Raw genomic sequence first — 230,686 nt, 5'->3', positions numbered from 1 at the left:
TCAAAATGTAGTTTATTAAAGTAGTAAAAAATATTTCAGGCGCGGGATGGAGCAGCTTGGTAGCTCGTCGGGCTCATAACCCGAAGGTCGTTGGTTCAAATCCAGCTCCCGCAACCAATTTCCTGGTATATTTTAACCTTTCAGTCGCGGGGTGGAGCAGCTTGGTAGCTCGTCGGGCTCATAACCCGAAGGTCGTTGGTTCAAATCCAGCCCCCGCAACCAATTCTTAGTTGTATTCTTTCTTACCTATTCCTTTAAAGCTTCAATTCGTTTTCTACTCTTTCAATTTCCAACAAATTACTTTTTATCAATACGTTACTTTTTTGCTAATAAAAAAGGCGGCGCACATTGCTGCTCACCACCTTCTTTAATTTATTAATTATTTATTACGGATTGCTAACTCGCCACCATTGCGGAAATAGGCTTTAATTCCTTGGAAAATTGACTCTGCCATTTGCTGTTGGAATTTAGCAGTCTTTAACTTACGCTCTTCTTCCAAGTTACTAATAAAGGCAGTCTCCACCAAAATAGACGGAATTTCAGGGGCTTTTAATACTGCGAACCCAGCCTGATCAACCCGATTCTTATGCAGTCTATTTACTTTCCCCATACGTTTAAGGACTTCATCCCCAAACTTCAAACTGTCATTGATTGTCGCTGTTTGCACCAGATCTAACATGGTATGGTCGAGATAAACATCGCCGCTTTTACTCACCCCACCGATTAAGTCAGCTTCGTTCTGGGTTTGTGCAAGATAACGTGCCGTATTACTGGTGGCACCTTTTGTCGACAACGCAAACACCGATGAACCATTTGCTGAGCGGTTAGTAAAAGCATCCGCATGAATCGATACAAAAAGGTCTGCCTGCATTTTTCTGGCTTTTGCTACCCGCACTTTCAATGGAATAAATACATCCTCATTACGTGTCATATAAGCACGCATTTTTGGATCTTTATCAATCAATGCTTTCAATCGACGGGCAATTTGTAAGACTACGTCTTTTTCGCGTGTCTTATATTTACCAATTGCACCGGGATCTTCACCGCCATGACCAGGGTCAATCATGATAATGATCGGTCGGTCAGTCCCTGCTTTACCCGGTTTTTTCGCCTGAGCAGGCATACTCTCTTCTAAATCCCCTTTATTGTAATCCTCAAGCAATGCCAATAAAGGATCATCGTTGGTTTCTACCCCTTTACCCGGATAAAAATCAATGACCAAACGATGTTTAAATTCTGAGACGGGAGCAATAGTAAAGAATCGAGGGCTAACCTTATTCTTTACTTCAAAAACTAAACGTACTGTTTTCGGATCAAATTGCCCAACCCGAACTAATTTTAAGTAAGGGTCACGAGACTGAATCTGGCTTCCCATATTTTTTAGTACGTTATTTAACTGTACGCCTTCCAAGTCAACGACAATGCGCTCAGGATTATTCAGCACGAATTGGCGATACTTTAAAGGGACGCTCGATTCGAGTGTAATACGGGTATAACTCGAGGCTGGCCAAATGCGCACGGCAATAATGCTGCTACTCGCAGCAAAACCGAATGGGCTGACACTCAGCAGCATAACCGCAGCCGCACCTTGTAATAGGCGGCGTTTTGATGGGCTGTGATCTTGATGACTCATCAATAATTCCGAATCTAAACCTGAAAAGTTAAATATAAATTAAGACAAGAGATAATATCTTAGCGATTAATTCGCACTCTATCTAGTTCTTCATGCTTTGTCATTACCAAACTATTATTTATATGTCGGAATGCTGATCTTATTTCAGCAATATAAATGACGTCATACTGCAATCCAAATAGACTAATTATGCTCACTAATTGAATAGCATTGATTGGCAACCATCTGATATACAGATTGAATTGTTTTTATTATAGACATTTATATATAGAGATATGTAAATATTAAAAATAAATTTGTTACTTTTCTTGTCTCATCTTTTACTTGATATTTACCGCCAAAAAGAATAAAAATACAGTAATAGCGAATAAAAATTCAATTAAGAGGGTAATTATGAAAGAGCGCAGCACCGAGTTGGTTGATGAATTTCGCCATTCGGTACCCTATATAAACGCCCACCGCGGTAAAACATTTATTATTATGTTGGGTGGTGAAGCAATCGAACATGAGAATTTTCCAAGTATTGTCAATGACATAGGCTTATTACATAGCTTAGGAATTCGTATTGTCGTTGTTTATGGTGCTCGACCTCAAATAGAAGGTATTCTCGCAGAACATAATTATGAAGCTATTTATCATAAACATACGCGCGTTACCGATGCGAATACCCTTGAATATGTGAAACAAGCCTCTGGCGCCTTACAACTGGACATCACCGCTCGTTTATCGATGAGTTTAGGAAATACACCGCTGCAAGGTGCCCATATTAATGTGGTCAGTGGTAACTTTGTAATTGCCCAGCCTCTAGGTGTCGATGATGGAATTGATTATTGCCATAGTGGCCGTATCCGCCGCATTAATGAAGATGCGATTAACGCGCAATTGGATAATGGCTCAATCGTCCTAATTGGTCCTGTTGCAGTATCAGTGACTGGTGAGAGTTTCAATCTGACATCCGAAGAAATTGCCACACAGCTAGCCGTAAAAATCAAAGCTGAAAAACTTATCGGGTTTTGTTCTTCTCAGGGAGTCGCTGATAAAAACGGCAATATTTTATCTGAATTATTCCCAAATGAAGCCGAAGCTCGTATCCAAGAGTTAGAGTCTGAAGGGGATTATTATTCTGGTACTGTACGTTTTTTACGTGGCGCAGCAACAGCCTGCCGCCGTGGTGTACGCCGCAGCCATCTATTGAGTTATCAAGAAAATGGCTCATTAATCCAAGAACTGTTTTCTCGTGATGGTATCGGAACACAAATCGTCATGGAAAGTTCAGAGAAAACCCGTCGTGCCAATATTAATGATATTGGGGGGATTTTGGAGCTTATCAGGCCATTAGAACAGCAAGGTATTTTAGTCCGCCGCTCTCGCGAACAACTCGAAATGGAGATTGATAAATTTACCATTATTGAGCGAGATAACTTAGTGATAGCCTGCGCAGCACTTTACCCTTATCCTGACGAAAAATTAGGAGAGATGGCATGTGTAGCCGTGCACCCAGACTACCGAAGCTCTTCCCGTGGTGAGGAACTACTTAACCGAGTAGCGGCACAAGCCAAACAATTAGATCTGGATAAATTATTTGTCCTAACGACTCGCAGTATTCATTGGTTCCAAGAGCGTGGTTTTATGCCTGCCGAAATTGAAATGCTACCAATGAAAAAACAGGCTCTGTATAACTATCAACGTAAGTCTAAGATTTTGATGTTAAATATTAAAACTCACGTCGCTTAAGCTACAGATAAAAACCCATGAATGAGATTAAAAACCTTACCGATAATTTCATATCTGGGTTTTATCGTTGTTCAGCAAATTATGCGATTTGTACAACTCGGCATTTTTGACTCAGTGGATTAGCCTCTAATAGTGGTCTTAGAATTTCTTCCATTTCACTAAAAGAGGTTCCGTAGAAATAAAATGCCGTTTCTGTTGGGCCATCCCAAACCCCATGAATACTGCCAATATCTTCTACTGCTTCATCCAATTGGTCGAAAAGATCATTGATATCATTGTTTTCGTACACCTCTGCCGGTAATTCAGTCCCATTAAAGTAAACTGCTAAACCTTCATCAGTACCAAAATCAATTCGTACATCTTCCCCATGAATGGTTAAACGAGACCCTTTTGGCGCTAACATGCCAGAAAACATCTGAATAATTAAGCTGATATTTTCATCACTTGCCTCAGTAACCGATAATTCGATGTCGCACTCGGAAACTTCGCCAGTGTCACCTAATAGAGTACCACCACCACTAATTTGGATTTCTTTCTCTTTACCAAGTTTTTCCATCGCTTCATCAAAAGCATCTTCTAGATCAGCACGCCTTGCTGGCTCAAGCTTGGCGTTCAATGTCACAGTGATAGCGGTCATAGGCTGTTGGTTTTCCATAATATTACCTTAAATCAGTAGGGTTAATTCAATTGCATCAGTTGTAGGGTTAGGCCGCTACGACGCTTTGTTGGGGTCTCAATTGCACGGCGTAATACTTTTTTACTACCATACAGTGATAATTCTTTTTTAGCTCTAGTGATCGCGGTATAAACCAGCTCCCGCGTGATCACGGGGGAATATATATAAGGCAGTACTAAAGCGGTATGAGTAAATTCCGAACCTTGTGATTTATGTACCGTCATCACATATGCAGTTTCATGCAGTGGCAGGCGGTTGGGTTGAACGCCTCTAATCTCCCCATCTGGAAACTGAAAATAAGCTCTAAATTGGCCATCCTCATCCGGTAAGATTATCCCAATATCCCCATTAAATAATCCTAATGGACTATCATTGCGGCTGATCATAATAGGTCTGCCCGCATAATGTTTATGCTGCTGATTGTAAGGCTTATAAATTAAGCCCTGTCGATGAAGTAGTTTTTCAAGTTTGTCATTTAACCCAGAAACGCCATAAGGGCCGTCACGTAATGCAGTTAATAAACGGTACTGATTGAAAATATGCAGAATTTTTTCAGGTTTCTCTTTCGCTTTAACCGCCAATAGATACTCTTGATAAAAGCCTGCAGCATCCAACAGCATATTCACGTAGCTTTCCCCGCTTTCAACTTCAGAGCTATTATCATCAAAAATATAACTGTGAATATCGGTAAGTTGCTCATTTAAAATGATATCAGCACGCTTCGCATTACCTGTATTTACAGCAAAAGCTAACTTCCCAATCCCTGAGTCTGCGGAAAAACGGTAACTTTTTCTCAATAGACAAAGGCTATCGCGGATCACTGGGCCTTCGTTATTTGTAAAGTCGCTCAATACATAGCCGGTGAGTTGTTCCAATTGAGCAGCCCGATTTACACTGTAGCCCACATCCGCAAAACGGCAGATATCACCAAGTACAGCTCCCGCCTCCACAGAAGCTAGCTGGTCTTTATCTCCTAAGAAAATCAATTTAGCCTGTTCCGGAAGTGCTTCAATTAATTTAGCCATCATGGGTAAATCCACCATTGACGCTTCATCAACAATTAAAATATCTAACGCAAGGGGATTGTCACGATGATAACGGAACTGCTGACTCTCAGGTTGAGCACCGAGTAAGCGATGCAATGTTTTAGCTTGGCTTGGTAGTAATTTTTCTTCATTCGAGCTAAGAGACAGTTTTTTGATTGCTTCACCTAATGATTCGGTTAAACGTGCAGCTGCTTTTCCTGTCGGTGCCGCAAGCTCAATTCTTAAGCGATGAGATTGCCGATGCCCAAGTTTTATTAATGCCGCTAAAATACGGGCTACTGTTGTCGTTTTTCCCGTTCCCGGCCCACCTGAAATCACCGATACCCGGCTAGTTACAGCAACTGCTGCAGCAATTTTTTGCCAATTAATATCAGCTGGCTCAGGGAATAGTTGGTCTAAAATCGGTTGAATACTATGCTCATCATGGCTATCCAACTGCGTTTTCGAGAAAAAACTCGCAACACACTGCTCATACTGCCACATTCGCTGGAAATAGAGATAATCACCCGATAGGATTAATGGTGCAATGCGCTCATCACCCGCCAAACAAACTGACTCTGAGGCTAACAAAGCAGCTTTGATTAATTCTGGACTTGGTGCGCCGATCGCTTCCCATAATTGAGCAGAAAACTCAGGATGTCGTCCTGCAAATAACGTTTCAAAACTAATATCATTCAGTGCTAAGCAAACATGTCCTGACATCGTTTCTGCACTCAATAGCGCTGCAGTCATCAGCATAATAGGATTATTTTCATCCGCAATACTGTATGCAAACTGCACATCAAGGGGACTTAATAAACGCGCTTCAATACCTTGATTTAACAGTTGTTTCATTATGACTAACCCTCAAATTGTGCATTAAGAAACAGCTGATTAAATTCGGTAATAAACGCCAATGTTGGGCGATAGAAGAAAATACCATTCTTTGAATTTGCACTATCTATCCCTCTTAAGAAGAGGTAATACACCCCACCAAAATGTGTTTCATAATCATAGTTAGGCATTCGGTGTTGAAGAAAACGGTGTAAAGCTAGTGAATACAGCTGATATTGCAAGTCATAACGATGGTCAATCATCGCTTCAGCCATTGCCTCTTGAGTATAAAATGAAGCATCCTCTCCCAGATAATTCGATTTATAATCCAATAGGTAAAACTTACCTTTCCAACAAAAAGTTAAATCAATGAAGCCTTTTAAAATCCCTTGCACTTGCTCAAAATTGAGCGGTGGGCAACGCTTAGAGAGCGGGTCATGCTGATGAGTGACCGCATCCACATCTTTAGCACTTAATAGACTATCAATAGGCAAATAAAATTGCATTTCATCCAATCTATCTTGTGGCAATAATGCCGATAGGCATAACTCGTCATCCGCTAATGGCACCGTTAAAATCGCATTTAGCCACGCTTGAAGCATTTCAACCCACTGGATATCAAACCCTGCGGCTTGGAGCTGTTCTTCTAACCACTCTGACGAGATATCACCCGAGAAATCAACTTCTTCCATTAAGCCGTGCAAAAAGGTTCCTGGCGCAGCGCCTTTAGGGAATCGATGTGGCGTGAATAAATTATCCTCTGATTCAATAAGCGCCAAATCTGAACTGGCTTCAATATCCATTTTGGGCGCTAATGAATTAGCAAACTGCAATGCTGATAATGTCTGCTCTTCCTCACTATAGGAGCCGTGATAACTCAGCCCCGAATAGCTCGTCACTCGCCAATGGTCATCAAAGTGGCGTGAGATCTCTTTAGCAGATAAATCATCAGTGCTTGTTATTGTTAAATTTAGTCGTTCAGCATCAAAGGATTCAATACGTTGAACATCGATAGTCTCATTACTGAGTTCTGTGAGCATATTGGTTAACAATACAGAATCACCCTCTTGCCCTTTTTGCAGCAAATAACCTAATGCAGATAAATGTAAATCACTATTCCCAGCTTTTTTACGATTACCTTTAATTAATGGTGCAATTCCCACACTGCAATGATAGATTCCACGGGTTAATGCCACATACAGTAAGCGAAGATCTTCAGCCAAACGCTCTTCATCAGCTAAATCGACATACTCTTTCGCATCATCTAAATCTAATTTAGTGATGAAATCCTCGCGATCGTGGAATAGCCCTTGAGACTGTGGTAAGAAATTACTCGCAAAGGGTAACCAGACAATTTTATATTCCAACCCTTTGGATTTGTGGATAGTACTGATCTGCACTAAATGTCGGTCACTCTCTAAACGCATTTGTTGAGCATCAGATTGATGGTCCGGATGTGCAATCTGTTGAGCCAACCAACGAGTTAGTGTGTGCTCACCTTCAAGTTGAAGGGACATCGCTTGTAATAACTCACCGATGTGCATGATATCCATCAAACGGCGTTCACCATCCACGCCAGAGAGTAGCGTTTCGGCAATATGTCGCTGGGACATCACAACTCGTAACATAGGCAAAACACCACGTTTATGCCAAATTACTGCATAACGAGCGAACTCATCAACAACGTTTTCCCACACTTTCTCATCGTAATTTAAATTATCAATATCTTGAGCGGTTAAGCCAAATAATCCTGTGGCTAAGGCGCTACGTAACACCCTTTCTTTTTCCGGAGTCAGCACTGCTTGTAATAACCAAAGCAACTCTTTAGCTTCTTGGGTTGCGAATACACTCTCACGATTCGATTGGAAAACTGAAGGTATATTAAGTTGGTTTAGTGCATCACGGATCAAAATTGCTTCACGACGACTACGAACTAAAACTGTAATATCGGATGCTTCTACCGGAGTCTGTTTTTGTTGATTAACAAAGTAGGTAGTTCCTTGTAATCCACCAGAAAGATACTGAGCTATTTGCGCCGCGCACTGCTGAGAGATAGCTTGCTCATACTCAGCGACCGAAACGGCTTCCGAGTTTTGCAGCCAAAAGGTTAACGCTTTTACTTCTGAACCCTGATGGAACAGTGTCTTATTGATATTATGTGGCGCATAATTAACTTTCTGAAATGGTATCTGCTCAAAGATAAATGGATTATTGCAATGACTAAAAATACGGTTTACTGCTTCAACCATATTCTGTGATGAACGGTAGTTTGTTTCCAATGTATAGTGAGCACTAACTTGTTTTTTAGCGGCTATATAGGTGAAAATATCCGCACCACGAAATGCATAAATCGCTTGCTTAGGATCCCCGATAAACAGTAATGCGCTATCTCCAGTATTTTGATAGATTCTCTGAAAAATGCGGTATTGCTGAGGGTCTGTATCCTGAAATTCATCGATCATGGCAACAGGAAAACGCTTAGCAATAGCTTCTGCTAATAATGTGCCACCATCTTGTTGCAAAGCTTTATCTAATCGAGTTAATAAATCATCAAAGCCAAGCTCTCCACGACTCTGCTTCTCACGAGCAATAGTTTGCCTAACTTCGCTAATAGCTTGTGGAATGATTAAGTCACGGAGAGTTAATGTCTGAGCCAGTAATTCATCAATTTGACGAAATACTTCATGAGCTGGCCCTGAACCACTTTTTGATTTTTCATCTAACCGAGATTGAGTAAAACGCTCAAGTATCTCTTGTGGTAGTTGGTAATCTTCAGTTTCTTGGTGTGCCCAGTCCGTAATTTTTGCCAGCCAGCTTGGTAAAAAACGCGAACTGTAGCTGCGCTTATCAACATCTGAATCAGTAATTAACTTTTCGAAATCCCCATGATGAGCTTTCCACGCCTCTTTTACATTTTGAATTAACTCAATCAAGCGTTGATGGCGTTCTTCAAGTGTTTCAAGCTGTTCTGGCTGATTGATAATTAATGGAATATCACCTTGTAAAAAAGGTTTAATCTCCGTCAAGAGAGCTTCTGGCCCACTCCATTGTGACTGCACTACTTTAGTCATGGAATAATCTAAAGGGTAAAAATGGCGCCGCCAAAAATCGGCACAAGCCTGTTTCTGGATGGGGAATTCATCTTGGATCATGGTTTGTTCAAACAAAATCCCAGACTCAAACGCATTATGAGCCAACATTCTTTGGCAAAAACCATGAATGGTATAAATGGCAGCTTCATCCATTTGACGCTCAGCTGCCAATAACCAGTTTGCCGCAAACTCACGCTGTTCTTGGTGGGGTAGCTCGTCTAATAATGTCAGATACTCAGGCTCAGAGTCGAACCCTAAACCATTTCTCAAACAAGCTAAGCGCATTTTATGAATCCGCTCACGAATACGCCCACGTAATTCATTGGTTGCAGCCTCAGTAAAGGTTACAACCAAAATCTCTTCAACACTGAGTGGTCTAGGGAACGCATTTTCGCCCCCTAGCCCCAGCAATAGACGCAGATAGAGGATCCCTATCGTATAGGTTTTACCTGTACCCGCCGATGCTTCAATTAACCGTTGTCCTTGCAACGGTAATTTATAAGCATCTAACAATTGGGAACTCATCTGCATCTTATTCACTCAGCATTTTCCTTGATAGGTAATCTTTTTTGTAGCTCAGAAGCGGTTTGGTATAACACCCAATTTTTAAGTTGAGCATAACCCGATTTCTCAGCTACATCTTGACCTATCACTTGGGAAGCTAAGGCTAAACCGCGCTGCTTTAAAACCGCGTTCTCGTAGTATGAAATAACTTCAGCTTGAGTTGCTGTTCCCAATCTAGCTAAAACTTTATCTCGCGTATCGAAACTAAAAATATTACGAGAAAAATCAGATGAGTAACGCCCTACTTCCTCATAGAAAGTTTGTGGCGGTTGATTCATCTCCGTTATCATGGATTGTTTGTATTGTTCGAACTCGGTAGCCGGTAATTTCTTCAGCTTATCTAATGCTATACGGTAAAAATCCTGATAACGAGTATTGAGATAATCTGGTGTTTTTGCATTACTTTGCAGTAAGAAACCGATACCCCATTGGTCACCTAAACCCACCTTGAAGGCAAATACGGCATACCCTAGCTGCTCATTCGTTCTCAATTGATCATAGAACCAAGGCTGAACAATTTTAGCTAGGATCCCAGAAAGTACAGCCCCGTCAATACGCTCATAGCCAGCAGGAATAAAGATTTCTGCTAACGCATTATCGCTACTGTTACCTTTCTTATGGAAATCGGCTAAATACGGTTTATCAACAACGACAATGTCACCACGCCACCACTCTTTACCCTGACTTTTCAATAATGCACTCGCATCTTTGATAGTCTGAATACTTTGCTGCTGGGTGATGTTACCAAAGACTAAGGCTTGTAGTGCGGCACTTTCCACTAATGTACGACGATAATCCGTAATATCCTTAAGAGAAATTGTCTCCAATGCAGAAAGTCTCTGCTCTTGTTCGAAATAAGGAACATTATTTAGTCGTTGTAATGGCTGCATCGCTAATTCATAAGCTTTAGCGTTGTTTGATACATCAATTTGCTCTTTGTACCACGATTTTGCTTGAGCCAATTCTCTTTCTGTCGGCTCAAAACTTAAATATAGCTTGGTCATTGATAAAAATAGTTCAGATAAATGCTGAGTGTAGCCACTGGCATTTAACTGTAAACCAATCCCTGGGGAGACAGAAACTGACATTCCTGCCACAGAGGCTTGGTACTGCAACTCATCCATTTTTAATGAAGAAATATATTGCAGTAATGACCCAGTGACTTGAGATTTTGCATCTTTACTATCTTGGTTTGAACGTAAATCTAGCGTAATACTCGCTTTTGGCTCATCAGCAAAATATTGACTTGGCATATACAGCACCCGAGTATTGCCTTGCTGATAAATAAACTCAGGGCGTTTATATGGTTTCTCTGTTTTAATCAGCGATAAGTTATCAGGAATATATGGATTCAATTTTGGCAGCTTAAATGCCATTTTTGATTCCAATTTAGCCCAATGAGTAAATTGCTTATCCGTGATTTTGTCGACTTGATAAGGTGCATCGACAAAGTACGCTTTCTTATTGCTCGGTTCATTCGGGCTAATAAACCAAATACGTGAATTTTGGGCAGTTAGCTCAGATAAACGTTGTTTGATTGCCGAAGGATTATATTTATCCGCAACATAGTCAGAATCCAGAACATGACTAATCGGCATATCTATCATTTGGTCTGATAACCATTCGATATAATTCATATCCCTGACAATTGAGCCATAACGGAATGAAAGGTTTAGAACCTTGGCAATTTCATCGAAATAATCTTGGTTTATCCCTTGGTTTTTAATCAGGTCAATATAAGCAAAAATAGCAGCAATAATCTGGTCACGCTCAGCTAAGCCTTTATCTGTTAGCGTCACATAAATAGAGAATGAACCATAATTACGGTCTAGGTTTGGTGATGCAGAAGCACTAATACCTTCCGCTAAGCCTTGAGAAATCAGCCAGTCAGCTAATGTTCCTGGGCTACGATTACCAATTAAATAGCCGATGTACTCGTCACTTTTGCTGCGAAAATCCGCCATATTGTTCTTGATACTGAACTCGATTTGAATCGCTTTTTGTGGCTGTGCAGGCACATAATGAATCAAAACGCCTTTTTCTTTGTCTGTCATCGCCTCTACTTTAATTTCAGGGACAGTGGCATTAAAGTTAGGGATACGACCAAAAGTTTCATTGGCTATTTTAGCTAATTGTTCGATAGATTGGTCACCATACAGCACCCCATTCATCAGGTTTGCAGAATAATAACGCTTATAGAAGCTCACTAGCTCATCTTGTAATTTACTATTTGGTTTATCTTTTAAAGTTTCTAAGTTTCCACCAGCAAACCGAGCATTCGGATGAGCAGGATTTAACGTTTCAGAACGGATCTGCCAAATACGCATACCATCACGAGCTCGCGCCATAGTTAACTCGGCATTAACCGCATTTCGCTCTTTATCCGCATTGATAGGATTTAACAATGGTTCAGCTAATGCATCAGCAAGTCTATCCGTCGCTTCTGCTAATGCCCCATTTTCGACTTCAAAATAATAAGCAGTACGATGAGAGGCCGTACTCGCATTGTGGCTCCCTCCGTGCTTTTGTAGAAACTCAGAGAAACTACTTGGTTCAGGGTATTTTTTTGATCCCATTAACACCATGTGTTCTAGGTAGTGAGCAAGCCCTAACTGGCTATCTGGGTTCTCAATACTCCCAACGGGTAGAGAAACTGCCGCTAATGATTTAGTGGCTTTTGGATCAGAAACCAGTAAAACCGTCATGTCGTTGTTCAGCTTTATAGCTTTATATTCCCGAGTGTCACTCACGCTTTTGTTGATTGAATCTGGCAATACCTGCCAAAGCGGTTGTGCAGCCATCGCACTACCAACAAATAGTAGTGACCATAGCAAGAATAAATGAGCGATCTGTTTGGATAAACGTAGCATCCTTTAAGGCTCCCCTTATTTTAAGTATTCTGCCATCGGCAGTAAGAAGCGCCGAGTATTCCTCAGCAGCGAGTCGATCATTGTACTATTGATATTTCTACAAGCCCTCAATACATAGTCATCTTCCATTTCACCTTTCTTCATTTGGCTTCCTTGCAGGCTTTGTAGTAACGCCGATAATGCCTTTTGCTGTACATCCTCTGACGTAAAATCATATTCCGTGGTTTTCTTATCGAAACAGGCATTCAGCCAATTCCAACCACTTTGATTTAACAGAATTAATGGTGTGTTTTGCCCCTCACAAAAACCTTCAACTAAATTTTGTAAGTGCTTCATTGCAACTTGCTGAGAAACCGAAGAAAAATGCCAAACACTATTTTCTCGCCCTAAAGCTATACTTTCACCCTCGCGAACAAAAGCATTATAAAATAAGTGTTCGACCCACAATTGTACGCCGTCATTTGCCGTGAGATACGCCGGACGATAACGTAGTATCCCTGATTCATGAGCATTTCTTAGCGACCCTGTTATTTTGATCCCATTAATTTCACATTCAATAGGATAATCAAAACGTTGCTCACCGTACTCTTTCACTTTTTCCGCTAAGGGTACGATATCATTCAGTTGTTGTTCCCAAAATAGTTGACCAAATTGCTTAGCAGGTAATTGGCCTGACGCTTTTAACGCTTGATAAAATGGCATGGGATTTTCATCTTTTACCAGTAAATCTAAAACCTGATCATTAATTTTATAGCGCTGTAAACGACCTAAAATAAAAGGCTCTTCTTCCGGTAATTCGGTTTCTTCAATAGAGAAGTGGACTTTCAAGCGTTGCTGGAAAAAGCCCCGTATTGGGTGGCGATAAAAACGCAATAATTGCTCAATAGATAATTCAGAGATTAGCTCACGGCTTTCTAGTAAGGAGCAAAATGGCTTTTCTTGTTGGTCAGTTGTCTTCGCGGCAGGCAGCCACTCTTTCGCAAAACTTTGATATGCAGAGCTAGGGATAAAATTCTCTTTGGCAAATGGCACACGGTTATGCTGAATAACCAAATGCTGTTTAAGCCGTTGAGCGCTCTGATCAATATTTAATTGATTATCACCCTGTAAGCAAAAACTCTGGCAAATATAGTCAAGTAATTCCGTGACTAATACCGAAGGGTTGCAAGGTTGGTTATCACGAATTGAAAGACCAATATAGCTGATATACAGCTGCTGAGCTGCAGAGTTTAAAGCCTCTAGAAATAAGTAGCGGTCATCATCACGGCGTTTTCTATCCCCTCGCTGTGTTTTTTCAGCCATTAAATCAAACCCTAAAGGGGGAATACTGCGCGGATATGCGCCATCATTCATTCCTAGTAGGCAAACGACTTTAAAAGGCACCGAGCGCATTGGCATTAAGGTACAAAAATTTACAGCTCCAGCAAGGAAACGTTGGCTAATTTTTTCATCATCAAAACAGACTGAAAGCTCATCACGAATTAAACGTAACGGAATCGTTTCTTGGTATTCGGAGGTCAGCGCATTTTCAATAATTTTATGCCATTGCTCGGTTAGTAGTGCTAAAACAAGTTCGGTTTCACTATCCACTTTAAAGCAACTGTCTATCAGCTGCTGGCAGATATCTTTCCACTCTTCTAACGTCCTTTCTTGCTCCAGTAAAGTACGCCACTGCCTCAGAGTATCCACCAATAATGCTAATTTCCCAGCTAACTGAGCTGCTAACCCGCTACATTCATCATAAGGTAAAATCCCATTCCATGGCCCATTACGGCTATCCATCGCGTATCCCAGCAACATGCGGCTTAAACCAAATTGCCACGTATTTTGCCCAATCACTGGCAGTGATAACGCTCGAACATTATCGTCATCCAATCCCCAACGAATACCTGATTCATTGACCCAGCGTCTTAGTAAACTCAGCTCACTTTCATCGATATCAAAGCGAGCAGCAAATGCGGAAACTTCGAGTAAAGTGAGAACTTGCTCAGTAGAAAAACGACTCTGAGGAAGATCCAACAACATAATAAATGCCTGTAGGATAGGATGCGCCTGTAACGCTTTTCTGTCAGAAATAGAAAATGGAATATAGTGTGTTGACGAGGTATTACCAAAAACTGCCTGTATATACGGTGCGTAGCTATCAATATCCGCTACCATTACGATGACATCTCGTGGCGTTAATGTAGGGTCTTGTTCAAATAGTGCCAGTAATCTGTCTTGTAACACTTCAACTTCCCGTTGAGCGCTATGGCATGAATGAAACGTCACAGAGGAATCTAGTTCACTAATTGGACGCTTATTTTGGCTTGTTTCGTAGTTTTCTAGCGTAATTCCCAACTGAGCATGGTTTTCAAGATCTAAAATATCTTGCTGTAAATTTTCGAGTAAATTCGCTCGGCGAGTATCTACAAATGCAGATATTTCATTGGCAGCTTCAATTTGCGAAATAAAGTACAAATTGTCTCGCCCTAATTTTCCCCATGAGGCTAATAGTGGGTTAGCAATATTTTGCTCTCCGAGATCATTAAATAAGCCCCCGGCATGGTCTTCGATTTTAAAACGAGAAATTTCATGTTTATCAATATAATGCCGCAATTTTCTTTGCTGTAGGCGCGCTAAAAATGCGCTGCTTTGGATATCCCCCCAATAATACCGGCATGGGTTGGTAAACATCAGATGGATATCGGTATGTTCTGCAATGGCATTTAATGCCTGTAAATACACAGGAGGTAGTGACGAAATTCCACAGATAAAAATTCGCTTAGGTAAATTCTGCCCTAAAGATGGATTACTGGTTAATTGTTCAATAAAGCTTTGGTATAAATTCGCCCGATGCCATGGTGATTGTTGTAATTTATCAGTGTGTTCCACTAAGCAGAGCCATAATCTTCTTTGCCATAGTTGATTCGAGCTTAATCCATCAACAAATTCATTTCGCTGCCATTTTTCAATCCATTCAGGACGATAAACCAAATACTGATCAAATAGATCCGCAATTCGTCCAGCTAATTGGTGAAGTTTTCGTTTATCCGAGTCTTCTTGGAGATAATGGCGTAAAGGCTCAAATTCAGGCTCATTAATGACGTCAGGTAAAATAGTCATTAATTTCCATGTCATCGCAGATTTGGTATAGGCACTCTCTTTGGGAATGTCGGGTAATACTCGACGAAACATATCCCAAATAAATGTAGCGGGTAAGGGATAGTTAATATTCGCAGCAATACCAAAGCGTTTCGCCAACTCAATTTGCAACCATTGAGACATTCCGGGACTTTGCACTAAAACAATTTCTTGTTCAAATGGATGAGAGAGAGGCTCATTCTCCATTAAATGGGCAATTAGCTCCTTAAGAAGGTCTAATTGGTTAGAATGATATACCTGAAACATGGCTCTCTCCTTTGGCACAATACCAGCGACTGATTGAATACTGTTTCTGACCCACTGATAAGGACACCACGGATTCGGTACAGTTCCCTGTTCGTGGAAAATGGGCGATTGTTGTCTGTGGAACGAAAGGCTGTTGGTTTATATTTATGCTTCCCAAATCTATTGAGGCATTTTTTGTTTCTAATGCTCCCTGCATTGCCCTAAGACCCATTGAACCTTGATATATTTGATTAAAATTCAAAGTGATATATTGACTATAGTTTAACAGAGCTATCAGTAAGATAGCAAAAACAACTACTGCCACCATTGACTCTACCAGTGCAAATCCTTGCTGTGAATGGTTCATTCGCAAAATCCTTTAAAGGTCACAGGGCAATAATCTATCCAACCATTTTTTCGCGCCTTGATGTTCTTTTCATTCCCAAGAGGCTCGACCCATCGATAAATTTTCATTGATTGGGATGGCTTAAATTCACTCTTGCCTAATAAGACAAACTGATTATTTTTATAATGTTTTAAGCAACTTTCCCATTTTTGCATTGCTGCTTTCTTACATTCCCATTCTGAATTCTTCGATGTCGTTAAATTCCACGGCTGAGTCAACCCCCATGCCAATGCAGACTCTGCTAAGTTAAAAGCCGAAAAATATTTGGTTTCATTATTCAATTCATAACTAGCGCGGACTTGGTAATAACTTAAGGCTTTCAGTAAGAGTAGCCCAATTGTCATCAGAATCATGACCATCAATAACGCAACATTTCCTTGCTGGTTAAGCTTAGACTTCATAGTGAATTTCTCACATTAACCCATATTTGGTACTGAAATTTTTTATCTGGAAGGCGCTGACTTTCTATATTCATATGCACTTCCAGCAACTGTTTCGCGCTAGACCAATTAAATGTCAATTGATTAACTTTCACTAGCGTTGCATCAAACAAGGATTGCCAGCGAGTTCCGTCGCAATCCACCACATTTCGGTTGGATTCTAATTTATGACCATTTAGCCGATAACCAAAAAAATCTGATTCCAACTTTTTTCCTTGGCCATTAACCCAACTTCCTGATAAATCTTGGTCATAGGCAAAAATAATGCAGGAATTCATTTTACGGCTTAAGAATTTTTCAGAAACTAACAGCGCACGCCCTTCACAATGAACCTGACTGCAATAACCAATACGTCTAAAATCCTTTTCCATATTAATTAAGACCTGTCGCACTTCCCTGTCCAGTTGGTATTGAAAATAAGCTTGATAAAGCTGCTTAAATAAAGCTGGGATCGTGTTCATCACTGCAATACAGACCAAACAGCTAATGACCATCGCTATCAACGTTTCTAGTAGTGAAAAACCCAATTCGTCTCGACGATATCGCACTGGCTTCAGCACGGAGGAACCCCTGCAATCTTTTGATAACTACAGCTACGAACTCGCCCCGCAGCAGACATAAATACCGTTATGTGTTCAGTTTGATTGCCTAATTCAATCCTAAACGCTCGGCTGGTTCCTTGCCTGCCATATAAGTTGACCGACTGCCGTGAAGATCTTTTTAGTTTAATATCGGGGAATCTATCCCCACTAAATTGGCTAATATTCTGTTCTGTCTCAGCATTTTTAATCTGTAAGCGCCAATGTTTAGTCTCAGAATTAATCACTAAAATACGTTGCTGATTGAGGTAGATTCCTTCCATCAAACTACTATAAATAAATTCGACTGTTTGCCTTGCTGCATCAATTAAACGCAAGCGCTGCAATTGTTGTTGCCAGTGAGATAATGCAGGCAACACAACCAGCGAACAAATGAATAGAACCACTAATATTTCAACTAAGGTGAACCCTTGTTCATGAGAAATATGTCGATATTTATTACCCGTAATTATCGCCATCATTACCCTTCCGTTCTTTTTATTATCCTTAGAAAGATATTGGCAAAAATAGCGCCTAACTCCAGAAGTAACGATTCATTTCTCGTCACGCTTCCCAGCACAATGTAACCATTACATCCAAAGTTAAATGTGTTTGGGAACGGCTTCGCAAAACAGATTAAGAAAGAAAACTCTTGGTTCGTACAAACCTAAATTATGAATAAGAATAGTCAGCAGTCAGTGAGGGTATGGGAAAAGAATCACAGTGGATAAGAGACCAAAAATATTGAAGGTAAAAATAATGCACCTAGCAAAAATAAAGGCGCAGATGATCGTCTACGCCAGTATATTTATGGCATGGTTAATTAAACTGTAAATGGGTATTTAATCGCTTCATGGCATTGATAGCCATCTAGCATAAAGTCATCTGTAGTTACCCAAGTTTCAAGATCTTCCAGTGTTTTAATCTCTGGGTTAATTGTCAGACGAGGAGATGGGTAAGGTTCGCGTTTTAATTGAACATCGCGCATTAACGGTAGTTGGTTTTCATAAATATGTGCGTTCACAATTTTATGATACGCCTTACCCGCTTTGTGACCCGTAATTCGGGCTATCAATGCCAATAAAACAAAACACTGGACCTGATTGAAATTAAGCCCTAAAGGAACATCGCAGCTACGTTGGTATGAAGTCAGGTGCAGAGTATCCCCTAATAAGGAGAAAGTATGGGTGTGCATACAAGGACGTAAGCAACCCATTTCGAACTCGCCGGGATTATAAAAAGTGATAATTTCAGCACGATCGTCAATACCGTTTTTTAGGTTATTAACCACTTTTTTAAGCTGGTCAAGATGGGTACCATCTGGACGTTGCCATGTTCGACCTTGAACACCGTATACGCGTCCCATATCATCTTCACCTTTACGATGAGGGTTAGCTAACCATGCTGGGTTTTCATTCGCATTAGCGTTCCATGTATTACAGCCGATTTCACGAAACTGAGCTGCATTATCATAGCCACGTAAATAACCTAGCAATTCAGCAATTGCCGCTTTATAAAAACTTTTACGTGTCGTGATCAGAGGGAATTGGTTATTACCTACATCATATTCAAGATCGGCATTGATAACAGTTAAGCAACGAACTCCGGTACGTTTATTTTCAACCCATTGCCCTTCATCAATAATACGTTGGCATAGTTCAAGATACGGCTTCATAGTGGCTCTCTTACTCTGAAAATCTAAGGGCCGATATTACCTAAAAATAGTAATACCAGCCTAATAACAAACTCATTTATTTACTGTCTATGGGCTTATTATCGGTTTTATGGGCAGGTATATTTTTCCCATATTTATAAGCCCAAATAATCATCAATACACCGATAATAATCATTGGGATTGATAAAATTTGCCCCATACTGATGCCACCGAATAATCCAAGCTGTGAATCCGGTTGTCTAAAGAATTCAACAATAATACGGAAAGCACCATAACCAATTAGGAATAAGCCCGAAACACTCCCCATTGGGCGTGGTTTACGTACAAATAAATTCAGGATCAGGAATAAAACTATCCCTTCTAAAAACATCTCATACAGTTGGGATGGATGTCTCGGTAACACACCATACTGCTCAAGAATAGGCATCAATGATGGGTCTTGAATTGCTAATTGAATATCTTCGCTTCTGGAGTGTGGGAATAAGAATGCCCATGGAGTATCGAGAGTCACGCGCCCCCATAGCTCACCATTAATAAAGTTACCGATACGCCCCATACCTAAACCAAAAGGAATTAACGGCGCAACAAAATCAGAAACTTGTAAAAAACGGCGTTTAGTACGATGGGCAAACCACATCATCGCACAGATAACCCCAATCAAACCGCCGTGGAATGACATCCCGCCATCCCATACCTTAAATAGATATAGAGGGTCATCAAGGAATACAGGCAGATTATAGAAGAATACATAGCCAAGTCGCCCACCGACAAACACACCGACAAACCCAATATACAGAAGGTTTTCTACCTCGTTTTTTGTCCAACCACTGTTAGGTTTGGCAGCACGACGTCCCGCTAACCAGAGCGCAAAAACAAAGCCTACAAGGTACATAAAACCGTACCAATGCAGCGCTACCGGTCCAATTGAGAACATTACGGGATCAATTTCCGGAAATGCTAAGTAGCTGTTACTCATCGTTCCCCACTTTAGAATTGTTTAGTCAAAATTATGCCGCATAATAACACGAGGTTATTGTCTGCATAGAGTTACCTATTAATAACATAGAAGATCAAACTAGATCCCGCCACGAACAAAGCCACCGAGCCCGTTTATTTCCATAAACTCGCTAATTTTATTTCTGACACTTTCGCTGGTTTCTGCCGTAAGTAATTCGGGCACTAATTCAGACATCAGCTTAGGGTCCAGTTGGCGGATTAGATATTTCATTCGAGGAACACTGCGCCCACTCATACTTAAGCTACGATAGCCAAGGGCGATTAAAACCATTGCACTCAACGGTTGTCCCGCCATTTCCCCGCAGACACTAATGGGTAAATCTATGCGCTGACATTCTTCATATGCCATAGCTAAAAAGCGTACAACCGCTGGATGCAGGTTATCATATAGCGCAGCAACATGGGTGTTGTTACGGTCAACAGCGAGTAAATATTGTGTAAAGTCATTGGTACCAATCGAGATAAAATCGACGCGTCTTTTTAGCTCCGGTAATAAAAAAAGTAACGATGGAACTTCCAGCATGACCCCAATAGGGGGTAAATCAATGGATTTACCCAACTGCTGGCCAACTTCACTTCTTGCTCGAGCTATCAGCCCAATGGCCTCATCGACCTCATTAATACTGGTTACCATCGGTAATAAGATCCGCAAATTACCCGATTCTTCATTTGCTCGCAGCATCGCACGCAGTTGGATGAGGAAAATTTCGGGCTGATCCAGCATAATGCGGATCCCTCGCCAACCTAAACACGGATTTTCCTCACTGATCGGCATATAAGGAAGCTGCTTATCAGCGCCAATATCTAGCGTTCTCAGCACGACGGGTTTCGAGGCAAAGAGCTGTAAAACTTCGCGATAAAGCTGCTTTTGTTCATCTTCGGAAGGAAAACCATTGTGCAGCATAAATGGCAACTCAGTACGATAAAGACCTACACCGTCGACACCATCTTGAATTTGCTGTTCATAACGAGGGCTTAATCCAGCATTCAGGCAAATATTCATTGATTCGCCATTTTTGAATACTGCGTCTTGCTTTAATGTCCCCTCTGCTAATCGGCTAAGGACATTTTCCTCTTCAATAATCTGTTGATATTCCTGCGTAATTAATTTTTCAGGCTCAATAAATACTTCACCACGGTAGCCATCCAGAATTAAATGGCGATTGTGCAATAGCGATGGTTCAATATCGGCCCCCATGATTGCAGGGATCCCCATAGCTCGGATCAAAATGGCTGAGTGAGAATGGGTTGCTCCATCTCGCACAATCACGCCAGCCAATTGCTCAATAGGCAGTTCAGCAAGTACGCTCGCACTCAACTCATCGGCAACCAAAATAAAACGTTCAGGCCACTGGTTGGTTGGTGTTAAGGAATCATCCAGATGAAAAAGTAAACGCTGCCCCAAGGCACGCAGGTCAGAACCACGTTCCCTTAAATACAAATCACGTAGACGAGAAAATTGCTGAGCATAATCCTCTATAACCGTTTTTACTGCCCATTCAGCAACCGCTCCCTGCTTTATGGCAACAAATAGCCGTTTTTTTAATTGAGGATCATTAAGTAAATGATTATACAGATCGAAAATTGCCGCACTTTCTTTGGAGGAACTCGCCGTAAAACGTTTACTGATCCGCCGAAATTCCGCGGTTGCACTCTCTAGCGCCAACACTAAACGCTGCTGTTCGCCTTCAACATTTAACGTGGTCGCTTGGCAGACACTGTCGAGAGATGGCTGAGAGGTATCCTGCCAACCATAAGCCATTGATACCCCTTGAGATACAGGGATAGCTTTTATCCTATTTTGCCGATATTGCCCGAAGATACCTTTAGTCTGTGCTTGAGAAAGGATCACAGCCAATTGCATTGACAGAGTCACCATAAAGGACTCTTCAGTTTCGTTAAATAGCCGTTTTTCTTTGTGTTGCACCACCAGCACGCCTAGTAATTGGCGGCGATAGACAATGGGAACACCAAGGAATGCCTTGAGTTGCTCTTCTTTTAACTGAGGGAGATATTTAAATTGAGGATGTTCGCGGATATCAGCGAGATTGAGCATTTCAGATTGTCGACCGACGACGCCAACAACCCCTTCGTCAAACCCAAGACGAATAGCAATCCCGCTAGGCTTTTTCAGCCCGCGAGTTGCCATTAAGTAATAACATTGCCGAGGGTGATCTGCTAAATAGATGGAGCACACATCAGTGCGCATCGCTTTGCAGGTTTCATTCACCAAGACTTCTAATGCTTGAGTTAAGCTGGTCGCCATCGCGACCTTCTCGACAATGTCACGTAAACGCGTCAACATAGGCTTACTTTGCTCCGCGCCTACGATTATTAAATACGGGTCGTTGTGGTAATTTTTGTTCCTGCAAAGGCATAACAACCGGAGCGAATTCTTTCATAACACGGCGATAAACTTCTCGTTTAAAAGAAACCACTTGCCTAACAGGATACCAATAACTCACCCATCGCCAGCCATCAAATTCTGGCGAGTTACTGCGCTGCACGTTTATATCAGCTTCATTACATTGGAGTTGAAGTAAAAACCAACGCTGTTTCTGCCCAATACAAACAGGTTTTGTATCCCAACGCACCAAACGCTTAGGTAATTTGTAACGTAACCAATTACGGGTAGATGCCAGTAACCTGACGTCTTTACGCTGTAGCCCGACTTCTTCGTATAATTCACGATACATCGCTTGTTCTGGTGATTCCCCTGGGTTGATGCCCCCTTGAGGAAACTGCCAAGAATGCTGACCATAGCGGCGAGCCCATAAAACCTGCCCTTGCCGATTACAAATTACAATTCCTACATTCGGGCGGTAGCCATCATCATCGATCACTAGACTACCTCAATAACCAAATTTGAAAGATGCCTAATTGTTTCACACATACCCAAACTGGTAAACCTATATCAATACAGTTTGCAGATATGGATGAAGTAATTACAATAGTCTACGTCTCAACGGGGTGCCAGATTTTGGGCTGAGAAATAACCCGTAGAACCTGATCCGGCTAATACCGGCGTAGGGATTTGAGCTACCGCCAGTAAATGACTGTTTCGGTGCCCTCTCAAATCCTGTGTGTTTTTATGATTTACGCAGGAAAAACAATGGCTAAAAATACATTTTTCACGTCTCTAATTGCTCTTAGCGCTTTAAGCTTCGCCGCTTTTTCGTGGGCAGAAAAACCAACGCTAACGGTCTATACCTATGATTCATTTGCTGCCGAGTGGGGTCCTGGCCCTCAAATTAAAAAGAATTTTGAAGCCCAATGTGACTGTGAGTTGAAGTTAGTCTCCCTTGGGGATGGCGTGGCGCTACTGAACCGACTTCGAATGGAAGGCAATAAAAGTAAAGCCGACGTGATTTTAGGTTTAGATAACAACCTGATGGATTCAGCAGAAAAAACCGGTTTATTTGCACCTGCTGATATCAAAACTGACGCACTCAAACTCCCTATCGAGTGGAATAGCGAAACATTTATTCCTTATGATTATGGCTATTTCGCTTTCATCTACGATACCAATAAAATTAAGCAGCCACCAAAGAGTATGAATGAGCTGCTGGATGAAAAAAATAATTGGAAAATTATCTATCAAGATCCTCGAACTAGCACTCCGGGCTTAGGCTTAATGCTGTGGATTGAAAAACTGTATGGAGATAAATCTGCTGATGCATGGAAAAAAATGGCAGGTAAAACTCTGACGGTCACAAAAGGATGGAGCGAAGCTTACGGGCTATTCCTAAAAGGTGAAGGTGACTTTGTTCTTAGTTATACCGCATCACCGGGCTATCAAATTCTTAATGATAAAAAAGATAATTATGCGGCAGCATTGTTCGCTGAAGGGCATTATATGCAAGTGGAAGTAGCGGCAAGATTAAAAAATGCCCCGCAACCTGAATTAGCGAAACAGTTCTTACAGTTTATGCTAACCCCTGAATTTCAAGGTACATTACCGACAACTAACTGGATGTACCCGGTTATCGATATGCCGCTCCCTGAAGTGTATAACGTGCTACCACTGCCGACTAAATCTCTACAATTTAGTGCACAAGAAGTTGCCAAAGACCGCCAAGCTTGGACTCGTTTATGGCAAACCGCCGTCAGTCGTTAATTAATGTCACCTTATTGCCGGGGGCATTCGCCTCCGCTTTATTGATCACTGTTGCGCTACTGGCTTTTGGCGCACTGTGGTTTTTTGCGCCTGAAATTTCGCTCAGTGAAATCATCCACGATGAATATCTCTGGCACGTTATCGGTTTCACTTTTTGGCAAGCTTTACTGTCAGCGGTATTTTCCGTTCTTCCCGCAATTTTGTTAGCGAGAGCCTTGTACCGCCGACGATTTTTAGGTCGCACACTGTTACTTCGGCTGTGTGCAATGACCTTAGTGCTTCCCGTATTAGTGGCTGTATTTGGCATTTTATCGGTCTATGGGCAAACCGGTTGGTTAGCAAAACTATGCCTATGGATTGGCCTGGAATATGACTTCTCGCCTTATGGTTTACGCGGAATTTTATTGGCTCATATTTTTTTCAACATGCCACTCGCAACACGCATGCTTTTGCAATCATTAGAAAATATTGCAATTGAACAACGTCAAAGTGCTGCTCAGTTAGGCTTTAATGAGTGGCAGCAATTTACTATTTTGGAATGGCCTTATTTACGTCGACAAATGTTACCCACTGGTGCGCTCATTTTTATGTTGTGCTTTGCCAGCTTTGCTACCGTGCTAGCGCTCGGAGGCGGTCCCGCAGCAACCACTATTGAGTTAGCGATTTATCAAGCCTTGAGTTATGACTTTGATTTGGGTCGAGCTACTCTCCTTGCCTTAATTCAGCTCATATTGTGTGTCGGCTTAATGTTAATTTGTCAAAAAATAAACCACTCTTTTTCTGTTGGCTTTAGCCATCAAACTCAATGGGTTGACCCCGCTGATACTCTTTTTCGACGTATTCGCGATACCTTACTGATCATTTGTGCCATTTTATTGCTGATCCCACCGCTACTGGCGGTTGTCGTTGATGGGTTAAACAGTCAATTATTGAATGTGCTACAGCAGCCTGCATTATGGCAAGCAACCTTAACATCCGTATTTATTGCTATATGTGCTGGCGTATTGTGCGTCACATTAACGTTAATGTTACTGTGGAGCAGCCGTGAATTACGTCTGAGAAATGCCCTACGCTTAGGGCAAGCGATTGAGCTCAGTGGGCTAATTATTTTAGCCATGCCGGGTATTGTTTTGGCAACCGGATTTTTTATCTTTTTTAATGAAACCGTGGGAATTCCTGAAACTCCCTATCCTTTAGTGATTATGGCCAATGCGTTGCTCGCTATTCCTTATGCCTTAAAAGTATTAGATAACCCAATGAAAGATCTGGCTCAGCGCTATAATCCCTTATGCCAATCATTGGAAATCAGCGGATTTAACCGATTTAGGATCATTGAATTTAAAGCACTACGCAAACCTATTGCCCAAGCTTTAGCCTTTGCTTGCGTCATTTCTATTGGGGATTTTGGGGTTGTGGCGCTATTTGGTAATGAGGATTTCCGTACGCTACCTTATTATCTCTACCAACAAATCGGGGCTTATCGCACCAATGATGGTGCAGTCACCGCAATGTTATTATTGCTACTGTGTTTCTGCTTATTTAGCCTACTTGAACGCATATCGGGGAAAACCAATGATTGAGTTAACAAATTTGGATTATCAATATGATGACCTGAATATGCGCTTTAATTTTGCTATTGAAGCGGGAGAACGTGTCGCCGTCATGGGTCCCAGTGGCGCAGGAAAAAGTACCCTACTCAGCTTAATCAGTGGTTTCCAGTTTTCTCGTAGCGGCAACATAATATTAAATGGGGTAGATCATACTTTTACGCCTCCCGCTAAGCGCCCTGTCTCAATGTTATTTCAAGAAAATAATCTGTTTGCGCATTTAACAGTGAGACAGAATATTGGTCTTGGGTTACAACCCAGTTTGCGTCTCAATCAATCGCAAATGATGGAAGTCGAGAAAATGGCGCAGCAAGTTAGCCTTAGTGAATGTCTTGACCGTACCCCAGCGCAGCTTTCTGGTGGTCAAAGACAACGTGCCGCTCTTGCCCGCTGCCTAATACGTAATCAACCTATTTTATTGTTAGACGAGCCTTTTTCAGCCCTCGATCCTGCATTACGCAACGAAATGCTGCAATTACTCAATGATGTTTGTTCAAGCAAAGCTATCACATTGCTGATGGTATCCCACAATATTGAGGATGCATTACAGATAGCACCACGGTGCATCGTGGTTGCCAACGGTGAGATTGTCTATGACGGAGGGACACTGTCATTGATTCAAGAAAAAAGCGTTGCTGCCGAATTGTTAGGGATTTTCAATTAACCCAATAAATAATACTGTATAAATTCACACTATCCGCGTATATTAATCGTAGATTATTTACGCGAGTTTCCTTATGTCCTTATCCAACTTTCCTACTGAAAAAGGTTTTATCCTCAGTCGACATTGGAGAGACACCCGTTATGGTGTCGAGGTTACCTATTGGTTACTCACCGATACTCAGCCGCAGAAAGTGACCGTCCCTTATCAACAGGCCATCGGTTTTTTGCCTGAACCAAAGCTTCCTCTTGTTCGCCACCTTATTGAAGGGCAAGCAGACATCAGCTATCGCGCCGTTGAACTTAACGATTTTAATCGTGAAAAAGTCTACGCTATTTATTGCCAGCAATATCGCCAATTGCAGAATCTAGATAGAAACTGTAAAGAGCTGGGCGTGGAATTACTTGAAACCGATATTCGCCCTTGTGAACGCTACCTTATGGAGCGTTTTATTACGGCCCCAGTCTGGTTTTCCCGTAATCAACAAGGAAAGTACCAATTAAAACCCTGCGAAGAGTATCGCCCAACCATCCAAGCAGTTTCTCTGGATATCGAAACTAGCCAACATGGGGAGCTTTACTCCATCGGGTTATCGGGTTGCAATGATAATGTGGTGTTTATGCTGGGCCCTGACCAAGGTCCTGCGTTAAATACAGACCATCGATTGGTGTATGTCACCAGCCGTCCTCAGCTCCTCGAAAAATTGAATGAATGGATACAACACTATGACCCCGATGCCATTATTGGCTGGAATTTAATTCAGTTCGATTTGCAGGTGTTGCAAAAACACGCGGAGCGCTACGGCATTCCGCTACTACTTGGTCGCCAAGGGCGAAAACTTGAATGGCGAGAGCATGGCTTTAAACCGGGGGTCTTTTTTGCCGCTGCGGAAGGTCGGTTAATTATCGATGGCATCGATGCGCTAAAATCCGCCACATGGAGCTTTAGCTCGTTCAGTCTGGAATCTGTTGCTCAACAGCTACTGGGAGAAGGTAAAGCCATCGATACCCCTTATGATCGAATGGATGAAATTAACCGCCGATTTGCTCATGATAAACCCGCGTTGGCTCACTACAATATTCAAGACTGTATCTTAGTTCACCGTATCTTTGAGAAAACAGACTTAATGGCGTTCTTACAAGAACGCTCGAGTGTCACCGGGTTAGCCGCAGATCGCATGGGGGGGTCGGTGGCCGCTTTTTCTCATCTCTATATCCCTCGATTACACCGTTTGGGTTTTGTTGCGCCCAACCTGACTGAGCAAAAATTTCAACTCAATCCCGGTGGATTTGTGATGGACTCCCAGCCAGGTTTGTACGATTCGGTACTGGTTTTAGACTACAAAAGTCTGTATCCCTCGATTATTCGTACCTTTTTAATCGATCCCGCAGGGATGATTGAAGGGCTGGCACACCCTGAACCAGAACACTCCGTCCAAGGGTTTCGTGGTGCTTGGTTTTCTCGCACGACGCACTGTTTACCGGATATTGTTAGCCGTATTTGGCAAGAACGTGATAAAGCCAAGCAACAAAAAAATGCCCCACTATCTCAAGCATTGAAAATTATTATGAACGCCTTTGCTGGTGTTTTAGGCGCTGAGGGCTGCCGGTTTTTTGATCCTCGCCTAACCGCATCGATCACCATGCGTGGTCATGAAATTATGCGGGTCACTAAACAGCTTATTGAAGCGCAAGGTTATCAGGTAATTTATGGGGATACAGATTCTACATTTGTTTGGCTACGAGAAGCTCATACGGATGAACAAGCTCTGAAAATTGGTTATATGCTGCGTGATCATGTCAACCAATGGTGGAAACAACATTTAAAACAAGAATGGCAACTTGATGGGGTTCTCGAACTGGAATATGAGACCCACTATCGCCGCTTTTTAATGCCAACCATTCGTGGAACTGACCAAGGAAGTAAAAAGCGCTATGCAGGCCTAAGCCAAGATACGATGGTATTTAAAGGATTGGAAACCATTCGCTCCGATTGGACACCTCTTGCTCAATATTTTCAAAAAGAGCTATATAGCCGTATTTTTCATCGGCAGCCCTATAAAGAATTTATTCGTAGCTACATTCAATCAATTCGTTCTGGCGAATATGACGATCGATTGATTTACCGCAAACGCCTGCGCCGTAAATTGTCAGATTATCAACGCAATGTACCACCCCATGTCAGAGCCGCACGCCAAGCTGACGAATATAATTTGAAATTACAGCGTCCTTTACAGTATCAAAATGGTGGCTGGATCAGCTATCTAATGACTCAAGCAGGACCAGAGCAGCTGGAAATTTTAACGGCTCCCCCAGACTATGAGCACTATATTCTCAAACAAATCAAACCCATCGCCGATGGTATTTTACCGTTCCTGCATGATGACTTTGATACTATTTTAACTGGGCAAATCAACCTACTGTTTTAAAATGCATATAAAAGAGCAAATTGTATAATTCTTATTATAGGTGGCGCATTTTTAACAGGTGACGATAAGCGAATGTTGAATTAATATAACGCCCCTTTGATATATCGACCTTCAATGTACGCAGTTTGGTGGGATAATCGGTTATACTCATCATAAATTGAGTGGCCCAACGCGTATTATTAAAGGGCTATAACTGCCTTAGCAGCAAAAATAATAAAAATTCGTATCACCCTTGTTTATATCAACACTGGGCAAAGACACTAATTAGCTGTCTTAAAAATCTAAAAACAAACAATCAAAATTATGGAATTAAATTAAACCTATGCCATTTACTCTTGGTCAACGCTGGATCAGCGACACAGAAAGCGAACTTGGATTAGGCGCCGTTGTGGCAGTTGATGCCCGCATGGTGACGTTACTTTTCCCTGCAACAGGTGAAAACAGACTTTACTCACGCAATGATGCCCCAATTACCCGAGTTATGTTTAACGAAGGTGACACCATTACCAGCCATGAAGGCTGGCAACTTCAAGTTGAACATGTTCAAGAAGATGAAGGGTTACTAACTTATATCGGTACTCGCTTAGATACCCAAGAAGCGGATGTCAGCCTAAGAGAAGTTTTTCTTGATAGCAAACTGACCTTTAATAAACCGCAAGACCGACTATTTGCTGGTCAAATTGATCGCATGGATCGCTTTGCGTTACGTTTCCGTGCACGTAAGTTCCAAAGTGAGCAAGTCAAACACCAAGCCACAGGGCTACGTGGTATTCGTGCTAGCCTTATTCCACACCAGCTCCATATTGCCAATGAAGTGGGTAAACGCCACCATCCTCGCGTTCTCCTTGCGGATGAAGTTGGTTTAGGTAAAACCATCGAAGCGGGTATGATTATCCATCAACAACTGATGGCCGGTCGTGCTGAGCGCGTGTTAGTTATCGTTCCTGATAGCTTGCAACACCAATGGCTGGTGGAAATGCTACGCCGCTTTAATCTCCGTTTTTCTCTGTTTGATGATAGCCGTTATAGTGAAGCGCAACACGACAGCGATAACCCATTTGAGACCGAGCAATTAGTTCTATGTTCACTGGATTTTGTGCGCCGCAATAAACAACGTTTCGACCAATTAGTCGAAGCTGGCTGGGATATGATGGTCGTTGATGAAGCCCACCATTTACAGTGGAGTGAAAATGCACCAAGCCGTGAATATCAAGTCATTGAAACTCTTGCGGAACATATTCCATCAGTATTGTTATTAACCGCGACCCCTGAGCAACTGGGACAAGAGAGCCACTTTGCTCGCTTACGTCTGCTCGACCCAAGTCGTTTTCACGATTATCAAGAATTCATCGCTGAACAAGAAAATTATCGCCCTGTTGCTGATGCTGTTTCACTTCTATTATCTGGCGATAAATTAACAAATGATCAGCAAAATCTGCTGAGTGAATTGATCAAAGAGCAAGATATTGAACCTCTTTTAAAAGCTGCGAATCTCGATGGCGACGATAGCCAAGTTGCACGCCAAGAGCTGATTCACATGCTGATGGATAGACATGGAACGAGCCGTCTATTATTCAGAAACACCCGTAATGGTGTGAAAGGCTTTCCACGCCGTGAACTTCACTCTTTAAAAATGCCACTGCCAACCCAGTACCAAACAGCGATTAAAGTTGCGGGTATTATGGGTTCGAAAAAGGATTTGGAAACTCGCGCGAAAGAGATGCTATATCCAGAGCAGATTTACCAAGAGTTTGAAGGTGAAAATGCGACTTGGTGGAACTTTGATCCACGCGTTGAATGGCTAATGGGTTTTTTAACTGCAAATCGTCAAGAAAAAGTTCTGGTAATTTGTGCTAAAGCCGCCACTGCATTGCAACTTGAACAAGTTCTTCGCGAACGTGAAGGTATCCGTGCAGCAGTATTCCATGAAGGTTTATCCTTACTGGAACGTGACCGTGCAGCAGCTTATTTCGCTTCTCAAGAAGAAGGCGCGCAAGTTTTATTGTGTTCTGAAATTGGATCTGAAGGTCGTAACTTCCAGTTTGCTAACCAGTTAGTGATGTTTGATTTACCATTCAACCCAGACTTACTGGAACAGCGTATTGGGCGCTTGGATCGTATTGGTCAAACTCGAGACATCGTTATCAACGTCCCTTATTTAGAACATACAGCGCAATCTGTATTGCTCCGTTGGTATCACGAAGGTCTCGATGCCTTTGAGCACACTTGCCCAACGGGTCGCGCCATCTATGATAAATATTATCAACAACTGTTGCAGTTTATGGCAGAGCCAACCATGACTGAAGGGTTTGATGAGTTTATTAAAGCTTGCCGTGAAGAGCACGATGCATTGAAATCGCAATTGGAGCAAGGCCGTGACCGTCTGCTCGAAATGCACTCCAATGGCGGAGATGCAGGTAATAAATTAGCCGAAGAAATTGGCGAAGGTGATAACGAAACCGAGCTGGTAAACTTTGCACTTAACCTGTTTGATATCGTTGGGATCAACCAAGAAGATAAGAGTGATAATTTAATTATCCTGACCCCATCGGATCATATGCTAGTTCCTGATTTCCCGGGGCTACCACAAGATGGTTGCACCATCACGTTTGACCGTGAACAAGCATTGTCGCGTGAAGATACTCAATTTATCAGTTGGGAGCATCCGATAATCCGTAATGGTTTAGATTTGGTCTTATCAAGTGATACCGGAAGCTGCGCCGTTTCTTTATTGAAAAATAAAGCGCTGCCAGTCGGAACATTACTGACTGAGCTCATCTACGTTGTTGAAGCTCAAGCACCAAAACAACTGCAAATTAGTCGCTTCTTACCAGCAACACCGGTACGTTTGCTAGTTGACTTAAAAGGCAATAACTTGTCATCTCAAGTCGAGTTTGAAAGCTTTAACCGTCAGCTAAATGCCATTAACCGCCATATGGCGAGTAAACTGGTTAATGCGGTACAAAGCGAAGTCCATTCAGTGCTACGCCTGTCCGAACCGATGGTGGAAAAAGAAGCTAAAGTCATTATTGAGAATGCTAAGGAAGCGGCTGATAAAGCGTTAACGCTGGAGCTTTCTCGCTTAGAAGCACTAAAAGCGGTTAACCCAAATATTCGAGATGAAGAACTCGATATTATCGAAGAAGAGCGCCAGCAGCTGATGACGAATATCGACCAAGCCACATGGCGCCTCGACGCTATCCGCTTAGTTGTCGTTACCCATCAGTAACTAGCTGACAATACTGGGTATTTTTTACTAATACCCAGTATCCCCTAAAGGATAATTATCATGCTGCCCTACAATCCACCCACGGATCCTTGGCTACACATACTCTACCAAGATGAACACATCATCGTAGTCAACAAACCCAGTGAATTGCTGTCCGTTCCGGGAAAAGCTCCCGAGCACCATGACAGTATTATCAGCCGAATTCAGCGAGATCATCCAGCGGCGGAATCTGTCCATCGCTTAGACATGGCAACCAGTGGTGTCATGGTTGTGGCTTTAAATAAAGCAGCTGAACGGGAGCTAAAACGTCAGTTTAGAGAGCGTGAGCCTAAAAAACATTATGTTGCACGGGTTTGGGGGCATTTGGAAAATAAAGAGGGTTTAATCGATTTACCGCTGATTTGTGACTGGCCAAATCGACCAAAGCAAAAAGTGTGTTTTGAAACCGGAAAATCGGCACAAACCGAATACCAAGTTTTAGAATATGAAGAGCAAGCCACTCGGGTAAAGCTGTCCCCCATTACAGGTCGCTCCCATCAATTACGTGTGCACATGTTAGCGTTAGGACACCCTATTTTAGGGGATAGATTTTATGCCCATGAAGAAGCATTAGCACTGGCACCACGTTTGCAATTACATGCTCAGGAGCTCTATATCACACACCCGGCCTATGGCACACCGATGCATTTTACCTGCCAGCCTGATTTCTAATGCAATTTAAGTCGCTTAGCTTTTAACTGCCGTACCGATATTTTCAGACTACTGCAAGGCATCTATTAAGCGAATCCCTAGGGCCTAGATAGTGACGAAACTAGGGTTCATGAATAACGATAACAACGCAGTAGTGCAAAATATGCTGGAAAACTATTTAAAGCCAAGCTCTTTTTTGACTAGGTCATAAGCCGCTTGAATTGACTGCGCCTTTTGTTTAGCAATTTCCATCATCTCTGGTGGCAACCCTTTTGCCACCAGTTTATCTGGATGGTGCTCACTCATTAATTTACGGTAAGCCCGCTTAATTTTAGTCGGTTCATCATCCGCAGAGACACCTAGCACCTTGCAAGCATCTTCAAGGGTCGGTCCACTAGACTGCTGATAATACCCACCGGATTGCTGTTGAGAATACCCCTGACCAAATTGTCGACCACTTTGGATCATATCCAAATATTGTTCGAACTGAACTTTCGATATCCCCAATTCTTCCGCAATAATAAACAGCACCTTTCTTTCATTCGGATGCAATGTTCCATCCGCAAAAGCCGCCTGTAATTGAATTTCCAGAAACATCTGAATCAGATCGAAACGACCATAGCAAGCCATACGCAATTGCTTTAGCACATTGCGCAGTGGAAAGTCTGGCGATTTGCCTTCCCTAAAAGCTTGCTGAGCCGCTTTACGTGTTTCACCAAGGAGCTGCATTCTATCCATCAAATTTGACGCTAACTGAATATCAGTCTCTGTTACACGCCCTTTTGACTTGGTTAAATGCCCTAAAATTTGGAAGGTGCTCGCAAAGAAAATAATTTGGCGGTCTCGTTTATTTATTGCGCCAGCAAACTTACGCTGTGCCGATGCTTTATCAAAACCGTGACCAATAAGTAAACCAGCTAACGCTCCCCAGAACCCTAACCCAGAGACGATCGCGAGTATCACCCCAATAATTTTACCCCAATAGTGCATATATCCCTCAATTCTTCAATGCTCAGAATTCAATTTTGCATTATCATACTATTCATTCTGCTCTTGTGCATAACGACTCTGTTCATAAATATCGATAACTCATTAAGTATGAGCTCAGTATTTTATGTGCATAACGATAAGGTACCTAACTACGAGCGCAATAGTTTTTATATTATACTGGCGCAAACGGGTTGGCTAAGTTAGTCTTTGAGCGTTTGCCGACTGTGCCAATTTGACGGACTACATATTTAATGATGAAAAAAAGCTATCCAACAATAATCGCCACCATGGTATGGGCGGCTATTTATAGTCAGCAGGCGCATGCTGACCTCGCAGAACAATGTATGCTTGGTGTTCCTGTTTATGACAAACCTATTGTCACTGGCGATCCAAATAGCTTACCTATTGAGATCCACGCTAATGATATGTTCGGTGAGTATCCAAGCTTCGTGGAATATACTGGCAACGTCGACATTCAGCAGGGCAACCAAACCCTGACTGCGGATAACGTCAAATTAACGCAAACTCAAAAAGCAGGCGAACTCCCTGTTCGTGAAGTTACTGCCACCGGAAATGTCCATTATGACGATCCGCAAATTATCCTAAAAGGTCCTTCCGCTTGGTCTAACTTAGATAATAAAAATACCGATGTGGATGACGGCAACTATATGATGGTTGGTCGTCAAGGTCGCGGTGAAGCGAAAAAAATGAAAATGCGTGGTGAAAATCGCTATTCCATTATGGAAAACGGAACTTTCACCAGCTGCTTACCGGGTAATAGCAGTTGGAGCGTCGCGGGCTCAGAAGTGATTATTGATCGCGAAGAGGAAGTCGCTGAGATTTGGCATGCACGCTTTAAGATAGCGGATATCCCGGTATTTTATAGCCCATATATGCAGTTACCAATTGGTAGCAAGCGCCGCTCTGGTTTCTTGATTCCAATGGGTAGTTATTCCAGCAATGACGGTTTAGAGTTTACTCTCCCTTATTATTGGAACATCGCCCCGAATTATGATGCAACCATCACACCACAGTTTATGACCCACCGAGGCGTTAAGTTAAATAATGAATTCCGTTACTTAATTACGCCGGGTACGGGTACTGTCGCATTTGATTTTTTAAATCATGACCGCGCCTATATTAAAGATAAAGAGAGTGGTAAACGTGATGCTCGTGAGAGCGATGACCGTTGGTTATTCTATTGGCGCCATTCGGGTACCTATGCCCAACATTGGAATTTTGGAGCGGACTATACTAAAGTTAGCGACCGCCAATATTTTACTGACTTTAGCTCTCAGTATGGTAGTACTACGGATGGTTATGCCACGCAGAAATTTAATGTCGGCTATTCCGATACTAATTGGAATATGAAAGTAACGCATAAACAATTCCAATTGTTTGTTGAGGATCCAAAAGCTCGGGCATATAAAGCAGAACCACAGATCGACTTTAACTATTACCAAAATAACGTTGGCATAGTTGATTTCCACACTTATGCTCAAGCGGCACGCTTTACCAGCGTCGGCGAAAATAACCCAGATGCAACCCGTTTACATATTGAACCTGAAGTTAGCATGCCGCTCTCCAATGGTTGGGCGCAAATGAACAACAGCTTTAAGCTGATGGCAACTCATTACGACCAAGATATTCCTAAGTCAAACTCTAATGCAAGTTTAGAAAAAAATGTCACCCGCGTATTACCGATATTTAAAAGTGATGCCAAAGTGGTGTTTGAACGAGACCTATTCCAAGGCAGTGATTTTGTTCAAACTTTAGAGCCTAGAGTCCAATATTTGTATATTCCTTATAAAGATCAAGACAATATCAATAACTATGATTCAGCATTACTCCAATCTGACTATTCAGGGCTATTTCGTGATCGCATCTACAGTGGTCTAGACCGTGTAGCTTCAGCAAACCAGTTCACCACCGGTGTGACTACCCGCATTTATGATGAGTCCCTTGCGGAACGTTTTAACTTCTCTGTGGGTCAAATTTATTATTTAGAGCGTCCTCGGGCAGGTAATTCCACGCTAAGAATCGATGATAAAAGTGATACTGGCTCATTAATGTGGGCAACCGATGCTACATGGCACATTGATGAGAACTGGGGGATTCGTGGCGGATTACAATATGACCGTCGCCTCGGTAGTGTCACGATGGGTAATGCAGTCACAGAATACCGCTTCGATGCTGATAGGCTAATTCAATTAAATTACCGTTTTGTTGATCGCGATTATATTCAGGCAACATATCGGGATGATGATAGAGAGAGCGGATATAAATACACTTTACCTGAATACCAACAAGGTATTTCCCAAATTGGTACTGTTTTAAGTTGGCCATTAAGCGAGCGTTGGGGCTTTGTGGGCTCATACTACTATGATACCAAACAGCAACAACCAGCCAGCCAATTGGTGGGATTACAGTACAATACTTGCTGTTGGGCGGTGAATTTAGGCTACGAACGTAAGATTGTTGGCTGGCAAAAAGAGAAATTCAGCAGTGAATATGATAATAAATGGTCAATTAATGTGGAACTTAGAGGCCTAAATAACAATCATAGTTTAGGTAGTCAGGAGATGTTGAAACAAGGTATTATGCCTTATCAACGTGCTTTCTGATAACCCGCAACATAAAGATCACGATTAGCCCGCAACATGCGGAATCAAAGTTAATTTTATAGGACCATTATGAAGAATTGGAGAACGCTTATTCTGGGACTGGTGTTCGCAAGCTCTGCTAGCTTAGCTGCGCCACAGCAAATGGATAAAGTGGCTGCGGTTGTCAATAACGGAGTTGTGCTGGAAAGTGACGTCCAGAATATGATCAATACCGTTAAGTTAAATGCGCGTAACTCAGGTCAGCAAGTTCCTGACGACCAAACTCTGCGTAGCCAGATCATCGAGCGTTTGGTGATGGATAACATCATGCTACAGATGGCTAACCAAATGCAGCTGAATATTCCTGAAGAAGCAGTTAATGCTACGATTGAAGATATCGCCCGTCAAAATGGCTTGACCCTCGCACAGATGGAAAAACGTCTAGTTGCTGACGGTATCAACATGGCTAAATATCGCAGCGAAATTCGCAAAGAAATGTTATTGGCCGAGGTTCGCAATAACGAAGTTCGCCGTCGTATTACCATTCTTCCTCAAGAAGTGGATGCGTTATCTAATCAGATGGATTCTCAAGCAAATGCTGAAATGGGCGTTAATTTAAGCCATATATTAATCCCTCTGCCAGAAAACCCAACGCCAGAGCAACTTGCAACAGCCGAAGCATTAGTTAGCAAAGTGTTGTCTGAACTGAAAAAAGGTTCTGACTTTGGTAAGTTAGCAATTGCATACTCTGCTGATCCTCAAGCCTTAAAAGGCGGGAATATGGGTTGGTCACGTCTGCAAGAACTGCCGGTTGTTTTCTCTGATCAGCTAAAAAGCTCGAAGAAAGGCGATATTGTTGGTCCAATTCGTTCAGGTGTCGGTTTCCACATTCTACGTGTTAATGAAATCAGTGGTGGTAGCCAACAGCCAATCTCAGTTACCGAAGTTAAAGCTCGTCATATCTTGCTGAAATCATCCCCAATCATGGATGATACAATGGCAAGACAGAAATTGACTCAGCTTTCTCAAGAAATCCGTAACGGTAAAATTTCTTTCGAAGAAGCGGCTAAAGAAAACTCAGAAGATCCAGGAAGTGCATTAAAAGGCGGTGAATTAGGTTGGAATATACCTGATGTTTACGACCCTGCATTCCGTGATGCACTGATGAAACTGAAAAAAGGTGAAATTAGCCAACCTGTTCCTTCAAGTTTTGGCTGGCATTTAATTCAGTTAGAAGACACTCGCAATGTTGATAAAACCGACGCAGCGAAGAAAGATCAAGCATACCGTTTGCTGTTTAACCGCAAGTTTAATGAAGAAGCACAAACTTGGATGCAAGAACAACGAGCTGCAGCTTATGTGAATATCGTCGATGGTCGTCAAAACCAATCAAATGATGAAAACGCAAAATAAGCCTATTGTAATAACCCCCGGCGAGCCTGCCGGGGTTGGTCCGGATTTGCTCATTCAGTTGGCTCAACAAGCATGGCCTGTTGAGCTGGTTGCTTGTGCAGATCCGGAGTTGCTTGTACAACGAGCAAAAATACTGAACCTGCCATTAACGCTACAAGAATACTCACCAAATCAACCGCAATCAGCCTCTGTTTCTGGTCATCTCACTATTCTTCCCGTTACCCTTGATGCGCCAGTGAAAGCTGGAGTTCTCAATGTTAAAAACGGTGAATATGTTACCCAAACATTAGCTAAAGCTTGCGATGGATGCTTATCCGGGGAGTTTTCGGCACTTGTAACAGGTCCTGTACATAAAGGGATTATTAACGACGCAGGGATCCCGTTTAGTGGGCATACCGAATTTTTTGCAGACAGAAGCCACTGTGAAAGAGTCGTGATGATGCTGGCTACTGAAGAGCTGCGCGTGGCACTCGCCACTACACATCTTCCGCTAAAAGATGTTTCTGCCGCCATTACCCAGCAAAGTTTGCATGAAGTCATCACCATTTTGCACCACGATTTGCAAACCAAGTTTGGCATTGAAGATCCACATATTTATGTTTGTGGGCTAAATCCTCATGCCGGTGAAAGCGGACATATGGGAATGGAAGAGATCGATACCATCATTCCAGCCCTTGAAACACTGCGTCAGCAGGGGATCACATTAGTGGGTCCATTACCTGCAGACACTCTTTTTCAACCTAAGTATTTAAATGATGCAGATGCAGTACTTGCTATGTATCACGATCAGGGACTTCCTGTGCTAAAATACCAAGGTTTCGGCAGAGCGGTAAATATTACCCTCGGTCTGCCATTCATCCGTACCTCTGTCGATCACGGCACAGCGCTAGAATTAGCCGGTACGGGTCAAGCCGATGCTGGTAGCTTTATTACCGCATTAAAGTTAGCTATCCAAATGACACAAAAGAATTCATGAATAATAGAGTCCATCAGGGGCACTTCGCCCGCAAACGTTTCGGGCAGAACTTTTTAACTGACCAATTTGTTATCGACAGTATCGTCGATGCCATGCATCCACAACCAGGGCAAGCCATTGTTGAAATTGGCCCCGGTCTCGGCGCATTAACCGAACCTGTCGGTAGCCGAATGGATAAAATGACGGTAGTAGAATTGGACCGCGATCTGGCGGCACGTCTGCACGTCCATCCACAACTCAAAGATAAACTGACGATTATCCAGCAAGATGCCATGACCGTTGATTTTGGCGAACTCGCAAAACAAGCTGGGCAACCTATTCGCGTATTTGGTAACTTGCCATATAACATTTCAACGCCATTAATGTTCCATCTGTTTACATTTACCAATTCAATTTCAGACATGAATTTCATGCTACAAAAAGAAGTGGTAAACCGTTTAGTAGCTGGGCCTGGTAGTAAAGCGTTTGGACGTTTAAGCGTCATGGCTCAATATTACTGTAATGTTGTTCCTGTACTTGAAGTTCCACCGACATCATTCACGCCAGCACCGAAAGTGGATTCTGCGGTGGTAAGATTGATCCCTCATCGCGAAAATCCATATCCGGTGAAGGACATTAAAATGTTGAGCCGTATTACGACTCAAGCATTTAACCAACGTCGTAAAACTATCCGCAATAGTCTTGGGGATTTGCTGAGTGTTGAGCAGCTAATTGAGCTGGGTATCGATCCCGGTACTCGTGCTGAAAATATCTCTGTAGCGCACTATTGTAAGATGGCAAACTATCTGTCTAACTTGTCGGAATAGAAAATCTGAGGAGGCACAATGCTGAATGATCCCAATGTGAGCATCCAAGTTCAAAGTGTCTACATAGAAAGCCAGTCACAACCTGAAATCGCCCGCTATGTATTTGCTTATACCATTTGCATCCGTAATTTAGGGCGAATTCCCATACAATTAATGAGCCGTTATTGGCTCATTACCAACAGTGATGGTCATAAAACTGAAGTTCAAGGTGAAGGTGTTGTAGGTGAAAAACCTGTCATTTTACCGGGAACTGAATATCGATATACCAGTGGGGCAATTTTAGAAACGCCAATGGGTACGATGGAAGGCTATTACGTTATGCTTAGCGATCAAGGGGTCAACTTTCATGTTGATATCCCCGCTTTTCGACTCGCTATACCAACGCTGATTAATTAATTATGTCCACATATATTGTAGGTGATATACACGGTTGTTACCGTGAGCTACGTGAACTTCTAGAGAGCGTTAATTTCGATCCTCAGCAGGATACCTTATGGCTAACTGGCGATTTGGTCGCTCGGGGGCCTGACTCTCTACATGTTTTACGCTACGTAAAAAGCCTCGGTTCTGCCGCTCGTCTGGTTCTTGGCAACCATGATCTGCACTTGATTGGCATCTACTGTAAAATCAGTCGTAACAAGCCAAAAGATAATTTAGATGAATTACTCAACGCTCCGGATATTGATGAGTTAATCAATTGGTTACGCCGCCAGCCATTACTTCAAATTGATGAAGATAAAAAAATCGTGATGACCCATGCCGGTATCACACCTCAGTGGGATATTGAAACCGCGAAAATGTGCGCGCGTGAAGTTGAAGCCGTTCTTTCTAGCGATGCCTACCCACTCTTCATCGATTCCATGTATGGTGATATGCCAAACAATTGGTCTGATAGCTTGATGGGACTGGGTCGATTACGCTTTAGTACCAATGCACTCACTCGCCTACGTTATTGCTTCCCTAATGGGCAGTTAGATATGATCTGCAAAGAAAGTCCAGCTAAAGCACCTCCACCATTAAAACCGTGGTTTGCGTTGCCGAGTAAATTCCCGAAAGATTACGCCATTTTCTTCGGTCACTGGGCTTCTTTAGAAGGTAAATTTACGCCTGAAGGGGTTTATGCAATAGATACGGGTTGCTGCTGGGGAGGTGATTTAACACTTTTCCATTGGGAAACAAAAACGTTTCATCGGCAAAAATCCCACCAAAAGCGCCGTAAAGAGTAATTCCATACCCGCAAAATAGCAAAATGGCACCCACGCGGTGCCATTCTTAACTTTATAAAAAACTAAAGTCAGGCTTAAACTCTTCTCGTCAACACTTCAAAACAAAAACCATGGGAGTTATTTTCATCAGCTTCATGGTATTCAGTGAAAATAGAATCCCACTCATCGGGTTCATACGCAGGGAAATGGGTATCCCCGATCACTTCTGCATCCACATGTGTTAAATACAGCTTGTTCGCCATTGGTAAAAATTGTTGATAGACTTTACCACCGCCGATCACCATGATTTCATCACATCCTTCAACGGCTTTCGCTGCTTCTAATGCTTCTTCTACGGATTTCACCCAGATCACACCTGCATCGGTGCCTGCTTGGCTACTTAAAACAATATTTACTCTTTGTGGCAATGGACGACCAAGCGCTTCATAGGTTACACGCCCCATAATAACGGGTTTATTCAATGTTTGGCGCTTAAACCATGCCAAATCTCCCGGTAAATTCCAAGGCATCGCATTTTCCATGCCGATAACCTGATCGAACGCCATTGCTGCGATTAAGCTAATATTCATCTAACCACCTTAGAAACTAAATATAAAAAATTGAGCACACTATACGGAAAGAGGCATACTTCGTCGACTAAATTTAATCTTCCTTAAATAGGATGCAATCCCTTATACTCAAACAGCTAACTTCAATACATAAAACAACATTTATACCGCTTTTAGTCCCTTATTACTCAGTTTAGTTCAACGCAAAATAAAGAGATTATATTATGTATCAGACCAGTATCATGGTCGCGACCATTGCAGCCCTGGGCATGCTATCTCCCGGTCCTGATTTTTTCCTTATCATAAAAAATTCCGCACGCTACCAACGGTCCGCTGCCATGATGACAGCATTAGGCATTATCGTCGCGATAGCGTTACATATGTCTTATTGTGTTGCTGGGTTAGCGGTGTTAATTACCACCACGCCTTGGCTATTTAATGTATTAAAATATGCCGGAGCGGCTTATTTAATTTGGATAGGTATTAAAAGTTTGATGCCTCAGTCGGCACAACAAGTGGACTTGAATTTAACGCAACATGAGCGTGTTTCATTCAAGAAAGCCTTTATGCAAGGTTTTCTATGTAATCTATTGAACCCTAAAGCGACACTATTCTTCTTGGCTATTTTTACCCAAGTTTTAAGTGTGGACTCAACATTTTCTGAAAAACTGTGGTTTGCATTTATTATCTGGGGATTAGCCGTAATTTACTGGCCAATTTTAGTCTTACTGATTCAAAGTGCACCCGTCAGGAAATGGCTATCAAAAGTGCAGAAATATGTCGATAAGGTACTTGGTGTGGTGCTTGTCGCATTTGGTATCCGTGTGGCACTTAGCTAGTCCAATCACACTAAAAAATAAAAGCCCCAATATTATTTGGGGCTATAAATATCAGTTAATTCACTTCATCTTGTGGCGTGATAACCAGCTGCCCAGCAGAGCCTAAATCAGCCTTTTCTAAATTTTGGCTATAAAATAAGAATGGAAAATGGTTATAAGAAGGTTGCAGCATTTGTACCAATAACTCACAGCGCCCATCAATCCATACCGTATCTTTCCAACCAAAGTTTTCTGGTTGAGCAGGTTGCCCATTACAGCTAATCAGTTTAAAGCGCACCCCCTCGATATGGAAAGATTGAGGCTGTTGGCTCGTGACGCTCCAGCGTTCCCAATTACCTTGGCGGCTCGTAATATCCACGCGGTTAGTATCAAGTGTCGCACCATTAATACCAACCGGATCATTGAGCTGTATATCGCGATTGGTGATCGTCGAGGTAATCTGGGTTTTATCTTCCACTAACTGAGCAGGGACATCATCAGTAACTAACGACATTAATCCGGTTGCTTTGATGGTCAGCACATTCGTTGAAATCAGGTTATTTGATGGCTCAAATAGTCCTTTAACACGATCCATAAAGGATGCTGACTCACCTGCTGTGATAGTTAACTCTTGGGTTTTTGCCATATCAATTAAGACTTCTCGGCGCTCCCCCGGAGCCATAGATAACTCTTGTGCACTTACAGGTACAGTCAATATTCCCTGATCTGATGCAATCATCACAAATGGTCGACCATCACTGATTTTCATGACATAACGTCTTGAATTTGAAGCATTCAATAATCTTAGGCGTACCCAACCACGAGAGACTTCAATATAAGGGTCTTGCACACCATTCACGAGCAGAGTATCCCCAAGGAAACCCTCGTCATTCGCGTGATAATCTGGAGCACCAAAATTATCTAAACGCTTATCTTGGATAATAATAGGAAAATCATCAACACCATAGTGCTTTGGAAGCCGTAAGTTTTTCGTAAATTCATCATCAATGATCCACATACCAAACAGACCATCATGGATCTGTTGCCCCATTTTTCCTTGGGTGTTGGCATGGTACCAAAGTGTCGCCGCATTTTGGCGAATAGGCATAACCGGTGACCAATCCGCATTTGGCGAAATTAGCCTAGCCGCACCACCAATTTGAGTGCCTGGTATTTGCAACCCACTGATTGTCATCGAAACTGCTTCAGGTAACCTATTGCTATAAATCAGTTTTAAATCATCGCCATTTTTTACTCGTACCGTCGGACCGGGTGATGAACCATTAATCCCCAAGATCTCGGCGGAATATTTTCCATCAAAAGACCAATGAATCTTTTGTAATGTGAGAAAAAGTGGCTGCCCCGAACGAGATTCTAATAATGGAGGAACTGGGAGTGCTGTAGTCCCCTCCGCGCTCACATTACCTGAAATATGGAATAGGCATACAGCCAATCCACTCACCAGCAAGGATCGGCAACGACTGAATGACATAAATTCTCCGCTAAATAAAATACCAGCAAATTATTTTAATAAATCATAAAAATAGAGTTATTTATATGAGTAGTTTTAGGTTGGCGCTGGTAATCCTACTACTTAGATACAATAATTTTATCCTGAGATAATTTTGCGAGCCATGATATCGCGAAAGAGAATTAAATTCTAAAAATATATCTATTAATAATTAAAATTTAACTAATTTGAAATGAAATAATTTAACTGAAAAGTAGGCGACAGAGTGCTAGAAATAAATGCTCTATCGCCTGATATAGCCTAGATATTAACGCTTATTCAACGCTTCAACTTCTTTATCTAACTCTTTGATTTTAGCTTCCATCAGGTCATGGCAATATTCAGATAATTCTCTGACCTGCTCTTTGGTATAACCGGATGTATCGATAGGCTCCAACATTTCGATAATCACATGGCCATTATTCCAACGATTGAGCTTTATTTTTCCTTGAGTGGTCGAAACACACACGGGAACAATCGGAACTCCAGCGGCAATCGCGGCATGAAATGCCCCCGTCTTAAATGGCAGCAACCCACGCCCACGGCTACGAGTACCTTCAGGGAACATCCATACCGAAATTTTGCGAGATTTGATTTGGTCTGCAACTTGAGAAATTGTGTTATGGGCTTTTGAACGGTTACCACGGTCAATTAAAATATTTCCCGTAATCCAATATAAGAACCCAAAGAAAGGGATCAGAACGAGGCTTTTTTTACCCACTGTCACGGTTCTTGGTTGAACACCATTCGACATCGTCACCATATCGTAGTTATTTTGGTGATTTCCAATATAGATACTTGGACCATAGTTCTTAGCTTTAGCTGGAACACGGTCAATCATTTTGATACCTAATACCGATGATAAACGACCAAATGCATGTCCGAACGTCATCACGTGTTTTGGGTTACGCGGGCTAAATAAGCAATAAATACTGCCGCCAACACACACCAAAATGGTAAATATAATAACAATGATAGCTCTAATTAGCGCTAGCATAAGATTCCTTAACTTATTCAAAGGGCTTGAAACAAGCCCATACATTCTTGTTATTTTTACTCTGCATTCACTGTATCAACATCGATACGTTCAATATTATGCAAACCACGAGGTAGGGTTGTCCCCTTACGACCACGCTCAGCACGATATTTTTGCAAGTCTTCAGATTTAAATTTCAGTTTACGCTTACCAAAATAGAGGGTAATCGCCGATTGAGGTGGTACCACCATCAGCCAAACCAGCAGGTCTTCACCACTGGCGGCTTGCGCACCGGTGATATTAATGATTTTATTCCCTTTCCCTTTCGATAACTGAGGGAGATCTGATACTGGGAATAACAACATTCTTCCCGCTTTAGTAATTGCTAATAACAAATCTTCTTTTTCGTTATTCAGCTCAATTGGCGATAGAACTTTGGCATTTTCAGGCAATGAAATTAGAGCCTTACCGGTTTTATTCTTGGTAACCAAATCATTAAAGGTACAAATGAAACCGTAACCTGCATCAGACGCCATCAAGTATTTTTGCTCTTCTGGCGCCATTAACACATGCTCAATCGTCGCACCTGGCGGTAACGTTAATTTACCCGTAAGTGGCTCGCCTTGGCTACGAGCAGAAGGCAATTCCAGAGGATCTACGGAATAGCTGCGTCCGGTTGAATCAAGGAAGACCGCAGCTTGATTAGATTTACCTCTGGCGGCTTCTTTAAAGCTATCCCCCGCTTTATAGCTCAGGTTACTTGGCTCAATATCATGCCCTTTCGCACTGCGCACCCATCCCATATCAGATAACACAACGGTGATCGGCTCTGACGGTAAAATTTCGTGTTCACTCAGTGCTTTTGCTTCTTCACGCTCTTGCAATGGTGAACGACGATCATCCCCATACGCTTTTGCATCAGCCTGAATTTCTTTTTTAATCAAGGTATTCAAGCGAGCTTCAGAGCCTAAAATAGCCTGTAATTCATCACGCTCTTTGGCTAATTCATCTTGCTCACCGCGAATTTTCATCTCTTCGAGTTTCGCTAAGTGACGTAATTTTAACTCTAAAATAGCTTCAGCTTGTGTCTCGCTAATATTAAAACGGGACATTAACACAGGCTTAGGTTCTTCTTCTGCGCGGATGATCTCAATCACTTCATCAATATTTAAATATGCGATTAATAAACCATCTAAAATATGCAGGCGTCTTAATACTTTTTCTAAACGATGATTTAAGCGATTACGCACCGTTTGACGACGGTATGTAATCCACTCATTCAGAATTTCAACCAGACCTTTGACTGATGGGCGGTTGTCTAATCCAATCATGTTTAAGTTAACACGATAGCTTCGCTCTAAGTCTGTGGTTGCAAACAAGTGGGTCATGACTTGTTCAAGATCTACACGGTTACTGCGAGGAACAATCACTAATCGCGTTGGATTCTCATGGTCAGATTCATCACGTAAATCTTCCACCATTGGGAGCTTCTTCGCACGCATTTGGTTAGCAATTTGCTCAAGCACTTTCGCACCAGAAACTTGGTGAGGAAGTGCAGTGATCACCGCATTGCCATCTTCTTTTTCCCATACAGCACGCATGCGAACTGAACCACGACCATTTTGATAAATCTTACGAATATCTTCCGGCGACGAAATAATTTCCGCCTCAGTCGGGTAATCAGGCCCCGGAATATATTGCATAATGTCGTCGAGATTTAGCTTTGGTTTCTCAAGTAATGCCACTAATGCACTTGCCACTTCACGGGCATTATGAGGCGGGATATCTGTTGCCATCCCGACTGCGATCCCCGTCGTCCCATTCAATAAAATATTGGGTAGACGAGCGGGTAACATTTTCGGTTCGTTTAAGGTACCGTCAAAGTTAGGAACCCAATCAACCGTGCCATGGGCTAATTCGCTAAGTAATACTTCAGCATATTTAGATAAACGAGATTCTGTATAACGCATCGCGGCGAATGATTTAGGATCATCCGGTGCCCCCCAGTTCCCCTGCCCATCCACCAATGGATAGCGATATGAGAATGGCTGCGCCATTAACACCATGGCTTCATAACAGGCACTATCTCCATGAGGATGATATTTACCTAATACATCACCGACGGTTCTAGCGGATTTTTTATACTTCGCTGCGTTGCTCAGTCCCAATTCAGACATGGCATACACAATGCGGCGCTGGACTGGCTTGAGCCCATCACCGATAAACGGCAACGCTCTATCCATGATGACGTACATGGAGTAGTTCAGATAGGCGTTTTCAGTAAAGGTTTGAAGCGGAATACGCTCCACACCATCATGAGTAATTTCACTCATTCAATACGTTCCTTACTCTAATTTATCTGCTTGAGATCAGACTTCAATTTCTGCCGTATCACCCTTTTCTTGCAGCCAATTACGGCGGTCTTCAGAGCGTTTTTTTGCAAGAAGCATATCCATCATCGACATGGTTTCAGTGTAATTATCATCATCGATAGTTAACTGAACAAGGCGGCGAGTATTCGGATCTAACGTTGTTTCACGCAGTTGTGGTGGGTTCATTTCACCCAAACCTTTAAAGCGTTGAACGTTGGGTTTACCTTTCTTACGGCTTAATCTGTCTAGCACCGCATTTTTTTCGCTTTCATCTAAGGCGTAGTGTGTCTCTTTCCCTAAGTCGATACGGTACAAAGGCGGCATCGCCATATACACATGCCCTTCTCTCACTAGTTTAGGGAAATGGCGAACAAACAGGGCGCACAATAATGTCGCGATATGCAATCCATCGGAGTCCGCATCCGCGAGAATGCACACTTTACCGTAACGGAGCTGGGACATATCTTCACTATCGGGGTCCATACCAATCGCGACAGAAATATCATGGACTTCTTGAGAGGCTAAAACCTCATCAGAAGAAACTTCCCATGTATTCAAAATCTTACCGCGCAAAGGCATAATCGCTTGGAATTCACGGTCACGGGCTTGTTTTGCCGAGCCCCCTGCGGAATCCCCTTCAACCAAGAATAATTCGGTCATTGAAAGATCTTGAGAGCTACAATCCGCCAATTTTCCGGGTAAAGCAGGGCCACTAGTGAGTTTCTTACGCACCACTTTTTTGGAAGCGCGTAAGCGACGTTGAGCACTAGAAATCGCCATTTCGGCCAGCTGCTCTGCAACTTGAACGTTTTGGTTTAGCCACAAGCTGAAAGCATCTTTAACAACACCAGAAACAAACGCTGCACATTGACGAGAGGATAGACGTTCTTTCGTTTGCCCTGCAAATTGCGGATCTTGCATCTTAACGGATAAGACATACGCACAGCGATCCCAGATATCTTCCGCGGATAATTTCACGCCACGAGGCAAGATATTACGGAATTCACAGAATTCACGCATGGCATCTAATAAACCTTGGCGCAAACCATTAACGTGGGTTCCACCCTGTGCTGTTGGGATCAGGTTAACGTAGCTTTCAGTGAGAAGTTCACCACCTTCTGGTAACCAAAGTAATGCCCATTGAGCCGCTTCTACTTCACCAGATAATTCGCCTGTGAATGGTTTGACGGGTAATGTTTCATACCCGTCCACCGACTCCATTAAATAGTCTGTTAAACCATCGCTATAGCACCAGCTTTGCTCAGTTTCATTGAGCAGATCCTTAAACGTAATTTGTACGCCAGGGCATAAAACTGCTTTTGCTTTTAGGTTATGCGTTAAACGAGAAACTGAAAATCTTGGGCTATCAAAGTAGCTAACATCAGGCCAGAAATGGACACTGGTTCCTGTGTTTCGTTTGCCACAAGTGCCGATGACATGTAAGTCTTCAACTTTATCGCCATTTTCAAACGCGATTTGGTAGACCTGACCATCACGGCGCACTGTGACTTCAATACGTTTTGATAACGCATTTACTACGGAAATCCCAACACCATGTAGACCACCAGAGAATTGGTAGTTCTTGTTGGAGAATTTTCCACCCGCATGGAGTTGCCCTAAGATCAATTCCACCGCGGACACTTTCATTTCAGGGTGGATATCAACAGGCATACCACGCCCGTTATCAATCACTTCTAAGGATTGATCGGGATATAAAATCACTTCAATGTGCCCAGCGTGACCTGCTAAGGCTTCATCGACACTGTTATCAATTACTTCTTGTGCCAGATGGTTCGGTCGACTGGTGTCAGTGTACATGCCAGGACGACGGCGAACAGGCTCCAAACCACTGAGGACTTCAATGTCCTCTGCGTTATAACTAGATTGAGTCATGTTGTCATTCTGCGGTAATAGGTGATTAATCGAACTATATCCTAAATAATTCAAATATATCGGGTATATTCAATCAGAGAGTTACTGTTGATAATAACAGTGTCTTCGTGTTTTCGCACTATTTCTATAAATTCTCTACTTCTGAGCGTCTTCTATCAGCCCCAGAAAGCGAATTATTTGAGGGAAATAACTGTCAAACCCAATAAAGGAATGATTTCCGTTTGGTTCCACCGTTTGTTTACACTCTGAAAGATAGGCAACGGCTTGGCGATAATCAAGTACCTCATCCCCCATTTGCTGTAATAACCAAAGTAGATTGGGTGACGTTATCTTTTCTAGATGAAGCGCCTTTAACTCATGTATATGTTGAGGCTCTAATACATAAGTTTCATGGGTATAGGGATTGGTATTTTCACCCAAATAATCGCTCAATAAATCAAAAGGGCGCACCGCTGGATTCACAAGTACCGCAGGAATTTGATAACGTTCAGAAAAGTAAATTGAAAAGTAACCACCTAATGAAGAACCCACCAAACCGATATTTTGATGCTGATGGTCAGCAATAATTTTGTCGAGCATCTCTGCGGCTTGCTGGGGATAATTAGGTAATTGAGGCACGATCATTTTGATGTGTGGATAGTTGATCGACAGCCATGTTTTCAGGCTGCTCGCCTTCTCGGATAATGGCGAGCTATTAAATCCGTGGATATATAATAAGGTCGCCATCAGTAACCATCAGACTCAAGGTCAGGGCTAAATTCCCGCGTATTTAAACGGTGGACATGGGTCGTGATTTCTCGATGACCATTTTCATCGATACACAGCTCCAAATAACGCCAACCTGGAGCCATACAATCCAAAGCAAAATTCGTGCAGTGAGGTTTAAACTGAACACAAGTTGATGGTGTCGCCAGTAACCGAATACCGTGCCAATCCTCATCCATTTCTTGATGAATGTGCCCACATAGCATGGCTTTTACATTGGGATAATTCTTGAGATAGTCAGCTAAAATATGTGAGTTTCTCAGGCTATGTTGATCCAGCCAAGTACAACCTGAAGGCAACGGATGATGATGCAACATGATTAGCGTTGTTCGCGTTGGCTCCGCATCCAAACACGCTTTCATCCATTCCAATTGTTGTTCAGATAATTCACCATGTGCCACATCTTGCAGTTGGCTATCAAGCATCAAAATTTGCCATTCATCACCGATAAATACCTGCTTTGCACTGGAAATACCGGCTATTTTTAAGGTACCGACCATCGCCGGTGGATAATCATGGTTCCCCGGTAGCCAAACACAAGGCGCAGGAATATGTTCAATTCCTGTAGCAAAATGCTGGTAAGCTTTTGGTGATTGATCTTGAACCAGATCCCCTGTCGCCACGATTAAGTCGATAGGTAAATTCTGTTCTGCAATAGCATCAAGTACCGCATGATAGCTTCGGTAAGTATTGATCCCTAAAAGGGTATTTTCCGTATCAGCAAAAAGATGCGTATCAGTAACTTGTAAAATTCTAACAACATTAGGGTTATTAGCAGTCACTTTAAGCTGGCTGTCCAAAAGTATTCCTTTTCCTCAAAAATAGACTTAAACCAATTTATCCAAGTAGTGGAGTCAATAACGGTATGATTCTAACCTGACTACTTACTCAATATCTGCTAATTAGCACACACTTCATTAGATTAATGGTTAATTAAATCTGTTTCACCCATTTTTCATGCAATTTTTGATAATTTAGTTGCAGCCATTGAATGGCGATTACCGTCGCCGCATTATCAACTTTACCACTTTCAACCCATTGATATGCTTGGTCACGGCTCACCACATGCACCCGAATATCTTCATTTTCGGTCGCTAACCCATGGATACCTTTCGCTTGAGCACTATCGACTTCACCGACAAAAACATGAATGCGTTCCGAGGTCCCTCCTGGACTAGAAAGATAGCTAATCACTTTTTCAGTTCGCCCAAGCGTTAATCCAGCCTCTTCGACGGATTCACGTCGGACCACTTCTTCAGGAGATTCATTTTGTTCAATCATTCCAGCCACAATTTCTAACAACCACGGCGTTTCGCTAGACTCAATGGCAGGAAAGCGAATTTGCTCAATCAGTACCACCTTATCCTCTTGAGGATCATAGGGTAATACTGCTCCTGCATGTCCCCTTTCAAAGACTTCTCGGACAATTTCTTTACTCCAGCCACCCGCAAATAATCGGTGCTTAAATCGATATTCAATAATTTGAAAAAAACCGTTAAATAATTTACGCTTAGATATAATTTCAATATCATTTTTACTGAATTTAACTGGCGGTTCGATGTTGTTGGTCATGACTATCTCCTAATCTATGGGTTTTTATACTAATAAAAAACGGGTAATTAAAACTGTTTTTAAGGTTTTTTAGCCTTAGATGAGGTAATGTTTAGGTTAATTGAGACTAAATGGCACAAAAGGCTACCGTTATCGGTGGCTATCCTCTGCTACAATATGCGCCATTATTCAAATTTATGAGCAACAATAGGGTCTGTTTTGAGAGCGGTATTGACTCTTCATAGTGCAGGCACATGATACATTGTAGATAACAGGCTCAACATAATTTGCTGTTTAATCAAGGAATCCAAATGAAGAAACTGCTTCCCCTTTTTATTGCTATGAGTTTTGTGGGTCTCAGTGCTAACAGTTACGCAGAAGATTTACTTCAGGTTTATCAAAAATCGAAAGACAGTAACCCTGAACTCAGAAAATCGTTCGCAGAACGTAATCAAGCTTTTGAGAAAATCAATGAAGCGCGTAGCCCACTGTTACCTCAATTAGGTTTAGGGGCTGGTGCAACTTATGGCAGTGGTTACCGTGATGCAAGGGACACAGAAAGTACAGGTCTTAATGCTTCTCTGAAATTAACCCAAACTGTGTTTGATATGTCCAAATGGCGTCTACTGGATCTGCAAGAAAAAACAGCAGGAATTTCAGACGTTACCTATCAAACAAGCCAACAACAACTGATTTTAGATACCTCAACCGCCTACTTCAACGTATTAAAAGCTATTGATGCGTTATCTTATATTCAAGCGAATAAAGAAGCGGTTTATCGCCAATTAGACCAAACTACTCAGCGTTTTAATGTTGGCTTAGTAGCGATCACTGACGTACAAAACGCCCGTGCCAACTACGATAGCGTTATTGCACAAGAAGTTGCAGGCCGAAATGCGTTAGAAAATGCGGTTGAAAAACTGCGTCAAGTAAGTGGCGTCTATTACGGTCAATTAGCATCGTTAAATATCGACCGCTTCAAAACAGCCAATCCAGATGATGTTGATACCATCCTGAAAGAAGCTGAACAACGTAACCTCAGCCTGTTAAGTGCGCGTTTAGCCCAAGATGTTTCTCGTGAAAACATTCGTTTAGCAGAAACTGGCCATATGCCAACAGTAGGTTTAGATGCCTCCACGAGTGTAGCAAACACCTATAATCATGGTAGCGGCTACGACAGAACGACGGGTGGCGCATCCAACAGCTACAATGGTCAAAATAGTATTGGTTTAACGCTAAGTGTGCCACTTTATACTGGCGGAGCAACTAGCTCTCAAGTTGAACAAGCACAATATGGTTTCCAAAGTGCCAGTGAGCAACTCGAAAGCGTTTACCGTAATGTGATTCAATTAGTGCGTTCTTCTTATAACAACGTGACGTCTTCAATCAGCAGCATCAACGCTTACAAACAAGTGGTTGTTTCTGCACAGAGCTCATTAGATGCGATGGAAGCCGGTTACCAAGTTGGGACACGTACAATTGTTGATGTGTTAACGGCAACGACAGCGCTATACCAAGCCAAACAAAACCTGTCGAATGCACGTTATGACTATATGATTAACCAGTTGAACATCGAATTTGCTCGCGGCACATTAAACGAAGACGATATTGCACGTTTAAATGCTAGCTTAGGCAAAGAAATCTCAACTGCACCTGATAGCATCATTCGTAATTCTACCGCACCAACAATTAAATAATCATTTGATTGTTAGGTAAAAATAGCTCGCAAATATCGCGAGCTATTTTTTTATCTGCTATTCCTTCATACCGAATTTAGTGGCTTTTGAGCAATAAGTCTCAGAAATCTAATCAATATCCTAAAATTACTAATTTCATTCAATTTGTTCAGCATTTGTACTTTAACTTTCTGCGCATATCCCCTATTCTAAGGGCAACAAAAAAACATCTTACTTATTATTAATTCAAGGTAATTACCATGACCATGAAGCGTACCAAAGATATAAATCAAAGCGCCTTCCGTAAATCTTGGCGTTCATACCGTTTGGCACCTGTGGCAGTGGCAGTTAGTGCAGTATTTATGCTGTCTGCTTGCGAAGAAAGCGATGAAACCGTTTCTCTGTACACCAATGCGCAAGATTGTAGCCAAGCTAATCCATCCCAAGCTGAGCAGTGTACTATTGCCTATAATAACGCACTGAATGAAGCCGCTAAAACGGCACCAAAGTATGCAACCCAAGAAGACTGTATTGCTGAATTTGGTGAGTCAATGTGTACTCAAGCTCCAGCTCAAGCAGGAATTGCAGGAACCAGCAGCACTCCAGCGGCAGGTGAACAAACGGCACAAGCACAAAGTGGCGGCGGCAGCATGTGGATGCCATTAATGATGGGCTATATGATGGGGAGAATGATGGGCGGTAGCGCAGCCTCTCAACCGCTGTTCAGCTCAAAAAATCCGGCTAGCCCAGCGAATGGTAAATTTGTCGATGCAACGGGCAAAAACTATGGCCCAGCAGTAGCTGGCGGTCGTTCTATGAGCGTACCAAAAACAGCCATGGCACCTAAACCAGCAACAACATCAACCGTCACCCGTGGTGGGTTCGGTGATACCGTTAATAAACAAGCTATGGCGCAAAAATCTTCTTCGTCAGCTAAATCAAGTTCATCTTCCCGCTCTATGGGTGGTTGATAAGTAATGAAACGTGTTCCTATTGTAGAGCGCCCTAACTGGCGTGAAAAAGCGGCGGAATTTGGTTTTGAATTTCACACCATGTATGGTGAGCCATACTGGTCTGAAGATGCCTACTACCAATTTACGCTGGCTCAAATTGAAGAAATCGAAGAAGCTACGGCTGAAATTCATCAAATGTGCCTGAAAGTCGTCGACAAAGTGGTACAAAGTGATGAGCTTCTCGCTCGTTTCCAAATTCCTAAACATTGTTGGGAATTTGTTCGTAGCTCATGGAAAAGTGAACAGCCGTCATTATATTCCAGACTTGATTTGGCATACGATGGGGTTAACCCACCAAAGTTACTGGAAAATAATGCAGATACCCCTACATCGTTGTATGAGTCTGCCTTCTTCCAATGGATTTGGTTGGAAGATCAAATTGCTGCGGGTAACTTGCCAGAAAATGCCGATCAATTTAATAGTATTCAAGAGCAACTGATCGAACGTTTTGGTCAATTAAAAGATCAATATGGTTTCCGTCTGCTGCACATGACTTGCTGTCGTGATACTGAAGAAGATCGCGGTACAGTCCAATATCTACAAGATTGTGCAAATGAAGCCGGAGTTGCGACTGAATTCCTGTATATCGATGATATCGGTCTCGGTGAAAAAGGCGAATTTACCGATACGCAAGATCAGGTGATTAGTAACCTGTTCAAGCTGTATCCGTGGGAGTTTATGCTGAGAGAAATTTTCTCCACTAAACTGCAAGATGCCGGTGTACGTTGGTTAGAGCCAGCTTGGAAGAGTATTATTTCCAATAAAGCGTTACTACCAATGTTATGGGAAATGTTCCCTGACCATCCAAACTTATTGCCAGCATATTTTGCTGATGGTAATAAACCAGAACTTGATAGCTACGTGATCAAGCCACTGTTTTCTCGTGAGGGTGCAAACATCCGCGTGATTGAAAATGGCAAAGAGATTGCTTCTGCTGATGGTCCTTATGGTGAAGAAGGTATGATCATCCAGCAATTCCATCCACTTCCACAATTTGAAGGTAGCTATACCTTAGTGGGTAGCTGGTTAGTGAATGATCAACCTGCTGGGATCTGTATTCGTGAAGATAAAGAATTAATTACTCAAGATTTATCACGTTTCTATCCGCATACGATCATCGATTAAAAAATATTAGCAAACGTATCCAGCCCAAAGCATTTTATGCTTTGGGCTTTTTTATTCATTAAAAAGAAAAAGTTAACCCACTATCACCGACATCATACTCAATGATGCAGAAACAATTCCCTCAATTGGAACCGAAATATCTTCTTCACCATCCCAAGTTCCAAGAATGGGTAAAATGGGTAAAAAATGTTCCGCTGATGGATTCGATTGTTTACCATCTTCACGCTCTAATGCCTTGGTTAACGGGTGAGGTGATTCGTGGCTATGCAAATTATCAGATACAAACTGTTCAAATGAAGTTGCCCAAGGATAAGGCTCAGCTTGTGCATTTTGCCAATTCATCGCCCGCAAATTATGCACCACATTACCGCTACCCATGATCAGAACCCCCTCATCACGCAGTGACGATAACTTTTTACCGAGCTCGTGATGCCAAGATGCTGGTTTTGTGCCGTCAATACTAAGTTGGATCACTGGAATATCTGCTTGTGGATACATACGAACTAAAATTTCCCATGTTCCGTGATCAAGCCCCCACTCCTCTTTATCCTGATAAATAGGCTCTGGAGCCAACAGCTTGGCAACTCGATTAGCTAATTCAGGAGAACCCGGTGCTGGATATTGGATTTGATAAAGCTCATCAGGAAAGCCACCAAAATCATGAATTGTTTTCGGTTTAAGCATGGCTGTAATCGCAGTACCACGGGTATACCAGTGTGCCGAGATCACCAAAATGGCTTTTGGACGAGGCAATGTCTGACCTAAAATTTCCCACGCTTGAGTATATGGGTTGTCATTAATGGCATTCATTGGACTACCATGACCAATAAAAATGGCAGGCATCCGGCTGGCTGTATTTTGGCTATTTGTCGACATGATGATCTAAGCTCCACTAAAAAGTTACTGTCACCAGCATACCCTTTTTTAAATAAAACACAGTGGGGGAATTATGAGAATGATCATCAAAAAATTTGACTATGGGATAATTTGAGGGCAATAAAATAAAGGCCACAAAGGTGTGCAACTTTGTGGCCGACTCAATATGCAAACAAACTAATTGATTAACGAATTAGCTGGCTTTTTTTTCCATCTGAAGACGGTAGTTAGCTAAATCATCAATGGTAACAACCGTTAAGCCGTGCTCACGGGCAAAGACTACCACATCTGGTGCGCGCGCCATCGTACCATCGTCATTGGTTAATTCACACAGCACACCCGCTGGCTTAAAGCCCGCCAACACCGCTAAATCTATTGAAGCTTCAGTGTGACCACGACGCGCTAAAACACCACCTTCACGACCGCGTAATGGGAATACGTGACCAGGGCGGTTAATGTCTGCTGGAACCGCATTATCTGCAATCGCTGTTTTGATGGTAGTGATACGGTCAGCGGCAGAAACCCCTGTAGTTACCCCTTTAGCGGCTTCGATAGTCACGGTAAAACCGGTTTGGTTTTGGCTGGTATTTCGCTCAACCATCATAGGAATATCGAGCTGTTTACGGCGTTCTTCCGTGATACACAAGCAAACGATGCCGCTGCTATAACGGATAGTAAAAGCCATTTGCTCGGTTGTCATGGTTTCTGCTGCAAAGACTAAATCCCCTTCATTCTCACGATCTTCATCATCAAGAACGAGGATACCTTTGCCTTGGCGCAGTGCTTCGATTGCATTTTCGACACGTTCGGTTGGATTACCGAATTCGGAAAGTAGCGTCTGATTCATGGTAAAAACCTTCTAAAGTTACAATATTTAAGTTACCAGAACCAGGGCAGTCTTAGGAATACGAGAAATGAATAGATACAACAACTTACAGCTGTTTAGCCATTCAATATGTAGAACAACGTTGCACCCAAAGGTACAAGTATGCAGATACAGTGATTCTCTCCCATCCGGACTATGACCGTCGGCTCCAGATTCACACTGGATCTGCTGACCTTTATTATCTACGCGAATAAATAATAAAGCGCTCGCGGGCTTCATGCGCGATGCATGTTACCGCCGGTGGGGACTTTCACCCCGCCCTGAGATTACGTAATTAATATAACTCCAATAATTCAATGGTGCAACGAACAAACGATAAACTGGTGGGTTACTCACACTTTTCATCAATAAAAACAAAGCGAAAAGTGTACTTTTCATAATAATGTCATAAGGAGGTTTATTCATAGCGCTGCAGGTATTACACTATCAACAATTATCTATTCTGAATTGAAGGACCCGCGAATGCTCGATCCGAAAAAAATTGAACAAGTTGCACGCCAAATCCAAGGTGCATTACCGAAAGGCGTCCGTGACTTAGGTGAAGACGTCGATAAAAAAATCCGTTCACTATTACAGTCGCAACTTGGCAAGTTAGATTTAGTCAGCCGTGAAGAGTTTGATATTCAAACCCAAGTTTTATTACGCACTCGCGAAAAACTGATGAAAATGGAGCAGCGTGTTAGCGCCCTTGAAGCTCGTTTTTCTGATGAAAAAGTGATTGAAGAGAAACAAGCTGATTGAGGTGAACGAGCTCACTCATTCAAAAACTAAAGTGCCCTGTAAAAATCGTAAGGGCACTTTTATCGATGTTTATTTTAATGCTTACCGTGGAATTAGCTCACGCTCAAGCAATTGAACTATATATTGATTTTTAGATAAATTATTAGCTGTTGCCACTGCATCTAAACGAGATTCTAAGCGACTAGGGTAACGTAGCGTAAACGATTTTATGACTTCATCATCTTTGAACGGTTTAATACCCTCTTCTTTACAACTCTCAATATACTCAGCCAGTGAAATTTTCGCCTCTTTTTTCAGCCCTTCAATGCTATCCGATACAAAATCGCAATAACCACTGACATCCAAAAATTTACCTCTAAATGCTTTGATTTCAGCTTCATAGGCTACTGATGCAGGATGCCCATCGATTGTCATGACATTGCTGCCTTTAATCATATTTCACCCCTATTACATTTTCGAACCATTCACGTAAACCGCTGACAGCGCCTTTATCCATAACATTACCAGGATGTGGCTGGTGAGTTTGAAACAAAGAACCTAATAAAATAAATTTTCGTCTCGAACCATTACCACTTTTAACGATTCCTCCTAGATTATGGATTAAGCTAATGACATCATCCCACTTAATACTTGATTTAGGTGGAATAGTCAGCACATCAATCATTGTTTTACGGTGTCTGGACGTTAATTCCATAATTTTTATCATCGTTAATCTCATGACATCAAGTCTTGATGCCAGTTTAATTCGATGTAAAAAATGACGTCAATACATGACGTCATACAAACATTAGCATTTAAGACAAACTATCACAAATAAAAAAGCCCAACCCCAGTACTTATCTCATACCAGAATTAGGCTTTTTTAAAATACCAAATTATTTTCTAATTATTTGGTTTTCATAATATTTTTAATGATATTTGTGGTTGAAATACCATCTTCAAAATTCAACACCATCACTTCACCACCAGCTGCCCAAACTTCTTTGCTACCTGCAATTTCGTCTGGCTGATAATCGCCACCTTTTACTAAAATATCAGGCAGAATTTCGGAAATTAAACGCTGTGGTGTATCTTCCTCAAAAGGTACGACCCAATCCACTGCTCCCAATGCACCAAGGACAATCATGCGTTGGTCTAATGGGTTTACTGGGCGAGTTTCACCTTTCAAACGACGAGTCGATGCATCGCTATTTACCGCCACAATTAGACGGTCACCTAATTTACGGGCGTTTGCGAGATAAGAAACATGCCCCGCATGCAGGATATCAAAACAGCCGTTAGTCATCACAACGCGCTCACCACGTTTCCTAGCATCCGCAACCGCTTGTTTGAGTTGACTTTCCGTCATCACACCAAAACCATTTTCGGCACGACCACGAATGGCATTTTCTAATTCGATAGGGGAAACAGTGGACGTTCCCAGTTTACCCACGACAACCCCCGCCGCGGCATTCGCTAATGCGCAAGCTTCATGTAATGGGCGACCGGAAGCAATAGAAGCGGCCAACACACCAATCACCGTATCGCCAGCCCCCGTGACATCAAACACTTCTTGGGCTTCAGTCGGTAAATGTAACGGTGGCTCATTACGGCGAATCAAGCTCATTCCCTGTTCAGAACGGGTAATCAACAATGCAGATAACTCTAAAGACTCAAGGAGTTTCATCCCTTTTTCTTCAACATCTTGATTGTCTTTGCAGCGCCCAACAATGGCTTCAAATTCAGACATATTTGGCGTTAACAACGTCGCACCACGGTAACGTTCGAAATTGCTGCCTTTCGGGTCAATCAGTACTGGAACACCCGCTTTATTGGCTAACGCAATCATTTTCTCGACTTCGTTTAGTGCGCCTTTGGCATAATCAGAAAGTACCAACGCTCCAATATGAGGTAATGCTTGTTCGATACGCTCCAACATCGGCTGCGCATCAACATTTTCGAAACCTTCTTCAAAATCAAGGCGAATTAATTGCTGGTTACGGGATAAAACACGTAATTTCGTGATAGTTGGATGGGTGGGAATAGCGACGAAATCACAACGGACATTAACGCCATTTAGATTTTCAGTTAAGGCTTTCGCGGCATCATCGATACCCGTTAACCCAACCAGACGGGAATTAGCACCTAAAGATGCAATATTCATAGCAACGTTCGCTGCCCCGCCAGGGCGCTCTTCCACCATGGTAACTTTAACAACCGGAACCGGTGCTTCTGGTGAAATCCGATTAGTCGGACCATGCCAATAACGGTCTAACATGACATCACCAACAACGAGTACACCTGCTTGTTTATAATCAGGAAGTGTTACTTTCATCCCGTACTCCAGTCTTTTAAATGGGAAATCCGATAATTATTGGCGCCAATACTACCATATTGCGCTATAGACAAAAATAATTTGCAGCTCTATCAATTACTCAAGCCATTTTTTCCAACTTGCTAATACTAACTCACGCTGTGCTGAAAATTGTTCGCTACTGACGCGACTGGGCAACGATTGCAGTGCAAGATGGTGCAGCTCATTTCGCATAGTGACATAAGCCAGTGTTAATCCGTGCGCTTCGTCTTCCGACATAAAATCATACTGAGCCATCAGCTCAAAAATTCGCACATTATCAGACCACCGTGTCAACGCTGGATTTTCGGCAGCAAAGCGCAACACTAAATATTGCGCAATAAATTCAATATCAGTAATCCCACCGGGATCGGCCTTCAAATCAAATTCGTTGGTTTGGTGGCTACCTAAATGCTGGTGCATTTTCACCCGCATATCTCGGACCTGCTGGCGCAATACGTCAGGTTCACGCGGTAAGCATAATGTTTCATGACGAATTTGAGTGAATTTCTGTTGTAACTGGCTATCACCGAATACCATTCTTGCGCGGATCAAGGCTTGGTGTTCCCATGTCCATGCATCATTTTTTTGGTAATCATCAAACGACTGGATTGTACTAACTAGCATGCCTGACTCCCCTGAAGGCCTAAGTCTAGCATCTACTTCATACAAAACTCCCGACGTCGTTCGGGTACTAAATAGGTGAATGATCCGCTGGGCGACGCGCAGATAAAATTGTCTCGCATCAATGGATCGCTCTCCATTTGTCACCACATTTATCGGGCAATCAAACAGGAAAACTAAATCTAAATCAGAGCTATACCCCAACTCCCAGCCGCCCAGCTTGCCATAGCCTAATACAGCGAAACCATACTTTTTTTCATCCTGTTGAGCGAGATGAGCGGGTTCACCGTAGCGTTTGACCATCATTTGCCATGCTTGATGTACGACAGCATCAATAATCGCTTCTGCGAGATACGTCAAATGGTCACTGACCTTCATAACAGGGAGAACCCCAGAAATATCCTCTGCGGCAATACGTAATAACTGAGCCTGCTTAAATTGGCGTAAGGCTTCGAGTTGCTGCTCTTCATCGTCCTCTGGCACCCGCATTAAATATTGGCGTAATTCGTCTCGATAAGCCGTAAGAGGTAGCGGTTGATATAGAGATTGCGGGTCGAGTAATTCATCAAGTAGTAGAGGATGACGCGCTAATTGCTCTGCAATCATTGGAGAAGCCGCACACAAGCGAATAACGTGCGTGAGAACTTCATCGAATTCGAGCATTAATTCTAAATAGGTGGTTCGGCTAACAATACTGAGCAACAACGGCGTAATGCGTTCGATAACGCGACCTGCATCTTCGCGCTCCCCCACTTTGGCTAGCAATTTTGGCATCAGCTCGTCAAGAACATCACGCCCACGAGGACCAATTGTGCGCTTATTAAGATCATGGCGGAACATATTAATGCCATGGATCACTTTTTCCGCTACCTGCTCATCTTTTGAGGGTAAATAGCTCGCAAGTTCCTCTTTCGATAATTCGCTTTGCCACAGTGTAATATAAATCTCATCACACTCTTCAGCAGTTTCTTCTTCATCATCACTGCCAATTTGCTCGGCAAAAATGTGGTGAACCGTGGCCATTTTATCGCTAAGTTGACGATAAAAATCATCCCAACTTGAGCAGCCCATACTCCACATTAATCGAGTCTGATTTAACGCATCATCCGGTAGCGTTTGGGTTTGTTGGTCATCAATACTTTGCAGCAAGTTTTCGACACGGCGCAGAAAAATGTAGCACTCCAGCAATTGTTCAACTTGCTCACTCGGTAATAACGCTAATTCTTGAATACCTTGTAAGGCCGTAAATAATGATTGGGATTGTAAAACAGGCTCGCGTCCACCACGAATAAGCTGAAAAACTTGGGAAATAAACTCAATTTCACGAATTCCTCCAGCACCCAATTTAATGTTATTCACTAAACCTCGGCGACGAACTTCCCGTTCAATCATATTTTTCATGTTTCTCAGCGATTGGATCACACTGAAATCAATGTAACGGCGATAAACAAATGGACGTAAAAGCTTACGTAGCGTGTCGGCATAATGAACGCTGTCAGGCCCCATGATACGGGCTTTGACCATGGCGTAGCGTTCCCAATCACGGCCTTGCTCTTGGTAATAATCTTCTAATGCTGAAAAACTAAACACTAACGGGCCGCTATCGCCAAATGGACGTAACCGCATATCAACCCGATAAACAAACCCATGCACAGTGACTTGGTCAAGTACTCGGATTAACTTCTGCCCCAAACGGGTAAAAAATTGCGCGTTATCCAGCTCTTTGCGACCGCCACGGGTCACCCCATTTTCTGGATAAGCAAAAATCAAATCGATATCGGATGAAAAATTAAGCTCTCTCCCCCCTAATTTTCCCATCCCTAAAACGAGTAACGGCTGAGGATTTCCATCTCTATCACAAGGTGTTCCCCAAGATTGGCAATATTCTTTATAAAGCCAATCTCGAGCTGCAACGATTAAGCATTCTGCTAATTCACTCAGTTGTAAAATGGTTTCTCGTTGAGAACATAACTCAGTGGTTTGCATCCAAGCAATCCGCACCATCATGTGGTTTCTGAAAGTGCGTAATACCTGCATTAAATGATCTTCATGGGTAACTAATGCAAGCTCCTCCTCCAACCATTTTCCGTATTGCTGCCATTCATCTCCCTGCGGAAATTGAGTGCGTAGATGCTGCAAAAAACGGGAATGAGCCAAAATCTGTTTCAGCGCAAAATCACTGAATGCCAAAAAATTTAATTCAGTATCACTCAGGGGCAGCAATTCACTAGCGTGCTCTGTTAACTGATTGATAATTTTTAGATGTTGGCGTTGTAGAAGTTCAGGAGAAAGATGCATATCATCAATACCTATTCGACATTAGGGTACGTTAACGCGGTCAACCATTGAATAAAGGCCAATTTACATTTTAACCATGGGCTGCTGTAGCAAAAATCTTCCGCACTGATATTTTCATCCGCAGCATTCAAACGTAATTGTTCAAGAGGGAGATCATGCACAAACTGAGGCGCTGAATTTTGATAATGTATTAAAAATGCCTGAACAAAACGTAAAAACTCACCAAATCCCTGTTTCGCATGTTCACCATCTGCCAACCAATATAATTCGTGCTGCTGGCAAAGTTGCTGCATGTGCAACAAAGACGCTTCAATTGGTTGCTCTTCATAATCAAACAAAGAAGCAGGACGTTGTAACGGAGCGGGTGTTGAAGATAATAATGAATAACCGCGAGCGGCTTTACTCAAGGAAGAGAGATGCAGCCCATCAATATCCGCAAATTTTTTCGCCAGATTCAGGACATCCGCCACAAACCCTTTTTTTAATTCCAACTCAAATTCTTGAATGGGTAAATCTTTTGCCCCAGCAGAAATAATGCCTTGGTCGAATACAATCTCAATTTCGCTGTCTTCAAATTTTACTAACCATTTTTCACGAGTGAAATTGGTGCTAAATAACACCTGTAATTCGGATTGTAATTCTTGAAGATCTATCCCTTCAGGCCAAATTTCTTCTGGAAATGCTGCAAGATTAATTTCAGGGGATTCGATATCTACATTGTACTCAGGGCGTTGATGTAACCCACCGATGACTTGTCCCGCCGTTTTGATGGTCATTTCATAACGCCCGTCACAACCACGAATACGTAACCCCATATCCCATTGACGTAACTGTCTTTCTACCGTATCAAAATAGATATTTGTCAGCTTGCAAGGCTCGGAATGTTGTGGAGAGAGGGTTGAAATACTCTGGCGAACAGCGTCTATAGCAGAACTCTGAGCCGATAATTTGAGTTCAACTTCTATGTGGTTCATAGACTTCCTTATTTAATAATTTCACTGTGCCCATATTACCCCAATCAATCAACGCAGAGAAAAGAAACCGCACAGAAACCAAAAATTCCAGATATTGATCCTCTTATAGAGAGTTACTTCAATGAAACCCATAATAATTGTATTATTTAGTGATTTAGGATAGTTCTCATTATCGTTCAACATTTACATAACTCTAAGTTTAAACGTTTGCACCCGTAGACTTTACTTATTAGTATTTAATTAATACGACATTCATTCACAGTAAAAAGATAAAAACACTATGCGAAAAATTCCACTCTTATTGATTTCCGCTATGGGGTTAGGCCTGTCCTTCACAGCAAATGCAGAAACACGTTATGTTTCCGAAGATTTATCGACCTATGTGCGTAGTGGTCCTGGAACAAATTATCGGATTGTTGGCTCCTTAAATGCTGGCGAATCCGTTGAACTCATCTCTATTGATAACAAGTTTGCTCAAATTAAAGATGGCAAAGGTCGCACCGTTTGGATCCCAACGGATCAACTCAGTGACATTCCAAGCATGAAAAGCCGTATTCCGCAACTCGAAGCGGAAAACCAAAAACTACGCCAGCAATTAGATAATATTGATAATACGTGGAATGCTCGCACCGCGGAAATGCAGCAAAAAGTTGCAGATAACGACAATATTGTGCGCCAGTTAAAAGCGGAAAATGAAAAACTGAATAATGAATTAATCAAAGCAGGCAAAAAATTAGATATTGCTGAGGTGAATTTAGATGATCGTCGCCGTGAACTGATTCTACAGTGGTTTATGTATGGCGGTGGTGTTGCCGGTGTAGGGCTAATTTTAGGGCTTCTGTTACCTCACATTATTCCACGTCGTAAAAAACGTAATGATGGTTGGATGTAAAACATACATGAAAATCTATCTTGTTGGCGGCGCTGTACGCGATAAATTACTGGGATTACCTATTTCTGATAGGGATTATGTGGTTGTCGGTACGACGCCAGAAGCCATGCTCGCTAAAGGCTTCCAACAAGTAGGTAAGGATTTTCCCGTTTTTTTGCACCCGAAGACCCACGAAGAATATGCCTTAGCCAGAACAGAACGTAAGATTGGTGCAGGCTATACCGGCTTTAGCTGCTACAGTGCGCCTGATGTTACGATTGAAGATGACTTGTTACGCCGAGATTTGACAATCAACGCAATTGCACAAAGTGATACAGGTGAATTAATCGATCCCTATCACGGTGTAAAAGATCTTAAAAATCGTGTTCTGCGCCACGTCTCAGATGCCTTTTTGGAAGACCCTTTGCGTGTTTTGCGTGTTGCTCGTTTTGCAGCACGCTATTACCAACAGGGGTTCCGAGTTGCGCCAGAAACGATGACTCTAATGCAATCCATGGTAGAGACAGGCGAACTTTCTCATCTCACCCCCGAACGAGTTTGGGTGGAGACCCATAAAGCAATAATGTCTCACTCTCCTCAAGTCTATTTTGAGGTATTACGTGATTGCGGTGCCCTCGTCGTGCTATTCCCTGAAATCGACCATTTATTCGGGGTTCCCGCACCAGAAAAATGGCATCCAGAGATTGATACTGGTATTCATATTCTCATGGTCATGGGTGTGATAGCGACACTGTCGAATGATATCGATGTCCGTTTTGCGGCTTTATGCCATGACCTTGGCAAAGCACTCACACCAAAAGAACTTTGGCCCAGTCACCCAAATCATGGTGAAGCGGGTATTCCATTAATTGAAGCGCTGTGTGAGCGATTGAAAATCCCAACAAGTGCACGAGATCTAGCCAGACTTGCTGCCAGATATCACGATAAGATCCATGTCATTGGAAAGCTTAATGCCCAAGAGATCGTGCAGATATTTGATGGATTAGACAGTTGGCGTAAACCAGAGCGGATTGCTCAACTGAGCTTAGTCAGTGAAGCAGATGCCCGTGGACGAGGGGGATTAGAGTGCCAGAATTATCGTCAAGGGGAATACTTACGCCAAGCTTATGCCATTGCTCAGCAAGTCAGCGTAAAACCGATTATTGAACAAGGATTTCAAGGCCCTCAAATTCGTGAAGAGTTAACTCATCAACGTATTCAAGCTGTAGAGAGTTGGCAAAAAACGCAGAAAATAATGGATTAAGAATACACTGGCGATAATAACCGCCAGCGATTGATTAAGCGCTTTTAGTCCCACGCTCAATAAGCACACCAATATTTTTGGCACGCACAACGGCTCCAGGTTTAGACACTTTCACTCTGACCCAAGGCGATTTGAATTCATTAAGCAATAATTGAGCAACTTCTTCGGCAACGCGCTCAACCAAGGCAAATTTATTATTTTCCAGATGATCAATAATCCGCTGACTTACAAGGGCATAATTTAAGCAATCATCAACATTATCGCTCATTGCCGCGGGTTTATTGTTCCATCCCATTTCGATATCGAGCACTAATTTTTGCTCGATCTTTTGTTCCCAGTCATATACACCAATGGTGGTAATGACTGATAATTGTTCAATAAATACGATATCCATCACGTCATTTTCTCGTTTATGTGCTGAATTGATACCACTTCAGGAAAAATATGCGTATTATCCATGTTGAAGTGAATTACATATAAAATAGCTTAAACCGTTTTGGAGTTAGTTATGAGTGCAATCGCGCTTGGCATGATAATCTTCGCCTACCTTTGCGGATCAATTTCCAGCGCTATATTGATCTGCCGTTTGGCGAGACTCCCCGATCCTCGTCAGCATGGCTCTGGTAACCCGGGTGCAACTAACGTCCTGCGTGTCGGTGGTAAAGCCGCTGCCGCAGCGGTACTGCTCTGCGACGTCCTCAAAGGGATGATCCCAGTTTGGATTGCTTATTATTTAAATGTGCAACCATTCTATCTTGGCTTGGTCGCGATTGCAGCCTGTCTTGGGCATATTTATCCAGTTTTCTTCCATTTTAAAGGCGGAAAAGGCGTTGCCACCGCATTTGGCTCCATCGCAGCCATTGGTTGGGATCTTTCTGGACTTGTCGCAGGAACATGGCTATTAACGGTATTACTCAGCGGCTATTCATCCTTGGGGGCTATTGTAAGTGCATTATTAGCCCCTTTTTATGTCTGGTGGTTTAAGCCTGAATTCACATTCCCTGTCGCCATGTTGTCCTGCTTAGTACTCATACGCCATCACGGAAATATCCAACGGCTATGGCGAGGGCAAGAAAGTCGAATTTGGCAAAAACTAAAAAATAAGAAACAAAAAACCGCTAAAGAAGTCGCTCAAGAACAACGCAAAGAAGATGACTAATCATAAGGGCTGAATTTCAGCCCTTTTTTATGCTCATCATTCGCCAATCCACCTCATTTTCCTCACAAAATCATCACGTCTGTACTAGGTATTTTCACTTATTCGTTTTCCAGCGCACACTTTTAATAAAAAGTTAATAATTTGAAAAATTATTACTAATGAATAATTAAAAACTGTCGACTATATAAAGGAAAACTTAACTATAAAAGTGACTATAAAATGAGCAGAACTCCCTATATTACTCAGAATGAACATATCTTAGATGAAGATATAACCCTCATGACAACCAGCAACCTACATGGGAACATTATCCACGCTAATGATTTCTTTGTGCAGGTTAGTGGATATCAACTTGATGAACTAATGGGTCAACCACACCGAATTATTCGTCATCCTGATATGCCGAAGGAAGCCTTTGCAGATATGTGGCGAACCTTAAAAATGGGGGAACCTTGGACTGGGATCGTTAAAAATCGGCGTAAAAATGGCGACCATTATTGGGTTCGTGCCAATATCATTCCAATGCAGAGGAATGGTGTGATCACGGGTTATATGTCGATTCGTATACGAGCCACTCGAGAAGAGATCGCCACGGTCGAACCGTTATATCAATCGATGGTAGAAAATCGAAGTAACCGCAAGATCTACAAAGGGATCGTTCTTCCTAAACGCCGCCAGTTTACCCTTTCCACTCTCAGCGTACGCTGGCGTATTCGCTTAATTTCCATCAGCTTATTTGCGATATGGCTGTTAATGGCTGTGGTATCCGGTTTATCTTCCAGCGCATTAATTATCCCCAGTTTATGTACCTTCGCCACCCTATTACTGGGTAACTTTATGCTCGAACGCAGTTTTGCAAAACCTATCGAAAATATCATGTCCCAAGCCTTAAATGTGGCAAGAGGAAATCGTAATAGCATTGACCATATGAGCCGTGTTGATGAAATTGGGCAAATTCTTCGCTCCATTGGTCAGCTTGGTTTAGTCTGTCGCTGGCTAATTAATGATGTGTCAGAACAAGTAGACAATGTCCGAAAAGATAGCGAATCTCTGGTCAATGATTGTGGTGAGTTAGACAGCCATACACAACGAACTGTCGGCTATATGCAGCAAACGGTCGCCACCATGAACCAAATGTCGGTTTCCGTCAAAATGAATGCGGACAACACCCTCAAGGTCGATATGCTATCTAATGAAACCAGCGAAACGGCGGTGAACGGTGGTGCCATTATGGATGCAGTTGTCACGACCATGGATGAAATTGTACGCAGTACCAGTAAGATAAACTCCATTACCGACGTCATTAAAACCATCGCTTTTCAAACCAATATTTTAGCGCTTAATGCCGCGGTTGAAGCCGCAAGAGCTGGAGAGCAAGGTAAAGGATTTGCCGTTGTCGCTAATGAGGTTCGTAGCCTTGCCAGCCGTAGTGCTAGCGCTGTTAACGACATTCGAGAGCTTATCAATGACTGCGAAAAGAAAGTGAGTTCCGGTAAGGATCAAGTTTATAACGCGGGGAACACCATGAAAGATATTGTTGATCAAGTACAAAATGTCACGCAATTGATTACACATATTAGTCATGCGACCACGGAACAAGCGGCGGGAATTTCTGATATTACTCAAGCTGTTAGTGAACTGGAATCCATCACTCAGCAAAGCAGTTTATTAGTAGAGCAAAGTACAGAGACATCAAATCAAGTGAGAAGTCGCTCGATTCGCCTTGAAGATGCAGTGACAATTTTACATTAAAATGGATGGGTGGCATCGTGAGCCACCCATATCTCAATCCACGTTTGACCTAGGTTTACTTATCCAACGGCGGTAATTCCGCTAATGGCCAACGAGGACGCACAGTCACACCCAACCCTGCGTTTGCACCACCTTTTAGGCGAATGAGACCTGCCAAGGCGATCATCGCCCCGTTATCAGTACAAAATTCAGGCCGAGCATAAAAGACTTCACCGCCACGCTGCTTGAGAACCTCTTCCATTTTTGCTCGCAAAGCACGGTTAGCACTCACGCCACCGGCCATCACCAAACGTTTAAAACCCGTTTGCTCAAGGGCGCGTTTACATTTGATTGCGAGTGTATCAACCACTGCATCCTCAAATGCTCTAGCGATATCAGCACGAGTCTGGTCGTCACTGTCATTATCACGAATAGTATTTGCAGCGAAAGTTTTTAAGCCTGAGAAACTAAAATCCAGTCCCGGCCTGTCAGTCATTGGACGAGGAAAAACAAAGCGCCCAGCGACGCCTTGTTGCGCCATTTTAGATAATACCGGACCGCCGGGATAATCGAGACCGAGCAGCTTTGCGGTTTTATCGAAAGCTTCCCCTGCGGCATCATCGATAGATTCGCCTAGCAGTTCATATTCACCAATGCCAGTCACACTAATCAATTGGGTATGTCCACCCGATACTAACAGCGCTACAAATGGGAATTCAGGGCTTTTCTCTTCCAACATCGGCGCTAATAAATGCCCTTCCATGTGGTGTACGGCCACCGCGGGAACATTCCACGCAAAAGCTAATGCCCGACCAACGGTTGCACCGACCATCAAGGCACCGACTAAACCAGGGCCCGCAGTATACGCCACCGCATCAATATCAGAGCGGGTTAAGTTAGCTTCTTTGAGCGCGGCTTGAATCAGAGGAACGGTTTTACGGATATGATCACGGGATGCTAATTCGGGAACAACGCCACCGTAATCCGCATGAACTTTGATTTGACTGTATAATTGATTGGCTAATAGGCCAAGCTTATCATCATAGATTGCGATTCCGGTTTCATCGCAAGAGGTTTCGATACCTAAAACACGCATTGCACTACCCTTGTTTATTGCATGCGCGCAAGTTTACCACTAAATTCGCATTATCGCGCAATATAATAAATAAATGACACTAAAACTGACAATTAATGACAGCAAAAGGCTGACTTTCTCGGTTGTATAGTCTATAATCAGAGTCCTGTAATAAAAATTTCGTGTGGCTAATTCTCATTATTATCTGGTTTTGCTGGCTTTATTTATGAAGTTAGTAACAAAACAGATAATCTTGCGTGATTCAATTTTATACGGCACTTTACAAACCCGTACTCATTGAAGTAAAATTCCGCACCATTTTAAATGATGGCTGGTGAACCAAAACCAGCGACAAACCGATTTCTATTGAGGTGAGAGGCACATGCCGGTAATTAAAGTACGTGAAAACGAGCCATTCGACGTTGCACTGCGTCGTTTCAAACGTTCCTGTGAAAAAGCAGGAGTTTTAGCTGAAGTTCGTCGTCGTGAATTCTATGAAAAACCAACGACTGAACGTAAACGCGCTAAAGCATCTGCTGTAAAACGTCACGCTAAAAAACTTGCTCGTGAAAACGCACGCCGTACTCGTCTGTATTAATTGATTGCGATCCTAATCGCAACCAACACAGACAGTACTAGTAAGCAGTTAAAGGCCGTGCTTTCCTAAAGGAAGCGCGGCTTATTATCGTTCATCAACAGGCGAAAAAAGAGGCTTATGGCTGGACGAATTCCGCGTTCATTTATCAATGATTTATTAGCAAGAACCGACATCATTGATTTAGTCGATGCAAAAGTCCCGTTAAAAAAACAGGGTAAAAACCATCACGCTTGCTGTCCTTTTCATAACGAAAAAACACCTTCATTTACGGTGAATGGTGACCGACAGTTTTATTATTGTTTTGGTTGTGGTGCCCATGGTAATGCCATCGATTTTTTGATGAATTACGACAAACTCGATTTTGTTGAAGCAATAGAAGAGCTGTCTGCACTACACGGTCTTGATGTTCCTTACGAAAAAGGAACTGGAACAAGCCAAATTGAACTCCATCAACGTCAAAATCTCTACCAATTGATGGAAAAAATTAATCAGTTTTACTGCGCTGCCTTAAATCATTCATCGGCAAATAAAGCCAAGGATTATTTAAGCCAACGTGGTTTGAGCCCGGAAATTATTGCTCATTTTTCTATTGGTTTCGCCCCAGCAGGTTGGGATAACCTCTTAAAGAAATTTGCGGTAAACCCAGAAAGCCGTCAGCAACTTGATGAAGCGGGCATGCTGGTGACCAACGATAATGGGCGCGTTTATGATCGCTTTAGAGATCGCGTCATGTTCCCTATCCGGGATCGCCGAGGTCGCGTTATTGCATTTGGTGGACGAGTATTAGGCGATGGTGTCCCTAAATACTTAAACTCCCCAGAAACCGATATATTTCATAAGGGTCGCCAACTTTTTGGTCTTTATGAAGCGACACAAAATAGTAGTGAGCTGGCAAAATTACTTGTTGTTGAAGGCTATATGGACGTTGTAGCACTCGCACAGTATGACATCCGCTATGCGGTTGCATCACTTGGCACCTCTACAACTGCAGAGCATATTCAGTTGCTCTATCGTTCAACAGATACGGTGATTTGCTGTTATGACGGAGATAGAGCAGGAAGAGAAGCCGCATGGCGTGCTCTCGAAAATGCCCTTCCCTATCTCACCGATGGCCGCCAAATTCGTTTTATGTTTTTGCCTGATGGCGAAGATCCAGATTCATTGGTACGCAAAGAAGGAAAAGACGCTTTTGAGCAACGCATGGAAAATGCGCTAAGTCTTTCCACATTTTTATTTGACTCTTTAGTCCCACAGGTGGACTTAAAAACCCAAGAGGGTCGAGCAAAAATTAGTAAACTTGCTATCCCATTGATAAAGCAGATACCGGGTGAAACTCTGCGCCTGTATATGGCCCAAGAATTAGGAAATTTTATTGGTATACCGGATATTTCTCAGGTTCTTGCTATGATTGATAGAGAGAACACCGAGCAAATTAATTATCAGGCACCAAAGCTAAAACCGACAACAATGCGTATCCTTATCGCCTTGTTGGTACAGAATCCGAATTTTTCGGAGTTCGTTCCCTCGTTAGAGGGAATTGCCCACATCCAGATGCCGGGGCTTTCTCTATTTCAGGAATTGGTTGAAGTTTGCCGTTCCACCCCCGGAATGACCACAGGGCAGCTGCTAGAGCGTTATCGCGATAATAAATTTGCGAAACAGCTTGAAAAACTAGCAACGTGGAACGATATAGAAATAGAGGAAATAGCGGAAAATACCTTTATAGATGCTCTAAATCATCTATTTAATAGCGCCCTCGATGAGCGTTTCGACTATCTAATAGCGAAAGAACGAACACAAAGGCTGACACCTGAAGAGCGCGAGGAAGTCCGTCTAATCACTCTTTCACGAGTGAAAACATAAAGCATCCAAAATAGTACATAAAACGGCTTAAGTGCCGCAAATAACAAGGCAATTGCCTGTAAAATGCTACGAAACATAAAGGGCGTAGCACAGAGAAAAATGTCCCTTTGAATGTTCTTGTTGGCCGTTAGTTTCGCCGACCGACACCAATTTAAATACTCAGAAGTGTGGATACCGTCTTATGGAGCAAAACCCGCAGTCACAGCTTAAGCTACTCGTCACCAAGGGTAAAGAGCAAGGTTATTTAACCTATGCTGAGGTAAACGACCATCTGCCGGAAGATATCGTCGATTCAGATCAGATCGAAGATATCATCCAGATGATTAATGACATGGGCATCCAGGTCATGGAAGAAGCACCTGATGCCGATGATTTAATTTTGGCTGAAAATACTTCCGACACCGATGAAGATGCGGCAGAAGCTGCTGCACAAGTACTGTCCAGTGTTGAAAGTGAAATCGGCCGTACTACCGACCCTGTGCGCATGTATATGCGTGAAATGGGGACTGTCGAGCTTCTCACCCGTGAAGGTGAAATCGACATTGCTAAACGTATCGAAGATGGTATTAATCAGGTTCAGTGCTCTGTTGCTGAATACCCTGAGGCTATCACCTACCTGTTAGAGCAGTATGACCGCGTTGAAGCGGGCGAAAGCCGTTTATCTGACTTAATTACCGGATTCGTTGACCCGAATGCGGAAGAAGATTTAGCCCCAACAGCAACCCACGTTGGCTCTGAACTTCCACAAGAAGAGTTAAATAACGACGAAGAAGAAGAGGAAGATGAAGACAGCGAAGACAGCGATACCGATGACGATAACAGCATCGATCCTGAATTAGCTCGTCAAAAATTCTCCGATCTTCGTGAACAGTATGAAAAAACACGTTCACATATCAAACAATATGGACGTAGCGATGCGAAAACTGTTGCAGCAATTAATCAATTGTCTGACGTTTTCAAAGAGTTCCGTTTAGTACCAAAACAGTTTGACTATCTGGTCAACAACATGCGTGAAATGATGGAGCGCGTTCGTCAACAAGAACGTACCATTATGAAGCTGTGTGTTGAGCAGTGCAAAATGCCTAAGAAAAACTTCATCACCTTATTCGGTGGTAATGAAACCAGCGAGACTTGGTTAACCGCAGCAAAAGCGATGAACAAGCCATGGTCTGAAAAACTGCTGGATGTTGAAGAAGACGTTTTACGTTGCCTGCAAAGACTGCGTCAAATTGAAGAAGAAACTGGCCTGACAATTGAACAGGTTAAAGATATCAACCGTCGTATGTCTATCGGTGAAGCGAAAGCTCGTCGTGCTAAGAAAGAGATGGTTGAAGCAAACTTACGTCTGGTTATCTCTATCGCGAAGAAATATACCAACCGTGGTTTACAGTTCCTCGACTTGATTCAAGAAGGTAACATCGGCTTGATGAAAGCGGTTGATAAGTTTGAATACCGCCGTGGTTATAAGTTCTCAACTTATGCAACTTGGTGGATCCGTCAGGCTATTACCCGTTCTATCGCCGACCAAGCACGTACAATTCGTATTCCGGTTCACATGATCGAAACGATCAACAAACTGAACCGTATCTCTCGTCAAATGCTGCAAGAGATGGGTCGTGAACCATCGCCAGAAGAACTGGCAGAACGCATGCTGATGCCGGAAGATAAAATTCGTAAAGTACTGAAGATTGCCAAAGAGCCAATCTCAATGGAAACGCCAATTGGTGACGATGAAGATTCACATTTAGGTGACTTTATTGAAGATACCACATTAGAGCTGCCATTAGATTCTGCAACTTCAGAGAGCTTACGTTCGGCAACTCATGAAGTGCTGGCTGGCTTAACCGCTCGTGAAGCGAAAGTTCTGCGTATGCGTTTCGGTATCGACATGAACACTGACCACACCTTAGAGGAAGTGGGTAAACAGTTTGATGTAACCCGTGAACGTATCCGTCAGATTGAAGCGAAAGCGCTGCGTAAATTACGCCACCCAAGTCGCTCAGAAGTTCTGCGTAGCTTCCTTGACGAATAATGCATTAAAATAAATAAAACACCTGCAAATGCAGGTGTTTTTTTATCCGCTACTTTCCCCTGACAATCTGGCTTGTTTTCATCATCAACGCGAGACAAAGCATAATTGATATCGCTCCCCCCAGCATCGCCAAATTAAAACCAGAAACAAATGCGGATTGTGTCGCTTGCTCGATAAAATGAGATGATGCCGCCACAGATCCTTTAATCAACCCGTCAACTTCTCCCACTGATAACAGCCTACTGATTTGCGGGTCTTCCATTAATTGGTCAATAGCCCGATGGGTCATTAATGTTCCTAGCAAAGCGATCCCCAGAGTCATTCCCGTTTGCCTCAAAGCATTCATCACCGCGGAAGCTATCCCTGAATACGCTTTTTCAACACTCGCCATCACCAATGCACCAATTGCTGGTGTTGCCATACCCATTCCAGCACCAAGAATAAATAAGATAGCGGCAATTGGTAAATATTCGGTATCTGAATTAACGCGCGTCAGTAGCATCGATGCCGTCGCGATCAATAAGAATCCGATGACCATAATATTGCGCACACTTAACGTACGTGAAAGCCGTCCAAAGCTAAAGGAAAACAGCGCCATGGCAATAAATTCGGGTGCCATGCGTAGCCCTGCCTCAAAGGCTCCCCACCCTTGTCCTTTTTGCAAAAATAGCGCAATAAAAAACACGTTGCTATACGTGGCAAATCCCAAGGCAAAAGAAGCTAAATTGTATTGCAAGAAATAGGGATTTTGCTTGAAGAGAAAAATAGGCAACAAAGGGCGTGGGACGTTTAATTCCACAATCACAAAACCGAACGCGGCAATACCGCCAATCATCAATCCAGCTATTGTGGGTAAACTCATCCAGCCCATATCCCCCGCTTCTATCAATCCATAAGTGAGCCCTGCCAGCGCAACGACGCTAAGTAGCTGACCAAGAGGATCTAACGCCGCCTTATCCGGATCAGCACTTTCTTTGATTCCTAACCCCCCAAGTAATAACGTTAATAGCCCAATGGGAAGATTGATCATAAAAATAAAGCTCCACTCGAAGGTATCGACTAAGAACCCCCCTAAAATAGGCCCGATAATCAAAGAGAGAGCGCTGACTGCCGACCAAATGCCGATCACTTTAATCCTTTCGATATCATTACTAAAAGCTTGTGTAATGATGGATAGCGCCCCAGGAATCAATGCTGCAGCGGCAATACCTTGGATCACCCTGCCAAATAACAGCATTTGTGCACTCAGCGAAAAAGCGCAAATCAATGATCCCACCGTGAAGATCACGATACCCGTTAACCAAACTTTTTTGCGTCCATAACGGTCACTGATTGGGCCAACCGATAGGATCAATGCTGATAAACAGAGTGCGTAAGAATCAATGATCCACTGCAACATCGACAGATTAGCATTCAGCTCCTGACCTATCGCCGGTAGTGCAACATTAACAATGCTGATGTCGAGCGTTGCCATAAAAGTGCCGAGGCACACCGCTACGATCAAAAAAATTCGTTTCATTCTCTTTAACCTTATTATCGATCTTTACTGCATGTTAAATCACGACCGACCGACGGTCAATTAAAATGAGAATAGAAATCATTTATAATTATTCTTATTGATATTGTTATAGAACTAAATATAAAAAACGGTCTATTGACCGTTTGCATGTTTCACTAAGTAACTATTTAACTGGAGTTTCATGAAGATATTGCCAATAACATTTTCCAGCTTCAATTTTTAGACCTACGGTTGAAGTGCGTAAGGTTCTCAGTCCCTCGACCGTTTGGTATTCTTGGTAGCGTAGCCAATATTGGTTATCTGCACACTCAAATAACGGCTCAATATTTTGAACCGTAATATCCAGCGAAGGCTTAGCGCCAACATTATGACTAAATAATTCAGTCACTTGCTCCAAGCCAATACAAGCGCCTTGAATGGTCACCATTTTAAAATCTTTATCAAAGCTGGCTAATAGTGGCTGAAGGCTCTTCCCCTGATGACGCCCCGTAAATACATCCTCAATAAGCACATGAACATCAATGATGCTCTGTACGGCCAAAGCCATTTGCTGGTCCATCTTATTTTCCTTTAATCACTGAAATTAACGATAACAGCCCCAGAAGTGCTGCAATAAAAAAAGTATATTGATAACGAACTAGATCGCTTGAAGAGGTCATCAAGTTAAAAATTGAAATTAATACCACGGTCCCCACACTGAATGCCACCTGCCGATTAATATTCCACAGCACGCTACCTTGTAATAAATCGCGATCTTTAAAATCAATCAGTGCACTAATTTGCGCCGTATTTGCGCTCATTCCACCGCCCATTCCCATTAATAAATAGGCAATAACCAGTAATCCTAGTTGGCTTTGGTTATCAATCCAGAATAGAGAAAATATCCCTAAACTGTGCAGCGTAATTCCTGCAATAAATAAACTACGCTTACCAAGACGATGATAAAAATAGCCACCGGATATCATGGAAAATAACGCACCCGCAGCGTACAACAACATAAATAACCCGGTCTGTTGAGCATTAAAGCCAATATTGGTTTGTAGGTTAAAAATATTAAGTAAGTTAACCCCCGTAAAAATTCCCGGCACCGCGTAATAGACAATAAATCCATTCCGTAAATTGTAATTTTTAAGTAGCTGTAAATTTAAAATAGGCGCTCGGCATTTTTGGGCATACCGTAAATATACCGCCAATAGCAATGCTGAGGCCCCAAAACTCAATAGTGCCAATATAAGATTTTGATAATCGTTATACAGGGAAAAAGACATTAATAAGCCCAGTAAACTAAGGCTGACTAATAGTAGGCCGAAAATATCCGGTTTTTCACGAGCCTGTTTTTCACCATTTTTTACCCATCCCCAGGCTAATAATGCCGCTAAGAGAGAAAATGGAATATTGGCAAAAAATACCCAACGCCATGAGAAAGAATCAATGATCATGCCGCCAATCGCTGGAGAAAATGCAGGGGCAATCAACGCTACCGTCATAATCATGGTCGATATTTTTTGGCGTTCTTGATTAGGAAATAAGCTAAAAACTAACGCTTGCCCAACTGGGATTAATAGCCCACCAGAAACCCCTTGAATAAAGCGCCAAAAAATTAAGCTATAAATAGAATCACTGATACCACACATTCCCACTGCAAGAGTAAATAGCAGCATGGAATAAGCGAGTAGCTTGCGCTCGCCGAGCCGCCCTGAAAGCCATAAGCTGATTGGCATAATCAGCACCAACCCTAAAATATAGGCATTCGCGACCCAAGCCACCATCGATTGGCTGGTTGAAAAATGCGTTGCGATATTGGGTAACGCAATGGCGGACATAAAAATATTAATACAATCAATGAAGAAACCGAGAAGAAATACTGTAGCAATTTGATAACGATAGGACATAACTACCTCCGGTCGCAAAGAGTAAGGCTGAGGGCTTTCTTTGTCGATGCAAGGGAAGTAAAATCATTGTTTAATACAATCAAACAATCGAGCTAATTATGCAAAAAAATCTCAAGCAAATTACCAGTTTTCTTCAGGTGGTCGATTCCGGATCTTTCACGAAAGCTGCTGAAATTTTGGGATTAAGCCGCTCGATGGTGAGTATTGATATTAAGCAATTGGAACAGCACCTGAACGTCAGTTTATTAACGCGAAATACCCGCAATATTGCCCTGACAGAAGTGGGAAAACATTTCTACGATGACTTTAAACGCATTCAGTTGCAAATTGAGGAGGCGTTTGAAAAGAGCCAAAATCTCGGATTGAATATCACAGGAACATTGCGTTTTTCTTCAACCAATGAATTTGGTCAGCGCTATATTTTGCCTTTATTACCTGAATTTTGTCGCCTATACCCCAAGCTACATCTGCAATATACCTTCAATTCTTCTCTCGATGATTTGATCTCAGAAAAATTAGATATTGCCATTCGCTTAGGTAATTTGAAGAGTTCGTCATTAAAAGTACGTAAGCTGGGAGAATATGCTATTCATTTGGTAGCAACACCGCAATTTGCTCGCCAATACCCTATTGTACAAATCAGCGATTTGGCCGAGATTCCGTGGATCACTCATTCATTATTAAATTGGCAGGATACCGAATATTTTTTGCAAAATAATTCCGGTGAAAAATTCGAATTACCGCTGATCAATAGCCAATATTCATCCAATTCAGCGGAGGTTATCCATCAAATGGCTTTAGCTTCTTTAGGCGTTGCAATTTGCCCAGATTGGTTGGTAGAAGAGGATATTAAACATAACCGATTAATTCGTTTATTGCCTGAGTTCAGTCTTCCAAAAAGAAACATTCAATTGCTTTACCCCAATACCAGTAACCTCCCCGCTAAAACACGGGCATTTATTGAGTTTTTGGTGGGTAATATTTCAGTAAAGTAATCCCTATTTAAAATAAAATTAAGTTATCTATATTAATATTATTCGATAATTTATTATTTTTATTCCATGTAAACATAAATAGAGTCAAATCATCTTTAATCAGAAATGAATGCCCAGCTAAAATTAATTGCTGTTGCTCATGAGAACATTCAGCCCAGAAACCATCGGTAGCAATGACTATATTCCCCTCGAATAACTCAATCTCATCCAGAAAATCCAATATCAAATCTCTTTGTAAATTAAAATTTCTAGTAACAATTTTTCTTTTTTCATCTTTAAGCATTTGGATATTAAAAAATCCCCCTAGTGGATTTGCTCCTGTATGAACATTTGTAACCCAATGAATAGGCGTATTTCCATTATATATTCCCAGCCTGACATCCCCTGCATGAAAACAAAAAAAAGATTGTTCAAGTTTACCAAATATTAAAATACTCGCTTTACCAATCTGATACTGTTTTTTCGTTTTTTCAAACGCTAATTGAATACAAAAATGAATAATTTCATCACTATATTCGGTTAAGGAATCTACTGTATTTGAAAGTATTTTAGAGAAAAAAACTGCCATTTCAGGCTGGGCTGGTGATGAAGTTGATATATCAAAAGCAATAATAAGGGTTATTTTTTCTCTGAGAATAAGCGCAAAAACATCTTTATTACACGCTCTATCCTGACCAATAACAGAATAAAATTCCCATGAAAAATCATTATCCTGTATTAATTTATGCATGCATTTAACCTATCATAGATAATATCTTCTCGCCGACGATCACCTTGAGTCGCACTCTGTACAACCATTTCAAAATCATATTCATTGATTATTTTTAATAATTTTTTTGAAATATATGTTTTTAACTCAATATCAGCATGTGCAATATCATCTACAATACTTTCTCTTCCATCAAAGAGATTCAAAATATCTTCAATATCATGGCTACTCAGTAAGTCGCCATTTCCTCTACCAAGATAAGCTTCTAATTTAGTTGCAATAAAATACTCAGGGCGAATAAGTTTGATGATAATGCCACTTTCTATTGTGTAATCTAATGCTGTTTCTGCTGCTCTCTTATACCAAGAATTACTAAATCCTAATGCTTGCTCATCTATTGGCATAAAATCGACTTTTAATTCCCCCAATAACATTCGGCATATCACATCATCGGTTGGGTCTTCTTTGAATCCTTTACATCTCAGCTGCTCTTGCAACTTAGCAAATTTTGCATATCCAGTAATATTAACGATTAAATCGACATCATCAGTATATCGAACCTGCTCGCGAGTAAATTCATCTGTTACAAATAATCCCGTTGTACACCCACCGACAAATATAACTTGCTGTAGTAGCTCATTTCCTAATGCTTTAGCTACCGTTAAAAGCATCTCTTTCTGTAAATTAATTGTATTCACTTAACTCCCTCAAAAATAACTTTTAGCTTTTCTAAAGCTAAGTTATGTTCCCTTGGTCGACCAATTCTGATGGCGTCAACTAATGCTAACATCGCGTATAAGCGATTATCGTTTTGTATAGCTTGAAATATATTAGGGTGAAGTGGTGTAATCATCACTCCCTTAGTTTTTCCTCTAGGATCTGGCCATACAGGAGGAATTTCTCCTGATGACATTAGCTCCCCTTTTAATACAGGGGCGGCAATAGAGGTTGCGATTCCCCTAGATAAAATACCTTCTTTTGCTGGAAATACATATTTAATACCATATGCAATAAACTCTAATAGCCCTTTTATATTCACTTTTGGAATACCTAGGGTTCGATCTGGTTTTGCCAACCCTACTTCGTACATACGATTTAAGCTTAAACTCACTTGTGACTTACTAATCCCTGTGTATAGTTCAAGATTTCTAACCGTAAAATGGCTCTGGATATCATTTTCCCAGTCAATCCTACTCCCATGTAAATTGATAATCTCACTATCAGTATTACGATCATTCATCTCAATATACATAGACATAATTTTGAGAAGAAGCAAAATATCTTGGCTTTTCATCTTTCCTCCAATTTATCGTCCCGCATCCTAGGACTAAGGACAATTATCATAGCAAAAAAATTTATGTCAAGGAGGGAAGCTTTACGGGTATAACACAAATAAAATTTTAAACGTTTAAAACAGAGTCACACACTTTTTCCAGCAGTGCTTTGTTATGGCTAAAAATAATCATAGCGAGGGGACGTTGTTGAGAGAGGCGGATCAAATGTTGCCAAACCTCTTTTTGCAAATGAGCATCGAGCTGGGCGGTGATTTCATCCGCGATCAGCACTTTTGTTCGAGGATCTAACGCTCTTAATAACGCAATGCGGGCAAGCTCTCCACCGGAAAGCTCACTAGGGCGGCGAGTTAACCATTCAGATTTAATAGAGAGCATCTCCAAATATTCAGCACCAGGCTCCCACGCATCACGGACACTGGCACCCACCGTACGATAAGGATTAAAACTTTTTTCAGGGTGTTGAGGAACTAACTGAATGGGGCAATATCCATGACGAGGGAGTGGTTTGCCATTAAACAAAATTTGCCCTTCGGTGGGCAATTGCCATTGACCGAGCACACGTCCAAGCGTGGTTTTGCCAAATCCACTGGGTGCAGAAATACCTAAACGTTCATTATCAGCGAGTGATAAGCAAAGGTCGTCCCACAATACGCGCCCCGCTTGCTCGATACGCAAATTTTGAACTTCTAGCATCCCATTATCTCCACTCATCCATCATCATAAACTGGTGCTCAGGCAACGCATTCCAGAGGGATTGGATCCACTTTCCTCCGCCACCTTGTTTAAGCTTTTGGCTACTGAGTACTTCTTCCAAAGTCCCATTACGCAACAGTGCAACTCGGTCAGCAAACCGTACCGCCATGGACAAATCGTGAGTCACCCACAGTACGCCCCGCCCATCACGGCATAAGGATTTGATATTTTCAAGTAACTGCAAAGCATGCTCATCATCCAACCACGAGGAAATTTCATCTGCTAAAATATATTCCGCACGGGATAGCGTGGCGCTGCTTGCCAGTACCCTTTTTGCCATGCCCCCAGAAAGTTGGCTGGGGTAGCTATTCACCAAACTGGACTGTAAGTTGTATTCCTGTAAATGCCGAGCCACATCATGCATTTTAAGATGCTGGCCACTCAATACTGCGGCACGTTCTAGCTGAGGACCAATCTGGATAAGTGGGTTTAATGCGCTCACCCCTTGAGGCACATAGCACAAAGAATTGCCTCGATGCTGTGGCTTAGTTTTCTCCGTCAGCGCTTGACCATTTAGCTCAATACTTCCTTGGCAGCGCATATTCTCCGGCAGCAATCCAAGAACGCTTTGTAGCAATAAACTTTTGCCTTCACCGCTGCCTCCAATCAGTGCAACCATTTCCCCCGGTTGCACATCCAGAGAAATATCTTGCAGTAGCGGAGACCAACTTTTCTTACCGAGCCAACGATATTGCGCGACGTCGATCGTCAAATTATCAAACCTCAGCATGTTGCTCCCCTTAGCCACAATTGTTGGGTGGATTTTGCAAACTGATCAAATAACAGAACCAGCCCCATCAGAGCAAGCCCCGGAAATACCACCATCCACCATGCACCGGTGCTTAAATAGCGTAAGGCCTCAGAGAGCAAAATACCTAACGAAGGCTCGTGTGGCGCTAATCCAAATCCCAAAAAACTGAGTGCGGCACTATGTAAAACAGAGTGAGGGAACATTAATAGCGTTCCGACCATCCATTGTGGCAACAGCATCGGTAAATAGTGATAGCGCAGGCGCTGGAAGGCACTGTTACCGATACGGCGAGATAACATAATATAATCGGCTTGCTGAACTCTCAGCAATTCAGAGCGTAGGATTAATGTAAGCTTAGGCCAGTGCGTTAACGCAACCGCCCAAATTACGCCCATCTTCCCCCCCCCTAGCGTGAAACAAATCAAAACTAATAGCAGTAAATGCGGCAATGCGAGCAGCGAATCAATCACCCCACGCACCATATAATCCATACTTTTATTAAGAGAAGATAATCCAGCCATAATCAAGGCAATCGCCCCGCTAGTCACGGCGGCGGTTAAACCAATTTGTAGACTGGTTGCCAATCCTTGAAACGTGCGGTCAAACAAATCACGACCCAGATTATCAGTACCAAATAGGTGCGCTAGCGAAGGCGCTTGTCGCCTATCCATCAAGTTCATTTCAACATCGGCGGATAGCAACCAAAAAGCATACACACCGAGCAGCGTTAAGCAGGTCAGTGAGATAATTAATTTTATTAAGGCGCGGTTCGGATTATAGGTCATGCTCCTCTCATTACTCCCTTATTTACCTTTCTGAGCAGCAGATCCGCAATGGTGTTACTGAAGAAAATCAGTACCGCACACAACATCACAATCCCCATAAGTAACGGAACATCCCCGCGTAGCCCAGCATCAATAGTCGCCTGCCCTAACCCTGGATAAGCGAACACTTTTTCTGCCAATAATGCCCCACTCAATAACTCCCCAACGGAAGCAAACTGCAAGCAGATGGCTGGAGTAATAGCATGCTTTAGAACGTGAAACCGCATCATTGACCAGCCTTGATCCCCCTGCGCTTTCGCATAATGGATAAATTCGCTGTTCATCACTTCCACGACTTTAGAACGCGTGTGCAGTGCAATAGTGCCGACACCCAGCATTCCCAGCGCAATAACTGGAAGAACTAAATGATGGAGTTTTTGTGAGAAAGTGGCGGTTTGCTCATCTAGGCCAATCGGCCATGCACAGCAGATAGGCGCCCATTTTAAAGACACCGCAAATAGGGATAGCAACAATAGTCCAATCCAGAACACCGGAATGGAGGCTAGAAGATAGCAAAAAGCAGAGATAATTTTGTCAGGCCAGCGATTAAGGTAGCGCCCAGCAACTAACCCAAGTCCAAAACCCATGACCCCAGAAAAGATCCACGCGCTGCCCAGTAATGCCAGCGAGGGAACTAAACGGTCGGAAATCACTTGCAGAACTGGGGTATTGTATAGCATCGAATACCCCAAATCCCCCTGAATCATTTGCGAGAACCAGCGCCAAAACTGCATCCATAGCGGCTGGTCAAGCCCCCAGCGCGCCGCAATCAGCGGATACTGCTCTGGGGGAACATGCATCAGGTCATTACCAATATAGGCTTTAATCGGATCAATTGGCGAGTAACTCAGTAGGATAAAAATCCCCACTGCCGTTACGGTTAGCAGACAAATAAATCGCAATAAAAGCCCAAGAGTGCTACGCATTACTTACACGTCCACTTCCATTCGTCGACATTATTAAGCACTGACCAAGAACCGTGAATTTCTGGCGCGCTCTTACCTAAATCAACACACTGGTTAGAGAGATAGACATGCTGAACATTCATTAGCCAAGCCCATGCCGCATCACCTTTGATGCCAACACCCACTTTGCCGTTCCAATCCACTTGTTGCCATAATGGAATTGCCGCATCTTGGTCTGGCTGACGTAACGCTTCTTCGATAATTTCATCAACAGCGGGGTTTTTATAGTAACCCGCATTATAAAAACCGACACCCGCCGCTTTACTGCTGTAGTTGTGGACTAATTCCATTGGGTCAAGGCTTCCCCAACCAAATAGGGTTGGATTCGCATGCATATGTAACTCAACGGTTTCCCAGCTACCTGATTTTAAATCCATTTCAATACCAAGAGGTTTCAGGCTTGAACGAATCGCTTGCGCTAAGTCACGGCGAGTCGTGTCACCGCTGGCGTACCATAACGTCAACTTAGCCACTTTACCCTCTTTCTCTCTTAAACCGTCTTTATTCAATTTCCAGCCAGCTTCTTCCAGAATGGTTTTAGCTTTCTCTAGGTCACCATCTTTAAATGCTGACTCAGGATTATTCCACGGAAGCCCAGCAACCCCGGTGTAAGCCGGAACCGCAAAACCTTCTAATACAGACTCTGCCAGTAATTTACGGTCTAACGCGTAGTTAATCGCTTTGCGGATAGCCACATCGGAGGTGATATCGTTACCGATCGGATTACCTTGCGCATCTTTTTCACCCGCTGGTGGAATCGGGAATGATATCCCACGGTTTTCCACGCTGTAGCGCTCAATCAGCTTCATGTTTTTCACATCCCCTGCATGGCTTGCCACTGCAGGTGGAATTCGAACGACTTCAAGTTGAGCACTTTGCGCTGCGGCAAAAGCGGCATCTTCATCAAGGAACACAAACACCATTTTGCCATAGTCATTTTTTGGACCGGCGTAGTAAGGGTTTTGTTCTACAATCAGTTGTTGGCCCGGTTGGAATGCCACCAAACGGTATGGTCCTGCACCAATCGGATTATGGGCATAGGTTTTCGCGTCATATTTATCGGCAGAAACAATTCCTAAAGAGCCCAGCACATTGATAAAGGTACTTTGTGGGGAAGATAAGGTAATTTTAACGGTTTGCGGGTTAATTTCTTCGGCTTTGGCAAAGTTACCCATATCCACTTTACCGCCACTGGCTGCGGCATTGTTGTAGCTAAATACCACATCTTTTGCCGTTAATGGGGAGCCATCCGAAAATTTCAGCCCTTTTTTCAGGGTTAGCGTCCACTCTTTACCATCATCATTATGTTTATAGCTTTCCAGCATATAACTGTGCCAAGAGAGGTCGGCTTTTTGCTTCAACAATGGGCTGTGCAGGAGTAAATAACTTCCGTGACTCCAACCCAACATTGGGTCAAAACCTTCCGTGGGTTCTGCACCAATGGCAAGTCGTAGTGTATGTGAAGATGAAGCCGGTTCCGCCGCTTGTGCTTGGAGCGTTAAGCCCATTAAGCACATAGCAACTGCTAATTTTTTAATCATATCACCCTCTAATCCGTGGTTTTTATTTTCAAAAATTGCCAATCACTAACAAATTCTTGGTAGTGGCTCGCTGTGAGGTAAGTCTAATAATCTTGATGCGCCAAAAATACCCACCAATTTGACTTGTTTATGTTCAGTCACCGTACCGATGGTTGCTGCATTTTCACCTAATGGATGTTGACGTAATGCCGCCAAAACTTGTTGCTCAACATCAGGTTTCACCACAATCACCAATTTGCCTTCATTAGCGAAATTCAGTGGCTCTAAACCTAGTAATTCACACACTCCACGTACGGCAGAAGAAACGGGTAAATCCCCTTCATTGATCGAAATCCCGCAGCCGCTTGCTTGTGCAAACTCATGCAAAATGGCATTAACCCCACCGCGAGTGGCATCACGCAATGCACGCACGCCGTCAATGTTACGCAGAGGTTCAATCAGTGGCGTTAAGACCGCACAATCGCTGCTAAGCTGGCCTTCCAGCCCCATCTGCTCACGCAGATTTAAGATTGTCGCGCCGTGATCACCCAATGTTCCGCTGACGATCACTTTATCGCCCGCTTGAATTTGTTGAGCGCCCCAATGAATATCTGTTGGGATCACACCGATCCCCGCCGTATTGATAAAGATTTTATCTGCGGCGCCGCGCTGCACGACTTTGGTATCCCCAGTGACAATTTGTACCCCTGCCGCTTTGGCCGTGGCCGCCATCGATTCGACAATCGTGGTTAATTCAGCAAGAGAAAATCCCTCTTCGAGGATAAACCCGCAAGACAGATATTTAGGTACAGCACCGCTGACGGCAACATCATTCACCGTGCCACAGACTGCTAATTTACCGATATTACCGCTGGGAAAGAAAATCGGATCAATCACATAGCTATCGGTACTGAAAGCTAGACGATCCCCTAACGCGGTGAGTTCCGCTAACGATAAGCGGGCTTGGTCTTCACGTTCATCCAGCGCTTGGTTAGCAAAAGCCTGCAAAAACAGTTGTTCAATTAGCTGCTGCATCGCCTGCCCGCCACTACCATGAGCCATGGTGACGACATCGTTATGATTCATGCTCATTTTACGCCTCCCGACGATACTGATAATACGCGGCGCAAGCTCCTTCGGAGGAGACCATCAATGCACCAAATGCCGTTTGTGGTGTACAACGTTGACCAAATAATGGGCACTCATTCGGCTTACAACGACCGGTTAATACATCCCCACAACGGGCTTGAGGATCATCAGAAACCTGATGCGGTTGAATGTGGAAACGCAGTTCGGCATCAAACGATTGGTAATCCAATGTCAGTTGAACACCGGAACCCGCTATTTCACCTAATCCACGCCATTCGCTCGTGGCTTTCAACTCAAACACATCGTCCAGCGCTTTCAGGGCCAGCAAGTTACCTTTATCCGCGACAATACGTTTATATTGGTTTTCCACTTCACAGCGTCCATCTGCAATTTGATCCACCAGCATGGCGAGAGCTTGCAAAATATCCAGTGGCTCAAACCCTGTCACCACCAACGGTTTATGGAATTCTTGTGTAATAAATTGGTAGGGATGAGCACCAATCACCATACTGACGTGACCCGGCGCAAGGAAACCATCAATGCGCACATCAGGCTGCTCCAGTAGGCTACGCAGTGTAGGAATGATGGTGATATGTTGGCAAAATATACTGAAGTTTTTCACCTGACGCAGACGGGCTTGTTGCAAGGTAAGCGCCGTGCTCGGCATGGTGGTTTCGAAACCCAAGGCAAAAAATACCACTTCGCGGTCGGGATTTTGCTGAGCAAGGTTTAACGCATCCAGTGGCGAATAGACGATCCGCACATCCGCACCACGGCGTTTGGCATCTAATAAAGAACCATTTTTACCCGGCACTCGCATGGCATCCCCATAAGTGCAGAAGATCACTTCAGGGCGTTCAGCAATTTCAATACAGCCGTCAATTCGCCCCATTGGCAAGACACAGACCGGGCAACCCGGTCCATGGACAAACTCAATTTCAGGGGGAAGCAGCTGGTCAATGCCAAACTTAAAAATCGCGTGGGTATGTCCCCCACACACTTCCATTAATTGCAATGGGCGCTGCTTCGCTTGAGGAATTTGGGCTACCCGTTTACGGATATGCTCCAACAAAACTTTCGCTAAAGCAGGGTCGCGAAACTCATCGACGTACTGCATCTGTTGCTCCCGAATTCAACCCACTAAAATCCCCCACTTCATGGTCTAATTGGCTCATAGCCATTAGCGCATCAAGGGTGGCTTGAGCCTCTTCTTCGTTAATGATACTCATCGCGAAGCCAACGTGTACCAAGACCCATTGACCTAATAGTTCCGCGGTGTCACCCTCGCAAATCAGCCCAATATTGACATCGCGTTTTACACCACAAACGTCGACTTGAGCCAGTTGGTGAATATCTTCACCGACCGCGACAATTTTTCCGGGAATTCCTAAGCACATAACTGGGTCTCCAGCCACGCTAACCAAGCATCCATCCCCTCGCCACTTGTCGCGGAGACTTTGATCACTTGAATATTTGGATTAACGCGTTTGGCATTGGCAATACACGCTTCAACATCGAAATGTAGATAAGGCAGTAAGTCAATTTTGTTGAGGATCATAATATCTGACGCCGCAAACATGTGCGGGTATTTCAAGGGTTTGTCTTCACCTTCCGTCACAGACAATACCGCAACTTTATGACGTTCGCCGAGGTCAAAGCTTGCTGGACAAACGAGGTTACCCACGTTTTCAATAAACAGTAAGCTGTTGTCGTCCAAACCTAAACGGTCTACAGCATCATGCACCATTTGTGCATCTAAATGGCAGCCTTTACCGGTATTCACTTGAATCGCAGGTACACCCGTTTCACGAATACGCTGAGCGTCGTTGGTGGTTTGCTGATCCCCTTCGATCACGGCGCAGTTCAGTTTGTCGCGCAGACGTAACAAGGTTTCAGTCAATAAGGTGGTTTTGCCTGAGCCGGGGCTAGAAACTAGGTTCAATGCCAGAATATTTTTTGCCGCAAAATCTTCACGGTTATGTTCGGCTAGATGGTTGTTTTTATCGAGAACATCCATCTCAATTTGTAGCATGCGTTTTTGGCTAATGCCTGGGGCATGGGTGCCCGCTTCACCGTGACCATAATCAAGGTCGTGGTGCTCACCCGCAGGTTCAAAAGTCGTTTCAACCTCACCATGAAGATGCTGATGTTCGTGTTTATGTTTATGCTTATGTTTTTCTACTTTAACGCCGCTCGTTGCAGCTTCAGCTTGGTAGTAATGGTTAACATCACCTTGGTGATAATAGTGATGATGAATAATTACTGTTTTACCACTTTGTTGAGGAGCATGGTCATGGTCGTGATGGTGGTCATGATCGTGATGATGGTCGTGATCATGGCTATGACCATGATGATCATGATCGTGATGATGGTCATGAGAATGAGGATGCTGATGGTCATGTCCATGGTGATGCTCATGATTATGGTCATCACCTTCAATTCTGCGCTCTCCCGATGCACAGCCACAAGTACTACACATGGTATTACTCCTTAGTCGAGTGTTATCACGTCAGCTTAGTTCAAGCCCCAAAAAAAAGGTTGATTCACCGCAAGGTCAATCAACAAATTTCACGCTAAATCACACAAAAGGTTACTAGATCAAAATTCTACTCAATTTCAAGTTCTTTGATTCGAAGGCTATCCCCGTTTTCAACTTTCAGGTTGAAACCGTGACATTTTGGGCAAGGAGTCTCGTGGGTATGGATTTCAACACTTTCACTACAATCCCAACACCAAGCTTGAGCAGGACGATACACAATATGTAATTGGCTACCGTGTGCCACGGTGTCGCGGCACGCGATATCAAAACAAAAACGTAGCGCACTCTCTTCTACGCAAGAGAGCGCACCAATTTCTAACCAAACTCCCGTCACTTTATTCACGTTATGCTGCCGCGCCTGCTGCTCAATAATGTCAACGGCACTTTGGCACAAAGAGACTTCATGCATTATTTATCTCCCAAGTAACGGGCAAACACGGCTCTACGCTCTGGTGATTTCGGTACATTTGGATCTGTCACTGGCAAGGATAGCAACATCCGAGCACAGTCATCCGCCAGATGCACACCTTGTTCCGCCGTCAGTTTTCTGTCTAACGGCGACATCAATGAGCATGCTAAATACTGAGTTAACCCTTCAAGTTCCCCTACCGTGTAGGTCATTTCGCCATACGGTAGGATCAACCCAAGTTTTTCGCCAACCGTACGATGTTCCCAATACTGATCGGGTCCCGGCAGAATAATGGCACTCAGCATCCATGGGGTGATAACCACCCCAACCCACTGATTTTCAAACACGCTAAACGGACTGGCATAAATGCCCATCGTTGGGTGCAAGAAAGATAAATCATGCATCGACTGTTCAGAAACCCGTTCAAACGCAGCCTGAACTAACGGCTGCGGATTGTTTGAGTAACCTTGAATATCACTAGGCATAGTTTCATCAGGCATGGAGACTCTCTTCTTTTTCGATAATCTCTAACCCCTCACTGCGTAATACTTCAATGACTTTTTGCAGTGCGGGTTCTAATGCGGCTTTACCTGTTTCTGTTAAACCAATACGTGGCTCCAAAGATTCAGGCACAATACCGACCAACGTTAAGCGCTTAGGGAATTCATCGGTAAGATGCAATGCGGACAACACGTCAGATAGCCCTAACTGATGAGGCGAGATTTTACGCGTAAACAGCGCAGGAACTTCCTCATCTCGTAACACCAAAATGTTACCAGGTTGCTGGCTCGACAAGACCACATCCGCAATAATCAAATGATCGCGATCCGCCATGGCGCCAATCAGCTCCATGCCTGCGGTTCCCCCATCCAATACTTCGACACATTCTGGCAAGTGATAACGTTGCTCGAGTGCCTCGACAATACGGACACCGATCCCTTCATCACTGAGCAAAATGTTGCCTACACCTAAGACTAAAATTCGCATTAAAGCACCTTCACCTTAGTCACTTCGGAGCCTTCCGTATCAACGATATGCACCGCACAGGACATACATGGGTCAAATGAGTGGATAGTACGCACCACTTCCAATGGTTTAGATGGATCAGCCACTGGCGTTCCCACCAATGCTTGTTCGTAAGGACCCGGTTCGTCATTGAAGTTACGTGGACCCGAGTTCCATGTTGATGGCACTACCGCTTGATAGTTTTCAATTTTGCCATCTTTAACCACGACCCAGTGAGATAACAGACCACGAGGAACTTCACCAAAACCGACCCCTTTGATTGCCACATCTTGCGGGAAGTTTGGTTTGATAAAGGTGGTGTGGTCACCTTTCGCAATGTTATCCACCAGCGCTTGCCATTGGATGGATAAGGTTTCATTCAACACGCAGCAACGTACTGAACGACCAATAATACGGCCAAAGGTAGACTCTAATTGGTTTTTGGTAATTGTGTTGCCGGTTAGGGCTTGGTACAGACCCACAATTTGGTTGAAGTGTTTTTCTGTCGGCTCATGTTTTGCCGCCAGTTTACACAGCAAATCAGCTAATGGACCCACTTCCACAGTTTTGTCGTAGAAGGTTGGCGCTTTAACCCACGAATATTTACCGTCATCATCCCAGCCAGTGTAGTCAGGAATTGTGGTTCCTTCCCATGGGGCTTGTGGCTCATTATCTTTGTACCACGCGTGTTTACTGCTCTCTTTGATACCATTGATCAGGTATTCGTCAGTGTGGCTAGTAATTGGACGATAAGTACTAAAATCTGCATTTTCCAGATAACCACCCGGCAGTAAGAAGCTGCCATTTTTGTTATCCATTGGCATTTCTGGAACGCACATATAATGTTGCGCACCTTTACCAACTTCTAGCCATTCTGGGTAACCTGCTGCAATCACTGCGGCATCAACTTTATAAACTTGCTCGATAAAGTCACCTAAGCGGTCAATGAAGGATTTCACATACATTAAGCGCTCAAGGTTCAACACGCCCAGACCGTCTAGATTGATTGGGTTTGCTACCCCACCCACCGCTAAGTTTTGAATATGCGGCGTTTTACCACCCAGCAGTGCCACGATACGGTTAGCATCACGTTGGCATTCTAGCGCTTGCAGGTAGTGAGCAACCGCAATCAGGTTCACTTCTGGCGATAATTTCATCGCTGGGTGACCCCAATAGCCGTTGGCAAAAATACCCAACTGCCCACTGGCAACTAAATCTTTAATTTTGTTCTGAACGCGAGTGAACTCTTCTGGGCTATTTAAAGACCATGTCGAAACGCCTTTTAGCATGTCTGCGGCTTTGGTTGGATCCGCTTGCAATGCCGAGGTGATATCAACCCAGTCCAGTGCTGACAACTGATAAAAGTGCACAATATGGTCTTGGATAGTATGCGCAGCCAAAATCATGTTACGGATGTATTGCGCATTGACCGGCACTTCAAGATTTAAAGCACTTTCAATGGTGCGCACGGAAATAATGCCGTGCACCGTGGTACATACCCCACAAATACGCTGCATGATCATCCATGCATCGCGAGCATCTTTTCCTTTTACAATCTCTTCCATACCGCGCCACATGGTGCCGGATGCCCAAGCTTTTGTGACTTTTCCATCTTCGATTTCACAATCAATGCGTAAGTGACCTTCGATACGAGTTACCGGGTCAATTGTTATACGTTGGCTCATGCTTTACCTCGGGCCTGAGAAGGACTCAAATTAGATTTTTTTAGTGCTGGAATAATTGGCAGTAAGCGGATCAGTAAGATGTAAGCACACACTTCGATCGCGACGAAACCAATTGAAATTAGTATCTCTTCAGTGGTTGGGAAATAGTCATACCCACCACCTGGATTGAATGCGATTAGCGAGTAGTTCATACGCCACAGCGCCGCACCAATCAGCATGCTTAGACCGCTGAAATATAACCATCTTGAATCCATACGTAATGATGGTTTACGGAAAATCACTAATGGGATGACCATTAACGCCGTTTCGATCCAGAACATGATGGCGTAGAAATCAAAGCCCATCACGTAATGCATCTTGCCGCGATAAATCAGCTCACCAAAGCGACAAACCAAGAACAGCACTAAGAAGACTTGGAGAATATTGGTTATCTTGATAAACAGGGGTCGCTCATCAGCCCCTTGCCCTTTTAACGCTGCTTGCAGTAATGAGCCTTCAAATATGACAATGGAGAAGCCCATAATAAATGCGGTCAATAGCGATAAGAGCGGCAACATTTCATAGCTTTGCCAAATCGGATGGACTTTATAACCTGCCGCAATCATTAATGAACCCATTGATGATTGGTGCATCATTGGCAGTAATGCTCCTAACGCAATGATAAAGAACATCACTTTATTCAAGCGTTTTAAGGAAACTTTCCAACCAAATTTTTCACAAATTGCAGGGGCAAATTCCAATGCCATCACACCGATGTAGATAGTCATACAGACGGCAGTTTCAAACAGTACGGAGTTGGTATTAAAGTAACCTGGAATATAGAAATATGGCAGGTTCCAGTAACGACCAACGTCGATAGTGATGGATAAACCACCGAGGGAATAACCAAATAAGCTGGCGAGTAACGCGGGGCGTACTAGCGGATGGTATTCACCACGATTAAATACATAAACCGCCCATGCCAATGCCCAACCACCACAGGCAAAACCTGTACCAATTAGCAAGTCAAAGGCAATCCAGATACCCCATGGATAGCCGCCGTTTAAGTCAGAAACTGACCCCAATCCAAACACTAAACGTTTAACAATCAGAATCAGGCACAGGAAGACGAATGGGCCAAAGACAATCACTGGCCAACTGACTAAACGCCCGCCTAGCGGCTGTTCTTTATCATGCGTCGCCATTAGAGTCGTCTCCTTTGTTGTCATGAGATTTACCATCATGAGGTTTGCCATCATGAGATTGGTCGTCATGGGAATCATGATGATCCTGTTTCTTGGTGTTGCGATACACTAAGAAACTTAACCCCGCCAATGCGGCTAAAGGCAGAACCATACCTTTGTACAGTGTGTGCTGAACGTTTTCAGAACGCGCACCTGTTGCTAACTCATCCAGTTCAGGTAAGCCAAGGTTTTGGTACGGTACACCAGAGAGCACCATGACCTGCGTTCCACCGGCTTCTAATTCACCATAAACATGTTGCTGATATTTTGGCGCTGGCATGACGTTCGGGTCGTTGTGGTGCAGCGTTTGGCGAGGAAAACCATACTCTTCACCCACTTTCAGTGATAAACGTTTTTTGGCTTCCGCCAGAAGCTCTTCGCGAGTACCAAAAATAACTGCCCCCGTAGGACAAACTTCAACACAACCCGGTAAACCGCCTTTATCCAGACGTTCAACACCTTTCTGGTTACACAGTTCACATTTATGGATCGCACCAAATTTGTCATCGTATGCATATTTAGGGATGTTAAATGGACAACCCACCATGCAGTAACGGCAACCCGTACAGATATCTGGATCGTAATGCACAATCCCCGTTTTCGGGTCTTTAGTCAGCGCAGAAACTGGGCAAACAGAAACACAGTTCGGGTCAACGCAATGCATACACTGTTTTTTAATGTAGGCGTAACCGTCTTTTTCCTGATCCTTATGTAAGCCAGTACCGTCACTCCAGACTTGAATGATGTTATTGGTGTATGGCGTTAACTTATCGTTGTTTGACCATGTTTGTGGCCCCACAGGATTACGCTCAGGATGGTTGATATCCTGACATTTGGTTACGCACGCCTGACAACCTACACATAACGTTGAGTCGTAGAGCATCCCAAGTGAATTCGGAATTGGCGGTCTGTTTTCCGCTCCCGCCAAGCTAGGTGTTGAAGTGCTGGCTAACAGCGCTCCCCCAGCTGAGAGCTTAAGAAAATTTCGTCTATCCACGGTTATTCTCCCCGTGAGTCGTTATCATTTTGACGTTTTTGACGTCCCAACTCACGTACCGCCATCACACTGACACCTGCAACCAGACCAACCACACCACCGATTAGACCGACTGCTGTGGCAGAAACTTGACCACCTTCTTTGTTATTCAAATCCGGTTTTTCTGAGCGTGGCGTTTGGTTTTCAACGTTTGCAAGTTGGTGTATCGCTTTATGGAAGCCGACATTTTCTTCGTTACAGCCATAGCATGGGTGACCAATCGCTACAGGCCAAACTCCGCCCACATCACAGAATTGCAAGGTTGAACAGTTACCGTAAGTTTCAGGACCTTTGCATCCTAAATGGTATAAACACCAACCTTCACGGTGACCAGCATCGCCAAACTCTTTTGCGAAGCGTCCCGCATCAAAATGTGGTCGACGTTCACAATGTTCATGAATTAATCGACCGTACGCGAACATTGGACGGTTTTTGCTATCCAATGCTGGTGGGCGATTAAAAGTAATAATATGTGCGACTGTCGCTAAAAAATTGTGTGGGTTAGGTGGGCAGCCAGGAATATTAATAATGGTTTTATCTTTGATGACTTCACTCAGACCCACTGCACCTGTTGGGTTACTTCCCGCTGCGGCAACACCGCCCCAAGAAGCACAAGAACCGATAGCAATAATCGCCGCTGCATGCTCTGCCGCCATACGAATATGCTCAACAATAGGTTTACCCGCCACCATGCAATAGATCCCATCGTCTTTCAGTGGAATCGAGCCATCAACGACTAAAACATATCGACCTTTGTATCTTTCAATCGCATTGTGTTTATTTTCTTCAACTTGTTCACCAAATGCGGCTGACAGTACTTCGTGATATTCGAGAGAAATGGTATCGAGAATTAAGTTTTCGAGGGTCGGGTGAGTTGCACACAACAAAGATTCTGTACAACCCGTACACTCTTGCGCACCAATCCAAATGACCGGTGGGCGTTCTGGATCACTGACCGCATCTGCCATTTGAGCAGCGGCTTTTCCACTTAACCCCATTGTCGCAGCGAGTGCTGTACATAACTTCATAAAGTCACGGCGATTAATGCCATGGGGAGAAATAATAGAGTTATCTCCTGCCATTTCTATTTCCTATTATGAGTGGCTTAAAGCCTATTTATTAGGCTATTTTTCTTTACGATTTTGTATTCAAAAAATACATAAATCCCTCCGCACATTTAAAATATGCTTCAGTTTTGATGTATTATTTGTATTCAAAATTGCTTCAACAATTACATCTAATAAACAATATTCTTATTAGACGTTACCTGATGTGTAAATATGAATGAGATCCTAGTCCTACCACCTTTTAATCACTTGATCTTCATCAAGAGGCAATAAGAAATTTGGTCTTTTTTAAATTTATGATAGAAAAATCGATTCAGCCAAGGGTTAGCAGATGATTTGACTTTTTATTGAAAATTTTAATATTCCAAAAAACAAAGATTATAATCAATTGAAAATAAAGAAAAAAACCAAAACAGCATCATTCCGTTAATATATTTAACAGAACTGAAAAGATTAATTAAACGAATTCCGAGTAGCTTTTTTTGATGTTCATTCAATTCTATTTAAAAACAAATAAGAATTAATCTCAAAAAAGATAAATAAGAATAAATATCAAAAAGAATAAAGCTAAATTTAAATAAGTTTATATATTCGGTTATTTTAAATAAAGTCTGACTATTATTGTCAGTTATTCATCTTTAATTTGAGCAGTAGCTATCGCCGCCTGTCCTAACGCTAATCCTCCATCTCCCATCGGCAATTGGTGCGCATATAGCACGTCCAAAGGCTGCAATTTTTCAACCAGTAGCTGACGCAATAATAGGTTATGCATCACGCCACCAGATAAAACTACCTTATTAATTTCATACCGGTGAGCAGCTTGATGCGCTAGATCTGCAAATCCCTGCGCTAAAGCGACATGAAAAGCATGAGCACGCTCAGCATCAGGTGCAGAATAACGCAACCATTGCTGCCAAAATGTTTTCAAATCCAGTTGTTGCCCAATCACTGGCAAACTTACCGGATGCTGTTTTAGGACACTTTGCCGAGCTAGTGCTTCTAGTTGGCAAGCTCCCTCACCCTCCCAGCTCATCTGCTGTTTACAGATCCCCAATGCTGCCGAAATCGCATCGAAAAGTCGCCCAGCGGATGACGCTGTAGGGCTATTAATTCCACGTAGCATCGCTTTTTGGAGTACTGGATAAGGGAAAGGCTGGAGCGTTGAAGCGATTGGCAATGTTTGCCAATTCGGAACAAATTGCTCCAAATGAGCCAATAAATTTCGCCATGGTTGGCGGGAGGCCAAATCTCCCCCCGGCATTGGAACGGGGGGTAATCCACCAATATGCTGGCTGGTACGGTAATCCACCAATAAACATTCTCCGCCCCATAAACGATTATCATCGCCAAAGCCTAAACCATCTAAGGCTAAACCGATCACTTTCTCATGGCCAAGGGGAATTCCATGCTCAACCATCACCGCCGCAATATGGGCATGATGATGCTGGACTTGGATAAATGGAATGTGTAATTGCTCGCTCAAGGATTTACCGTAGCGATGACTGACATAACTAGGGTGCATATCCCCGACTAATACTGTTGGTGTAAAGCGGTAAATTGATTCAAAAAGATGGATAGTTTTTTGATATTGTTGATAAATATCAATATCATCCAAATCGCCCAAATGTTGACTGAGCACCGCGTTTTTATCACGTAATAGGCAAAAAGTATTTTTTAAATCTGCGCCAAGCGCCAAAATAGATGGGGAGTTTTCGAAACCTGCGGGAAGTTCAATAGCATCAGGAACATAGCCCCTTGCTCGGCGCAGCATTTCCGCCTGTCCCCCATGGTAGCGCACCAAAGAGTCATCCGCTCGTTGGACAATCTCCCGATTATGTATCAACCAAATATCGGCAATATTGGCTAAATCCGTCAACGCCTCTTGGTCGGTTAACACCGGCGGTTTGCCAGAGGCATTTCCCGAAGTCATGACTAAAGGAGTATTCACCTCTGACATCAATAAATGCTGTAAGGGATTTGATGGCAGCATGACCCCAATTTCCTGTAAGTGGGGCGCAATATCAGGGCTAAGTAAACTATTGGCCCAAATCGGGATCAAAACAATCGGAGCGGCAGAACTTTGAAGTAAAGCTCTCAGTCCATCAGTAACCTCAACCCCTTGCTCTGCTAACCAATTGATTGATGGGATCATGACCGCTAAGGGCTTGCTTGGGCGATGTTTACGTTGTCGTAATTGATTGACCGCAGGGGAATTTGTGGCATCACAAGCTAGATGGAATCCCCCTACCCCTTTAATCGCTGCAATTTCCCCAGCCAATAATCGTTGAGCCGTTTGCTTTAACGCCTCATATTTTGTCGCTAATAAGTTTCCCGATCTATCACACAGCTGGATTTCTGGTCCACACACAGCACAAGCATTTGGCTGAGCATGAAAGCGGCGATCGGCAGGATCCTCATATTCTTGCTGACATTCAGGGCACAGTGGAAATTCTGCCATTGAGGTATTTGGGCGGTCATAGGGCATTTGACGGATAATCGTAAAACGAGGCCCGCAATGGGTACAATTTGCGAACGGATAATGATAGCGGCGATTTGAGGGATCAAAAAGTTCGCTACTGCACGCTTCACACGTGGCTGCATCCGGAATAACTTGGGTATCCATTCTACCCGCACCGCTGTGACGGATAGAAAATTTTTCGGGTATTTCATCCCAATCAAAAGGCTGGGATTGCACCGATTCAATATGTGCTAGTGGCGGGCAATGCTGATACAGTAATTCAGTAAATACGCAGATATCCGCATCTGCAAGGAAACGGACTAGGACACCTTCCCCATCGTTACAGACATCACCTTTGAAAGCACATTGATGGGCTAACTGCCATACATAAGGTCGGAAACCAACCCCTTGCACTTTACCTTTGATCCGCAGCTGTATTCCGTTTTTCACCCAAATGCCCTCTTATGATGGAGAAGGTATTCTCGCGCTAATAAGTAAAAATAACCTAAGTTAAGATCAAAAAATGGCAGAGTAGTGGTCATCAAATTTCACCATCACTCTGCCATTTGCATATTATCAGGTTTGTTATTACGGAATTTCTACCGATAACAGGAAAATTCCAGAATATTCGTCCGGTGCAAGATCCTTGGTTTTCACTAATCGGCTAGAGACTCGAAACTGTTTTTTCACAAAAGACTCAACCGTTAATATTGTTGAAGGTGAACCGTCCACATTAATTTCTGACTCTAACCCATCCGCAATAAAGATAAAGTTATCATTATCTAAACCAGCCACTGCTGCAATTTTTACATCTGTAGTATCCGTGCAACTAACGGTGAAGTTTTCTGTCACAGTATGCCCATTTAGGGAACTATTGGATAAAGTGCCGTGGTCGATATAATCTGGACCTTCGATATTACAGTTTACCGTCCCCGGGTCTAATGGGGAGCAGAGTATAATCGGGTTATCCGCAGTTTGCTCCCTCTGCATTTTCTGCCGATAAAGAATTCCTAAATTGAAGCAATATCCAACACCCGGTCTTCTTGGATAAAATTGCCAACGACCCGGTATTTGTCTATTTAATACATTATCGTTTTCTAATGCTCGCGCAACTTCACTAAATGTAACGGGTTTTTCATCCCATGAACTTCTTTCTCTCAATCTGACAGAATGCGTGTCAAAGTTAACAATGTGTGAGTTGCCAGCACCATATCCACCATCAGCATAAGTTCCCCATGATCCTAATTCGATATCACAAGGGCAGCTTCCTGTTGTTTGTACAGCCATCGGACGATTATCATGTTGCAAATCGCCACGTAAAATATACCGTGTATCCATCCACGCACCATAGTCAGTGAGTAGCTCACCTTGCGCGGCGAATTCAGCTCGTGCAACTTGAAAAGGCGATATCAGTAATAAACAGATAAATATGAGTTTTTTCATAATAACCTTAACAACGTAGTTATTCGTAATAGATATTGAAGGTTGTTGTAGCGGTAAAATCACCTAATTTAATACTCTTATTCGCGATAGCATCATCTTCAGCAAGGATAGAGGCCTTAAAGGTAATAGCGGCCGGAAAGTCATTGTTTTTCATCCCACTAACTGGATATTGAGTATTAATATCTATATCGCTATTGTCGTGCGTGAGCTTGATGGCATACCCTAAATCCCCCGTATCACCATCAACCGCCAGAGAACCTTTAATTTTTGAATTTACGACGCCAGTGAATTCCATTGAATATGAAAAATCAGGTAGATACTCACAATCAGATAGCGTAATGTTAAAAACTTCGGCAATCTCTCTTTGTCTATACAGATCCTTATCATTAACCTCATGAAACGGTATCTCTAGATCAGCGCCATCATTGATATTACAAGGGATTGCGTTCCTCAATACTCCAGAAAAGCTCACTTCATCCGCGAAAGCATTCCCAGAGAAATAAAACAGTAGAGTAAAGAAGATTATTTTCATTGATAAGCAACCGTCAATGTTGCATTGGCGGTAAATGCACCAGCATAGACGACCGCGTTACTTGAACCACTTTTGACTAAGCTTGCTTTTAAATCTGGTGTTTCACCATCTGAGCGATAAGTATAAGTAAAGTCAGAATTAACTGACAGTGATCTTGAGCCGTTATAGAGCTGTAATCCAATCTCATCTTGTTCATTGATTGCTAACAGATCTCTATCAAATTCTGATTCAGCGCCATCGAAACTAAAAACAACGTCAGTTCCTGATGAAATACCGTTACATTCCCATTCAAAATCAATATCTTCAATATAGGTTTTGCCGTCTTTTGTTGGGACTAATGCCACAACCAAGTCATCACCAAAATATACGTTAATTGGTCGATTATCATTGATAACACAAGGTGTGCTTTCAATTAATCGCCCACTAAAGTTAACGGGTACCGCTAGCGCCGTGTGTGTAAAAGCCAACAATAAGAGTCCTGAAAGACAAATCTTTTTCATAAGAAAATACCTTAATGATACCCAACAGTGAGTGTTGCGGTAGTAGAAAACTCGCCTCCAACAGGTCTTATCCCATCAGCTAATGCTAGTTCTGCGGTTAAAGATGGTGGATTAGAATAGTTATCAATTTCGTATCGAGTTCCTATATTCATAGGGCCATTATCGAAATATAACTTAATATTCAAACCCGGCGTGTTATCGACTTCAAGGCTATTCGCCGTTTCCCCTCTGGCACCTTCAAAAATCAAATACAATTCATCAAACGAGGAATCACAATACAATTTATACTTCACTGGCTGGGTGTATTTTCCGGAATCAATTTGCCCGATAACCACATCGTCACCGAAATCGACATAAATTTCTTCATTGTCGTTTAATACACATCCGCCCGATAAAATATTCACTCTAACAGTCACAAATTTCCCATCTGCAAACGACAATACAGACACAAAAAACAGTAAACTAAGGCACAATAACTTCTTAACTATTGGCATGGTCTCTATCCATCATTTGCAGTTTGGTTATTTGGTCTCTTTCGCACGACATTCCGTTGCAGAACAGCTAAATGGTAAATCCACTTGTCCACCGTAGTCATTGATATAATTAATGACCGGCGCTGAGCCTAATTGATCTGCCGTCAGCGATAGTTTTGTTTCAGCAAACGGCGCAATATCGGTAGCAGTAAAACCCGCTATTTTTTCTGAGGTCGCATTTTTCTTAACGCTATTCATGATGATGTAATACGGTGTTGGGTTTTTGGCATATATTTCGCCATTTTTCTTAACCAACACTAATTTATGCTGCCATGGTGAATTTTTCATTTCAGTTGAATCCATTACTAATGATTCAGGACGATAAAAAAACTTCACTCGAGTTTGCAGTGCTATTTGTAATACGTTACTTTTTTTACTTGTTGGTGGAATTTCTCTCAAATTAAAGAAAAACATCGTTTCTCTATCTTGAGGTAATTTCACCACATCCGGTAAAGCTTCAATTCGTAATTGGCTAGTTTGCCCCGCGTTAATTCGCTGAATTGGTGGCAGGATCGTAAAATATGAAGTCAGTTTTTCGCCATTAGGCACTTGCATCCAACCTTGAGCTAAATAAGGCAGTTGGTTATTTTTATTACTGACTGTTAATGAAATTGAATTGCTATCTCCATTATAAATAATTCGAGTACGATCCATCGAAATAGCAGAATAGGCATTCGCTGTGACAAAACAGCTAAGTAATATTACGGATAATTTCTTCATCATAAACATTAGCCTTCTTTTTAATATATTTTATTAATTGCAGGGTAAGAGCAATTTGTCGAAAACATCGTGCGATTCAATATCTTTAGGGAATGTAATAACACATTCAGAACCTTGCCAAGTAACATTCATAGTTTCACCCGGTCTAATTCCCCCAATATAGGCTTCGCCTTGGTCTCCAACAATTCCCGTCACCTTACCGTCATTATTTTTAATATCAGATGCGAAAGGAGGATAACTCCCATCTTTTAATCTCAATAAAACCATTAATTTCTTACCGTAAATAACATCAAAATTTCGGTACCCTATTGCGCCTTCTGTTAACGTTGATTGAGCAATGGAATCCGCCACTTCAACATTTTTAGGTAGTTTATTAATGTCTATTGCTAAATTCGTTTTATAGTAGCTAGTTAAATCTGGAACGATGGCTTTACCAAAACTGTTCGAGCGCAATGTGGTTCCATTATATTTTACAGGTACATCTTTAACGCCGTTGGTATCAACAAAAATGCGGGTTCCACCAAGTGCGGTAATTGGATGAAATCCAGCCCCATAGCCTGTTAATGTCATTCCACCTTGCAGTGTCGATGACAGACTCATCGAGCTATTACTCATATAGTTGAAGCTAGAATTAAAGTCAGAATTGTTTCCTTTGTGGCTGTAATATCCACTGAGTAAGGCACTGTGCCTGTTATTACCAACGCTGAGTGATACATTATTTCTATCGTCAATTCGGGTATTGGCAGTGAGCTTGTTGGTATTATCATTTCTACCATTGTACGTCGAAGCGCTGATATTCGTTCCACTTGTCAATGGCACAGATACGCTGACATAAACGCCATTATCTCGGAAACTCTGCATCTTACTGCTAAATACGTTGATGGATAATCCAACGTTGTTAAACATTTTCGTATCGAAATACTTGGAAAATGTCATGTTATACCGATGGCTGTTGGGTCTATTCCAGTAAGTCTGATGGTTGTAGCTCAAATTCATGGATGAGCGCCAATCAGTAAAATTTTTGCTCACCGAGGCTGTGTATAGGTTTTTATTATGTCCGGCATACATCGATTCATGATTATTATAGGCTAGGAAATCACTCATCGTCATAAATTCACGATCCGTAAAACGATACGCCGATAACTGCAATTGACTACTGTGTGACTGAAAACTTTTATAATAATCAATCTTGTATGCTTTACCTTTGAGCGTAGGACCCTCTGAGAGTGACGCTACTGAATGATTTAAGGTAAAAGAAACTGCGCCAAACTGGAATAAATCACGCCCAACCCCCATCGCAAATGAATTAAATTTGCTACTGTTAAGCGCCCCACCAAAAATAGACCAGCCGTTGGTTATTCCCCATGATGCTTCACTTTGGGCAAAAATATCACCATTAACATGACGGTTTAAATCTGTTGGTCTACCCGCACTCATTTTATAACGAATAGAACCCGGTCGAGATAAAAAAGGAACATTTGTCGCTTCAACTTCAAATTCAGAGACTCGACCATCACTCTCTTCAACTCTAACCTGCAAAGTTCCTGTAATGCCGCTATTTAAATTTTGAATGCGAAAAGGACCAGCGGGCACTAAGCTTTCATAGATTAATCGACCATCTTGGCTGATTTTAACGATGGCATTTGTTTCGGCAAACCCCGTGACTTCTGGAGCGTAAGAACGCAAGCTAGGAGGCAACATATTGTCATCGGAGTACAAAGAAATTCCGGCAAATTTAAAATTATCAAATAAATTAGATTGCAGATAATCTTCGCCGACCGTTAATTTTGCCTTTAAGCTTCTAATCGCTCGATAGGCATAAATGCTGGTCCACTGAAATTCTTTGGTGTCTCCCGCATTGCTATGCTGTACATGATTATAAGTGCCCTGCCAGTGTCCTCGTAAACGCCAACTACCCAAATTTGCGCCTAATACACCTAATCCTGAAAAATAAACTGTGTCACCCGCTTTATTATCACCTAAGCTGCGATTAAATTGAGAGGTTAAATTATAATCAAGAATAAGGCCTTTAATTCCATCTTCCCAGCGTGATGCTGGCTCCCAGTCATCCGCAGAATATTCCTGATAATTTTTGGGAATATTTATATTCAACGTGCTATTTGATAATTCAGGTCTAACTTTCATTCCTGATAGACTAGATGTATCTAGACATTCTAATCCATCTATTGATTCCCATTTTAATGAATTTAATGCCTGTGGATTTAAGTTAAACTTCTCAACAATTTCATTGGTTATACAAGCCTCAGACTTTTCATCTCGACTAAAAATTTGTATTTTTTCTTCCGGTAAAAAAGCATTGTTAATATAAATTTTAAATGGATAAATACCGGGAACAATATATAAATCTCTAGAAAAAACAGCTAAATTTATGTTTTCTCTATCTTCTGCATTCAAAATATTGACATTAAAATCAATATCATCATCTTCAGCAAAAGAAACTGATGACTGAAGTGAAATAAGTAATATTACGAGTAGTTTTTTCATGGGATTAAAAAATATTAATATTTAAAAACACAGATTTGATAATTTTATTTTTATTATTCATCATTGCTATGCCCTTAAATTTTAATAAAGTTCCTAAGCTGAAGTAATGAGTTTATTCATTACTTCAGCTTATCGCTATAGATATCTTTATAAATATTGTTCTAAAGCGAATTAATTATAAGTCAAAATAAAATCAGTTACTGCTTGGAATTCACCAGGAATAATTTCTACTGGATCAGAAGCGCCCTTTAATGTTCCTAAACCTTTAATGTAAGCAGCAAATTGCAGTGTATTAGTGACACCTTGCAGTTTATGAGTCGATTTAGTTTTTTCATTTAATACAATTGGAGCATTGTTGCTATCGACGATTTGGATACCAGCACCACCCGCAGTACCTGTAATCGCTAATAATGGATTACCGTTATTCTCAGCGGCTGCACCTGAAAATGTCACGTTCACGGTATCACCTGTTTCAACAGTACAGTCAATCAGTTTGATATCGAACATAACTGGGGATGATTGGCCATCTGAAGTTTCACCATTTTTTAATACAACGTCAGCAATTTGACCTAAATCCACTGTTTGGTCTAAAGACGCAGGGTCAATAGAACAAGGTGCGCTGATGATGCTACCAGTAAAAGTGACTTTACCGTTACCGTGGTTCACTGGCGCAGAGAACGCGCTGAAGCTAATTAAACTTGTTGCTGCGATAGCCATAATAGTTTTATTGAATTTCATAAGATAATTCCTTAATTAAGTAATATTTAGAAATGAAAAATTAAGCAAAAATAAATCAATAAAATCGTCATTAATTAACGATTCAGATATAGAATTCGGAATGAAAGAACAATACATAGATAAGATTATTAATTGAATCTATTTGTTCTTTAGCTTCGGTTCGCATAAATATTATAATTACACTTAAAAGCTGTAAAGGCAGATACACCTATTGATAGTATTAAGTTTAATAGGCAGTTATTTCTTGATACATTTAATCACATTCCGATTATCAACAACCAATAAAAATCAATGAGTTATACATAATGTTTCATTAATTCACAAAAACATTAATATAATGACAAAACATTAAAAATCACTTCTTTTCAGTTTGTTACATTTTAATATTTCAATTCATACAATAATTTTCAATTACTACTAAATAGCGTAATGATTTATTTTAAAATTATAGTCAAATTCCTATTTTTATTTCCTAATAGTAAAAATTAATTTATTTAAATTGTTTGAATCATTATCATTAACTAAGAAGAAAGATTAAATTATTATTACTTTTATCTAATGAGAATTATTTAATGACTTAAAAATATATTTCTCTATCACACAGGATACTGACAATCAAAAATGAGGCTCATTTACGTTAATTTTATGGTTAGATTAATCTAAAGAGGAGTGTCTGAATTGATGGGAAATGGGCAGAGGGAAGCCATTTTGTCGCCATTGGCTTTTTAGACACAAAAAAGCCACTTTTTTCAAAGTGGCTTAATGCGCTGATTTAACAGCTAAAATTTGGTGGCCCCTGCTGGACTTGAACCAGCGACCAAGCGATTATGAGTCGCCTGCTCTAACCAACTGAGCTAAGGGGCCAAAGTGGTGCGATTATACGTGCTGTTTTAGTGAAGGTCTAGTATTTCAAAACTATATGGCGAATTTGTGTTCAAGGCGATGAGTTTCTCTATAATTCAACATTCTAGCATCATCAAAAATTATTATTCCCATCCCAATGTTCGGATTTTATTCTAGCTTTCCATTCTTTATTAGATAACAGTTTGTAGATAAGTCTGAGTTAATGACTAACCTATATCAAATAGTCGAACGTTACCCCCGACTAATCACTCTCTTTTTTATTTCGCATTCTTTGTTCAATTGATTGATATAAAACAATAATTTTATACTCTATATCTAACATGATGATTAAAAGATAAATAGCATAGGACGATAATGATGAAAAAAGTACGTGCAGTTCAATATGGTTGTGGAAAGATGGGTAAGTTTCTCATCCGTTACCTACAAGAACACGGTGCTGAAGTTGTGGCGGCTTTTGATATCAACGAAGCTGTTATAGGTAAAGATATTGGTGAGATTGCGGGTACTGCACCAACCGGAGTCAAAGTTCAGCCACTCCATGAAGCCGATAAGACCCTAGAAGCTTTAAAACCGGATGTCGGGATTATCGCTACCCTCAGTACCATGGCTGATTTAGAAGATGCATTCTCCCTATTTGCACGTCATGGCGTGAATGCTATTTCCACTGGCGAAGAAGCGCTCTACCCTTGGAACTCCTCCCCTGAAATTACCCAAAAACTCGATGAACTGGCCAAAGCCCATGACTGTACTTTAGCAGGTAGCGGCTATCCAGATATGTTTTGGGGTGTGCTTGTCGATACCCTCGCAGGTTCAATGCATAAATTGGTAAAAATTAAAGGTTCTAGCTGCTATAACGTCGAAGATTACGGGATTGCATTAGCCATCGGTCACGGTGCCGGACTGACTGTTGATGAGTTTAACCAGCAAATTGGCAACTATAATGACCTGCCTTATGAGGTGATTTCTCAAAAAATTGAGAGCGGCGAATATGCACCACCGTATATGTGGACTCAAAATGGTTGGCTGTGCAGCCGCTTAGGCTTAACTATCACTAGCCAAACTCAACGTTGCGTACCGCAAATTGCTAACGAAGATATTTACTCGGACACCTTAAAAATGACCGTGAAGAAAGGGGATGTTTTAGGTCTGTCAGCCGTGGTGATCACGGAAACAGCCGAAGGTGTCACCTTGGAAACCGAATGTATCGGTAAAATTTTAACGGCGGATGAGTGTGATAAAAATAGCTGGCAGTTAATCGGCGAGCCAGATACTGCTATTGAAGTGAATAACCCTGCAACGGTAGAGTTAACCTGTGCCAATTTGGTTAACCGCATCCCTGCACTGATTAATAGTCCTGCGGGCTATATCACTACAGAGAAAATGCCAAATAACGTCTATATGACTAAACCAATGCACGAATATCTATAAATAAATTATAAAGACAATAGCCCACTCTTTTGTGGGCTATTTTGTATCTCAACGCGGTTTTGTCATCAGCCATTCTATATGACGACGAACTGCCGGCCATTCATTGTTTAAGATGCTATATACGCAAGTATCACGCAACTCCCCTGTACGCGTCACCATATGATTGCGCAAGATCCCATCCAGCTTAGCGCCTAAACGTTCAATAGCTTTACGGCTTTGATGGTTTAAAAAATGCGTTCTCAGCTCAACAGCAACGCACTCAAGTTCTTCAAAAGCATACTTTAATAATAAGTACTTAGCTTCAGTATTCATGGGGGTACGCTGCGCCTCAACCCCATACCATGTGGCACCAATTTCAACTCGACGAACTCCGTGGTCAATGCGCATATAAGACGTCATTCCAACCGCCTTATTGGTACGTTGATCAATAATGGCGAATGGCAGCATTTCTTTGCTAGCAAAGCGAGCTAAACGCGTGTCCACGTCTTTGGCTAAATTCTCTGGCTCAGGTACGGAGGTATACCATAAATGGTGAAGCTTATCCCTAGCAATAATATCTGTAAAAACAGCGTCATGCTGGTGAGATAATAACTCTAATCGAACGTGCTTGCCTTCTAAGGTCACAACTTGGCAAATCTCTTTCATTGGCATGTTTCCTGAATTGAACAGATTATATGAATCCACTTACTATCGAATTACGACGACTTAATGACTTTCGATTGTTGTAACCCTTTTTTATGACAAAAAAATAAAATGGGATCTGCGTTCGTTGTTATTTAGCCGTTCTGTGTAAAACATATGATAAAAATCACAATTTCTTAACATCATTCCCAATTCACGCAGCCAGTACGCTACAGTTAACTCATCTGACCTGTTATCAACTGCCCCAAATGGGAGCCATTATGAGCAATTTTTCACATCTTTTTACCCCTCTTGATTTGGGGCATACCGTTCTGAAAAACCGTATTTTGATGGGTTCAATGCACACAGGCTTAGAAGAACACCCACAAGGTAGCCAGCGTTTAGCCCACTTTTATCGATTACGCGCTGAAAATGGTGTCAGCCTAATTATTACTGGGGGGATCGCCCCTAATCCAGAAGGCGCATTAGCCCCTCATGGCGCAGTATTAAATAATGAAGAACAACTGCCTTTTCACCAGCAAATCACCCAAGCCGTTCACCAAGCTGACGGGAAAATCGCTTTACAAATATTACACGCAGGGCGATATAGTTTACATCCATTATTAGTGGCTCCGAGTGCTATTAAGTCTGAAATCACCCCATTTCCTCCTCGGGAATTATCAGGGGATGAAATCCATACAACCATCGATGATTTCGTCAAAACAGCCAAGCTTGCCCAGCAAGCGGGCTACGATGGGGTCGAAGTGATGGGCTCCGAAGGTTATTTAATTAATCAATTTATAACATTACGCACCAATCACAGAACCGATGAGTGGGGAGGCAGTTATCAAAATCGTATTCGCCTTCCCATTGAAATTGTTCGGCGAATCCGTGAAGCTGTGGGTAAAAATTTTATTATTATTTATCGCTTATCGATGCTGGATCTTGTCGAAGGCGGCTCCACATGGGATGAAATCGAATATCTTGCCAAAGAGATCGAGAAAGCTGGAGCAACCATGATTAATACGGGGATTGGCTGGCATGAAGCGCGGGTTCCGACTATCGCGACTCAAGTTCCTCGCAAAGCATTTAGCTGGGTAACAGAAAAATTGATGGGGAGAGTCAGCATTCCGTTGATTACCACCAACCGTATCAATGACCCGTTTGTTGCCGAACAAATTATTGCTAGCGGTCAGGCAGATATGGTGTCAATGGCACGCCCATTCCTCGCCGATGAAGCATTTGTCTTAAAAGCACAAGAAAATAGAGCCGATGAAATCAACACCTGTATTGGCTGTAATCAAGCTTGTCTTGACCAAATTTTTAATGGCAAATTAGCCAGTTGTTTAGTCAATCCCCAAGCGGTAAGGGAGATGGATTATCCGAATGAATTGGCGGCTCGTCAGAAAAATGTGGCTATCGTTGGCGCGGGTCCTGCAGGGCTATCTTGCGCCATTTATGCGGCTAAACGCGGGCATAAAGTGACACTGTTTGAGCGCGCTAATCAAATCGGTGGGCAGTTTAATCTGGCGAAGCAGATCCCCGGTAAAGAAGAATTCTACGAAACCATTCGCTATTTTGCGCGCCAGCTCGAGAAACTTAATGTGGATGTCCGCTTAGAGCAAGCCGCTGACGTTAATAGCCTTACAGGGTTTGATGACGTGATTATTGCCACGGGCGTGATCCCTCGATCCGTCAGTTTATCGGGGGCAAACCATGCAAAAGTTATCACCTATATTGAGGCACTGAATCACCCTAATGCTGTCGGTAAGAATGTCGCCATTATTGGTGCGGGAGGCATCGGATTTGATGTCGCCGAGCTATTAACTCAACAAGGTATCAGCAGCAGTTTGGATGATGATAAGTTTATTCAGGAATGGAATATCGACCCCTCGATTACCACCCATGGCGGTATTTATCCACCGAATAAACAGCTCGAACCTTCACCTCGTCATCTCTATTTATTGCAACGTAAAAATAGCAAAGTAGGTGCAGGCTTAGGAAAAACGACTGGTTGGGTTCATCGACTTTCGCTGATGAAGCGCGGGGTTAAAATGTTTAACGGTGTAGAATATATGCGTGTCGACGATCAAGGGCTACACATTCGTTATCAAGATGAAAATATCTGTTTACCCGTTGATAATGTGGTTCTGTGTGCAGGTCAGGAACCTTACCGCCCATTACAGAAACAACTAGAAGAACGAGGGATCCATCCCCATGTGATTGGTGGTGCGGATATTGCTGCGGAGCTGGATGCTCGCCGAGCCATCGAACAAGGCATGAAAATCGCCTACTCGCTCTAATCAAATACCAATAAAAAACCCCGCTTGCAGTATTGTCGGCGGGGTTTTTATTTGTCTGTTATTCGCTATTTAATGCTTAATCTTGAGTCTGAGATAACTCAGAATCCGCATTGGCTAAACGGTCATCTTCAGCAATACAGACCGCTGCAGTAAACAGCACATCCGTCGAAGAGTTCAGTGCAGTTTCCGCTGAATCTTGCAGTACCCCAATCATCACGCCGACAGCAACAACCTGCATCGCGATTTCATTAGAGATACCAAACATGTTACACGCCAGTGGGATCAGCAGTAATGAACCACCTGCCACACCGGAAGCACCGCATGCGCACACGGCTGCCACGACGCTTAATAACAGAGCCGTTGGGATATCAACCGGAATACCCAATGTGTGAACTGCCGCCAGCGTTAATACCGTGATCGTAACCGCTGCACCGCCCATGTTGATGGTAGCTCCCAGCGGGATTGATACCGAGTAAGTATCTTCGTGCAAATTCATCCGACGGCACATTCCCATATTCACCGGAATATTTGCCGCAGAACTACGCGTAAAGAAGGCAGTGACGCCGCTTTCACGCAGGCAAGCAAAAACCAGTGGATACGGGTTACGTTTCATTTTCCAGTAAACAATCAGTGGATTAACCACTAACGCCACGATCAGCATACAGCCGATTAATACAGCCAGTACGTGGAAATAGCCTGTTAAGGTTTCGAAACCGGTTGTCGCAATCGTTGAGGAAACTAAACCGAAAATACCTAATGGTGCTAAGCGGATCACGACACGAACTAACTGGGTCACACTCAATGAAAAATCTTGGATCATGGTTTTCGTCGAGTCGCTCGCATGGCGTAATGCAATACCCAGACCGATAGCCCATGCCAAAATCCCAATATAGTTACCTTTGATCAGGGCATCTACAGGGTTTGCAAAGATATTAATCAATAACCCTTTTAAGACTTCAGCAATGTTACCCGGAGGAGTCAGTTGAGTGTCACCCACCGCTAAAATCAGCTTAGAGGGGAACATAAATGAACCGATAACTGCAACAACAGCCGCAAAGAAAGTCCCTAAAATATACAGAACTAAAATTGGACGAATACTGGTTTTTTGCCCTTGGCGATGGTTTGCAATCGATGCCATAACCAGCACCCAAACCAACACTGGAGCCACTGCTTTTAACGCACTGACAAATAAGTCACCCAACAGACCGACGTTTTTCGCTGCGGATGGCCATAACCAAGCAAGTAAAATACCCGCAATTAAGCCAACAAGGATCTGTTTGACCAAACTGCCCTGACTAATCACTCGCCATAACCCTGTTTTATTTGTATCCATGATAGACCTTTATGATTATCTTTTTTAGGAATTAAATGTGTTTGCTGAGCAAGTATAAGGAATATTAATCGCCTGAAAAGGCTATTATTCAAAATATACACAATGATTGCGCATTGATAACATTTAGTTTACATATCTGTGATCGCAATAGAATTTTGTTTCTTATAGTGGAATGCACTCATCCAAAATCAATGATATTTTTCAGAGGGTTAAAATAAAAAAACACTCTGCGAATGGCTAGAGTGTTTTTCTCAATGAGGCTCAATATTGCGAAGAGAAACTTAACGTTTTCGTCAATAGTCCCCAAAATATTCAGCGACTTTTTCCTCATTTACCTTCAAATTTCCTTTCCAACCCGCCCAAGGCATTTCCATATCAGAACGCCCTTTTGTATTGCTAAGTTGGTTTTCTACACTGGTAATATCGCCAAAATCAGTCCAGCTATCGAGGGATAATGGAATGAAAGCATTCGGAATAACGCCAATTAATGCCAGTGAATGCAATATGCCTCGTAGGGTATATTTATCCCCTTTGACCAATTTCGCTTGAGATAAGCGCTTCTCAAATTTTCCCGGCGTTTCATCTTCAGGCGCATTGCGTAATAAATCCAACAGTTGGTTAAAAATTTTTTTGTCTTCATCTGTGGGCACAACCGCTTCAACGGTCAGTAAATGTCGGAGATTCAAATAAGCGTAAGTGGCATTTCCAGTATAGGAATTTCCGTAATATAAACAGTATTGGAAATAGCTGTCATTGATATGAATACGCTTATTATAGTCACTACAAACCCAACAACAGGCATATTGGGGTTTTTCTATATAGGCATGGGCGGGTAACGTATGCAGTTTATGGTAAGCCCCTAATACAGAGCGCCCACGCAGATAACTACCACCCACTCCCGCAACAAAAGCATCCAAACAACGTTGACGTGTTAATGCCGTTTCCTGTTTTAAACTGTGCAGCTTATTAATAATATCTTGGTGATCAGCAAAAGATTCAATGATATTGGCTTGCCAGTGAACCTCGTCTAATACGTCGCGTTCTTTATCAGATAAAGAGTCCAACGGATAAACTGAAACCGCCCGCTCCCCATCATATTGGCTATTTTCGTATTTATACAATTTCCGCAATACCCGCATGACTGATTGCACAGAGCGTCCTTTTATTGAGTTAAGCGCAGTGAATCACTATGACATATAAAGAATAAAACAGAAATAACAGCGACTATAGTTGGTTAATCTTGGAAGGAGTTTTGATATTTAAGTTCTCAGGAACTCGCATTATGAAATAAAAAATCTGGGAATCTTCCTTCAATATATTTTTTATTAAAGAAAAGCATGCGACAGCTATCAATAAATGCTAACTTAACTAAAATTTATCAATTTAATGTTATTTGACTGTTTATATTTCAAGGAGAAGAAATTGTATGGCTCAGCCTGCTAAGCCCGAAGGATGTAGTTTTTGTCAACGTCGTGGGTTGCCTATCTTACCTGTTCGCCCGGCCATTATGTCACAACACGACGTATTGCCTATTATGCCTGATTCGATTCAAGTACCCATTCCTGCTCAAGGTGAAACGGCCTACACATTGCGGCTCATGCGTTCTGGGTATCTTAATATTTGGGATGAACACGCACATGGATGGATTAATTATTTTGTCACTGCTGGAGGCTTTTACTATCCCTTGCCAGAAAGTGGTGATGTACCTGATGACATTGCCACCGGGACAATCAAACCGTGCATTGACCAGCCCGAAGAATTAGCCAAAGCGTCGTTGATTACCTTGCCGGTGATGCCTCAAGGCATGAAAAATGGTCTTTTTTGGTTTGCTTGGTCGGAAGTGAAATGGACCGATAATATTCGTAAACAGTTTGAACAACAAAATCACCGTGAACAGTACATGCAGCCGTTTGATATGGATACGTGGCTCAATAGTCAGTCGGCTGCACAGGCATTACCGTTATCACATTTGGAACAAACCGTTGCAGATTATTCTCAGCACGTCCGACAAAGCCAAATGTGGAAATGGTCACTGTTAATATCCCAGCTTGACCTCCTTGAAGGACTCAAAACCTTAGTTTACCCCATCACCTCGCAATTTAGACCTATCGCTACAGGTCAACAAGTGGAGGCGACAGCGAATCAGGAGCTGCATCCCAATGGGGCTCTCCTTGTCTTACAAGACCCGACTGGGATCTTGAATGATTTACCTACATTAATTGAATATGAGCTAGATAAACATGTTTATCAGCGCCCTGATATTAAGCGGCAAGTCATGCTACTTGGTGCGATTTCAGGTGTCAAAAACAGCATCAGAGACCAATTTCAAGAAAATTACATCACCTCCATATTAGATGAGGCAGCTCTGATTAAGAGTATCGAACGAGATCCCTATGGGTATGGGCGTCGTATCGTAGAGTTGGAGGAAGATGAATTAGACAGTGTATTTATTCAGAATCGCCGAAATATAATCATGGCGAAAACGCAGGCAAATTGGGCTGAATATGAGCAGTACTATAATACTGAGGTCTATGATGCATTCAATCTTCGTTTTCAGAGCATTTTAGAAGAATACAATACCCGTGTTGTCAGCCCACGAATACAATTGTATTTAGATTGGTTTCAGTCACCAACATTAATGCATTATTTTCAGCAACATTTTGATACTCGGGATTTGCTTAGTGGGATTGCCTATACCGCCACCGTTAGCTATTGCATTATAAAAATGTCGGACAAAAAAGGCAGTTTAGACTATTTCTCAGGCTCACTGTTAAAAAGTTTGTCTGACCCCACCAATATTTTAGGGCGAGCATTGGTTTTCAACCAAGATGCCTTAATCAAAAAAATAAACGAGGCAACCCAATCCTCTGTGGATATGCTGTCACTCAATTGGGCGGGATTAGCCGATGCGTTTGCCAAATTAATTGAACCCCACCAAATTACGTCTCAACATATCATGGCTGTGTATCTCGGAAATCTTGCCAGCGCGGTAATGAACACAGTCGACAAAGCCATGAGTTCAGAAAAAATGTACGGCTTTGTGGCAGCTCTCGGAGCCTTCAGTAATAAAGCCATTATCCCTGTGCGTAAAGAAGGCATCTATCGCCACTTTGTTAAAGATGTCGTGAATACATTGGTTCGTCTTAGTGATAATAACCATGAATTAAATGAGAATGAAATTAGAAAGCATGTATACAAGAAACTTGAACGATTGAAGGTCGCTGGATTACCGATGGAGCAGAATCGAATATTAAAATATTGGATTGACATTGATATCAGTGAATTAGATAGAATTAAACTTCTCGCTCCTAAAGATCAAGAAAAAGCCCTCAGTCAGTTGTTGCAGTTACACTCAGAAACGGAGTCTGCCAGCATTGCGCGGATGCGCGCCAGCATGACATCCGGAAAGGGAAAATCTGGGATGGTCATCGGTGCGGGGATAGTATCGGGTATTCTTCAAAGCGTCGCGCTGTTCCATTCGGCAGATTTGGAGAATAAAAAGACTTTGCCGGAAGAAGTTGTTGAAGCTCATAGCCGATTTTATGCCGGATTAGCTGGAATTGTTAGTGCGTCGTTTGGGGTGGTCGAAGAAGGCATGAAGCGTTTTGCAACGTTTGAAAATCTTGCGGAAAAAGTGCTGTTTAGAAACTCCACGGCGTACAAGAATCTGTTTATCGGGATTGGTAAAGGCGCGGGTATTGCTGCTGGGATAGTCTCCGCGGCATTCGATATTTATCATGCAAATGAAGAAAGAAAGAAAAAAAATATTGGTCTTTTTATTGCTTATAGTTTATCTGGAGCATCAGGAATATGGTTAACTGTCATTATTTTTTCGAAGGTGCTGGCGGCGTTTGCGGTATTAACCTTGTTAGCGGTGCTTATCATGATTGGGGCGGCGATTTACATCGCCATCGAAGGACAAAATAAGATCCAAAAATGGTTAGAGCAATGCCTGTGGCGTCAAGTGCCCGCGCATATCCCACAAAGTGAATGGCCAGAGATTTACCCGACCACGGCCATGGAAATAGACGCCTTTGAACGCGCACTAGGATAAAAATATGGATATTTACGGATTATTCCCCCATTTTAAACTCAATCGCCCATTGAATGAGCGTGAACGCACCACACAATTAGACCAAAAAGTACGGCTGGATTTTGAGACTGACCAATTAATGCCTGACTTGAAAGTGATTGAGATAAACTCACATTATTTAGAAACGGTAGATAAATACTATTCGTCAAAAGGCTATTTGAGCTTTATTGCCTCGGCAGGGGCTTTTATGACGATTATTGGTTATTTTTCAATGATAGTAACAACTATTGTCTATCAGCAATATTCATTAGAGGAATGGCTAGCACTTTTATTTGTAGGGGCTATTTTTATCCCTACAGCATTCGGGATGTTGTTTTTATTAAAAAAAGAGTGGTTTGCTTGGACACATTACCCAATCCGATTTGATCGTAAAAACCAACTTGTCCATGCGCATCGTCATGATGGTTCCGTGTTTAGTGCGCGATGGGATGATGTTTTTTTTACCACCGCCGCAATGCATGGCAGTGATTGCTACATTAGCGGCCATGTCCTTGCCGACGATGGCGTGACCATTGTGGATACCTTTTGTTTACCGGCATCCCATAACAGTATCCCCGCCTTAAAAGCCCATTGGGAATTTGTACGTCGGTATATGGAAGAAGGTCCGGAAGGCATGCAATCGCGTATCTCTTTTTGCTTGCCAATAGCTGAGAAAAAAGAAAGCTATGGGTTTAGCTTTTTTTATCTGATGACACTCTATAACGGCGCCCCCATTTTATTGTTGCCTTTTCTTGCCCCACTGGCATTTTTATTCAGCATTCCTCGTTATATTGGCATCCTTACCAGCCGGCGCCCCGTTTGGTCGGATGAGATTCAAGCGCAATGCCGTACAGAAAAAGACGACCCTTATCGGTTGGATGCCTCCATGAACCCTAAAAGTTTGTGGGGCACTTTTTTCGGAAAAACACAAAAACCATGATGAAAAATAAAACACCCAATGAGTTTCATTGGGTGTTTTAAGGTTCAAGGTGGTTAATTCATATCAAAACTCACCACAAAAACATTATTCGTTTATCAGATTTTTTGCTTCGTTGCGCTTATTCACAATCGCATTAATCACTAATGTCAGAATCAGAATAGCAGCAACGGTGCTTAACGAAATTGCTGTTGGAATATGGTAAATATCGATTAGCAGCATCTTCACACCGATAAAGGTCAGAATAATGGCTAAACCATATTTCAGCATCGAGAACTTCTCAGCCACACCTGCTAATAAGAAGTACATTGCACGCAGACCTAAGATAGCAAATAAGTTCGACGTTAAGACAATGAACGGGTCAGTGGTGACAGCAAAAATTGCTGGGATACTGTCTACCGCAAAAATGACGTCACTAATTTCCACTAAAATTAACACTAAAATCAGTGGAGTCGCGAACAATACCCCATTGCGTTTAATGAAAAATTTCTCACCGTGCAGCTCATCCGTCATACGCAGATGCGAGCGAACCCATTTCACCAGTGGCTTATCATTGATCGGGGAATCATCTTCTTTGGCAAACGCCATTTTTATACCCGTGAATAATAAGAACGCACCGAAGACATACAGGATCCAACTAAATTGCGACACTAACCAGCTACCCGCGAAGATCATAATCGTACGCAGCACGATAGCCCCAAGTACACCGTAAACTAATACGCGGCGCTGTAAATTTGCTGGGATTGCAAAATAGCCAAACAACATTAACCAAACAAACACGTTATCGACCGCTAACGCTTTTTCTAACAGGTAGCCTGTTAAGAATGCCATAGTTTGCGTATCGGCAAATTCACGTCCAACCGTGTCATTGAAATACCACCACAAACCACCCGCAAAAATTAGCGATAACGTTACCCACAAGATGCTCCAGCCAGCCGCTTGTTTCATCGACATAGCCTGACCTTTATGTTTTCCTTGCCAAAACATATCGACCAGCAACATAACTAGGATCATGACAGCGAAGCTGCCCCACAAAATTGGATTACCCACAGAGTTCATTTTATACCCTTACCAAACAAAAAAATGACGCAAAAAAACGGCTGATATCCAGAAGACATCAGCCGCTTAAATGTTTTTCCCTCAAGTTATCACTTTTGGTTGTAAACGATGAGCAAACCTCGCCTTCTGGCAAGGTCTCACTTACAACACAGATAACCTAAGATTAGGAATTTGTGGTGCTCGGTTACCGGGTACAATGTGTGTACCGTAATGACGATAATCCGACAGAAGAAGTTACTCCCCTTTGCTATGCGCATACGATAAGGTAATTAGTCTTAAAATGCAATAATTAGCTAACAATGATTTAATACTATTTTTTATTAACTAAACGGAAATTAACTGACTAATTATGGGAATTTCTAACTATCTATAGTGGCATCCACGTATTTTGATTATCTTTAATGGTTTAACAAATGATGAGTAAATTGTAAGAATCCCCCTCAAATTAAATGGATCCTCAAAATAAGCTTAAAATTTGCTGTTTAGTTATTTTTTGTTTTGTTAAAGTGGTCGGGTTTTACACTAACAGTCTGAAGAAACAACTCGTTCATTCAGGCATTTACTTAATCCATTTATCCCTGCCCAACAACAAGTTTGTTGCTGTTATTGCCGTTTAGGAAACATTAATGGAATTAGTTAGAGAACTTTTTTTCGCCCTTTGGCACCAAGATTACGAAACCTTATCTAACCCCTCGTTGATATGGTCCATTTACTTCATGCTTTTTGCTATCCTGCTATTAGAAAACGGGGTCTTACCCGCAGCTTTTCTACCGGGAGATAGCCTACTGATTCTGGTTGGCGTATTAATCGCTAAAGGCACGTTAAGCTACCCCTTAACCATTGTTATTTTAACCGCTGGTGCAAGTATTGGCTGTTGGATTGGTTATATACAGGGGCGCTGGCTAAGTAATACCAAAATAGTTAAAGGATGGTTAGACCATCTTCCTGAGCACTACCATCAACGTGCCTATGGTCTGTTTCACCGCCATGGGCTTGCTGCGTTATTGATTGGTCGCTTCTTAGCGTTCGTTAGAACATTACTCCCAACCATCGCGGGTCTTGCTGGTTTAAAAAATGGTCGTTTTCAGCTATTCAACTGGTTAAGCGGTCTATTATGGGTACTGATTTTAACCGCTATTGGTTATGGGTTTGGTAAAAGTCCTATTTTCCAACAATATGAACACCGAATCATGAATGTCCTGATGCTAATTCCAGTCTGTTTATTAGTATTGGGTCTTGTCGGTAGTATCGCAGTTGTGGTTAAGAAAAAGTTTTCTCGTAAATAAATAACCTTCTCGGATTTTATGCAGGAATAATTTTGTTATTCCTGCCTCCTTCCTTTTCAACTCTCTCAATTACTGATTGCACTTAATTCAAAAAAAGCTATTGTAGGTATTATTACGGCAACTTTTTTCTATTGATAGGAGATTCGACTATGTCATCTAACCATTCATCCGAAGATCTACGTGCAGAACTTAAATCACTCGCAGATTCTCTAGAATCGATGCTTAACACTACCCAAGATAAATCAAAAGAAGAAATTGAAGGCTTAAAGGCCAAAGCGCGTGAAGCCCTTTCCTCTTCAAGAGCAAAATTAGGGCAAGCCAGCGAAAAAATCACCGCGCAAACAAAAGAAATTGCGGGTCAGGCTGATAACTACGTCCACGAAAACCCATGGAAGAGTGTCGGAATCGGTGCCGCTGTCGGTGTTGTTCTTGGCATGTTGCTCTCTAAACGTTAATTGGTCACTATGGAACAGCCATCACCACGTCAAGGACCCGGTAAAAGGGTCCTAGATTCACTGCAAAGAATATTGGGTCTTACCGTGAAAATGGTGGAGACACGTATCCAACTGATTGCGGTTGAACTCGAAGAAGAAAAACTTAACCTTGTTCATTTATTATTATTAGCAGGGCTGACACTTCTATTTACTGCATTTGGTCTGATGTGTCTTATTGGGTTGATTTTTTGGTCCGTGGATCCAATATACCGTTATCAAGCTTTAGCTATCACCACTGGCACCTTGGTGTTACTGGCGATTATCTTTGCTATTTGGACGCTAAAAAAAGCCAAACAATCGACACTGTTAGGGTCAACTCGCGAACAATTACGTAAAGATACTCAAGCGTTAACGGGAGTTGATGATGAGCAAAAGTAAACGCCAATTGCTCGCAGAAAAAAAACTCAGGCTGGTTGCTGATATTGAACAGCAACGAGCCGAGTTATCGGCCAATAAACAAGATTGGTTACAAGCCACTGCCCCTTATGATCGTGCATGGCAAACCTTGATGACATTCCGCCCAATATTTATCGCAGCGACAGGGCTTATTTCGATTATCTCTCTAAGACATCCCAATCGATTTATCTCATTAAGCAAAAAAGCGATTGCGACATGGGGTTTAATTCGCACACTAAAAAGCAGCTTAAATAGCATTAATCAGAAATAGCCTATCCCATCCAGACAAAAATAGTCACTATTTGTCAATTAGATAGAGTTAACTATCTCTATTTACTCTCTTTTTCACGCCTAACTAAACACATTCAATTTTTTTGTCTATCTTTGTTAATAAGCTTAGCTTTTTATTGAATGAGTTAAGCCATAAGATAAGCGCATCAAAGATTTCTAGCCCTTTCGTGCTGAAACTTAGCTTATAACGCGATAATTATCGCAATTAGTTAAAATTTAATGACCGTTTTATCTGGAGAGATTCAATGAAAAATTTAGAAAGTGGAGCTATTTTATTAGCACGTATTTTGATGCCAATTCTGTTTATTGTTGCTGGCTACGGCAAGTTAGGTGATGCCTACGCAGGAACTCAACAATATATGCAAGCGATGGGTGTCCCGGGCTTTTTACTGCCTCTGACCATTTTACTTGAGCTGGGTGGTGGAATTGCAATTTTACTGGGTCTATTAACCCGTACAACCGCAATTTTTACCGCATTATTCACTGCATTAACCGCGCTGCTGTTCCATACGAATTTCAGCGTTGATCCAAACAGTTTGATGTTTATGAAAAACCTGACCATCGCAGGCGGCTATATTCTGTTAGCGGTCACTGGCCCAGGTAAATTCAGTATTGACCATTTATTAAACAAGAAATGGTAATCTCGATTTTTTAGTCACTATCGAGCCAGTAGACATTAGCGTTACCCTCAATTAGACATCTTCATCCTATTTGTCCAATGCCTTTGCACCTCCTCGGAGGTGCTTTTTTTGCTTCCGTTCTCACTTCTGTCTTTGCTTTTGTTTTTACTTTCCCACAATACCAATTCATTCTCATAAATTAGTATTTTTTCGCGACGCCTTCAATAAAGCTATCACGAGTGATCTCTAAATAATTTGTATTGTAGGTAGGCGGTCAGCGAGGATATCTCGGGGAGCATACATAAGTATGTGACTCGAGTAGCCGAGAGCAACCAACACCCCTACAATGCAAAGTATGACGAGATCAAGATCTAAATAATTTAGGGATTTCACGGAGACACCACGACTTCGCCTCCCCCATACTATCGCGACGCCACGCCATAATCATATTCGATTCATGGCTAAATTCCGCCCCCACCACTTTCAGTCGACCTTCTTTAATATCCTGTTCCACCAGCGGGTATGGCATCGTTGCCACGCCTAGCCCGGCAATGAGTGCCTTACGCTTATCTTGAATACTCGATACCGTTAATCGCTGCTGTTTGTCTAACAGTTGCACGGTGATCACTGGGCGCTCACGGGCGGTATCCGCCACGGCAATCCCACGGTATTTCACCCGCGTTGTTTCGGATAGAGGTTCAGGTTCTTGATGGATAGGATGATTTGGGCTCGCCACATAAATATGATTAAGCGTATATAGAACCTTTGAGTTCACTTCCGATGATGAACGAAAATGCATATCAGGGGCGATAACAATATCCGCACGCCCATTTTCTAAACGTTCCCATGCGCCTGCTAGTACTTCAGTAATCAGTGACAACTGAGTTTCTGATTTTTCAGCCAGCTTATCGACAAGGGGAAATAACAATTCGGCAGGCACTAATGCTTCACACACGATAGTTAAGTGGGTTTCCCAACCTTTTGCTAAGGCTTCCGCATCTGAAGTCAGCTTATCCGCGGCTTCAAGGAGCACTCTGCCGCGCTCTAATAGCATGCGCCCTACATTGGTAAATTTAGTGCGATGTCCTGAACGGTCAAACAAAATAACATCAAGCTCTTCTTCTAGCTTCTGCATGGTGTAGCTTAGCGCGGAGGGAACTCGCCCTAATTCCTCAGCCGCTGCGGCAAAACTTCCACGACGATCGATTGCATCCATCACCCGTAATGACTCAAGTGTTAATGCTCTCTCTTTGCTCATGATGTATCTCTTTCAGGAAATTTGAATGAAGGAAACAGATTAACTGGCTAACAATTCAACGTCCAGATATTTATTATGACAATATATTATTACCACTATTTTTGAGTGAGGGTTAACCACTATGATGAAATTAAGATCAGCTAACCATTGTGGAAAAGCAGACTATGGTTGGCTACAAGCTCGCTATACCTTTTCATTTGGTCACTATTTTGATCCTGAGTTGATGGGATTCAAAACATTAAAAGTACTGAATCAAGAAATCATCGCACCGGATAATGCCTTCCAACCACGGGTTTACCCACATGTGGATATTCTGAATATTATTCTGCAAGGGCATGCTGAATACCGTGATAATTTAGGTAATGTCATCAGTGCCAAGCAAGGTGAGTGTGTCAGCTTCTCCCCAAGACCTGATTTGAGCTATAGCGAGCATAATATCTGCTCCAAAACGCCATTAACACGGTTACAACTGTGGTTAAATGCCTGTCCAGAGCAAGAATCATTGCCGCCACAAAAACTGTCATTGTCAGAGCAAGAAAACCGGTTAATCGCCTCTCCAGATGGTGAAGAACAAAGCTTACAACTTCGCCAAAAAATTTGGATCAGCCAAATTTATTTAGCACCTAATCAATCAAAAACTATCTCATTGAGAGGGAAACATGCTTATTTACAGTCTATTTATGGTGGTTTACACGTTATCGGGAAGGAACCAACACTATTAACCATGAATTGTAATGACGGCGTATTTGTTCAAGAAGAAAACCAATTAACCCTAAAATCTGAAAAAGCATTTCGTGGTTTATTGATTGATATAGGTGAGCAATTCTAGGTATCAATATTCCTCACAGGGTGACAGTTAACGGGAGATATACATCAAAATTTGCAAATAAAGCCGCAAATCTAATCATTTATACCTCCTATATACCGATCACCCTGTGTTAGAGTCCAGCCATGAGAGAGTTAAAAACCCCCATTTTTTAACTAAAACTTTTACTTTCTGATTTTAAAGGTGTTCTTGTGGCATTATTCATTCAACAGCGACACAACCAAATTTTTTCGAGAATTCTCAATGAGGTTGTGCCTCAAGATGAATTAGCCAAACTGTTTTCTGTTTCTACGCGAACAATCCGATCTGATATCAATGAAATCAACGAACTAATTGAAGCTCACAGCGCCCATATTGTGTATGAGCGAGGACGTGGCTATCGCTTAAAAATCGAGAATGCAGAGCAATTTTCCGCATTTACTCAGCAGAATGATAACAACAGCAATATTCCCCGTACCAGTAAAGAACGTATTGATGCACTATTGTTGAAACTCCTAATGTTGTCACTGCCAGTTAAACTGGATGATATTGCTGAAGAGTGGTTTGTCAGCCGTAGCACCATTCAACAAGATATGGGCGCGGTGAGGGAACATCTTCACAAATACCAAGTTCAATTAGAAAGTATTCCTCATCAAGGCATTCGTTTGAGTGGCAGTGAATGGGCGATCCGAGCTTGTATGACTGAAGCGCTATGGCGACAATTTATCGAACAAATTACGCCAGACTTAGCAACGTTCCATCCTGATTGCATTGATAATTTGGATTTAACTTATATAGATAAAGTTATTCATAATAGTATGAATCGCTTTGATATTCGTATTAGTAATGAAGGGCATCTGTACTTAGTCTTTAACTGTGCCGTAACCATTTTACGCATTACTCGCGGTCACGAACTTACAGTGAATACCAAAAATGATGCTGTTGAAGAGGTGATTAACAAAGCCTGCGATGAAATTTCTAAAGGACTAATTTACTTTCTGGGAAATGATCTGTCCCATGCAGAACTCAACTTTTTGCATGACCAAATCATTGCCCAACGCATTAATAACCAGGATTCCACCACACAAAAAAGTGGCAGCCACAATGCACTCTCTGAACATATTTTAAATTACATCAATGATCGCTATAACTATGATTTACGCAGTGATGAAAAACTGAAAAAAGATTTAAATACCCACCTTTCCTCACTAATCACGCGGCTTCAGTATCATATTTCCACCCCAAATCCATTGCTATCAGATATAAAACAATATTATCCATTTGCCTACGATGTCACCTTAAGTGCATTAACCAGCGCCAGTAAGCATCTATTACCCTATCCCGTGAATGAAGATGAGTTGGGTTATTTAGCGGTACATATTGGCGTTAGCCTTGAGCGCAACTATGGGGCAGGCTCCATGCGTCAGACTGAGGTTTTGGTCGTGACCGATGCGGGTAACTCAACCTTTCGAGTGGTCGAATCCAAAATTATGCGTGAATTTCCACAGCTTAAATTCAGCCGTGGATTAACCCTGCAAGAATATGAGTCCTTAAGTGAAGTCAGCGAAGATTTTGTTATCACGACGGTACGTATTTCTGAAAAAAATAAACCTGTGATTAAAATCGCGCCATTCCCCACGCCTTACCAGTTGGAGCAAGTCGGCCGCTTAGCCATGGTAGACCAAACTCGCCCATACATTATTGAGCGTTTTTTTGATGAGCGATTTTTTATGGTCATCAACGAAAAAATTAGCCAAGAGGCACTTTTCCAAACGGTATGCAGTAAATTGCAACAAGAAGGTTATGTCACCGCTGAGTTTTATCCCTCATTACAAGAACGTGAATCCATTGTTTCGACGCTGCTTGGCGAAGGGATCGCCCTGCCACATTCATTGGGCTTGTTAGCCAATAAAACCGTCGTTGTCACGATCCTTGCCCCCAAAGGTATTGAGTGGAATAAAGAAACGAAAGAGAATGCGTATGTCATTTTTCTGCTGGCAATCAGTAAAACGGATTACGAGGAAGCCATGGCGATTTATGATTTATTTGTCACTTTTGTCAAAGAAAAAACCACTCGCCGCTTAGTCAACGTCAAAAATTTCAATGAATTTCAAGCTATTGCTAAAGATAGTCTCGCGCGAATTCTTTAGCATAGCGTAGCTTCCACTTTTCCACGGAAAAAAGGAAGTTACGCATCTTTACGTGATCCTAACCACAACTCCATCAATTAGTTTCCCGTCAAAATGCATCCGTTGATGCGTAAATTGACCAAGTGGAAATAGAAATCCAGCGGATATCCGATTTCCACTTTGCTCATTTCCACTTTTCCGTCCTTCCGTGGGTGTCACTTCCATAAATTAAAAATAAAATTAACATATTGAATTTTAAAAATTTTTAATTTATTTATTAGAAAATACTTTATTTACATCCTATCTAAATACGTTATTTTTCCACTTGCCTTCCTTTTAGACCAAAAATCACCCTATTTTCATCTCTCAATATTTCCAGCTTATTTCCACTTTGAAATGGAAATTCACTGTCTGCAAAAACACGTAGGAACCGATTAAGGTATTAGACATAAAGAAACCTCGTCATTTGATTTTTAATATTACTTTGGATTTTAAACAGTTATGAGTGAATCAGTTGTAGTTTTTAAGATGTTAGACGACGACCTTGATATCGATGAGGTCACTCAAAAACTGCTGGCAGTGATTACTGACTGGCTAAAACAGGAGGCGTGCTACACCACCGATGTACAACAACAAATGTTGGAGTCTCATCTAAAAGCCATGGTTGCCAGAGCAAAAACGGGTGAAGCATTACCTGAAGTGGATATCAGTTTATTTGACGAAATATCACCGCATTCTATCGCGTTGGCACAAAGAGTTGTCGACACACTGCCGGGCTTGGCACCTGAAGAGACTTACTTGCTCTCGGTTCACTTTGAAGTTGCCCGTTCTAATGATTAATTTTTAGCAAGATAAAGTTTGGAGAATTCATTATGAAACAAATCGTTATTGTTATCGGCGATCGTTTAGGTAAAGGTCAGAAAGTTGCAGTGGGCGTTGAAACTGCCGGTGGAAAAGCCATTGTAGTTCCCGGTGTTGCAGCAGATATGAAACTGGGCGATGTCATGCATCAAGAACAAGCTGACCTTGGAATTTCATTCTGTGGCAGCGGTGGCGCCGGTGCTATCACCGCTCAAACTAAATATGGCTACAAAGCTCGTTATGGGATGCGCTCTATTGAAGAGGGAGAAACTGCGATTGCAGATGGTTGCAATGTTTTAGGTTTCGGTTTTATGGACAAGGAAGAGTTAGGCGAGCGCTTAGTTAAAGCATTTAATAAAAAATACGGCAACGCTTAATGAAAAAATCTATCGAAACGGTGGTACGGGTGACAGGGCAAGGCGATACCAAGCAAAAAGCCATTGCTGACGCCTTAAATTCGATTCAAAAAACCGTACTTAAAGACAGCACAGACATCATTCTACGGATAGAGCCTCGGGATGTTGAGATTGTTAGTGCTCACTATCAGTCGCGGACAGAAAAATTTCTATTTCTCTTTTTGCCACGTAAACGTGAGCATTTTCGTGTCGTGCTCGACGTTTCACTAGATGTCACCTTACTTTCTGTTAACGAAATTCCATTTACAGAACAATAAAAGCAATCAGGTCTGGAGTTAATTCCATGAGTGAAACTGCATCTTTCTTAGAAATATTGGGCATGTCCCTGATTATCGGCGGTCTCTGCGGCTTTGGTTTAGGCGCAGGGGCGGCACGTATGTTCCATGCCCCCACCATTCAAGGTATGGGCGCATTCCGTACATTAGGTGAATTAAATGCTTGTGAGGGCGATCCTGCATCCCACTTCTCATTCGGCTTAGGATTTTTCTTCAACGCATGGGCATCCTCCGTTGCGGCTGGGGCATTTACCCAAGACGTTGATCACCGCATCATTCCAAACTGGGGTGCGGCAGCGCTGCTTACCAAGAACCGTAGTGTGGCAGACACATTACATAATCCGAAAAAAATGGCGATAGCCTGTGCGATTATCGGGGCCTTTGTAGTCGCTTTCTTAAATACCACGGCATCTGCGGTACCGGCTGCACTGCAAACGACAGCAATTAATGTGTTAGTTCCTGCGGCAAACTTACTGGTTAACACCGTGATGCCAGTTATTTTCTGGTTAGCTGCGATGGATGCCGGTCGCCGTTCAGGCTTCTGGGCAACCCTGTTCGGTGGTTGTGCACAGTTAATTATGGGTAACGCTATTCCAGGTTTGGTACTCGGTATCCTGATCGGGAAAGGCGTTGATGATAATGGCTGGAACCGTATTACGCGTACCATGATGATTACCGTTGTTCTGCTGTTTGTTCTGAGTGGCTTCTTCCGTGAGTTTGACCTGAAGATGATCACCTCCTTCAACCTAGATAAACCATTGTGGCTTGAATACGTCCACGGTCTGCTGAGCGGGAAATAATCATGACAACTGAAATCAACAAACAAGACTTTTGGTACGCAGAGTGGTCTTTCCCCATCTTTGTTGGGCTGCTCTCTTCGGGGATCTTTGCGGGTACCCATATGTACGTGGTTTATGGATTTGGGGCATTTAACGAAGTGGCTTTCGTCGCCATGTTACGTGCAGGTCTGGATACCGGCGTTTATGGCGCAGTTGCCGCATTCGGCGCAAGTTTCTTATTCGCCCGAATCATTGAAGGCTCCCTCGTGGGGATTCTGGATATCGGTGGCGCCCTACAAACGGGGATTGGCTTAGGTGTTCCAGCGCTATTTCTTGCCGCTGGCTGGGATATTTTAGTCACTAACTTTTGGATTTCGTTAATTACTGGATTATTCCTTGGGGTTTTAATCGGCTTAATCATTGTTTTTGCGCGTAAATTCACTATTGCACAAGCCAACTCCACATTTGGTGCCGATGTCATGATGGGTGCCGGTAATACTTCAGGTCGTTTTCTCGGTCCATTGATTATTCTGGCAGCCATGGCGGCCTCGATTCCGATTGGTATCGGCGCTCTGATTGGTGCTCTGATTTTCTATATATGGCAAAAACCCGTAGCGGGTGGCGCGATCCTAGGTGCAATGCTGTTCGGGTATTTCTTCCCGCTCGCCGCCTAATCGTCTGAGAACTAAGAGGGCAGTTATGTATTCTCTGATAATCAAAAATGGTAAACGTATCGATGGCGAGATAATCGATATTCTGATTAAAAACGGCAAAATCGAGGCGGCGGGTCCGGAGTTGGCTCATCACCAGCAAGCTGAGAAAGTGATTGATCTTGAAGGTAAGATTTATGTTAGTGCCGGATGGATTGATTCTCATGCTCACTGTTTTGTCGAATCCCCCATCTACTTCGATGAACCAGATCTTGCAGGCGCTGCGGGCGGAGTTACCTCACTGGTTGATGCTGGAAGTGTCGGTGCCGATGATATCGACAAGTTTTATCAGCTCACCACACAATCTAAAACCAACGTCTTCTCGCTACTGAATATTTCGCGTATTGGCATCATCGCGCAAAACGAACTGTCCGATATGAACAATATTGACGATGTTTGTTTCCAACAAGCCATTGAGCGCCATCCCGGTTTTGTCGTGGGATTAAAAGCTCGCATGAGTAAAAGTGTGGTTGGCGAAAACGGAATTGCCCCGCTGCTCCGTGCCAAAGAGATGCAGAAAAAACACCGTTTACCATTAATGGTACATATTGGAAATAACCCACCAAACATTGATGAAGTCGCAGATTTGCTGACTCGCGGGGATATTATTACCCACTGCTTTAATGGTAAACCCAACAAAATTCTTGGTGACGATGGCTATCTCAAGCCGTCTATCGCTCGCGCGTTAGCGCGTGGCGTGATCCTCGATGTGGGTCATGGCGGTGAAAGTTTTAGCTTTAAAGTCGCTGAACAAGCCATGCGTATTGGAACGTATCCCGACATTATTAGCTCTGATATCTATCACCGTAACCGCGTGAATGGCCCCGTTTATAGCCTCGCATTCGTGATGACTAAATTCTTGTGTATGGGCTTTAGCGCAGAGCAAATCCTACGTTGTGTGACAGAAAAAGCTGCCGACTTACTGGCGCTACCAGCCAAAGGTTATTTGAGACCCGGCTTTGATGCAGACATTACCCTATTTGACCTGAAAGAAGAGCCGACTGAGCTAACGGATGCAGAAGGAGAACGCCGCATTGGAACACAGCGTTTTGTTCCCGTTGCTGCCATTGTCGGTGGAAAACACATTATTCCTGCACAAGGCGAATCTGAACATGAAATCAATTTATGAGAAATATCAGCTAAGACACGTGATTAATGCCTCTGGTCGAATGACAATGTTAGGCGTTTCTACGCCAACGCCTGAAGTGGTTGAACGGGTTGCTTATGGACTGAATCACTATTTTGAAATTAAAGATTTAGTGAATAAAACGGGCGACTATATTGCTGAGTTATTAAACGTCGAATCAGCGGTTGTCGTTTCTTGTGCATCTGCAGGAATTGCTCAGGCAGTTGCCGCAGTCATCGTTAAAGATGACGATGATTTATTACTGAATTTACACTCATCCACCAAATCTGTTCCTCGGGAGATTATTCTACCCAAAGGGCACAATGTTAACTTTGGTGCTCCCGTGGATACCATGGTTGCGCTAGGTGGCGGAAAAGTGATTGAAGCTGGTTTTGCCAACGAATGTAATGCCGCTCAGCTAGCCGCCAAAATCACCCCACAAACGGCGGCTATTTTGTACATCAAATCTCATCATACCGTGCAAAAAAGTATGCTGACCGTTGCCGATGCCGCCCAAGTAGCCCATGCACATCAATTACCGTTGATTGTCGATGCTGCCGCTGAAGAAGATTTAACGACCTATTATCAGGCAGGTGGCGACTTAGTGATTTACAGCGGTGCCAAAGCGATTGAAGGCCCCACCAGCGGTTTAGTGATGGGTAAAAAACAGTATGTAGAGTGGGTAAAACGCCAATCTCAAGGGATTGGTCGTGCCATGAAAGTGGGTAAAGAAGGTATTTTGGGCTTAACACTGGCTATCGAGCAGTATCTAACAGCAACCAAAGAAAGCGGCGCTGAGATGGTTAATCGCATGAGTAAATTCATTGCTGATTTAAATACGATTGCAGGTATTTCAGCCAAAGTGGTTTGGGATGCAGCAGGTCGGGATATTGCCAGAACAGAAATTAGCTTTGATGAAAAATCGATTGGCAAAACGACCTATCAAATTATGGCTGAATTAAAACAAGGAGATACCGCGATTTATTTCCGTGAATACAAAGCCAATGAAGGTAAGGTCGAAGCCGATATTCGTAGCGTCAGTACTGAGCAGCTTGAGGTTATTTCGCAGCAGATTCGTCGATTAGTAGAAGGAATTTAACATGAAGTTGTCACCTAATTTTTACCATGACCGTGTGTGTTTGAATGTCTTAGCGGGAAGCCATCAGAACGCGAAAGATATCTATGCCGCAGCCGAGAGTTTTGTCGTCGTCGGGGTGTTATCCAAAAACTATCCCGATCTTGAAAGCGCGATTGCGGATATGAAAATCTACGCCAAAGAAGTTGATAATGCGCTATCTGTCGGTCTAGGTGCTGGCGATCCAAAACAATCCACTATGGTGTCATTGATCTCTAAAGAGGTTCAGCCACAGCACGTCAACCAAGTATTTACGGGGGCACCGATCAGCCGTGCATTATTGGGTCAAAATGAGACTTTTGTGAATGCGGTGGTATCCCCAACGGGTACAGTGGGTATGGTAAAAATTTCAACGGGTCCATTAAGTTCCCAAGCTCCTGATGGCATCGTTCCCATCGAAACAGCAATTATGATGTTGAAAGATATGGGCGCGGATTCGGTGAAATTTTTCAATATGCAAGGCTTGAAGCATATCGAAGAATATACCGCCATTGCTAAAGCCTGTGCCAAATTCGATTTTTCCTTAGAACCAACCGGCGGCATTGATTTGGATAATTTCACTGAAATTTTGCAAATCGCCCTCGATGCAGGCGTGAAGAAAATCATTCCGCATATTTACAGTTCAATTATCGACTCAGCGACGGGGGATACTCGCCCAGAAGATGTTCGTCAATTATTGGAAATGGTCAAACAAGCGGTTAATTAATCACTATACCGAAGAAAATAGAAGCAAGACCTTTGCCCCACGCATAGCCCAATGCAGTGGGGCTTTTTTCATTACGTACTAATGACCGATCATTTTGGCATTCGGGATAATATGGAACCAATAATTATCGGGTACTGGGCTATCCCAAACGCCTATGTAAGCTGCAACTGCGATAGTGACGAATAAAATACCTAAGGTCAAAATGGCCATCATCATTCCCGATAAGGCTATTTGGCGTTTTTTCGTCGGGGCTTGTAATGAGAAAGCCAATGTTGACGCAACTGGGCAAGATTCAACGCACGTCATGCACCCCGTACATTCTACCGTTCTAACGTTAATTAGCTTATCGACTGGAATTCGTGACGGGCAATTTTTGGCGCACTTACCACAATCAATGCAGCTTTCCACATTACGGCGAATTTTAACGGGTGAGAATAGAGAGAATATCCCCAGCAGAGCACCATATGGACAGAGATAACGGCACCACACGTTACGAATAAACAGGCTAGCGACGACAAGAACAAAAACCGTGATGAGTGAGGCGCTACTAATATAACGAAAGAAATCCAGCATTTTCACGTCGATGATGATCCCATAAGGCGACATCATAAAGTATTGGATCATTTGTGCTGGCATGGATAACGCAATATAGAGGAAGAAGGCTAATAGTAGGTATTTTAATCCTCTTAAGGGGATATCGAGCCATTTAGGGACTTTGATTTGGAAACGAAACAGTTTCTGACCTATTTTTCCTATGTATTCAGATATGGTGCCTATTGGGCACAGCCATGAGCAAAAGGATTTTTTCAGTAATAAACTGATGATAATAAAAGAAGCTAATAGAAACATCGATGCTGCATGGATCGGTGGGAAAGCGCCAGTTTCGAGGGTGTATTTTAAATTCATTAGCCCAGCGATAGGCAGCCACCCTTCTATTCCTCCCGGACGAGGAAGATAAAACGTCGCGCCGCCTGTTTCGTAATAGCGAACCCAGTAATAGAAGGTAATTCCAATATAAATATTGATTGCCAATAACGTTATCTGTACGACTTTTCTCCATGTGGAGGCATTTCGCCAATCATTCCAAGGGAGCTTACCTCCAACCGTACCAGGGCGACGTTGGTATCTTATCAGTGGTTTCTTTATCATAACCGCATATCTCTTTAACATGCATTTTAAATACCATTATTGTATTTGAATATTCAAAATGCATATTGATTTGCATCAGGGGGCTATGATGTTGCTGGTTTGATATGGCGTATTCCAATTGCGGCAAGAATCAAAATAACACCCAACGATTGAAGGTAAAAATGTTCTGGTAGGCCGTGCTGAATAATATCGATCACAAAACTGGAAAGAACCTGACCACCTATGGCCAAAATCGTCGTAAGTGTTGCGCCAAGTAGTGGTAATACATAACTGTTGATCACCACAAAAAAAGCGCCAATAATTCCACCACAAAAAGCCATCAACGGAATATGGGTTAAATCTAGAGTAAATAGAGAGGACATAAATAAAATGATGATACTTAGAAATAAAAACCCAATAACATGGTTTACCAATGAAGCATAAAAAGCACTGGTGACTTGAGAAAGCGCGCCATTAACACTTCGGCTTAATATAATAAAAATCCCATTGCTCAATGCAATCATGACAAAAAAAAGCAGCATGGTTATCTCCCCATCACTATCAATACAGAACCCAAAAGCAGTAACAACACCGTTAAGCCATCCCGCAGGGTAATTCTTCGTTTGGCTAATCCCAATAGCCCAGCATGGTCAATCAACAGCCCCGTCACAATTTGTCCTGTCAACATTAGGACTATCGAGCCTGAAAGTGAAAGCGGGCTATTGACGGTAATGGCGGCAAGCAGGACAGTAAAAGCACCGGGAATACCACCTAAGTAGCACCAAACAGGTATTTTGATATCTGGTTTATGGGTTCGAACTGTTTTTCTTCTCACCATTATCCAAATCAAAAAAGCAATGAGACTGCCAATCCCGTGGGTCAACCAAGATGCATGTAGTGGAGAAGTAAACGTGGATAAATAGCTATTGCTCATAATCATTAATGTCAGCAATACGCCGGATAAAACAGCGATCATGGACAGCGTTATTTCTTTTTTCATTTTCTTTATTTCTTTGCTAATAATCTTAAAAGTATAAAGATTGATAGGAAGTCAAAAAAGGCATATAAAAGAAAAAGTCTGTTTCCTATTGGTTGACAATAAAATGATTGATATAGATTATTCGCTAATTCCGATTTTTATCACTGTTGTAGAACAAGGTAGCTTAACGAAGGCAGCTGATACGCTACATATGACCAAATCCGCGGTCAGTAAGAAGCTAATGGCGTTTGAAACGCAAACCGGGATACGTCTAATAACACGTTCAACTCGCCACCTACAACTAACTGAAGCTGGCGAAATCTATTATTCTTGGCTCAAAAAAGCACATGAAACCATCAATGATGGAAGAGAGGCTATTGCCCGTTATGCAGATACGGTAGACGGTATATTGAAGATCAGCGCACCGATGATTTTTGGTACGTTGCACCTTAATAAGCTATTACCTGAATTTTTAAAGCGGTGGCCACAATTACGCACTGAAATTATTTTTGACGATAAGCTGGTCGATCTTATCGGTGAGGGTTTTGATATAGCGATACGAATAGGTGAATTGCAGGATTCATCGTTGATATCTCGAACACTGTCACCATGTCGAAGTGTGTTGTGCGCCTCTCCTGCTTGGCTAGAAGAACGCGGAATACCAAAAAATCTTCAAGAATTAGCGGAACATAATTGCTTATTGTACAGTTACTTTCAGGCTGGGCAGACATGGAGTTTTACTCATCTTGGTGAGAAAGTGAGATTTACTCCAAAAGGGAACTTTCGTGCCAATAATAGCCTATCTTTACATCAGGCTGCGTTACAAGGGTTAGGGGTCTGCCAACTGCCACAATTCATTGTTGCACCAGACATTCTCGCTGGGCGTTTAATTCCATTGCTCCCTGATTATCACCTGCCACTCCATCACATTTATGCGGTGTATCCAGACAAAGAGTTTTTACCAAAAAAAGTCAGCGTTTTTTTGGATTTCTTACAAGAAAAACTCAACAAATCAAGTGATTATCAAAATGATTATGAACGAGTTCTCTATTGATATTTATGACTTGATGTAACCGAATGGCGAGAAATAAAAAAACAATTAAGTGTAGTATTATCAATTAATTAGATTTTTTTCTAAACAATTTAAGATTTTTTCTAGATAGTTCGAGGTGTGCCAAGGCGGCAAAATGAGGAAATCCCTAGGAGCATACACTAGTATGTGACCAGAGTAGCCAAGTGCAGCCAACCCCCCTACAACTTGAAATATGACGAAAAAAATTTTTCTAGATAGTTCGAGATGTGCCAAGGCGGCAAAATGAGGAAATCCCTGGGAGCATACACAAGTATGTGACTAGGGTTGACGAGTGAAGCCAACGCAGTCACAACTTGAAATATGACGAAAAAATGGGAGTTGGCCGATAAGCCGGGTTCTGTCGTGGACAACCATTCATCTAGGCCAGCACTTGCGCACTGGCTCCAGCAACCTACCCGAGTTCAATGCGGGCCGCACCATATGAACCCCTATTTGGTCTTGCTCCGGGTGGAGTTTACCATGCCACGAACTGTTGCCAGTCGCGCGGTGCGCTCTTACCGCACCCTTTCACCCTTACCTGATCCTGTAAACAGGCCATCGGCGGTTTGCTCTCTGTTGCACTTGTCGTAGGCTCGCGCCTCCCAGACGTTATCTGGCACCCTGCCCTATGGAGCCCGGACTTTCCTCCCCTCTACCCGTCTCCCGAAGGGACTACGATAAAGCAGCGGTTGTCTAGCCAACTCCGCGGCGAATTATAGGCACTTTACGGTAGCTTGTACAGGCTCAAAGGCAGTCTATTTACCACAAAGCCTGTACTTGGACGAAAATCACTCGCTGTCTTGCTGATCCAGCATCAGTTTATATAGCTGATTTTTTTTCAAGCCGTAGATTTCAGCAGTAATTGCCGCGGCTTTTTTCGGCGGTAATTCTTTTTGTAATAAATTCAACGTGCGCATCACATCCGGCGTGATAGAGGATTCTTCATCTTGAGGCTTATAACCTTCAACAATCAGAACCATTTCTCCACGATGGCGATTTTCATCTTCTTTAACCCACTCAAGTAGTTCTCCAACCGGACGACCTTCAATGGACTCCCAGGTTTTTGTCAATTCACGCGCGAGAACCACTCGGCGGTCAGGCCCCCAAACTTCAACCATATCCGCTAAACTGTCTAACAAACGGTGAGTCGATTCATAAATAATTAATGTTCGTGTTTCTTGCTCAAGGGACTTCAGTACATCTTTACGACCTTTAGTTTTCGCTGGAAGAAAACCCTCATAGCAGAAACGGTCGGATGGTAATCCCGCGGCTGATAATGCTGTTATCGCAGCACATGCGCCCGGTAATGGGACAACTCGAATGCCTGCTTCACGGCAGCGATTGACTAAATGATAACCAGGATCGTTAATTAAAGGTGTACCTGCATCAGAGACTAATGCGATACTATCCCCTTGTTGAAGTTTGCTAATTAACAGATCTGCCTTTTGCTGCTCATTATGGTCATGTAGCGCAAACATACGTGCATTAATGGCAAAATTCTGTAATAGAATTCCCGAATGCCTTGTGTCTTCCGCAGCAATTAGGTCAACATGTTTAAGCACATCCAACGCGCGTTGCGTGATATCTCCCATATTACCAATTGGGGTTGGCACGATGTATAGCGTGGATGCCATAACCACTGCTTGATTAGGTTGGTTCATTGTTTCATCCGAATAGCCGGTTTAAAATTAAGCAATTGAAAAATACACCATTGGATACAGTATGCGTCCTTCAATTTTTTTGCATTTGAAAAAAAAGTTACTCTGCACTGCGATGTTGTCCACTCTCGCATTAACGGGGTGCCAACTCGAACAATCGACAACCTCGACAACCACACAGCAGCAAAGTGTTTCTGATGCCAGTCATTATCAGTCTATCATCGACACGGCTCAAGGTAAGCCCTCAATGGAAGTGCTACGCGCTTATATAAGCCAAGAACCTCTGCTTACCGACCCTGCACAACATCAAGCTAATATTGATTCTCTGTGGCAAATGTTAACACAGATGCAGCCAGAACAGATTCAAGGGATCGCGGCAGATGAAAATATTTTATTAGGCTGGGTCGACCTTCTCGATATCTATCAAAATAATAAAGATGATCCAGAAGCCCTACGCGTGGGCATTGCCGATTGGAAAACCCGTTATCCACATAATCCAGGGGCAAAAAATCTCCCAACTGCATTAGTTCAAGGTACTGTCGCAAAAGTAGGCGATGCTCCACGTATTGCACTATTCTTACCAATGAGTGGTCAAGGGCAAGTGTTTGGTCAAGCTATCCTGCAAGGCTTTACCGATGCGCAAAAAGGGCTTCCTCAGTCATCAGCCCCTTCAGTCACTGAGCCAGCAGCTCCCCAAAGTACTGGTAATGATGTTTTAGACCAAATTTATCAAGAAGTTGCTGCGACAGTGAATGAAAATGCTAATGGCGATGTCGTCGCTTCAAGCTTAACGATTGATGCTGTACCGACTAATGCACAAAGCGTCAAAGTCTTTGATACTCAAGGTAAAGCGATCCCTCAGTTAGTCCAACAAGCAACTGCCGAAGGCTATAACTTGATTGTGGGCCCACTGTTGAAAGCTGAAGTTCAAACAATAGCTCAAATGAATGCACCAATCAGTGTTCTGGCTTTAAATGAATTAGATGCAAATCAGTTAAAACCTAGCCCAAATCTATGTTATTTCTCTTTATCCCCTGAAGATGAAGCGAAAAATGCCGCTAACCAAATGCGAGCTGATGGGAAACAGATGCCGTTGGTGTTAGTTCCTGCAAATCCATTTGGCGATAGAATTGCCAAAGCTTTTGCACAAGAATGGCAGGCAAAAGGCGGTGGAACGGTATTAGTACAAACATTTGGTTCAGTAGGTTCGCTAAAAGAATCTATAAACCGTGGGCAAGGGATCCGTATGACGGGTACGCCTATCAACGTTGATGCCCAGCCAATGGTACAAACTGAAGGTGGTGTTGACGCTGTATACATCGTGGCAACCCGTGATGAGCTAACGTTAGTTAAGCCAATGATCGACATGGCTATTAGTTCACGTCAGCGTCCTGCTTTATATGCAAGTTCTCGTAGTAACCAAGGTAGCTCCAATGCGGATTACCGTTTTGAAATGGAAGGCGTGAAGTTTAGTGAAGTCCCATTATTAGCAGGGGCAAACAGTAATCTTCGTAAGCAAGCCCAAGGTAAAGTGAATAATGACTATTCATTATTCCGCCTCTATGCCATGGGCATTGATGCATGGTCACTCGCAAATAACTACGATAATTTGCAAAAGAATGCTCAATTCCGTATTCATGGGGCATCAGGCACATTAACGGTTCATGAAAATTGTGTCGTTTATCGTGAATTGCCTTGGTTACAATTCCAGCAGGGTCAAATAAAACCCGTGCAATAATATTTACAAGGCAATCAGGATGATTGCCTATTTTTCAGACTAGGATGTCATGCAAACAATAAAAAAATCATTAAAATGGTTAACTGGTAGGCATTACGAAAACCAAGCACTCGCCTATTTGCAACAACAAGGGTTGACGTTAATTGCCCGTAATGTTCGCTGTCGAATGGGCGAAATCGACCTGATTATGCGTGATGGGACGGTTTTGGTCTTTGTCGAAGTGCGTTTTCGCAAGAATAGTGATTACGGAAACGCTCTTTTATCAGTAAACTGGCACAAACGCAGAAAAATATTGGCAACTGCCCAATATTGGCTTGCTCAGCGACAACAAAGTTTTGAAACAACCCCCTGCCGCTTCGATATCTATGCAATCACCGGCAAACAGTTTGAGTGGGTTCAAAACGCGTTTAATCTTAGTGAACAGGAAAACAAGTAAGTGCTAGATAGAATAAAAGTTTGTTTTACCGAAAGTATTCAAACTCAAATTGCTGCGGCAGAAGCACTGCCCGATGCGATTTCTCGCGCAGCGGTAATGATGGTCCAGTCATTGCTGAATGGTAATAAAATTCTGTGTTGTGGTAATGGTGCATCAGCCGCAACAGCACAGCGTTTTGCTGCCAGTATGATCCATCGTTTTGAGACAGAGCGCCCAAGTTTACCTGCATTGGCGCTAAATACCGATAATACAGTGTTGACTGCGATATCCGGAAGCAAACAACCTACTGAAATTTATGCCAAACAAGTCCGAGCACTTGGTCAACATGGTGATGTTTTAATGGCTATCTCCACTCATGGTAATAGCGCTGATATCATTAAAGCAGTTGAAGCCGCAGTAACCCGTGATATGACGATTGTGGCTCTGACTGGCTATGATGGTGGTGAACTGGCAGGGCTTCTTGGTCCACAAGATGTTGAGGTTCGAATCCCATCCCAGCACAGTGTCAGAATTCAAGAAGTTCATTTATTAACCGTCAATTGTTTGTGTGATTTAATTGATAACACGCTGTTCCCACATCAGGACGAGTAAGGAGACAAAATGCGATTACTTCCAATTTTTGCCATAGTTTTGAGTTCGGTTCTTCTACAGGGCTGTATTGGTGCTGCGGTAGTCGGTACTGCTGCAGTCGCAACGAAGAGCGTTTCAGACCCTCGCTCGGTGGGTCAGCAAGTTGATGATGGCACACTAGAAGCGCGTGTCAGTGGTCAACTGAATAAAGATAAAGATATCACAAGCAAAGCTCGCATCGTGGCAACTGCGTATAAAGGACAGGTTCTATTAACCGGTCAGTCTCCAGATATGGCATGGGCTGAGCGAGCAAAACAAATCGCCAGCAAAGTGGATGGAACGACCGCGGTCTACAATGAAGTTCGTCAAGGTGAACCTGTCGATTTAGGTACAGCATCAAAAGATACTTGGTTAACAACCAAAGTGAAATCTAAGATATTAACCAGTGATGGCGTTAAATCAGGTAGCGTAAAAGTAATTACCGAGAATGGGGAAGTTTTCTTATTAGGAGTACTGACTCGACAAGAAGGTGATGCAGCCGCCAAAATTGCAAGCGAAACCGATGGTGTCCGTCGAGTTACGACCGCTTTCACTTATCTTAATTAATCATAAACGATAATCAATTGTTATAAAAAGCCAAGCCATGAACTCAAAATCATGGCTTTTTTTTTAATCCTCACCAATTTGGTTATTTTTCAGATAATTCCTATCTCCTAAAAGGTTCATCTGATTAAGTATCCACGCCTGCCTTTTTAAAACATAGGAAGATGGCTTTTTTACACTGAATCGATGTGGATTTGGAAGAACAGCAGCCAAAAGCGCAGACTCTTCTCTAGAAAGCTTGCTGGCAGGCTTATTAAAGAATTTATTTGCTGCTTCTTCAACACCAAAAACCCCCTCACCAAACTCCGCAATATTGAGATAAATAGTTAGTATTCTTGTTTTTGACCACATAACTTCCATTACTGGCGTCATTACTGTCTCAATCCCTTTTCTTAACCAGCTTCGACCATCCCATAACCATAAGTTTTTTACTGTTTGTTGAGAGATCGTCGAGGCGCCTCTAACCGGTCGTTTATCATCCAAATTATGCTTATAAGCACGCTCAATTGCATCGAGATCAAATCCCCAATGATGGGGAAAATTTTGATCTTCTGAAGCAATAACAGCAAGATAAACATAGGGGGAAATCTGCTTTTCATTGACCCACGTCGAATGAGAAACATAAGAAAAATTAAAGTTAATCCACGCGGATAGCTGTCTTTCGACCATCACTGCGGAAAAGGGAACGGGCACAAACTTAAAAATGATGACAGAGAATAACCATAAAGAAAGCAATGAGATTATAATTCTCTTAAGCCAGTGCCCTAATCGGAAAACAATCTTTTGCATTCCGTTAATTACGCCATTTCCAGTACTTTCTTCACAAGCTTACTGATCCCACTATTCACCTCTGCAATAGATTGAGCCAGCATATAAGCAGGAGTTGTAACAACCTTGTGAGTTTCATCCACAACAATATCATCAACAGAACAGACAACATGCTGACCGCCCATTTTTTCAATTTGAGCAATCGTTTCAGCATCATCACCAATTGTTAGTTTCACTGATGTATTAAGCATCTTTGGTAGCATGACAGGAGCAATGCACATCAGTCCTAGTGGCTTTTTCTGCTGGTACATTGCCTGAACTAAACTTAATAGTTCTTTATTAATTTCACAGTCACTTCCTTTCACTGCGAAATTACATAGATTTTTTGCCACACCAAAACCACCTGGAATTATAAGGGCATCCAGCTTATTCGCATCAGCTGATGATAAAGGGGCTATTTTACCACGAGAAATACGTGCAGATTCTTCCATTTGATTGCGTTTTTCTGTTTTTAAACTACCATTAATGTGATTAATTACAGTAGCTTGATCTTCATTTGGAGCAAAAAAATAGACTTCAGCATTATTTTCACTTAAAGCCAGCATAGTTAATACTGTCTCATGAACTTCACTCCCATCAAAAACACCACAGCCACTTAAAATTACCGCAATTGATTTCATATCTTCCGCCTTTTGTAGTAAATTACTCCTCAGACACCAAACAGACAAACATCAATCTTCATCACAGATTTTAATGAATCTTGTAACAGGTTCACTAAATTTTGGTATCGTGGTAATGTCTGAGTCACGACAAATGTATTTTAATGATTCGCCTACAATAAAATCATAAGCGAATCAATGATTTCCCTGGTGTTGGCGCAGTATTCGCGCACCCCGACTTCGGTTGGGGTTATTTTTTTGTACGGTTATCAACCCAGTTTCTCAAAGTTTCTATATCTGACTTCCAATCCTGTTTTAGCTCATCTACCCACTCTTGAACATTATCCCACCAAGCCGGTAATTCCGGTGATTGAATTTGCTGAGCAAGTTTCTGTAAATTTTTCAGTCCAATGGAACCCGCTGCCCCTTTGATTTTGTGAGCTTCTTCAACAATCCCTTTTTGATCTTTAGCCACCATATTGGTATCAAGAATAGCGAGATAACCAGGGATCATCTTCTCGAATACCGCCAACCCGTCGTAAATCAGCTTTGGTCCCACTAAATCAATATATTGCTCAAGCATGTCACAATCTAGAATGGATTCATCAACTTCAGACATTGAGATATTCTCCGTATGTTCATGGTTAGCGGAGGCATTGTCGCCCCAGAATTGCTCAATAACTTGAGTCAAGGCTGGAACGGATAAAGGTTTGCTTAGAACACCATCCATTCCCGCATCAAAGTACTCTTTCTTGTCTTTCAATACATTGGCAGTTAATGCAATTAATGGTGGTAAATCTTCCTTGTCGTACTGCTGTTTTAGTTGTCTAGAAATATCCAAGCCTGTCATATCTGGTAATTGGATATCTAGTAGAACAAGGTCATACTCACCTGGTGCGAACATTTCCAATGCATCTTTACCTGTCATGGCGACGTCAACCGTATTGCCAAGGTTCTCTAGCACAGAACACGCCACAACCACGTTAAGTTCGATATCTTCGACTAGTAAGATATGGAGAGCGGGGAGCGGATAATCATCTTCATTTTCTTGTTGCTCCTCAATTTGATCTTCAACAACAGGGGCTGTAATGGATAATGTGAATGTTGAACCCTGACCAATTTTGCTTTCAACCTGAATATCTCCACCCATACTTTGTGCTAGCCTACGAGATACAGAAAGCCCAATCCCCGTTCCGGTTGCAGGGCGTCCACCCGCAGAATCTCGAACTTGGTAATACATCGCGAAAATTTTATCGAGTTCATCCTGCGGAATACCAATACCACTGTCTTTCACTTGGAAAAATAGTTTGTTATCTGCTTCTCGCCATATACTCAGCTTCACTTCACCTTTTTGAGTAAACTTCACTGCGTTACCAATGAGATTCCACAAAATTTGGCGTAAGCGAGTGCCATCCGTCAGAATAGTTTTTGGTAGCCCTCGAGCGACATCCAGAACAAATTTCAGCCCCTTTGGCTGAACAAGTAGTCCACTCAAGTTTTCGAGATCATTGACAAATTCAGGTAGTACGACGGGTTGGTTATCCAATTGCACTTTACGACGTTCAATCTTGTCCATCTCGATAACGTCATTAAAGATATTGCCCAACGTGATAGCGCTGACATGGATAGTTTTCAGGTAGCTGGCTTGCTCCTTACTAAGTTTGGTATCCAGAAGTATGCGGCTAAGCCCCACAATGCCATTAAGCGGCGTACGAAGCTCGTGGCTGATCGTTGAAATGAAGGTGGTCTTATCCCTACTCGCGTTCTCTAACGCCTCCTGATAACGTTTACGCTCGGTTATATCGCGACCAAAGCCCATTAGCCCATGTCGTTTACCAACACGATCGTAAAATGGTACTTTACGTAATTCAAAACAGGCCTTGCGTCCGTCGGGATACACCAGCCACTGTTCGTAAGTAAGTGCAACGTTATGTCTGAAGACTTTTTCGTCAGTCTCCATTACTTTTGCCGCTATTTCGGCATCATAAATATCTAATGGTGTTAGCCCCACCAGTTGTTTCTCACTTTTACCTGTGAGTAACTCCATGGCGCGGTTACACCCCGAAAATTCGTTATTTTCATTTCGGTAATAAACGAGGTCAGGAGAGGCATCCAAAAACGAGCGTAACAACACGGATTGCTGTTCGAACTCAATTTGGGTTTGTTCCCGAAATTTCATTTCTTGTTTTAATTGTTCTAATAATTCGAGGTGGGCACTTTCTGCTTTTTCTCGTTCAATAATTTCTAGATTCAGTTGCTCAATATTGCCTTGAAGTTGGGTATTTAGCTCCGCATCCCGATGTCTCATAACCTCAAGTTTATCGACCATACGCGTTAAGCGCTGACGTGACTCTTCCAATTGTTCGACCACGACGGAAAGAAAATAAACGGCCAATGGCGTAATGATTAATCCAAATAGGATTGAACCTACCATATCGAGGCTATCCACGTGTCCACGTAAGAAAATTGCCACTGCCATTTGCATTATCATCGCAAGCACAATCAACGCTGATGCTAGTAGCAAAGAGAAACGTACTAACCCCAGTTTCATCATCAGGTCGACATAATATTGTGCTAGACCGCGAAGTACTTTCATAACCACCCCTTAGTTAAATTCTCTATGAATCATATATCAAACAAGGATGTTTCGAATGTAGATTCATACGAAATGTCGATCCTGCTCATTAAATCACCTCATCATCGATAGATTATCATCAGCTCAATTGGTGACTTTATTATGATAATCACTATTTAAATCAACTTTATCAAAGTAAACTTTAATTCACGTCATACCCATGAAACAAATTACGCAATAAGGATCAACATGTCTGCATCGCATGACGGTTCACAACGTGTTGAGCCAAAAACCAAAGGTCTCAACATCCGTAAAATTGAGTTCATTGAAATTTACCAGCCAATCAGTGGTATCGAAGTGCAGAATCAAGCACAGCGCTGTTTGTCTTGTGGGAGTCCTTACTGTGAATGGAAATGCCCGCTACATAATCACATTCCTAACTGGTTAAAATTAGCGGCGGAAGGCAAAATACTTGAAGCTGCGGAGCTTTGCCATCATACCAATAGCCTGCCCGAAGTCTGTGGTCGAGTATGTCCTCAAGAAAAATTATGTGAAGCGGTGTGCGTGCTGAATGAAACCTTTGGTTCAGTCACTATTGGGCATCTTGAACGTGAGATTACCGATAAAGCTTTTGAGTTGGGCTGGCGTCCTGATATTTCCCATGTCACAGCGACAAATAAACGCGTCGCCATTATTGGAGCGGGTCCGGCAGGTTTGGGCTGTGCTGATGTGCTTGCTCGCAATGGCGTACAAGTCACCGTGTTTGATCGACACCCGGAAATTGGTGGCTTACTCACTTTTGGTATTCCCGCGTTTAAACTTGAAAAAACCATCATGCAACATCGTCGACGGATTTTTGAAGAGATGGGGATCAAATTCAAATTAGATTGCCAAGTTGGGCATGATGTTCCCTTTGAAAGCCTACTGAATGGGTTTGACGCGGTTTTTATTGCAACGGGAACCCATCAGCCTATCGATGGACAACTTACTAACCTAAAGGCTATAGGAGTCTATAACGCACTCCCCTATTTAGTCGCCAATACTCGGCATTTAATGCACTACCCTGAAAATACCGATTTTCCTTACATCAATGTGGCACATCAGCGTGTTGTGGTATTAGGTGGCGGAGATACAGCGATGGATTGTGTACGAACCGCTATTCGACAAGGAGCTCAACACGTTAGCTGCCTCTATCGCCGAAAAAAAACAGACATGCCCGCAGCAAAACGGGAAGTTTTGCATGCCGAAGAGGAGGGCGTAGATTTTTATTTTAACTTACAACCAGTGAGCATTAAAGTTAATAAAAATCATCACGTTGTAGGAATTAACACCACGAACACTCAACCCAGTGTTAATGAAAAAAATACTGTTGAACTCCCCGCAGATATCATCATCATTGCGTTTGGCTTTGAATCTGATCCTATGCCATGGCTTCCATCATGTGAGATTCAGCGTGATCCTCAAGGACGAATCAAGGCTCAACGCCATAGCGAATTTCCATATCAGACTTCACATCATAAGGTTTTTGCTGGTGGGGATGTCGTTCATGGCTCTGATTTAGTTGTGACTGCCATTGCCGATGGTCGAGGTGCAGCTGAAGGTATATTACTGTATTTAGGTATTTAATTTATTTTTGATAAAAAAAAGAGGAATAAATCCCTCTTTTTTATCTATTTAACAACTCGCAGAGTCGGGCGCCCTTTCGGTGGTCTTGGCGGTTCATCGTCTGGTGTAGATGATTCGTCAGTTTGAGCTGACTCGTCATGAACCAAAATAATATTGTCTGCCGATGTTTCGTCTGTTACGTCGTTTTCTTCTGAAAAATGCTCATCATAAGCCGCTTCAGGTTCAAACATCATACCAGCACCATTTTCACGAGCATACACAGCCATAATTGCAGCCATTGGAACGTATACCTGACGAGGCACTCCACCAAATCGAGCATTGAAGCGAACTTCTTCGTTGGTAATTTCAAAATTACCCACGGCACGAGGCGCTACATTTAATACAATTTGCCCATCTCGGGCAAATTCCATCGGGACATTGACTGCGGGAAGTGTGACATCAACCACCAAATGCGGGGTCATATCGTTATCCAACAACCACTCATAGTGAGCTCGCAGTAGATAAGGTCGACGTGGTGTCATTGGTGCCATTTCCATCATACGACTTAGCCTCGATTTTACTTACGCATTTCGCGCTCTAATTCAGTTAAAGATGCAAAGAATGAACCACGGTCAAATACACGCTGCATGTACAGCTGTAAAAACTTGCTGCTAGATGGCTTTAATTCAATACCCAATACAGGTAAACGCCATAATAGCGGCGCTAAGTAGCAATCGACTAAGCTAAACTCATCACTCATGAAGAATTGCATGTGTTCAAATGCAGGAGATATTGCAATCAGCTCTTCAGCTAATTGTCGACGCGCGCTTTCAGCTTCCTGAGCACTACCTTTCTCTATTTGATTCATTAGTGAATACCAGTTTTTCTGAATACGGTACATCATTTGACGACTAGTACCACGAGCCACTGGATATACTGGCATTAATGGTGGATGCGGGAAACGCTCATCGAGGTATTCCATGATAATCAGTGGGTCATAGAGTGTTAAGTCACGATCAACCAGTGTTGGTACAGTTCTATACGGGTTTAAATCAATAAGGTCTTGAGGTATATGACCAGGCTCGACATTTTCAACTTCAACACTCACGCCTTTTTCAGCCAAAACAATACGTACTTGATGGCTAAAAATATCAGTTGGACCTGAAAACAATGTCATTACCGAACGTTTATTAGGAGCAACAGCCATTAAAACCTCCAAATTATAAAAATGACTCGCACAAGCTAAAGACCGGCTTCATCATTTTTATTTTTTAAAATCCCCTGCGCTTAACCTTCACTACCCAGATTGAAAGCCAGCACAACCATCCCGCGAAATAAAAGCGAGAAATAATTGAATAAAAAAACTGGGACATATTCTAACAGATTTTGTACAGTTTAGGGGGCTAACCCAGAGAAAATCATCGGTTAATTTTGTTTTTCGAGGGGGAATAATCAAAAATCAGAATTAAATACTCAATTAAGGCATAAATCAAAGAATAAAAAACCTAGAGTTAACTCCAGCGTTAGTGTGTTAAATATTAATAATAAATGTGAATGACATTAAAAGACTATGCATAACTGTAGTGGAATTAATCATCTTTGTCTTTTATTCTTAATTAAACTCACTCGTAACTCAATATTCCATTTTCTATAGATAATAAAAAACCCGCCATAAAGACGGGTTTTTTCATTAACTTCATGCCCAGAGGGCAATAAATTAACGTTTGGAGAATTGTGGACGACGACGTGCTTTACGCAGACCCACTTTCTTACGTTCAACAGAACGCGCATCACGGGTAACAAAACCAGCTTTACGCAGATCAGAACGAAGAGTCTCGTCATAAGCCATCAGTGCACGAGTAATACCGTGACGGATTGCGCCTGCCTGACCAGAGATACCACCACCTTTAACAGTGATGTATAGGTCAAATTTTTCCAACATTTCAATCAGTTCTAACGGCTGACGAACAACCATGCGCGCAGTTTCGCGACCAAAGTATTGTTCCAGTGTACGTTGATTGATTGTGATGTTACCGCTACCCGGCTTAATAAAGACACGAGCAGATGAGCTTTTGCGGCGACCAGTGCCGTAGTATTGATTTTCAGCCATTGCTATAATCCCGATTAAATGTCAAGAACTTGCGGTTGTTGAGCCGCGTGGTTGTGCTCATTACCTGCGTAAACTTTCAGTTTACGGTACATTGCACGACCCAGAGGTCCTTTTGGCAACATGCCTTTAACCGCGATTTCAAGCACACGCTCAGGACTACGAGCAATCATCTCTTCGAAAGTTGCTTGCTTGATTCCACCTACATGGCCAGTGTGGCGATAGTAGATTTTGTCTTCGCGTTTTTTGCCGGTAACAGCAATTTTTTCTGCATTCAGAACGATGATGTAATCACCAGTGTCCACGTGCGGAGTATATTCCGCTTTATGCTTACCGCGCAGACGGCTAGCAATTTCAGTTGCAAGACGGCCTAAAGTTTTGCCATCTGCATCAACAACATACCAGTCACGTTTTACGGTCTCTGGTTTAGCTGTAAAAGTTTTCATTAAAACTTACCCAATATTGAAGTTACACGTTGAGTGAACACTCATGTTCGTAAAGTTACTAGAGGTTCACGCGACTCATTGTCCAGCAAACCTACCCCTTCGAGCAGCCTAGCCGGCATTAATGCGTTATTTTTTGGGAAATAAAAAATAACGCTGTAACGTGGGGTCGCAAGATTATAGAGAAGTCAGCGACAAAAATCGACCCCAAATGCATTTTTTTTACATTCGAATCGATAATCAGCGTTATATGCTCATTAAACGCCCAAACTTACGCTGTTTTTATCGTACTGATAAAAACCTATGATAAATGCGGGATCTTTAAATATTCTTCGCTCTGCATTTCTTGTAGGCGAGAAAAGCAACGTTGGTACTCAAATGCTAAAAGTTGCCCTTGATAGAGTGACTCCATCGGCACTTGCGCATTAATCATTAATTTTACCTTACGCTCGTAGAACTCATCAATAAGCGCGAGGAAACGTCTAGCTGGATTCTCATCCGCCATTCCCATTACAGGCACATCGTACAGAAGTACAGTGTGATAGCAGTTAGAGAGGTAGATATAGTCATTTTGACTACGAGGCTCTTCACACAACACTTTAAAACTAATGGCAAGTACACCTTCTGCGGAGCGAATTGCCTGCATTTGGCGATGATTTACTTCCAATACAGGGGTTTTGTGCCCCTCTTTACCCGCTAATTTAATGAACGTTTCATCGAGATGCTGACGGTTTTGTTCATTAATTGGTGATAAAAATAGATGTGCTTGTGTCAATGTACGCAGGCGATAATCAATTCCAGCATCCACATTCATGACATCGCAATACTTTTTAATTTGCTCAATGGCAGGTAAGAAGCGTGCCCGTTGTAGTCCATTACGATAAAGGTTGTCTGGAGTAATATTCGATGTAGCAACTAACGTAATTCCACGAGCGAATAGACCTTCAAGCAAAGTCCCTAAGATCATGGCATCGGTAATATCAGACACGAAAAACTCATCAAAACACAATACATCCGTCTGTTTTTTAAACTCATCGGCGATAGTTTCTAATGGGTTTTCTTGCCCTTGTAATGCCATTAAATCTTCCTGCACTTTCTTCATAAAGCGGTGGAAATGTAAGCGCAATTTTCGATCGCCAGGCAGGCTGTCATAAAACATATCCATCAGCCATGTTTTTCCTCGACCAACTCCCCCCCACATATATAACCCTTGTACAGGCTCGCAGCTTTTTGTTGATGGTTTGCCGAGCAAACGACCAAAACGTTGTTTTAAGCCTTTCGGTTTCTCATTGGGAAAACAAGGTGTTGCACTGCAAAGTTGTTGATAAATTTTATCTAAACGCTCGACTGCTTGCTTTTGAACATCGTCCGGCTGAAAATTGCCTTGAGCAATTGCCTGCTGGTAACGCATAGTAGGGGTCATCGGCGACATCAACTGAATAATCCTTAAAATTTTCGGTTTTTTTTACCGTTATATGATATACACTGCCTTTATTATAACCAGATTCTGTTATCATTTAACTTTCGATTAACCATTCGGCATAGAGTAAGGAATTTTGCTTTATTATTCCACTCTTTAGTCATTAACAGATTGGCCATTAACGGGTATAGTTAGGGTAATCGAGCTAAATTTTTGGCGAATATTTTCTGTGAATTTTGATTGAAGTAAACGAAGGAGTTAGCATGACTTGGGAGTATGCACTAATAGGATTAGTTGTTGGTTTTATCATCGGCGCATTGGTTGTGCGTTATGGCAATCCAAAACTTCGTCAACAAAAAACAGCACAGGCTGAATTAGACAAGAAAAGTACTGAACTCGAAGAGTATCGTAAAGAACTTGTCAGCCACTTTGCTCGCAGCGCAGAATTACTGGATAAAATGGCACGTGACTATCGCCAGCTGTATCAACATATGGCTCAAAGCTCATCAGAGTTAATGCCTGATATGCAAGATAATCCGTTCAACTACCGTTTGACTGAATCTGAAGCTGATAACGATCAAGCTCCGGTAAAAATGCCACCAAGAGATTATTCTGAAGGCGCTTCAGGGTTATTCCGCCCAGTTGAAGAAAAAGAGAAGTAATTACGCTATTCAGCCACCCGTAATCCTACATTACGGGTGGCTATTCAATATTTCAGTCGATTCCCCTCAGTACATTCATATCCCATCCAATTATGAATAAAATCTTATAGTTAATTTAATAACTGTATAGAAGTTCGAGTTTCACTTAAATATCATGTAAACAGATGTAAAATAGTGGATAAGTACTATCCGCATTGGGAACTTTTGAGCATAATCTGTAGTCATAGTACTCAGTTAAGTTAAATTTGAGACCAACAAATATCTCAATTCATGATGTTTTAATCGAGGTTTCTATCGTGAGTTGATATTTTATTTTGAGAGAATCTACGGAATGATGAAAAGAAAAAATTTTTTTCTAACGGCTGTCGCAATGAGCTTAGGGTTAACTCTAGCAACTATCCCTGCAATTAGTAGTGCTGCGTTGCCTGCAACGTTACCGACGTCTGCACAAAGTCAAAATATGCCAAGCTTGGCACCTATGCTGGAAAAAGTACTGCCGGCAGTGGTTAACATTCACGTTTCAGGTACTCGCGTTCAAACACAACAGATTCCAGATGAATTGAAATTCTTCTTTGGGCCAAATACACCATCGCAACAACAAAGCGTACGTCCATTTGAAGGGTTAGGTTCTGGTGTCATTATCGATGCCACTCAAGGTTATGTGCTAACCAATAACCACGTTATTGATGGTGCGGACAAAATCCAAATCCAACTTAACGATGGTCGAGAAATTGATGTCAAACTGATCGGTAAAGATCCCCAAACAGATATTGCGTTATTAAAAATATCTAATGCTAAAGATATCAAAAACTTAACTGCCGTCTCTATCGCTGACTCAGATAAGCTGCGTGTTGGAGATTTTGCTGTTGCTGTCGGCAACCCATTCGGTTTAGGACAAACTGCAACATCAGGGATTATTTCTGCACTTGGTCGTAGTGGTTTAAATCTGGAAGGTTTAGAAAACTTTATCCAGACTGACGCCTCAATTAACCGTGGTAACTCAGGGGGTGCTCTGGTTAACTTAAACGGCGAATTGATTGGTATTAACACTGCTATTTTAGCGCCAGGCGGCGGTAACATCGGTATTGGCTTTGCTATCCCTAGCAACATGGCGAAAAGCCTGAGTGAGCAACTGATTAAACACGGTGAAGTCAAACGCGGTATCTTAGGTATCAAAGGTACTGAAATGAACTCTGACATCGCTAAAGCGTTCAATATCGATGCTCAACGTGGTGCATTCGTCAGCGAAGTCATTCCTAAGTCATCGGCAGCGAAGGCCGGTATTAAATCTGGTGACGTATTAGTTTCTGTTGATGGTAAACGAATCAATAGCTTTGCAGAATTAAGAGCCAAAATTGGAACGAGTCAACTAGGTAAAGAAATCACCCTTGGTCTGATCCGCTCAGGTAAGCCAATGGAAGTGAAAGTCGTCCTAGACAGCGATGAAGGTTCTGCGACAAAAGCGGAAAAACTCAGTGAATCATTATTAGGTGCAACAATCTCAAATGCGATTGTTAGCAATACTAAAGGGGTTCAAATTGACAATGTAGCACCGAAATCACCAGCGGCATTAGTTGGCTTAGTGAAAGGTGACCTGATCTTTGGTGTGAATGATGCTCGAGTCGAAAACATCGAACAGTTCCGCAAAATCATAGAGAGCAAACCTCCAGTACTGGCAATGAAAGTCTTACGTGGTGGTGAAACCCTCTATTTATTGATGAAAAACTAATTCATTAATAAAAACTATTTAAATCAATAAAACAGGTACAGTACACTCTGCTGTACCTGTTTTTTTATGTTATGCTCAAAGTATCTACCTATAAAATAAATCTAATCAAGCTAACCTTGGTAACCTTTAATATGGTCAAAAAGCTACTTTTGTCTGTCGTGCTAGGTTTAGTTACCGCCTCGATTATCATTATTGCGGTCCCTTCCTTGCGCCCACAAGGGTTAGCCAACTTACTGTATGGCAAAACCAATAGCGAGCCAGTTAGTTACAATAAAGCTGTGCGCCGTGCCGCGCCAGCGGTTGTGTATGTTTATAGTAGCTCTAAAGGCAGTTTCTCCCAGTCCGGGCGGGAGTTACAATCACTGGGTTCTGGAGTGATCCTTAGCACCAATGGCTATATTATTACCAACAAACATGTCGTTGATAACCCTGACCAAATCCTCGTCGCATTACAGGATGGCGCTATTTTTGATGCCTTATTGGTGGGTTCTGATCCCCTCACTGATCTTGCTGTATTGAAAATTGATGCGGAAAATCTTCCAGTGATCCCAATTAATACGCGTCGAGTTACTCATGTAGGAGATGTGGTTTTAGCCATTGGTAATCCGTATAACCTTGGACAAACAGTCACTCAAGGTATTATCAGCGCCACTGGGCGTGTTGGATTAAGTTCTACACGTAGGCAAAATTTTCTACAAACCGATGCCTCGATAAACTCCGGTAACTCCGGCGGTGCGCTGATTAATACTGAAGGTGAATTAGTTGGGATCAACACCCTCTCCTTTAGCGCGGGACAAGGTCTTAACTCCGAAGGGTTAAGCTTTGCCATTCCAACGCCTCTAGCCACTAAGATCATGGAGAAATTAATCCGTGATGGCCGAGTGATCCGCGGTTATATCGGTATTACTGCCCGCGAATTGCCACAAATTCGTTCAAACAATAACAATATTAATCAGATTCAAGGTTTACGTATCTTCCAAGTATCACCAAATGGACCTGCGGGTAAATCTGGTATTATTCAAGGGGATATCATTTTGTCCTTAGATGGTAAACCGGCTGTCTCTGCCGCAGAAACTATGGATTACGTCGCTGAAATTCGTCCTGGCAGTAAAATTCCAGTTCAAATCCTACGAGATGGTGAAATAAAAAATATTGATGTCGTCATTGAAGAATTACCTGAAGGGCAAGCAGCCAACTAAAATTTTTCTAATAAAAAAGGCTGTTCCGCTACAGAACAACCTTTTCTTAATTTAGCGATTCAACCCGCTCTATGCTCAATTATTCTTCAGAGTGAACTCGTTGAATATTTGCACCTAAACCACGTAATTTATCTTCAATATTTTCATATCCACGGTCGATATGATAAATACGGTCAACCGTCGTGGTTCCTTCCGCAATACAGCCCGCAATCACTAAACTTGCTGATGCACGTAAGTCAGTTGCCATAACCTGTGCCCCTGTCAGTTTTTCAACTCCGTGACATAATACCGTATTACTTTCGATATCTGCGTGAGCCCCCATACGAATCAGCTCTGGAATGTGCATGAAACGGTTTTCAAAGATAGTCTCCGTGATCATACCTGCACCTTCGGCGACTAAATTCAGTAAACTGAACTGGGCTTGCATATCAGTAGGGAAACCAGGATGTGGCGCTGTACGTAAAGTCACTGCTTTAGGACGTTTGCCTTCCATATCAAGACTGATCCAATCGTCACCCACTTCAATCTTAGCACCTGCTTCACGTAATTTGGCTAACACCGCATCCAACGTATCTGGACATGCGTTGCGACAAATAACTTTACCGCGAGAAACTGCCGCAGCAATTAAAAAGGTACCTGTTTCAATACGGTCAGGAAGAACTCGATACACTCCGCCACCTAAGCGCAGCACGCCTTCAATCACAATGCGGTCAGTTCCTGCACCTGTAATTTTAGCGCCGAGTGTGTTTAAGAAATTCGCAGTATCTTCAATTTCAGGTTCACGAGCTGCATTTTCAATAGTCGTGGTACCTTCAGCGAGTGTGGCTGCCGTCATAATGCTGATGGTTGCACCTACACTCACTTTATCCATCACGATATCTGCACCTTTTAAACGACCATCAACGGTCGCTTTCACATAGCCGTCTTCTAAAACGATATGTGCGCCTAATTGTGCTAAGCCACTAATGTGCAAGTCAACTGGACGTGCGCCGATAGCACAGCCGCCCGGTAAAGAAACTTCACCATGACCAAAACGCGCCACCAGCGGAGCTAATGCCCAAATAGATGCACGCATGGTTTTCACTAGGTCATAGGGGGCACAATATTCAGTCACATTGCTAGCATCAACAAAAATAGAACCATTACGTTCAATTTTGACACCAAGTTGGCTCAGTAACTTAATCGTTGTATCGATATCTTTCAGCTTAGGGACATTCTGTATTTCTACAGGCTCTTCAGCTAATAAAGCAGCGAACAGGATTGGGAGTGCGGCGTTTTTAGCGCCTGAGATAGAAACTTCCCCCGACAGGCGGGTTGGTCCTTTGACTAAAAATTTATCCATTCTGATATTCTCGTGTGTCAAATATTACAAACTGTTCGCTTACATTTTAATGCTTATAGCCCACTCAGTTTACGGTCTCGCTCCCACTGTGCTGGCGTATAAGCTTTGATTGAAAGCGCATGAATCCGGTTGTCCGCAATATATTCCATTAACGGAGCATAAATAGCCTGCTGCTGCTTAACACGGCTCATGCCGTCAAATAGGCTGCCCACAGCAATGACTTGAAAGTGGCTGCCATCGCCAGTCACGATCGCTTCATCCAGAGACAGCTTTTCCATCAATACTTGCTTTATTTCGTTGGTTTCCATAATAACTCAATCTTATGATTATTCATGATAGTAAATATAGGTGCCTATCCTAATAGATCCAGCACAACACTTAAACCATAGAAAACGCCTCTGGTACACAAAAACACACAGAGGCGCTCTTTTTTACATAACTTGACCTAATTGATGAGAAAAGCTTTCACACCATACAGCTCAATCAAGGTATTCAGGTTATCGCTGATACCCACAAATTTCAGTGGACGCTGCTGGGATTGATATTCGCCTTTAAGGCGGACTAACATCGCTAAGCCTGTTGAATCCACATGGGATAAATTGGAAACATCAATAGACTCTATATGGCTGAGTAACGACTGGCGTTTTTCCCAAAACCCTAATATTGAATCTCGATCCAAAATCCCTGAAATAACTAATGTTGTTTCACTCTGCGCCCATGACAGCTGACCGCTCATATTACCTGTTCTCTTCTAAAGTAATAGGGATTTGAGCACTGCGCTCTAACTGTTGAGTTAAGCCATCAATACCTTGCTTACGTAGAATATCGCCCCACTCATTCTGTTTTGTGGTGATCATGCTGACACCTTCAGCGATCATGTCATAAGCTTGCCAGTAACCCGTTTTACTGTTTTTACGCCATTGAAAATCTAGACGTACAGGCGGGCGACCATTGGTATCATTGATCGTCACACGGATTGCAACAATATTTTTATCCCCTAACGGTTGCTCTGGGGCAATGCTATAAGTTTGACCATGATACATAGCTAATGCTTGACCATAAACTTGCTCAAGATAGGCTTCGAATGCTTTAAAATAAGCATCGCGCTGTGCAGGGGTTGCGCCTTTATAATAGGTCCCTAATACCAATGCCCCTGCATATTTAATCTGTACATATGGCAGTAATTCTTCACGCACAATAGTACGCAAATAATCAGGATTCTGTCTAATTTTAGGCTGCTCTGACTTTAATCGATTAAAAGTTTTATCTGCCGCCTCATCCATTAATTTATAAGGATTGGTTTGGTCGATTGCCATCGCAAATGGGGCAATCGCAAGCATCGCAACCATCAATAAACGTTTAAACATAATTTATTCCTTTTAAATTCACAGGGAACACCAAAATTAATGTGCCGGTGCAGGGGCTTGAGCAGGCTCTGTACCTTGGCTATCGCCACTCTTATATAAGAACTGACCGATTAAATCTTCTAACACCATGGCTGGCTTAGTATCTTCTAAACGCCCTCCATCTTTCAAAATCGCAATTCCCATATCTTCATCATCAGGTCCAATATTCATCGCAATATATTGCTCGCCCAGCAAACCTGAGGTACGAATCGACAAAGAACTGGAATCCGGAATATTATCGTACTCACTCAATAAGTCGATTTTCACTTCGGGAACATAGTTCTTTTTGTCTAACGAGATACTCGCAACACGCCCAATAACCACACCACCGACCTTGACGGGAGAACCGACCTTTAAGCCTCCCACATTTTCGAAGGGAGCTGAAACTTGATAGGTTGATTGACTCCCAATCGATTTTAAATCAGCGACTTTTAAGCATAAGAATACAATTGCGGCGATCGCCAACAACATAAAACAACCAACCCATATTTCACTTTTTTTACTTTGCATGACTTAGTTCCCAAACATCAGTGCTGTCAGTACGAAATCTAACCCCAAAACCGATAACGATGCATGAACAACCGTTTTAGTTGTCGCTCGGCTAATCCCTTCTGAAGTTGGAATTGCATCATAACCATTAAAGAGTGCAATCCAAGTCACCGTTATCGCGAAGACTAAACTCTTGATAAAGCAGTTCACTATATCTAATCGCCATTCAATGGAAGACTGCATTGATGACCAAAAGAAGCCGGGATCAATGCCTTTCCAATCCACCCCAACAATCGCACCGCCAATAATACCGACGGCAACAAAAATTAGGGATAATAATGGCATGCTAATAAAACCGGCCCAAAATCTTGGTGCAATTACGCGTCTTAGAGGATCGACTGCCATCATTTCTAAACTCGAAATTTGCTCCGTTGCTTTCATTAAACCAATTTCGGCTGTTAAGGCTGATCCCGCTCGCCCCGCAAACAGCAAGGCAGTGACAACGGGGCCTAATTCACGCAACAGTGATAACGCCACCATCATGCCAAGACTAGCTTCAGCACTAAATGTGGTTAATACCAAATAACCTTGAAGCCCCAAAACCATGCCAATAAATAAACCCGATACCGCAACAATCAGGAGCGACTGAACGCCCACTGAATAAAGCTGCTGCATTAATAGCGGCCACTGTTTCGCAAATTCAGGCTTACCGAATAATGCACGAAACAGCATATAGCCCGCACGACCAAACGCTGCAAAAGTCTCAATCCACCGACGTCCGAAGGCAGCTATCGCCTTTATTATCATCTTTATTTACCCTAATAAATCAGCTGAGTAGTCATTAGCCGGGAACCGAAACGGCACCGGACCATCAGCAATACCATCCATAAACTGTCTCACTCGCGGGTCTTGATTTTCCCGTAGCTCTTCTCCCGTTCCTTTCGCAATCACATGCTGCTGCGCTACAATATAAGCTTTATCAGCAATGCTCAAAACTTCAGGAACATCATGGGAAACCACGACACAGGTAACCCCAAGTGCTTGATTGAGTTCATCGATTAGCTTGACCAAAACACCCATTGTAATCGGGTCTTGCCCAACAAAAGGCTCATCAAACATAATTAAATCTGGATCCAGTGCAATCGCTCTGGCTAGTGCTGCACGGCGAGCCATTCCACCCGATAATTCAGACGGCATCAACTGTGCCGCACCACGTAGCCCAACCGCTTCTAATTTCATCATCACTGTCGTATGAATCAATGATTCTGGTAAGTTCGTATGCTCGCGCAATGGAAAAGCCACATTATTAAACACGTCCATATCCGTAAACAACGCACCGGATTGAAACAGCATGCTCATTTTCTTACGTGATTGATACAATTTAGAACGAGACAACGCAGGAATATTGTCGCCATCAAACCATATTTCACCTTCTTCAGGACGTAACTGACCACCAATCAGGCGTAATAATGTCGTTTTACCGATCCCTGAAGGCCCCATAATCGCCGTGATCTTACCGCGAGGTACTGTTAGGTTAATATTCTCAAATATTTTCCTATTTCCCCGCGTAAATGACATATTTTTGACTTCGATTAAGTTGTCTGTCTGTGCTTGCATCGTTTAATAACTCGGTTATATGCCAAACTTAGATTTTTAAAATTAAGTCGGGATTTTACAGAAAAATAAACCCAAAATCGTCCTATATCACATCAACCTATTATTTATAGTACTATATCGCCGAAAATATGACGGTGGATGTGACTATAAATAGAGATAAACCACTATTCGGATGAATATGAGTTAAATTTCACTATAGTTAACGAATATTTTACCTAATTAATAGAAGATAGCTCTTAGAAATTTACCTATCCAACACAAGAGTATGCGAACTAGAAAATATTTTTTTGGACATCGGTGCTGCTAGGTATTTATTCGGACGTTTTTTCTCTTTATTAGATAATAACTAGCTGTACTGACAGGATTAATGAAAGCTTAGCAGACAAAATACTTACTGATACTAAGTATTCGTTATACAATCCAATTTTGCTAATTTGATCCAACCGAAACTACCCATGGAACTAGAAATGTCAAATATCGATTTTCAGAAAGTAGGTAAAGAAGTTCTCCATATCGAACGCGAAGGTCTAAAAAACCTAGAACAATATATCAATCATGATTTTGACCTCGCTTGTCAGAAAATTTTTTCTTGCCAAGGCAAAGTTGTCGTTATGGGGATGGGAAAATCAGGGCATATTGGAACAAAAATCGCAGCAACACTTGCGAGTACAGGAACACCTTCATTTTTTGTTCATCCCGGAGAAGCAAGTCATGGTGATCTTGGTATGGTCACCGATAAAGATATTGTATTAGCGATCTCAAATTCAGGGGAATCAGGGGAAATTTTAGCTCTGCTTCCAGTACTTAAACGCATTAAAGTGCCATTAATCTGCATGACCAATAACCCAGAAAGCAGCATGGGAAAATATGCGGATATTCATCTGTGCATCAAAGTACCACAAGAAGCTTGTCCGTTAGGTTTAGCACCGACCACCAGCACCACTGCAACCCTAGTAATGGGAGATGCATTAGCCATTGCATTATTAACTGCACGAGGCTTTACAGCAGATGATTTTGCCCTGTCACATCCAGGGGGCGCACTTGGACGCAAACTTTTATTATTAGTTCGTGATTTAATGAGTACTGGTGATGATATCCCGCATATTTCTAAAAGTGCTTCTTTACGTGAAGCCTTAATTGAAATCACTCGCAAAAAACTAGGTATGACCGTTATTTGTGGCGATGACATGAATATTGAAGGTATTTTCACCGATGGGGATTTACGCCGTATCTTTGATATGGGCATTGACCTCAATAACGCCAAAATTGCCGATTTAATGACTCCAGGTGGTATTCGAGTTGCCCCGGGTATGCTGGCTGTTGAAGCACTAAATCTTATGCAATCTCGACATGTTACTTCACTGTTAGTCGCTGACGGCAACAAATTAGTGGGTGTTCTTCATATGCACGATCTGCTGCAAGCAGGGGTTGTATAAATAAAGGAAATGATATGAACGCTAATTATCAGAATACTTGCTATGGGGCAGTGGCCAATTCTGTGATAGAAAAAGCAGCCAAAATTAAACTGTTAATTTGTGACGTCGATGGCGTGATGTCCGATGGCTTAATTTTTATGGGTAATAATGGTGAAGAGCTGAAAGCCTTTAATGTGCGTGATGGCTATGGTATCCGCTGCTTATTAACCTCGGGAATCGAGGTTGCGATTATCACTGGACGCAAAGCTAAACTCCTTGAAGATAGAGCCAAAACATTGGGTATTACATATCTTTACCAAGGACAAAGCGATAAGCTTTTGGCGTATCGTGAACTGTTAGATACACTACAGTTAACTGAAGAGCAAACGGCGTATATCGGCGATGACTTAATTGACTGGCCTGTGATGGCAAAAGTTGGGTTATCTGTGGCTGTAGCTGATGCGCATCCCCTATTGTTACCTAAAGCAGACTATGTCACTCGTATTGGTGGCGGAAAAGGCGCTGTACGTGAACTATGCGACCTGATCTTGCTAGCTCAAAATAAACTAGACGAAGCTAAAGGCTTATCGATTTAAAGAATAGATATCATTCATGAGTAACGCGAAGAAGTGGTTAATCCTTATTTTATCCCTGATAGCTTTAGGGCTTATTGGCTGGAACTTTACCGGGCAAGATGACCTCCAAGTAGCAGGTACCGAAATAAATGACGGGCAACCTAATTATCAAACTGATGATTCAGTAACTTTCGTCTATAATCCGATGGGTGATTTAGCGTATAAACTCGCCGCCAAGAAAGTAGATAATTATACCAGTGGGAAAATTACTTGGTTTACGAACCCAGTATTAACAACCTATAACGATGCAGGGGTTCCGACTTGGACCGTTAAGTCGATAAAAGCAAGATTAACCAAAGAGCGTGTACTCTATCTTTATAGTGATGTTCAGGTTGATAGCTTGACTCAGGAGTCACAAATCCAGCGTGTTCTAACGGATAATGCCGTCGTCAACCTCGTGACACAAGATGTTTCATCTGACGATAAAGTCACCATTATCGGGCAAGGGCTAAATTCAACGGGCTTAAAAATGCGCGGGAATCTTCGCAGTCGAACCGCTGAATTAATTGAAGATGTTAAAACTCAATATGAGTTACAACCGAAAGAGCAACAAAATGAATCCAGTCACTAAGAAACGTTTTATTCAAGGAGCTATTGCTAGCGCAATGTTAGCTCTAAGTCTGCCGGCAATGGCACTGAAAACTGATACTCAGCAACCGATGACAATCAACTCGGTTAAGCAATCCCTTGATTTAGAAAAAAATGTCACCACATTTACTGATGACGTGGTGATCAAACAGGGCTCTATTGATATCCGTGCAAATAAAGTGGTTGTCACTCGCCCAAGTAGCGATTCAGATAAAATTGTCATTGAAGCTTTCGGTACGCCAGTCACATTCTTTCAGCTACAAGATGATGGTAAGCCAATTAAAGGTCACGCATCAAAAGCACGCTATGAAGTTGATCAGCAACTTGTAACGTTAACTGGCGACGCTTATCTCGAGCAGCTCGATAGCAATATTAAAGGCGATAAAATTACCTATGTGGTTCCAACTCAAAAAATGGAAGCATTCAGTGATAAAGGTAAGCGCGTAACCACCGTCTTGTTACCTGCACAGTTACAAGAAAAAGGTCCGGCCGCACAAGGTTCATCAACCAGTAAGAGTAAATAATTGTCATGGCAACATTAACCGCAGAGCATCTGGCTAAATCCTATAAAAAACGCAACGTTGTTGAAGATGTTAGCCTGGAAGTTAAATCAGGTGAAATCGTTGGTCTATTAGGCCCAAACGGTGCAGGTAAAACCACTACCTTTTATATGGTCGTCGGGATTGTTCAGCGGGATGCAGGTAAAATTTTAATCGATGGGGAAGATATTAGTTTGCTGCCTCTGCACGAACGTGCGCGTCGCGGGATTGGTTACCTTCCTCAAGAAGCCTCTATCTTTCGTCGCCTAAGTGTCTATGACAATCTGATGGCGGTATTAGAGATCCGCTCTGATTTAGATTCTCAGCAACGAAAAGATCGCGCTGAAGAGCTAATGGAAGAGTTCAGTATTACTCACTTGCGTGACAATATTGGTCAGTCACTTTCTGGTGGTGAACGCCGCCGAGTAGAAATCGCACGAGCACTGGCTGCTAATCCAAAGTTTATTTTATTGGATGAGCCATTTGCAGGGGTTGACCCAATTTCAGTGTTGGATATCAAAAAAATTATCCAGCATTTACGAGATTATGGATTAGGCGTATTAATCACCGACCATAATGTTCGTGAAACTCTCGATGTTTGTGAAAGAGCTTATATTGTGAGTCAAGGACACCTGATTGCCCATGGTACTCCAGAGATGATCCTTGAAAATGAACAGGTTAAACGTGTGTATTTAGGGGAAGGTTTCAGACTGTAGTCCAGAAAGTCTTTTCGTCTTTAGCCGTATCGTTGATTGCTATGATATTGGTTGTGTGGGTTGTAATGGAGAATAAAGCACATTCATGAAGCAAAGTTTACAGCTCAGAGTCAGTCAACAACTTGCAATGACACCGCAATTGCAGCAGGCCATTCGTCTGTTGCAACTGTCTACACTCGAGCTGCAACAAGAAATCCAACTTGCTCTTGAAACAAATCCGCTACTTGAACAAGAAGAACAATCCCCTGAGCTGGACAACCTCGATATCTTAAGTAGTCATACTGACAGCAGCGAAATCGATACCAAAGATGCCCTCGAAAAAAATGATATCCCCGATGAACTTCCTTTAGACGCCGATTGGGATGAGATTTATACCGCTGGCACACCATCGGGAACCAGTAATGACTACAGTTTTGATGAGCTTCCTGTTTATCAAGGGGAAACGACGCAAACCCTGCAAGATTACTTAATTTGGCAGGCAAATTTAACACCATTTACTGATACCGACCGAGCCATCGCGACGTCCATCATTGATTCCATCGACGAATCGGGCTACCTCACCAATACCATTAGTGAAATCCATGAAGGTATCGATGATCCCGACATTAGCTTAGAAGAAGTCGTGGCTGTCTTAAAACGTATCCAGCACTTTGATCCCCTTGGTGTGGCGGCTCAAGATCTCAAAGAGTGTTTGTTGATCCAGCTATCTTTATATCCTAAGGAAACCGCTGGGTTACAAGAAGCTCGCGTGATTATTAGCGATCATATTGATTTGCTCGCCAACCGTGATTTTAGGCAACTAAGTAAGCTCACTCGCCTCAAAGAAGACGCTTTAAAAACGGCAATTGACCTGATCCTGACACTCAATCCCAAACCGGGTCAATCCATCAATACGGGTGAATCGGAATATGTTATTCCTGATGTGCTGGTGAAAAAAGTCAGTGGGCACTGGCAAGTTGAGTTAAATACAGATAGCATTCCTAAACTAAGTATCAATAATCATTATGCATCAATGGTTAATAATTCAGCCAATGAAAGTGATTCCCAGTATATTCGCAGTCACTTACAAGATGCAAAATGGCTGATTAAGAGCTTAGAGAGCCGTCATGAGACTCTGCTAAAAGTGGCGACTTGTATTGTAGAACAACAACAAGAATTCTTTGAGTTAGGCGAAGAGCATATGAAACCGATGATTTTGGCAGATATAGCCTATCAAGTGGATATGCACGAATCGACTATCTCAAGAGTGACAACTCAAAAGTTTCTCCATAGTCCACGGGGAATTTTTGAGTTGAAGTATTTTTTCTCCAGCCATGTGAGTACCGACACCGGAGGAGAAGCCTCCTCAACCGCCATTCGTGCGCTGGTGAAAAAACTGGTTGCTGCTGAAAACCCAGCAAAACCATTGAGTGACAGTAAATTGACGAGTATGCTGGCTGAACAAGGTATTCAAGTTGCCCGTCGAACTGTTGCTAAGTATCGTGAGTCGTTATCTATTCCGCCATCAAATCAACGTAAGCAGTTGGTTTAATTGATAATATAAGGAAGATTGTATGGAATTTCAGATTACTGGGCACAATATTGAAGTTACACCTGCATTGCGCGAAATTGTTGATAAAAAACTCAAGAAATTAGAGCAATTGTTTGACCGTATTAACAGTATCCAAGTTGTTCTGAAAGTTGAGAAAGTTCAGCAAATTGCTGAGGCTACCGTGCAAGTCAATGGTGCAGAACTCCACGCAACGGCGGAAGAGAATGACATGTACGCTGCAATCGACTTACTGGTGGATAAACTTTCCCGCCAATTAACCAAACATAAAGAAAAACTGAGACAACACTAATACATATTTTCAATCTATTGATTGATTAATGTTCTAAACCAGATGATGGCATACATCATCTGGTTTTGTAGTCCTAAGTGAACAATAAAATGAACAGTGATATAGAAATCCAATTAAGCGATGTTTTATCTGCAAGTTGTACTCGTAATAATCTCATCTGCACGAGCAAGAAAAGAGCACTAGAGATTATTAGTGAACTGGCTGCCGCTGAATTGGAATTGCCGGAAAATACGGTATTTGAAGCGTTATTAACCAGAGAAAAAGTAGGAACCACGGGAATTGGCGGGGGAATTGCGATTCCTCATGGAAAGCTAAATGAAGGCGAAAATGCTCGCGCTGTTGGCGTATTTTTGCATTTAGAAGAGCCAATCTCTTTCGATGCTATTGATAACCAACCTGTCGATCTACTTTTTGCATTACTCGTTCCATCAGATCAGTGTAAAACACATTTGCATACATTATCCTTAATCGCTAAAAAGTTAGCGGATAAAACATTATGTAAACGTCTGCGTTCAGCACAAAGTGATGACGAGTTATATAATATAATTGTAGAGTAGGTTATTGTTTATATGTGTTGGTGCTAGGATGATGAAATTGTTATGATTTCCCATCTTAGGCATCATAAACACGGCGAAATACAAAAAAGAATTCGATGTGCTCGATAATCACAATTGGGTGATCAGTTAGAAATCGATCATTAAGATACAGATCCTAAAGATACAGAAGGGAGTTAGCTCATGGTGCTGATGATTGTCAGCGGCCGTTCCGGTTCGGGAAAATCCGTTGCCTTACGCGCGCTGGAAGATATGGGTTTCTATTGTGTGGATAACCTACCGGTTGTACTACTGCCGGAGTTAGCTAATTCACTCGCTGATCGTAATATTTCAGCGGCGGTGAGCATTGACGTGCGTAACATGCCGGATAACCCAGAGGTTTTCGAAGAAGCGATTGATAGACTACCATCAAGCTTCTCGCCGCAATTATTATTTCTGGATGCGGATCGCAACACCTTAATTCGCCGTTATAGTGATACACGCAGATTACACCCACTTTCTAGCAAAAACTTATCATTAGAAAGTGCGATTGATGAAGAAAACGAGCTGTTAGAGCCACTGCGCTCCCGTGCCGATTTAGTTATTGATACCTCTGAAATGTCGGTACACGAGTTAGCAGAGATGCTAAGAACTCGCTTAATGGGCAAACGAGAACGTGAGCTTACCATGGTGTTTGAATCCTTTGGTTTCAAACATGGTATTCCTATTGATGCCGACTACGTGTTTGACGTACGTTTTTTACCTAACCCACACTGGGATCCTAAATTACGTCCAATGACTGGTCTTGACCGTCCTGTGGCGGCATTCTTAGACCGACACACTGAAGTGCATAACTTTATTTATCAGACGCGTAGCTACCTTGAATTGTGGCTACCGATGTTAGAAACCAATAATCGTAGTTACCTCACTGTCGCCATTGGCTGTACGGGAGGAAAGCACCGTTCGGTGTATGTGGCAGAACAACTGGCTGACTATTTCCGCTCAAGAGGGAAAAATGTGCAGTCTCGCCACAGAACATTAGAAAAACGTAAGTAATGACAGTCAAAGCGACTATTACGCTTAAAAATCGCTTGGGCATGCATGCTAGGCCTGCAATGCTTCTCTATGATTTAGTTAAAAAATTTAACTCTAGGGTTATTTTAAAAAATGACAGTCAAATTGAGGCGGAGGCGGATAGCGTTATTGCTATGTTGATGTTAGACTCGGAACAGGGTAGTAAAATTGATATTGAGGTTAGTGGACCCGATGAAGAATCGGCATTATCTGCAATCATTAAGCTGTTCGAGAGTGGGTTTGACGAAGAGTAATCTTATCAGCTAATCCCTCTAGAACTAACAATATACAAGGTTTTACACGCATAGGCGCCGAGTTCGTGATCGCGATCTCTTCCCTTTAACACCCATAGCGCCTAATATTTTAAAATAATTTATTTCTAGCAAACACCCCCTACCTTCTGGGTGGGGGGTGTTTGCTTTGTACGTTTCTATTGGAGTGTGGTATGACAAAGCCAACAATTATTATCAATGATTTAGATGCTGAACGCTTAGATGCACTGATGGAGCAACCTGCTTATGCCGGTACTCCTGTTGCAGAAGCCCTTAACGATGAATTAGATCGTGCGGATATTGTATCTCCGCAAGAGATCCCCGCGGATGTTGTCACAATGAACAGCACCATTCGTTTCTTGGATCTGATTAGTAATGAAGAGCGTACTCGTACGCTAGTTTATCCCGCGTCACTCAAAGACAGCGCAGAACAACTGTCTGTCATGGCACCGATCGGTGCAGCGCTGTTAGGCTTACACGTCAATGATGAAATTAGCTGGGCACTGCCTAATGGCGTAGAAACCCGCGTTCGTGTGTTAGAGATTGTTTATCAACCTGAAGCGGCTGGCGAATTCCATCGTTAGTCATAGATGGTTATTTCGTATTAGGCATCATAGATGCCTAATACTATATATTTAAAATATTTTCATTTGCAGCTTACCCATCCTATTTAAACATCTTATAAATACTGTCTTATTTTAATTTTCATCATCGTTTTTTAAAATCAGAAAATCAAAAAAAAGCTAACATCAGCCTTTGTTTAAAATAATAAAGGTTAATATTAAATGATAAAAGCATTCCCTAAAAAAATATTTAAAACCGAAAAAAAATCATTAGCTAAATTAATAATCACTAGTATTCTTTTTTCGCCATCTTATGTCTATGGTATATCAAAGAAACACAATCCTGAATTTTATTTAAACTGGGGATTCAATTCTATTTCATCAAAAAATGCCTATGATCTTGGCTATACTGGCGAAAACATTTCAGTTGGACTCGTTGATGCAGATTTCCCATCCGGAATTAGTGATCTTAATAATAAACTTATTTATGTAAATGATAAAAATAATATCTACTCGCACACTGATGCATTTATGATTAACGACCAGATCCCATCAAATTTTCATATATCTGATTATGCATTCGGTGTAAAACATGCTGTAATTATCTCTGGACTACAGAATGGAAAAGGTATTATAGGTATTGCTTCAAAATCAAAAATATACGCTCAAGATGACCGAAATAGCTTATATGGTCTTATTGATAATTACCCAGTAAGAGTTATCAATCATAATGGAACTTTAGAAAAAGATCAGGATTACGATGTATCCAAAAAAAATGTTCAATTAATTAGCATTAATAATATTGATAATTCCCACAGTAGTATAGACAGCTTAAATTATAAAGAAAAAACCAATAAAGCCACGCCATTACTATTTTTAACATCGACAAAAATCGCACCAGGATTAACCATAAAAAATTTTGTTGATGTTGAAAATGATTCAATTTCATTAATTAATGGCAAAAAAATACCTATTAATATGCGTGATGCTCAATTAGGTATTATGGGGCAACTACACTCAATAAAATCTTCTAGTAAAAAAAATATTTTGAATGTGTTTCCTGTAGGTGATTTTAATCATTATAACCAACCTGGAATTTTAGCTGGCTTACCTATCGTCTACCCTGAATTAATAAAAAACACATTAGCTGTATCAAATATTACACCGGTTAGGTCACAGGGCCTTAATATCACTAACCCTGATAATATATTTATTACAAGTTCAGGTGATAAATACCAACATATATCTTATCTTGATAAACCCTATTTACGTGAAGTGGATTTAGCTGTTGGTGAAATAGATTATTTGTGGGAGCTAAAAAACAACCAGCTAATTCGTACAAATGTTATTCTCAATGATGAGTTTACAAAAAAAACTTTGCACACAACCTCATCACAATGTGGCTATGCCGCACTATGGTGTGTCTCCGCACCAGGAACAGAAATATACAGTTCAACATTACGTACCAGTAAAATTGATGACCAAATGAATCTATTACACGAAGATTATGGCTATTCGACTGGATCGTCACTGTCCGCTGCACATACCTCTGGCGCAGCTGCCGTATTGATGCAACGTTTTCCCTATATGGATTCTGCCGATATTAGCCTAGTTTTAAAAACAACAGCCACTGATCTCGATGAACACGGTGTTGTGGCTAATAACCCCAAAATCATTGATCGCTATTTTGGCTGGGGAGAAATTAATTTAGCAAACGCAATTAAAGGCCCGTCAATGTTTGCCTCTGCCAATGATGTAGAAGTAATGCTTGCCGATGACCTAAAAACAGAGCTCGGTGATGACTTAAAATTACTTACGGAAAGTTTTGGAAGCGGCATGTTTATTGCGAATATTCAGCAAGGTGCCATCTACGATAAAGGAACACCAAGGGAGCGCTCTTGTAATACAACAGAGTGCCTATACGATAAATGGGAAAATGATATTTCTGGTAGTGGGGGCTTAATCAAGCGAGGCACCGGAACACTGGAGCTTGCTGGAAAAAATAACTCTTATACAGGTACGACGGAAATAGAAGCAGGACAGCTCATTATTTCCGGCTCCACACGTTCAGATATTAATGTGTATAACACGGGCATTTTATCAGGAAGTGGCTCAGCCAGTAATATACATATTTATCAAGGCGGAACGTTTGCACCAACTCAATACGGCCAACTAAGCACTTTTACCATCGATGGTGATATCACTTTTGACCGTAACTCAACTTTTTCTGCTCAATTAGCTCCAACAACAAACCAAATAGATCAATTAGCCGTAACGGGCAAAGTTTATATCGATAATGCCGCCATTAATCTATACAGCCAAGAGTCAAGTCAATCCCTGACTGCGTCCGATATGCAAACTTATCAAGGAAAGTACTATACCTTTATTACTGCAGAACAAGGAATTGAAGGGGAGTTTTCAAACGATACTATCAATGTATTAAAAACCGATAATGTGACGCCTGAGATTTTCAAATCAAAAGACACCAATGCTTATCACTTGATTTTTGATAACAAAAATAAATCAGAGAGTACATTAACTGATTTAGATAATAAAATGACGTTACATCACACTACCTTCAAACCTTATGCAAAAGCAATCCAACAAAAAGCTAAAAAAGCCAGTGAGATTCACTCGAGTATTATTGCTGAACAGTTTAATAATCATCGCCGAGTTCGCGATCAAATCACAGAACATTTAAACGAGAGAGAACCGCAAACAGACGGTATACACACATGGGCTTCTATTTTGCATAACTCAAGTTATGCCGAAAATTATACTCATCGCCATCATGGTTTAATCATCGGTAGCAATAAAACCATTAATAATTGGTCTATCGGTATGATTGGTGCCTATATTGATGGAAATTTAAGGGACCAAAACCATAATTCGGCTCATCAATCTAGCCATCATATTGGTGGTTATACTGAGTATTCAAAAGATAATTGGGCATTTGTGAATGGGGCAACTTACTCATTTGATCAATACAAGACTCTCGTTGCTGATACATATGATGGTCAATTTAATGCTGATTATCACTCACATTCCACGCAAATATTTACTACGTTATCCAAACAGTTTAACTGGAATACTATTCAAATTGAACCGACAGGAAGTCTGTCTTACACCTCTATTTGGAGCCCTGCAATAAAACAAAGTAATGGTTTCTATCAATTAGAAAGCGCCAAAACACGTAATCATATTCTGAGTTCATCATTAGGTAGCAAGATAGCTAAAACATGGAAGTTCGACGACAAATTAGCGATAAAAACTTACGTGGGTGCAGCATGGCTTCATACTTATGGAGATGCTCAAAATGGTGGGAGTTTCCAATACAACACCAATAATCCGCTGATCAATAATCAAGTTGATGGAGCGAAAAGTGTCATTCCAATGATTAAAAATGGAACTCAGTTAAACGTTGGAGCTTCTATACCTCTTATGGAAAATGCAGAAATGTCGGTTAATTATAGCGGTGTACTTTCGAAAAAATACCAAGAACACGGAGGAACTTTAAATATCGGCTGGCACTTTTAATTTTAACTCATATTATGATGGAGCCTCTCTTTCGAGGCTCCTATCCATAAAAACTCTATTCCCCTGCAATACTCATTTCAGGGATTAATACAGAACCACACTGAATATTGCTACGGGTTTCAATATCATCTGCGATAGTGACCATATTCATCCACATATCCTTTAGATTACCCGCAATCGTAATTTCGCTAACAGGGTATTGGATTTCACCGTTCTCAACCCAAAAACCCGATGCGCCGCGAGAATAATCCCCCGTAATGCCACTAACACCCTGCCCCATTAGCTCAGTCACAACCAACCCTATTCCCATCTGCTTTAATAATGCATCAAATGATAACCCTTGGCCGGCGATGCGCCAGTTATGAATGCCACCCGCATGACCGGTACTTTGCAGTCCTAACTTTCTTGCTGAGTAGCTGGTCATTAACCATGTTTGCAGAATACCATTTTCTACAATATTACGCTCAGTGGTACGAACGCCTTCGCTATCAAACGGTGAAGACGCAAGCCCTCCCATTAAATGTGGCTGCTCGTTGATGGTCAACCAACTCGGTAAAATTTGTTTTCCTAAGCTATCGAGTAAAAATGATGATTTTCGATAAATACTGCTGCCGCTAATCGCCCCCACCAAGTGACCAAATAACCCTGTCGCCACTTCTGAGGCAAAAATTACAGGAGCTTTCATGGTTGGTAACTTACGTGGTGATAAGCGCGATAATGTACGACGAGCACATTCTTGACCGACCCATTCAGGGGATTTCAGCGCATCAATGCTACGGCCAATGGTATAGGCATAATCGCGCTCCATTTGACCATTTTCCTCGGCGATTACGCAGCTCGACATAGAATAGCGGCTGGAACTGTAGCTTTTCAGTAGGCCATGTGAGTTACCAAAAACACGGATACCATAATGACCATTAAAGCTGCCGCCTTCAGTATTAATAATCCGAGAGTCTGCTTTCAAAGCCGTCATTTCAGCGATGGATGCATATTTAATGGCGTCTTCTGGAGACAATTCACTGGCTTGGAATAAATTCAAATCTGGGGCATCGAATGCCAATAAAGATTTTTCTGCGGGGCCGGCATAAGGATCTTCTGAGGTATAGCATGCAATATCGATAGCAGCTTGCACCGTGCGCTCAATAGCCTCATTACTCAAATCGGTTGAAGAGGCACTACCTTTACGTTGTTTGTGATAAACCGTAATGCCTAATGCACCATCACTATTAAATTCAACATTTTCCACTTCACCTTGGCGAGTACTAACGCTAATTCCAGTGCTTTTATTAACAGCAACTTCAGCAGCGTCACAACGACTTTTGGCATACTCCAATGCGTGGGCGACGGCTTCTTCTAATTTTTTACGTTGTTCGGTAACTTGTTCAGTGACACTCATGCATTTAGTCCAATAAAGTGGGGAAAAGTAATTTTCTACCTAGACATATCAATGTTAAGTAGTCATAAGGGGGCTTTCCCAGTTACAATAGCGTTAATAGTAAGAATGTTAACACTCATAACGCCGTAGATCATCTCTGCGTTTAGTAAAAAGGAAAATCCCTATGGCCAAACAGCCTGATGACTGGCTGGATGATATCCCAGCGCCCGAAGAAGACGAGGACGATGAGATTATTTGGGTCAGTAAAAGCGAAATTAAACGCGATGCTGAGATCCTCAAAAAATTAGGGGCCGAGCTTGTCGACTTAAGTAAAAATGAACTTGAGCGTATCCCATTAGATCCTCAATTGCTTGAAGCGGTAGAGCTAGCCCAAAAAATAAAACGAGAAGGACGTCGTCGTCAGTTACAACTTATCGGTAAACTGCTACGTTCTCGTGAAGTTGAACCGATCACAGAAGCTCTAGATAAACTGAAGAACCGCCATAACCAGCAAATCGTGATTTTCCACAAATTGGAAGATCTGCGCACTCGCTTGCTGGCAGGTGGTGATGAGGTGATTGAAGAGGTTGTTGCGCTATTCCCACACACTGACCGTCAGCAGTTACGTGCACTAGTACGTAATGCGAAAAAAGAGCGTGATGCGAACAAACCACCGAAAGCATTCCGTCAAATCTTTCAATATTTGAAAGAGCTTTCTGACAGTATCTAGCGAATACTCCCCTATATCGCGATGATTATAGGGGGGTTATCTTTAAAACTGCGTTTTCAAGATATTCAGTAATGTTTGGAATTCGGTATACCCTTCTCTATCTAAAAAATGCCCTGCATTTTCTTCAATCACGATCTCTGCTTGTAGTGCACAAGCTAAATCTTTTGATGCTTGCGGCTCCACCACCCGATCATTGGATGAAATCAGTGATATTCGTTTATTTGCGATATGGGTTAACTTACGATAATCCAATAAAACCTCAGTATGAGACTCTAAGCTAGGTAATGTTTCAAGATTATGGTCAAAGCCTGCCACTAATACATATCCCCCGATTTTAACGCCTTGAGGTACTTGTTGTTCAAGAAAGCGTAAAACGGTAACACAACCAAGGCTATGGCCAATCAGGATAGTATCTTCATCAAACTGAATATGAGAATTGAGCAAATGCTGTTGCCATTTTTGAGGGTCTGGAAAATTAGACTCTGGCATGGCAGGCACAGTCACTATCGCCCCTAAAGACTCTAATTCTTCTTTTAGCCAAGGAAACCAATTTTTCTCAGGTGATGCTGTATAGCCATGAACAATAATAATTTTTTTGCCTTTCATTACCGGCTCCTCAACATCATTTTCATGGAAAAGATTACTACTCGGCATTGTGTATTACCTACGTTAAAAGAGATAAACCACACTATTTCAGCTTTCAGGGATATCTAACAGAAAGATAAAACGCCCTTCTAATTCATCCTCAGCCTCGTTCATCAGATCAATAATTTCCGCAAATTGGTGCTGCTGCGCTAGGCTCAAATGACTAAAAATTATTGTCATCGGTAACTCAATCTCACCGGAAATCATATCCCATAATGCATCGAGGTTATGCCCAAACCAAGAAGGTAGCGAGAATTTTTGCTGGAATTGACAATAAAAATCCTCGAGATCCCTTATCTGGCAAAAATCAAAAATAACGTTATTGTTCATCGGAATGTCCATTATTTGACTTGCTGGAAGCTTTTATAGTGGTCGGTCGTGACAAAAATCATGCCATCCGATGAATAGAGTAAACGGTCAGCACCGCGATGCCCGCAGCGATAGTTGATATCCGCTTCATACCATTGGCGACTGTCTGTCATCGGCAAGCGTTTTTCACGATTAGAAAAACGGTCGCCACCAATAGCTCTGCCCGGTAATACATCACAAAGATTGCCCTTTTTCGCATCCCAGCCTGCTTCTCGTGCCTGTTTTTTAGTGATATAGAATGCCGGCAACTTTTGGTATTTCTCCATAAAGCTGACCACATTATTTTGTGCGGTCAGTTGGTCAATCGTTTTCGGCATCTCTTTTGATGCGGCAACTTCATGGGATGGCGAATTCGCCGCTGGCTCCGTCGCAGGTTGCTCTCCACCTTTAAAATAGAGGCTAACCGCAATTAAAATTGCCATTAAAACTAATGAAATAACGCGTTTATTCATCTTTTTCTACCTTATTTGGATTATAAGCTGATAAGCAATCGCCCTAGTGGCACAGGCAACTAGGGCGATTAAATAGAAAAGCTTAATATATCCGTAATTACGCCGTGCCGCCGACAGTCATTTTATCGAGTTTCAATGTAGGTTGCCCAACACCAACAGGCACACTCTGTCCCTCTTTACCGCACACACCAACGCCTTTATCTAGTGCAAGGTCATTACCAACCATGGAGATCTGTTGCATCGCTTCTACACCAGAACCAATTAAGGTTGCGCCTTTCACTGGCGAGGTAATTTTACCGTTCTCAATTAAGTAAGCTTCTGACGTTGAGAATACAAATTTACCCGAGGTGATATCCACTTGTCCGCCACCAAAGTTCGGTGCATACAGACCTTTTTCAACACTCGCAATGATCTCTTCCGGTGTGGACTGCCCTGCCAACATGTAGGTGTTGGTCATGCGTGGCATTGGCAAGTGTGCATAAGATTCACGACGTGCATTTCCCGTTGGAGCAACGCCCATCAAGCGAGCATTATGTTTATCTTGGATGTAATTCCGTAAAATACCGTTTTCAATCAAGATATTATATTGACCAGGAACGCCTTCATCATCCACTGCTAATGAACCTCGGCGCCCAACAATCGTGCCATCATCCACGACAGTACAAAGTGAAGATGCTACCTGCTCGCCAACTTTGCCGGAGAATACTGAAGTACCACGGCGATTGAAGTCCCCTTCAAGTCCGTGACCTACCGCTTCATGCAGTAAAACACCCGGCCAGCCTGCACCTAATACCACGGGCATCATTCCCGCAGGAGCCGCAATCGCAGAAAGATTTACCAGCGCCATACGCACGGCTTCGCGAGCATATTGTTCCGCGACAACCTGCCCTTGATGAATCTCGAGGAAGTATTCGTAACCATAGCGACCACCGCCACCACTTGCGCCACGCTCACGTTTACCATCATGTTCCACCAGCACACTAACGGATAAACGCACCAGAGGACGAATATCCGAGGCTAACGTTCCATCAGTGGCAGCGACTAAGACTTGCTCATAGACACCGGTTAAGCTGGCATTGACTTCAATAACACGCGGGTCTTCTGCTCGCGCGACTTGATCCACACGATGTAACAGTTCAATTTTCTGCTCACGTGGTAAACTTTGTAAAGGATCCGCTTCTGAATAGAGTTTTTTGTAGTCAACATTGGTTAAGATCTGTGACTTTCCAGAACCCTGTTCAGTCACGATGCTACGTGCTGCGGTTGCGCTTTGGGTCAGTGCTAACAAGGAAATTTGGTCTGCATATGCAAACCCCGTTTTTTCACCTGTGATCGCTCGAACACCCACACCTTGGTCAATATTGTAGGAACCATCTTTGATAATTCGGTCTTCTAATACCCATGACTCATGGTAACTAGACTGAAAAAACAGATCCCCATAATCCACACGACGCTCAGATAAAAGCGTTAAAATATCGTACAGATTATCTTGTTTAAGACCATTGGCAGTCAGCAAATGTTCGCTGACAGAAGCTAAACTCATATTCGTTACTCTTGTTGTCGTTTATTTTTTAATTAATGACGTCAATTGCGGTCTAAAGCGGTTATGTTTTACCACTCGAATTTGTTGACGCATGACATTTAAACTTTCCGGTTGAATATTCACAACCAATGCCGATACTGCATCGACATTTTTTTTCATCACTTTACCCCAACCATCGACGGCTAAAGAGTGTCCCCATGTACGACGAGTTCCATGAACTCCCACTTGGGCTGGTGCTAATACATAACATTGGTTCTCAATTGCACGGGCTCTTAACAGTGGCTCCCAGTGGGCTTGCCCTGTATAGCGAGTAAATGCAGCGGGAACTGAAATAATTTCCGCACCTTGCTCACGCAATGCTTGAAATAAACCAGGGAAACGTAGGTCATAACAGATAGTTAAACCTAAACGTCCCACGGGGGTATCCACAACCGTGATATGCTCACCCCGTTGATAAATCACAGATTCGTTATATTCACCTTGCTCATCTTCAATATTCACATCAAACATGTGAATTTTATCGTAGCGTGCGGTGATATTGCCTTCGGCATCAAACAGTAAACTGCTGCTAGTAATACGTGTCGGATCTTCACGACTAATCAATGGCATCGACCCAATCAGGATCCAAACTTTATAGCGGATAGCCATCGCGCGAATAGCGTCTTGTAATGGGCCTTTGCCTTCTGTTTCAGCCTTTTTACGATAGGTTGCAGCATCGGCAAATAGCAATGCGTTTTCGGGAGTTAGTACTAACTGCACGGTATCAGGCAACTGTTTAATTTGTTGCTCGATCTGTGCCAAGTTGTGCTTCGTATTATCTCCACTGCATAACTGCAAAAGTGCAACATTACCCGTTTTCATTACTCTTGAGTCTCCTTAAGCTGACGTAATACTTCATCAATTTTTGGTTCATCCACACTGCCGGTGACACGATAACGAATGACCGAAATTTTGCTCCATAGCGGGCCAAGGACTTTCGATGCCGCAAACACTGCTGCCCCAGCAAATGGGTTAATCACGAATGCGGTGGCTACACCTACTGTAGCAGAAATTTCAGGGGTGATAACCGCCTCAATATTTAATTGGCGGTTAACCAGATCAATGTCCCCATTCAGTGCAATATCTGCCAATAATCCATCGATATATAAATTTTTCGAGGTTAGAGTACCATTTTTAATGGTCGCGTCACCTTTGATGGAATCAAAATCAAAGTCGTTACTGAACGTGTCGCGAAAATCGAGCTGTAATTTACGTAATAAAGCATCAAAGCTGACTAAACGGAGAAGTTGACCCGCACGTCCCCCGCCCATGTGAGCAATCGCCCCTTTGCCTAACTGGGCCGACATTTTACCGTTTAGTGTTGGCAAATCTGGCGACCAAGGAACGTCTATCCAATTCAAGTCAAACTCGACGACATAAGGAGAGTCAATGATCGGAACCAATACACCAAAATAAGCTGCCGTTTCATCGAAAGCGTCTCCCGTTAGTGAGCCCGCAATTTCGGTTTTATTTTCTTGCCCACTACGCCATATTGCATCCAGTTTCAGATCAGAGGCACTATTTTTTAACGATCCTCCAGTGAGCTTCAATGTATGGAGGTCTTCAGGGATCACTTTGGCACTAATTTCGCCCAATTTTTGCCCCCCGACCCAACAATCTGCACAATAAATATTGACTCGTGGCCAGTCACTAAAATTGAACGTTTCAGGTTTAACCTTATCGTCTTTTGCGGTAGTTGAAGATTCAGGGTTGTAATAGAGATAATCAATATTTAGTGCCCAATACTGTTTACTGTACGTTTGTAGGGTACCTTTTAAGTTCTCACTATCAACACGGATTAATTGTTCATTACGATGTAAATCGTATGAAAAACTTAGGTTTTTCCAATACTGTCCAGCAAGGTAGATGGACGGTACTTTGACTTCGAGCATGTCAGGTAAAGCCACTTTGGCGACTTTATCGCTAGCAGGAGAAGCGAGGAAACCACTGGCTAAATTTTCCCAGTTCACATCATTCACCGCAGGTAAATCCACTAAAATGACAGAGTTAGCCGGTAACTCAGGTATTTTATTATTCCACGCTGAGATATGAGCCTTTAATAACTTCAATGGCTCACTCGCGAGACGCCATTCGGTATTAAAGCCAAGACGTTGACCGATATCACCGCCAATAACCAGTTGTTCCGTGGAACCTTTGGCTTCAACATTCACGCTACCAAGCTGCGTTAATAACGCCGTATTAAGTGCTGGCAATTGGCTTTTTAGCTTATTAAGACCGGCGGTAATTTCAATTTGTAATCCTGTAGCCTGTTTGCTGGATTCAGGAATAGTAATATTAATATGGCTTTTCCAATCACTGATCCCAGTGACTTTTCCTTTCAATTCCTGAGACTCTATCGGTAACTTGGCGAATTCCCAGCTACCACCTAGATTAATGTCCACTAAGTAATCTTTGGCGCGTGTTAAGGTCGTAAAATCTAGAGATACCGGCTGACCGATCCACTGCCCGGTAATTTTATCACTCACTAAATCCCCATTAGTGAATTTAAAGCTACCAGTAAGCCCATGAAGAGTGCTGTCGATGGGGCGAACAAATACATTATTTTTATTTAGATTGACTTGCCCTTTAGCCACTACATCTTTACCAGCAACCAGAGGGATTGCCAGATCTAAATTACCCGTGACGGTGCCATCAATTTGCAACTCGTCAAGAGTATCCCCGATAGAGTGTTTCAGTGGAGTATGAGTGAAATACTCTTGGATCTGTTTGCCTGTACCCGTCACGCCTGAATCTATATGCAGCATGCCATCACTGTAGTCACGGATCACCGCATTCAGGTTGGTGGCGGTGGCGTCCCCTAATTTCACGGAGTCGGTATGCATCGCCAACCCAGCACGGCTAAAATCAAGGTCGAGGTCTAAATTTAGTAGCGCAGGCCATTGGTCATCATACTCAAAAGTTCCCTCACGTAGAGGGACATACACTTGGAATTGACCATCATTTTTGTAATAAGGGAAATGCTCTGGATTGCCTTTGTACACCAACGTTGCATTATCGACATGCCCAGCAATAATCGCTTTCGTCAGATAATCCGCAACCTCTTGTCCCATCAATTTTTGAGGGAAATAACGCCATGCATTCCCCGCATCATCCGTACTAATTCCCAGTAAAATGGCTAAATCCGTAACATCCGATTTCTTTGCTTGAGCGTAGCTGAATGATCCATTGGCCCAGACAGAGTTGGCTTGTAAATCAATGGAAGGCCCCCATAACTTGAATTCACTGTCATTGTTGACCCAATGTAATTTACCTTTAGCGCTGCTAATTTCAAAAGGCGCTTTAAATTCATCACGATAATCGACAATGCTATCTTTCAGGCTAAAAGAGAGATTTCCTTCCTGAGAATTCCCCATTAAAACCCCTGAAAAATGGTTCACAGAGGGTAATTCTTTCCATTTTTTCCAGCTCACATCCTGCCAATCCATACTGATTTGCATATGATCTTGCAGATCTTGAGTGAGATCGAGAGAAAATTCAGTGACGACCCCTGTTGGCTGGCGATGTTGCCAATCTTGTACCATTTCAGGGGTGACAAATGAGAATGTGGGGAGAACTTCACTGAGACGTTCTAATTCAATATTTTTGGCACGAATTCGCCAGTGATCTTTATTTTGATACTTAGCTGATGAAGGTAGATAGAGCACAGAAACACTGCCCTGAGGCCAGATATATTCATTGGTTTTCAGAGTATCCAGCTCCGGAATATTGAATAACCAGCCATTGCCCTGACGCTTCATTCGAACTAATAAATCATTGACTTGCAGGTTTTGCACTGAGTCTTTCTCACCCCAGTTTGCCTCTCCTTGACGTAGCTGGATCAGCCCCATATCAATACGGTTATTTTTAAGGGTGACCCAAGATGAGAGGCTGAAGTTAGCATCACGAAGACCAGTATTTTCACGCAGCCACTGACTGAGCCATGGCTGCATATCAATGTTATCGGCCTGTAGATAAAAAACACCGTCACTTAAAACGCCATTTTTATCAGAGACATCCAACTTTACTTGCAGGTAACTATTCTGTTTATTCAGTGTTTCAAGGCTAACAAAGCCCTGAGCTCGGTGGCGCTCACTCTCGTTTAACCAAGAGAGTTCAGGTAGCAATAACGTCATTTTCTGTTCTGATGGGGTCAGAAACGTTAACTGGCTATCTTTTAAAATGAAATGGTCGAACTGACGTAAAAATAAGTCATCAATCGCATCATAATTGGTTTCTTCTTCAGACCCGTCAAGACTGAGAGGAACTTTATGATCCACATTGAGTTGATAAAAAGTGAGGTCACGAAAGCGCCAACGAAGAGAAAATAAGGAGTTCCAAATGTCTAATTCTACCGTGACTTTATTCACGTCGACATCAGTAGAGGCACTCTTTAGAGAGACATTGTGAATGATAATTTCAGGACCATAATAGCGCCATGCTCCTGCAATCTCCCCAATCTGTAGCTTGATATCGCCCTTTTTTTCAATGTAACTGATAATTTCTGGACGATAATTATTAATATTAGGTAATAGGAAACGCAAACTGGTGAGTACCAACGCACACAGCAACAATACAGCAGCAGTTGTCACGAGAACTACACGTGGCAGTCGTTTCACCAGTTTCTCCTTAAAGCGAAATACTACATCATGACAACATCAAAGCGCTCTTGGCTATATAACGGCTCAATCTGCACTTTAACTTGTTTCCCTACAAAAATTTCCACTTCCGCTAATGCGTGGGATTCGTCTCCAGTGAGCACATCAACCACGGCTTGCGAAGCGTAGACTAAGAATCGGTCAGCATCAATGGTACGATGTACTCGCACGATTTCGCGCAAGATTTCGTAGCACACGGTTTCGACTGATTTAACGGTACCGCGTCCTTGGCAAGTCGGGCAATCATCACAGAGAACATGCTCAAGACTTTCACGGGTACGCTTACGTGTCATCTCAACTAATCCTAGCTGAGAAAAACCATTGATGGTGGTTTTGACTTTATCTTTACTCAATGCCTGTTCGAGCGAGGCTAAAACTCGGCGGCGATGCTCTACATCAATCATATCGATAAAGTCGATAATGATAATGCCCCCTAAATTTCTCAATCGTAACTGACGAGCAATGGCTTGGGTTGCTTCGATGTTGGTATTGAAAATCGTCTCTTCCAAATTACGATGACCAACAAAAGCGCCGGTATTAATATCAATGGTCGTCATGGCTTCAGTTTGATCAATTATCAGATAGCCACCCGATTTCAATTCAACTTTTCGCTCCATCGCTCGTTGAATTTCATTTTCCACATCGAACAAGTCAAAGATTGGCTGATTGCCTTGATAGAGTTCCAATTTCGCTGTCATTTCAGGAACATACTCAGCAATAAACTCTTTTAACTCTGAATAGGTTAAGCGGGAATCTACACGAATACGGTCTAATGATGCCCCAGCAAAGTCACGAATGATCCGATAGGCTAATGAAAGCTCCCCGTAAATTTTAGTTCGAGTAACATTACGCTTTTTACGCTCGATGACTTTTGCCCACAGGCGTTTTAAAAACGCCGCATCTTGTTTCACATCGTCTTCAGCTACGCCTTCTGCAGCTGTACGAATGATAAAACCGCCATTTTCGTCACAATACTGAGCGACACACGCTTTTAAGCGCTCACGTTCTGCTTCACTTTCAATACGCTGAGAAACACCGACATGAGAAGCTCCAGGCATAAACACTAAGTAGCGAGAAGGAAGCGTGATATCTGTTGTGAGTCTAGCCCCTTTAGTTCCTAGAGGATCTTTGACCACTTGAACAATCAAATCTTGACCTTGCTTAACCAGCTCCGCAATGTCTCTTACATGGAAATTTTTCTGTTCATCACCCGCAATACATTCTGTGTGCGGCATAATATCAGAGGCGTGCAAAAAGGCGGCTTTATCCAGACCAATATCAACAAAGGCCGCCTGCATGCCAGGCAATACGCGACTCACGCGACCTTTGTAAATATTCCCTACCAGTCCTCTTTTCGCTTCTCGCTCAACATGTATTTCTTGTAAGATCCCACCATCAATGTAAGCAACGCGCGTTTCAGATGGTGTTACGTTTACTAATAGTTCCGTAGTCATGACTTCCCCTTCCCATCACCTAACGCTAAAAATCGTTGTATTAACTCTTCCGTTTCCACAAGTGGTAAACCCACTACTGCATGATAACTACCATTGATTCGGCGTATAAAGCGTCCACCAAGGCCTTGAATTCCATAAGCGCCCGCTTTATCCATCGGTTCACCGGAATCTATATAATCCTGTATTTCAGTTAAAGATAACTCGCGGAATGTCACATCTGTCGTAATCAATGCGGTCAATGTTTCATGAGAGTTCGACAATGCAATCGCTGTCATCACCTGATGCGTCTTACCAGAAAGGTCACTGAGAATTTGTTGGGCATGAGCGGAATCTCTGGGTTTTTCTAATATTTTCCCATCAAGCACGACAATGGTATCAGCCCCTAGAACAGGGTGATCTTCTGGAGCAATCGCAACGCCAGCTAATGATTTATCTCGCGCTAAGCGCTGTACATACTCTTGCGGTGATTCTCCAACTTGCCATTTTTCTTCTACGTCAGGGCGTAGAATTTCAAATGGGTAACCAAGGAGTTGCACTAATTCACGCCGTCTAGGTGAACCTGATGCCAGATAAATTAAGCTCATAAATCGTCTTTCCAGTTATCGTCAACAGCCACATCTTAACATACTGAAAACTGGCGACGAATTTTTCGTAATAGCAAAAATAACCATGGCCACAGAATACCATTCACTAAACTATTCCAGAATACTTGAGGATGGAATAATACCTGCGAAGAGATAAATTCAGCCCAAAAAACAGCCAAATCTTGTACTGCGGTCAGTAAAACAATCACTAAAGCTTGCTGCCAAAGTGCCATATTACGTAGTAATTGATGTTTATAGGCAACTAAATAGCAAATGATACTGAATGACAGGGCATGAACGCCCAACGCAGAGCCTTGAATAGAGTCGACAATGATCCCTAAGATGAAGCTGGTTCCCACACTGACTCTATGCGGTAATGCCATCACCCAGTAGATTAAAATCAATAGCAGCCATGTTGGTCGATAAAATGCTAGCTGCTCAGGCCAAGGCATCACCTGCAAAATCAGTGCGATAAAAAATGATAACCAAATAATGGCGCGACCATTACCGCGGTACTCATCCATTGTTGTTAATCCTCCTACCCAATACCATACAATTCGCCTATTCCTTATTGTGGTTGAGGCGCCGCTTGCTCAGCGGGTTGCATGGATGATGGTAATGGTGGCCCCTGAATTTCGCTCGGCGTTGGGAGAACTTGAGGCAAGACTTTCATCAAGCGCTCATTTGCAGCACGGTAAACATCCGAAGGCCGCAATGCCGTATTAGGATCACTTTCATTACCCCATAAAAGGAGCAAATAACGTAGACGTTGTAACTCAGCACTTGGTCTTGCTGAAATAATGGTATACGCACGTTGTGTATCGTGTTTGACCGCCGAAACAACCGCAACTGGATAACCTTCAGGGAAACGTCCCCCTAATCCTGACGTCACTAACACATCACCAACACGGATATCCGTATTTTCTGGCAGAGGCTCCAACTGTAGATCATCGGCACAACCGGAACCCGCAGCGATGACTCGGATATCATTGCGTAGGACTTGTACTGGCAGCGCATGCGCAGTGTCGCAAATTAATAATACGCGACTATTGAAATTACTGGTTCCGACGACTTGCCCAACAACCCCTTTATCACTGATAACAGGTTGCCCATCATAAACACCGTCATTACTCCCTTTATCGATCACAACTTGATCTCGGTAAGGCGTATTTGCGCCTGAAATGACTTGGGTCACCATCATGTGTTCATCTTGGCGTAGTGGAGAACCCAGTAATTCACGCAGACGGGCATTTTCTTGCTTCAATTGCTCAAGAAGTAAGTTATCTGCTTTTTTCAGCAGTAATTCTTGGCGTAGCGCTTTATTTTCAAATTGAAGTTGGTCTCGAGTTGAAAAGTTCTCGGAGATATTATCAAGAAACTGACGAGGTCCGTTGGCTAAAAAATAGAATGGGCTAACCGCCGTGTCTAAATAATTACGGATTTTATTGAAAGGCTCAAAACGATGGTCAATCACCACCAGCACTAATGCAATTATAACTGCAATAAAAATGCGTAACTGTAGGGAAGGACCTCGCCTAAAAATTGGCTTCATGTATGGCTACGTTTCGCTAATGTCGGAGAATAAAAAAATAGTCAAAGCAACTGGAGCAAAACCCCAGTTGCCTATGGCGTGATTTAGTCTTCGCTAAACAAGTCACCACCGTGCATATCGATCATCTCTAACGCTTTACCGCCACCACGGGCAACACAGGTTAAAGGATCTTCAGCAACGATAACTGGGATACCAGTCTCTTCCATTAATAAACGATCTAAATTACGCAGGAGAGCACCACCGCCCGTCAATACCATTCCGCGCTCTGAAATATCAGAGGCTAATTCTGGTGGACACTGTTCTAACGCTAACATAACCGCGCTAACAATACCGGTTAACGGTTCTTGTAACGCTTCTAAGATTTCGTTGGAGTTCATTTTGAAACCGCGAGGTACACCTTCAGCAAGGTTACGACCACGAACTTCAATTTCATAAACTTCATCAGTTGGGAAAGCCGAGCCGATTCCGTGTTTAATTCGCTCAGCAGTCGCTTCACCAATCAGAGAACCATAGTTACGGCGCACGTAATTGATAATTGACTCGTCAAAACGGTCACCACCAATACGTACAGAAGAAGAGTAAACAACGCCATTCAGGGAGATAACGGCAACTTCAGTTGTACCACCGCCGATATCCACCACCATAGAACCCGTTGCTTCAGATACTGGTAAGCCAGCTCCGATTGCAGCCGCCATAGGCTCTTCAATTAAGAAGACTTCGCGAGCACCAGCACTTAATGCTGATTCGCGGATGGCTTTACGCTCAACTTGCGTTGCACCGACAGGCACACAAACTAACACGCGTGGGCTTGGGCGTAAGAAACTGTTGCTATGAACTTGCTTAATGAAGTGTTGTAACATTTTTTCGGTTAGGAAAAAGTCTGCAATCACCCCATCTTTCATTGGGCGAATAGCTGAAATGTTACCCGGTGTACGCCCCAGCATCTGCTTAGCTTCACCACCAACCGCAGCAACACTTTTTGCCGAACCGGAACGGTCTTGGCGAATAGCGACAACAGAAGGTTCATTTAATTTGACGCCTTGTCCTTTGACATAAATGAGGGTATTGGCAGTACCCAAGTCAATCGACAGGTCATTAGAAAACATGCCACGAAATTTTTTAAACATAACGAAAGGGTTATCCTGCAAGCTGGGGACGAATAAAAACCCGTCTACTCTACCAACCACTTGAAGTTGCCTCAAGGCGTAAATCAATCACTTCATAAATATGGTTAATTCATTTATTTTCACATACTAATATTGTACATGCTTCTATACTAAACGAAGCAGATAAAAACCTCGAAAGCGACCGCTAATTCATACGTTACTGTTATCGAAAACTATTCACGCACAAATCAAGGACAGCCATCTGGTTGTTATATACTCCATCTTTATGGTCTTCCCAGTGTGACAAGCTTTAACGCCTACAAGTTCAAATATAATTTATCTATTTTAATTATTGCTATACAACCCGCTTTTTACCAACAAAATAAGTGAACTTAAATCTAGTGAATTCTATTATCAACCAAAAATAAGGCTTAAATATATCTATATGCCGATGTATAAGTCAGAGTAGGACATTTTGCATGATAAAAGCCTAGTTATGCCAGTAAAAAAATGCATTTTTACAAATTAATTACACAAGTAAAAATGCAAACACCATAATGGGGTCAAGGAAAACAATTTTGCCTATGTGTAAATTAAAAAATATTTTTAATTCATCAATTAGGGGTAGATCATGAAAGCGCTTATTTTGCATCGACAAAACGACAGTATTACTCCGGAAATTAGCCACATCTCCACTGAAGATTTACCTGCGGGTGATGTGATTGTTGATATTCACTGGTCAACAATTAACTATAAAGACGCGTTAGCTATCAACGGAAAAGCGGGAGTCGTTCGCCAATATCCGATGATTCCAGGCATAGATTTCTCTGGTATTGTTCACCATAGCGAAGATCCTCGTTTTCGTATTGGGCAGCATGTACTCTTAACCGGATGGGGTGTTGGCGAAAATCATTGGGGTGGATTAGCAAGCCAAGCTAGAGTGCCAGCAGACTATTTAACTCCCCTACCTGAAGCTTTATCATTGAAACACGCAATGATTATTGGAACCGCAGGATTTACGGCAATGCTCTGTGTCAATGCTCTCGAAGACGCTGGCATCACCCCAGAAAGTGGTGAAATTATTGTCAGTGGTGCCAGCGGCGGTGTCGGAAGTATTGCTACCCAACTGTTATCAATATTAGGCTATCACGTGGTTGCCATTTCAGGACGACCTGAAAATTACGACTATCTTCAACAAATTGGCGCAAAAAGTGTGCTTCCTCGCCATGATTTCACTAACCCCGCGAAGCCCCTCGACAAACAACGTTGGGCTGGTGCTGTTGATACTGTCGGCGGAGACGTTCTCGCCAATATTTTAGCGCAAATCAATTATAATGGTGCCGTTGCCGCGTGCGGATTAGCTGGCGGGATAGCATTACCAACTACCGTTATGCCGTTTATCTTACGCAATATTCGCTTACAAGGCGTAGATTCTGTCTACTACCCTGCGGCTAAACGTCAAAAAGTCTGGGAGCGACTCACACAATTACTTCCTGAAAGCTTCTATGGCCAAGTTAGCCGTGAAATTACACTAGAAGAAACCGTAGAGTGCGCCAAAAAACTCTTAAAAAATCAGATTACAGGGCGTACCCTAGTTAACCTTCAAATTTAAATCATCTACTTTTGAAATAGTGCTGTAACTATGTGGATTACCCCACAATTTATAAAATAAATTCAGGTAATTTCTCTGATAAGACCAGTATTTTGCTGCTATATGCGACGAAATAATTATAATGACCGTCCTTGTCAGTAGAAAATCTATTTATTTTTATGATAAAAGATGACAAACCGGTGACATAGAGTTATGTTGTCGGATTATTGACATATCGTCGGAGTTAGCAACACAATGACAGAAGATATTCATATTTTGCTCCTTAACGGACCGAACCTAAATATGCTGGGTTCGAGAGAACCAGACAAGTATGGACCTCGTCCTCTTTCTGAAATTGTATCGAACCTGATGCAAGAAGCAGAGAATTTAGGGGTGAAGTTGAGCCATTTTCAGTCAAACGCAGAGCATGAGCTAATCGATAGAGTCCATGCTGCAAAAGATAACACTGATTATATTCTAATCAATCCGGCCGCATTTACGCATACGAGTGTTGCTTTGCGTGATGCGCTATTAGCAGTTTGTATTCCGTTTATCGAAATTCATCTGTCTAATATTTATGCTAGAGAACTCTTTCGCCATCATTCTTATTTCTCCGATATGTCAAATGGAGTTATTTGTGGTCTTGGCGCAGAGGGTTACAGTTTTGCATTGCAAGCCGCGGTTAACCGTGTGCGACAAATTAATTCAATCCAAATATAAGAGTACGGAATCATATCCATGGATATTCGTAAGATTAAAAAGCTGATCGAGCTAGTTGAAGAGTCTGGCATTTCTGAACTGGAAATTTCTGAAGGTGAAGAGTCAGTACGTATCAGTCGCATGTCAGCAGCGCCTCAAATGATGGCCGCTCCTCAGCAGTTTTACTCAGCACCTACTGCACAACAACCCGCATTATCTAATGCCGTTGCGCCTGCACAAGATGCTGTAACACCAGTCGCTACAGCGGCAGTTTCTGGTCACCAAGTTCGCTCACCAATGGTTGGTACTTTCTACCGTTCTCCGAGCCCAGAAGCCAAACCATTCGTTGAAGTTGGTCAAACAGTGAATGTTGGTGATCCTCTTTGCATCGTTGAAGCGATGAAAATGATGAACCAAATCGAAGCAGATAAAGCTGGTGTTGTTAAAGCTATTTTGTTGCAAAACGGTGATGCAATAGAATTTGACGAGCCATTAGTTGTCATCGAATAACGAGGCGTTTCCATGTTGGAAAAAATTGTTATCGCGAACCGTGGGGAAATTGCACTGCGTATTCTGCGTGCATGTAAAGAACTCGGCATTAAAACTGTTGCGGTTCACTCCACGGCAGATAGAGATTTAAAACACGTGTTGCTGGCAGATGAAACAATCTGCATCGGTCCAGCAGCATCAGCCAAAAGCTACTTAAATGTTCCAGCAATCATTGCGGCGGCTGAAATTTCAGGCGCACAAGCTATTCACCCAGGATACGGCTTCCTGTCTGAAAATGCGGATTTTGCAGAACAAGTAGAGCAATCAGGCTTTATTTTTATCGGCCCAAGAGCTGAAACTATCCGCCTAATGGGTGACAAAGTTTCGGCAATTAGCGCGATGAAAAAAGCCGGTGTTCCTTGCGTACCGGGTTCTGACGGCCCATTAGGCAACGACACAGAAAAAAACAAAGAAATTGCTAAACGCATCGGTTTCCCTGTCATCATCAAAGCATCTGGTGGTGGTGGTGGTCGTGGTATGCGCGTCGTTCGCAATGCAAAAGATTTAGAATCATCGATTAACCTGACTCGCGCTGAAGCAAAAGCCGCATTCAACAATGACATGGTTTACATGGAGAAATACCTTGAAAACCCACGTCACGTTGAAATTCAAGTCATGGCCGATGGTCAAGGCCATGCGGTCTACTTAGCAGAGCGTGACTGTTCAATGCAACGTCGCCACCAAAAAGTGGTTGAAGAGGCACCAGCACCGGGAATTACACCGGAAATTCGCCGTAATATCGGTGAGCGCTGTGCCAACGCATGTATTGAAATTGGTTACCGTGGTGCAGGTACCTTTGAGTTCTTATATGAAAACGGTGAATTTTATTTCATTGAAATGAATACCCGTATTCAGGTTGAGCATCCAGTAACAGAAATGATCACTGGCATTGACTTAATCAAAGAACAACTGCGTGTTGCATCTGGATTACCCCTGTCTGTGACTCAGGATCAAATCAATGTTCACGGTCATGCGATTGAATGTCGTATCAACGCAGAAGACGCGAACACATTTCTGCCAAGTCCAGGTAAAATCACCCGTTTCCACTCTCCAGGTGGCTTCGGTGTTCGTTGGGAATCACATATTTACGCGGGCTACACTGTACCTCCGTACTATGATTCCATGATTGGTAAATTAATCACCTACGGTGAAACTCGTGAAATCGCTATTGCTCGTATGAAGAATGCGCTGAACGAGCTGATCATCGATGGCATTAAAACCAATATCGAACTGCAACAAATGATCATGAATGATGAAAACTTCGCCAAAGGTGGGACTAACATCCACTATTTGGAGAAAAAACTCGGTATTCAAGAATAATTACTTGAATCATTGAGATTTATCATCAAAAAACATGAATACCGGAAAGTACATTTCCGGTATTTTTTTGTTTTGAATTCATCAGATTATTGCTTTTGTTTCGCTATTTTTCACACTCAATCATTAGATTGTCGTACAATCCCCGATTATTTTTGTCACCATGAGGAGGAAAAACGGATGGATAAACGTTTTCTTCAATCAAACAGGGAAGCTCGCTGGGCACTGTATCTCACAATTGCCTATATGATCGGCTGGATAATCAGTGCTTACTTACCCAGTAATGCCATTGGTGTTACTGGACTACCATTATGGTTTGAATGGTCATGTCTGATTCTTCCCATCATTTTTATTTTACTGTGCATCATGATGGTTAAACTCATTTTCAAAGATATCCCTCTGGAGGAGAAAGATGCAGACTGAAGTTCTCCTACCCTTAATTGGTTATCTCATCCTCGTCTTTCTCCTTTCACTCTATGCGTACAAAAAACGCACTAAAGGGGAGTTTCTTAACGAGTATTTCTTAGGTAACCGTTCCATGGGCGGCTTTGTGCTCGCCATGACCATTACGGCAACCTATATCAGCGCCAGTTCATTTATTGGCGGACCGGGAGCTGCATACAAATACGGGCTAGGCTGGGTGCTTCTCTCCATGATCCAGTTACCTGCAATTTGGCTTTCCCTCGGCGTTCTAGGTAAAAAATTCGCAATTTTGGCACGACGTTATAATGCCGTTACCTTAAATGACATGCTATATGCCCGCTATCAAAGCCGCTTTTTAGTCTGGTTTGCCAGTGTCAGCTTATTGATCGCTTTCTTTGGGGCGATGACTGTGCAATTTATCGGTGGTGCGCGGTTATTAGAAACCGCCGCAGGCATTCCTTACACGTATGGGCTGCTCATTTTTGGTATCTCAATTGCACTGTATACCGCCATTGGTGGTTTCCGTGCCAGTGTGCTGAACGATGCCCTCCAAGGGCTAGTTATGCTGCTGGGTACCGTAATTTTATTAGTCGCCATTATCTATCATGCAGGAGGATTACCTGCTGCCGTAGAAAAACTGCATTCCATTGATCCAAAATTGGTTTCTCCAGAAGGTGCTGACGACATATTAAGTGGTCCATTCTTAGCGTCATTTTGGGTTTTAGTCTGTTTCGGCGTAATTGGCTTGCCCCATACTGCGGTACGTTGTATTTCGTACAAAGACAGTAAAGCTGTCCATAAAGGAATTATCTTGGGCACCATCGTCATGGCAATCTTGATGTTTGGTATGCACTTTGCGGGGGCTTTAGGTCGCGCAATATTGCCGGATTTAACTATTCCTGACCAAGTAATCCCAACCTTAATGGTACAAGTATTGCCACCATTTGCTGCGGGTATTTTCTTAGCGGCCCCAATGGCCGCTATCATGTCGACCATTAACGCCCAGTTATTGCAGTCATCAGCAACGATTGTGAAAGATATTTATCTCAATACGGTGCCTAAACAGATTACTAATGAGAAAAGACTGGCGCGTATTTCCAGTTTCTCAACCTTAATTTTAGGAGCGTTATTGCTGATTGCCGCTTGGAACCCACCACAGATGATCATCTGGTTAAATTTATTAGCCTTTGGTGGTTTAGAGGCGGTATTCCTCTGGCCATTAGTCCTAGGACTGTATTGGGAAAAAGCCAATGGAACAGGCGCCTTGAGTGGAATGATCGTAGGCGGCGTTTGCTACGCCATTTTCGCCTCATTCAAGATTGAAATTATGGGCTTCCACGCCATCGTTCCGTCGCTGCTCCTCAGTTTAGCTGCATTTTTGGTGGGTAACCTTTTTGGTAAAAACCCCGTACAATCGGCAGCAAATGAACTATCAACAAATTAGAATTTAAGATAAGAGAAACGAATATGCCTTGGATACAAATCAGACTAAATTCAAATGCAAGCAATGCAGAAGCACTTGGCGATGAATTAATGGAAACCGGCGCTGTTTCTGTTACTTTTCAAGATAGCCATGACACCCCAGTATTTGAGCCACTACCGGGCGAAACACGTTTATGGGGCGATACCGATGTTATTGCGCTGTATGATGCTGAAACTGACATGAAACTCGTGATAGCACAGCTAGAAAATAGTCCTTTGCTGGGTGCAGGTTTCGTTCATAAAATTGAACAGATTGAAGATAAAGACTGGGAACGTGAATGGATGGATAACTTCCACCCAATGCGTTTTGGTCAACGTTTATGGATCTGCCCAAGCTGGCGCGATGTACCAGACCCAACCGCCGTCAACGTGATGCTAGATCCGGGATTGGCATTCGGTACTGGTACCCACCCAACAACATCTTTGTGTCTTGAATGGCTTGATGGGATTGATCTTGAAGGTAAAACCGTGATCGACTTTGGCTGTGGATCCGGTATTTTGGCCATTGCCGCACTAAAATTAGGTGCCGCCCATGCCATCGGGATCGATATTGATCCTCAAGCGATAACCGCAAGTCGAGATAATGCTGAACGTAACGGCGTCTCAGAGCGTTTATCCCTCTATCTAGCGAAAGACCAACCTCAAGACTTACAAGCCGATGTGGTGGTTGCTAACATCCTTGCTGGCCCATTACGCGAACTGGCTCCAATGATTAGTGTTCTACCTCGTGCTGGGGGATTATTAGGCCTTTCTGGTGTTCTGGCGACACAAGCTGAAAGTGTGGCGGATGCTTATCGTGCTGACTTCGAAATTGACCCTGTCGCAGAGAAAGATGAATGGTGCCGGATCACTGGTGTCAAGCATTTTTAAAGGGTTTGCGATAAAAATCGAAGAATAATTTCTTTGTAATTAATTGCGGAATGGATTATCTTATAGCTCAAATATTGCTCAGCAATTGATGGTAATCTGTTCTGCTCGAGAACTGAACAGGCAATAATCAAAGTAATCGTTCTTTTAATGATTTGCTGTTAGAAACCATCTAACGGATTGTTAAATAACACTAATTTTATGATTTTTAAAAAATCAAGATAAAAAAGTTAGTGATAAATACGCGTTTGCTCAAAGTTTGTCCTTTCATATCTCGTAAAAAATGCGTAATATACGCGCCCTTGCAGTCACAGTATGGCCCCCATTTTAGTTATGCGAATCGGACAATATCAGTTGAGAAACTGTCTTATTGCTGCCCCCATGGCAGGCATTACAGATAAACCTTTTAGGACTCTCTGTTATGCGATGGGTGCTGGAATGACAGTATCGGAGATGCTTTCTTCTAATCCTCAAGTATGGAAGACAGACAAATCTAAGCTCAGAATGGTTCACCGTGATGAACTCGGGGTGCGTTCCGTTCAAATAGCTGGCAATGATCCTGATGAAATGGCCGCAGCAGCTCAAATTAACGTTGAGAGCGGCGCTCAAATCATTGATATCAATATGGGTTGCCCAGCTAAGAAAGTGAATCGTAAGCTTGCAGGCTCAGCATTACTGCGTTATCCGGAGATTGTTAAATCAATCCTAGAGACCGTTGTAAAATCTGTGGATGTTCCAGTAACACTGAAAATCCGCACAGGCTGGTCACCTGAAGAGCGTAACTGCATAGAGATTGCCAAGTTGGCCGAAGATTGTGGCATTCAAGCTCTCACCATTCATGGCAGAACTAGAGCCTGTTTATTTAATGGTGAAGCTGAATATGACAATATTCGGGCAGTTAAGCAGACTGTTTCCATTCCGGTTATTGCCAATGGCGACATTACTGACCCGCTAAAAGCCAGAGCTGTTTTAGACTACACAGGGGCGGATGCCTTGATGGTAGGCAGAGCAGCTCAGGGAAGACCCTGGATCTTTCGGGAAATCCAGCATTATCTGGACACAGGTGAAATATTGCCACCAATGCCTATGGCAGAGGTGAAAAGCACTATGTTAGGGCATGTACGGGAATTGCACGACTTTTATGGTCAAGGCAAGGGAGCCCGTATAGCGCGCAAACATGTTTCTTGGTACTTACAAGAACATGCACCTGATGACCAGTTTAGGCGCTCCTTCAACGCCATTGAGGATGCCAGCGAACAGCTGGAGGTGTTGGAAGCATTTTTTGAAAATTTTTGCGTAATTAAAAGATAAGAGCTGACAGAACTATGTTCGAACAACGCGTAAATTCTGACGTACTAACCGTTGCAACTGTAAATTCACAAGATCAAGTAACACAAAAACCGTTGCGTGATTCAGTTAAGCAAGCACTGAAGAACTATTTTGCTCAATTAAATAACCAAGATGTTAACGATTTATATGAGCTAGTATTGGCTGAAGTAGAACAGCCTTTGTTGGACATGGTTATGCAATATACCCGTGGAAACCAGACCCGTGCAGCCCTAATGATGGGTATCAACCGCGGAACTCTGCGTAAGAAACTGAAAAAATACGGCATGAACTAATCCTAGTCGGTTAATGCAGTGTTTTTAGAAGCCCTTTCTGATGTTAGAAAGGGCTTTTTTGTACTTAATGATTACCTCACCCCCTATGTCGTTCCTTCGAAATAATCACTCGCCTTTCTAATACGATAATTATTTATTTTACAAATAAATCAATCTTATTTTAATCCTATGCTTTATTCATGAGCATCATCACAATTAATAAAATCCTATTTTTTAACCCTTGCTATTTTCCAGCTAGATTTATAAATTCAAAAATCTTATTACACTCACCAATAAAAATTGGCCATGGAAATTAAAAGGATTTGAATGATAACTATTGATTTAAGAAGTGATACGCTGACAAGAATAAATAAAGAAGACTTGAATAATATAAATTACAATTATATTAGTGATGATTGTTACAATGAAGATATTTACGTGAAAGAATTAGAATCTTATATCTCTCAACTTTTTAATAAAGAAAGTGCCTTATTTATGCCATCCGGTACGATGAGCAATCAAATTGGTTTAAAAGTTTTATCCTCTTTAGGCGATGAAGTTATTACTGAAGTTGGCTACCATATTTGTTTTTTTGAATCAGCCCAAACTTCGATACTCAGTGGTTTAATTATTAATAATGTTAAAACTAAAAATGGTATTTTAACTGAAAAAGACGTTATTCAAGCTATTAATAATAAGGCCCGTTGGTCCAATTTATACGCCTCGCCCAAAATCATAGCGATAGAAAGCAGCATAAGTACCTACGGTGGAATCACATTCCCATTAGCCGAAATAAAAAAACTCAAGCAGCTATGCATTGAAAAAAATATGTCACTATTTTTGGATGGTGCGCGAGTATTAAATAGCTGCATCTCTCTTGGTATCCCTCCACAGGAATATGTTAAAGATGTTGACCTTCTCAATATCTGCTTGTCAAAAGGCATTGGGGCGCCATTTGGGTCAGTGCTAGTGGGCGAAAAACATCATATAGAAAAAGCGAAACGCTTCAGAAAGTGGTACGGCGGAGCATTACACCAATCAGGGTTACTGGCGGCGATTGCCTTAAATAAACTTGAGCATTATGAATCAAGGCTACGCACTGACCATAAAAATGCGGTTCATCTTGCGTCTATTGCATCAAAGTATTTTCAATTAGCTTACCCTGTGGAAACCAATATTGTCATGGTAAAAACTCAAGATGCAAATAATCTTGTGCACTCACTAAAAAGCCATGGAATATTATCGACTGCTTGGACATCCGATATTGTACGTTTTGTTACTAGCAGTAATATTTCAGAGTCTATGATAATGCAGATAGACTCCCTATTTCAAAAAATAGAATTTTTTTAATATGATAAATAAAATCATGAAAACTCGATTTTTATCGGGTATCTCATTTTACAGTTTCCTTCCATTTTTTTCTTTATACCTTCTTCATTATAAAAATATAAACGAGAGCCATATTGCTATTATTATATTTACATTCTTATTCATTAGCCGAGCCTTTTCTCTTTTCACACACTTTATTATTAGCTATCTGAACTATAAAACAACACTGTTTTTAAGTTACTTAATTTCTTGTTTATCGATTCTTTCTATCTATTTCATTTCAAATTTTTACTTTATATTTTTATCAACTGCTTTTATCGGTGCAGGGTTTTCTATTGCTAATGTCTGTTGTAGTTTATTCATCGCTGAAAGTAACAGTCACTCTGATAGAGTGAAAAATTTTTCGTTATTAAATGTCATAGTCAATATTTCATCTGCTGTGGGTGGTGCAGTAGGCGAGTGGTTTTATAATAGTTTTTATTCTGGAGTGATCTTTCTCCCTGCCGGCATCATGTTTTTTGCTGCTCTATACTCACTAACCATAATTGATGTAAAACACGCTAAACCAGCCCAAAACCAACAAAACAAAATCGCTGTTAGTTTTTTTGAATGGATCATTTTTTTGGGTTATAGCGCTATTCCCTTTTTTATGTTGGGCTTAGTTTTTCGAAATCTGGCTTACTTATTTGAAATAAATTATCAAGGTGCTAGAGACTATATTAGTGTCTCTTATTTGTTTATTTTGAATGCGTTCATGATCATATCCCTCCAAATAAAAATCACGCAATTAATTGATAAACAAATAAAAATGACCCAATCCATTATTTATAAATTTAGCATAATCTTAATAGCAACACTGTTGTTATTTCTAAACTTTAGTGCATTGATGCAAATCTATTTACTCATCATCTTATTTACCTTCAGCGAGCTCATTTGGAGTCCATACAACAATAGCCTCGCGATTGAAAAGTGCCCATTTAACAACCAAAAATTGTCACTTTCGATCTGTATTTTCTTTTGGGGGCTCGCAGAATCCTTTGGGGCATATGTCGGGATTATCGCTAATCAAGATCAAATACATATTTTTATCCCAGTGACATTGCTTTCACTACTGATTCTCTTATTTGGAATTGAATATATTATCAGCATGAGGAAACAACATGAAAACCATCATATTTCTGGAATGTAATATCTCAGGCACTGGCGTCAGGGCCATTAAGATAGCCAAAGAAAGAGGGTATCACACTGTACTTTTTACTAAAGAAAATGATTTTTATAACCTATTAGCAGATAACCCAACGCTCTATGTTGATACCCTCGTTGAGCTAAATACAGACTGTATTGCCTCCATTCTTAGTCATGCAATGGAGCTTGATACCCATGGTATCGTGGCTTTTGATGACTACCGACTCATCAATGCTGCCGCTGTATCCCATGCTCTAGGGCTGCCTGCACCAAACTTAACTTCACTTGCAACTTGTCGATATAAACATCAAACTCGACAGCAGCTACATCACCTTGATGCCAATTGTCGCTATAAAGTGTGTAATATCAATAACACATTAGATATCTCAAAAATGTGTTTTCCTTTAGTCGTTAAACCTTGTGATGACAGTGGCAGCAGTAAAGTGACGGTTTGCCATTCAATGGAAGATCTCGATTTAGCTATAAAAGAATTAACCGAATTCAGAACGAATCATCGAGGATATAAACTTTCGTCAACCTATCTCGTTGAAGAGTTTATTGAAGGTGATGAATATAGCGCAGAGGCTTATTGGGACACAACATTAGCGTGCTGGCAAATTTTAGGGATCACAAAAAAATATACGACATCAGGAAAATATTCCGTCGAAATTGGTCATGACTTCCCTTATGAATCACCATTATCTGCAAAGATAATACAGACGGTTATTCTCTGGCTAACTCACGTTAATTTATCCCATACCGTCGCCCATGTTGAATTTAAGCTGCATAACAATGATATAAAACTGATTGAAATTAACCCTCGAGTCGCCGGAGGGATGATTGATAAGCTTTGTGAAAGAGCTACAGGCTTCGATTTAATCGAATGTTATCTTTCTTTGCATGTCAAAAACATGGCGTATACACCACCGCGGCATCATGTTCCTAAATATACTGCAATTCGTTTTTTAACCTCCGAAAAATTAGGCGTTATAACAAAGATCCAAGTCAATTCATTATCCTCGACGCCTTTATTATTCAATTTTGTACCAACACCAATACAAGTTAATGCACTAAAAGACAGTTACAGCCGTCTCGGCTATGTCATCACTGAAGCTCAAGAAGCTGAGTTAGCCGCTCAATTCGCAGAAAAATGGTTAAAAAGCGTAGAAATTCAATACCAAGAAAAACCAATATAAACCCTAAGCCTATACTAAATTTTTATTCCGTATTCGAACATTTATCGACTTTATCTTCAGCTAACAGTTTTTATTTCCCGTTAGCTGAAATTTATTTGGATAAATAATAATATTAATTTGTTGAAATTTCTGTAAGCCTAGCTCTTAACTCCCATAACCTAGGAAAATACTTTATATTTAATTTTTCAGAAAGTTTATCTAGATTATCACCCTTAGTCCCAATACTTCCATGCCCAAGGGTTCTAACTGCAATTTTATAATGACGAACTCTCCATGTCGATATCATGTCATCCCATTGAACCAAAATCTCACATAGATTATATAATTCACTGTGTGCTTGATGAATATATATCTGTATAAGATCAATTTCATTTTCTTTTATATATTGTTCAAATTGCTCGGCTAGAAATCGTCCTTGTATACCTAAATTTTTCCAGCCCGGTGATTCCATTCCTGAACCATTTCCAAATGCAGGGCGAATTTTTAAAAAATCCCAAGGGGTCATAAATGTTAAAATTTCGAGTTGTCCGATTATTAAACGAATACACTCAAGAGCACGTGTGACTAATGCGATCACTTTTGATAGCTTCATATCTTTTAGCTGATTTAAGGCTTCTTTGAGCTCCTCATTATGCAGTTTTAGCCATAACTCTGTAGATTGGTGGGTTATTTGAAATAGCAACTCATCGCGGTCTAACCATTGTTCACTATTTTTTTGCAAAGATAACAATATTTTTGATTTTATATATTTTTCATAATCATTATTCCCATCACCTGAAAGTAATGATTTAGAATAATTTTTATTCATAGTTAGTCCTTATAATAATTTAGCTTATAGAATAAAAAATCACTGATTTATAATTAATATAGCCAGAATAACAATAGCAAAAAAAATCAATTAAATTTTAAATATTAATTTAAGCATCATAATAAAGTTTAACACTAGCTAATAAACACGTATAAAAATCAAAAAATAAATTATTGGAACCTTAAATTTAAGAATAAAATAAAGCATTAAAAACTCTGATGGTAACCCAAGAAAACCCAATATAAGCCCTAAGCCTATACTGAGTTTTTATTTTTAATTGTGACTCAATCAATCTTGCTCAATTAGGCAACTTTAGGTTCAGCTAACACTCGGGTATCACTCGTTAGCTGAAACTTACTCACCGACTGTTGTAACTCTTCAGTTTGGTGCTCTAAAGAGCTAGCGGCCGTGGCAACTTGTTCAACTAAAGATGCGTTCTGCTGCGTCACACTGTCCATCTGAGTGATAGCAACACCGACTTGAGCAATACCTTTACTCTGTTCTTCTGAAGCCGTCGTGATCTGCTTCATAATTGCGGTCACTTGATTAATACCTTGCAGAATATTGGTCATCGTTGAACCCATTTCATGAACTAAATGCGTCCCTTTTTCTACACATGTACTCGACTCGGCAATCAATTTTTCAATTTCCATTGCGGCATCGGCACTATGACTGGCCAACTTACGAACCTCGGCGGCAACCACCATAAACCCGCGACCATGAACCCCAGCTCTCGCGGCTTCAATCGAGGCATTTAATGCCAAGATATTGGTTTGAAAACTGATATCATTCATCATGCTAATAATGTCTGAAATCTTCTTCGAACTTTGCGAAATTTCGCCCATAGTGCTCACAACCGACTCAACGATAGAATCCCCTTGATTCGCCACCACAAATGCATCTGCTGCCAGCTGATTCGCTTGATGGGTATTTTCAACATTGAGCTGTACTGCGGCGGTGATCTCTTCCATACTCGCAGCCGTTTCTTCTAACGCTGCAGCCTGTTGCTCCGTTCTTGATGATAAATCACTATTCCCATTAGAAATTTCTGTCGCGCCTCGATAAATACTTTCACTGCCATTGCGAATAGTGAGTACAGCCTCGCGTAAACTATTTTGCATCTCATCTAATAATGGAAATAAACGCCCTGCACAGTTACGCCCAAAAGGTTCTATTGGTTGGCTCAGATCTCCTTTGGCAATTTGCGTAAAATACTGGCGGATCCTATCCAATGGCCGCTGCATCATATGAACCAGATAGCGGTCTGTAAAAATCAGAATGAATAAACCAAAAATGGCAGCAACGACAATAACAATACGAGTGATGCTCATTAGCCCATCAACTGTCTCCCGCGTGTGTTCAATCATGACATCGGCACTTTGATTGAATTGAGTGATAGCCGCACCAAAAGCGCGACTTAAAACAGGGGTCACATTATGTGCATGGGCAAGATAGGCATTTTTATCATCTCCCATAGAGATAGCCAGTTGAGGTTTCACGCCCTCATCAAGTAACGCCTGCCATGAATTAATCACTTGGTCTGCAATCTCTTTATCCATGGGCCCCGGAGAAATAGATTTCATTTCTTCCAGATATTTCTCCATGTTAACCAACGCGTCTTTAACTAGGGTATAGTCACCCTCTTTTCCTTCATTTTTAGTTTCCATGACTCGGGTTAAACGGGTAACAAAACGAAAATACTGATCATTTCCCTGACTCAGTACGGTCATCTGTTTTACCAATTGCCGGTCAACATGAATACCATCGGAAATACGGGAAAGGGACCAGCCGGTAAATAGACTGATTCCACCTAAATTTAGACATAGAATGCCTAACAGTACGAGCATCACAGCACGTATTGAATAGTTACGGAGTTTCTGCATGGAATTTCTCTTTTGGTGAGATAAAATGGTAATTGTTTAATTTATCGGCTTCATAACGAAAAATTTTAATAATTTACAATCACTTCTTTCTCTTTTTATTGAATAAATCCCTCACAATACCCTTACTTTAAATATGGCTTAGTGTTTGATTTTTAAACACTCTTTTTTATTTGCTTTAAGATACACAGCAAATTAATTCCACTTAAACAAACTACCCAGTTTGTGATTGGTATCCCAAACATCAGTTTCTGTAAATTAAAGCAAAAATCTGTTTTCTCTCTTGAGCTTCCCCCTACAGGAAGCTATATGGTAGCTAGCGTATTAAGACAACTAAATATTAGAAAAACTGCAAAAATAACCTGCTGTTATATTGATAGATTGCCATTTCCACCCACATGGAATGGACATTATTTAATTTCTCTGGAGTGATAGGTAACTTATGAAAAAGCTATTATTAACCGCCCTGCTAGCCACCTCTTTCTCATCGATGGCAGCGATCAATACGATTGAGCTATATAAAGATGAAAATTGTGGCTGCTGCCATCTTTGGGGGGAAGCTGTTAAAGCAGCAGGATATGATGTCAAAGTGAATGATGTCTCTTACGAAGAAATCGATAAGATTAACCAAGAAGCTAACTTACCGCTGTCTTTACGTAGTTGCCATACCGCTAAAATTAATGGGAAATTGATCGTTGGGCATGTGCCACTCGATAGTTTAGCAAAAATAAGCACACTTCCTGCTGATGTTGTAGGCATCGCGGTAGGCGGTATGCCTGCTGGTAGTTTAGGCATGGAACAGCCTAGTGGATTTAAACAACCTTATTCTGTAATGAGTTTTAAAAAGGATGGCAGCCAAGCCGTTTTCCAAACCTATTAATCCTTTCTCCTAAAAAAAGGTACAGCAAACCCTGCTGTACCTTTGACAGTTATTTTTACAACGAGATTTGAAAAATTAACGGTATATCGGTAACAAATTAAACTGCGCTAACAACTGACAAATAATGCCAACTACACCAAAGGCTATAACGGCATAGATTAGCCCCTTGCCTCCCCAGACTTTAAACCGTGATTCAGGGAAGCGCTCTCTCACTTTTAGTGCCATAACTGCTGGACAAATAATTGCCCAGATACAGGCTGCCATTCCCGCATAAGCAATCGCAATTAAAAAGCCATTAGGAAATAACATGCACAAAATCAGTGGTGGCAAGAAACATAATAGTGCAGCTTTCATTCTGCCTGATGAATTATCGTTAAGATTTAAAGAGGCAAGAATGTAATCAAATAAGCCAATTGCCACACCTAAGAAAGAACAAAATACTGCACTGATAGAAAACCATAATAGGAAGGTTGCAATATGAGGGCTACTTAATACTGCATACAGAGATTCAATGAATGCATCAAGATTCCCCCCTTTATTGATAATAGTTAAAAACTCCGTTCTTGGTAAATTACCCATCGTTCCCAATATCCAAAGGAAGTAGAGTACTAATGCCAACACGCAGCCAATCACGCAGCTTTTCACAACCTTTCTTTCATTTTCATGGTACAACTTATACAAACTACAGACGTTTCCATGATACCCAAACGACGTAATCGCATAAGGAATAATAATAAAGACAAATGGTAACAAAGATAACTGACTATCTCCGACTGGAGATTTCAATAATAAATCAGTTTTGACAATTAAAAATAGCCCTGAAAATGCAAGAATAAACAAAACAATTTTAATAAATAAGAACAGTGAAGTTAAGCGACTAGCTGCTATTCCGCTCCACCAAATACTGGCACCTAATACTAAGGTAAAACAAATAAATACAATATTTAAATTAACTTTAAATCCATATATTGCTGAAGCTTCTTTTATCACTGATCCAGCCGCAGAAATATAGGCGTATATCAATATATATAAAACAAATATCAATGCTGCATTGGCTACATAGCAAGCCCACTTAGGTAATAATTCTTTAGATATATAAAAGTAGTTAGTGCCTGCTCCATATTTAGAAATGCATTCTAAAATATAAATCCCTGAATGAAACATAAAAAAACAAACAATCAGTAATATTACAATCGAGTTAATAAACCAAGCTCCTGCCATAATAGTTGGCAAGCTAAACATACCCGCCCCTATCATTGCACCGCCTAGCACAAAACCCCCTACCATAATGGAGGGTTCTTTCTTGGCTATCGAATTGTTCATGTTGTTGTTCACCTTACGAAATAAGGGATAAGGTTCCCGCATTGCACGGGAACCCACAGAGCGACTTATTATTTGATAGGTTTTAATCTTGCAGTAAAGTGTCTCAATACTGGTGGCTCATATTCGAAATCTAAGCCTTTCAGTGTGGCAAATTTATCTTTTAAGCCAATCAGAGCATCTGCAATATAATCCATATGGTCGTTGGTATAAACACGTCTTGCGATGGTTAAACGCATGAACTCCATATCCGCATGTTTTTGTTTACCTGTTTCAGGGTCACGACCTAATAAGAATGAACCGATTTCAACAGCACGAACCCCTGACTCTAAATACAATGCATTTATCACTGCTTGAGCTGGGAATTGATCACCAGGGATCTGCGGAACCAATTTTTTACAGTCAACGAATACCGCATGTCCACCGGTAGGATATTGAATCGGAATGCCGCCTTCACGTAAACGATCACCCAAATACTTCACTTGACCGATACGATAATGCAGATAATCTTCCCCAGCTCCTTCTTCTAAACCTTGCACCATTGCCGCCATATCACGACCGGCTAAACCGCCATAAGTTACGAAGCCTTCCATTGGTACGCAACGCTGTCTTGCTAAGGTAAAGATTTTTTCATCATTTCTAATCGCAACCAGACCACCAATATTTAATAGTGGGTCTTTTTTCGCTGACATGGTTAATGCGTCAGCATATTTGTACATATCCAGAATAACTTCTTTGATCGTCGCGTTTTTATATTTAGGGTCACGCTCTTTAATGAAATAGGCGTTTTCACAGAAACGAGCAGAGTCCATAACAACAAAAATATTATGTTGTTTTGCAATTTCATACACTTCTTTCAAATTATCCATTGCGACTGGCTGGCCACCAGCACTGTTACACGTTACTGTGGAAACGATAGCAACCACGTTTTCAGCACCATGTTTTGCAATATTATCTTTTAATTTTTGGATATCAAAGTTACCTTTCCAATCATCATAAGTTTCTGAGTCATAGGCTTTTTCGGTAACGATGTTAATTGCTTTACAACCATTTAATTCAACATGGGCAGCGGTAGTATCAAAGTGGAAGTTAGAAATAAATACTGGCTTTTTCCCACCACCTTGCTCTTGTTTTACTTTGAGTAAAACAGGGAACAACATATTTTCCGCACCACGACCTTGGTGAGCTGGGATCACATAGTCATAGTCAAACATCTCTTTGACTTTATCTTTCAAATCATAATAGTTACGAGAACCCGCATAAGCCTCATCACCCGTGATCATCGCTGCCCATTGGCGGTCACTCATTGCGTTAGTACCGGAGTCAGTCAGTAAGTCAATATAGACCGCGCTACTTGGTAATAGGAATGGATTATAACCTGCTTCTTTCAATGCAGCTTCACGTTCTTCTCTTGATGGAATACGGATGTTTTCTACCATTTTAATGCGGAACGGTTCTACGATTCTTTTAGCCATGATAATACCTTTAATTTTTCATCAAATAATAAAAATAAAATAGCAATTCGAACTTATAAAAATAATCGAATAAGTCTTTTGAGAGAGAAAAAAGAAAGGTTATTTATTTGGAAAGAAAAAGGCTAAAGAAATGTCAACATTGAACCATTTCTTCATATAGAAGAAATGCCTAGATTTGAGGGACTCACTTAACAAGAACATACTATTACTCCTATCAGCAAGGAATTAGTACAACCATGAGTATGGTATATAACAATTATCAGATAAAATTAATCGTAATTGTCTATTATTTGTATCTCTATCACAGAATGAATCAAATCCCCCTACGCATTATGATTAGCATCACAGTATTTATATATTAATTAAGTTTATTAGCTATTATACAATAGTTAATTATTAGTGTTTTTATATTGAAATAATTCTACGTAATAAAATCTTTAATCATCTAAAACTAAAAGACTATTTAACTTAGGTTGGAATAAATATAAGTAAAGCCAGATACAATGGCTTTACTTATTAAAATAATGATTAACAATTATTCGGCATCTTTGCCATATTTTGGTGATCTTGGCCCATACAGAATGCCATTCGGCTTACCAGCAGATAACAATCTCACGCTCGTAATGCCCGCAATGCCATAACTCTTATCAGTCATTGTATCTGCGATTTGGTTAACAACGGCAGAGACTAAGATACCGACAATACCATTAGATGATGAGTTACCTTCTGTACTTGATGCCGTCGCCGACCCACTCCAGAGTAAAGCGCCTGTGCGCGCATCAACTAATTTGGCACTCGCCGTGACTCGGGTATCACTTGCAATGACCTGATAGCTAGTTCCATATTCAGTAATGCTCAAATACAAGATGGCATCATTACCAAAAATTTCACGTAATTTTGCAGGAGGAACCGCCTGAATATCACCCGCGTTTGTCATCCCATTTTGTTTGAAAGTTTCTTCAACAACAGCAACAGGGAAAACATAATAACCCGCTTCTGCTAATGGCAGGGTTGTTTGGGCTAATAACCCATGGCTAGCTTGTACTTCAGGCGTACTATTTTGAGGCAATAAAACCAAAATACTTTTAGGCTTACTTTGCTTAAATGCACTGTAATCTACTTTAGTTGGTTGCGCACACCCAGCCAGCAGCAACGCCATAATTAAACTACTCATAATCATTAAGCGTTTCATTTTATTTTCCCTTTATTTTTCATTAGAAAATCCATGTAAGCGGCAGATTCTGGATACAACGCTTTTTCTGTTTTAAATTCAGCCATCGCTGAATCAATCGCACCTGTTGTTGAATACAGTAATCCTAAATGCGCATGTAAACCTGGGGCGACTGCGAGCCCTTTGGCTTTACTTGTCTCAATATTTTTTTTCAGTACTTCAATTTGTTCTTGCGGGCTAGTTTCAGTTTGCTGGTAATATTGATATACCGTTGTTTGATAGCCATCCCAGTTATATATCGGCTTTGGTTCATTAGCACAGCCATTTAATAAAATAGCACTTGCGATAATGAGCAATAATTTAGTTTTCATCATATTCCCTTATTTTGCAGGCTGCCAAGTACCACTTTCAATGCCTGATACTAAGTTATTTACCGCTTCCCTAATCGCTAAGTCTAAAACTTTACCATTCAAAGTAGAGTCATAACTTGCAGTACCACCGAAGCCAATCACCTCTCTGTTAGAGAGTTCATATTCCCCTGCACCTTGAGCAGAGAATACAACTTCCGATGTTTGAACATTAACAACGTTTAAATTTACTTTGGCATAGGCTATTTGTGATTTACCGCGGCCTAAAATACCAAAGAGTTGGCGGTCGCCGACTTCTTTGCGTCCAAACTCAGTGACATCTCCAGTAATAACATAAGTCGCCCCTTTTAATTGTTGGGTCTGACCTTTAATTCCGGCTTCTTCTTTTAATTCCTGCATATTAGTACGGTCTAATACATTGAATCGCCCAGTTTGTTGCAAATGTGTTGTCAGAATAGTTTTTGACTGATTACCCAAACGATCAACGCCATCAGAAAAAATACCATTCATATAACTAGAACGATTATCAAATTTTCCTATTGATATTGGGCTTTTAGGACCAGAGTAATTCGTATTATAGGTAGCGACTTTCTCTACCGCTAACGAGCGTGATGACTCACTAGCACAACCACTTATTAATGCACTTGCAACAAAAACAGACGCAATACTTATTTTAGATATATTCATTTAGCACTCTCAATTAGACTTCATATTTATATTATTTATTACTTTTTTATTTTGCATCAATAGCAGAAATTACTCCAGTTCAAATAGCACTCTCACTGAGATAATTTGAATGTGTTTAAGATATTTATATTTATACTTTATTTATGAATAAATTAAACACAATGAAATAATTTAATCTAATTTCATTTATTTAGGATTAGTCTATTTTTAATATAACAAAAAAGTAACGCTATTCGTTCATTACGTTAAAGAATATTTGAGAATAATCTCAATTGAATTAGATAAGAGTAAAATTTAACCACTCTAACGATTTACTCAATAGAAACCACATAATTCAATAGTCTCTATGTGGTTTCTATCTCAATTTGAATATGCTTAATGTTTATTTTCCAAATAACTTTTTAGTATATTTGTCAGATATTGCACTTCTTTTTCCATCCGCTTCAAAATAGCGATCCACATGGCACTTTTGCTCATTCACATCGCAAAAAATACCATTCGCAAACGTCACGGCGGTTTTATCAAAATCCCCCGCATTTTGAATCGCCTTGGCTTGCTTGCTACCTAAATATTTCTGAGTTAGCTCAACAGAAACGCCCTCTTTCCCACTGACACACACAAACTTATCGCATAACACATTTTTTTCTGGTGATGTTAATACTGGCGCTGTTTTAGCATTGGCCAGCATGGGAGATAGTGCAATCGCGAGTCCAAATACTGAGATAACGTTTAAATTCATATGGCACCTTCAAGCTGAGTAATAACCGTAATGATAACGTCAGATTTGACTATAAAAACCCATTTTAATTCCATGAATTTCTAGCCATCTCATCTTTACTGCAAACAATATCCAAATCCTGCACAATTTTAACCTTTCATTAACATAACGGATTGTGCTTTCCCGTAGAAAAGATAAGTGTAGTGGGTGGCAATTTAAACAATAAAAAAACACCTGCAATAATACTCCAAATAAGAGAGTGAAATATGACAATAGAGACAGCCGCAATAACCTCATTCGGCTCAACGAAAACGACTTCAAAGGTACTGTTTATTTGTTGGATGAGTATCTTATTCGAAGGCTATGACGTAGGCGTCATGGGCGCAGTACTGCCAACCCTCGCAGAATACAAACAATGGGATCTCAGTCCGTTAGAATTAGGCGCGCTAAGCAGTTATGCACTGGTTGGTATGTTTTTTGGCGCATTTATTATTGGCACGCTGAGCGAACTATATGGTCGTCGTCGTATGCTGTTAGCCTGTGTGACATTATTCTCAATAACTATGTTAGCTGCCGCTCTTGCACCGACACCGTGGTTCTTTGGTTTAATGCGTTTTATCGGTGGTATTGGGCTTGGTGGCGTTATCCCCGTAGCCGCAGCGCTCACCATCGAATACTCCCCCGCGGAAAAACGATCATTCAACTATGGCATCATGTACTCGGGGTATTCTTTAGGTATTTTAAGTGCTGCCGCGGTTGCCATGTGGCTACTTGAGCACTTTGGTTGGCGCAGTGTCATCGGCTTTGGTGCTTTACCTTTATTACTGATCTGGCCAATGGCTCGACTTCTACCAGAATCCCTCGAGTATCTCTCCCATAAAGGGCTTCATACCGAAGCAAAACAGCTCGCGCAAAAATTGGACATGGATTATCAAGCACCTCCTGAGCAGCAGAAGCATCAACCACAAAGTCTAAAACAGATTGTCTCTGTGGTATTTGCATGGAACCATTTACGAGCCACGACGTGTTTCTGGATTGCGCTATTCTGTGGAATGTTACTGGTTTATGGTTTAAATACCTGGCTGCCATCGATTATGAGAAAAGAGGGATATAACCTCGGTTCTAGCCTGACATTCTTAATTGTGTTCAGTTTAGCGTCTGCGTTAGGCGGGTTATTCTTAGGAAAAATTGCAGATAAATATGGTGTTCGCGGTTCTGTTGCCTTTTTCTTTTTACTCGGGGCTATCGGGATTGGCTGTATGGTATTCAAACAAAATATCTATGTGAACTATGTCCTCGTCGCTTTCGCCGGTGTCGGGAGTATTTCAGCGGCATTAATCCTAACGGGCTATATTGCCAACTATTATCCATCCAAGGCTCGCGCTTCAGCAACCGGATGGGCGCTGAGTTTCTCACGCATTGGCGCGATGTCGGGCCCCATGTTTGGTGCTTATATTGCCAGCCTAGGCATTGCAACTAGCTGGAATTTTATTGCATTCTCCATTGTCGCCGTGATTGCGGCTATCGCCGTCTTTTTACTGCCTCGTACCCGTCCATAGATAGCTGGCTAGTTAGCAAATAGGGGCTTATCGCCCTTATTTGCTTTTGAAATTAATACGCGAGACGGTAATGCAACTTCTCGCCTGCGGTCAACTCTGGAGAATCACTGTAATTGCTTGGTAATTCAATGAACCCATGTAATTCAGGAATGTATAATTTTTGATACCACTCTAACTCTGAACGCCGGTGCAATTGATTGCTGGCAAAATCTAATATCAAATATTTCTGTCCACTTCTCGCTGATTCCATCACTAGCAAGCCATCGTCCCAGATAACCATATCTTGCAGATGGTTATAACCTGCTTCCTTGATCAGCTGAAAATTCCCGTCTTGATACTGATAAAGGGAAAATAATCGGCGAGAAGGCTCTTGAGCCGCCAGATAAATATCCCCTTTCTGATTCTGAACCGCCTCATTAATACGAATAGGCAACCATCGATGGCTCACCACGTTTTTCTGAGCGATTTTCACCACCACTTCAAGAGACCCCATTTCATTACCGTAGCTGTACCACACAATTACATTGCCATCATGAACCGCATAAGAAAATGTTGAATTATCCGCGATTTCTTCGGGATAAAAACGCCTCACGAGTTCGCGGGGATCCATCAAATATTGCCACGTAAGCCCTTTATCTGCGCTGGTGAAGATTTTTTGGTTGTCGATCAGGACATAAGGCTCCCCCTGACCACTTTGGTACATTTTCCCGGTAATTGCCGCATAAATGTATTCACCATACCCGTCTTTCCAGGGCGTTAGCACAGTGATCGAATTGTCCGCTAAATTCACCGTCCGATGCCCATCGCGCACCATTAAAAGGCACTGGGAGTCTTCACACACCGCGTTATAAAAACTGTCGCTAAATTGCGTGATAAAATGCACACCATCTTTATTGGCAAATAACACCTGATAACTATCTTTCTGTGCAGGCGAAAACAAATCGGATCGATTGTAATAGTAGGATGAGCGGCCATTTTTCTGCGCAATAATCAGCGTGCCGCCTTTTGCAGGGTAAGTTTTGGCGTAATCATAATCTGCAATATAAGCATTGTTCTCTTGGCTATTATCTTTCCACTGCCATGACGTATCATTCCCACCAAATACCAGCATCAATGTTGAGCCTAAACACACCAAGAAAACGGCACCCGTCACCAGAAAACGCCAACTTAGAAATGGATTCATTAACGTACCTCCATGACATAAGCATCTTTACCTTGTTGGCATCGTAATAAGCTCAAGATAGCTTGGGTTTGGTAATAGCCATTACCCCGTTTCGAAAACCGATAATAAGCCGCCATACCAAGGGCAATTAAAAAACTGATACCGAGGGTTATCGAGCTGGCAAAACCAATAAATATTAGGTCATTATCGAGCAAGTACAGCCAATCCCAATAATCCCAGTGGCTTCCTCGATCGACAACATCGCTAATCGCCATCGCGCCAAACATTGCCAAAAATAGCGCCAAAATAATGCCGGTGATCCCCCATAACGCTAGATACAGCCCACGTTCTTGCGCCATACCTCGAGCAGACAGCGTATAAGCTAAATCATCTTGGTGGTTATACATGCCAAATACGACGCTATCGGGAAACCCATTTTCAACTTTGGAGTGATAGACCTCTACCTCATCCCCTTGAGCGAGAAAAAAACTGTGGTTATTAAAGAAAGGCTTTGAGGCATCTAACTTGAGATTCAAATGGCTTTTATTCACTTGAAGCTCTATTTCATTGCGAGTGTATGTGCCCCCGCGATAATAATATTCAATCGTCTTGATACTCTTAAGATTCACTTTGCCTTTTGTCACCTGTAACGAGGTTTCAGGGATAGGCTTCTGCTTTCGATGATCTATTTTGAGCGGTTTGGAATGCGGGTTTTTAATTCCCTCAATCTGAATCAGATTTTCACCAGAATTTACCTGAAACTTGCCCGCTATCACTAAATCTAATGCACGTAAGATGGTTTTTCGTTTTCGGCTAAAAATAGTGAAAGTTTGTGAAATACACATAAACAGCAGAACGCCTCCCACAAAAGCCGCCATTGCTAATAATGACCCTAAAACAATTAACCATGTACTCTCTTCGTCATTAAACACGCAAAAGAACGCAGGGATAAAGAGGGCAACAAGCCCAAATGATAGCAGGTACTGTTTTACTAACCCTTTGTCGAATTTAAGGTTTCTATCGGGTTCCAAACGTCCATGCTCGGGATGGTAAACCCATTTCAGCCAATAGCTCCCATCATTCAGCTGTTCAGCAGAAATAATCAAAGTGTCGTCTTTATTCAATCGTTCCAAAAATATTTGGCTGTTTTCAAAATCTTCAGCATTGAAAAAGAACACTTTATCCGAGGCAATTAACCTCACCATGCCCACGGGAGTTACATTTTGGTAATCGCACTGAACAAGCTTAACGTGAAAATATTGAACACCCATTAAGATGCCTATTTGTTATAGTTAATTTAATATTATGATAATAAATAAAGGTATGCAGCCCTAGAGGAACTTTCCTTATAATAGACAAATTCAGATAATTACAGGTTCAGTAATGAAACTATCCTTACCTGATAAAAGTCTATTTTACTCTGAAAAGACATCTAGACTCTGGTAAAGGAAATAATTGCTGCTAGACTTGCGCCTATTGGCTATTTTGAATGCAATAAATCTCAAATAAATGCATTATTTTATCCCTACCGTTAACGACAACTTTGAATAAAAGCGATGACATCACAACCTGCATACAAGCAAATTCAATCTTACATTTTACGCAGTATTGATTTAGGGATTTTTAAACCTGAAACTCAGATCCCCACGGAACTTGAGTTATGCGCACAATTTAATGTGAGCCGCATGACAGTAAATAAAGCAATCTCTGAATTAAGCCAGAAAGGAATTTTGAATCGCATTGCAGGGAAAGGCACTTTTGTTGCGACCCAGAAGCATGAACTACCTGTCACAAAAGCATTTGATATTTTTGATGAAATATCGACAAGCGGCAACAAATACAGTGGGCACCAATTACAGCTAAAAGTGATCCCCGCCTCCTCAGAAATCGCCCTACAACTCGGGGTGACGGAAGGAAGTGAAATTGGCTATTGTAAAATGCTGCATTTCGAAAATGATATCCCTCTGATGCTTGAAGAACGCTATGTTAACCATGCTATTGCCCCTGAATTTACTCAGCAGCACTATGGGGATAACGAAACGCCCAGTGGCTATTTACAACGTCATTTTCCTGTCAGTGAAATGGAGCATACCATCGAGGCTATCTTGGCAAGTAAAGCGATTGCCAATGCGTTGTCCATCAAAGAGAATGCTCCCTGTTTACAGCTAAGCCGCCGTACTTGGACAGAAAATACCTTAATTAGCTACGTTAATATGATCAGTGCGGGTTCCCGCTATAAATTAAAACTACATTCTCGTATCGATAATTAAGCGATAAAAAAAGGGGCAAATTTGCCCCAAAACGACTGATAACTCCTTAATATACCTTCGATAATTCCTGTAAATATTGTTGAATATTCTCAACAACATTCAACAAGAAATATGGCCGGTATCAACACATCAACATCACAACAAATCACTTACATACCTTGATAAATAGGGCCTTCTCCACCTTGCGGCGCTGTCCACGTAATATTTTGCCGAGGATCTTTGATATCACAGGCTTTACAATGCAGGCAGTTTTGCGCATTTATTTGCAGTTTTTCTTGCTGTTTATCATTCACAATTTCATAAACACCCGCTGGACAATATCGGGTTTCTGGTGCCGCATATTCAGTAAAATTCACCTGAATTGCTACATCAGGGTCACTTAAGCGTAAATGGCAAGGCTGCTCTTCTGCATGGTTCGTATTAGATAAAAATACCGACGAGGGTTTATCAAAACTTAATTTGCCATCAGGTTTTGGATAACTCATCGGTTGGAAATATTTGGCTTCTCTTAACCCTTGGTGATCCTCGGTTTTCAACTTTAATGTCCACGGAACTCGCCCTTTAAACAGGAGTTGCTCAGTTCCAAATAACATGGAACCTACCACCAGCCCTTTTTTCATGTATGGCTTAAAATTACGCGTCTGATAAAGTTCCTGATACAGCCAGCTATTTTCAAATTGAGACTGGTATTGGCGTTTAAATTCTTGATGGTCAATCTGTTCATCAACCCAAGATTCAAATAAGGCTTCAGCAGCTACCATGCCGCTTTTCACTGCACAATGGCTGCCCTTAATCCGTGCCGCATTGAGAAACCCAGCATCATCCCCGATTAATGCACCACCCGGAAAACTCAGTTCAGGTAAGGCGGGTAGCCCTCCCGCGACCATAGTTCTTGCCCCGTAACTGACCCGCTCGCCTCCCGCTAAAAAGGCACTAAATGCAGGATGGGTTTTCAAGCGTTGAAACTCTTCAAATGGCGACAGATAGGGATTTTCATAATTCAGACCAACCACTAATCCAACAGCAACTAAATCTTCCCCATAGTGATAAGCAAACCCGCCGCCATAAGTTTGGTTATTCAGCGGCCAGCCCACCGAATGGATCACGAGCCCCGCTTGATGCTGTGCTTTAGGAATTTGCCAAATCTCTTTCAGCCCCAATCCATAGGTTTGTTTACCGCTATTTGCGGCTAAATCAAATCGCTCAATAAGCTGTTTACCTAACTGACCGCGACAACCTTCTGCAAAGAAGGTCATTTTGGCCATCAGATTCATTCCTGCCTGATACATCGCGGTTGGGTGACCTTGTTTATCTAATCCCATGTCCCCTGTAGTGACACCAATAACGTGTCCATTTTCATCAAACACGATTTCGGTCGCGGCAAAACCGGGAAAAATATCAACGCCAAGCTGCTCCGCTTCTGCTGCTAATGCCGCACTAATTTGTCCAAGACTACCAATCAAATTGCCATGATTTTTTAAACATGCAGGTAGCAGCGATAAAGGCAATTTATTCGCTTTATTTTCTTTCAGCCATAAAAAACGATCCTCACTGACAGGGGTCAGTGGAACAGATATTTTTTGTTGCCAATCCGCGAATAATTCATCAAGCCCACGAGGATCAATTACCGCTCCCGAAAGAATGTGTGCCCCAATTTCTGCACCTTTATCAATTAAGCAGACCGAAAGATCTCGCCCATTCTGGCTGGCTAACTGTTTTAGACGTATTGCCGCAGATAATCCCGCAGGTCCACCACCGACAATCAGGACATCAAATTCCATCGATTCTCGCTCTGGAGCCTCATTGATATTTACACTATTGTCGATAGTCATCATGTCCCTCTCTTATGCCAATGCTTTGTCGAATTCAGGCAAAATTTGGAATAAATCCCCCACAATGCCATAGTCAGCAACTTGGAAAATTGGCGCTTCAGGATCACTGTTAATTGCGACGATCACTTTGCTTTCTTTCATTCCGGCAATATGTTGGATCGCACCGGAGATCCCCACGGCGATATACAGATCAGGTGCCACGATCTTACCTGTTTGCCCAACTTGGTAATCATTTGGAACATAGCCCGCATCAACCGCTGCACGAGATGCCCCCACCGCAGCCCCCAATTTGTCAGCGATAGTTTCAAGCAGCGCGAAATTCTCACCAGAACTTAATCCTCGTCCCCCCGAAATCACCACCTTGGCAGAGCTGAGCTCAGCTCGACTCACTTGGGTCAGTGATTGGCTGGTTAATTCAGAAAGTGGCTCAATGGGCTCCACAACGATATGTTCAACCGCTGCTGGTGCTTGCTGTACTTGGCTTCCAGAAAATGCGGAGTTACGTACGGTTATCACCACTTGGTTACCATTATTTTGTACCGTTGCTAGAGCATTCCCTGCATAAATAGGGCGTACAAAAGTCTGAGCATCAATAATTTGGGTAATATCTGAAATTTGAGAAATGCCGAGTGTTGCTGCAACCCGCGGCGCAATATTTTTGCCAAAAGTCGTCGCAGGAAACACTAAGTGGCTATAGGATTTGGCAACCGCTACGATGGCGTTAGTCATCGGTTCAGCGAGCTGATTTTTTAATTCACTTTCATCAATGGCAATGACCTTATCAACACCACCGATAGTGGCCGCTGACTCAGCGACTTGGCTAATATCTCTCCCTGCGACTAACACATGTAAACTTCCCCCTTGGGATACAAGTTCACGGGCAGCGGTCATACAGTTATAGGTTGCTGATTTTATTGTTTGGTTATCATGCTCAACAACCACTAAAACGGATAATTGGCTCATGGTTAGGCTCCCTCGTTAAATCACTTCTTTTGCTTGCAATTCAGTCACTAATGCCGATACATCATTAAACAAGGTACATTGTCCTGTTCGTTTTTTCGGCTCCGCTACATTTAGAATTTTGACTTGCCCTAATGGCGAGAAATCCAACGTGGCGACATCAATAATTTCCAATGGTTTTTTCTTGGCCTTCATAATATTAGGGAGCGTTGCATAGCGAGGTTCGTTTAAACGTAAATCTGTCGTCACTATCGCCGGAAATCCCATGGATAAGGTTTCTAGCCCTCCATCAATTTCACGGGTCACTTGCACGCGCTCACCTTCAATCACGATTTGTGAAGCAAATGTGGCTTGAGCACATCCCAATAATGCCGATAACATTTGTCCAGTTTGGTTACAGTCATCATCAATCGCTTGCTTGCCTAATAAAATTAAATCGGGTTGTTCTTTGGTAACTATTTTCTGTAATAGGCGAGCAATATCGAGGGGCTCCAGCACCATTTCTGTCGGTCTTTGAACCAAAATGGCACGGTCAGCCCCTATTGCCATGGCGCTGCGTAATGTCTCTTGAGCAGTGGCATCGCCAATAGAAACCGCGATCACTTCCGTCGCCTTTCCGGCTTCTTTAAGGCGTACCGCTTCTTCCACTGCAATTTCATCAAACGGATTGATCGCCATTTTGACGTTGGCGAGCTCAACCCCTGAACCGTCTGCTTTGACGCGAATTTTTACGTTATGGTCAATAACACGTTTCACAGCGACTAAAATTTTCATAACCACTCCTAATCACGGACTTTGTTGCTATTTGTTGGATGTTCGACCTGTTTTTCAGGTTGAGGAAGCCCATAGCAGTGAATGATTCACTACTAAGGACAACACTCGATTTATCGTTTTATTTATCAGTAAGTCAGATTCTAGGTAGGTAAATACACCCTATTTGGCTTCTGGCAATATCAGGCGGTCTGCCACTGACATAGGCCAAATCTTCACAGCGGCATAGTAAATAATACCGGTGGCAACTAACCCAATAATCCATGAAATATCCACGCCACCGAGGCTTTCAACGAGAGGCCCGGTATAGAATCCCGTCGCAATAAATGGCATTTGAATCAGAACGCCTATAACGTAGGTGATGATGCCGACTTTATTCCAACGACCATAACGTCCATTTGGATTCGACAACTGAGGAACGTCATAGCGCCCTTTTGTCACCCAGTAATAATCCACTAAATTAATAGCACTCCACGGTGTGAAAAACGCCAGTAAGAACAGTAAGAAAGCCGAGAATAGTTTCAGGAATGAATGTTGCCCTGCTAACCCGAGTAGAGTCGAGAAGCTAACCATTAAGATGATGAAAAACAGTCGTTGACCGCGGGTAATCTGATGCTTCCCTTTGAAACCGCACCAAATCGCCGCCATCGACATAAAGCTGCCATATGCGTTCAGTGCAGTAATGGTCACTTTGCCGAAGAAAATACTGATATACAGCAGAGCCGCAATCAGCCCTGTACTGCCCAACCCAACAATATAAGAGACTTCGTGTCCAGCAAACTGATTTCCCGCCAATGCCGCGGCAAAAACGCCAAGGATCATCGATGCTTGAGTACCAATCACAGTCCCGGAACCCACGGCTAAAAAGGCTTTGATGGTTGGGGTTTTGGTTGGTAAGTAACGAGAATAGTCAGCAACATAAGGCCCAAATGCAATCTGCCAAGAAGCTGATAATGACATCGCAAACAGAAAATTAGTCCAATTGAAATGACGATTCTCCAATAGTACAGAAACATCATTCATATAAAATAGACGGAAAAACAGGTAGAAAAAGGCAACAACGCCAATAACACTCGCCGCTTTACCCAGTATATGGATAATCCGATAACCACAGATAGTGATCCCAATAATCACTAAACCAAAAATAATAATCCCCACCCAGTCACTTACATGCAAGAGTTGCCCCACCGCTTGACCGGCTAATACCGTGCCACTGGCTGAGAACCCCACATACATTAAGCAAACCAGTAAAATAGGAATAACGGCGCCATAGACCCCAAACTGAACACGGCTGGAGATCATTTGTGGTAGACCCAGTTTAGGCCCTTGAACCGCATGCAGTGCCATGACTGCACCACCTAATAATTGGCCGATAAATAAGCCAATCAGTGACCAAAACACATCGCCACCCAGAACTACGGCCAGCGCTCCGGTGACAATTGCCGTGATTTGTAAGTTAGCACCAAACCATAATGTAAATTGGCTGGATAACGTGCCATGGCGTTCTGATTCGGGAATATAGTCGATGGAACGAGCTTCGATAAGGGGAACGTTATCTTGTCGAGGCTTTTTTTGCTCAATAATATCGTTGGAAACTGTCATGGTAATTCCTCTTTAAGCAAGGCTGGCCTAAAGAATGAGACAATTAGTCGTCACGAATGAATACACTGTGTTGCAAGAGACAGCCATTCGGCGCTACGCGGATAATTTATTTTTATATCTATCCGTCATTAATAATTGAAATACATTCTTAAAACCTGATTGTTGTTGTGTTTTTATTCCATGATCCTGTTGTCAGGGACTGCGTCCTATTGATGATTTTGAAACTCCCAGCAGATACCTGTCCTATCTACTGGGTCTAACGCATGCAAATCTTTACGCATCTAATACTGCGCGAGAAATAATGATTTTTTGAATCTCGGAGGTGCCTTCAAAAATACGTAAAATGCGGGCATCTCTAACATAGCGCTCGAGGGGTAAATCACGAATATAGCCATAACCGCCGTGCAACTGTAATGCCGCATCGGTGACAAAACCGGCGCACTCAGCAGCAAACAATTTTGCAGTGGCGGATTGCAAGCTAAAACGCTCACCAGAATCTCGTAACTCTGCCGCATTCCATGTCAGTAAACGTGCCGCTTCCAGCTGAGTATGCATATCGGCAAGTTTCCACTGTGTACCTTGATAAGCCGCCAGTGGTTTTTTACCAATTTGACGCTCTTTGACCCAGCCTAATGCACTTTCCATCGCTGCACGAGCAATACCTAGTGAGGTCGCTGCAACTTCGACACGTCCTTTATCCAATACTTCCATTGCGGTATGAAAACCTTTATTTTCCTCTCCCAATAGTGCAGATTCAGGTAACCAACAATTCAGCGCTAACTCATAAATGGTACTGCCACGAAGCCCCATGGTTTTTTCTGGATGGGAGAATGCCACGCCCTCAGTGCCTTTTGGGATCATAAATGCACTGATCCCACGAGCTCCAGCCTCAACATCCGTTTTGGCGTATAACACAATAAAATCAGCTTCTTTGGCATTAGTAATATAGTGTTTATTCCCCCGAATACGCCAGCCACCATTTTCACGAGTCGCAACAGTTCGCATATCCGCAGGGTTAGAGCCTGCTGCGGGTTCCGTTAAGCCGAATGCCCCTAATAATTCCCCACTGGCGGCTTTCGGTAGCCAATAATTCTTTTGCTCTTCCGTTCCACCAATTAGGATAGAATCGGTCGCTAAAAAATGAGCGGTTAATGAGGATGATGTCGAGGCACATGCCGCGGCAACGGCTTCAACAATCATACTCATGGCGATACTGCCGATACCAAACCCACCGTATTGTTCTGGTAAGTTAATTCCCCAACAGCCTATTTCACCCAGTGCAGTTAAGCTTTCTGCACAGAAAGTTTCTTCTTCATCATAACGTTGAGCATTCGGTTGTAAGATGTCGCGGCATACTTTTTCTACCGCATCAACAATGGCGTGTTCTGTTTCGTTAATATTAAAACTCATTGGATAGTCTCCGCGCTTTTCGTCGTTATTGTCGTCGGTTTATATTCCGCATTTCCTTCCCCAAGCTGTGGCGCTCTTTGGGTCACATGGGGTTTTGTCCCATTAAAGAAAACAGGCTGAGAAATCAATGGAGTACCGCCATCATGGAGATGAGTAAGTACTTGGCGGACTTGCGCATGCTCGCTTTCGGTCGCTTGCTGTAAATTGTGGATGGGCGAAGCAGGAACCCCAGCGTTAAGCAGTAAGTCACACACTTCCTCGACACTTTTTTGCTCTGTCCAACATTCAATTTCTTGGCGTAAAGCTGCTTGGTTGATAGTACGGGTTGGATCATCCCGATAACGATGGTCTTGGGATAACGTCGGTTTTTCCATGCATTCGCAAAGACGCTGGAATAATTTTTCACTGGCAATCGCAATGACCACCAAGCCATCTTTCGCTTGGTAAGTATCAAACGGAGTGGATACCGGATGGCGATTTCCCACTAAGCTCGGTGCTTTATTGTTGGCAAATAAATTAGAGAGTCCCGTCAGTTGCATACTAAGCAACACGTCCACCATCGCCACATCGATATATTGAGCACTTTCACCATGGCGCTCTCTGGCAAATAACGCACTGCTAATCGCCCATGCAGCAAATACGCCAGCACATACATCACCGATAGACTCGCCGCTGCGAGTTGGACCCGTTTCAGGGAATCCCGTCACACTCATTAACCCTGACATGGCTTGCGCGACAATGTCATACGCGGGATAGCTAGCTAAAGGGCTATTTTGTCCAAAACCCGAAATACTGGCATAAATAATCTGTGGGTTATGCTGTTTCAGACTGTCAAAGTCGATCCCAAGACGTTGGGTTACACCGGGACGAAAATTTTCGACCACCACATCGCTCTCGTTGATCAATTGAAAGAGGATCTCGCGGTCGCTATCTGATTTCAGATCCAGTTCAATGCTGCGTTTTCCTCGGTTGATCAAACCGTAATAGACACTTTCCCCATCAATAAACGGTCCCAAATGACGGCTATCATCACCATGATCAGGCACTTCAATCTTGATCACTTCCGCACCAAGATCCGCCATCATGCCGGTGCAATACGGTCCCGCTAGAACACGGCTTAAATCAATGACTTTGATCCCCGCCAGTGGCCCTTGTCTTTTTTGAGTGGATGCAGCATTCATACTGAATTCCTTATTTAAGGCTAAACGTTGCCGACCCCATCGAGTCGGCATTCGAGATTACTTCACCATCGGCAAGTTGAGCCCTTGCTGCTTCGCACAGTTAATGGCAATGTCATAACCCGCATCCGCATGGCGCATAACCCCCGTCGCTGGGTCATTGTGCAGAACACGAGCCAAACGTTTATCTGCGGCATCCGTCCCATCACATACAATCACCACACCCGCATGTTGCGAGAAGCCCATTCCTACCCCACCGCCGTGGTGTAAGCTGACCCATGTTGCGCCGCCAGCAGTATTCAACAGAGCATTCAGTAATGGCCAATCAGATACAGCATCAGACCCATCTTTCATCGCTTCCGTTTCACGGTGTGGACTCGCTACTGAGCCTGAATCTAAGTGGTCACGACCGATGACAACAGGGCCTTTCAGTTCGCCATTTTTGACCATTTGGTTAAAGGCACGACCGAGTCTTTCTCTGTCTTTAAGACCGACCCAGCAAATACGCGCAGGTAAACCTTGGAATGCAATGCGCTCACGCGCCATATCTAACCAATTGTGCAGATGCTTATCGTCAGGGAGCAGCTCCTTCACCTTTTGGTCAGTTTTATAGATGTCTTCAGGGTCGCCAGAAAGAGCTACCCAGCGGAATGGTCCAATACCTTCACAGAACAGAGGGCGAATGTAAGCAGGAACAAAGCCTGGGAAATCAAATGCATTCGTTACGCCTTCATCTTTTGCCATTTGACGAATATTATTGCCGTAGTCAAATGCCGCTGAGCCGCGTTTTTGCATTTGCAGCATGGCATCTACCTGCACTGCCATGCTTTTCTTCGCGGCTTTAGTCACTTCAGCAGGGGCGCTTTGTTGCTTTTCACGCCATTGTTCTAATGTCCATCCTTGCGGTAAATAGCCATGAATAGGGTCATGAGCACTGGTTTGGTCAGTGACTGAATCAGGTGTGATATTGCGCTTCACCATCTCGCTATACACATCCGCAGCATTGCCTAACAAGCCCACGGAAACTGGCTTACCGCTAGCTTTCGCTTCTTCGATATAGCCCAACGCTTCATCTAATGAGGTGGCTTTTTTGTCTACATAGCGGGTTCTTAAACGGAAATCGATGCGGCTTTCATCACACTCAACCGCAATCATGCTAAAACCAGCCATGGTTGCTGCCAGAGGCTGTGCACCGCCCATTCCTCCCAAGCCTCCCGTTAAGATCCAACGACCCGCCGAGTTACCATTAAAGTGTTGTTTTGCTAGAGAAATAAAGGTTTCATAAGTGCCCTGAACAATGCCTTGAGAACCGATGTAGATCCATGATCCTGCGGTCATTTGTCCGTACATCATCAAACCTTTGCGATCTAATTCATTAAAATGATCCCAGTTAGCCCAATGTGGAACGATATTCGAGTTAGCAATTAAAACTCGCGGCGCATCTGCGTGAGTTGGGAAAACACCCACTGGCTTGCCCGATTGAACCAGCAAAGTTTGGTCATCTTCGAGGTTTTTTAATACTTCCAAAATTTTGTCGTAGCATTCCCAGTCACGAGCTGCGCGACCAATGCCACCGTACACAACGAGACTTTGTGGATGCTCAGCAACATCAGGATCCAAGTTATTTTGGAGCATGCGGTACACCGCTTCTGTTAGCCAGCTTTTACAGGTTTTTTGGCTACCGTGAGCCGCTCGGATCACACGCGTTGAATCTGTACGGTTTAACATTATTCAGTCCCCTATCCATCCATTTGGTTTAACTTAAAATTAACAATAAATTCAGTAAGGTCATCGTTAAGTGTGCTGCTTGCGGCTAATTCATTGCTAAGTAAACTTTTAAATTTGATATATTTATCATTAAGTTAAATTTAAATGAACCTGCCGCATGATGATTTTTCTGTTAAATCTACTTGTTCGATGATTAAATATATATACATTTGCTTCACAAAGTATATACATTTAAATTTGAATTTTTGTACCAACAGTGAAGATGGGATAGGAAGAAAAGTTAGACAACAATAACTAGATAGCTGTTTCTACACAAAAACTTGTATATACATTTGAATTTCGATGAAGAAACAAGCAAATAGCAAAAATGAGAGAAGCTTCACATTTAGTATGGGTAATCTGAGTTTGATAGTGAGCGGCAATACATGCCATTGCAGATTAATAGCCGTAAAGTTTTACTTTGATATAATTAATAATAGCACTATACACAATGCATATAAGAACATTGATTATCATTCTTTTTTGCAATATTTAGCATGTTGACTCGTTTAAAATAAAATCAATATATGATTAACTAATAAACTACGAGCCAATTATGTTCAAAATAAATCAAGTAACAACCAGCCAACTCCATGTTAAACCCCATTTAGAAAACAATGCTAAAAATGTAGAGATAAAAAAAATAAATCAAACTAATGATTCGTTTTTTAATAAATTCTGCCAATTATTCAAAAATGATAAAAATAATACCGCACAGTCTGTAACACAAAATAGCGCGAATACATTCTTAAAACAGACTTTCTCCATCCCTGAAAATGCCCACATGATATCTGCTGGTGAACAGATAACTTACTGTTGGAATGAGTCGTTAGATAGCTATGTTCCGAATGCAGCAGATCAGAGAATTGAAGCGAAAAATCAAGACTACTCGAGTGTACTACCATCGCAATTCATCAAAGATTTCAATAGAATAAACTATAGCATGACATTTTTAGGTAATGATATGCCTGAGTTTAGCAACGAGTTTTCTCAAGAAGATAGACTGCAATTTTTCGCTGAATTTGTCACACTTCCCCATGCTGAAAAATTGTGCCAAATTGCTCATCAAGGTCATCTCGCCGAGCCTTATATTTTACTCACTATGAAAAATAAAAATTTTGACTTTATTATTCCTCAATCAAAAGAGAATAATAAATTAAAAGTAAATATTGATAAAACAGAAGATAAAAAATATATTATAACCTCTAGTAATGAATATTATTTAAAACAAATTCAGCCAGAAATTATTTTAGATAAGACTATTTTATTTACTGAAAGAAAAACCCATTTAATCACTAATCAAAATGGTCAGCTATCCTTAGACCCAAATCAGAAAGATCTTCTTACGTTTAAAATCACTCAAAAATATAATTAATATCCATGAAATAAAACACCCCATAATTATTAATAATAATTATGGGGTGTTTAGATTAAAAATATGTTTAGTTATCCACCCAAATAAGCGCTACGTACTGCTTCATTGGCGAGTAATGCTTTACCGCTATCTTCCAGAACAATATGCCCATTTTCTAATACATAGCCTCGATCGGCTAATTTCAGAGCTTGGTTAGCATTTTGCTCAACCAGGAAAATCGTCATTCCCTCTTCCCTTAGCTGCAAAATAGTATCGAAAATTTGCATAATAATTATCGGTGCTAAACCCAGAGAGGGTTCATCCAATAAGAGTAATTCAGGTTGGCTCATCAGCGCACGTCCAATGGCAAGCATTTGCTGCTCACCGCCAGACATCGTGCCAGAACGCTGATGACGACGTTCATGTAACCGTGGAAATAGCGTATAAACACGTTCAATACGCTCATGATATTGTTGGCGATTTGCAAAGAATCCCCCCATTGCCAAGTTTTCTTCTACCGTCATCCGAGAGAAAACTCGCCGACCTTCAGGTACGATAGCAATATCTTTGCGCATGATTTGTGGCGTAGGCAACGGAGTAATATCCATACCGCGATATAACACTTGCCCTGAAGATGCCCGAGGCTCACCGCATAATGTACTGAGTAATGTCGTTTTTCCTGCGCCGTTAGCGCCTATCAGAGTAACGATCTCACCCTTCTGAATGTTCAAACTGACATTATGCAAAGCCTGAATTTTTCCATAATGGGTGGAAACTTGTTTAAATTCTAGCATTAGTAAGCCTCCCCCAAATACGCTTTGATAACATCAGGATGCTGACGTATTTCACTCGGTGAACCATTGGCTAATGGCGTGCCTTGGTTCACCACATAAATACGATCAGAGATTCCCATCACCAACTTCATGTCGTGTTCAATCAAGAGGATTGATACATTATGATGTGTACGTAACTCCGCAATCAGCTCATCCAAATCATTGGTTTCTTTTGGATTCAATCCTGCCGCCGGCTCATCTAACATCAGAATTTCCGGTCGTGTGACCATGCAGCGCGCAATTTCGAGTCGGCGCTGCTGCCCATAGGCTAAATTTCCTGCTTGGCGGTTAGCAAATTCTAATAAATTGACACGTTCAAGCCATTTAACCGCATTATCTACCGCTTCCGCCTCGGCACGACGAAAAGCAGGAGTTTTCAATAACCCGGAAAAAATCCCATTTTTCAAATGTTGATGCTGAGCGACTAATAGATTTTCAATCACCGTCATCTCTTTAAATAAGCGAACATGCTGAAAAGTACGGATGACGCCAAGACGAGCAATGCCTTGACCTGATAAGCCTTCTAAATGTTTGTCACGATACATAATCGTGCCGCTAGTCGGTTTATAAAATCCCGTTAAGCAGTTGAATATCGTCGTCTTACCCGCACCGTTAGGGCCAATCAAGGAGACTATTTCCCCTTGGTTTAAGGTTAATTCAACATTGTTTACCGCCAACAAACCACCGAACCGCATGGTTAGGCCTGTGACTTGCAACAGAGGTGTCGCTAAATTTGTCATGATGCTCCGCCTCCTTGCGCATTTTTCAGTTTCATATGGCGACGCTGCATCGGTAATAAGCCTTGTGGGCGCCAGATCATCATCAATACCATTAGAGCACCTAGCAATAACATGCTGTACTCATTCAGATCTCGCATCATCTCCCGCGATACGACGAGAATAATCGCCGCTAATATCACCGATGTTTGTGAACCCATCCCCCCAAGCACCACAATCGCTAACACGAATGCGGATTCCGCAAACGTAAATGATTCTGGGCTAATAAATCCTTGCCGTGCAGCAAATAATGCCCCTGCGAACCCAGCAAATGCCGCACTGATAGTAAAGGCGGTTAGTTTAATTCGAGTTGGACTTAAACCAAGAGAGCGGCACGCGATTTCATCTTCGCGTAGCGCTTCCCACGCACGCCCTAGAGGCATACGTAATAATCGATTGATCACGATAAAAGTGAGCACGACGAGTAATAACGCCACAAAGTAGAGGAAAATAATTCGGTCACCAGGGTTATAATCTAAGCCGAAAAAATTATGAAACGTATCCCAGCCATCTTTGGCTGTGCGGCTAAATTCTAATCCAAAAAATGTTGGTTTAGGTAACTGGCTGATCCCATTAGGGCCACCTGTAATCTCCGTGTTATTCAGTAATAGAATACGCACGATTTCCCCAAAGCCGAGGGTCACTATCGCCAGATAGTCACCTCTTAGCCTCAAAACAGGAAAACCGAGTAAGAATCCGGCTAACGCCGCCGTGATCCCTGCAATGGGTAAGCTTTCCCAAAAACCAAAATCATAATAGTGGTTTAGCAAACCAAAGGTATACGCGCCGATGGCATAAAAGCCTGCATAACCCAAAACCAGTAAGCCTGATAACCCAACAACCACGTTCAGCCCCAAACCCAGCATCACGTAGATTAAAGTCAGTGTCGCAATATCCACACTGCCTCGAGAGACTATAAATGGCCAAATGATCGCCGCAACGATAATGAGTATACCGATAATTTTTTGTCTAACTGAACCCCCATCAAAATCAGGTAAAGCCCAAGACTGCTTAGGTACGCCTTGCCAGACTTTACTCAGAGCGGGACGGATCAATTGATACACAAAAATGATCCCAATACCGGCAAAGATCCAATTCCAACGAACTGAGTCCCCTGATTCAACCACTAGTTTGGTACCATCAAGGCTTAACTTCAGCCCCATCATAAATACCGCTAAGATGAAAAAAGTGACAGAGGCAATAATGGCGCTGATCCAGTTTTCTTTTCTCATACTTTTTCGACCTCCGGGCGGCCCAGAATACCGGTCGGCATGATTAACAGAACGCCAATCAATAGCCCGAATGAGACAACATCTTTATATTCTGTACTTAAATAAGCAGACGTCATGGCTTCAGAGACACCAAGGATCAAACCGCCCAACATTGCGCCCGGAATACTGCCAATTCCGCCTAGCACTGCCGCTGTGAAAGCTTTCATTCCTGCCATAAACCCAATGTAAGGGTTGATAACACCGTAAAATTGACCCAGTAAAACGCCCGCAACCGCAGCCATTACCGCACCGATAACAAAGGTCAATGAAATAACACGATCTGTATTGATCCCGAGTAAACTCGCCATTTTTAAATCTTCAGCACAAGCACGGCAAGCACGACCCATTCGGGAATAGCGGATAAACAGCGTTAAGGCCAACATGGATAGAAATGTTACGATCCAGATAACTAGCTGCATTTTGGATATTGTGGCTTCAAAACCGTCACTTTCACCTAGTACCCACTGCCCAGTGATCAAACTGGGTAAAGCCAGATCACGAGAACCTTGGGATAGGCTGACGTAGTTCTGCAAGAATATCGACATCCCGATCGCAGAGATCAGCGCAATCAAACGCTTAGAATGGCGAACAGGTCGATATGCAACACGCTCAATACTCCAACCATATGAGCTAGATACCACAATTGCCGCAATAAACGCTGCCGCAATTAAGATCCAACCCACATCGATCCCCAGCATCATTAAGCCAGCAATCGCAATAAAAGAGACGTAACTGCCAATCATGTAAACTTCGCCGTGAGCAAAGTTGATCATTCCGATGATGCCATACACCATGGTATAGCCAATGGCTATCAGGGCGTAGGTGCTCCCTAATGTTAAGCCGTTGAGGAATTGCTGAATAAAATACAGAATTTGGTCTGACATAAGATTATCCTTTCGAACTACTGTCCCTCTATGGAGAGCAGAAGCCGGAAGCCCGTTATTAGGCTCCCAGCTCATCGCTTGACGACTTAATATTTCTCAACTCGAGGGAATTACTCTATCGGTGTAGAGGTTCCATCTTTGTGCCACTCGAACACACCAAATTCAAAACCTTTCAAATCACCGTTTGGCTGCCAGCTCAATTGCCCCATAACGGTATCCACAGGATTCGCTTTCAAATCTTTCGCTAGCACTTCAGGCTCTAAACTTCCAGTGCGCTGCATTGCGGTGGTTAAACCTTGAATAGCAGCATAAGTTGTCCAGACGAATGGTCCCGTAGGATCTTCTTTTTTCTTTTTGAGCGCATCGACGATCGGTTGGTTGGCAGGCAGTTGGTCATAACGTTTTGGTAGCGTCACTAACATGCCTTCAGATGCATCACCCGCGATATTCGATAACGAAGAGTTGCCCACACCTTCAGGTCCCATAAAGCGAATATTTAGACCAGATTGCTTAGCTTGACGCAGAATTTGCCCCATTTCCGGGTAATATCCCCCAAAGTAAACAAAATCGACGTTCTCTTTTTTCAGTTTTGCCACGAGTGCAGAGAAATCTTTGTCCCCAGCGGTAACCCCTTCAAACATCACTTCTTTAGTGCCTGACTTATTCAAACTTTCACGCACTGAACGAGCCAAACCTTCACCGTACTGTTGTTTGTCATGAATCACAGCAATGCGTTTAGGTTTAATTTTTTCGAGGATATATTTTGCCGCAGTAGGCCCTTGGTCAGAATCTAAGCCCGTCGTACGCATGATCAACTGATAACCACGGGTGGTTAAATCTGCATTTGTCGCTGCTGGAGTGATCATGATGATGCCTTCATCTTCATAAATATCGGATGCTGGCTGAGTTGAAGAGGAACACAGATGCCCGATGACATGGCGAATACCGTCGTTAATGACTTTGTTTGCCACCGCAACCGCTTGTTTTGGATCACACGCGTCGTCGTATTCGACAGCAACTAATGTGTCTCCGTTAATTCCACCTTTCGCATTAATATCAGCGATCGCTTGGCGAGCGCCAGTAAACTCCATATCACCATATTGAGCGACAGGACCGGACATCGCACCAACAACCGCGATTTTAATCTCTTTCGCCCATCCTGCTGGACTTAATGCCATTGCGATACAGCCGGCCAATAATGCTTTATTAATATTCTTCATTCTTGCGTCCCCGCCATCGTGGTTATGAGTGTTTGTGATTGATTTATAATCAGTTATTATAGGTGACAGGTTCATTGCCTGATATTTCAAAACATAGCCAATAAGGCTATATATTTCATATCATTAAACAAGAGAATTATGCTAAATAGCAAATGGATATAGTAGCCATTTACATCAGATACAGAATAAAAAACTAATGGTAAAAAGTGTATTTTTTGTAAATACTAGTGTTATATTCCAGTTAAATTTACCTTAATCCGAGCTAAACTCGGAAAATTCACTCATGCGACATTTTTCTCTCTAAAATTAAAAAATCAGTTCCAGATCACTCTGCGGATAAAATAGACTGCAACACACACCAATAAAGGGATCACATTAAGATGAGACTCACCATTATTCCTCTGGTCAATCCTACTGAGCAGCAATACATTGACCTCTCGAAGATCTGGATAGACCAGAGCCGCGAGAAACTCACGCAGTTACTTGGATCAGGGCAATTGTTTTTTGGGGCACGTTTTAATGATCGGCTCTTGGCTGCCGCCAAAGTGACTGTTCATCAGCATCAAGGGGTCATTAGTGATTTTTGCGTTCGCGAAGTCACACGCCGTCGTGGTGTGGGTTTATATTTATTACAGGAAATTATCTACCAGTTACCCAAAATTACACTGTGGATTTTTAACTTGGGTAATTTAGAACCACAACATAAAATCACGATGGAAAAATTCCTTACCGCCGGTGGATTTCACCAAGTAACCCAATCAGACCGTTGGGAGCTAAACGCGAGTTATTAGTATGAAATTAAATAAAATTCATCATATTGCCATCATTTCATCGGATTTTGTTCGTAGTAAAGATTTTTACTGTAGGATCCTTGGTTTAAGCCTATTAGCGGAACATTACCGCCCAGAGAATGACTCGTGGAAAGCAGATTTAGCTTTTGGGGATATGTATCAAATTGAGTTGTTTAGCTTTGCTAATCCCCCCAAAAGAGTGAGTTATCCCGAAGCCGCTGGGCTTAGGCATTTAGCTTTTGAAGTGGACGATTTAGATCAATGGATAGCTTACTTGACGCAGCAGGGAGTGAGATGTGAAGAGGCAAGAGTGGACCCTTACACTCAGAAACGCTTTACCTTCTTTGCCGATCCTGATGGGTTACCTTTAGAGCTTTATTCCCGCTAAAGGCTAATTGATTATCTGCATCTATTGCTAGCCGATAATGGCCCAAGCAATAAATGCAGATGGCTGAAATGAGAACTTACATCTCGTCGTCAGACTCTTCCATTGCCAAACGCAATTTTTTCATCGCATTTTTTTCGAGTTGACGGACACGCTCAGCAGAAACGCCGTATTTATCCGCCAGCTCTTGCAACGTGGTTTTGCTGTCATCATCTAACCAGCGAGCACGGATAATATCTTGACTGCGCTCGTCTAATGAAGCTAAAGCATCGGATAAACGGTCAGTGGCGTGGCTTTCCCAGTTATCATCTTCAATGGAACCAGCAAAGTCCGAAGATTTATCCTGTAAATAAAGTACAGGTGCAATAGGGCCACCGAAATCACCACTATCATCGTCATCAGACATATCAAATGCCATATCCTGAGCCGCCATGCGAGATTCCATCTCTAGCACATCTTTGGTGCTAACACCCAACTCTTGAGCCACCATATCCACTTCATCTTGGTTAAACCAGCCCAAGCGCTTTTTATTTTTTCTTAAATTAAAGAATAATTTACGCTGAGATTTTGTAGTGGCAACTTTGACGATACGCCAGTTGCGCAGAACATACTCATGGATTTCAGCTTTGATCCAATGCACAGCGAAAGAAACCAGACGCACACCCACTTCAGGGTTAAAACGGCGCACCGCCTTCATCAGACCGATGTTACCTTCCTGAATTAAGTCCGCTTGCGGTAAACCATATCCCGCATAACTACGCGCAATGTGAATAACAAAGCGTAAGTGGGATAAAATCAGTTGCTTGGCCGCCTCGAGGTCACCATCGTAATGCAGCCGTTCAGCAAGTTCCTTTTCTTCCTCTGCACTAAGCATTGGGTAAGTATTAGCGGCTCTGATGTAAGCTTCAATACTTCCTTGTGGAACAAGAGCTAATGATTGCATATCTTTGGTCATTAAGATCCTCTATGAATATATACAGAAATGGAGTTAATTCGATACTAGTCAACTGCACCAGTAAAACAGATAGCTAATGGATAGTCTATCAGCTTAACTGCGTTAAATAAATTATATACAAGAATAGTTAACAGCAGGTCAATGTCAGACAAGTATTATCGAAATAAGTTCGCCAAAAATGGTTTTTCATCGGTGCTAATTGACATAGCACCGATGACATGCGGTGAGATTATTCAGGTCTAAAGTGGCGTAAATGCTGTAATGTCGCTAACCAAGCAGCAACCCAACCAATCATTGCCGACATCAGCAAAATCAGTAACGCCTCTTCCCACAATAGCCCTTCAATCTGGAATTGTGTCCCAAAAACGCTGGCAACTTGAGCAACCAAATCCGACATTTTCCACACGAGTAGATACGTCATGAGGAGAGAGATAATGGCCCCCAAAGCGCCTAATACTACCCCGCCATTTAAAAATGGCCGCATAATAAACCCATCGGTTGCCCCAATCAGTTTCATCACATTGATAGTGTCACGGCGAGCAAAGATATTCAGCCGCACGCTATTCCCTATCACTAAGAATAGAGAAACAATCATCAATATACCGATCACTGATGCCACTTGCCCGACTAATCGTGTTAAAGCCGCCAGTCGTGAGAACCAACTGTCATCCATGCGAACTTCTTCAATACCATTCACTTGGCTGACTCTATCACGTAAAGTCGTCAATGCGTTGGAACCTTCAAAATCGAGCTTCGGCGTAATGATAGCTACTGCCGGTAATGGATTTTCTTCTAGCATATCTAATGCTGTACTGAACCCAGACCAGCTGCGAAACTCACTCATGGCTTGGTCACGAGACAAATAATTGACATGAGCAACACCATCCAACGCTTGCAACTGAGTCACCACATTTTGTCCCCCTTGCTCATCAAGGGACTTATCGAGATAAACCGTCAACTGTGGCGTTGGATACCATTGAGTTGCCGCTTGGGAAACGTTTTTCCAAACGACATAACACAAACTTGGCAAGGCTAATGAAATGGCAATGACCATCACGATTAAAAATGTTGCCAGAGGTTGTCTTAGCATGTCAGCCAAAGCATTCAGCCAAGAGTAACGCCACTGTTCGCGCCATCCACCTTTTAATGCCTTGCTTTTTGATTGCATGGCACGTTCAGGTCTCGCTTTACGGACATTCTTAGCCATGTTGACCTCCCAGCATCCGACCTTCGCTTAACGTCAATACCCGATAGTGACGACGTTCAATTAACGCGAGATCATGAGTTGCCATCAGCACAGTGACCCCAACACGGTTAAACTCTTCAAATAAACGCATAATTCCTTCTGATAACTCGTTATCAAGGTTACCCGTTGGTTCATCCGCTAAGAGCATGGTTGGCTTATTGACTACTGCACGAGCGATACCGACACGTTGCTGTTCACCGCCAGACAGTTGGATAGGAAAGTTTCTGGCTTTATCCAACAGCCCGACTTTATCCAATGCGGCGGAAACACGACGGCGAATATCTTCACCGCTTGCCCCGGAAATAATCAGTGGCATCGCCACGTTATCGTATACCGTTCTGTCATATAACAAATGATGGTCTTGAAAAATCATACCGATCTGTCTACGTAAGAAAGGGATCTCACGATTTTTTAATCGGCTGATATCATGGCCATTAAATAATATGTGACCTGCACTTGGGCGCTCAATACCGCAAATCAGTTTCAGTAATGTACTTTTACCTGCACCTGAGTGACCGGTTAAAAATGACATTTCTCCAGGCTGTAGATGAAAATCTACCCCTTGAAGTGCTTGGCGGCCACCGCGATAAGCTTTACTAACGTGTTCAAAGCGAATCATCGAAAATTATTCCTCTCGGGCAAATAGAGCCTCGATAAAGTCATCGGCTTTAAATGGACGTAGATCCTCAATGCCTTCACCGATCCCGATATAACGAATCGGAATACCAAATTGATCAGCAATAGAGAAAATGACGCCACCTTTTGCAGTACCATCGAGTTTTGTCAGTGTAATTCCGGTCAAACCTACGGCGTCATTAAAAAGTTTAGCCTGACTTACCGCATTTTGTCCGGTACTTGCATCTAATGTCAGCATGATTTCATGAGGCGCAGTGTCATCCAACTTTCTCATTACGCGGACAATTTTTTTCAGCTCTTCCATTAAGTGCGCTTTATTTTGTAAGCGTCCCGCAGTATCTGCGAGTAGTACATCAACACCTTTTGCTTGGGCTGACTGAATGGCATCAAAGATCACTGACGCAGGATCCGCACCAGTATGTTGAGCGACCACAGAAATTTTATTACGCTCACCCCAAACTTGTAACTGTTCTACCGCCGCAGCACGGAATGTGTCTCCTGCCGCTAGCATGACAGACTTACCTTCAGACTGATATTGGCGAGCTAATTTACCGATTGTGGTCGTTTTACCGACACCATTGACGCCAACCATAAGAATAACATAAGGTTTTTTACCTTCGATCACTAATGGTTTATCCACGGTAGCGAGAATATCAGACATTTCTTCGCGTAGCTTTCCATAGAGCGCTTCGGCGTCCTTTAGCTCTTTACGACTGCCATGAGCAGTTAAATTATTGATAATTTTACGGGTAGTATCTACCCCAACATCTGCAATTAATAACTGCTCTTCGAGTTCCTCAAATAAATCATCATCAATTTTTTTGCCACTAAATAAGCTGAAGAAACCCAATCCTAGGTTTTGACGCGTTTTTAAGAGACCTTTTTTCAGACGACTAAAAAAGCCTTCTTTTTTCGGCTTTTCTTGTTCCACTGACGGTGATTTCGCGTCTTCTTCTGCTTGGCGTTGGGCTTCTTCCTCCGCTAAACGGGCAGCTTGGCGTTCGCGTTCCGCTTCTT

At 42.2% G+C, this 230,686-nt stretch carries 208 protein-coding genes, 3 tRNA genes, 1 other RNA gene, 1 pseudogene and 2 riboswitches; of the genes and pseudogenes, 87 read left to right on the top strand and 126 right to left on the bottom strand.

Annotation, left to right across the window (positions count from 1 at the left end; all coding sequences use genetic code 11):
* The first annotated feature begins 40 nt into the window (after positions 1-40).
* Together PR761_RS12690 and PR761_RS12685 are read left to right on the top strand one after the other, a co-directional pair.
* Positions 41-117: transfer RNA gene (locus PR761_RS12690), tRNA-Met, on the top strand.
* 28 nt (positions 118-145) lie between these two features.
* Positions 146-222: transfer RNA gene (locus PR761_RS12685), tRNA-Met, on the top strand.
* Between the two features lie 157 nt (positions 223-379).
* Here PR761_RS12685 and amiC read toward each other — a convergent pair.
* The gene (gene amiC / locus PR761_RS12680; RefSeq protein ID WP_006814069.1) at positions 380-1,633 is read right to left on the bottom strand and encodes an N-acetylmuramoyl-L-alanine amidase AmiC; all 1,254 of its coding nucleotides are present in this window, start codon (positions 1,631-1,633) and stop codon (positions 380-382) included.
* Between the two features lie 393 nt (positions 1,634-2,026).
* Between amiC and argA the strand changes: the two genes are divergently transcribed.
* The gene (argA, locus tag PR761_RS12675; protein ID WP_039854708.1) at positions 2,027-3,367 is read left to right on the top strand and encodes an amino-acid N-acetyltransferase; all 1,341 of its coding nucleotides are present in this window, start codon (positions 2,027-2,029) and stop codon (positions 3,365-3,367) included.
* A gap of 79 nt (positions 3,368-3,446) precedes the next feature.
* Here argA and PR761_RS12670 read toward each other — a convergent pair whose 3' ends face one another.
* From PR761_RS12670 to rppH, 13 genes are all read right to left on the bottom strand, one after another.
* Positions 3,447-4,022, bottom strand: coding sequence for a hypothetical protein (locus PR761_RS12670; protein WP_006814071.1), 576 nt, complete (start codon positions 4,020-4,022; stop codon positions 3,447-3,449).
* 23 nt (positions 4,023-4,045) lie between these two features.
* Entirely contained in the window at positions 4,046-5,923 is a 1,878-nt protein-coding gene (gene recD / locus PR761_RS12665; RefSeq protein ID WP_006814072.1) for an exodeoxyribonuclease V subunit alpha, read from the bottom strand.
* Between the two features lie 5 nt (positions 5,924-5,928).
* Positions 5,929-9,534 (bottom strand): exodeoxyribonuclease V subunit beta, encoded by a 3,606-nt coding sequence (gene recB / locus PR761_RS12660; protein WP_006814073.1) that lies wholly within the window; start codon positions 9,532-9,534, stop codon positions 5,929-5,931.
* A complete protein-coding gene (ptrA, locus tag PR761_RS12655) occupies positions 9,531-12,428 on the bottom strand; it encodes a pitrilysin (RefSeq protein ID WP_154610938.1) in 2,898 nt (965 codons plus the stop codon). The genes recB and ptrA overlap by 4 nt, the downstream gene beginning before the upstream one ends.
* A gap of 15 nt (positions 12,429-12,443) precedes the next feature.
* On the bottom strand, positions 12,444-15,818 hold the full coding sequence (gene recC, locus PR761_RS12650; RefSeq protein WP_112837321.1) for an exodeoxyribonuclease V subunit gamma: 3,375 nt from the start codon (positions 15,816-15,818) through the stop codon (positions 12,444-12,446).
* On the bottom strand, positions 15,796-16,164 hold the full coding sequence (locus PR761_RS12645) for a type IV pilus modification PilV family protein (RefSeq protein WP_006814076.1): 369 nt from the start codon (positions 16,162-16,164) through the stop codon (positions 15,796-15,798). Before PR761_RS12645 ends, recC begins: the two co-directional genes overlap by 23 nt.
* Positions 16,161-16,604 carry a DUF2509 family protein gene (locus PR761_RS12640; RefSeq protein ID WP_006814077.1) on the bottom strand — a complete coding sequence of 148 codons (444 nt, stop codon included), beginning with the start codon at positions 16,602-16,604 and terminating at the stop codon, positions 16,161-16,163. Before PR761_RS12640 ends, PR761_RS12645 begins: the two co-directional genes overlap by 4 nt.
* Positions 16,601-17,203 carry a prepilin peptidase-dependent protein gene (locus tag PR761_RS12635; RefSeq protein WP_006814078.1) on the bottom strand — a complete coding sequence of 201 codons (603 nt, stop codon included), beginning with the start codon at positions 17,201-17,203 and terminating at the stop codon, positions 16,601-16,603. The genes PR761_RS12640 and PR761_RS12635 overlap by 4 nt, the downstream gene beginning before the upstream one ends.
* Entirely contained in the window at positions 17,197-17,703 is a 507-nt protein-coding gene (locus tag PR761_RS12630; protein WP_006814079.1) for a prepilin-type N-terminal cleavage/methylation domain-containing protein, read from the bottom strand. Before PR761_RS12630 ends, PR761_RS12635 begins: the two co-directional genes overlap by 7 nt.
* A gap of 341 nt (positions 17,704-18,044) precedes the next feature.
* Positions 18,045-18,896, bottom strand: coding sequence for a thymidylate synthase (locus PR761_RS12625; protein ID WP_006814080.1), 852 nt, complete (start codon positions 18,894-18,896; stop codon positions 18,045-18,047).
* A 76-nt stretch (positions 18,897-18,972) separates the two neighbouring features.
* Entirely contained in the window at positions 18,973-19,872 is a 900-nt protein-coding gene (lgt, locus tag PR761_RS12620) for a prolipoprotein diacylglyceryl transferase (protein WP_006814081.1), read from the bottom strand.
* Between the two features lie 99 nt (positions 19,873-19,971).
* On the bottom strand, positions 19,972-22,218 hold the full coding sequence (gene ptsP, locus PR761_RS12615) for a phosphoenolpyruvate--protein phosphotransferase (RefSeq protein WP_006814082.1): 2,247 nt from the start codon (positions 22,216-22,218) through the stop codon (positions 19,972-19,974).
* 4 nt (positions 22,219-22,222) lie between these two features.
* Positions 22,223-22,756, bottom strand: coding sequence for an RNA pyrophosphohydrolase (gene rppH / locus PR761_RS12610; protein ID WP_006814083.1), 534 nt, complete (start codon positions 22,754-22,756; stop codon positions 22,223-22,225).
* 113 nt (positions 22,757-22,869) lie between these two features.
* Positions 22,870-22,964: riboswitch (TPP riboswitch) on the top strand.
* A gap of 61 nt (positions 22,965-23,025) precedes the next feature.
* On the opposite strand from rppH, the gene thiB reads away from it, so the two are divergent.
* From thiB to rluA, 6 genes are all read left to right on the top strand, one after another.
* On the top strand, positions 23,026-24,030 hold the full coding sequence (gene thiB, locus PR761_RS12605; RefSeq protein WP_147281799.1) for a thiamine ABC transporter substrate binding subunit: 1,005 nt from the start codon (positions 23,026-23,028) through the stop codon (positions 24,028-24,030).
* On the top strand, positions 24,006-25,610 hold the full coding sequence (gene thiP / locus PR761_RS12600; protein ID WP_115164669.1) for a thiamine/thiamine pyrophosphate ABC transporter permease ThiP: 1,605 nt from the start codon (positions 24,006-24,008) through the stop codon (positions 25,608-25,610). Before thiB ends, thiP begins: the two co-directional genes overlap by 25 nt.
* Complete coding sequence (gene thiQ / locus PR761_RS12595; protein ID WP_006814086.1) at positions 25,603-26,301, top strand: thiamine ABC transporter ATP-binding protein ThiQ; 699 nt, start codon at positions 25,603-25,605, stop codon at positions 26,299-26,301. The genes thiP and thiQ overlap by 8 nt, the downstream gene beginning before the upstream one ends.
* Before the next feature lie 73 nt (positions 26,302-26,374).
* Positions 26,375-28,726 (top strand): DNA polymerase II, encoded by a 2,352-nt coding sequence (locus PR761_RS12590; RefSeq protein ID WP_154610937.1) that lies wholly within the window; start codon positions 26,375-26,377, stop codon positions 28,724-28,726.
* Positions 28,727-29,048: 322 nt separating this feature from the next.
* On the top strand, positions 29,049-31,955 hold the full coding sequence (gene rapA, locus PR761_RS12585; RefSeq protein ID WP_006814089.1) for an RNA polymerase-associated protein RapA: 2,907 nt from the start codon (positions 29,049-29,051) through the stop codon (positions 31,953-31,955).
* Positions 31,956-32,015: 60 nt separating this feature from the next.
* Positions 32,016-32,666 (top strand): bifunctional tRNA pseudouridine(32) synthase/23S rRNA pseudouridine(746) synthase RluA, encoded by a 651-nt coding sequence (gene rluA / locus PR761_RS12580; RefSeq protein WP_006814090.1) that lies wholly within the window; start codon positions 32,016-32,018, stop codon positions 32,664-32,666.
* 153 nt (positions 32,667-32,819) lie between these two features.
* Here the strand turns inward: rluA and djlA are convergent, their stop codons facing one another.
* Positions 32,820-33,635, bottom strand: a complete 816-nt coding sequence (gene djlA / locus PR761_RS12575; protein ID WP_006814091.1) for a co-chaperone DjlA — start codon at positions 33,633-33,635, stop codon at positions 32,820-32,822.
* 251 nt (positions 33,636-33,886) lie between these two features.
* Here djlA and lptD point away from each other — a divergent pair, with 251 nt between their 5' ends.
* The 6 genes from lptD (at position 33,887) to apaH (ending at position 40,659) form a co-directional block, all read left to right on the top strand.
* On the top strand, positions 33,887-36,259 hold the full coding sequence (lptD, locus tag PR761_RS12570; protein WP_154610936.1) for an LPS assembly protein LptD: 2,373 nt from the start codon (positions 33,887-33,889) through the stop codon (positions 36,257-36,259).
* A gap of 69 nt (positions 36,260-36,328) precedes the next feature.
* Positions 36,329-37,651: a peptidylprolyl isomerase SurA gene (gene surA, locus PR761_RS12565; protein ID WP_154610935.1), complete on the top strand. Its 1,323-nt coding sequence runs from the start codon at positions 36,329-36,331 to the stop codon at positions 37,649-37,651.
* A complete protein-coding gene (pdxA, locus tag PR761_RS12560; RefSeq protein WP_006814094.1) occupies positions 37,632-38,627 on the top strand; it encodes a 4-hydroxythreonine-4-phosphate dehydrogenase PdxA in 996 nt (331 codons plus the stop codon). The genes surA and pdxA overlap by 20 nt, the downstream gene beginning before the upstream one ends.
* Positions 38,624-39,433 (top strand): 16S rRNA (adenine(1518)-N(6)/adenine(1519)-N(6))-dimethyltransferase RsmA, encoded by an 810-nt coding sequence (gene rsmA, locus PR761_RS12555; protein ID WP_006814095.1) that lies wholly within the window; start codon positions 38,624-38,626, stop codon positions 39,431-39,433. The genes pdxA and rsmA overlap by 4 nt, the downstream gene beginning before the upstream one ends.
* An 18-nt stretch (positions 39,434-39,451) precedes the next feature.
* Positions 39,452-39,829 (top strand): Co2+/Mg2+ efflux protein ApaG, encoded by a 378-nt coding sequence (gene apaG, locus PR761_RS12550; RefSeq protein ID WP_006814096.1) that lies wholly within the window; start codon positions 39,452-39,454, stop codon positions 39,827-39,829.
* A gap of 2 nt (positions 39,830-39,831) precedes the next feature.
* Entirely contained in the window at positions 39,832-40,659 is an 828-nt protein-coding gene (apaH, locus tag PR761_RS12545) for a bis(5'-nucleosyl)-tetraphosphatase (symmetrical) ApaH (protein ID WP_006814097.1), read from the top strand.
* Positions 40,660-40,733: 74 nt separating this feature from the next.
* Here apaH and folA read toward each other — a convergent pair whose 3' ends face one another.
* Positions 40,734-41,228 carry a type 3 dihydrofolate reductase gene (gene folA, locus PR761_RS12540; protein WP_126461712.1) on the bottom strand — a complete coding sequence of 165 codons (495 nt, stop codon included), beginning with the start codon at positions 41,226-41,228 and terminating at the stop codon, positions 40,734-40,736.
* 203 nt (positions 41,229-41,431) lie between these two features.
* Between folA and PR761_RS12535 the strand changes: the two genes are divergently transcribed.
* Positions 41,432-42,046 (top strand): LysE family transporter, encoded by a 615-nt coding sequence (locus PR761_RS12535; protein ID WP_154610934.1) that lies wholly within the window; start codon positions 41,432-41,434, stop codon positions 42,044-42,046.
* A gap of 55 nt (positions 42,047-42,101) precedes the next feature.
* Here PR761_RS12535 and ftsP read toward each other — a convergent pair whose 3' ends face one another.
* The 7 genes from ftsP to nudF form a co-directional block, all read right to left on the bottom strand.
* The gene (gene ftsP, locus PR761_RS12530) at positions 42,102-43,517 is read right to left on the bottom strand and encodes a cell division protein FtsP (RefSeq protein ID WP_039854715.1); all 1,416 of its coding nucleotides are present in this window, start codon (positions 43,515-43,517) and stop codon (positions 42,102-42,104) included.
* 286 nt (positions 43,518-43,803) lie between these two features.
* Positions 43,804-44,532, bottom strand: a complete 729-nt coding sequence (locus PR761_RS12525; RefSeq protein ID WP_112837326.1) for a 1-acylglycerol-3-phosphate O-acyltransferase — start codon at positions 44,530-44,532, stop codon at positions 43,804-43,806.
* Positions 44,533-44,588: 56 nt separating this feature from the next.
* Entirely contained in the window at positions 44,589-46,844 is a 2,256-nt protein-coding gene (gene parC / locus PR761_RS12520; RefSeq protein WP_112837327.1) for a DNA topoisomerase IV subunit A, read from the bottom strand.
* Positions 46,845-46,880: 36 nt separating this feature from the next.
* Entirely contained in the window at positions 46,881-48,776 is a 1,896-nt protein-coding gene (gene parE / locus PR761_RS12515) for a DNA topoisomerase IV subunit B (protein ID WP_006814103.1), read from the bottom strand.
* Positions 48,777-48,911: 135 nt separating this feature from the next.
* Positions 48,912-49,502, bottom strand: coding sequence for an esterase YqiA (gene yqiA / locus PR761_RS12510; RefSeq protein WP_006814104.1), 591 nt, complete (start codon positions 49,500-49,502; stop codon positions 48,912-48,914).
* Positions 49,502-50,341, bottom strand: coding sequence for a 3',5'-cyclic-AMP phosphodiesterase (cpdA, locus tag PR761_RS12505; RefSeq protein ID WP_006814106.1), 840 nt, complete (start codon positions 50,339-50,341; stop codon positions 49,502-49,504). Before cpdA ends, yqiA begins: the two co-directional genes overlap by 1 nt.
* Positions 50,342-50,474: 133 nt before the next feature.
* Complete coding sequence (nudF, locus tag PR761_RS12500; RefSeq protein WP_006814107.1) at positions 50,475-51,113, bottom strand: ADP-ribose diphosphatase; 639 nt, start codon at positions 51,111-51,113, stop codon at positions 50,475-50,477.
* Between the two features lie 290 nt (positions 51,114-51,403).
* Here nudF and tolC point away from each other — a divergent pair, with 290 nt between their 5' ends.
* The 3 genes from tolC to PR761_RS12485 all read left to right on the top strand — a co-directional run bounded on the left by tolC (position 51,404) and on the right by PR761_RS12485 (position 54,906).
* Positions 51,404-52,789, top strand: coding sequence for an outer membrane channel protein TolC (tolC, locus tag PR761_RS12495; protein WP_006814108.1), 1,386 nt, complete (start codon positions 51,404-51,406; stop codon positions 52,787-52,789).
* Between the two features lie 239 nt (positions 52,790-53,028).
* The gene (locus tag PR761_RS12490) at positions 53,029-53,739 is read left to right on the top strand and encodes a DUF1190 family protein (protein ID WP_006814109.1); all 711 of its coding nucleotides are present in this window, start codon (positions 53,029-53,031) and stop codon (positions 53,737-53,739) included.
* 6 nt (positions 53,740-53,745) lie between these two features.
* A complete protein-coding gene (locus PR761_RS12485; RefSeq protein WP_126461724.1) occupies positions 53,746-54,906 on the top strand; it encodes a glutathionylspermidine synthase family protein in 1,161 nt (386 codons plus the stop codon).
* Between the two features lie 72 nt (positions 54,907-54,978).
* On the opposite strand, the gene ygiD is transcribed toward PR761_RS12485, so the two are convergent.
* Together ygiD and ribB are read right to left on the bottom strand one after the other, a co-directional pair.
* Entirely contained in the window at positions 54,979-55,782 is an 804-nt protein-coding gene (gene ygiD / locus PR761_RS12480) for a 4,5-DOPA dioxygenase extradiol (RefSeq protein ID WP_154610933.1), read from the bottom strand.
* A 193-nt stretch (positions 55,783-55,975) separates the two neighbouring features.
* Positions 55,976-56,629, bottom strand: a complete 654-nt coding sequence (gene ribB, locus PR761_RS12475) for a 3,4-dihydroxy-2-butanone-4-phosphate synthase (RefSeq protein WP_006814113.1) — start codon at positions 56,627-56,629, stop codon at positions 55,976-55,978.
* Between the two features lie 151 nt (positions 56,630-56,780).
* Positions 56,781-56,940, bottom strand: a riboswitch (FMN riboswitch).
* A 190-nt stretch (positions 56,941-57,130) separates the two neighbouring features.
* Here ribB and ubiK point away from each other — a divergent pair.
* Positions 57,131-57,409 (top strand): ubiquinone biosynthesis accessory factor UbiK, encoded by a 279-nt coding sequence (ubiK, locus tag PR761_RS12470; protein ID WP_126461731.1) that lies wholly within the window; start codon positions 57,131-57,133, stop codon positions 57,407-57,409.
* A gap of 81 nt (positions 57,410-57,490) precedes the next feature.
* Here ubiK and PR761_RS12465 read toward each other — a convergent pair whose 3' ends face one another.
* The 5 genes from PR761_RS12465 to PR761_RS12445 all read right to left on the bottom strand — a co-directional run bounded on the left by PR761_RS12465 (position 57,491) and on the right by PR761_RS12445 (position 63,637).
* Positions 57,491-57,844, bottom strand: coding sequence for a type II toxin-antitoxin system HicB family antitoxin (locus PR761_RS12465; protein WP_006814118.1), 354 nt, complete (start codon positions 57,842-57,844; stop codon positions 57,491-57,493).
* Positions 57,837-58,115 carry a type II toxin-antitoxin system HicA family toxin gene (locus PR761_RS12460; protein WP_006814120.1) on the bottom strand — a complete coding sequence of 93 codons (279 nt, stop codon included), beginning with the start codon at positions 58,113-58,115 and terminating at the stop codon, positions 57,837-57,839. Before PR761_RS12460 ends, PR761_RS12465 begins: the two co-directional genes overlap by 8 nt.
* 180 nt (positions 58,116-58,295) lie before the next feature.
* Positions 58,296-59,723: a bifunctional D-glycero-beta-D-manno-heptose-7-phosphate kinase/D-glycero-beta-D-manno-heptose 1-phosphate adenylyltransferase HldE gene (gene hldE, locus PR761_RS12455; protein WP_006814121.1), complete on the bottom strand. Its 1,428-nt coding sequence runs from the start codon at positions 59,721-59,723 to the stop codon at positions 58,296-58,298.
* A 96-nt stretch (positions 59,724-59,819) separates the two neighbouring features.
* Entirely contained in the window at positions 59,820-62,663 is a 2,844-nt protein-coding gene (glnE, locus tag PR761_RS12450) for a bifunctional [glutamate--ammonia ligase]-adenylyl-L-tyrosine phosphorylase/[glutamate--ammonia-ligase] adenylyltransferase (RefSeq protein ID WP_112837329.1), read from the bottom strand.
* A gap of 11 nt (positions 62,664-62,674) precedes the next feature.
* Positions 62,675-63,637 (bottom strand): CYTH domain-containing protein, encoded by a 963-nt coding sequence (locus PR761_RS12445; protein ID WP_154610932.1) that lies wholly within the window; start codon positions 63,635-63,637, stop codon positions 62,675-62,677.
* A 280-nt stretch (positions 63,638-63,917) separates the two neighbouring features.
* Between PR761_RS12445 and PR761_RS12440 the strand changes: the two genes are divergently transcribed.
* A complete protein-coding gene (locus PR761_RS12440) occupies positions 63,918-64,529 on the top strand; it encodes a TIGR04211 family SH3 domain-containing protein (RefSeq protein WP_006814125.1) in 612 nt (203 codons plus the stop codon).
* Between the two features lie 7 nt (positions 64,530-64,536).
* Positions 64,537-65,772, top strand: coding sequence for a multifunctional CCA addition/repair protein (locus PR761_RS12435; RefSeq protein ID WP_154610931.1), 1,236 nt, complete (start codon positions 64,537-64,539; stop codon positions 65,770-65,772).
* A gap of 34 nt (positions 65,773-65,806) precedes the next feature.
* Here PR761_RS12435 and folB read toward each other — a convergent pair whose 3' ends face one another.
* Entirely contained in the window at positions 65,807-66,166 is a 360-nt protein-coding gene (gene folB, locus PR761_RS12430) for a bifunctional dihydroneopterin aldolase/7,8-dihydroneopterin epimerase (RefSeq protein ID WP_006814127.1), read from the bottom strand.
* A 114-nt stretch (positions 66,167-66,280) separates the two neighbouring features.
* On the opposite strand from folB, the gene plsY reads away from it, so the two are divergent.
* Together plsY and PR761_RS12420 are read left to right on the top strand one after the other, a co-directional pair.
* Complete coding sequence (gene plsY / locus PR761_RS12425; RefSeq protein WP_006814128.1) at positions 66,281-66,931, top strand: glycerol-3-phosphate 1-O-acyltransferase PlsY; 651 nt, start codon at positions 66,281-66,283, stop codon at positions 66,929-66,931.
* A 219-nt stretch (positions 66,932-67,150) separates the two neighbouring features.
* Positions 67,151-68,683 carry a methyl-accepting chemotaxis protein gene (locus tag PR761_RS12420; protein ID WP_154610930.1) on the top strand — a complete coding sequence of 511 codons (1,533 nt, stop codon included), beginning with the start codon at positions 67,151-67,153 and terminating at the stop codon, positions 68,681-68,683.
* A gap of 55 nt (positions 68,684-68,738) precedes the next feature.
* On the opposite strand, the gene tsaD is transcribed toward PR761_RS12420, so the two are convergent.
* Positions 68,739-69,758: a tRNA (adenosine(37)-N6)-threonylcarbamoyltransferase complex transferase subunit TsaD gene (tsaD, locus tag PR761_RS12415; protein ID WP_006814130.1), complete on the bottom strand. Its 1,020-nt coding sequence runs from the start codon at positions 69,756-69,758 to the stop codon at positions 68,739-68,741.
* Between the two features lie 361 nt (positions 69,759-70,119).
* Here tsaD and rpsU point away from each other — a divergent pair, with 361 nt between their 5' ends.
* The 3 genes and pseudogenes from rpsU to rpoD all read left to right on the top strand — a co-directional run.
* Positions 70,120-70,335, top strand: coding sequence for a 30S ribosomal protein S21 (gene rpsU / locus PR761_RS12410; protein ID WP_001144069.1), 216 nt, complete (start codon positions 70,120-70,122; stop codon positions 70,333-70,335).
* 117 nt (positions 70,336-70,452) lie between these two features.
* Entirely contained in the window at positions 70,453-72,198 is a 1,746-nt protein-coding gene (gene dnaG / locus PR761_RS12405; protein WP_006814131.1) for a DNA primase, read from the top strand.
* Between the two features lie 163 nt (positions 72,199-72,361).
* Positions 72,362-74,230, top strand: a pseudogene (rpoD, locus tag PR761_RS12400) (RNA polymerase sigma factor RpoD); the annotation flags it as partial.
* Positions 74,231-74,279: 49 nt separating this feature from the next.
* Here the strand turns inward: rpoD and PR761_RS12395 are convergent.
* The 3 genes from PR761_RS12395 to PR761_RS12385 form a co-directional block, all read right to left on the bottom strand.
* The gene (locus PR761_RS12395; RefSeq protein WP_154610929.1) at positions 74,280-75,749 is read right to left on the bottom strand and encodes an MFS transporter; all 1,470 of its coding nucleotides are present in this window, start codon (positions 75,747-75,749) and stop codon (positions 74,280-74,282) included.
* Positions 75,750-75,912: 163 nt separating this feature from the next.
* Positions 75,913-76,308 (bottom strand): hypothetical protein, encoded by a 396-nt coding sequence (locus tag PR761_RS12390; RefSeq protein WP_112837337.1) that lies wholly within the window; start codon positions 76,306-76,308, stop codon positions 75,913-75,915.
* 1 nt (position 76,309) lies between these two features.
* The gene (locus PR761_RS12385; RefSeq protein WP_006814135.1) at positions 76,310-77,641 is read right to left on the bottom strand and encodes an MFS transporter; all 1,332 of its coding nucleotides are present in this window, start codon (positions 77,639-77,641) and stop codon (positions 76,310-76,312) included.
* 98 nt (positions 77,642-77,739) lie between these two features.
* Here PR761_RS12385 and PR761_RS12380 point away from each other — a divergent pair, with 98 nt between their 5' ends.
* The gene (locus tag PR761_RS12380; RefSeq protein WP_154610928.1) at positions 77,740-78,636 is read left to right on the top strand and encodes a LysR family transcriptional regulator; all 897 of its coding nucleotides are present in this window, start codon (positions 77,740-77,742) and stop codon (positions 78,634-78,636) included.
* Positions 78,637-78,643: 7 nt separating this feature from the next.
* On the opposite strand, the gene PR761_RS12375 is transcribed toward PR761_RS12380, so the two are convergent.
* The 28 genes from PR761_RS12375 to PR761_RS12240 all read right to left on the bottom strand — a co-directional run bounded on the left by PR761_RS12375 (position 78,644) and on the right by PR761_RS12240 (position 105,799).
* A complete protein-coding gene (locus PR761_RS12375) occupies positions 78,644-79,366 on the bottom strand; it encodes a hypothetical protein (protein WP_154610927.1) in 723 nt (240 codons plus the stop codon).
* Positions 79,354-80,043 (bottom strand): hypothetical protein, encoded by a 690-nt coding sequence (locus tag PR761_RS12370; protein ID WP_126461758.1) that lies wholly within the window; start codon positions 80,041-80,043, stop codon positions 79,354-79,356. Before PR761_RS12370 ends, PR761_RS12375 begins: the two co-directional genes overlap by 13 nt.
* Entirely contained in the window at positions 80,040-80,639 is a 600-nt protein-coding gene (locus PR761_RS12365; RefSeq protein ID WP_126461761.1) for a hypothetical protein, read from the bottom strand. Before PR761_RS12365 ends, PR761_RS12370 begins: the two co-directional genes overlap by 4 nt.
* A 106-nt stretch (positions 80,640-80,745) precedes the next feature.
* Positions 80,746-81,333 (bottom strand): ATP-binding cassette domain-containing protein, encoded by a 588-nt coding sequence (locus tag PR761_RS12360; protein ID WP_154610926.1) that lies wholly within the window; start codon positions 81,331-81,333, stop codon positions 80,746-80,748.
* Between the two features lie 4 nt (positions 81,334-81,337).
* Complete coding sequence (locus PR761_RS12355; protein ID WP_112837340.1) at positions 81,338-82,123, bottom strand: ATP-binding cassette domain-containing protein; 786 nt, start codon at positions 82,121-82,123, stop codon at positions 81,338-81,340.
* A complete protein-coding gene (locus PR761_RS12350) occupies positions 82,117-82,929 on the bottom strand; it encodes an ABC transporter permease (RefSeq protein WP_112837341.1) in 813 nt (270 codons plus the stop codon). The genes PR761_RS12355 and PR761_RS12350 overlap by 7 nt, the downstream gene beginning before the upstream one ends.
* On the bottom strand, positions 82,926-83,894 hold the full coding sequence (locus tag PR761_RS12345; protein ID WP_126461767.1) for an ABC transporter permease: 969 nt from the start codon (positions 83,892-83,894) through the stop codon (positions 82,926-82,928). Before PR761_RS12345 ends, PR761_RS12350 begins: the two co-directional genes overlap by 4 nt.
* Positions 83,894-85,450: an ABC transporter substrate-binding protein gene (locus PR761_RS12340; RefSeq protein ID WP_377093608.1), complete on the bottom strand. Its 1,557-nt coding sequence runs from the start codon at positions 85,448-85,450 to the stop codon at positions 83,894-83,896. Before PR761_RS12340 ends, PR761_RS12345 begins: the two co-directional genes overlap by 1 nt.
* A gap of 69 nt (positions 85,451-85,519) precedes the next feature.
* Positions 85,520-86,545 (bottom strand): hydrogenase expression/formation protein HypE, encoded by a 1,026-nt coding sequence (gene hypE, locus PR761_RS12335; protein ID WP_272519362.1) that lies wholly within the window; start codon positions 86,543-86,545, stop codon positions 85,520-85,522.
* A 1-nt stretch (position 86,546) separates the two neighbouring features.
* Entirely contained in the window at positions 86,547-87,659 is a 1,113-nt protein-coding gene (gene hypD / locus PR761_RS12330; RefSeq protein WP_006814145.1) for a hydrogenase formation protein HypD, read from the bottom strand.
* Positions 87,643-87,939, bottom strand: a complete 297-nt coding sequence (hybG, locus tag PR761_RS12325) for a hydrogenase maturation factor HybG (protein WP_006814146.1) — start codon at positions 87,937-87,939, stop codon at positions 87,643-87,645. Before hybG ends, hypD begins: the two co-directional genes overlap by 17 nt.
* On the bottom strand, positions 87,930-89,021 hold the full coding sequence (gene hypB / locus PR761_RS12320) for a hydrogenase nickel incorporation protein HypB (RefSeq protein ID WP_154610925.1): 1,092 nt from the start codon (positions 89,019-89,021) through the stop codon (positions 87,930-87,932). The genes hybG and hypB overlap by 10 nt, the downstream gene beginning before the upstream one ends.
* Positions 89,022-89,148: 127 nt before the next feature.
* Positions 89,149-89,490, bottom strand: coding sequence for a hydrogenase maturation nickel metallochaperone HypA (gene hypA, locus PR761_RS12315; protein ID WP_006814149.1), 342 nt, complete (start codon positions 89,488-89,490; stop codon positions 89,149-89,151).
* Positions 89,490-89,975, bottom strand: coding sequence for a hydrogenase-2 assembly chaperone (gene hybE, locus PR761_RS12310; protein WP_039854946.1), 486 nt, complete (start codon positions 89,973-89,975; stop codon positions 89,490-89,492). The genes hypA and hybE overlap by 1 nt, the downstream gene beginning before the upstream one ends.
* Positions 89,976-89,982: 7 nt before the next feature.
* Positions 89,983-90,477: a HyaD/HybD family hydrogenase maturation endopeptidase gene (locus tag PR761_RS12305; protein ID WP_006814151.1), complete on the bottom strand. Its 495-nt coding sequence runs from the start codon at positions 90,475-90,477 to the stop codon at positions 89,983-89,985.
* A complete protein-coding gene (gene hybC, locus PR761_RS12300) occupies positions 90,477-92,180 on the bottom strand; it encodes a hydrogenase 2 large subunit (protein ID WP_006814152.1) in 1,704 nt (567 codons plus the stop codon). Before hybC ends, PR761_RS12305 begins: the two co-directional genes overlap by 1 nt.
* A complete protein-coding gene (gene hybB, locus PR761_RS12295; RefSeq protein WP_112837344.1) occupies positions 92,177-93,364 on the bottom strand; it encodes a Ni/Fe-hydrogenase cytochrome b subunit in 1,188 nt (395 codons plus the stop codon). Before hybB ends, hybC begins: the two co-directional genes overlap by 4 nt.
* Positions 93,351-94,400, bottom strand: coding sequence for a hydrogenase 2 operon protein HybA (gene hybA, locus PR761_RS12290; RefSeq protein ID WP_006814154.1), 1,050 nt, complete (start codon positions 94,398-94,400; stop codon positions 93,351-93,353). Before hybA ends, hybB begins: the two co-directional genes overlap by 14 nt.
* Positions 94,401-94,402: 2 nt before the next feature.
* Entirely contained in the window at positions 94,403-95,521 is a 1,119-nt protein-coding gene (gene hybO, locus PR761_RS12285; RefSeq protein WP_006814155.1) for a hydrogenase 2 small subunit, read from the bottom strand.
* A 613-nt stretch (positions 95,522-96,134) separates the two neighbouring features.
* Complete coding sequence (hypF, locus tag PR761_RS12280) at positions 96,135-98,414, bottom strand: carbamoyltransferase HypF (RefSeq protein ID WP_272519361.1); 2,280 nt, start codon at positions 98,412-98,414, stop codon at positions 96,135-96,137.
* A gap of 138 nt (positions 98,415-98,552) precedes the next feature.
* Entirely contained in the window at positions 98,553-99,407 is an 855-nt protein-coding gene (locus PR761_RS12275) for an MrpH family fimbial adhesin (RefSeq protein ID WP_006814158.1), read from the bottom strand.
* A 19-nt stretch (positions 99,408-99,426) separates the two neighbouring features.
* The gene (locus tag PR761_RS12270) at positions 99,427-99,939 is read right to left on the bottom strand and encodes a fimbrial protein (protein ID WP_006814159.1); all 513 of its coding nucleotides are present in this window, start codon (positions 99,937-99,939) and stop codon (positions 99,427-99,429) included.
* Positions 99,936-100,439 (bottom strand): fimbrial protein, encoded by a 504-nt coding sequence (locus tag PR761_RS12265; RefSeq protein WP_006814160.1) that lies wholly within the window; start codon positions 100,437-100,439, stop codon positions 99,936-99,938. The genes PR761_RS12270 and PR761_RS12265 overlap by 4 nt, the downstream gene beginning before the upstream one ends.
* 11 nt (positions 100,440-100,450) lie before the next feature.
* Positions 100,451-100,933 carry a fimbrial protein gene (locus PR761_RS12260; protein WP_006814161.1) on the bottom strand — a complete coding sequence of 161 codons (483 nt, stop codon included), beginning with the start codon at positions 100,931-100,933 and terminating at the stop codon, positions 100,451-100,453.
* Positions 100,934-100,960: 27 nt separating this feature from the next.
* Positions 100,961-101,695, bottom strand: a complete 735-nt coding sequence (locus PR761_RS12255; protein ID WP_223844720.1) for a fimbria/pilus periplasmic chaperone — start codon at positions 101,693-101,695, stop codon at positions 100,961-100,963.
* A 30-nt stretch (positions 101,696-101,725) separates the two neighbouring features.
* The gene (locus PR761_RS12250; protein WP_039854948.1) at positions 101,726-104,197 is read right to left on the bottom strand and encodes a fimbria/pilus outer membrane usher protein; all 2,472 of its coding nucleotides are present in this window, start codon (positions 104,195-104,197) and stop codon (positions 101,726-101,728) included.
* Between the two features lie 171 nt (positions 104,198-104,368).
* Complete coding sequence (locus PR761_RS12245) at positions 104,369-104,935, bottom strand: fimbrial protein (RefSeq protein ID WP_006814164.1); 567 nt, start codon at positions 104,933-104,935, stop codon at positions 104,369-104,371.
* A gap of 787 nt (positions 104,936-105,722) precedes the next feature.
* Positions 105,723-105,799 (bottom strand) — tRNA-Ile (locus PR761_RS12240).
* A gap of 354 nt (positions 105,800-106,153) precedes the next feature.
* Here PR761_RS12240 and PR761_RS12235 point away from each other — a divergent pair.
* On the top strand, positions 106,154-107,227 hold the full coding sequence (locus PR761_RS12235) for an NAD(P)H-dependent amine dehydrogenase family protein (protein ID WP_112837346.1): 1,074 nt from the start codon (positions 106,154-106,156) through the stop codon (positions 107,225-107,227).
* A gap of 48 nt (positions 107,228-107,275) precedes the next feature.
* Here the strand turns inward: PR761_RS12235 and PR761_RS12230 are convergent, their stop codons facing one another.
* Entirely contained in the window at positions 107,276-107,872 is a 597-nt protein-coding gene (locus tag PR761_RS12230) for a GNAT family N-acetyltransferase (RefSeq protein ID WP_115164683.1), read from the bottom strand.
* A gap of 257 nt (positions 107,873-108,129) precedes the next feature.
* Between PR761_RS12230 and PR761_RS12225 the strand changes: the two genes are divergently transcribed.
* Entirely contained in the window at positions 108,130-110,151 is a 2,022-nt protein-coding gene (locus PR761_RS12225) for an NADPH-dependent 2,4-dienoyl-CoA reductase (protein ID WP_039854737.1), read from the top strand.
* A 76-nt stretch (positions 110,152-110,227) separates the two neighbouring features.
* On the opposite strand, the gene sstT is transcribed toward PR761_RS12225, so the two are convergent.
* On the bottom strand, positions 110,228-111,484 hold the full coding sequence (gene sstT / locus PR761_RS12220; protein WP_006814168.1) for a serine/threonine transporter SstT: 1,257 nt from the start codon (positions 111,482-111,484) through the stop codon (positions 110,228-110,230).
* A 293-nt stretch (positions 111,485-111,777) separates the two neighbouring features.
* Complete coding sequence (locus PR761_RS12215) at positions 111,778-112,635, bottom strand: hypothetical protein (protein WP_248696628.1); 858 nt, start codon at positions 112,633-112,635, stop codon at positions 111,778-111,780.
* A gap of 275 nt (positions 112,636-112,910) precedes the next feature.
* Between PR761_RS12215 and PR761_RS12210 the strand changes: the two genes are divergently transcribed.
* Positions 112,911-115,538 (top strand): T6SS effector BTH_I2691 family protein, encoded by a 2,628-nt coding sequence (locus tag PR761_RS12210; protein ID WP_154610924.1) that lies wholly within the window; start codon positions 112,911-112,913, stop codon positions 115,536-115,538.
* A gap of 4 nt (positions 115,539-115,542) precedes the next feature.
* Positions 115,543-116,496, top strand: coding sequence for a DUF6708 domain-containing protein (locus tag PR761_RS12205; RefSeq protein ID WP_230083568.1), 954 nt, complete (start codon positions 115,543-115,545; stop codon positions 116,494-116,496).
* Positions 116,497-116,580: 84 nt separating this feature from the next.
* Here PR761_RS12205 and PR761_RS12200 read toward each other — a convergent pair whose 3' ends face one another.
* Positions 116,581-117,552: a TerC family protein gene (locus PR761_RS12200; RefSeq protein WP_006814176.1), complete on the bottom strand. Its 972-nt coding sequence runs from the start codon at positions 117,550-117,552 to the stop codon at positions 116,581-116,583.
* A 626-nt stretch (positions 117,553-118,178) separates the two neighbouring features.
* Here PR761_RS12200 and PR761_RS12195 point away from each other — a divergent pair.
* The 5 genes from PR761_RS12195 (at position 118,179) to PR761_RS12175 (ending at position 120,660) form a co-directional block, all read left to right on the top strand.
* Positions 118,179-118,838: a DedA family protein gene (locus PR761_RS12195; RefSeq protein WP_006814178.1), complete on the top strand. Its 660-nt coding sequence runs from the start codon at positions 118,179-118,181 to the stop codon at positions 118,836-118,838.
* A 149-nt stretch (positions 118,839-118,987) separates the two neighbouring features.
* Entirely contained in the window at positions 118,988-119,293 is a 306-nt protein-coding gene (locus PR761_RS12190; RefSeq protein WP_006814179.1) for a DUF883 family protein, read from the top strand.
* Between the two features lie 9 nt (positions 119,294-119,302).
* On the top strand, positions 119,303-119,710 hold the full coding sequence (locus tag PR761_RS12185; protein ID WP_006814180.1) for a phage holin family protein: 408 nt from the start codon (positions 119,303-119,305) through the stop codon (positions 119,708-119,710).
* Positions 119,697-119,999: a YqjK-like family protein gene (locus PR761_RS12180; protein ID WP_039854741.1), complete on the top strand. Its 303-nt coding sequence runs from the start codon at positions 119,697-119,699 to the stop codon at positions 119,997-119,999. The genes PR761_RS12185 and PR761_RS12180 overlap by 14 nt, the downstream gene beginning before the upstream one ends.
* A 265-nt stretch (positions 120,000-120,264) precedes the next feature.
* On the top strand, positions 120,265-120,660 hold the full coding sequence (locus PR761_RS12175) for a DoxX family protein (RefSeq protein ID WP_006814182.1): 396 nt from the start codon (positions 120,265-120,267) through the stop codon (positions 120,658-120,660).
* 343 nt (positions 120,661-121,003) lie between these two features.
* On the opposite strand, the gene PR761_RS12170 is transcribed toward PR761_RS12175, so the two are convergent.
* A complete protein-coding gene (locus PR761_RS12170) occupies positions 121,004-121,897 on the bottom strand; it encodes a LysR family transcriptional regulator (RefSeq protein ID WP_006814184.1) in 894 nt (297 codons plus the stop codon).
* Between the two features lie 121 nt (positions 121,898-122,018).
* Here PR761_RS12170 and PR761_RS12165 point away from each other — a divergent pair, with 121 nt between their 5' ends.
* The 10 genes from PR761_RS12165 (at position 122,019) to dagF (ending at position 130,839) form a co-directional block, all read left to right on the top strand.
* Positions 122,019-122,726, top strand: coding sequence for a pirin family protein (locus tag PR761_RS12165; RefSeq protein ID WP_112837349.1), 708 nt, complete (start codon positions 122,019-122,021; stop codon positions 122,724-122,726).
* Between the two features lie 188 nt (positions 122,727-122,914).
* Positions 122,915-124,852, top strand: a complete 1,938-nt coding sequence (locus PR761_RS12160; RefSeq protein WP_112837350.1) for a BglG family transcription antiterminator — start codon at positions 122,915-122,917, stop codon at positions 124,850-124,852.
* Between the two features lie 480 nt (positions 124,853-125,332).
* A complete protein-coding gene (locus PR761_RS12155) occupies positions 125,333-125,671 on the top strand; it encodes a transcriptional antiterminator (RefSeq protein ID WP_006814188.1) in 339 nt (112 codons plus the stop codon).
* A 32-nt stretch (positions 125,672-125,703) separates the two neighbouring features.
* Positions 125,704-126,069, top strand: coding sequence for an SFCGS family glycine-rich protein (locus PR761_RS12150; protein ID WP_006814189.1), 366 nt, complete (start codon positions 125,704-125,706; stop codon positions 126,067-126,069).
* A complete protein-coding gene (locus PR761_RS12145; protein ID WP_006814190.1) occupies positions 126,069-126,365 on the top strand; it encodes a DUF4312 family protein in 297 nt (98 codons plus the stop codon). The genes PR761_RS12150 and PR761_RS12145 overlap by 1 nt, the downstream gene beginning before the upstream one ends.
* Before the next feature lie 26 nt (positions 126,366-126,391).
* Positions 126,392-127,183, top strand: a complete 792-nt coding sequence (locus PR761_RS12140) for a DUF4311 domain-containing protein (protein WP_006814191.1) — start codon at positions 126,392-126,394, stop codon at positions 127,181-127,183.
* 2 nt (positions 127,184-127,185) lie between these two features.
* A complete protein-coding gene (locus PR761_RS12135; protein WP_006814192.1) occupies positions 127,186-127,836 on the top strand; it encodes a DUF4310 family protein in 651 nt (216 codons plus the stop codon).
* 25 nt (positions 127,837-127,861) lie between these two features.
* Positions 127,862-129,001: an amidohydrolase/deacetylase family metallohydrolase gene (locus PR761_RS12130; RefSeq protein ID WP_154610923.1), complete on the top strand. Its 1,140-nt coding sequence runs from the start codon at positions 127,862-127,864 to the stop codon at positions 128,999-129,001.
* The gene (locus tag PR761_RS12125; protein WP_115164685.1) at positions 128,985-130,097 is read left to right on the top strand and encodes a DgaE family pyridoxal phosphate-dependent ammonia lyase; all 1,113 of its coding nucleotides are present in this window, start codon (positions 128,985-128,987) and stop codon (positions 130,095-130,097) included. The genes PR761_RS12130 and PR761_RS12125 overlap by 17 nt, the downstream gene beginning before the upstream one ends.
* A gap of 1 nt (position 130,098) precedes the next feature.
* Positions 130,099-130,839, top strand: a complete 741-nt coding sequence (gene dagF, locus PR761_RS12120) for a 2-dehydro-3-deoxy-phosphogluconate aldolase (RefSeq protein WP_112837352.1) — start codon at positions 130,099-130,101, stop codon at positions 130,837-130,839.
* Between the two features lie 78 nt (positions 130,840-130,917).
* Here dagF and PR761_RS12115 read toward each other — a convergent pair whose 3' ends face one another.
* From PR761_RS12115 to PR761_RS12105, 3 genes are all read right to left on the bottom strand, one after another.
* Positions 130,918-131,988: a 4Fe-4S binding protein gene (locus PR761_RS12115; protein WP_407901853.1), complete on the bottom strand. Its 1,071-nt coding sequence runs from the start codon at positions 131,986-131,988 to the stop codon at positions 130,918-130,920.
* Positions 131,989-132,071: 83 nt separating this feature from the next.
* The gene (locus tag PR761_RS12110) at positions 132,072-132,509 is read right to left on the bottom strand and encodes a DMT family transporter (protein WP_154610921.1); all 438 of its coding nucleotides are present in this window, start codon (positions 132,507-132,509) and stop codon (positions 132,072-132,074) included.
* Between the two features lie 2 nt (positions 132,510-132,511).
* Positions 132,512-132,967 (bottom strand): DMT family transporter, encoded by a 456-nt coding sequence (locus tag PR761_RS12105; protein WP_006814198.1) that lies wholly within the window; start codon positions 132,965-132,967, stop codon positions 132,512-132,514.
* Positions 132,968-133,070: 103 nt separating this feature from the next.
* Between PR761_RS12105 and PR761_RS12100 the strand changes: the two genes are divergently transcribed.
* Positions 133,071-134,000: a LysR family transcriptional regulator gene (locus PR761_RS12100; RefSeq protein WP_154610920.1), complete on the top strand. Its 930-nt coding sequence runs from the start codon at positions 133,071-133,073 to the stop codon at positions 133,998-134,000.
* Positions 134,001-134,349: 349 nt separating this feature from the next.
* On the opposite strand, the gene rnpB is transcribed toward PR761_RS12100, so the two are convergent.
* Together rnpB and rsmI are read right to left on the bottom strand one after the other, a co-directional pair.
* Positions 134,350-134,723: RNase P RNA component class A (gene rnpB, locus PR761_RS12095), an RNA gene on the bottom strand.
* A gap of 83 nt (positions 134,724-134,806) precedes the next feature.
* Positions 134,807-135,679, bottom strand: coding sequence for a 16S rRNA (cytidine(1402)-2'-O)-methyltransferase (gene rsmI / locus PR761_RS12090; protein WP_154610919.1), 873 nt, complete (start codon positions 135,677-135,679; stop codon positions 134,807-134,809).
* 61 nt (positions 135,680-135,740) lie between these two features.
* On the opposite strand from rsmI, the gene PR761_RS12085 reads away from it, so the two are divergent.
* From PR761_RS12085 to dolP, 4 genes are read left to right on the top strand one after another with little or no spacing between them, the layout of a single operon-like run.
* Positions 135,741-137,414, top strand: a complete 1,674-nt coding sequence (locus PR761_RS12085) for a penicillin-binding protein activator (protein WP_154610918.1) — start codon at positions 135,741-135,743, stop codon at positions 137,412-137,414.
* Between the two features lie 49 nt (positions 137,415-137,463).
* The gene (locus PR761_RS12080; RefSeq protein ID WP_006814202.1) at positions 137,464-137,850 is read left to right on the top strand and encodes a YraN family protein; all 387 of its coding nucleotides are present in this window, start codon (positions 137,464-137,466) and stop codon (positions 137,848-137,850) included.
* Positions 137,851-138,441 (top strand): DnaA initiator-associating protein DiaA, encoded by a 591-nt coding sequence (diaA, locus tag PR761_RS12075; RefSeq protein ID WP_006814203.1) that lies wholly within the window; start codon positions 137,851-137,853, stop codon positions 138,439-138,441. It begins immediately after the preceding gene.
* 9 nt (positions 138,442-138,450) lie between these two features.
* Positions 138,451-139,026 carry a division/outer membrane stress-associated lipid-binding lipoprotein gene (dolP, locus tag PR761_RS12070; protein ID WP_006814204.1) on the top strand — a complete coding sequence of 192 codons (576 nt, stop codon included), beginning with the start codon at positions 138,451-138,453 and terminating at the stop codon, positions 139,024-139,026.
* Positions 139,027-139,089: 63 nt separating this feature from the next.
* On the opposite strand, the gene mtgA is transcribed toward dolP, so the two are convergent.
* The 3 genes from mtgA to arcB all read right to left on the bottom strand — a co-directional run bounded on the left by mtgA (position 139,090) and on the right by arcB (position 143,046).
* On the bottom strand, positions 139,090-139,812 hold the full coding sequence (mtgA, locus tag PR761_RS12065) for a monofunctional biosynthetic peptidoglycan transglycosylase (RefSeq protein ID WP_006814205.1): 723 nt from the start codon (positions 139,810-139,812) through the stop codon (positions 139,090-139,092).
* 8 nt (positions 139,813-139,820) lie between these two features.
* The gene (gene elbB / locus PR761_RS12060; RefSeq protein ID WP_154610917.1) at positions 139,821-140,471 is read right to left on the bottom strand and encodes an isoprenoid biosynthesis glyoxalase ElbB; all 651 of its coding nucleotides are present in this window, start codon (positions 140,469-140,471) and stop codon (positions 139,821-139,823) included.
* A gap of 229 nt (positions 140,472-140,700) precedes the next feature.
* Positions 140,701-143,046 carry an aerobic respiration two-component sensor histidine kinase ArcB gene (gene arcB / locus PR761_RS12055; protein ID WP_006814207.1) on the bottom strand — a complete coding sequence of 782 codons (2,346 nt, stop codon included), beginning with the start codon at positions 143,044-143,046 and terminating at the stop codon, positions 140,701-140,703.
* 228 nt (positions 143,047-143,274) lie between these two features.
* Between arcB and PR761_RS12050 the strand changes: the two genes are divergently transcribed.
* Positions 143,275-144,651: an FAD-dependent oxidoreductase gene (locus tag PR761_RS12050; protein ID WP_006814208.1), complete on the top strand. Its 1,377-nt coding sequence runs from the start codon at positions 143,275-143,277 to the stop codon at positions 144,649-144,651.
* A 44-nt stretch (positions 144,652-144,695) separates the two neighbouring features.
* On the opposite strand, the gene sspB is transcribed toward PR761_RS12050, so the two are convergent.
* The 5 genes from sspB to zapE all read right to left on the bottom strand — a co-directional run bounded on the left by sspB (position 144,696) and on the right by zapE (position 148,612).
* Positions 144,696-145,187 carry a ClpXP protease specificity-enhancing factor gene (gene sspB / locus PR761_RS12045; protein WP_195848288.1) on the bottom strand — a complete coding sequence of 164 codons (492 nt, stop codon included), beginning with the start codon at positions 145,185-145,187 and terminating at the stop codon, positions 144,696-144,698.
* A 20-nt stretch (positions 145,188-145,207) separates the two neighbouring features.
* Positions 145,208-145,837 (bottom strand): stringent starvation protein SspA, encoded by a 630-nt coding sequence (gene sspA / locus PR761_RS12040; RefSeq protein WP_006814210.1) that lies wholly within the window; start codon positions 145,835-145,837, stop codon positions 145,208-145,210.
* 510 nt (positions 145,838-146,347) lie between these two features.
* The gene (rpsI, locus tag PR761_RS12035; protein ID WP_006814212.1) at positions 146,348-146,740 is read right to left on the bottom strand and encodes a 30S ribosomal protein S9; all 393 of its coding nucleotides are present in this window, start codon (positions 146,738-146,740) and stop codon (positions 146,348-146,350) included.
* Positions 146,741-146,754: 14 nt separating this feature from the next.
* Positions 146,755-147,183: a 50S ribosomal protein L13 gene (rplM, locus tag PR761_RS12030; protein WP_006814213.1), complete on the bottom strand. Its 429-nt coding sequence runs from the start codon at positions 147,181-147,183 to the stop codon at positions 146,755-146,757.
* A gap of 298 nt (positions 147,184-147,481) precedes the next feature.
* Positions 147,482-148,612 carry a cell division protein ZapE gene (gene zapE / locus PR761_RS12025; RefSeq protein WP_039854751.1) on the bottom strand — a complete coding sequence of 377 codons (1,131 nt, stop codon included), beginning with the start codon at positions 148,610-148,612 and terminating at the stop codon, positions 147,482-147,484.
* Positions 148,613-148,863: 251 nt separating this feature from the next.
* Between zapE and zapG the strand changes: the two genes are divergently transcribed.
* The 3 genes from zapG (at position 148,864) to degS (ending at position 152,190) form a co-directional block, all read left to right on the top strand.
* Positions 148,864-149,262: a Z-ring associated protein ZapG gene (gene zapG / locus PR761_RS12020; protein ID WP_006814216.1), complete on the top strand. Its 399-nt coding sequence runs from the start codon at positions 148,864-148,866 to the stop codon at positions 149,260-149,262.
* A gap of 334 nt (positions 149,263-149,596) precedes the next feature.
* The gene (locus tag PR761_RS12015) at positions 149,597-150,991 is read left to right on the top strand and encodes a Do family serine endopeptidase (protein WP_164717609.1); all 1,395 of its coding nucleotides are present in this window, start codon (positions 149,597-149,599) and stop codon (positions 150,989-150,991) included.
* Between the two features lie 131 nt (positions 150,992-151,122).
* Positions 151,123-152,190 carry an outer membrane-stress sensor serine endopeptidase DegS gene (gene degS, locus PR761_RS12010; protein ID WP_039854754.1) on the top strand — a complete coding sequence of 356 codons (1,068 nt, stop codon included), beginning with the start codon at positions 151,123-151,125 and terminating at the stop codon, positions 152,188-152,190.
* Between the two features lie 79 nt (positions 152,191-152,269).
* Here degS and murA read toward each other — a convergent pair whose 3' ends face one another.
* From murA to mlaF, 7 genes are all read right to left on the bottom strand, one after another.
* The gene (murA, locus tag PR761_RS12005) at positions 152,270-153,532 is read right to left on the bottom strand and encodes a UDP-N-acetylglucosamine 1-carboxyvinyltransferase (RefSeq protein ID WP_006814219.1); all 1,263 of its coding nucleotides are present in this window, start codon (positions 153,530-153,532) and stop codon (positions 152,270-152,272) included.
* Positions 153,533-153,585: 53 nt separating this feature from the next.
* Positions 153,586-153,840: a BolA family iron metabolism protein IbaG gene (gene ibaG / locus PR761_RS12000; RefSeq protein WP_006814220.1), complete on the bottom strand. Its 255-nt coding sequence runs from the start codon at positions 153,838-153,840 to the stop codon at positions 153,586-153,588.
* Positions 153,841-153,977: 137 nt separating this feature from the next.
* Positions 153,978-154,268 (bottom strand): lipid asymmetry maintenance protein MlaB, encoded by a 291-nt coding sequence (gene mlaB / locus PR761_RS11995; RefSeq protein ID WP_154610915.1) that lies wholly within the window; start codon positions 154,266-154,268, stop codon positions 153,978-153,980.
* Position 154,269: 1 nt separating this feature from the next.
* Positions 154,270-154,899: a phospholipid-binding protein MlaC gene (gene mlaC / locus PR761_RS11990; RefSeq protein WP_006814222.1), complete on the bottom strand. Its 630-nt coding sequence runs from the start codon at positions 154,897-154,899 to the stop codon at positions 154,270-154,272.
* A gap of 36 nt (positions 154,900-154,935) precedes the next feature.
* The gene (gene mlaD, locus PR761_RS11985; RefSeq protein WP_006814223.1) at positions 154,936-155,448 is read right to left on the bottom strand and encodes an outer membrane lipid asymmetry maintenance protein MlaD; all 513 of its coding nucleotides are present in this window, start codon (positions 155,446-155,448) and stop codon (positions 154,936-154,938) included.
* Positions 155,449-155,451: 3 nt separating this feature from the next.
* Entirely contained in the window at positions 155,452-156,234 is a 783-nt protein-coding gene (mlaE, locus tag PR761_RS11980) for a lipid asymmetry maintenance ABC transporter permease subunit MlaE (protein ID WP_006814224.1), read from the bottom strand.
* A 6-nt stretch (positions 156,235-156,240) separates the two neighbouring features.
* Positions 156,241-157,044 carry a phospholipid ABC transporter ATP-binding protein MlaF gene (gene mlaF / locus PR761_RS11975; protein ID WP_006814225.1) on the bottom strand — a complete coding sequence of 268 codons (804 nt, stop codon included), beginning with the start codon at positions 157,042-157,044 and terminating at the stop codon, positions 156,241-156,243.
* 467 nt (positions 157,045-157,511) lie between these two features.
* Here mlaF and kdsD point away from each other — a divergent pair, with 467 nt between their 5' ends.
* From kdsD to PR761_RS11915, 12 genes are all read left to right on the top strand, one after another.
* The gene (gene kdsD, locus PR761_RS11970; protein WP_039854757.1) at positions 157,512-158,480 is read left to right on the top strand and encodes an arabinose-5-phosphate isomerase KdsD; all 969 of its coding nucleotides are present in this window, start codon (positions 157,512-157,514) and stop codon (positions 158,478-158,480) included.
* Between the two features lie 14 nt (positions 158,481-158,494).
* Positions 158,495-159,055 (top strand): 3-deoxy-manno-octulosonate-8-phosphatase KdsC, encoded by a 561-nt coding sequence (gene kdsC / locus PR761_RS11965; protein ID WP_006814227.1) that lies wholly within the window; start codon positions 158,495-158,497, stop codon positions 159,053-159,055.
* Between the two features lie 16 nt (positions 159,056-159,071).
* Positions 159,072-159,665: an LPS export ABC transporter periplasmic protein LptC gene (lptC, locus tag PR761_RS11960; protein WP_006814228.1), complete on the top strand. Its 594-nt coding sequence runs from the start codon at positions 159,072-159,074 to the stop codon at positions 159,663-159,665.
* A complete protein-coding gene (gene lptA, locus PR761_RS11955; protein WP_006814229.1) occupies positions 159,649-160,206 on the top strand; it encodes a lipopolysaccharide ABC transporter substrate-binding protein LptA in 558 nt (185 codons plus the stop codon). The genes lptC and lptA overlap by 17 nt, the downstream gene beginning before the upstream one ends.
* 5 nt (positions 160,207-160,211) lie before the next feature.
* Positions 160,212-160,937 carry an LPS export ABC transporter ATP-binding protein gene (gene lptB / locus PR761_RS11950; protein WP_006814230.1) on the top strand — a complete coding sequence of 242 codons (726 nt, stop codon included), beginning with the start codon at positions 160,212-160,214 and terminating at the stop codon, positions 160,935-160,937.
* Positions 160,938-161,022: 85 nt separating this feature from the next.
* Positions 161,023-162,468 (top strand): RNA polymerase factor sigma-54, encoded by a 1,446-nt coding sequence (gene rpoN, locus PR761_RS11945; protein ID WP_006814231.1) that lies wholly within the window; start codon positions 161,023-161,025, stop codon positions 162,466-162,468.
* A 22-nt stretch (positions 162,469-162,490) separates the two neighbouring features.
* Positions 162,491-162,778, top strand: coding sequence for a ribosome hibernation promoting factor (hpf, locus tag PR761_RS11940; RefSeq protein WP_006814232.1), 288 nt, complete (start codon positions 162,491-162,493; stop codon positions 162,776-162,778).
* 89 nt (positions 162,779-162,867) lie between these two features.
* A complete protein-coding gene (ptsN, locus tag PR761_RS11935; RefSeq protein WP_006814233.1) occupies positions 162,868-163,335 on the top strand; it encodes a PTS IIA-like nitrogen regulatory protein PtsN in 468 nt (155 codons plus the stop codon).
* Between the two features lie 180 nt (positions 163,336-163,515).
* Positions 163,516-164,367 (top strand): RNase adapter RapZ, encoded by an 852-nt coding sequence (gene rapZ, locus PR761_RS11930; RefSeq protein WP_006814234.1) that lies wholly within the window; start codon positions 163,516-163,518, stop codon positions 164,365-164,367.
* Positions 164,367-164,639 (top strand): PTS phosphocarrier protein NPr, encoded by a 273-nt coding sequence (gene npr / locus PR761_RS11925; protein WP_154610914.1) that lies wholly within the window; start codon positions 164,367-164,369, stop codon positions 164,637-164,639. The genes rapZ and npr overlap by 1 nt, the downstream gene beginning before the upstream one ends.
* Before the next feature lie 191 nt (positions 164,640-164,830).
* Positions 164,831-165,241 (top strand): nucleoside diphosphate kinase regulator, encoded by a 411-nt coding sequence (gene rnk / locus PR761_RS11920; RefSeq protein ID WP_006814236.1) that lies wholly within the window; start codon positions 164,831-164,833, stop codon positions 165,239-165,241.
* Positions 165,242-165,442: 201 nt separating this feature from the next.
* The gene (locus PR761_RS11915; protein WP_112837357.1) at positions 165,443-168,757 is read left to right on the top strand and encodes an autotransporter domain-containing protein; all 3,315 of its coding nucleotides are present in this window, start codon (positions 165,443-165,445) and stop codon (positions 168,755-168,757) included.
* A gap of 55 nt (positions 168,758-168,812) precedes the next feature.
* On the opposite strand, the gene pmbA is transcribed toward PR761_RS11915, so the two are convergent.
* Positions 168,813-170,153, bottom strand: a complete 1,341-nt coding sequence (gene pmbA, locus PR761_RS11910) for a metalloprotease PmbA (protein ID WP_154610913.1) — start codon at positions 170,151-170,153, stop codon at positions 168,813-168,815.
* A 163-nt stretch (positions 170,154-170,316) separates the two neighbouring features.
* Here pmbA and yjgA point away from each other — a divergent pair, with 163 nt between their 5' ends.
* Positions 170,317-170,862, top strand: coding sequence for a ribosome biogenesis factor YjgA (yjgA, locus tag PR761_RS11905; protein WP_006814239.1), 546 nt, complete (start codon positions 170,317-170,319; stop codon positions 170,860-170,862).
* A gap of 42 nt (positions 170,863-170,904) precedes the next feature.
* Here the strand turns inward: yjgA and PR761_RS11900 are convergent, their stop codons facing one another.
* The 11 genes from PR761_RS11900 to PR761_RS11850 all read right to left on the bottom strand — a co-directional run bounded on the left by PR761_RS11900 (position 170,905) and on the right by PR761_RS11850 (position 183,282).
* Positions 170,905-171,468: an RBBP9/YdeN family alpha/beta hydrolase gene (locus PR761_RS11900; protein WP_112837575.1), complete on the bottom strand. Its 564-nt coding sequence runs from the start codon at positions 171,466-171,468 to the stop codon at positions 170,905-170,907.
* Between the two features lie 87 nt (positions 171,469-171,555).
* On the bottom strand, positions 171,556-171,837 hold the full coding sequence (locus tag PR761_RS11895; protein ID WP_039854760.1) for a barstar family protein: 282 nt from the start codon (positions 171,835-171,837) through the stop codon (positions 171,556-171,558).
* Between the two features lie 11 nt (positions 171,838-171,848).
* On the bottom strand, positions 171,849-172,328 hold the full coding sequence (locus PR761_RS11890; protein WP_006814242.1) for a ribonuclease domain-containing protein: 480 nt from the start codon (positions 172,326-172,328) through the stop codon (positions 171,849-171,851).
* 97 nt (positions 172,329-172,425) lie between these two features.
* Positions 172,426-173,871, bottom strand: coding sequence for a metalloprotease TldD (gene tldD / locus PR761_RS11885; protein WP_006814243.1), 1,446 nt, complete (start codon positions 173,869-173,871; stop codon positions 172,426-172,428).
* A gap of 21 nt (positions 173,872-173,892) precedes the next feature.
* Positions 173,893-174,732 (bottom strand): deaminated glutathione amidase, encoded by an 840-nt coding sequence (nit1, locus tag PR761_RS11880; protein WP_006814244.1) that lies wholly within the window; start codon positions 174,730-174,732, stop codon positions 173,893-173,895.
* Positions 174,732-178,526: an AsmA2 domain-containing protein YhdP gene (yhdP, locus tag PR761_RS11875; protein ID WP_272519360.1), complete on the bottom strand. Its 3,795-nt coding sequence runs from the start codon at positions 178,524-178,526 to the stop codon at positions 174,732-174,734. The genes nit1 and yhdP overlap by 1 nt, the downstream gene beginning before the upstream one ends.
* A gap of 23 nt (positions 178,527-178,549) precedes the next feature.
* The gene (rng, locus tag PR761_RS11870) at positions 178,550-180,019 is read right to left on the bottom strand and encodes a ribonuclease G (protein WP_006814246.1); all 1,470 of its coding nucleotides are present in this window, start codon (positions 180,017-180,019) and stop codon (positions 178,550-178,552) included.
* Positions 180,016-180,603 (bottom strand): Maf family protein, encoded by a 588-nt coding sequence (locus PR761_RS11865; protein WP_006814247.1) that lies wholly within the window; start codon positions 180,601-180,603, stop codon positions 180,016-180,018. The genes rng and PR761_RS11865 overlap by 4 nt, the downstream gene beginning before the upstream one ends.
* Positions 180,604-180,638: 35 nt before the next feature.
* Positions 180,639-181,127, bottom strand: a complete 489-nt coding sequence (gene mreD, locus PR761_RS11860; protein ID WP_006814248.1) for a rod shape-determining protein MreD — start codon at positions 181,125-181,127, stop codon at positions 180,639-180,641.
* Positions 181,128-181,171: 44 nt separating this feature from the next.
* Entirely contained in the window at positions 181,172-182,155 is a 984-nt protein-coding gene (mreC, locus tag PR761_RS11855; RefSeq protein ID WP_006814249.1) for a rod shape-determining protein MreC, read from the bottom strand.
* Positions 182,156-182,238: 83 nt separating this feature from the next.
* On the bottom strand, positions 182,239-183,282 hold the full coding sequence (locus PR761_RS11850; RefSeq protein ID WP_039854762.1) for a rod shape-determining protein: 1,044 nt from the start codon (positions 183,280-183,282) through the stop codon (positions 182,239-182,241).
* 610 nt (positions 183,283-183,892) lie between these two features.
* Here PR761_RS11850 and acuI point away from each other — a divergent pair.
* From acuI to PR761_RS11790, 12 genes are all read left to right on the top strand, one after another.
* Complete coding sequence (gene acuI, locus PR761_RS11845) at positions 183,893-184,873, top strand: acrylyl-CoA reductase (NADPH) (RefSeq protein ID WP_006814252.1); 981 nt, start codon at positions 183,893-183,895, stop codon at positions 184,871-184,873.
* Between the two features lie 234 nt (positions 184,874-185,107).
* Positions 185,108-185,572: a type II 3-dehydroquinate dehydratase gene (gene aroQ / locus PR761_RS11840; protein ID WP_006814253.1), complete on the top strand. Its 465-nt coding sequence runs from the start codon at positions 185,108-185,110 to the stop codon at positions 185,570-185,572.
* A gap of 18 nt (positions 185,573-185,590) precedes the next feature.
* Entirely contained in the window at positions 185,591-186,061 is a 471-nt protein-coding gene (gene accB / locus PR761_RS11835; protein ID WP_006814254.1) for an acetyl-CoA carboxylase biotin carboxyl carrier protein, read from the top strand.
* 12 nt (positions 186,062-186,073) lie between these two features.
* On the top strand, positions 186,074-187,420 hold the full coding sequence (gene accC, locus PR761_RS11830) for an acetyl-CoA carboxylase biotin carboxylase subunit (RefSeq protein WP_006814255.1): 1,347 nt from the start codon (positions 186,074-186,076) through the stop codon (positions 187,418-187,420).
* Between the two features lie 177 nt (positions 187,421-187,597).
* Positions 187,598-187,840 (top strand): DUF997 family protein, encoded by a 243-nt coding sequence (locus PR761_RS11825; protein WP_006814256.1) that lies wholly within the window; start codon positions 187,598-187,600, stop codon positions 187,838-187,840.
* The gene (gene panF / locus PR761_RS11820) at positions 187,830-189,284 is read left to right on the top strand and encodes a sodium/pantothenate symporter (RefSeq protein ID WP_006814257.1); all 1,455 of its coding nucleotides are present in this window, start codon (positions 187,830-187,832) and stop codon (positions 189,282-189,284) included. Before PR761_RS11825 ends, panF begins: the two co-directional genes overlap by 11 nt.
* A gap of 23 nt (positions 189,285-189,307) precedes the next feature.
* On the top strand, positions 189,308-190,192 hold the full coding sequence (gene prmA, locus PR761_RS11815) for a 50S ribosomal protein L11 methyltransferase (RefSeq protein WP_006814258.1): 885 nt from the start codon (positions 189,308-189,310) through the stop codon (positions 190,190-190,192).
* Between the two features lie 330 nt (positions 190,193-190,522).
* Positions 190,523-191,500, top strand: coding sequence for a tRNA dihydrouridine synthase DusB (gene dusB / locus PR761_RS11810; RefSeq protein WP_039854958.1), 978 nt, complete (start codon positions 190,523-190,525; stop codon positions 191,498-191,500).
* Positions 191,501-191,514: 14 nt separating this feature from the next.
* Entirely contained in the window at positions 191,515-191,811 is a 297-nt protein-coding gene (gene fis, locus PR761_RS11805) for a DNA-binding transcriptional regulator Fis (protein ID WP_004258438.1), read from the top strand.
* 306 nt (positions 191,812-192,117) lie between these two features.
* A complete protein-coding gene (locus tag PR761_RS11800) occupies positions 192,118-193,140 on the top strand; it encodes a threonine aldolase family protein (protein WP_115164698.1) in 1,023 nt (340 codons plus the stop codon).
* A gap of 1 nt (position 193,141) precedes the next feature.
* Positions 193,142-194,308: an MFS transporter gene (locus tag PR761_RS11795; protein ID WP_230083567.1), complete on the top strand. Its 1,167-nt coding sequence runs from the start codon at positions 193,142-193,144 to the stop codon at positions 194,306-194,308.
* The gene (locus PR761_RS11790; RefSeq protein WP_006814262.1) at positions 194,280-195,500 is read left to right on the top strand and encodes an ATP-grasp domain-containing protein; all 1,221 of its coding nucleotides are present in this window, start codon (positions 194,280-194,282) and stop codon (positions 195,498-195,500) included. The genes PR761_RS11795 and PR761_RS11790 overlap by 29 nt, the downstream gene beginning before the upstream one ends.
* A 112-nt stretch (positions 195,501-195,612) precedes the next feature.
* Here PR761_RS11790 and PR761_RS11785 read toward each other — a convergent pair whose 3' ends face one another.
* Together PR761_RS11785 and PR761_RS11780 are read right to left on the bottom strand one after the other, a co-directional pair.
* Positions 195,613-196,308, bottom strand: coding sequence for a tryptophan 2,3-dioxygenase family protein (locus PR761_RS11785; protein ID WP_006814263.1), 696 nt, complete (start codon positions 196,306-196,308; stop codon positions 195,613-195,615).
* Between the two features lie 302 nt (positions 196,309-196,610).
* Positions 196,611-198,191, bottom strand: coding sequence for a methyl-accepting chemotaxis protein (locus tag PR761_RS11780; protein WP_112837363.1), 1,581 nt, complete (start codon positions 198,189-198,191; stop codon positions 196,611-196,613).
* 439 nt (positions 198,192-198,630) lie between these two features.
* On the opposite strand from PR761_RS11780, the gene PR761_RS11775 reads away from it, so the two are divergent.
* The gene (locus tag PR761_RS11775) at positions 198,631-199,068 is read left to right on the top strand and encodes a DUF411 domain-containing protein (protein ID WP_006814266.1); all 438 of its coding nucleotides are present in this window, start codon (positions 198,631-198,633) and stop codon (positions 199,066-199,068) included.
* 75 nt (positions 199,069-199,143) lie between these two features.
* Here the strand turns inward: PR761_RS11775 and PR761_RS11770 are convergent, their stop codons facing one another.
* From PR761_RS11770 to PR761_RS11745, 6 genes are all read right to left on the bottom strand, one after another.
* A complete protein-coding gene (locus PR761_RS11770; RefSeq protein WP_230083566.1) occupies positions 199,144-200,310 on the bottom strand; it encodes an aromatic amino acid transporter in 1,167 nt (388 codons plus the stop codon).
* A gap of 149 nt (positions 200,311-200,459) precedes the next feature.
* Positions 200,460-201,863 carry a tryptophanase gene (locus PR761_RS11765; protein ID WP_006814268.1) on the bottom strand — a complete coding sequence of 468 codons (1,404 nt, stop codon included), beginning with the start codon at positions 201,861-201,863 and terminating at the stop codon, positions 200,460-200,462.
* Positions 201,864-202,398: 535 nt separating this feature from the next.
* A complete protein-coding gene (locus PR761_RS11760; RefSeq protein ID WP_154610912.1) occupies positions 202,399-203,055 on the bottom strand; it encodes a DUF799 domain-containing protein in 657 nt (218 codons plus the stop codon).
* Positions 203,052-203,408: a DUF4810 domain-containing protein gene (locus PR761_RS11755; RefSeq protein ID WP_006814270.1), complete on the bottom strand. Its 357-nt coding sequence runs from the start codon at positions 203,406-203,408 to the stop codon at positions 203,052-203,054. Before PR761_RS11755 ends, PR761_RS11760 begins: the two co-directional genes overlap by 4 nt.
* A 6-nt stretch (positions 203,409-203,414) precedes the next feature.
* Positions 203,415-204,089 carry a CsgG/HfaB family protein gene (locus PR761_RS11750; RefSeq protein ID WP_006814271.1) on the bottom strand — a complete coding sequence of 225 codons (675 nt, stop codon included), beginning with the start codon at positions 204,087-204,089 and terminating at the stop codon, positions 203,415-203,417.
* Positions 204,090-204,471: 382 nt separating this feature from the next.
* The gene (locus PR761_RS11745; protein ID WP_006814272.1) at positions 204,472-204,828 is read right to left on the bottom strand and encodes a YcgJ family protein; all 357 of its coding nucleotides are present in this window, start codon (positions 204,826-204,828) and stop codon (positions 204,472-204,474) included.
* 245 nt (positions 204,829-205,073) lie between these two features.
* Between PR761_RS11745 and PR761_RS11740 the strand changes: the two genes are divergently transcribed.
* Entirely contained in the window at positions 205,074-206,366 is a 1,293-nt protein-coding gene (locus tag PR761_RS11740) for an MFS transporter (RefSeq protein WP_006814273.1), read from the top strand.
* Positions 206,367-206,418: 52 nt separating this feature from the next.
* Here the strand turns inward: PR761_RS11740 and PR761_RS11735 are convergent, their stop codons facing one another.
* Complete coding sequence (locus PR761_RS11735) at positions 206,419-207,549, bottom strand: hypothetical protein (protein WP_154610911.1); 1,131 nt, start codon at positions 207,547-207,549, stop codon at positions 206,419-206,421.
* Positions 207,549-208,799 (bottom strand): hypothetical protein, encoded by a 1,251-nt coding sequence (locus tag PR761_RS11730; RefSeq protein WP_006814275.1) that lies wholly within the window; start codon positions 208,797-208,799, stop codon positions 207,549-207,551. The genes PR761_RS11735 and PR761_RS11730 overlap by 1 nt, the downstream gene beginning before the upstream one ends.
* A 285-nt stretch (positions 208,800-209,084) precedes the next feature.
* On the opposite strand from PR761_RS11730, the gene PR761_RS11725 reads away from it, so the two are divergent.
* Positions 209,085-209,798, top strand: coding sequence for a UTRA domain-containing protein (locus PR761_RS11725; protein ID WP_006814276.1), 714 nt, complete (start codon positions 209,085-209,087; stop codon positions 209,796-209,798).
* A 149-nt stretch (positions 209,799-209,947) separates the two neighbouring features.
* Here the strand turns inward: PR761_RS11725 and PR761_RS11720 are convergent, their stop codons facing one another.
* From PR761_RS11720 to hutU, 7 genes are all read right to left on the bottom strand, one after another.
* Entirely contained in the window at positions 209,948-211,630 is a 1,683-nt protein-coding gene (locus tag PR761_RS11720; RefSeq protein ID WP_039854959.1) for an electron transfer flavoprotein-ubiquinone oxidoreductase, read from the bottom strand.
* 12 nt (positions 211,631-211,642) lie between these two features.
* The gene (locus tag PR761_RS11715; protein WP_115164702.1) at positions 211,643-212,593 is read right to left on the bottom strand and encodes an electron transfer flavoprotein subunit alpha/FixB family protein; all 951 of its coding nucleotides are present in this window, start codon (positions 212,591-212,593) and stop codon (positions 211,643-211,645) included.
* A 15-nt stretch (positions 212,594-212,608) separates the two neighbouring features.
* On the bottom strand, positions 212,609-213,364 hold the full coding sequence (locus PR761_RS11710; RefSeq protein ID WP_006814279.1) for an electron transfer flavoprotein subunit beta/FixA family protein: 756 nt from the start codon (positions 213,362-213,364) through the stop codon (positions 212,609-212,611).
* A gap of 159 nt (positions 213,365-213,523) precedes the next feature.
* Positions 213,524-214,963: a purine-cytosine permease family protein gene (locus tag PR761_RS11705; RefSeq protein WP_115164703.1), complete on the bottom strand. Its 1,440-nt coding sequence runs from the start codon at positions 214,961-214,963 to the stop codon at positions 213,524-213,526.
* 273 nt (positions 214,964-215,236) lie between these two features.
* The gene (locus PR761_RS11700) at positions 215,237-216,373 is read right to left on the bottom strand and encodes an acyl-CoA dehydrogenase family protein (RefSeq protein WP_006814281.1); all 1,137 of its coding nucleotides are present in this window, start codon (positions 216,371-216,373) and stop codon (positions 215,237-215,239) included.
* A complete protein-coding gene (locus PR761_RS11695; protein WP_039854768.1) occupies positions 216,370-217,554 on the bottom strand; it encodes a CaiB/BaiF CoA transferase family protein in 1,185 nt (394 codons plus the stop codon). The genes PR761_RS11700 and PR761_RS11695 overlap by 4 nt, the downstream gene beginning before the upstream one ends.
* A 57-nt stretch (positions 217,555-217,611) precedes the next feature.
* On the bottom strand, positions 217,612-219,279 hold the full coding sequence (gene hutU, locus PR761_RS11690; RefSeq protein ID WP_039854769.1) for a urocanate hydratase: 1,668 nt from the start codon (positions 219,277-219,279) through the stop codon (positions 217,612-217,614).
* A gap of 595 nt (positions 219,280-219,874) precedes the next feature.
* On the opposite strand from hutU, the gene PR761_RS11685 reads away from it, so the two are divergent.
* The gene (locus PR761_RS11685; protein WP_006814285.1) at positions 219,875-220,693 is read left to right on the top strand and encodes a hypothetical protein; all 819 of its coding nucleotides are present in this window, start codon (positions 219,875-219,877) and stop codon (positions 220,691-220,693) included.
* Between the two features lie 71 nt (positions 220,694-220,764).
* On the opposite strand, the gene livF is transcribed toward PR761_RS11685, so the two are convergent.
* The 5 genes from livF to PR761_RS11660 all read right to left on the bottom strand — a co-directional run bounded on the left by livF (position 220,765) and on the right by PR761_RS11660 (position 225,656).
* Positions 220,765-221,466 carry a high-affinity branched-chain amino acid ABC transporter ATP-binding protein LivF gene (livF, locus tag PR761_RS11680; protein ID WP_006814286.1) on the bottom strand — a complete coding sequence of 234 codons (702 nt, stop codon included), beginning with the start codon at positions 221,464-221,466 and terminating at the stop codon, positions 220,765-220,767.
* Positions 221,466-222,245: a high-affinity branched-chain amino acid ABC transporter ATP-binding protein LivG gene (livG, locus tag PR761_RS11675; protein WP_006814287.1), complete on the bottom strand. Its 780-nt coding sequence runs from the start codon at positions 222,243-222,245 to the stop codon at positions 221,466-221,468. Before livG ends, livF begins: the two co-directional genes overlap by 1 nt.
* On the bottom strand, positions 222,242-223,513 hold the full coding sequence (locus PR761_RS11670; protein ID WP_006814288.1) for a high-affinity branched-chain amino acid ABC transporter permease LivM: 1,272 nt from the start codon (positions 223,511-223,513) through the stop codon (positions 222,242-222,244). Before PR761_RS11670 ends, livG begins: the two co-directional genes overlap by 4 nt.
* Positions 223,510-224,436: a high-affinity branched-chain amino acid ABC transporter permease LivH gene (livH, locus tag PR761_RS11665; protein ID WP_039854771.1), complete on the bottom strand. Its 927-nt coding sequence runs from the start codon at positions 224,434-224,436 to the stop codon at positions 223,510-223,512. The genes PR761_RS11670 and livH overlap by 4 nt, the downstream gene beginning before the upstream one ends.
* 110 nt (positions 224,437-224,546) lie before the next feature.
* A complete protein-coding gene (locus PR761_RS11660; RefSeq protein WP_039854774.1) occupies positions 224,547-225,656 on the bottom strand; it encodes a branched-chain amino acid ABC transporter substrate-binding protein in 1,110 nt (369 codons plus the stop codon).
* A 380-nt stretch (positions 225,657-226,036) separates the two neighbouring features.
* On the opposite strand from PR761_RS11660, the gene panM reads away from it, so the two are divergent.
* Together panM and gloA2 are read left to right on the top strand one after the other, a co-directional pair.
* A complete protein-coding gene (gene panM / locus PR761_RS11655) occupies positions 226,037-226,447 on the top strand; it encodes an aspartate 1-decarboxylase autocleavage activator PanM (RefSeq protein ID WP_006814291.1) in 411 nt (136 codons plus the stop codon).
* Position 226,448: 1 nt separating this feature from the next.
* Entirely contained in the window at positions 226,449-226,835 is a 387-nt protein-coding gene (gene gloA2, locus PR761_RS11650) for an SMU1112c/YaeR family gloxylase I-like metalloprotein (protein WP_006814292.1), read from the top strand.
* A 76-nt stretch (positions 226,836-226,911) separates the two neighbouring features.
* Here gloA2 and rpoH read toward each other — a convergent pair whose 3' ends face one another.
* From rpoH to ftsY, 4 genes are all read right to left on the bottom strand, one after another.
* Positions 226,912-227,787, bottom strand: a complete 876-nt coding sequence (gene rpoH / locus PR761_RS11645) for an RNA polymerase sigma factor RpoH (protein WP_006814293.1) — start codon at positions 227,785-227,787, stop codon at positions 226,912-226,914.
* Between the two features lie 229 nt (positions 227,788-228,016).
* A complete protein-coding gene (ftsX, locus tag PR761_RS11640; protein ID WP_115164704.1) occupies positions 228,017-228,994 on the bottom strand; it encodes a permease-like cell division protein FtsX in 978 nt (325 codons plus the stop codon).
* Positions 228,987-229,652, bottom strand: a complete 666-nt coding sequence (gene ftsE, locus PR761_RS11635) for a cell division ATP-binding protein FtsE (protein ID WP_006814295.1) — start codon at positions 229,650-229,652, stop codon at positions 228,987-228,989. The genes ftsX and ftsE overlap by 8 nt, the downstream gene beginning before the upstream one ends.
* A gap of 6 nt (positions 229,653-229,658) precedes the next feature.
* Positions 229,659-230,686, bottom strand: a 1,028-nt coding sequence (gene ftsY / locus PR761_RS11630; RefSeq protein WP_272519359.1) for a signal recognition particle-docking protein FtsY, incomplete at its 5' end; no start/stop codon positions are given.

Origin of the sequence: Providencia sp. PROV210 (genome assembly GCF_028479445.1) — a bacterium.
Classification (GTDB): Bacteria; Pseudomonadota; Gammaproteobacteria; order Enterobacterales; family Enterobacteriaceae; genus Providencia; species Providencia rustigianii.
Note: the sequence above shows the minus strand (reverse complement) of the source record. Positions and strands in the feature narration are given on the sequence as shown.

What these genes read in the sequence shown, in the direction of transcription:
- amiC (WP_006814069.1), bottom strand. Translation starts at nt 1,633, where the DNA reads ATGAGTCATCAAGATCACAGCCCATCAAAACGCCGCCTATTACAAGGT.
- argA (WP_039854708.1), top strand. Translation starts at nt 2,027, where the DNA reads ATGAAAGAGCGCAGCACCGAGTTGGTTGATGAATTTCGCCATTCGGTA.
- PR761_RS12670 (WP_006814071.1), bottom strand. Translation starts at nt 4,022, where the DNA reads ATGGAAAACCAACAGCCTATGACCGCTATCACTGTGACATTGAACGCC.
- recD (WP_006814072.1), bottom strand. Translation starts at nt 5,923, where the DNA reads ATGAAACAACTGTTAAATCAAGGTATTGAAGCGCGTTTATTAAGTCCC.
- ptrA (WP_154610938.1), bottom strand. Translation starts at nt 12,428, where the DNA reads ATGCTACGTTTATCCAAACAGATCGCTCATTTATTCTTGCTATGGTCA.
- recC (WP_112837321.1), bottom strand. Translation starts at nt 15,818, where the DNA reads ATGTTTCAGGTATATCATTCTAACCAATTAGACCTTCTTAAGGAGCTA.
- PR761_RS12645 (WP_006814076.1), bottom strand. Translation starts at nt 16,164, where the DNA reads ATGAACCATTCACAGCAAGGATTTGCACTGGTAGAGTCAATGGTGGCA.
- PR761_RS12640 (WP_006814077.1), bottom strand. Translation starts at nt 16,604, where the DNA reads ATGAAGTCTAAGCTTAACCAGCAAGGAAATGTTGCGTTATTGATGGTC.
- PR761_RS12630 (WP_006814079.1), bottom strand. Translation starts at nt 17,703, where the DNA reads ATGATGGCGATAATTACGGGTAATAAATATCGACATATTTCTCATGAA.
- PR761_RS12625 (WP_006814080.1), bottom strand. Translation starts at nt 18,896, where the DNA reads ATGAAGCCGTATCTTGAACTATGCCAACGTATTATTGATGAAGGGCAA.
- lgt (WP_006814081.1), bottom strand. Translation starts at nt 19,872, where the DNA reads ATGAGTAACAGCTACTTAGCATTTCCGGAAATTGATCCCGTAATGTTC.
- ptsP (WP_006814082.1), bottom strand. Translation starts at nt 22,218, where the DNA reads ATGTTGACGCGTTTACGTGACATTGTCGAGAAGGTCGCGATGGCGACC.
- thiB (WP_147281799.1), top strand. Translation starts at nt 23,026, where the DNA reads ATGGCTAAAAATACATTTTTCACGTCTCTAATTGCTCTTAGCGCTTTA.
- thiP (WP_115164669.1), top strand. Translation starts at nt 24,006, where the DNA reads ATGGCAAACCGCCGTCAGTCGTTAATTAATGTCACCTTATTGCCGGGG.
- thiQ (WP_006814086.1), top strand. Translation starts at nt 25,603, where the DNA reads ATGATTGAGTTAACAAATTTGGATTATCAATATGATGACCTGAATATG.
- PR761_RS12590 (WP_154610937.1), top strand. Translation starts at nt 26,375, where the DNA reads ATGTCCTTATCCAACTTTCCTACTGAAAAAGGTTTTATCCTCAGTCGA.
- rapA (WP_006814089.1), top strand. Translation starts at nt 29,049, where the DNA reads ATGCCATTTACTCTTGGTCAACGCTGGATCAGCGACACAGAAAGCGAA.
- rluA (WP_006814090.1), top strand. Translation starts at nt 32,016, where the DNA reads ATGCTGCCCTACAATCCACCCACGGATCCTTGGCTACACATACTCTAC.
- djlA (WP_006814091.1), bottom strand. Translation starts at nt 33,635, where the DNA reads ATGCACTATTGGGGTAAAATTATTGGGGTGATACTCGCGATCGTCTCT.
- lptD (WP_154610936.1), top strand. Translation starts at nt 33,887, where the DNA reads ATGATGAAAAAAAGCTATCCAACAATAATCGCCACCATGGTATGGGCG.
- surA (WP_154610935.1), top strand. Translation starts at nt 36,329, where the DNA reads ATGAAGAATTGGAGAACGCTTATTCTGGGACTGGTGTTCGCAAGCTCT.
- pdxA (WP_006814094.1), top strand. Translation starts at nt 37,632, where the DNA reads ATGATGAAAACGCAAAATAAGCCTATTGTAATAACCCCCGGCGAGCCT.
- rsmA (WP_006814095.1), top strand. Translation starts at nt 38,624, where the DNA reads ATGAATAATAGAGTCCATCAGGGGCACTTCGCCCGCAAACGTTTCGGG.
- apaG (WP_006814096.1), top strand. Translation starts at nt 39,452, where the DNA reads ATGCTGAATGATCCCAATGTGAGCATCCAAGTTCAAAGTGTCTACATA.
- apaH (WP_006814097.1), top strand. Translation starts at nt 39,832, where the DNA reads ATGTCCACATATATTGTAGGTGATATACACGGTTGTTACCGTGAGCTA.
- folA (WP_126461712.1), bottom strand. Translation starts at nt 41,228, where the DNA reads ATGAATATTAGCTTAATCGCAGCAATGGCGTTCGATCAGGTTATCGGC.
- PR761_RS12535 (WP_154610934.1), top strand. Translation starts at nt 41,432, where the DNA reads ATGTATCAGACCAGTATCATGGTCGCGACCATTGCAGCCCTGGGCATG.
- ftsP (WP_039854715.1), bottom strand. Translation starts at nt 43,517, where the DNA reads ATGTCATTCAGTCGTTGCCGATCCTTGCTGGTGAGTGGATTGGCTGTA.
- PR761_RS12525 (WP_112837326.1), bottom strand. Translation starts at nt 44,532, where the DNA reads ATGCTAGCGCTAATTAGAGCTATCATTGTTATTATATTTACCATTTTG.
- parC (WP_112837327.1), bottom strand. Translation starts at nt 46,844, where the DNA reads ATGAGTGAAATTACTCATGATGGTGTGGAGCGTATTCCGCTTCAAACC.
- parE (WP_006814103.1), bottom strand. Translation starts at nt 48,776, where the DNA reads ATGACTCAATCTAGTTATAACGCAGAGGACATTGAAGTCCTCAGTGGT.
- yqiA (WP_006814104.1), bottom strand. Translation starts at nt 49,502, where the DNA reads ATGGCGACCTTATTATATATCCACGGATTTAATAGCTCGCCATTATCC.
- nudF (WP_006814107.1), bottom strand. Translation starts at nt 51,113, where the DNA reads ATGACCAACAACATCGAACCGCCAGTTAAATTCAGTAAAAATGATATT.
- tolC (WP_006814108.1), top strand. Translation starts at nt 51,404, where the DNA reads ATGAAGAAACTGCTTCCCCTTTTTATTGCTATGAGTTTTGTGGGTCTC.
- PR761_RS12490 (WP_006814109.1), top strand. Translation starts at nt 53,029, where the DNA reads ATGACCATGAAGCGTACCAAAGATATAAATCAAAGCGCCTTCCGTAAA.
- PR761_RS12485 (WP_126461724.1), top strand. Translation starts at nt 53,746, where the DNA reads ATGAAACGTGTTCCTATTGTAGAGCGCCCTAACTGGCGTGAAAAAGCG.
- ygiD (WP_154610933.1), bottom strand. Translation starts at nt 55,782, where the DNA reads ATGTCGACAAATAGCCAAAATACAGCCAGCCGGATGCCTGCCATTTTT.
- ribB (WP_006814113.1), bottom strand. Translation starts at nt 56,629, where the DNA reads ATGAATCAGACGCTACTTTCCGAATTCGGTAATCCAACCGAACGTGTC.
- ubiK (WP_126461731.1), top strand. Translation starts at nt 57,131, where the DNA reads ATGCTCGATCCGAAAAAAATTGAACAAGTTGCACGCCAAATCCAAGGT.
- PR761_RS12465 (WP_006814118.1), bottom strand. Translation starts at nt 57,844, where the DNA reads ATGATTAAAGGCAGCAATGTCATGACAATCGATGGGCATCCTGCATCA.
- PR761_RS12460 (WP_006814120.1), bottom strand. Translation starts at nt 58,115, where the DNA reads ATGATAAAAATTATGGAATTAACGTCCAGACACCGTAAAACAATGATT.
- hldE (WP_006814121.1), bottom strand. Translation starts at nt 59,723, where the DNA reads ATGAAAGTAACACTTCCTGATTATAAACAAGCAGGTGTACTCGTTGTT.
- glnE (WP_112837329.1), bottom strand. Translation starts at nt 62,663, where the DNA reads ATGCATCTTTCTCCTGAACTTCTACAACGCCAACATCTAAAAATTATC.
- PR761_RS12445 (WP_154610932.1), bottom strand. Translation starts at nt 63,637, where the DNA reads ATGAACCACATAGAAGTTGAACTCAAATTATCGGCTCAGAGTTCTGCT.
- PR761_RS12440 (WP_006814125.1), top strand. Translation starts at nt 63,918, where the DNA reads ATGCGAAAAATTCCACTCTTATTGATTTCCGCTATGGGGTTAGGCCTG.
- PR761_RS12435 (WP_154610931.1), top strand. Translation starts at nt 64,537, where the DNA reads ATGAAAATCTATCTTGTTGGCGGCGCTGTACGCGATAAATTACTGGGA.
- folB (WP_006814127.1), bottom strand. Translation starts at nt 66,166, where the DNA reads ATGGATATCGTATTTATTGAACAATTATCAGTCATTACCACCATTGGT.
- plsY (WP_006814128.1), top strand. Translation starts at nt 66,281, where the DNA reads ATGAGTGCAATCGCGCTTGGCATGATAATCTTCGCCTACCTTTGCGGA.
- PR761_RS12420 (WP_154610930.1), top strand. Translation starts at nt 67,151, where the DNA reads ATGAGCAGAACTCCCTATATTACTCAGAATGAACATATCTTAGATGAA.
- tsaD (WP_006814130.1), bottom strand. Translation starts at nt 69,758, where the DNA reads ATGCGTGTTTTAGGTATCGAAACCTCTTGCGATGAAACCGGAATCGCA.
- rpsU (WP_001144069.1), top strand. Translation starts at nt 70,120, where the DNA reads ATGCCGGTAATTAAAGTACGTGAAAACGAGCCATTCGACGTTGCACTG.
- dnaG (WP_006814131.1), top strand. Translation starts at nt 70,453, where the DNA reads ATGGCTGGACGAATTCCGCGTTCATTTATCAATGATTTATTAGCAAGA.
- PR761_RS12395 (WP_154610929.1), bottom strand. Translation starts at nt 75,749, where the DNA reads ATGAAACGAATTTTTTTGATCGTAGCGGTGTGCCTCGGCACTTTTATG.
- PR761_RS12390 (WP_112837337.1), bottom strand. Translation starts at nt 76,308, where the DNA reads ATGGACCAGCAAATGGCTTTGGCCGTACAGAGCATCATTGATGTTCAT.
- PR761_RS12385 (WP_006814135.1), bottom strand. Translation starts at nt 77,641, where the DNA reads ATGTCCTATCGTTATCAAATTGCTACAGTATTTCTTCTCGGTTTCTTC.
- PR761_RS12380 (WP_154610928.1), top strand. Translation starts at nt 77,740, where the DNA reads ATGCAAAAAAATCTCAAGCAAATTACCAGTTTTCTTCAGGTGGTCGAT.
- PR761_RS12375 (WP_154610927.1), bottom strand. Translation starts at nt 79,366, where the DNA reads ATGCATAAATTAATACAGGATAATGATTTTTCATGGGAATTTTATTCT.
- PR761_RS12365 (WP_126461761.1), bottom strand. Translation starts at nt 80,639, where the DNA reads ATGAAAAGCCAAGATATTTTGCTTCTTCTCAAAATTATGTCTATGTAT.
- PR761_RS12360 (WP_154610926.1), bottom strand. Translation starts at nt 81,333, where the DNA reads ATGCTAGAAGTTCAAAATTTGCGTATCGAGCAAGCGGGGCGCGTATTG.
- PR761_RS12355 (WP_112837340.1), bottom strand. Translation starts at nt 82,123, where the DNA reads ATGCTGAGGTTTGATAATTTGACGATCGACGTCGCGCAATATCGTTGG.
- PR761_RS12350 (WP_112837341.1), bottom strand. Translation starts at nt 82,929, where the DNA reads ATGACCTATAATCCGAACCGCGCCTTAATAAAATTAATTATCTCACTG.
- PR761_RS12345 (WP_126461767.1), bottom strand. Translation starts at nt 83,894, where the DNA reads ATGCGTAGCACTCTTGGGCTTTTATTGCGATTTATTTGTCTGCTAACC.
- PR761_RS12340 (WP_377093608.1), bottom strand. Translation starts at nt 85,450, where the DNA reads ATGTGCTTAATGGGCTTAACGCTCCAAGCACAAGCGGCGGAACCGGCT.
- hypE (WP_272519362.1), bottom strand. Translation starts at nt 86,545, where the DNA reads ATGAGCATGAATCATAACGATGTCGTCACCATGGCTCATGGTAGTGGC.
- hypD (WP_006814145.1), bottom strand. Translation starts at nt 87,659, where the DNA reads ATGCAGTACGTCGATGAGTTTCGCGACCCTGCTTTAGCGAAAGTTTTG.
- hybG (WP_006814146.1), bottom strand. Translation starts at nt 87,939, where the DNA reads ATGTGCTTAGGAATTCCCGGAAAAATTGTCGCGGTCGGTGAAGATATT.
- hypB (WP_154610925.1), bottom strand. Translation starts at nt 89,021, where the DNA reads ATGTGTAGTACTTGTGGCTGTGCATCGGGAGAGCGCAGAATTGAAGGT.
- hypA (WP_006814149.1), bottom strand. Translation starts at nt 89,490, where the DNA reads ATGCATGAAGTCTCTTTGTGCCAAAGTGCCGTTGACATTATTGAGCAG.
- hybE (WP_039854946.1), bottom strand. Translation starts at nt 89,975, where the DNA reads ATGCCTAGTGATATTCAAGGTTACTCAAACAATCCGCAGCCGTTAGTT.
- PR761_RS12305 (WP_006814151.1), bottom strand. Translation starts at nt 90,477, where the DNA reads ATGCGAATTTTAGTCTTAGGTGTAGGCAACATTTTGCTCAGTGATGAA.
- hybC (WP_006814152.1), bottom strand. Translation starts at nt 92,180, where the DNA reads ATGAGCCAACGTATAACAATTGACCCGGTAACTCGTATCGAAGGTCAC.
- hybB (WP_112837344.1), bottom strand. Translation starts at nt 93,364, where the DNA reads ATGGCGACGCATGATAAAGAACAGCCGCTAGGCGGGCGTTTAGTCAGT.
- hybO (WP_006814155.1), bottom strand. Translation starts at nt 95,521, where the DNA reads ATGGCAGGAGATAACTCTATTATTTCTCCCCATGGCATTAATCGCCGT.
- PR761_RS12275 (WP_006814158.1), bottom strand. Translation starts at nt 99,407, where the DNA reads ATGAAAAAACTCATATTTATCTGTTTATTACTGATATCGCCTTTTCAA.
- PR761_RS12270 (WP_006814159.1), bottom strand. Translation starts at nt 99,939, where the DNA reads ATGAAAATAATCTTCTTTACTCTACTGTTTTATTTCTCTGGGAATGCT.
- PR761_RS12265 (WP_006814160.1), bottom strand. Translation starts at nt 100,439, where the DNA reads ATGAAAAAGATTTGTCTTTCAGGACTCTTATTGTTGGCTTTTACACAC.
- PR761_RS12260 (WP_006814161.1), bottom strand. Translation starts at nt 100,933, where the DNA reads ATGCCAATAGTTAAGAAGTTATTGTGCCTTAGTTTACTGTTTTTTGTG.
- PR761_RS12255 (WP_223844720.1), bottom strand. Translation starts at nt 101,695, where the DNA reads ATGATGAAGAAATTATCCGTAATATTACTTAGCTGTTTTGTCACAGCG.
- PR761_RS12250 (WP_039854948.1), bottom strand. Translation starts at nt 104,197, where the DNA reads ATGAAAAAACTACTCGTAATATTACTTATTTCACTTCAGTCATCAGTT.
- PR761_RS12245 (WP_006814164.1), bottom strand. Translation starts at nt 104,935, where the DNA reads ATGAAATTCAATAAAACTATTATGGCTATCGCAGCAACAAGTTTAATT.
- PR761_RS12235 (WP_112837346.1), top strand. Translation starts at nt 106,154, where the DNA reads ATGATGAAAAAAGTACGTGCAGTTCAATATGGTTGTGGAAAGATGGGT.
- PR761_RS12230 (WP_115164683.1), bottom strand. Translation starts at nt 107,872, where the DNA reads ATGAAAGAGATTTGCCAAGTTGTGACCTTAGAAGGCAAGCACGTTCGA.
- PR761_RS12225 (WP_039854737.1), top strand. Translation starts at nt 108,130, where the DNA reads ATGAGCAATTTTTCACATCTTTTTACCCCTCTTGATTTGGGGCATACC.
- sstT (WP_006814168.1), bottom strand. Translation starts at nt 111,484, where the DNA reads ATGGATACAAATAAAACAGGGTTATGGCGAGTGATTAGTCAGGGCAGT.
- PR761_RS12210 (WP_154610924.1), top strand. Translation starts at nt 112,911, where the DNA reads ATGGCTCAGCCTGCTAAGCCCGAAGGATGTAGTTTTTGTCAACGTCGT.
- PR761_RS12205 (WP_230083568.1), top strand. Translation starts at nt 115,543, where the DNA reads ATGGATATTTACGGATTATTCCCCCATTTTAAACTCAATCGCCCATTG.
- PR761_RS12200 (WP_006814176.1), bottom strand. Translation starts at nt 117,552, where the DNA reads ATGAACTCTGTGGGTAATCCAATTTTGTGGGGCAGCTTCGCTGTCATG.
- PR761_RS12195 (WP_006814178.1), top strand. Translation starts at nt 118,179, where the DNA reads ATGGAATTAGTTAGAGAACTTTTTTTCGCCCTTTGGCACCAAGATTAC.
- PR761_RS12190 (WP_006814179.1), top strand. Translation starts at nt 118,988, where the DNA reads ATGTCATCTAACCATTCATCCGAAGATCTACGTGCAGAACTTAAATCA.
- PR761_RS12185 (WP_006814180.1), top strand. Translation starts at nt 119,303, where the DNA reads ATGGAACAGCCATCACCACGTCAAGGACCCGGTAAAAGGGTCCTAGAT.
- PR761_RS12180 (WP_039854741.1), top strand. Translation starts at nt 119,697, where the DNA reads ATGAGCAAAAGTAAACGCCAATTGCTCGCAGAAAAAAAACTCAGGCTG.
- PR761_RS12175 (WP_006814182.1), top strand. Translation starts at nt 120,265, where the DNA reads ATGAAAAATTTAGAAAGTGGAGCTATTTTATTAGCACGTATTTTGATG.
- PR761_RS12170 (WP_006814184.1), bottom strand. Translation starts at nt 121,897, where the DNA reads ATGAGCAAAGAGAGAGCATTAACACTTGAGTCATTACGGGTGATGGAT.
- PR761_RS12165 (WP_112837349.1), top strand. Translation starts at nt 122,019, where the DNA reads ATGATGAAATTAAGATCAGCTAACCATTGTGGAAAAGCAGACTATGGT.
- PR761_RS12155 (WP_006814188.1), top strand. Translation starts at nt 125,333, where the DNA reads ATGAGTGAATCAGTTGTAGTTTTTAAGATGTTAGACGACGACCTTGAT.
- PR761_RS12150 (WP_006814189.1), top strand. Translation starts at nt 125,704, where the DNA reads ATGAAACAAATCGTTATTGTTATCGGCGATCGTTTAGGTAAAGGTCAG.
- PR761_RS12145 (WP_006814190.1), top strand. Translation starts at nt 126,069, where the DNA reads ATGAAAAAATCTATCGAAACGGTGGTACGGGTGACAGGGCAAGGCGAT.
- PR761_RS12140 (WP_006814191.1), top strand. Translation starts at nt 126,392, where the DNA reads ATGAGTGAAACTGCATCTTTCTTAGAAATATTGGGCATGTCCCTGATT.
- PR761_RS12135 (WP_006814192.1), top strand. Translation starts at nt 127,186, where the DNA reads ATGACAACTGAAATCAACAAACAAGACTTTTGGTACGCAGAGTGGTCT.
- PR761_RS12130 (WP_154610923.1), top strand. Translation starts at nt 127,862, where the DNA reads ATGTATTCTCTGATAATCAAAAATGGTAAACGTATCGATGGCGAGATA.
- PR761_RS12125 (WP_115164685.1), top strand. Translation starts at nt 128,985, where the DNA reads ATGAAATCAATTTATGAGAAATATCAGCTAAGACACGTGATTAATGCC.
- dagF (WP_112837352.1), top strand. Translation starts at nt 130,099, where the DNA reads ATGAAGTTGTCACCTAATTTTTACCATGACCGTGTGTGTTTGAATGTC.
- PR761_RS12115 (WP_407901853.1), bottom strand. Translation starts at nt 131,988, where the DNA reads ATGATAAAGAAACCACTGATAAGATACCAACGTCGCCCTGGTACGGTT.
- PR761_RS12110 (WP_154610921.1), bottom strand. Translation starts at nt 132,509, where the DNA reads ATGCTGCTTTTTTTTGTCATGATTGCATTGAGCAATGGGATTTTTATT.
- PR761_RS12105 (WP_006814198.1), bottom strand. Translation starts at nt 132,967, where the DNA reads ATGAAAAAAGAAATAACGCTGTCCATGATCGCTGTTTTATCCGGCGTA.
- PR761_RS12100 (WP_154610920.1), top strand. Translation starts at nt 133,071, where the DNA reads ATGATTGATATAGATTATTCGCTAATTCCGATTTTTATCACTGTTGTA.
- rsmI (WP_154610919.1), bottom strand. Translation starts at nt 135,679, where the DNA reads ATGAACCAACCTAATCAAGCAGTGGTTATGGCATCCACGCTATACATC.
- PR761_RS12085 (WP_154610918.1), top strand. Translation starts at nt 135,741, where the DNA reads ATGCGTCCTTCAATTTTTTTGCATTTGAAAAAAAAGTTACTCTGCACT.
- PR761_RS12080 (WP_006814202.1), top strand. Translation starts at nt 137,464, where the DNA reads ATGCAAACAATAAAAAAATCATTAAAATGGTTAACTGGTAGGCATTAC.
- dolP (WP_006814204.1), top strand. Translation starts at nt 138,451, where the DNA reads ATGCGATTACTTCCAATTTTTGCCATAGTTTTGAGTTCGGTTCTTCTA.
- mtgA (WP_006814205.1), bottom strand. Translation starts at nt 139,812, where the DNA reads ATGCAAAAGATTGTTTTCCGATTAGGGCACTGGCTTAAGAGAATTATA.
- elbB (WP_154610917.1), bottom strand. Translation starts at nt 140,471, where the DNA reads ATGAAATCAATTGCGGTAATTTTAAGTGGCTGTGGTGTTTTTGATGGG.
- arcB (WP_006814207.1), bottom strand. Translation starts at nt 143,046, where the DNA reads ATGAAAGTACTTCGCGGTCTAGCACAATATTATGTCGACCTGATGATG.
- PR761_RS12050 (WP_006814208.1), top strand. Translation starts at nt 143,275, where the DNA reads ATGTCTGCATCGCATGACGGTTCACAACGTGTTGAGCCAAAAACCAAA.
- sspB (WP_195848288.1), bottom strand. Translation starts at nt 145,187, where the DNA reads ATGGAAATGGCACCAATGACACCACGTCGACCTTATCTACTGCGAGCT.
- sspA (WP_006814210.1), bottom strand. Translation starts at nt 145,837, where the DNA reads ATGGCTGTTGCTCCTAATAAACGTTCGGTAATGACATTGTTTTCAGGT.
- rpsI (WP_006814212.1), bottom strand. Translation starts at nt 146,740, where the DNA reads ATGGCTGAAAATCAATACTACGGCACTGGTCGCCGCAAAAGCTCATCT.
- rplM (WP_006814213.1), bottom strand. Translation starts at nt 147,183, where the DNA reads ATGAAAACTTTTACAGCTAAACCAGAGACCGTAAAACGTGACTGGTAT.
- zapE (WP_039854751.1), bottom strand. Translation starts at nt 148,612, where the DNA reads ATGTCGCCGATGACCCCTACTATGCGTTACCAGCAGGCAATTGCTCAA.
- zapG (WP_006814216.1), top strand. Translation starts at nt 148,864, where the DNA reads ATGACTTGGGAGTATGCACTAATAGGATTAGTTGTTGGTTTTATCATC.
- PR761_RS12015 (WP_164717609.1), top strand. Translation starts at nt 149,597, where the DNA reads ATGAAAAGAAAAAATTTTTTTCTAACGGCTGTCGCAATGAGCTTAGGG.
- degS (WP_039854754.1), top strand. Translation starts at nt 151,123, where the DNA reads ATGGTCAAAAAGCTACTTTTGTCTGTCGTGCTAGGTTTAGTTACCGCC.
- murA (WP_006814219.1), bottom strand. Translation starts at nt 153,532, where the DNA reads ATGGATAAATTTTTAGTCAAAGGACCAACCCGCCTGTCGGGGGAAGTT.
- ibaG (WP_006814220.1), bottom strand. Translation starts at nt 153,840, where the DNA reads ATGGAAACCAACGAAATAAAGCAAGTATTGATGGAAAAGCTGTCTCTG.
- mlaB (WP_154610915.1), bottom strand. Translation starts at nt 154,268, where the DNA reads ATGAGCGGTCAGCTGTCATGGGCGCAGAGTGAAACAACATTAGTTATT.
- mlaC (WP_006814222.1), bottom strand. Translation starts at nt 154,899, where the DNA reads ATGTTTAAACGTTTATTGATGGTTGCGATGCTTGCGATTGCCCCATTT.
- mlaD (WP_006814223.1), bottom strand. Translation starts at nt 155,448, where the DNA reads ATGCAAAGTAAAAAAAGTGAAATATGGGTTGGTTGTTTTATGTTGTTG.
- mlaE (WP_006814224.1), bottom strand. Translation starts at nt 156,234, where the DNA reads ATGATAATAAAGGCGATAGCTGCCTTCGGACGTCGGTGGATTGAGACT.
- mlaF (WP_006814225.1), bottom strand. Translation starts at nt 157,044, where the DNA reads ATGCAAGCACAGACAGACAACTTAATCGAAGTCAAAAATATGTCATTT.
- kdsD (WP_039854757.1), top strand. Translation starts at nt 157,512, where the DNA reads ATGTCAAATATCGATTTTCAGAAAGTAGGTAAAGAAGTTCTCCATATC.
- kdsC (WP_006814227.1), top strand. Translation starts at nt 158,495, where the DNA reads ATGAACGCTAATTATCAGAATACTTGCTATGGGGCAGTGGCCAATTCT.
- lptC (WP_006814228.1), top strand. Translation starts at nt 159,072, where the DNA reads ATGAGTAACGCGAAGAAGTGGTTAATCCTTATTTTATCCCTGATAGCT.
- lptA (WP_006814229.1), top strand. Translation starts at nt 159,649, where the DNA reads ATGAATCCAGTCACTAAGAAACGTTTTATTCAAGGAGCTATTGCTAGC.
- lptB (WP_006814230.1), top strand. Translation starts at nt 160,212, where the DNA reads ATGGCAACATTAACCGCAGAGCATCTGGCTAAATCCTATAAAAAACGC.
- rpoN (WP_006814231.1), top strand. Translation starts at nt 161,023, where the DNA reads ATGAAGCAAAGTTTACAGCTCAGAGTCAGTCAACAACTTGCAATGACA.
- hpf (WP_006814232.1), top strand. Translation starts at nt 162,491, where the DNA reads ATGGAATTTCAGATTACTGGGCACAATATTGAAGTTACACCTGCATTG.
- ptsN (WP_006814233.1), top strand. Translation starts at nt 162,868, where the DNA reads ATGAACAGTGATATAGAAATCCAATTAAGCGATGTTTTATCTGCAAGT.
- rapZ (WP_006814234.1), top strand. Translation starts at nt 163,516, where the DNA reads ATGGTGCTGATGATTGTCAGCGGCCGTTCCGGTTCGGGAAAATCCGTT.
- npr (WP_154610914.1), top strand. Translation starts at nt 164,367, where the DNA reads ATGACAGTCAAAGCGACTATTACGCTTAAAAATCGCTTGGGCATGCAT.
- rnk (WP_006814236.1), top strand. Translation starts at nt 164,831, where the DNA reads ATGACAAAGCCAACAATTATTATCAATGATTTAGATGCTGAACGCTTA.
- PR761_RS11915 (WP_112837357.1), top strand. Translation starts at nt 165,443, where the DNA reads ATGATAAAAGCATTCCCTAAAAAAATATTTAAAACCGAAAAAAAATCA.
- pmbA (WP_154610913.1), bottom strand. Translation starts at nt 170,153, where the DNA reads ATGAGTGTCACTGAACAAGTTACCGAACAACGTAAAAAATTAGAAGAA.
- yjgA (WP_006814239.1), top strand. Translation starts at nt 170,317, where the DNA reads ATGGCCAAACAGCCTGATGACTGGCTGGATGATATCCCAGCGCCCGAA.
- PR761_RS11900 (WP_112837575.1), bottom strand. Translation starts at nt 171,468, where the DNA reads ATGAAAGGCAAAAAAATTATTATTGTTCATGGCTATACAGCATCACCT.
- PR761_RS11895 (WP_039854760.1), bottom strand. Translation starts at nt 171,837, where the DNA reads ATGAACAATAACGTTATTTTTGATTTTTGCCAGATAAGGGATCTCGAG.
- PR761_RS11890 (WP_006814242.1), bottom strand. Translation starts at nt 172,328, where the DNA reads ATGAATAAACGCGTTATTTCATTAGTTTTAATGGCAATTTTAATTGCG.
- tldD (WP_006814243.1), bottom strand. Translation starts at nt 173,871, where the DNA reads ATGAGTTTAGCTTCTGTCAGCGAACATTTGCTGACTGCCAATGGTCTT.
- nit1 (WP_006814244.1), bottom strand. Translation starts at nt 174,732, where the DNA reads ATGAAAACGGGTAATGTTGCACTTTTGCAGTTATGCAGTGGAGATAAT.
- rng (WP_006814246.1), bottom strand. Translation starts at nt 180,019, where the DNA reads ATGACTACGGAACTATTAGTAAACGTAACACCATCTGAAACGCGCGTT.
- PR761_RS11865 (WP_006814247.1), bottom strand. Translation starts at nt 180,603, where the DNA reads ATGAGCTTAATTTATCTGGCATCAGGTTCACCTAGACGGCGTGAATTA.
- mreD (WP_006814248.1), bottom strand. Translation starts at nt 181,127, where the DNA reads ATGGATGAGTACCGCGGTAATGGTCGCGCCATTATTTGGTTATCATTT.
- mreC (WP_006814249.1), bottom strand. Translation starts at nt 182,155, where the DNA reads ATGAAGCCAATTTTTAGGCGAGGTCCTTCCCTACAGTTACGCATTTTT.
- PR761_RS11850 (WP_039854762.1), bottom strand. Translation starts at nt 183,282, where the DNA reads ATGTTTAAAAAATTTCGTGGCATGTTTTCTAATGACCTGTCGATTGAC.
- acuI (WP_006814252.1), top strand. Translation starts at nt 183,893, where the DNA reads ATGAAAGCGCTTATTTTGCATCGACAAAACGACAGTATTACTCCGGAA.
- aroQ (WP_006814253.1), top strand. Translation starts at nt 185,108, where the DNA reads ATGACAGAAGATATTCATATTTTGCTCCTTAACGGACCGAACCTAAAT.
- accB (WP_006814254.1), top strand. Translation starts at nt 185,591, where the DNA reads ATGGATATTCGTAAGATTAAAAAGCTGATCGAGCTAGTTGAAGAGTCT.
- accC (WP_006814255.1), top strand. Translation starts at nt 186,074, where the DNA reads ATGTTGGAAAAAATTGTTATCGCGAACCGTGGGGAAATTGCACTGCGT.
- PR761_RS11825 (WP_006814256.1), top strand. Translation starts at nt 187,598, where the DNA reads ATGGATAAACGTTTTCTTCAATCAAACAGGGAAGCTCGCTGGGCACTG.
- panF (WP_006814257.1), top strand. Translation starts at nt 187,830, where the DNA reads ATGCAGACTGAAGTTCTCCTACCCTTAATTGGTTATCTCATCCTCGTC.
- prmA (WP_006814258.1), top strand. Translation starts at nt 189,308, where the DNA reads ATGCCTTGGATACAAATCAGACTAAATTCAAATGCAAGCAATGCAGAA.
- dusB (WP_039854958.1), top strand. Translation starts at nt 190,523, where the DNA reads ATGCGAATCGGACAATATCAGTTGAGAAACTGTCTTATTGCTGCCCCC.
- fis (WP_004258438.1), top strand. Translation starts at nt 191,515, where the DNA reads ATGTTCGAACAACGCGTAAATTCTGACGTACTAACCGTTGCAACTGTA.
- PR761_RS11800 (WP_115164698.1), top strand. Translation starts at nt 192,118, where the DNA reads ATGATAACTATTGATTTAAGAAGTGATACGCTGACAAGAATAAATAAA.
- PR761_RS11795 (WP_230083567.1), top strand. Translation starts at nt 193,142, where the DNA reads ATGATAAATAAAATCATGAAAACTCGATTTTTATCGGGTATCTCATTT.
- PR761_RS11790 (WP_006814262.1), top strand. Translation starts at nt 194,280, where the DNA reads ATGAAAACCATCATATTTCTGGAATGTAATATCTCAGGCACTGGCGTC.
- PR761_RS11785 (WP_006814263.1), bottom strand. Translation starts at nt 196,308, where the DNA reads ATGAATAAAAATTATTCTAAATCATTACTTTCAGGTGATGGGAATAAT.
- PR761_RS11780 (WP_112837363.1), bottom strand. Translation starts at nt 198,191, where the DNA reads ATGCAGAAACTCCGTAACTATTCAATACGTGCTGTGATGCTCGTACTG.
- PR761_RS11775 (WP_006814266.1), top strand. Translation starts at nt 198,631, where the DNA reads ATGAAAAAGCTATTATTAACCGCCCTGCTAGCCACCTCTTTCTCATCG.
- PR761_RS11770 (WP_230083566.1), bottom strand. Translation starts at nt 200,310, where the DNA reads ATGTTTAGCTTGCCAACTATTATGGCAGGAGCTTGGTTTATTAACTCG.
- PR761_RS11765 (WP_006814268.1), bottom strand. Translation starts at nt 201,863, where the DNA reads ATGGCTAAAAGAATCGTAGAACCGTTCCGCATTAAAATGGTAGAAAAC.
- PR761_RS11760 (WP_154610912.1), bottom strand. Translation starts at nt 203,055, where the DNA reads ATGAAACGCTTAATGATTATGAGTAGTTTAATTATGGCGTTGCTGCTG.
- PR761_RS11755 (WP_006814270.1), bottom strand. Translation starts at nt 203,408, where the DNA reads ATGATGAAAACTAAATTATTGCTCATTATCGCAAGTGCTATTTTATTA.
- PR761_RS11750 (WP_006814271.1), bottom strand. Translation starts at nt 204,089, where the DNA reads ATGAATATATCTAAAATAAGTATTGCGTCTGTTTTTGTTGCAAGTGCA.
- PR761_RS11745 (WP_006814272.1), bottom strand. Translation starts at nt 204,828, where the DNA reads ATGAATTTAAACGTTATCTCAGTATTTGGACTCGCGATTGCACTATCT.
- PR761_RS11740 (WP_006814273.1), top strand. Translation starts at nt 205,074, where the DNA reads ATGACAATAGAGACAGCCGCAATAACCTCATTCGGCTCAACGAAAACG.
- PR761_RS11735 (WP_154610911.1), bottom strand. Translation starts at nt 207,549, where the DNA reads ATGAATCCATTTCTAAGTTGGCGTTTTCTGGTGACGGGTGCCGTTTTC.
- PR761_RS11730 (WP_006814275.1), bottom strand. Translation starts at nt 208,799, where the DNA reads ATGGGTGTTCAATATTTTCACGTTAAGCTTGTTCAGTGCGATTACCAA.
- PR761_RS11725 (WP_006814276.1), top strand. Translation starts at nt 209,085, where the DNA reads ATGACATCACAACCTGCATACAAGCAAATTCAATCTTACATTTTACGC.
- PR761_RS11720 (WP_039854959.1), bottom strand. Translation starts at nt 211,630, where the DNA reads ATGACTATCGACAATAGTGTAAATATCAATGAGGCTCCAGAGCGAGAA.
- PR761_RS11715 (WP_115164702.1), bottom strand. Translation starts at nt 212,593, where the DNA reads ATGAGCCAATTATCCGTTTTAGTGGTTGTTGAGCATGATAACCAAACA.
- PR761_RS11710 (WP_006814279.1), bottom strand. Translation starts at nt 213,364, where the DNA reads ATGAAAATTTTAGTCGCTGTGAAACGTGTTATTGACCATAACGTAAAA.
- PR761_RS11705 (WP_115164703.1), bottom strand. Translation starts at nt 214,963, where the DNA reads ATGACAGTTTCCAACGATATTATTGAGCAAAAAAAGCCTCGACAAGAT.
- PR761_RS11700 (WP_006814281.1), bottom strand. Translation starts at nt 216,373, where the DNA reads ATGAGTTTTAATATTAACGAAACAGAACACGCCATTGTTGATGCGGTA.
- PR761_RS11695 (WP_039854768.1), bottom strand. Translation starts at nt 217,554, where the DNA reads ATGAATGCTGCATCCACTCAAAAAAGACAAGGGCCACTGGCGGGGATC.
- hutU (WP_039854769.1), bottom strand. Translation starts at nt 219,279, where the DNA reads ATGTTAAACCGTACAGATTCAACGCGTGTGATCCGAGCGGCTCACGGT.
- PR761_RS11685 (WP_006814285.1), top strand. Translation starts at nt 219,875, where the DNA reads ATGTTCAAAATAAATCAAGTAACAACCAGCCAACTCCATGTTAAACCC.
- livF (WP_006814286.1), bottom strand. Translation starts at nt 221,466, where the DNA reads ATGCTAGAATTTAAACAAGTTTCCACCCATTATGGAAAAATTCAGGCT.
- livG (WP_006814287.1), bottom strand. Translation starts at nt 222,245, where the DNA reads ATGACAAATTTAGCGACACCTCTGTTGCAAGTCACAGGCCTAACCATG.
- PR761_RS11670 (WP_006814288.1), bottom strand. Translation starts at nt 223,513, where the DNA reads ATGAGAAAAGAAAACTGGATCAGCGCCATTATTGCCTCTGTCACTTTT.
- livH (WP_039854771.1), bottom strand. Translation starts at nt 224,436, where the DNA reads ATGTCAGACCAAATTCTGTATTTTATTCAGCAATTCCTCAACGGCTTA.
- PR761_RS11660 (WP_039854774.1), bottom strand. Translation starts at nt 225,656, where the DNA reads ATGAAGAATATTAATAAAGCATTATTGGCCGGCTGTATCGCAATGGCA.
- panM (WP_006814291.1), top strand. Translation starts at nt 226,037, where the DNA reads ATGAGACTCACCATTATTCCTCTGGTCAATCCTACTGAGCAGCAATAC.
- gloA2 (WP_006814292.1), top strand. Translation starts at nt 226,449, where the DNA reads ATGAAATTAAATAAAATTCATCATATTGCCATCATTTCATCGGATTTT.
- rpoH (WP_006814293.1), bottom strand. Translation starts at nt 227,787, where the DNA reads ATGACCAAAGATATGCAATCATTAGCTCTTGTTCCACAAGGAAGTATT.
- ftsX (WP_115164704.1), bottom strand. Translation starts at nt 228,994, where the DNA reads ATGGCTAAGAATGTCCGTAAAGCGAGACCTGAACGTGCCATGCAATCA.
- ftsE (WP_006814295.1), bottom strand. Translation starts at nt 229,652, where the DNA reads ATGATTCGCTTTGAACACGTTAGTAAAGCTTATCGCGGTGGCCGCCAA.